Genomic DNA, 225,520 nt, shown 5'->3' with positions numbered 1-225,520 from the left:
ACCGGCTCGCGGCTTCGTTCCGCGCTGTTTCCCGGTAACGCCTCGTCGTACGCAGGTTACATCGCGTGGCGCGGGGTGGTGAGTGAAAACGCTTTCAACCGCGTGGAGGTGGTGGATCTGATCGAGAACATGACGCTCTACCGTTCAGATGCCGAACTATTCATGACATTCCTCATTCCCGCGCTGAATGGCTCGCTCGACACAGGCATGCGCCGGTTCAATTGGCTCTGGTACAGAAACGAACCCGACGAGTCATCAATCGGCGCGTTCCTGACCGGACGCGACGGTCATCGGCACCACGCATCAGTCCCGCCTGGGGAGCTGTCGGAACAGTCGCTTGCCTATCTGCATCGGGCGGCGCTCGATGGGCTGCCTCGCGCGTTATCGCAACTGGTGGCCGCGACGCACGCGCCATTCCTGCAAGCCATCTCCGACGCCCTGAGCCCCTCGTTCGCCAAAGGGCGTATCGCTCTAGTGGGCGACGCAGCCTGCACGCTACGACCTCACACTGGCTCGGGCACCTCCAAGTCCGCCGACGACGCCGTGAGCCTCGCCGAAGCGCTGGCAACCACATCTGGCAAGGACGTCGTGCAGGTACTCGACCGTTGGGCCGCCATGCGGCGCGGTGCCGTCGCCCCGTTGCTTCTGAAAGGCCCCCGGTTGGCGCAGTCGTTCGGACTTGGCTATCCGTCAACCTGATCGCGATCAGCAGAACGTCATTGAAACTCGTTAGCCGAAGTGGCCGCGTGACCGCCACATGCATTTCGAGTTAATAAGAATTAAGGATTATGAAGTTCAAACAAACTACCGAATCCGTACTATCGGAGCCTGAGATGTCTCGTCATGCGTTACCACTACGACACATCCACCAACAACACAAGACTGGAGAAAAATGGCTAATCAATCGGGAATTGCATCGGCGAATCGAAGGCAGGTGCTTGTAGCGGGCGCGGGCGCAGCCGGCGCGGCGATCGCCGCCATGGCCGCACCGACCGTCGCGATGGCCGCTGGATCCGCCAGCGGAAATGCACATGCGGGCAATTCACCCCACCCACAACATGGAGAGCGCCATACGATGAATACGGTAACGACTAAAGACGGTACACGCATCTTCTTCAAGGATTGGGGCAGCGGCAAGCCGGTCGTCTTCTCGCACGGCTGGCCGCTCGATGCCGACGCGTGGGATCCACAAATGCTGTTCCTGGTGCAGAAAGGCTACCGGGTCATCGCCCACGACCGCCGCGGCCATGGCCGCTCCGATCAGCCGTCCCACGGCAACGACATGGACACCTACGCAGACGATCTGGCTGCGGTGATCAACGCGCTCGACCTGAAGGGCGCCATGCTCGTTGGCCATTCGACTGGCGGCGGCGAGATTGCACATTACATCGGCCGCCATGGCACCTCGCGTGTGGCCAAGGTCGTGCTGATCGGCGCAGTGCCGCCGATCATGGTCAAGACCGAAAGCAATCCGAACGGCCTGCCAATGTCGGTATTCGACGGCATTCGTGCGAGTGTCGCGAGCAACCGCTCGCAGTTCTACAAAGATCTCGCTGTGCCGTTCTTCGGTTTCAATCGGCCCAACGCGAAAATCTCGCAGGGCACGATCGACGAGTTCTGGCGCGAAGGTATGCTCGGCTCGGTCCAAGGCCAGTACGAATGTATCAAGCAGTTCTCGGAGGTCGACTACACGGCAGATCTGAAGAAGATCGACGTGCCGACGCTGGTCCTTCACGGCGACGACGATCAGATCGTCCCGATCGACCAGGCGGGTCGCCTGTCAGCGAAGATCGTGAAAAATGCCACACTGAAGGTCTATCCAGGTGCGCCCCATGGCATGTGCACGACCGAGGCGGATAAAGTGAACGCCGATCTGCTGGAGTTCCTGCAGAGCTAACGCGCATTCGAGTGTTGCGCTTGCATCGTTAAACGCAGCGCTCCTTGTCGATGCGCGGGCCCTGGCTGTTTAGCGCAGCCGGGGCCCGCAAACGCGCGATCCTGCTTCCCAATGCAGGACGGGTTCGATTTTCTTCTGGTTTCCCGCGGCCCACCATTTACTGGCCACCGCCTTCTTCCTCAACGATCACACGGTTGTCGACGGCCGCCACATGCGGAACACGTTTGGCAACATTGCGCCACCTGAATCTGTGCTGCATCGGGCACCGTACCCACCAGAGAAACGGTTCCGTTTTTGACGAGCACCGCAATGTTGCTGGCGTTCAACCCTTTGGTCGAATACAGCGCGTGACGAACAGCCTTCGACAATTGTCGGTTCTGCAAACGGATCGACGCCTTTGTCATTCCTGCACCGGCGTGGGATGCCACGGCGTCATTATTCGATTGGGCAATGGCAGCGGTTGAGACGAGCGCGACGACGGCAGCGCAAGCCACGACGAGTGCGGAAATTCGCATGATGTTTTCCTGTTGATTGGAGTGAATTGAGATCGGCCGAAAAGGCCATGTCAGCGTGGGCGAGTTCGCTCCCCATGCAACGATTTCATCTTAATCAGCTCCGCTTCCAGCGGGTCAGTGAAACGTTGTTAAAACTCGTTAACCGAACTGGTTGGGTAAGCGGCACATGAGTTTCGACCTGATAGGGGTCACGCATTCTGAAGTTCAAGACAACTATCGAATCCGTATGAATGGAACCTGTGATGTTTCATCGCGAATCGCCACGAAAACATATCTACAAGTATCGCTGGCCGCTTGCGACACTGATACCCATAACTCGAATTAAGGACGTTTTAATCAGGCTTAAGGACGAGCCAAACACGCGGACCTAGCATGGTGACGATACCGACATGCGCCGAGGGAGAGCTTCGATTAACTATCCTCCGGGAACGGCCGCATTTTTCCTTTTGCGGCCCTTTGAAGACACGCTTTGAACCGGCAGCCATTGCAGCGGGGGCATCGATCTGGCCATTCTCGGACAGCGCGTCTGCCACAGGCGACAGATCGCAGTCTACGCATGCATTCGCCATATCCGGATAACACGTTTGCTTGAAGAACCTGGAGAACCTCATGATGAAAGTTGCAGGTGAAATGTCGATCGGCCGCGCATCGCGCTTTGGAACGGCGGACACTATCAAGGCTTTCGACCCACGCCTCGGCACCGAGATTGAACCCTCCTTCGGCGTCGCGACACTGAAGGATGTAGATGACGCCTGCACGCTCGCGTTGCAGGCCTTCGAGTCATATCGGCACACTTCACCCGAAACTCGCGGCGCGTTCCTGATACGCGCGGCCGACAATCTGCTTGCACTCGGCGATGTACTGTACGAACGTGCAGCAAGTGAAACGGGTTTAACCGTTGAGCGTATCAAGGGCGAGACGGCGCGCACGGCTGCGCAGATGAAAATGTTCGCCGACGTGGTACGCCACGGACGCTGGCGTCACGCGACGATCGATTCCGCCGATCCCGCGCGTCGACCGGTGCCTAAAGCCGATTTACGCATGCAGAAGATACCAATCGGCCCCGTCGCCGTATTCGGTGCGAGCAATTTTCCGATCCTCTATTCGGTGGCGGGAGGCGACACGGCCTCTGCGCTCGCGGCGGGCTGCCCCGTCGTTGTGAAAGCACACGGCTCGCACCTCGGCACATCGGAACTGGTCGGCAAGGCGATACAGGCTGCCGTCGAGGAATGCAAGCTGCACGAAGGCGTGTTCTCACTGCTGATCGGACACGGCAATGCGGTAGGCGAAGCACTTGTGGATCATCCGGCCATTCGGGCCGTTGGCTTCACCGGCTCGGAAGGCGGCGGCATGGCACTCGTTCGCCGAGGTGCGGCGCGTGCGGTGCCGATTCCCGTCTTCGCTGAAATGACAAGTGTGAATCCCAACTTCGTTCTGCCAGCGGCATTGCGGACCCGCGCGCCAGACATTGCTGCGCACTTCGTAGAACGCATGACAGCCGGTGTTGGCCAGATGTGTCTGAAGCCAGGCATGATCGTCGCGATTGATGGCGCGGGCTTCGAGGACTTGCGTGTGGCACTGGCGGAAGCACTGTCGGCGGTACGAGCGGAACCGATGCTCAGCCCCGGAATCTACGACAATTTCAACCGTGAAGCGAAACGTAGTCGAGAAGGTAGGTCGAGTCTCAGCATCGCGAAAGGAACTGCGCCCAAAGGCCGTTTAGAAGGGCAGTCCGAAATTTTCGAGGTTGACGCCGCTGAAGTACTCGCCGCGCCCCAGCTTGCCGGCGAGATGTTCGGCCCAGCGGCCGTCCTCATCCGCTGCGAGAGCGAGAATGAGTTGATCGAACTGACAACCAGTCTGCGCGGCCAACTGACCATGGCCTTGCATATGGAATCAACCGATCTCGACTTAGCCCGACACCTGATCCCCGTGCTCGAAAGCAAGACAAACCGTATCCTCGTGAACAAATTCTCGAATACGGTCGAGATTGGTTATGCGACGGTACACGGCGGACCGTATCCGGCGACCTCCGACAGTCGGTTTACGTCTGTCGGAGCAACCGCGATCGATCGCTTCTTGCGGCCGATCTGCTACGAAAATCTACCGCCGGAATTGCTACCGCCTGCGCTACAGGACAGCAATCCGTTGTCTCTATGGCGCGTGCGCGATGGCGAATTGGAGCGGCGTTAGCGTTCAATTCACCAAAAAAACGAAACGCCCGCATCAGACGGGCGGCTCGCTACTTCGAGATCTTCTCCAGCTCGAGCCCCTTCGTGCGCGGCCCGATCAATCCAATCGCCAGCATTACGATCAGCATCGCCCCGGCGATGAACACAAACACGCCCGTGGTGCCAAACTCCTTCAACACCGCCGCGATCAGAAACGCCGTGAAAATAGCCGAAAACCGGCTCCACGAATAAACGAAGCCCACCGCCCTTGCCCGAATGCTGGTCGGAAAAAGCTCAGTCTGATACGCGTGATAGCTATACGAAATGATGTTGCCGGCAAGCGTCAGACAGACTCCTAATGTCACCAGCAGCACGGCGCCGGAGGCCTGACTGAACCACAGCCCGCAGACGATGTTCACACCCGCCATCACCACGATCACTGTCTTGCGCTCGAAGCGGTCGCCAATGAAGAGCCCAATCACCGGCCCAAGCGGCGCGGCCAGCGCGATCACACTCGAATACATCAGGCTCGTGGTGATCGTAATGCCCTGCTTGATCAGCAGCGTCGGCACCCAATTCGCAAAGCCGTAAAAGCCCACCGTCTGAAAGATGTTGAAGATCGTCATCATCAGCGTGCGGCTGCGATACGGCGGCACCCACATATCGCGGAAGCTGCCGCGCGGCGCCACCGGCACCGACGCTGCGGGCGGCGGCAACTCACGACCGTATTCGTGGCGCACTTTCGCTTCGAGCTCGCTCATCACGCGATCGGCTTCGGCAAGACGTCCTTGTTGTGCGAGCCAACGCGGGCTTTCCGGCAACGCGCGGCGAATCCACCACACGAACAATGCGCCATGTGCGCCAATCAGCACGACCCAGCGCCAGCCGTCGAGGCCGAGCAGTGTGCGCGGCACCAGCAGATACGAGAGAAACGCCACCACCGGCACCGCCGTAAAACCGACTGCCTGCTCGCACGCGAATGCGCGGCCGCGAATCTGCTTGGGCACCAGTTCGGAAATGTACGTGCCGATCGTCACCAGTTCGACGCCGATGCCGACGCCCGCCACGAAGCGCCAGAAGTTCAGCCCGGTAGCCGTTTCCTGAAACGCCATCACGACATTGGCCGCCGTGTACCAGAGCAGCGAATAGGTGAACACCGTGCGGCGTCCGAAGCGATCCGCCAGAAAGCCGCACGCGATCGTGCCGATAAAAAGGCCGCTGAACAGCGCGGCAATGAAACTCGCAACGCCGGTCGTGCCGAACAGGCCATGCGTGGTCGCGCTCAGCAGGCCGCTTTTGACGAGACCCGGCGCGACATAACCCGAGTACAACAGATCGTAGAGTTCGAAGAAGAAGCCGAGGCTTAACAGCACCACGAGCTTCCAGACAGAACGTGTGGCGGGCAGCCGGTCGAGGCGCGCGGAAATGCTGCCGGCGTCGAGCGGCGTGGCCGCGGCTGCAGCCGCACGGGTCGCCGCGATATCGGAATACGCCGCGCCGCCGCTCTTCGCGACGGAACCGGCATGATCTGGGGATGCCATGTTGTTTGTCTCCTCTGTCGACCGCAAAAGTCTATAGCTCACGGGGCCGGTCTCGTGCCGGCCTCTCGTACTTTCGTGCGTCATACGCGCGATGAAGATGCCGGACCCGAGGTCCGGCCAGCATTCTAGCCGTGCACGCGCTTCAATTGCTCGAAGGTGGTGATTTTTCCGGCCAACGCGCTCGCCGCCACCGTATACGGACTCGCGAGCCACACATTGCCCGGCCCCGAACGGCCCGGGAAATTGCGGTTGATCGCGCTGATCGTCACCTCGTTCGCCTCGGCCGATTGGCCCGGCCCGCAATTCGCGCACGACCCGCAGCCCGGCATGACGAGCGTCACACCCGCGCGCTCGAAGACCTGCAAATAGCCCTGTTCCTCGCAATACGCGCGCACCGCCATGGTGCCGAACTGCAGAAATAGACGCGTGCCCTCAGGTACACGGAGGCCCTGCTCGACGCCCCAGCGCAACACCTCGTGATAGAAGTCGAAATCCTCGCGCTTGCCTGCGGTGCATGAGCCACCGTAAGCGATATCGATAGCGACGTCCTGTTCCAGTTGCGGCGCCGGCACCCCGTTGCCGGGATCGCCGGGACGCGCGAGCATGGGCTCGATCGCGCTTGCATCGATCTGAATCGTGTCGCGATAGATCGCGCCCGCATCGCTTTTCATCCAGCTTTCAAGGCTGAAATCCACGCCGCGCCGCTCTTTCAGAAACGCCACCGTGCGTTCGTCCGGTTCGACGATACCGGTGAAGCCGCCCAGTTCCGCGACCATGTTGGTCAAGGTCGCGCGCTCGTCGATCGACATGGCGCGCACGGCCGCGCCGCCGTATTCGAACACCAGACCGATCGCGCCACCCGAGCGGATCGCGTCCATTTGCAAAAGATGCAGCACCACGTCTTTCGCGGTCACGCCGTCGCGCAATTGCCCGCTGATTTCGATGCGCAACGTCTCCGGCACTTTGCAGCGCACGTAACCCGTCACCCAGCTATTGGCGATTTCCGTTGCGCCCGCACCGAATGCGAGGCAGCCGAGCGCGCCCGAATGCGGCGTATGCGAATCGGTGCCGCACGCCACTTGCCCCGGCAATGCGTATTGCTCGGCCATCAGCGCATGACAGATACCTTCGGAGCCCGGCATGCCATCGAGCGCGCCGTGCGAGCGAACCGGATAATCACGCGAGAACGACGTATGGCCTTCCATCAGATTGGCGACGCCCGGCAGCAAACCGTCACGCACGTGCGGAATGCTCTGCGAAGCGAGCACCAGATGATCCTGGAACGCGATGATGTGATCCGGCGCATGCAGCGGCGCCGGCTTGCCGAACGCGCGGTGCATGAGGTGCGCGCACATGCCGGTGAAGTAATCGTGACTGAAGCGCCAGTCCGCCGCAATGAAGACGCCGTCACCGCGCTGCGCCCCTAAGCTGCCCGGATGCAGATGCCGTTCGATGATCTTCTCGACCAGCGTCTTCGGCTCCGTTGGCTGCGCAATCTCCGCGTCATCGGCTGCGCGCGGCGCGGGCCAGTCGGCGAACTTGCTGTACGCGAGCAGGCCGCCGCTGCGAATGATCTGCTGCGTGAGCGCGTCGCGGCCTTTGAGAAACTCGTCGATGGGCACCGCTTCTCCCGCGCTCAAGCGATCGAGCACGGAGAAATCGGTCGTGGTGAGAATGCCGATGTTGTCGCAATTCTGCTGATAGATGCGCTCGAAACTCTCCGCGACGATCAGCCGGATACCGGCCGAGAGTTCAGCCAACGGACTCGATTCACGCGACGAACCCTTGCCGTAGCGCTTGCCCGCCACCGTCACCTGAAAGCCGCCGTTCTTTACCGCATTGCGGCCGATCGGCATGCGCTCGCCGGCTTTGAAACCGACGTACGGATACTGGCCGAGGCGTTCGTCATACGTGAGCATGACGGTGACCGGCGTGATCTCGTCGGTGGAAACGTTGTCGCGCAACAGGCCCGCCGCGGCGCGCGTGAAATTTTCGCCGGCGAGTTGGGCTTCGATCACCGCGGGGTCTTGAGACAGGTACAGCACGCGGCCGTCCAGACGAATCGTATCGCGCATGAGCATTCTCCTTGCGCTCACTATACGGCGCGCGCGGGCAATGCCGAAGTGCCGGTGCGGCAACGCAGACCTCTCGTTTGGCGATGATCGGCGTTGGCTGGCGCGATTACTTCCGACATGAGCCAGGCTTCGACGCATCGTTCGCAGAGGACATATCGGCAAAGACATGCCTCCGCCAATTCGCGGCCGCCGCAGCGATCAAACGCCCTTGCCGAGAAACCCGACCAGCGCCGCCGCGCTCGCGCTCAACTGGTCGCGCGCCTTGAAGATCATGATGAGGCGTCGCACTGCCCACTCATCGCTCAGCGAGAGTAGGCGCACGTCGAGCGCATTCACATAGAGCAGCCCAACCTGCTCGGGCACGATCGCGATGCCGAGCCCAGCGTGCACCATCCGGCACAGCGCGTCGAGGCTGCTCACGCGGATCTTCACGTCGAGTTGCCTCCCCGCACTGGCCGCCTGCTGCGTGAGCAGTTGCGTCAGCGCGCTCTCGCTGCGCAGGCCGACGAAACTGTCGTCGAGCAGTTCGTCGAACCTCACGCGCAGCGCGCCGGCAAGCCGATGGCCGCCCGGCACCAGCACCGCCAGCCGGTCCTGCCGGTACGGCACCTGCTCGAACGCTTCGCTGCCGGCCACCGGATTGCAGATGCCGAAGTCCGCGCCATGCTCCCCGACTATGCGCAGCACGTCGGTGCTGTTCTCCTCTTCCAGTTCGATCGACACTTCGGGAAACGCGCGTTCGAACGCGGCCACGTCTTCCGGCAGGAACTGCACGATCGAGGACAGATTCGCCACCAACCGCACGCGCCCCTTTGCGCCCGACGAGAAGCGCGACAGTTCCGCGCTCATCTGTTCGATATTGCCGATGATCGCCAGCGCGTAGCGCAACACGGTCTCGCCGACCGGCGTCACGGCAATGCCGCGCGACTGACGCTGGATCACGGGCAAGCCGATCACCGCTTCGATCTCGGCGATGCGCCGGCTCACGGCCGACGACGCAATGAACTCCCGCTCCGCCGCGCGCGCGATATTGCGCTCCTGGCAGACAGCGACGAACAGGCGCAACGAAGTCAGATCGAGCTTCTTGAGAAGGTTTTCCATTGTTGTTCCTTCATGTCCCGCGCGGTCGAAGAACGCAATAGCGAACCCGGCATCAGGATGAAGGGACGCGGCAAACAAGATGGGCAAGTGTAACGCAGACGAATGCGCGCACCGCCAGCGTCCACGAGCCGCGCCTGCGGCTTCTTCCTCGAAGCAGACGCTCCCGGTCGTCCATTCGCCGCCTGTTGCGCACGCGCCGCAACCGAGTCGCGAAACCCACGCTCCGCACTCGCCACCACCCTGCCTTACGCCAAAAACACCTTTGATTCCAAAGGAAGTTTTATAAAAACCCAGCATTTCATCACTTCATGAAACAACTTATTGTAAAAAAGTTAAAAGACTTTGGAACCGGTTCCATTTAAGATACCGCCGGCATTCCGATGACTGCCCGGGGGCGCAATGGCGCGCTCCGATCTGGTGACTACAACAACATGCCTTCATCCCCTCTCAGCTCGCGCCGCGGCTTTTTGCGCACGGCTATTGCCCTCGTTCCGGCCGGCACGCTCGCCGGCTGCGACGTCAAGCCGTCCGCGACCAACGCCGCGACCGGTTCGAGCGCCAACGCGTCCGCAAACCCCACATCCGGCCCCGACTACAAGCCGCATTTCTTCGATGCGAAGGAATGGGCGTTCATTCACGCTGCGGTCGACCGTCTGATTCCGGCGGATAGCCAAGGCCCCGGCGCCGTCGAAGCCGGCGTGCCCGAATTCATCGACCGGCAGATGGATACGCCGTACGCGCATGGCGCGCTCTGGTACATGCAGGGTCCGTTCGCGCAAGGCGTGCCGGAACTCGGCTACCAGTTGAAGCTGGTGCCGCGCGATCTCTACCGGCTCGGTATTGCGGCGGTCAATGCGTATTGCGCGAAGACCTACGCGCATTCATTCGACGCCCTCGACGCCGCCACGCGCGACACCGTGCTCGCCGCGCTCGAGAAAGGCAAGATCGATCTCGCCGACGTGCCGGCCGCCACTTTCTTCGGCCAACTCCTGCAGAACACACGCGAAGGCTACTTCTGCGATCCGATCCACGGCGGCAATCGCGACATGGCCGGCTGGAAGATGATCGGCTTCCCCGGCGCGCGCGCCGATTTCATGGACTTCGTCAATCAGAACGGCGCGGCCTATCCGTATGGCCCGGTGTCGATCGAAGGAAAGCGCAGCTGATGTCTACTCAAACCAAACCTCATGTCGACGCGGTGATCGTCGGCTTCGGCTGGACCGGCGCGATTCTCGCGAAGGAACTCACCGAAGCGGGACTGAACGTGCTCGCGCTCGAACGCGGCGAGTATCGCGACACCTACCCGGACGGCGCGTATCCGAACACGATCGACGAACTGACTTACAACGTCCGCAAGAAGCTGTTCCTCGACCTCTCGAAGACCACCGTGTCGATCCGTCATAACGTCGGCGATACGGCGATGCCGTACCGGCAACTCGCGGCGTTTCTGCCGGGAGAAGGCGTGGGCGGCGCGGGGCTGCACTGGTCGGGCGTGCATTTCCGCATCACGCCGGAAGAACTGCGTCTGAAGAGTCACTACGAAGAACGCTATGGCAAGCGCTTCATTCCCGAAGGCATGACGATTCAGGATTACGGCGTCAGCTATGAAGAACTCGAACCGCATTTCGACTTCGCCGAAAAAGTGTTCGGCACCTCAGGCCAGGCGTACAAGGTCAACGGCAAAGTGGTCGGCGACGGCAACATTTACGAAGCGCCACGCAGCGACAACTTTCCGCTCGCCGCGCAACTGAACACCTATTCCGCCGAACGCTTCGGCAAGGCCGCGCGCGAACTCGGGTTGAATCCGTATCGTTTGCCTTCGGCGAATACGTCGGGGCCCCACACGAACCCGTACGGCGTGCAGATGGGTCCCTGCAATTTCTGCGGATTCTGCAGCGGCTACGCCTGCTACATGTATTCGAAGGCGTCGCCGAACCTGAATATCCTGCCCGCGCTAAAGCAATCGCCGAACTTCGAGTTGCGCTCGCGCTGCCACGTGCTGCGGGTCGACCTCGACGACACGAAAAAGCGCGCCAAAGGCGTGACGTATGTCGATCCGGCGGGCAACGAAGTGTTTCAGCCGGCCGATCTGGTGATCGTCGCGGCGTTCCAGTATCACAACGTGCATCTGCTTCTGCTGTCCGGCATCGGCAAGCCGTATGACCCGATCTCGGGCGAAGGCGTGGTCGGCCGCAACTTCGCCTATCAGAACCTCTCGACCATCACCGCGTTCTTCGACAAGGACACTTTCACCAATCCGTTCATCGGCGCGGGTGGCAACGGCATTGCGGTCGACGACTTCAACGCCGACAACTTCGATCACGGCCCGCTCGGTTTTGTAGGCGGTTCGCCGCTGTGGGTGAACCAGGCGGGCACCAAGCCGATCAGCGGCATCGCGACGCCGGCGGGCACGCCCAACTGGGGCGTCGACTGGAAGAAGTCGGTGAAGGACCACTACGCGCACACCATTTCAATGGACGCGCACGGCACCAACATGTCGTACCGCGACGTGTTCCTCGATCTCGATCCGACCTACCGCGATTCGTACGGCCAGCCGCTGCTGCGCATGACCTTCGACTGGAAGGACAACGACATCAAGATGGCCCGCTACGTGACCGGCCAGATGCAGAAGATCGCGCAGCAAATGGGTCCGAAATCGATCAACGTCTACACGCGCGAATTCGGCGCGCACTTCGACTCGCGCCGCTATCAGACCACTCACCTGGTGGGCGGCGCGGTGATGGGCACCGATCCGAAGACGAGCGTACTGAACCGCTACCTGCAAAGCTGGGACGTGCATAACGTGTTCGTGATGGGCGCGTCTGCTTTCCCGCAAGGTATCGGCTATAACCCGACCGGCCTTGCCGCGGCGCTCGCTTACTGGTCGGCGCGCGCCATCCGCACGCAGTATCTGAAGAACCCCGGGCCGCTGGTGAGCGTATGAAGAAGAAAAACAATTTCAAACGCCTCACGCAGGCAATCCGGCGCGTGAGCGCGGCGTCGTGGTTCGCAGCCGCCGCGTTGAGCGCCATGACATTCGCCGCGCACGCGGCAGCGCCTCAGAACCCGGGCAACGCGACGTTGATTGCGCGTGGCGAGTACCTCGCGCGCGCCGGCGATTGTATTGCGTGTCACTCGGCGAGCGCGGGCAAGCCATTTGCCGGCGGCCTGAAGTTCGACACGCCGATCGGCGCGATCTACTCGACCAATATCACGCCGGACCGCAACAGCGGCATCGGTGCGTGGACGTTCGCGCAGTTCGACCGCGCGGTGCGCGCGGGGGTGAAGCCGAACGGCGATACGTTGTATCCGGCCATGCCGTACCCTTCGTATGCACGCCTGAGCGAAGACGACATGCACGCGCTGTACGCATACTTCACCCAAGGCGTCGCGGCGGTCAACCAGAAGAACCGTCCGGTCGATATCGTCTGGCCGCTGTCGATGCGCTGGCCGCTCGGCATCTGGCGCCATCTGTTCGCGCCCGAGCCGGTTTCATTCGACGCGACGCACTACGCCGATCCGGTCGTCGCTCGCGGCGCCTATCTCGTGCAAGGTCTCGGCCATTGCGGCGCCTGTCATACACCGCGCGCGGCGACGATGCAGGAACGCGCGTTGAGCGACCTCGACGGTCCGGCGTTCCTCGCGGGCGGCGCGACGATCGACGGCTGGATTCCGTCGAGTCTGCGCGGCAATCCGCGCACCGGCATCGGCGCGTGGAGCGAAGCCGATCTCGTGCAATTCCTGAAGACCGGACGCACGCAGCACAGCGCGGCTTTCGGCGGCATGACGGATGTCGTGCAGCACAGCATGCAGCACATGAACGACGCAGATCTCACCGCAATGGCGCGTTATCTGAAGACGCTGCCGTCGAGCGATCCGAAGGAAACGCCGTACGTGTACGACGACAAGGCCGCGCGCGCGCTGCGCTCGGGCGACGCCACCGCGCCGGGCGCTGCCGTCTATCGCGACAACTGCACCGCTTGCCATCGCAGCGATGGTCGCGGCTACAACCGCGTGTTTCCGGCGCTGAGCGGCAATCCGGTCGTGCAGGGCAAGGACGCGACCTCGCTGATTCATGTGCTGCTCACCGGCAGTACGCTCGAAGGCACGAAGACCGCGCCCTCCTCGTTCACCATGCCCGCGTTCGGCTGGCGCTTGAACGATCAGGAAGTCGCCGACGTGACCAACTTCGTGCGCAACAGTTGGGGCAACACCGGCACGACGGTCAGTGCGACGGACGTCGCCAAAGTCCGCAAGACAGTGACTGTGCACGCCCCCGGGTTGCCGCCCGGCGCTGCGTTGAGCCACTGACCACAGGCTGCCTCGCATGGCGCGTCCCGTATTGGGACGCGCCACCCGGGGCGCGCGGTGGTGAGTACCCGTTCCTGTTACCCCTTCCCCCGCTTCACGCAGTCCGCTCCGTTGGTCAGGAGCGGGTTCTGCCGTGCGCGGAAAAAAGAGAGATCGCCATTCAGGCGACTTGAGATAGACGTTCCAACCAGGACTGAAAACAACGATGAAAAAGCAATGGATTGCCGCACCCCTCTTGATGTCTTTTGCCGGCATTGCGTGCGCGCAGAGTTCTGTCGTGCTGTACGGCATCGTCGATGCGGGCATCTCGTACCGCAGTAACGAGCGCACCGGCACCACCGGCAACTATAGCGGCCACTCGAACGTCGCCCTGACGAGCGGCAACCTGTCCGGCAGCCGCTGGGGCATCAAGGGGCAGGAGGACCTCGGCGGCGGTTGGAACGCGCTATTTCAGCTCGAGGACGGCTTCGACATCACGAACGGCAAGACCGGGCAGAACGGTGGTTTGTTCGGTCGTCAGGCCTATGTGGGCATCGGCAGCCGGCAATACGGCACGATCACGCTGGGCCGTCAGTACACTTCGCTGAACGATTTCGTCGCGCCTGTCGCACCGGTCGCGATGGTCGGCGGCTACGGCGCGCATCCGGGCGACATCGACGATCTCGATCAGACCGCGCGCGTGAACAACTCGATCAAGTACACGAGCGCGAACTATTCGGGCTTCACATTCGGCGCGCTGTACGGTTTCGGCGGCCAGCCCGGCAGTCTTAAGCAGCAGAACACCTGGAGCGTGGGCGCTGCTTACGGCAACGGACCGCTGCATGTGGGCGTCGGCTACGAGCGCTCCGACAACAGCAAGAGCGGTCCGCTGGACACGACCCACGGCAAGTGGAGCGGCACGGACGACGGCCTGTTCAATTCATCGATCAATGAGGGCTACGCGAGCGCGCAATCGCAGCAGATCATCGCGACGGGCGCAACCTACGCGTTCGGCCCGGCGATTGTGGGTGTGAATTACAGCAACGTGCAATACCGCTCCGGCGCCGACTCGCTATTCAAGGGACATGCCACGTTCAATGTCGCGGGCGTATTCGGACAATGGACGATCCGTCCGGCCGTGCAACTGTTCGCGGGCTACAGCTACACGCGCGGTGGTGAAGTGGACGGCGTGGATGAGCGTGCGCAATATCACAACGTGACGCTCGGTGCGCAATACGCGCTCTCAAAGCGTTCGACGGCCTATCTGATGGGCGGCTATCAGCACGCGTCGGGCGGCACGCTGGATGCGCTCGGCAATCCGGTCGCGGCCACCGCGTCGGTCAGCGACAAGGGCAACGGCCACTCGTCGTCCGCGCAATCCCAGGCGATTGTCAGTATCGGCTTGCGGCACAGGTTCTGATGCTCGGGTGCGGCGCTGGGAAGCGCCGCCAGCTTTCAGCAGCGGTTGCGCCAACCCCTTGCGGACGGGGTTAGCGCGGCGCCTGTGGCGCCGCGTCGAACATCTCCAGATGACGCGCTTCCGTTTCTTCATCGGCGGGGAACATGCATTCGAGGCGTAGTTCCTGCGCCGCGATTGTCTGTGGCGTGCCCACGCTCGCGACGATCGAGAAGTACTTCAGGACGTGGCCGTCCCTGACGAAGCCGATCGGTATGACAGGCATGGCCGCCGTCGAAGCATCCGCCGCCGGCGGATGGCCTCGCCCGAAGCTGGTTTGCACGGCCGGATAGGCACGCAGTTCGTCCAGCAACTCCCGCGTCCGTTCGTCGATCACACGCCCCACCGACTCCCGGTAGACCCGTTGGATCAGGCTGTCCGCCACGATTTGCCAGTCCGCCACGAACGGGCGCATGCCGCGCGGATCGAAAATCAGATGCAGCATATTGCGCGGCCCTTTGCGCGCCGCCATATCGATGAAGCAATTGAAAAAGCGCGGCGCCGCGTCGTTGGTCATCAGCACGTTCCAGTAGCGGTCCATGACCATCGCCGGAAACGGCTCATGCTGATGCAACATGCGGCCGAGCGCCTTCGTGACGCTCTGCATTTCCTGGGCGTTCCACGCGCCGTCCGCATACATGGGCGCATAGCCCGCCGCCAACAGCAGCGTATTGCGGTCGCGAAGCGGTATGTCGAGGGTTTGCGCGATATCCATCAGCATCTGACGGCTCGGCACACTGCGTCCGCTTTCAATAAAGCTGATATGACGTTGCGAGACGCCGGCCCTGAACGACAGGTCGAGCTGGCTGATGCCGCGCACGTCTCGCCAGTGACGCAACAGCACGCCGAGATCGTTCGGCGCCGCTTTCTTCAATGGATTCGCAGGATTCGTCATTCTCTCGCTCGCAAGTCGATTCAGACACTTGAGCGAGCGGGGAGCGTCCCGCTTCATGACGCGCCGCCCCCGCCACTCGAGCGTGGCTCGCCGGTCAGCATACTCGCTGGCGCGGCACATTACGTCGCTCGCGCGCTCAAGCCTGCCAGGCGTGAATCTGGAATTGCGCTTCCAGCGGTGGCTGCGTGATGCTGCCCACGTAGTTCGTGATCGTCGACGCCGCCGCGACCGCGAGCACTTCGAACACCTGATCGCGACGGAAGCCGGCTTCGAAGAAAGCGCTAATGTCGTGCCCGTCGAGATGTCCGCGCTTCTCGATCGCGGTTTTCGTCAGTGCTGAAAGCGCGGCATGCTGACCGTCCGCGGGCGCGCAGCCTTTGCGAATCGCATCGACGTCGGCGGCGGCGAGCCCCTCCTGCAGCGCCAATGCGGTGTGAAACGCCACCGCCCACGCACATGCGTTGGTCACGGCGTTGGTCAACAGCAGCGTCTGGATCTGCGCTTCCGTGAAAGTGCCTGCGTGGACTCTCTGGAACAGGTTGATGAAGGCGCCGATCAGCACGGGCGATTCCGCCATCGCCCCCGCGATGTTGGGAATGAAGCCGAAAGTCTCCTGAAGTTGCCGCAATACGGGCCTGGAGTGATCCGGCGCGGAGTCGATGGTGTGAATCTGAAACGTCGACATGATATGTCCTCGATTGGAGCAAGCGGCTCGGGATGAACCGCGCGACAACCGAAGATTAGGCGTGTGGTCGAGACTCGCCAATTACCTCGTATGTAATAGAAATGGTGGGGTGGTTTGGTGAGCCTATGCGGTCATAGTTAGTGGATCTCTGGAATTTGGGAAATTTCGCACACCATGACAGGTATATTTTGCGGCACACTAATCCATATGTATTCCTATACAGATTATAAAATCATGAGAGACATTCTAAATAACTCCATCGCATGTGATTCACCGCCAGCCTTTCTTCTAAATTCGAGCGGCGACGGTGTAGCACTGCCCGTCAACCAGACTCCTTGCTTTGATCTCCCGGTTGCAGATCTTCTGCGAGCCGCCCTGATAGAGTGCGTTCCACCGGCGCTGACCGCAGCAGTCTTCTCCCATCACTGTTTTGCGCAGGCATGCGCGTCCGCGGATGAAGATCTCAACGCCCTTCTCTCGAAAGATCCGGCGCAACGCGGGTCGACAATGGCCGCTCTCATGGGGTCTACGTCATACAAAGCGATTCTGCATTACCGTCTCGCGCATGCGCTGATGACTATGGCCGATGTCAGCGCATTCCCGCGCCATGAACTGGAAGCCTATGCATCACTCGTCTCGGCTCGCGGCAAGCTCCTGTCCGGCGCAGAAATACATCCCGGATGTCAAATCGGCCGGTGCTTTGTTCTCGATCATGGCTGGGGTTCGGTCATTGGCGAGACCTGCGTTATCGGAGACGATTGCTACCTGCTAGGCGGCGTCACCTTAGGCGCCGCGGGTATCGCAAACAATCCGTCGTCCAGGCGTCACCCAACGCTCGGCGATCGCGTGCAGATCGGAGCATTCGCGCGCGTCTTCGGCAACATTCAGATCGGCAACGACGTATTCATCGGCACGCATTGCTGTGTCACACAAGACATCGAATCGAATTCCATTGTCACGCTTCGGTCCGAGACGCAAATCGTTCGGGGTGGCACTGCCACGGCTCGCGTCACCGGATCGCAAGAATCGAGGTCAATCCACTCATGATTTCAATCGCAAGGTGCACCAACAAGCTCTACTATTCGGATAACTCTTTATTTCGAGTTAAAGCAATCGTTTCAAAGATCGGCAATGACTATGTCGAATTGGACGCCACGGTCGCCTATCCCGAAGGAGGCGGTCAGGAGTCGGATATCGGTACGCTAACGCTGCTGGATGGCAATGCAATCCGGTTCATTCACGCGCGCAAGATGTACGGACAACGCGCCAACATTCCCGACTTTCCGGACATCCAGACAGGAGGTGTCGTCGAGCATGTGATTCATGCCGAGGACGTCCACCATCTCGCGACGCTGACGAAGGGCGACGAAATACAGGTCAGCATCGATACGCTGCGCAGGGCTCGACTATCCTTGAGCCACACGGCGTCGCATCTGGTGTATCTGGGCGTCGGCAGGATTAGACTCGATGCCGTTGCATGGACGCTGGGATGCCATATCCGGCCTGACGGAGCGCGCTTCGATTTCGCCGTCAACAACCGTTTTACGCCGGAGGAAGTGCTTGCTATCGAACACATCGCCAACGACTTTGTCGCTCGCGGCAGCGCAGTTCACACCTATGCGCATCCGAACCATGTCGACGCGCGTTATTGGCAATGTGAAGACAATGTCATGCCCTGCGGCGGCACGCACATCGGCAGCACAGCGCCCATAGGGCGTATCCGTGTTCGTCGCAAGAGCATGGGATCCGGGAAGGAACGCCTGTCATGCCAATTCGACAATGCGCGCTTCGACACCGCCGTGTTCCATGACGGGAAGTGTCACAACACTTTGGCGGGAATGCTGCCATGAAGGGCATTGACGCCACGTCGCGGTTGAGCCAAGCCAACCAAGGCAAGCTGCCCGGCATGACTTATCTTCTCGCGCTGTGCCAGGCCATTAACCTCACGGCGGCAGTGGTGTCCGTCACCATCGCCGCGCTGGCAGGCGACATGCTCGCGCCCAATCACGCTTGGGCTACGGTCCCATATGGCGTCCAGTTCGCGGCGGTCGCTGTCTTTACTTATCCGGCCGCAAGTTTCATGCGTCGCCATGGTCGAAAAAAAGCGTTTCTGCTCGGCGCAATGTTTCTGATTGCAGCAGGCGTTATCGGCTATGACGCGACCACGCGGCACGGCTTTTTGCAACTGATCGCCGCGCACGGAATGCTCGGCATCTATGTCGCTTTCGCGAACTTCTATCGCTTTGCCGCCGTTGACGGGCTTGCACAACCCATGCGCCCGAAGGCCGTATCGCTAGTGGTAGCCGGTGGCCTCGTTGCCGCGATTAGTGGCCCTCTGCTGTCGATCGGACTGAAGGATGTCGGAGGTTTTGCAACGTTCTCTCTCTGCTATGCGTCTTTTGTTCTGCTGGGGCTCATCACCATTGCGTTAGTCGTGTTCTGGCGTCCAATTGACTCTCCCCCAACCGCTATTCAATCGGTTGACTCACCCAATGTCGCCACATCCCGCATTGCACCCGCGATAGTCGCCTCTGCGTCGAGCTACCTGATTATGAATCTGCTGATGGTTCAGGCGTCGCTTCTCATGGAATCGATGTGCGTCTCGTTCAATGCCAGTTCGCTTGCCATTCAGGGTCACGTTATCGCAATGTTCGCACCATCTTTCGTGACCGGCGCGATCCTGGTCCGGGTCGGCCACCGTAACTGTCTTCTCGCCGGCTACCTTTTGCTGGCGTGTGCGGCGGCGCTGGGTATCTGGGCCGTGAGTCTTTGGGCGATGGTCGCGGGGCTGATCTTACTCGGCGTGGGATGGAATTTCGGCTACGTCGGCGGCGGCGCCCTGTTGGCCTGCACTGTGACTGACCGCAACCGACACCGGATGCAGGGCATCAACGATTCCATCATCGCAATCTGCGCAACCGCTGGCGCTTTTCTCCCAGCCGTACTGCAAACATTGATCGGCTGGCGAAACACAAACCTGCTCTGCCTCGCTCTTTGCGCGATTGCCGGCGCCTTTACGTGGGTGTGCATGCGAGAAGCCCCGGCGCGAAATGCGGAGGCGCTTCCGTCATGACGGTCAACCTGGTTCATACGCGCGCTAACGCCGACATTGCCATCAGCAACGACGTTCGGGTCACACCGCTTCGCGAGATTCAACCCGGACTTCTTCTCAAGTTCGAATGCGACAATCCCGGCGGCAGCCACAAAGTACGCGCGGCTCGCTATATTGTTCGCAGTGCAGTCGAAACCGGCGACATTGTCCCGGGACAAACCACCGTGATTGAAAAAACCGGTGGCAACTTTGGCTTCGGACTCACGCTCGCATGTCAGGCGTATGGCGTGCCTGTCGAACTTGCAGTTGGGCTGGGCTTCAGTGCTGTCAAACGCCGCTGTCTCGAACTGTACGGCGCCCGGCTTATCGGACTCGACATGCTCGAACGTGGTGCGACACCGCGTGAGGTAGTGCAATGGCATTTAGAGCACGAGGCAGAAAATGAGCGCAGCTACTTCTATACCGACCAATTTCGCAACCCTGCCAGTGTCGCCGCTCACGAATTCGAGACCGGGCCCGAGATCGCAGCGCAACTTAAAGCGTGGCCTCTGGTAGAAAGACTGACCTTTGTGTCGTGCGCCGGCACGGGTGCCAGCCTCGTCGGAATTGCCAAAGCACTGACACTGGCGGGGTATTCGGTCACTGTCGTCCTGGTGGAGCCGAAAGGATGCGACTCGCGGAACGGCATATTTTCGGATCACAAACTCGAGGGAATGTCGGTAGGCGTCGTGCCGCCCTTTCTCGATTGGGATCTGATCAGTGAGATCAGGACCGTCTCGCACGACGAGGTCTTGAACACACGCAAATCCTTTGCACGCACGTCCGGCTTTCTTGCGGGCAACACGGCTGCCGCATGCCTGACCGTAGCGAGCAGTCTGGCGCGAGACGCCACCGCCGATCACAAGATCCTGTCTGTCTTTTACGACCACGGCCTATGGTACGTCCGCTAGGTTCCCGGTTTGAGGGTATCGAGCCGACTCGATGCTGACGGGTCCCTGGTGCGACAACGCCCGCGCGTGGATAAGGAGTGCGTATTCGTAACACCCTACGCCGCAATCTGCCTGACAATAGAGACCGCGACGATCTGCCCCCTCACGTCGCCCCACTCATTGTCCGGAGACCACGCAAATGAACAAGCGCCAGTTTCTAAGCAGCGCGGCTCTACTGAGCGCGGCTGCCGCGCCCGCATTCGGCGGCCAGCCTGCCCGCAAGCAAGCCTGCGCGGCATCGCCCGTCATTCTCACGATCAGCGGCGCGATCAGGCGTCACAATCGCGGCGCGCTCGATCCCGCGTTCGACCAGTTGCTCGCCAAGCATCAGGTGAAGTTTTCCGAAGCCTATGGCGTCGATTCGGCATTGATCGCCAGCATGCCGGCCGTGACGATCAAGCCCACCACGGAATACGATTCCCGCCAGCACACCTTGAGCGGCCCATTGCTCACTCACGTGCTGGAGCATGTCGGCGCCCCGAGCGCTGGCAACACGCAAATCGTCATGCACGCAGTAGATGGCTACGCAGTGGCGACGACACTCGACAAGGTGCGCGCCTACCAATTCATCGTGGCGACCCAGATGGACGGCAAGCCGCTGCCGCTTGGCGGCGTCGGCCCGCTATGGGCAACCTACGACGCGGACAATATCCCCGAGTTGTCGAACAAACCGCTCAAGGACCGCTTCGAGCTGTCACCCTGGGGGCTCTATCACCTCCAGGTCACAGCGGCGTAACGGCAAGCCGCCGTCCGCGACTCAGCGCTTGCCCGGCGGCAAAAACTCCATCTGCTCTTCGACATACAGCGCGTAGATCAGCTTCAGCATCGCGCTGATGTCCTCCGATTCGTCGAGCATGCGCGTACTCATTATGATGGGCGAAACGAGGTTCGGGTCGTCCAGATTCATGTAGCTCACGTCATCGCGCTTCAGGCCATACACGCTGCTCGGCACGATCGCGACGCCTTCCCCGGCGGCCACGAGGCCGAGCGCAATCTGCAATTCACGCGTTTCGTACAGCCGATGCGGTTTGAGCGAGCGGTCATGGAACGCCGCGAGCACCTGATCCGCAAAGCTCGGGCGCGGCGCCTTCGGGAAAATGATCAGCGTCTCGCCGAGCAGGTCGTGCAGCGACAACTCGGGCTTCGACGCCGTGAGCGGATGACCCACCGGCAGCGCCACGATCATGCGCTCCTCGCGCAGCACGACCCGGCGCACGCTCGGATCCTCGTGACGAATACGGCCGAAGCCGACATCGATACGCCCTTCTTTGAGCGCCTTGATCTGATCCATGGTGGACAGTTCGTGGAGGCTCAACTCCACCGCGCTGTTTTCGTCGCGAAAGCGGCGGATGATTTTCGGCAGCATGCCGTACAGCGTCGAGCCGACGAAACCCACCGACAGGCTGCGCTCGATCTTGCCCACACGCTTTGTCATCGATTCCAGTTCGGCGGTTTGCGCGAGCAACTGCACCGCATGCGAATAAAAGAAGCGCCCGGTGTCGCTGAGATTGAGCGGACGTGAGCCGCGCTCGAACAGCAGCACGCCAAGCGACTCCTCCAGTTGCTGGATCTGCCGGCTGAGCGGTGGCTGCGCAATGTGCAGACGTTCGGCAGCGCGGGTGAAATTGCGCTCCTCGGCAACCGCAACGAAATAGCGCAAATGGCGCAATTCCATGACCATACCTTTTAGATATGAACCCGATACTAAAACGGTGTTGGACGCATTAAACGCACGCCAACTATCCTGCACTTACCCCTGAATTCCACACAGATTATACCTTTCAGGCATTGCATTGCATGACGGCAGCGACAGCGTTTCGCGGCGCCGTTCGACAAGCGGACTTCTGTCAGGAGACAACCATGATTCCGATTTACCCCGATCGCGCGCCGCGCCTTACCGGCATCGACGACTTTCTGGTCGAAGACGCGGAGCGCGGCGACTATCGCCTGCATCGCAGCGCCTTCACGGACCCGGCCCTGTTCGAACTCGAAATGCGGCACATCTTCGAGGGCAACTGGATCTATCTGGCGCACGAAAGCCAGATCCCGAACAACAACGACTACTACACGACCCACATGGGACGCCAGCCGGTCGTGATCGCCCGCAACCGGCAAGGTGAGTTGAATGCCTTCATCAATGCGTGCACGCATCGCGGCGCGATGCTGTGCCGCCACAAGCGCGGTAACAAAGCCACCTACACCTGCCCGTTCCATGGCTGGACTTTCAACAATAGCGGCAAGCTTCTGAAGGTCAAAGATCCGGAAGATGCCGGTTATCCCGACTGCTTCAACAAGGAAGGCTCGCACGACCTGAAGAAGATCGCGCGCTTCCAGAGCTATCGTGGCTTTCTGTTCGGCAGCCTGAATGCCGACGTGCTGCCGCTGGAAGCGTTTCTCGGCGAGGCCGCGCGCATCATCGACATGATCGTCGATCAGTCGGAAGACGGGCTCGAAGTGCTGCGCGGCGCATCGACCTATACGTATGAAGGTAACTGGAAACTGCAAACCGAAAACGGCGCCGACGGCTATCACGTCTCGGCGGTTCACTGGAACTATGCGGCGACGACCAACCACCGTAAGGAAGAAAACGCACGGGTCGATCAGGTCCGCGCGATGGACGCGGGCAACTGGGGCCGGCAAGGCGGCGGCTTCTATGCGTTCGAACACGGGCACATGTTGCTGTGGTCGCGTTGGGCCAATCCGGAAGACCGTCCGAATTTCAGCCAGCGTGACGCATTTGCCGCGCGCTGCGGCAGCGAGACCGCCGACTGGATGATCCAGAACTCCCGCAACCTGTGCCTCTATCCGAACGTGTATCTGATGGACCAGTTCGGCTCGCAGATCCGCCTGCTGCGCCCCCTCTCCGTCGACAAGACCGAAGTGACGATCTACTGCATCGCGCCCAAAGGCGAATCGGCCGAAGCGCGTGCGCGCCGCATCCGGCAATACGAAGACTTCTTCAATGTGAGCGGCATGGCCACGCCCGACGATCTCGAAGAATTTCGCGCCTGTCAGCAAGGCTATGCCGGCAGCGCGCTCGAATGGAACGACATGTGCCGTGGCGCGCAACACTGGATCGAAGGTCCGGACGAAGCGGCGAGCCGCATCGGCCTCAAGCCGTTGATGAGCGGCGTTAAAACCGAGGACGAGGGACTCTACACCGTGCAGCATCGCTATTGGGTCGAGACGATGAAACAGGCGTTGAAGCCGACAACGGCGCCAGCCCGGTCAGCCGAAGGAGTCGACGCATGAAGCCGATCGTCATCACCGACCTCGAAGCGTTTCTCTACCGCGAAGCGCGCCTGCTCGACGACGAGCAATGGGACGACTGGCTCCAGTGCTACCACCCCGATGCGGTGTTCTGGATGCCTTCATGGGACGACGAGGACAAACTCGTCACCGATCCGCAAACCGAAATCTCGCTGATCTATTACCCCAATCGCCAGGGGCTCGAAGACCGTGTGTTCCGCATCAAGACCGAGCGATCGAGCGCGACGATGCCGGACACGCGCACCAGCCACAACATCAGCAACGTGGAACTGGAGAGCGAGCAGGACGGCGTGTGCACCGTGCGCTTCAACTGGCACACGCTGAGCCACCGCTACAAGACGAATTACAGCTACTTCGGCATGTCGCGCTACGTGATCGACTTTTCGGGCGATGAGCCGCGGATCCTGAACAAGTATGTCGTACTGAAGAACGACTACATCAATCAGGTTATCGACATTTACCACATCTGAACAGGTGGTTCGGGAGCAGCACATGGAACACAGCATTGCACTTCAATTCGAAGACGGCGTGACCCGCTTCATCACCTGCCGCGACAACGAAACGTTGTCGGACGCGGCGTATCGCCAGAAGGTCAACATTCCGCTGGACTGCCGCGACGGCGCATGCGGCACGTGCCGAGGCTTCTGCGAATCCGGCCAGTACGATCTGCCCGCGTCGAGTTATATCGAAGATGCGCTCACCGCGGACGAAGCCGCTCAAGGCTACGTGCTCGCCTGTCAGACGCGGCCGCGCTCGGACTGCGTGATTCGGGTGCCGGCTTCGTCGGCCGCGTGCAAGACCGGCGTGTCGAAGCATGCGGGCAAACTGGCGGCGATCGACAAACTCACCGACTCGACCATCCATTTTTCAATCGACGTAGACCAGCCGGAGCAATTGGGCTTTCTGCCCGGTCAATATGTGAACGTCGACATTCCGGGCAGCGACACCTTCCGCTCGTACTCGTTCAGTTCCGCTCCCGGCGCTACGCAGGCCGCTTTCGTGGTGCGCAACGTACCGGATGGCCGCATGAGCCGCTATCTGTGCGAGGAAGCACAAGCGGGACAGCGCATTACGTTTTCCGGTCCCTATGGCAGCTTCTATCTGCGCGAGCCGGTGCGTCCCGTGCTGTTTCTCGCCGGCGGCACCGGCATTGCGCCGTTTCTCTCGATGCTGCATGTGCTTGGCGCACGCGGCAGTACGCAACCGGTTCGCATGGTCTATGGCGTCACGCATGACAGGGACCTGGTAGGCACCGAGCAGCTCGATGCAGCACAACGCGCGATCGGGCAATTCGAATACCGCACGTGCGTGGCCGACGCCGCCAGCGATCACGCTCGCAAAGGTTATGTGACGGAGCATGTGGACCCCGCGTGGCTGAACGACGGCGATGTCGACGTCTATCTGTGCGGCCCGGTCGCAATGGTCGAGGCCGTGCAGACATGGCTGCGCGCCAGCGGCATCACGCCGGCGCATTTCTTCTACGAGAAATTCTCGGCAAGCAATCTCGCGTGATGACCATGACTTCGTCCAACCAACGCTTCAATGAAAAAGTCGTGATCGTCACCGGCGCGGCGCAAGGCATCGGCCGGGGCGTGGCGCTGCGCGCCGCCGCCGAAGGCGCTATCGTCGTGCTCGCCGACCGCGCGGAACTCGTGCACGAGGTGGAGGCGGAGATCGCCGCCCTCGGTAGTCCCACGCTCGCCGTGATCGCGGATCTGGAGACCTACGCCGGTGCGTGCAAGCTGATGCGAGCGGCGCTCGACGCCTTCGGCAAGATCGACGTGCTGGTCAACAACGTGGGCGGCACAATCTGGGCCAAACCATACGAAGAGTATGACGAAGCGCAGATCGAAGCCGAAGTGCGCCGCTCGCTCTTCCCCACTTTATGGAGTTGCCGCGCGGTGCTGCCCGCCATGATCGCGCAGCGGCGCGGGGCGATCGTGAACGTGTCGTCGATCGCGACGCGCAGTATCTACCGCGTGCCGTATGCGGCATCAAAGGGTGGCGTGAACGCGTTGACCGCCAGTCTCGCGTTTGAACATGCGGACGACGGCATCCGCGTGAACGCCGTCGCCACCGGCGGCACCGAGGCACCGCCGCGCAAGGTGCCGCGCAATACGGCGCCGCAGAGCGAGCAGGAGGCGCGCTGGTATCAGGGCATTGTCGATCAGACCATCGCGTCGAGTTTGATGCACCGTTACGGCACGATCGACGAACAGGTCGGCGCGATTCTGTTTCTCGCCTCGGACGAGGCGTCGTATATCACCGGCACCGTGTTGCCCGTGGGCGGCGGCGACCTCGGTTGATACGGGCTGGCTCAGAACAGGTGATGGATCCCGCTGAGGAACACCGTCTGCCGTCCGCCTGAAGCGGCGCCAATGCCGAGCGTATTGGCCACCGCGCCGCCGCTCGCGGTCTCGAACATCAGATCCGCGTAGAGCTGCGTGGTTTTCGACAGCGAATACACGTTGGCCAGCGTGAACTGCGTCCAGCGACGCCCATCGAGCGTCGCGGTCCATGCGCCGGCCGCGACTTCCTCGGCGGGCGTCAAACGCAGATTGGCGCCGCCGTCGATGCTCCAAAAGTGTTCACTGCCGCCGTTCGAGGCGATCCGCACATCGGTGGCGAGCGCGTGCAGCGTCACCCGCTCGAAACGGTACGACCCGCCAATGCCCATGTCACGCACCTGTTTCGCGTTGAAGGTTGCGCCGGGCGTAAGCGTCTGCCCTTCGAACGAGGTCAGGCCGAGTCCGTTCGAGAGCGGCAGCAAGCGGTCGCGATACTCGGAATACACGGCCACCAGCTTGAGCGGACCATTGCTATAGTTAGCGCCGAAGCTGATAGTTCGTCCGTTGGTATTGCTGGCCGTCGCGCCCGGAAATCCATACAGCGCGCCGAGCGTCAGGCCGCGATAGCTCGCGCTCTTCCATTTCACCGTGCTCGACAACTGCACGGGCAAGGTGCTGCCGAGTCCATCCAGATTGCCGGGGTGAAACGCGGAGAAGTCGCCGAGCACCTGCCCTGTCGAGAGCGACCCGAGCCAGTCGAAATTCCAGTCTGTCTGGCGGCCGAGGGTCACTGTGCCGAACATCGGATCGGCCAGGCCCACGTACGCCTGGCGGTTGAAGAACGTGCTGCTGCTCGCGGACGCGCCCGTCGTCGTGACGAAACCGCTTTCGAGCCTGAACACCACCGAACGGCCCGCGCCGATATCCTCGACGCCCTGAAAGCCGAAGCGGTCGGCCTGCAAGGTGCCCTGCTCCGCGATATAAGCCGGCGAGCCGTGCAGATTGCTCACGTAACCCAGACCTGCATCGAGACTGCCGTACAGCGTGACACTGCTCTGCGCGTAGGCCGTCGAGGAAACGACGAGCGCGAGCGAGCCCGCGACGAGCGTCGCGTGGAAAGCGATTTTGTTTTTCATGGCGTGTGGGTGAAGCGTTGGAAGGAAAACTGCGAGGGCCCGGAAGCCCGACATCAGGTGGTCTGGATGTTCTCCGCCGGTGCGAGGCGCCACGCGCCAAACACCAGATTGACAACGATGGCCGTGAGCGTGCCCGCCGCCATGCCGTTGCCCAGCACGATCTGCAACGGTCCGGGGAACGACGCGTAGACGTTCGGCACCAGCACCGGTATCAGCCCCACGACGAGCGCCGCCGCCAGCGTGTACTGATTGCCTCGCTCATGCAGGTCGACCTTGCCGAGCAGATTGATGCCCATCACACCGATCATCGCGAAGACAATCAGCGCGGTGCCGCCGACCACCGGCGCCGGAATCGCGTAGGCGAAACGCCCGAGCGGCGCGAACAGGGCGATCAGCATCAGCATGCCGCCCGCCGTTGCGGTGACGAAGCGCGAGCGCACGCCCGTGGTCTGCACGACGCCGATATTCTCCGCGCTGGTGATGATGAGCGACGTGCCCAGCAGCGAGCCGATCAATGACGCGAGCGCATCGCCGCGAATCGTGCGCGGCACGTCGCGCCGCATGTCGATCTTCCTGCCCGTGATTTCGCCGACGGCTACCGTCTGCCCCGTCGCCTCGGCCATCGAGATCACGCTGAAGATCAGCATGGGCAGCGCGGCCAGCACGTCGAAACGCGGCATGCCGAATGGCAGTAGCGTCGGCAGCGTGACGAGCGGGCCGCTCCACAGTCCGCCCGCGGGCATCTGCCCCGTCGCCCAGCCTGCGAATGTGCCGACGGCGAGGCCCAGCAGCACCGCGAGCCTGCCCACGGTGCCCTTGAACAGACGCGCCACCGCGAGCGTGGCCACGATCGTGACCAGTGCAAGGCCGAGCGACTGAGGCCGCGCGAAAGCCGGCGTGCCCGGCTGTCCGACAATGATGCCGGCGTAGATCTTGATGAGGCTCACCGACACGAGCAATAGCATCGTGCCCACCACCACGCGTGGAAAAAACCGCAGGCAGCGCGCGAATACCGGCAGCACGATCCAATAGAACAGACTGGTGAGAATCGCGGCGCCTGCCGCCGTACGCAAATCCGTTTGCGTCGCGATAACGGCGAACAGCATGGCGGGCGCGCCGCCCGGCACCATCACGAAGGGCAGCCGCGCACCGATCGGCCCGGCGCCGAGCGACTGCAGCAGCGTGCCCACGCCGCATACGAAAAAGGTCGCGCCGATCAGATGCACCGTCATGTCCGACGGCAGCGACACCATGCGCGACACGAGAAAAACCGCGGTGACCGGCGAGGCGGCCATGGACAGCACATGCTGCAGGCCGAACAGCACGAGTTGCCACGCGGGCAAGCGCGCGTCGACGCTATGAATGGCGGGTTCTGGATTCACGTTACCCTCGGAGTTCGAAGCGCAATGAAGCGCGGCAGTCATGCGCGCAGCCACGGCAATTGCTCGCGGCTGTAGCGGAAAGTCTGGAACACGCTGTTCAACTGGCCCGGACCGGTTTTACGCGCCGCTTCGTCCGGATACTCGCCGAACCACGGAATCACGTATTCCCACACCACTTCGCCTGCCGGCGTCACTTCGAACAGACGCCCGGTGGCCGACTCGGTGATATGCGTGTTGCCGTTCGCGAGGCGTTGGGCGTTGCCCATGAACGCGCTGTAGAACATGTTCACCATGTCGTCGGCATACGACCACACCACTTCGCGGCTCGACGGATCGATCTCCAGCACTCGTGAGAACGCCACGTGCGCACCGGTGCGGAAGTTACCGTTGTCGAAGGTGAGAATGTTGCCGTTGGCGAGCGCCACCGGGGCGTGCTGATGCGAGACCACGCTCGGCGGGATATGCGTCGTTACGCCGCCAGTCTCGCGATCGACGGCGATAATGCCCGACGTGGTGCGCAAACTCATCAGCACTTCGCCCCTGGCGTTCACGCCGAGCCCGTTCACGAGCGGCCAGTGATAGCGGCCAAAGCCCGGCGCAATCGGAAAGTCCTTGGGATTCAGGTGCTCCCAGGCCTTCCACTCCCACACCAGTTCACCCGCGCGATTCACTTCGCGGATCACGTCACCGTACATCACCTCTTCGGGTCCATGCGCCGTGCCGCCAGGCACGCGCTCCGCAAAAGCTGCCGGCACCGGCGCGCACGCGGCATACAGCAGATTGCCGTTCGGCAGCCACTGCGCGTCGTGGTGATGTGCGGGGTCCTGGTAGCGCCAGACCACTTCGCCTTGTGGCGTGACTTCATAGAAATCGCCGCCATGCCACATCGACCACGGTGCGTAGCGGTCTTCCGAATCCGCATGGCTGCCGTTGTAGCCGAGATTGCCGTTCGGGAGAATCACCGCATGTCGGCCGGGGCGCACCGGCATTCGCCATTCATGCACGACCTCGCCGCCGATATCGATGAGATATACGCGCCCGCCCGCCGTTTGCGGCGCGATCAGCGAATAGCCGCCTGCTGACAGTTCCGGGTCGTGAGCGATGAGACCGACGCCGCGGCGTCGCTGGGTGATTTGATCGACTGTGGTAGTCACGTTTCGCTCCGTTAAGATGATGGAGCAAAATCTAGGCTATTCGAGCTGTCAGGAAAATCTGATTGTTCTTTACAGGCCGTACGAGAAAACTATACGGTACATGCATGCGTCCAATATCACAGACATTCCGCTGTTTCGACGAGGTGGTCAGGCGAGGTTCGATTCGCAAGGCGGCCGAAGCGCTGCACCTGACGGCTGCCGCAGTGCACCAGCAGATTCTGAATCTGGAGGAACAGGTCGGCTCACCGCTCTTCGACCGCTTGCCGCGCGGCATGCAGCTCACCACGGCGGGCGAGATCATCATTGCCGCAGTGCGGCGCGGTCAGCGCGATTTCGACAACGCCATGACGCAAGTCGAAGATCTGCGCTCGCTGCGTCGCGGGCATGTGAATCTCGCGGTGTCGCCCTCGTCGGCCGAACAACTGGTGCCCGATGCGATCCAGGCCGCGATGAAGCGCTATCCGGGCGTGACCTATAGCGTGCGTTCGGGCAACGGCGAAAGCATCCTGAAGTGGGTGGAAACCGGCGAAGCGGACATCGGCTACGGCCTGCGCCGCAAACCGCCGCCCGGTGTGGTGGAAGTGCGCGCGTTCACGCAACATCTCGGTCTCGTCACGCCACCGGGGCATCCGCTCACGAAACTGCAGAAACGCCCACGCCTGCGCGAGTGCCTCGACTACCCGCTCATCCTGATGACGCCGGACACTGAGTTGCGCGCGATGGTGGATCAGATCGATCACCGCGAACGGCGCAAGGCGCGTCCGCTAGTGGAAACCAGCTCGGTATCCATGGTGCGCCGGCTCGTGGCGGACGGCGTCGGCATCGGTTTTCTGATCGCGGAGAACGTCGCCGAAGATGTCGCGCAGCGTAAGCTGGCGTGGACACCTCTCGCCGATGCGGGCGCACAATCGTCCAGCTGCCTGTATCAGCGCTCGGATCTGACCACCACGGTCGTGATGAGCATGTTCCTGCAGTTTCTCGGCCAGGCCATCGAGACGATCGAGGACCGCTTTCACACGGCAACGCAACCGGCTCGCAAGCGTGGTGCGCGCGTCATGTGAGCGCGCGGCCCACGGTAGCAAATCGTTCCGCGCACGCCTGACGCACGCGCTCGACCGGCATCGACCAGTCCTCGCCCGGCACGCGCCGGAACAGGCGCAGCGTGTGCGGATACCACGGGGAATCGCTGCGCTCGTGCATCCAGCGCCAGTCGATATCCTTTTCCGGCAACATCACCCAGCACGGTTTACCGAGCGACGCGGCCAGATGCACGGTGGAGGTGTCCACGCCGATCAACAGATCGAGTTGCGCGATGATCGCGGCGCTGTCGGCGAAATCGGTCACGAGCGATCCGAGGTCGAGGAGCGGCTGACCGGCGGGAGGATTCTTCGCCTCGTCTTCGCCCCGGCCTTTTTGCAGACTCACGAAGCTCACGCCCGGCACGCTCCAGAGCGGCGCCAGCATGGCGAGCGACGGGATCGACCGATTCGCGTCGTTATGATGGTTCGGATTGCCCTTCCACACCAGACCGATCCTGCGGCCGGGCGGCAGCGCATCCAGCATCGGCCGCCACCGTTCGACCAGCGACGGCTCGACCGTGAGACGCACGGCGCGCGGAATGGTAGCCACGCTCGTGCGCAGATGCAGCGGCGCGCTCAGCAGACTGGTCCAGCAATCGTAAGCGTTCGCGCGCGCGCGTGCGGTGTCGTGATCGAACACCGCATCCACACCATCGACGCAGGCCATCAGCCGGTGCAGCGCCGGCGCGCAGGCAAAGGCGATATGCGAGGCGCCCTGTGCTTTCAGCAAAGCAAAATAGCGGCTGAACTGGATCATGTCGCCGAGGCCGTCTTCCTGCCACACCAGCAAGGACTTGCCCGCGAGCGGGCCGCCTTGCCACTGCGGGCAGCCCAGCATCGACGCGCTCGCGTGATGAACGAAGGCGGGCTGCGCGTAGCGGCACTCGTACAGACGCCATCCCTCTTCGAAGCGGCCCATGCCGAGCAGCAGGACAGCCAGGCCGAACCGCGCATCGCCGTAATCGGCACGTATAGCGAGCGCGCGGCGATACGCGTTTTCGGCCTCGGGCAGTCGCGTGAGCTGGGCCAACGCCGCGCCGAGGTTGTAGTGCGCCTCCGCCAGCTGCGGACCCACGCTGAGCGCTCGCTCGAATGCCTCGACAGCCGCCGGCAGACGATCGAGCCGGCGAAGCACGCAACCCAGGTTGTTGTGCGCATGAGCGAGATCGGGCCGCAGGCGAATCGCCTCGCGATAAGCCGTTTCGGCCTCGAACAGCTGCTCCTGCCTCGCCAACGCCGCGCCGAGGTTGTAGTGCGCTTCGGCGTAGTCGGGGCGTTGAGCGATGGCTTCGCGGTAAGCGGCCGAGGCTTCGGGCAAGCGTTCAAGATCAGCGAGCACCGTGCCGAGATTCAGGTGGGCTTGCGCATAATCCGCACGAATGGCAAGTGCAAGGCGAAAAGCCAGTTCGGCTTCGGCGAGACGGAACGTGGCCTTCAGCACACCGCCGAGGTTGTTGAGCGCTTCCGGATAGTGCGGCCGGATTCTCAGTGCTTCGCGGTAGGCGTCGTCCGCTTCGGCGAGACGGCCCAGTTCCATCAGCACGCTGCCGAGGTTGTTGTGGAGTTCGGCGTGATCCGGCAGCCCAGGCAGCGCGTGGCGAAACGCCGCTTCCGCTTCGCGAAGGCGGCCCAGTTCGTGCAACACGATGCCGCGGTTATAGTGCGCTTCGGCGTAGTCGGGACGAAGCGCCAGCGCCTCGCGATAGGATGCCTCCGCCTCATCCCTGTAGCCGAGGCCATGGAGCACCGTGCCGAGATGATTGTGGGCGTCGGCGTGGCCTGGCCGCAACGCGACCAGTCGGCGGTACATCGCCTTGGCCGCGGACAAACGGCCTTGCGACTTGAGCAGCATGCCGAGTGTGCCGTACACCTCGGCATAACCGGGTTTGATGCGCAGACAGCGGCGCCACTGGTTTTCCGCATCCGCGGGGCGCTGCAAGGCAAACGAACACGCGCCGGCGATGTTCAATGCGTCGGCCCGCGCGTCGTCCGGCACGGCATCCGCTTCGAGCAGCGGCGTCACCATCGACAAAGCCTCGGCGAATCGTGCGGCCGAGAACAGCGCAACGGCCTGCCGGTTGATGTCGTCGAGCGGGGAAGCGAACTGCGTGTCGGTCATGAGTCGTGTCACCGGGATCGGCGGCGATCCGGCCGGAAAAGCGGGAGATGTACCACGCAGCTTAAGGGAATCGGCACACCTGTAACGCGGCGAAATGAACGGCTTTCGGGCTTTTAATCCCTCGCTATATCCAGGATCACACCTGGATCACGCGATAAAAGCGGGCGCGGCGATGTTAGAATCGCCCGCGTCTTTACGCCCATCACCATGACTCTACGCTCCCGCAACCGCATGACTGCCTGGCTTGGCCTGTTCGCCATGTGCCTCGTCGTGTTCGCGCCGCTCGTGAGTCAGATGCTGGTGTCCAGCCGCGCGCACGAACCCATCGCCGCGCTCTGTTCAACGCTCCAGCCACGCGATTTCAGCATGGCGAGCGCGGCGACCCAGGCCGCTCCGGCGCCGGTCCATTTGAGCCATGACGACGCGTTCGGCGCGTGCGGCTACTGTCATCTGCTCCAACACCATGTCGCCATGCCGGCGGTCGCCGTCGTCGCGCCGCCGCCCGCGCTCGCGCTTGCCGGCACCGCGCCGCCGAGCCTCTCCACCCGCTTCACGCCGCTCGGCGCATTTCCGTCCGGCCGTCCCAGAGCTCCGCCCGCCGTTTCCTGATCGCTGCCAGTCCTGATCGCGCATTCGCCGCACCCGTCGAGGGGGCGCGCGATCGCCTGTTCCATGCATCAAGGAAACGTTCATGTTCAACTTCGTCCTGCGAAGGCTGCCCTCTTGCGCCCGCCGCGGCGCGCGCGGCTTTTCTCCGCGCTTTTCGCGTGGCTTTTTGCGTGGCTTTTTGCCTGGCTTCTCGCTTCAATTGCTGCCCCAGTCGCTGTTCCCAGCCTGTTTGCCCGCTATCGTCCCAGCGGTCGTGCCGGCTCTGCTCGCCTCGCCCGCTCATGCGCAGAGCGCGAGCGCCGAAACCACGCTGCCCGCGGTCAGCGTCAGTGCGAATGCGCTCGCCGCGCCGCGCGTCGTCGATCCCAACCTGCCGGCCTCGGTCGAAACGGTCACCCCCGAGCAGTTCGGCAACTGGAACGTCGTCAATACGGAAGACGTTTTGAAGTACATGCCGAACCTCGCCGTGCGCAAGCGATTTATCGGCGATCTGAATTCGATCATCGCCGTGCGCGGCACCAGCAACACGCAAAGCGCGCGCGGTCTCGTCTACGCGGACGGTCTGCTGCTCAGCAATCTGCTCGGCAGCAGCTATTCGTTTCCACCGCGCTGGTCGATGGTGTTTCCCGACGAGATCCAGCAGGTCGACGTGATCTACGGGCCGTTTTCCGCGCTCTATCCGGGCAATTCACTCGGCGCGACCGTGCTGATCAGCACACGCATGCCGAAACAGTTCGAAGCGACCGCCGACGTCAAAGGCTTCACCCAGCACTTCAGCCTGTTCGGCGTGAATCAGAATTTCAACGGCAGCGAAGCAAGCGCGACGATCGGCGACCGCGTCGGCAAGTTCTCGTATCTGCTGGGTGTGAATCACCTGGAAAACACCAGCCAGCCGCTGCAATTCGCCACGCTGGCGAAATCCAGCACGCCCGCCAAAGCCGGCGACACGCCCGTCACCGGCGCGTACTTCTACAACAACCAGACCAATACGCCGACAGCGGTGCTCGGCGTGAACGGCGAAGGCATCGAACACACGGTGCAGGACCAGTTCAAGCTGAAGATGCAGTACGACTTCACGCCGACGCTGCAAGGCGGTTTCACGCTCGGCTACTGGCATCAGACCTATAACAGCCAGACATCGACCTTTCTGCGCGATGCGAACGGCAATCCGGTCTACAGCGGCAAAGTCGCGATCGACGGCTATGAATACACGATTCCCGCGTCCGCACTGGCTCCGAGTCTTGGTCATAGCGAGAACTGGCTGTACGGCGTGTCGCTGAAAACGCGCAATGCCACGGGCTGGAATGGCGAGGCAATCGCTTCGTACTACGACATCGGCAACAGCGTGGCGCGCACCGCGAATTCCGGCGCGCCGGGCAACGGTCCCGGCACCGTGATCTTCGGCGACGGCACCGGCTGGAAAACGCTCGATCTGCGCAGCACCTATACGCCCGCGACGAATCAGGCGGGGCTCGCGAATCACGCGCTGAGCTTCGGCTACCACTACGACAACTACTTTCTCGACAACGAGAGCTACAACACGTTGAACTGGCGCGACGGCGCGACTACGTCGTTCGCCAATGCGTTCGCCGGCAAGACCCAAACCCAGGCGCTCTACGTGCAGGACGCATGGCGCTTTCTGCCGCGCTGGAAGCTCGTCTACGGCGTGCGTCACGAAGACTGGCAGGCCTATGGCGGGTCGCAGTCGCTGGCCGGCACTACGCTCGCCTACAGCGACGTGAGCCAGCATCACTTCTCGCCGAAAGCCTCCTTGTCGTTCGACGTCACCGACGACCTGACCTTGCGTGCGTCCATTGGCCGCGCGTACCGCTTTCCGACAGTGAGCGAACTGTTCCAGGGAAAAATCAACGGCTCCACGATCGTCAATAACAATCCGAATCTGCAGCCCGAAGACGATCTCTCGAAAGAACTGACCGCCGAATGGGCGCACTGGAACGGCGTGTTCCGCCTCTCGCTGTTTCAGGACGACGTGAAGAACACGATCTTCAGCCAGACCGATACGACCGTGATTCCCAACGTCACCAACTTCCAGAACATCGGCAAAGTCCGTTCACGTGGCGTGGAAACGAGCTATTCGGGTGAGGACGTGCTGATGCGCGGCCTCGACCTGCTGGCGAGCGTGGCCTACACGCAGTCGAAGATTCTCGCCAACGCGCAGAACCCCGCCACGGTCGGCAAGTACTTCTACCGGATTCCGCTGTGGCGCGTGGATCTCGCCGCGACGTATCACTTCGACGAACGTGCGGCATTCACACTTGCCGCGCGCTATTCGGGGCGTCAGTACAACACGCTCACCAATACCGACACGAATCCGGACGTGTTCGGCGGCACCAGTTCGTACACGGTGGCCGATGCGAAATTCACCTACAAGCCGACGAAGCTGAGTGAAGTCGGCATCGGCGTCGACAACCTGTTCGACGCCCGCTACTTCGTCTATCACCCGTATCCCGGCCGCACCTTCTACGTGGAAGCGAAGCTGCGCATGTGAGCGCGCTGGACCCGCCGCACGCCAAGGCGTGCGGTTCGAACCGATCGATTTATTTTTTGCTCCAGGAGGATTCCATGTCCACCACCATCACCACCGAGCGGCCACGTGTCACGCCGGCGGCCGGCGCGGCCAACCCGGGCTACCGCACGCTCTGGCGCTGGCACTTTTATGCAGGCCTCTTCGTGATGCCGTTTCTGGTCGTGCTCGCGATCACCGGCACGCTGTATTGCTTCCAGCCACAAATCGAACCGTTGCTTTATCCGGAGCGTCTGGTCGTCGCACCGCAGGCCGTGCCCAGGCTGCCCGCGGAAGCGCTGCTTGCCAACGCGCGTTCGGCCATGCCGCCGAGCGCGGCCGCGGTGAGCGCCGTCGTCGCGAGCGACCCGCGGCGCAGCGCGGAATTCGTCTTCCGTCTCGCGGACGGCGCCAAACAGAGCGTCTATGTGAACCCCTACACCGGCGTGGTGCTGGGCACGTTGAGCGTCGAACAGCGCTTCATGCAAGTGGACCGCATGCTTCACCGCAAGCTGCTGCTCGGCAAACCCGGCGAGCTGCTCATGGAACTCGCCGCATGCTGGACGCTCGTGATGATCGGCACCGGCATCGCACTATGGTGGCCGCGTGAGAAAACCACGGCTCGCCAAGCGCTGTTGCCGCGTTTCGCTTTGAAAGGGCGCGCGCTGTGGAAGAACGTTCACGCCGTGATGGGCATCTGGCTCGCGCTCGGCGCACTGGCGTTCGTGTTGACGGGGCTGCCCTGGACGGGTTCGTGGGGCAAGCAATTCAAGGCGCTCGCGAGCGCGGCGAATCTCGGCGCGCCGCCGGGTTCCTGGGGTGGTCTGGCGTTGCATTCGACACTGCCCGGCGCGGTCGGCCTGCAAGCCGCCCAAGCGGAGACGCGTACGCAGAACGCGGCACATGACGAACATGCCGAGCATACCGGCCACACGGGCCACCACGGAGCCGCAGCCGACATGGACTCGATGCCCGGCATGGTGATGGACGACCTGCCTTTGCCGCTCACGCCCTGGGCCGTCGGCAACACGCCGGTGCCCAATTCCGTCTCCGCCGATGCTCGCCTGGACCATCCCCTGCCGCTTGGACGCGTGATCGCGCTTGCCGCATCGCTCGGTTTGACGGAGGGCTACAACATCGTGCTGCCGGCCGCCGTGACAGGCGTCTACACCATCTCATACTTTCCAGGCGACCCGAAAGACGAGCGCACGCTGTACATCGACCAATACAGCGGTGCGATCCTGAAGGACATTCGCTATAGCGATTACGGCGCGGTGTCGAAGGCGGTCTCGTACGGCACGTCGCTGCATATGGGCCGTTATTTCGGTCTCGCCAATCAACTGCTGTGCGCCGCCATTTCTCTCGGACTCGCGGCGATGGCCGTTACCGGGTGCGTGATGTGGTGGAAGCGCCGGCCGCAACGCCCGCTCGGCGCGCCCTCGCGCGAACGGGCCGCACCGCCCATGCGCGGCTGGAAAACCGGGCTCGTTCTGCTCGGCGTCGTCTTCCCGTTGATGGGCGCCACGCTGTTCGCCGTGTGGCTCGCGGATCGCGCGATATTCGGCCGTGCTGCGCGACACGTCCCCGCCGGCCAGACAGAGCGGGCGGGACAATGAGCCAGCGCCCGTGATACATCACTGGCGAGTCCGCGCCGAACACCGACGGCACAGCGAGCCGAACTTCCGGTCGAGCGCATTACCGTTACACAGTCCCGACATCGTGTCCGCGCTGTGCGGGGTCGCAATCGTGCCGGCGGTGTTGTTGCAGCCGCTCTGACGCCAGCAACGTGACCACCGAGGCGCCGATCACGTAATACGCGGGCGCCGCAAGCGACCCGGTCTCGCGGATCAGAACCGTCGCGAGCAACGGTGCAAATCCGCTGAACACCACCACCGCAACGTTATACGACAGCGCAATGCCGCTGAAACGGATCTGCACCGGAAAGTGATCGGCGAGGACCGACGCCCACGTACCGCTTGCCAGCGAAAACACCAGCGCTGCCAGCACGAAAAGCACGACGGGGTCGACCGTATGAGTGCTGAGCGCGACATAGAACGGATAGCTCAGCACGATCAGCAACAGCGCGGACAGGCGCAGCAGATGCCGGCGCGGAACTCTGTCGCCCAGCCAGCCCGCGAACAGCAGCCCGAACGAACTGACGACGAGGTACGCGTTCTGCGCGATGGCCGCCGTGCGCGGCGCATAGTGCAGTTGCTGAACCAGAAACGCCGGCATGTGCCCATACAGAATGCCATTCACGCCAGCCATCACCGCAATCGACATGACGCCGGCGAGCACGGCTCTGCTGTGATTGAGCAGCGTCTCACGAAACGGCTGCTTCGCGACGGCGCCTTGCATCTGCTCGAATTCGGGCGACTCGTCGAGATTGCGCCGCATCCAGTACGACACGATCCCGCACGCGCCGCCGAACAGAAACGCGATGCGCCAGCCGTATGCGGCGGCGTCGGCGCTGGAGAGAAACGTCTGCACGGCGAGATTCACCAGCGTCGCCAGCAACACACCCACGTTGACCGCGCAGATGATGATCCCCGCAGCCAGACCGGCGCGCTCGGGTGCGGCCTCCACGGCATACGTGATGGCGCCGGGCATCTCGCCGCCCACGCAAAAGCCTTGGAGCATGCGCAGCACGATGAGCAGGATCGACGCCGTGACACCCCAGCTCTGATAGTTGGGCAGCAGCCCCAGACAAATCGTGGCCGCCGTCACGACGACGATGGAGACGAGGAACACCGGCCGGCGCCCATAGCGATCGCCCCAGCTGCTCAGGACGATGCCGCCGAGCGGACGGATCACATAGCCGATCGCAAGAACGGAAAACGAGAACAGCAAACTGATCACCGACGACGCGTTGGGAAAGAACTGTGCGGCGATGTAATGCGCGAAAAACCCGTAGACGATGAAATCGTAAAACTCCAGCGAGCCGCCGAGACTCGCGATGAGGATCATCTTCCACTGCGCGCGGGAAATGCCGCGAGACGCGGCGCGCTGCGCCGCCCTGACTTCGTGTTGGGTTGCTTCCATTGACTCCTCCGATATGAGTGTCTGGCTTCTACTGGCCAGTACGAATGTGACTGCCGGCAACACCTTCACGCGTGTTCGGCCGGCAAACCCGTGAACGCGTGCGACAGCAATGCCTGCAACGACGCATCGTCATGGGCCACGCCGTGTATGTAGCGATCCGGCCGGATGAGCACGGCGCTCGCGCCGATCTCAGCGAGCCACGCGCCGAGCGCCGCGGAGCCATCGGCGACAAGCGCCATGTCCGTGAGCGCCGCGAGTTCGGCGAGGCCGGGCTGGTCATGCAGGATTTTCGGTAACGCCACGAGCGCAAAGCGGTAGCCGATGGCGTCATCGAGCAGGCGTCCATCGGACAGTCGCGGCTGCGCGGCGATGCTGCCTGCCTGCGGCTGAGCGGGGCCGAGATGCGCGCCCTCGCCCAGCAGCGGCTGCGGAGTCACGAAAGCGCGGATCGCCCGGCTCGTTTCGCCGGCAGCGGCATCGGGATCGGCAGGGTGCGAAGGCGTGGTCTGGATTACCGCGCCGAGTTGCACGGCGGTCTCGATGAACTCGCGCACATGCGGCGAGCGTTCCGATTCGTAGGTGTCGAGCAGCGTGTCGTCCGCTTCGCCACGAATCACCGCGGCGAGTTTCCACGCAAGGTTGCTCGCGTCGCGGATGCCGGCCGCCATGCCCTGCCCCATGAACGGCGGCGTCTGATGCGCAGCGTCGCCGGCGAGCAGCAGACGCTGGTTGCGCCAGCCCTTCGCCACCACCGAGTGAAACGTGTACACCGCTGAACGTTCGAGGGTGGCATCGGCCGGCGTCACCCAGCGAGCGAGCCTGTCCCACAGCCACTCGGGCGATGAAAGCTTCGACGTGTCGTCGCCTGGCATGACCATCAGTTCCCACCTGCGACGATTGTTCGGCCCGCGTGTATAGGTGCTCGGCCGCGTGGGGTCGCAATACTGGATCGAGTAGTCGCCGAGGTCGGGACGCGGCTTGTCGAGCAACACATCCACGACGACCCAGCGCTCGTGTGACTTGAGATCGTCGAGTTCGGTACCCATGAAGCGCCGGACGATGGAGCGCGCGCCATCGCAGCCCACCACGTAGCGCGCGGTGGCTCGTCCGAGCTTGCCCGTGCGGGTGTCTTCGAAGCGAAGCGCAACGCCGTGGGCGGTCTGATCGAGCGCGAAGGCTTCGTGCCGCAGGCGCACGTCGATGGTCGGCTGTTTCGCGAGCTGCGCACGCAGAGCGCGTTCGAGATCGGGCTGATGGAACTTGTAGCTCGCGCACCAGCCGAGCGGACCTACGCCGGTAGGCCGCTGCCAGTCGATCAGCAAGCGGCCGGCCGCGTCGACGAACTTCATGCCGGGTCCGACGAACAGGTTTGGCAGCAAGGTATCGGTGAGACCGATCGTCTGGAATACACGCATGCATTCCGCGTCGAAGTGCACGGCACGCGGCAGCGCGAAAATGTCCTGGTCCCGTTCGAGCACCAGCACGCGCAGACCGTCGAGCGCGAGCAGGTTGGCGAGCGTGGCGCCGCTCGGGCCCAGGCCGATCACGGCGACGTCGTAGTCGCAGGCGTCGGGGTTGGGGATTGGCTGTGACATGGTTTTTTGCCTTCAATGATGGGCCGGCGCGGCGAACCCGCGAGCGCGCCGGCCGAACGCGCTCAGGCCTCGTCGGCGATCGGGTTGGACAGAATGCCGACGCGGTCCACTTCGACCTCCACCACGTCGCCCGCTTTCATGAAGAGCGGCGGATTGCGCTTCGCGCCCACGCCGCCCGGCGTGCCGGTCACGATCACGTCGCCGGGTGCGAGTGGCGTGAAGGTCGACAGATAGGCGATCTGTCTGGCGATGCCGTGAATCAGCATGTCGGTCGTGGCGCGTTGCACTTCCTGTCCGTTCAGGCGCGTGCTCAGGGTCATCGTGGCGTTGGGTTCGATCTCGTCGCTCGTCACCATCCACGGACCGAATGCGCCGGTGCGGTAGAAGTTCTTGCCCGGTCCCCACTGCCCGGTGTGGCGCTGCCAGTCGCGGATCGATCCGTCGTTGTAGCAGGCGTAGCCCGCTATGTGCTCCCACGCGTTCTGCTCGGCAATGCGCCGCCCGCCTTTCCCGACAATCACGGCAATCTCGCCTTCGTAGTCGAACTGCGTCGACTCGGGCGGCCGCAGCATCGGCTGGCCGGCGCCGACCTGCGAGGCCGGCACGCGCATGAAGATCACCGGGTTCTCGGTCGTCTCGCGGTTGGTCTCTTTCACGTGCTCCGCATAGTTGAGGCCCACACAGAAGATCTGGGCGGGGTTCGGGATGACCGGCAGGAGCGTCACCTCGTTCAACGGATAGTCGCTCGCGCCGCTTGTCGCGAGGCGGCGGGCTTCGTCGAACGCATCGGCGGCGATCAGGGCCTTGAGATCTGCAAAGCGTCCGTTCAGGCGCTTGCCGAGATCGATCACCGATTGATCCCGGACGATGCCGAAGGACGGTCCTTCATGGGTGGAAAAGCTGACGAGTTTCATGTTGCTCCATGGATAAAAAGAAGCGATCGCTTCGAAAAATTTGGCCTTGTTTTGATGTTTTTATCGTAATTTGAGAATACACTGATAAAAACACGATCCACAAGATACTTTTTATCAGGGTTTATCACTACCAAGGAGGAAGACATGACATCGACCACGACCAGGCGCCCCGGCCTGTCGCTCAGCCACATGGGCTTTTACGTGAGCGACATGGTGCGGGTCGAAGACTTCTACACACGCGTGCTGGAGTTCACCGTGACCGACCGCGGCAGTCTGTCGACGCCGCGTGGCGACGTACGGCTGGTGTTCCTGAGCCGGGATCCGGCCGTGCATCATCAGATCGTGCTGGCGAGCGGCAGGCCCGAGCACCTCGCGTTCAATCCGATCAACCAGATTTCATTCGAGGCGGACAGCCTGGCGTCGCTGAAGCGCTTCTACCGGCGCTTTATCGAAGAAGACGCGAAGGAGATCACGCCGGTCACGCACGGCAACGCGATCTCGTTCTATGCGCGCGATCCGGAGGGAAACCGGCTGGAGTTGTTTATCGACACGCCGTGGTACGTGGATCAGCCGATGCGCGTGGCCGTGGATTTCTCACTGCCCGATGCGCAACTGATGGCATCGGTGGAACGGCATGCGCGCGGGTTGCCGGGCTTTCGCCCGCGCGCGGAGTGGGAAGCGGAGATGGCAAAGCGAATGGGCATCGCCTGATGCGTGGCGATGCCGTTGCGTGAAGCGACGTGGCGATGGATCAGCCGGCGTGGCGGTGCGTGGCGGAGTGCCGGCGTGGCGCGGCATGAGTCGGCACGGCAGCGTGGCGCTGCCGGCGTAGAGACCGACACATCGCCGGCAACGCGCTCAGCCGGAAATCACCGCGCGCGTGCGCTGCGACGTGCGGGCGGCGGCTTCGCGAATCAATTCGACAAGCCGGTCCAGGTTGACGAATTCGAGCCGCGGCGTGGGCACGATCAGCGCGAGCGAGCCGACGGCTTCGCCCTGATCGTCGGTGAAAAGCGGCGCGGCGATAGCCGAGACGCCTGCTTCGAGTTCGCCCTTCGACAGATAGAAACCTGCCCGGCGAATCTTGTGCAAGGCGGAACGAAAGTCTTCGAAGCTCGGGCCCAGCCCGCTGGTTGCGATGTCTGTGGCGTGCCGCTCGAACAGCAGCGCGAGCTTCGCCTTCGGGAAGGTCGAGAGAATGGCCTTCGGCGCGGCGCCGAGAAACAACGGCCGGGGACGCCCGCGCCCATAGCGCAGATCGAGCTTCGAATCGAGGCTCTCGCGGTGCGTATCCACCAGTTCGTCGCCGTACCAGCGCGACATCACCACGTCGAAGCCCGAATGCTCGCTCAGTTCGCGCATGATGGGTTGCCCCACCTTCAGCAGCGGATCGGACATGCGCAGGTTGTAGTCGAGCTTGATGATGCGCGGACCGAGTCCATATTCGCCCCCGGAGAAGCGCACCAGCATGCCCGACTCGACCAGTTCACGCACATAGCGATAGGCGGTGGGAATCGAGCAGTCGAGCTCGGCAGCCACCTCTTCCGCGGAGAGAAAGGGCCGCCCTTCGGAAAAGAGTTCGAGTATGGAGAGAAGCTTGGCGATGCTCGACATCGAAGAGAGGGCTTTCCGGGTGAGGTGGCGAAATTATAGCCTTCAGCCTGCCGCGACGACGTCGATACGCAGCGCTTCACCGCCCGCCGCGATAGCGAGCAGGATGTCGACGTTCGGGTGCGCACCCGGACGATTGCGCGCGTCGGCGGTGTGCTCGGCGAACACCACGAGGCCGTGTTCGGCGGCCTTGGCGTCGAGCGTGCCGAACGTCTGCTGCAGATAGTTGTACACCGCGAGCGAGCCCTGCTTGCCGGGCTTGTTCTCGATACTGGCCACCACGGCGCCCTTGCCGTCGACCAGGTCGATACGCGCGATGCCCTCGATGCCGGGCATCTGCGCGAGGTTGTCCTTGAATACGTTGCTCGGTTGGATCATTGAAAACACTCCTTCTGTTCGGAAAAATGCGGCGCGGGCCGTATCTTATCCGATAGGGTGTCGTTCAATCACCGGGCGCACGAGCGCACGGCCTCAGGGCGTCCAGCGATACACCACGATACTGGAACCGTTGTAGTTGTCCTTCGTGATCACGTACTCGCCCGTGGCTCTGAGATACGCGCGCAGGCCGTACATCGAATCGACGTCGTTGCCGACATCCACGGTTGCGGGACTCGAATTGACCAGCGTGGTGACGAGTTGGCCGGTAGTGAGATTGAAGGCGTCGATGTTGGGCACCGTATGCACGTAGCCGACGAACAGATAATTGCCCGCCGCCGTGATCGACTTGGGATTGGCGCTGGTCAGATTGATCACCGGATCGGGCCGCGTGGTGTTGCCCGCGCTCCAGCCGTGATACACCTCGATCCTCGATTGCATGGCCGTCCAGTCCCAGCTTCCGGCTATACCTTGCGCAAGGATCATGGTGTCGCTCTCCGCGAGGTAGATGATGCGCGTGAGCGGCCGGATGCTCTGCGGAATCGAGATCGTGACCGCCGGACCCCACGAAGGTTTTCCGTTACCGTCGAAACCGCTCAGCGGATAGTGATAAATGTGATTCGTGCGGTCGAGACCGGCCCACACGTCGCCCCTGCTGTCGATGCAAAACCCGCCCGTGACCTGACGGTCCGTATTGAACGCCGTGCCCGGAATCGACACGTCCGGTATCGCGATATAGCCGCTCGCCGGGTTGAAATGGAAAAAGTTGAAGATGCCGGGGTTCTGTCCGGACGCCACCAGAATCCGGTTGCCGCCGACCGTGACCAGTTGGCCGAAGTGTTGGCCGCGCTGCGTGTCGTTCATGTTCAGGCGCGGGTCGGACGGATACATGAACGGATCGACCGTGTTCGCGACGAACGTGCCGCCCGCCGTGCCCGTGTAAATGTGCATGCCGCTGTAGAAGTAGGCGCCGTCCGTCGACGGATCGGGCGCCGCGATCGACTCGAAGTTGAGGGACTGCAGCTTCCATTCGAGATTGCCGGCGGTGTCGTATGCGTGCAGGTCGGTGGCGCCGTTGCGCCCGAGGTCCCAGCCGCCGCCCCACGGGTTGTTCAGCACATAGAGGTTGCCGGCGGCGTCCCTGCCAATGCCGACCACGCGTGTGAAGCGCTTGTCGCCCACCTGACCTTTGATACCGCTGGTGGTGTCGAGATAACCGCCCTGAATGCCGAACGTGCCGGCGAGCGTCGGCGTGCCCGCGATGGTGTAGCGCTTGATGTTCATGTCCGGCCCCTGGTCGCCGACCATGAGTTGCCCGGACGCCGCATCGAAATAGAGCGCGGACGGCCGCGACGCAGCGGGCATCTGAATCGTGTTCAGCAACGCGCCGGCCGGACTGAATTGGACGATCGCGCCCGCGCTCTGCTGCGCGACCCAGAGATTGCCGGCGCTATCCAGCGCCAATGCGCCGGGACTCGCTATCTTGATGTCCTGCTGCCAGACGCCGTCGGTCGTGAAGACCCGCACGCGATTGCCGAAGAAGTCGCTCGCATACAGCAGCGAGCCCGCCGTCGCGAGGCCGGTGATGACATCCGCATGCGGTATGCCGGTCCACACGCTGACGGGAATGACGAGGTCGCGCGTTTGCGTGGCCCGGTTGTAGCGTCCCACCGATCCGCTGCCGAACGACCTGTTGTACTGCAATGCTGCGAAGATCGACGTGGCATTGCCGGTAATGGCGCTGCCCTGAAAGTCGGCATGCGTTCCGATCGAGCCGATGCTCTGAGCGTTGCGGTAGATCGCGACGCCGCCCGCGTTTTCGTCCCACAGTGAAGCCGTGTAGATCACGCCTTCAGGCGCGACCCACATCGAGCGTGCTGTGTTGCCCACGTGCGCGGCGAGCGTGCCGAATGTGTTCGCCAACCAGTCGGTGGTGTACTGCGCCCGACATGTCTGCGCAAACATCGCGATTACCGCGCATAGGAAGGCAGCACGGATTCGGTGCTTGACCATATGTGATGCTCTCCGGAAAAACATTCGAGGACAATCTACCTCGACAGATATGACAGAAGCTAATTGATGTGAAGATATATACCTGAGGTGACGGGACAATCCATGCAACGCGGATATAAATAAAGAAAAGAAATTCGCGGAGGATTTTTTTCGTCGTCGGGACACGGCTTGACAACGTGAAGAGTGTGAGCAGCATCATCACGGTGATCGTTCTGCCGATGCGCGCCGCGAGCAAGATACCCCTCTTTTCCGCACTTTACCGAGCACCGGACTCAGGCGCACAATCTCTGCGGATATTGCGGTCCGCCTTCGTTTCCGGTATGCAGAATGCTTGCGCCGGTGCGATATCTGGCGGCAAGCTCACGTACGGTCGCACTACGCGTCCTCTATTCGGAACATGCAATGGGTCATAAATCGTCAAGCAGACTCGAAGACCTGGTGGCAGGCGGCAGCCGTCATCATCAGATTTTTCCAAGGCTCGATGAAGGTCAGTTTGCGGTGCTGGAGCGCTATGGTGAACGGCGCCGCCTGAAAGCGGGCGACATGCTGTTCTCGGAAGGCGACCGGCACATCCCCATGTTCACCATCGTCTCCGGAACGATCGAAGTCACGCGCGGCGCCGGAGAAAAGCGCCATGTTCTTGGCGAGCACGGCCCCGGCAGCTTCACCGGCGAAGTGGGCACGCTCGCGGGCCGCGGCGCGGTCTCGACCGCACGCGCCACCAGCGATTGCGAGGTGATCGTGATCGACGAGGAATCACTGCGCGCGCTCGTCGTCGCGGAGGCGCAACTGAGCGAAACGATCATGCGCGCCTATATCCTGCGGCGTGTCGCGTTCATTCAGGATCAGCATGGGGGGCTTCTGGTCATCGGCAGCTCGGCGTCGTGGGGCACGCTCGCTCTGCGGCATTTCTTGAGCCGCAACGCTCAGCCTTTCGCCTACTTCGATATCGTCGAACACGAAGAAGCCGGCGCGCTGCTCGAACGCTATGACGCGACCGAAGCCGACATACCGGTGATCATCACGCAGCAAGGCGCCGTGCTCAAGCAGCCGACCAACCGCGCAGTGGCCGACGCGATCGGCCTGAGTCCCGACCGGCTGAACGGCGAGCGGTTCGACGTGGTCGTGGTCGGCGCGGGGCCGGCCGGTCTCGCGGCTGCGGTCTACGCGGCCTCCGAAGGATTGAGGGTGGCGGTGCTCGACACGAAGGCGCCGGGCGGCCAGGCCGGCACCAGCTCGAAGATTGAAAATTACTTCGGATTCCCGACCGGCATTTCGGGCCAGGCCCTGGCCGGCCGTGGCCTGTCTCAATGCCGGAAATTCGGCGCCGAAGTTGGCGTGCCGATCGAGGCGCTCGGCATTGAATGCGAAGGCGCGCCGCCCTTTCACCTGCGCCTCAATTACGACGAGCACGTGTATGCCAGCGCGGTCGTCATCGCAACCGGCGCACGCTATCGGAAACCGCTGCTGCCGCGCCTCGAACAATTCGAAGGCCGCGGAATTTACTACAGCGCGACGTTCATGGAAGCCGCGTTCTGCAATAACGAAGAACTGGTTATCGTCGGCGGCGGCAATTCAGCCGGCCAGGCCGCCGTGTTTCTTTCGGGATTCGCGCGACACGTTCATATCGCGATTCGCGGCGACGGACTCCAGGCGAGCATGTCGAACTATCTGATCAGACGGATCGAAGCGACCGCCAACATCACCGTTCATTCGCGCACGCAGATTGTCGAACTGAACGGCGCAGCTCAGCTCGAGTCTATCAAATGGGACACTCAGGGATACCTCGAGGAAAAACCGATCCGTCACGTGTTCCTGTTTCTCGGTGCGCAACCCAGTACCGCCTGGCTCGGCGATTGCGTCGCGCTCGACAAACACGGCTTTGTGCTGACGGGCCCCGATGCGCTCCACCAGTGGCCTTCCGAGCGTCCTCCGCATTATCTGGAGACGAGCCGGCCCGGCATCTTCGCGGTGGGCGACGTTCGCAGCGGCTCGGTCAAGCGTGTGGCGGCCGCGGTTGGGGAAGGCGCTGCGGCGATCCAGTCGCTGCATCAATATCTGGCGCTCGATCGCTGAGGGCGGGCTGACGACGCGGCGACGCTCGAACGAGAACCTGTCTAGCGCACGTTCCGCAACGTCAAACGCGCTTCCAGACCACCGCCGGGCCGATTGTGCAGCGTGAGCGTCGCATCCATCGCCATGGCAAGTTGCCGTGCGATGGCAAGGCCCAGGCCCGTGCCGCCCGTGTCGCGATTACGCGAGGCTTCGAGCCGATAGAACGGCTCGAACACCGCCTCCAGCGACTCCGCCGGTATGCCGGGGCCACGGTCGAGCACGGTAATCAGCGTCTGCCCGCCGGGCAAGGTGCTCGCGGTGATCTCGGCCGTGCCGCCGAATTTCAGCGCGTTGTCCACCAGGTTGCCGAGTATGCGGCGCAATGCCTGCGGACGCGTCATCAGCGAAACGCCTAGCCGTCCCTCCAGGCTGACCGCCTGGCCGGCGTCCACGTAGTCGCAAACGAGGCTGTCGAGAAGCGCGTCGGGATCGACGCGGCATGGCACTTCAGTCGCGCCGTGTAGCGTGCGCGCGTAGGTCACGCCTTCCTTCACCAGGCTTTCCATCTCATGCAGATCCTGGCGCAGCTTCGCGCCCTGGTCGTCGTCGTCCATGACATCGACGCGCAAGCGCATCCGCGTGATCGGCGTTTGCAGGTCGTGCGAAATGGCCGCCAGAATCTGCATGCGTTCGGTCATGTAGGTAGCGATGCGGTCCTGCATCGCGTTGAATGCGCGCGCGGCGCGCGACACTTCCGACGGTCCGTCCTCCGGCAGGCGCGCCGCCTTCAGGTCGGGGCCGAGCGCATCCGCGGCAACCGCCAACTGATGCAACGGGCGCGTCGCGAGCCGCACCGCCAGCCAGCAGCACGCAACCAGCACCGCGAGCTGCAGCGCGAGCACAAGCAGCAGCCAGCGCGACAGCGGCGCGCCCGACATGGGGCGCATATCGATCGTTAGCGGCGAGCCGTCGCTCAGTCGCAGATGAACCTGCAGGCGCTCGTTGTCACTGGGCACTGCATTCACGGTCAGCGGATAGCGGGTGCCGATGCCGTCCGCGATGGATTGCGCCACGCGTGCGGACAGACGCGCATCGACCGGACCGCCGGCCACGCCCGGCCCGAGGATGAACTCGTAGCTGCGGCGCGCGAGCCGCGGCAGCCACTGCGCGCGCTCATTGGGCGGCAAATGATCGAGCAGCGCCACCGAACTGCTCACTTCGCGCTCGATGTAGCCCATCATCACGTTGGTCATGGTCTGATCGCGTTCGGTCAGCGTGAGCCAGAACGACAGCGTCTGCGCGAGCGCGAGGCCGACGAAAAGAATCAGCGCGAGCCGCGCGAACAGCGTGCGCGGCCAGCGCAACCATGACCAACGGCTCATTGGGGGTCCTCGAGTGCAGTCACCGCAGCGGAAAACACATAGCCCTCGCTGCGCAGCGTCTTGATGTAACGCGGCTCGCGCGCGACGTCGCGCAGGCGCTGGCGCAAACGGCTCACCATCAGATCGATCGAACGGTCGAACTGATCGGCCTGGCGTCCTTGCGTGAGATTGAGCAGTTGATCGCGCGTCAGCACGCGTTGCGGATGATCGAGAAACACGCGCAGCAAGCGGTATTCGGCGCCGCTCAACGCCACCATGGTGCCTTCGGCGTCGAGCAGATGGCGCGCGGTGGTGTCGAGCCGCCAGTCGCCGAAGGCTAGCATCGGCGCGGATTCCGTCACCTGCATGCCGGGCGGCAGCATGCGCGCGCGGCGCAGCACGGCGCGAATGCGGGCGAGCAGCTCACGCACGGCGAACGGCTTGGGCAGATAGTCGTCGGCGCCCATCTCCAGACCCACAATGCGATCGGCTTCCTCGTTTCGGGCGGTCAGCATCAACACCGGCACCGCACGGAACTTGCCCGCCCGCAGCTCGCGGCACAGCACCAGACCGTCCTCGCCGGGCAACATCAGATCGAGCACGATCAGATCCGGCGCGCCCTGCTCCAGCACCGCGCGCATCTGGCGTCCGTTCGCCGCGAGCGAGACGCGCATGCCGTTCTTCTCGAGGTAGCCGGCGAGCAGTTCGCGGATGCCGCGGTCGTCGTCGACGATCAGCACGTGGTCGATCGTTTCCATCAATGGATCATCTCCGTTGGCGTTTTACCTGCGTCCGGCTCGCACCCACCAGCGAACAGTGCACCGGATGCGCCAGTTCCGCGGCAAGACCGCCGGATACGAATACGAGGATGGCGAGCAGGCGTCTCATGCGTCCTCCAGCACGGACAGGCTGGCGCCGTCGGCAACCGCTGCTTCCAGACTATACGGATCGACGCCTTCCAGGCAACCGATGTTGACGCGCCACTGCAGCGGGTCTTTGCGCGTCTGATGAAACGGATAAATACCGCAGTGCTTGCAGAAAAAATGCCGCGCCACCCGCGTGTTGAATTGATAGAGCGTCAGCGCGTCTTCGCCGCTCAGAATCTTCAACTGGCTCGCCGGAAACAGCGGCGTCATCAATGCGCCCTTGCGGCGGCAGAGGCTGCAGTTGCAGCGCCCGGCGGGGACGATCGGGGTTCGCACTTCGAATCTGACGGCCCCGCAGTGGCAGGACCCATGCAGCAAGTCGGCGCTCATGATGCTCTCCGTGATTGGCAATGCCTGCTTTATAGCCTGGCGCGCACGGCGATTTGTGTCGCAGTGTATCTGGACGGCGGCCGGATACACAACATTGCACTCGCGCGGATTGGACGACACAAGCCAGATACCTGCGCACGCTCCAATACGGTCATTCGCGGCTGAAGCGCGAATTGCCGTTCCTTGCCTCTTCCTGAAAGGACTCTGACATGCTCTGCCGACCCAAGATCAAAACCCTCGCCGCCGTCACGGTGATTGCCGCCGCAACCGCGGCCAGCATTGCCCTCGCCGCGGACCCGTTCGAAAACCATGCGCCCGCGCCCGAATTCACCGGTATTTCGAATTGGCTCAACAGCGGTCCGCTGACGCTGCAGCAACTGCGCGGCAAGGTGGTGCTGGTCGACTTCTGGACCTATACCTGCGTCAACTGCGTGAATACGCTGCCCTATGTGAAGAGCTGGCATCAGAAGTACAAAGACCAGGGGCTGACGGTCATCGGCGTGCATACGCCCGAGTATCCGTTCGAGCGCGACACCGAAAACGTCATGTCGGCGCTCAAGCGCTTCGGCATTACTTATCCGGTCGCCCAGGACAATCGTTACGCGACCTGGAACGCCTACGAGAACCAGTATTGGCCGGCCTTCTATCTGATCGACAAAAAAGGGCAGATCGTCTACACCCATTTCGGCGAAGGCGCCTATGCGCAGACTGAAGCGAAGATTCAGGCATTGCTCGCGCAAAAGGAATAGCCACGATTTCATGTCGAAATGTATCCGCGAATTAGGGCGATACACAAGCTTGCAATTCGCGGCTTTCCCGACACATGCCAGATACGCCCGCACGGTTCAATACATCAACGCCGCTTCACAGAAGCGATCGCAATCCGGCAAGTACTGACCTCTGCCCTTGCTTCTGACCTGCGGGCGTCTCTTATCCAACCGTTCAAGGAGAACGATATGAAAGTTTCTATGATCGCTTTTACTCTGGCTGCCAGTGTGCTCGGAAGTCTTGCTCACGCCGCGGAGCTGCCGGCTCCCGCTGACAATGTGAATGCTTCGCAGATCGCGCCGGCCCAGCAGCCGCAATGGTCCGCAAACGCAACCGCCAGCGCGCAGAAAACGCGGGCACAGGTTCGCCAGGAACTCGTGCAGGCGGAGAACGACGGTCAGCTTGCCAACCTGAATCGCACACTCTATGCGGGCGGTTAGGCAGGTGCCTCGAATGGACGTCACCAGCTATTCTGAAAGCGCGCCTCGTGACGCACGTGCCGTGTGGTACGCGCGTGCGCTAAACGTGCTGGCCGCAGGTTGAGCATCGCTCGACGAATCCGTTATTCTCTCCGTGGCGGCAAGCCCCGCCGATTCGAAATGGATACCCATGGGCCCGTTTCAAGGAGATCGTCATGTGTGGTGTGCTTCGCAAGCTCCGTTATGCCGTGGCCGGTTCGGTCCTCGCTGCGCTTGCCCTATTCGCCTCGTCGCTCGCCAACGGCTGCACGCGCGCGCTCTACGTGGGTGACGACGGCACGGTGATAACCGGGCGCTCGATGGATTGGTCCGAAGACATGCGCTCGAACCTCTGGGTTTTTCCCGCCGGGATCGAGCGCGACGGCGCAGCGGGTCCGCGCACGCCGCACTGGACGTCGAAATACGGCAGCGTGGTCGTATCCGGCTATGAAATCGGCAGTGTCGACGGCATGAACGAACGCGGCCTCGTGACTAACGTGCTCTATTTGACCGAAACCGATTATGGCAAACCTGACGCGTCGCGCCCGCCCATGTCGATCAGTCTCTGGGCGCAGTATGCACTCGATAATTTCGCCACGGTGGCCGAGGCAGTCGATGCGCTCGGCCGCGAACCGTTTCAGATCATTGCGCCGCCCTTGCCCAACGGCAAACCGTTGACGTTGCACCTCGCACTCTCGGATTCGCAGGGCGATTCGGCGATTCTCGAATATCTCGACGGCAAGCTCGTGATCCATCACGGCAAGGCATTCAAGATCATGACCAATTCGCCTATCTATAGCGAACAGCTCGCCCTCGACACCTATTGGCGCGGCGTTGGCGGCCTCACCTTCCTGCCGGGCACGAATCGCGCGGCGGATCGCTTCGTGCGCGCATCGTTTCTGATGGATGCCATTCCGAAGCACCTCGATCCCAACTATATTGCCGGCGTGCCTCAACAATCGTATGCGTTTCAGGCTGCGGCCGGCGTGATGAGTGTGATGCGCGCCGTGAGTGTGCCGCTGGGAATTACTACGCCGGGTCAGCCGAATATTTCATCGACGATCTGGCGCACTGTGTCCGACCAGAAGAATCTCGTGTATTACTTCGATTCGTCGACGCGACCCGATACCTTCTGGGTGCCGCTTAACAAGTTGAATCTGAAACCCGGCGCGCCCGTGATGAAGCTGACCATCGACGGCGGCCAGGTGATGTCGGGCGACGTATCGGGTTCGTTCGTGCCGACGCCTTCGTTCAAGTTCATGCCCGCGAAGGCGCCGTGACTAGCGCGAATGGAAAAGCCCCTCAGTACTCGACGAGAATGGTCACGCGCCGGTTCGCGGCGCGTGCGGCCGCGTCGTCGCCGATAATCAGGGGGAAATTGTCGGCGCGGCCAATAGCGGCCATTCTGTGCGCTTCGATGCCTCTGTCCGCGAAGAAACGCACCACCGCGCCTGCCCGCGCGGAAGACAGCTCCCAATTGGATTCGTACTTCGCCGTCGAGATAGGCACACTGTCCGTATGCCCTTCCACCAGAATGTTGTTCTTCGACCGGTCACGCAACACCTGGGCAATCTGGTTCAACACGTCGAATGACTCGGGCAATAGGCGCGCGTCGCCCGAGTTGAAGAGAATCTTTGCGTTGATGGCAATCTCAACGCCTTGAGCGGCATTTGAAATCGTAATCTGACGGTTGTCCTGAAGCGGCTCCAGTAGAGCGAGCAAGCGCTTCTTCGAGACATCCGGCGCAGGTGCCGCGGCCTGGGAAGGCTGGATGTTGCCGGCGGCCGGCACCTCTGCCACTGCGTGGTGCTCCAGCGCCTTGATTTCCAGCTCCCGCGTTTTTGCCAGCTGAAGCACGTAGAGCGCAAGGAACAACACCATGAGGGTGGTGATGAGGTCGGCGTAGGAAATCAGCCAGCGCCCGGACTGCTCCTCGCCTTCGTCGGCGGCGTCATAGCCGGTTTTGTCCGCAGCGAGGCGCTTGTTACCCGAGGAGATGTTCATAACCGAAAAGTCTGCGTTTCAAATGACGTGTGATTCGCGCCGCGCCGCTCGCCGGCAGCGAGCATCCAGCAGCCGGCGCGGTCCGAACCGGTTAGCCCAGCAACTCGGCCGATCTTTCCCGCACGTCGCCCGCAAGCCGCGTTTCGATTGTGTGAGGCGACTCCTTGCGCGAGATCGCGAGCAAGCCGTCGAGATATAGACGCCTGAAGCGCAATTCGCTATCCACCTGCGCCCTGATCTTCCCGTACAACGGCAGAAAGACCAGATTCGCCAAAGCCAGGCCGTATAGCGTCGCGACGAAAGCCATCGCGATACCTTGCCCGAGTTGCGCGGGTTCGAGCATATGGCCGGTCACCTGAATCAGACCGAGTACGGCGCCCAGAATGCCGAACGTCGGCGCGTAGCCGCCCGCCTGTTGCCAGATCCGCGCAGCCGCCATGTGATTGCGTTCATAAGCAACCAGTTCCCGTTGCAGGGCGTCTTCGAGCACCGCTGTCGATACGCCGTTTGCCAGTAACTCCAAGCCTCGTTGCGCGAACGGATTGATGCCGCCCGCCCCGATCGATTCGAACACCAGCATGCCGTTGAGCTTGGCCTGATCGCCCCACTCCAGCAGGACGGCCAGACTCTCGCGATCGACCTGTCTTGCCTTCACGAAAGCAAGGCGCAGCTGCTTCATGCCGTCGTAAAACCGCGCCCACGTGTTCTGAATCATCACCGCGCCGAACGTGCCACCAAGGACGATGACAAACGCTTCCAACTGGAACAGCGAGGTAAAGTGGCCACCCTCGAGCGAGAAGCCCGCGACGATCGCCGTCACGCCGACCAGGGCGCCAAATAGCGTCAAAAGATCCATACGTCCTCTCGAATGGCCACCCGAGCCATCAAACCCTTCAGTAAACAATGCCTGTCGCCGGTGTGCCGCGCGTCAGACATCCAGATTGGAAAGCGGCGCACCAGTGGCGACCGGCGATTTGATCGCTCGCACGGTGTCGAGGAAACGATCTTCGATTTCCGCAATTTCCAGCGGATCGATCTTGATCTCCCGACGCATGACCCACGAGACCTCTTTCTTTCTCGCTTCGGTCATCACCGAGAGCAGGCGCTCCGCGACAGGCTGGCCCGTCAACGCGGAAAGCAGTTTCGCGAGGTCATAGGTATCGAACGCGCTCACCGCCTCGAACAACGTCCGCTGATCGACAAACTCCAGATCGTCGAGTGACTTCAGGTCGCTCAGAGCGCGCGTATTGCGGCGCGAAAAATAGCTGATGCCCTTTTCCTCGACGTAGTTCAAGACCTTGGACTTGCGAAACGCGAAGATGTCTTCGGCGATTTCCGCGTTCGACAGTTTGTTGAGAATCACCTTCTTCTCGACGCCGATCAAGGCCTCCAGGTCGTCCAGTTCGATCAGCTCCAACTCGCTGCTAATGGAAAGATCGAGATCGTGGTCCGCTACCTGCTGCGCACGCTCGACGATTCGCGCCGGATCGAACGTGACCAGTTGCCGGCTCGTCGCGCCGTCCTGCGCCGAATAGCGCGCCGACGTGTTGCTCACGCGATCGGACCGGCCGGGTTCGAGCGAAACGAGATTGAGTTTCTCCATCCGTTTGAGCATGGCCATGACATGCGGACGCGAATGGCCGGCAATCGCATGACACTTCTTGATCACTTCGGGCAACGGCACCGAAAATTCCTCGCCTTGCGCGCGGCGCAGGCGGCCGTCGAAACGGTCGGCGTTTTCGCTTCCCGCCATCAAGGAGAGAACGTGCGCGTAAGAGACCACGCCAGGCAGGAAGTCGGCATGCGTATTCGTGGCGAGAACATCGTCCTTCTTCTTGACCCGCCGGATCAGCGTGCGGACGATATGGCGAAGCAACGGCGACACGCGCGCGAGTTCCTCCTCCACTACGTCCGCCGCAACGACGGTCAATTGACAGAAGCTCAGTGCTTTAGCGGTGTGCGCTCGTGGCTCGGGCGGCAACAAGGCCGCCTCGCCGAAAAACTCGCCTTTACCCAGCGTGGCGAGAATCACTTTCTTCTCGTCGCACTGAGTGGAGATTTCGACTTTGCCATCTGCAATGACGTAGACGACAGCGTCGCCCGCGAAGCCTTCGGAATAGATGACTTCGCCCGGAGCCGCTGTACGCGACCATGGCGATCGTTGGTGATTCAAGATTCATTCCCCCGAAGAGCTAATTCCTCGGTCAGCGCGCGCCCTGCCGAGGGCGTGCACGTGGCCGATGGTCCAGATTATTTGACTGGATATCGACATGCAAAACGCAAAGCTTTAATAAACGTAATCGTCAGACCTTATTGCGCAAACGTTTGGCAGCCTTTCTGGACAAGGCTTTGCGCGATGTAGGCTTTTTTCCGGGGATGGCTGCGCCGCACACTCCAAGGCATGCCTGGCGGCGAAAAAGCGCTGGACTTGCTATGTGTCGACGTTCAGGCAAATGTAAGAATCACACTTGATGCATAAACGCGAAAAAAATTTGGAATAAGAGGAAACCCGATGTGTTTGCCCTTACGTAGACAGCAACGAACACTGCTACGCGACTCACGAAACAACCACGTAAGCGGTGCTCCAGTTGCAAGTAGGACATGTTGGTAGTCAGGCAAAGACGTAGCTTCACTCGAACCGAAAGGTATTTCCAATTTCACTCTATTTAGGCATCCAAAATGAAAGGCAAACTCGCAATGATTCTCTCGCTGATCGTCCTCGCTTCGGCAGGTGTCGTGACTCAGGCCTCGGCGAAAGAGCACGTTCACACTAGCACGCAGCAGTGTGTCGGTCCCGCAAGTTTCTGCACCCCGTACTTCGGCAGCTAAGTACCCACTATTTTCCGGCAATCGTTGCCGTCAATTCATCACCGTCAAAAAGGAATCTTTATCATGAAAAAAGCTCTTGTTTGTCTCGCTCTCGCCGCCGGCGCATTGACCGCTCCCGTTCTGAGCTTCGCGCAATCGAATGCGCCCGTCACGCGCGCCGAAGTGCGTGCCGACCTGGTGCGTCTCGAACAGGCTGGCTACAACCCGTCGGTCGCGAACGACGCTGAATATCCTGCCTCGATCCAGGCAGCCGAAGCAAAGGTCGCGGCGCAAGACGCTTCCCGGACCACCCAACCGTCGTACGGTGGCGTTGCTCAGAATGGCACCGCTTCGTCAGGCATGCGCAAAGCTATGTCGACCGATTCGAGCTGCGTCGGTCCGGTCAGTTTCTGCAATGTTTTCTTCGGAAGCTGAATGACGCGCATCGGGAATCCTGCTGAACTTCACCTACACACAGGATTCCTGCTTTTTATCTTGTCATGGATGCGCTGCTTCTCATCGACGGCAATGCGAATGCAATTGCCCGGTGGTGAAGGACAGGCTGGCACGGCGGACCCACGCCGCAGGCAACCTTTCCTGCACCACCTGTTACCGCTTCATCCCTTCGTGGCGCCGAACGTCAAGCCGGCCACGAAATGCTTCTGCATTGCAAAGAACATTGCCACAGAAGGCAACGCCGCGAGAATCGATCCCGCCGAAACAAGATTCCATGCCGTGGTCCACTGCCCTTTCAATGCGGCCACGCCCACGGTGATCGGCGCGGCGTCGTCGCCTTGCGTCAGACACAGTGCCCAGAAGTAGTCGTTCCAGACGAACGTGAACACGAGAATGGCCAGTGCCGCGAGCGCCGGTCGGATCAAAGGCAGCACGATCTTGAAGAACACGGTCCACTCATTCGCGCCTTCGATGCGCGCCGCCTCGACCAGTTCGAACGGCAACTGCTTGATGAAGTTGCGCAGAAACAGCGCGCAAAATCCAGTCTGAAACGACACGTGAAACAGAATCAGTACGCTGACTGTATTGAACAGGCCGAGTTGCAAGGACAAATCCCGCACCGGAATCATCAGCACCTGCACCGGCACGAAATTCCCCGCCACGAACGTGGCGAACAAGGTCGAATTGCCGCGGAACCGGTAGATCGCCAGCGCGAATCCGGCCATCGCGGCAAGTGCAATCGACCCAACCACGGCGGGCACCGTAATCAGCACACTGTTCCAGAAGTAGTGCAACATCGGCGACGTGGTCAGCGCCTCGCGGTAGTTATCGAACATCGCGAAGTGCTTCGGCCATCCCCAGTAGTTGCCCTCGCTCAGTTCCTCCGAGGAGCGCACCGATGTGACCAGCACCGCGATCATCGGCAGCAGCCAGATCAGCAGAGCGACAGGCAACGTCAGTTTGTACATGCGGCGAGTGGCCGGCTTCCATTTGTCGATGGGAATCGGAAACATGGTCGGCTCCTTATTGCTCGGCGCGCAGCATCCGCCGCAAGTGATAAACGATGTACACCAGCATGATGGCGAACAGCACGACCGCCACCGCCGCCGAATAGCCGATGCGGTAGTACTTGATCGCCTGGTCGTACATGTAATACGCCAGCACGGTCGAACTTTCGAATGGGCCGCCGCCCGTCATCACCGAGATCAGATCGAAACTACGCAGTGCGCCGATGATGGTCACGACGATCGCCATGAAGGTGGTCGGCCGCAGTTGCGGCAGGATCACGTGCCACAGCATCGACCAGCCGCGTGCCCCTTCCATGCGCGCGGCTTCGATCTGTTCGGCGTTCAGCGAAGTCAGGCCGGTGAGATAAAGAATCATGCAATAGGCGGTTTGCGGCCACAGTGCCGCGAACACGATCCCGAAAGTCGCGTAACGCGGGTCGCCGAGCACGGGCACGCCATGGCCGAGAATCACCGCGAGCAGGCCGAAGGTCGGATCGTAAAACCACGAGAAGATCAAACCGACCACCACGCCCGACAGCACGAACGGCGCGAAGAAAAGCGACTTCACGATACGGATGCCGGCGACCGCCTGATTCAGGTACAACGCAACGGCCAGTCCCATCGGCGGGGCGAGCAGGAACAGCAGCAGCCAGATGACGTTGTTCTTGAGCGCCGTGTAAAAGGTCTGCGCATGGAATAACTCCACGTAGTTCGCGAGGCCGACGAACGACGGCTCGCTCATCCCATCCCAGTTGAAAAAGCTCAGGCGGATGGTCGACAGGATCGGCCACACCACGTAGATGGCCACCATCACGCAAGCCGGCGCGAGGAACAGAAAGGCGGCACGCCGCTGCCGACGCGCGGTGGGCGACGGACGGCGCCGCCGCGCGGTGGCGGCTTTGCCGCGCAACGCGCCGCCCGGCGTGGGCAAACCCGGACCGCCGGGTTCAGCGGGACCGCCGACAGTGTGGCGGGTAACGGAATGCGACACGATCATTCTCCATCCAACATTCTTGTCGACCAGAGTTAGCGCTTTACTCTGGTCCCATGCAAAGCTGTCGACCAGATGCAACGAAAGGCGGCCTCGCGGCCGCCACCGCTCACTTCTTGTAGATCCGCTTGCGCGTCTGCTCAAGTTGCGCAAGCACGTCGTCGATCTTCGCAGGATCGGAAATGAACTGCTGCATCCCCTTCATCCCCTCGTCGGCCATTTCCTTGGTCATGTCGCGATCATAAAACTGCGCAATGCCGCCCTTGGTGTTCGCAAGAATCTGGAAGCCGATCTTCGAGATCGGATCTTCCGGCTCCGGCGACTTGCTGTTCGCCGACAGCGAACCGAGCCCGGTTGCCAGCTTCGCGCCGATTTCCGGTGTCTCGACGAACGCAAGGAAGGTGTGGGCGTCGGCCTTGTTCTTCGCCTTCGACGGAATATGCAGCGACTCGACCGGACCGTCTTCGGCGGTCGGCACCTTCGCGTCGATGATCGGGAACTGGAAGTAGCCCATCTCCGGTTTCACGTTAGGCGGGAAACCCGCAGTGATGAACGTGCCCATCAGCATCATCGCGGCCTTGCCCTGGAACAGGAACGGCTGCACCGAATCGAGATCGTAGGAGAGCGCGTTGTCGATGAAGTAGCCCGCGTCGATCAGTTGCTTCCAGGTCGTGTAGACCTTCTTCACGCGCGGATCGGTGTAGGGGATTTCGCCCGCCATCAACTTCTGATGAAACGCATTGCCGTTCAAACGCAGGTCGAGATAGTCGAACCAGCCGGCCAGCGTCCATGAGTCGCGGCCCGCCACGGCGATCGGCGTGATGCCGGCGGCCTTCAGCTTCTTGCAGTCTTCGAGAAACTGATCCCAGGTTTTCGGCTCGCCGCTAATACCGGCCTTTTGAAAGAGATCCTTGCGATAGAACATGCCCCACGAGTAGTACACGGTCGGCGCGGCGTACTGCTTGCCTTTATACGACGACGCTTCCTTGGTCGACGCATACATGTCGTTCCAGCCGTTCTTCGCCCAGTCACCGCTCAGATCTTCGAACAGGCCGCGCTGCGCGTAATAGGCCATACGTTCGCCGTCATGCCAGTTGACGATATCGGGCGCGACGGTCGTGAGCCAGCCGGGCAATTGCACCTTGTACGCCTCTTCATCGACGAAGGACACCTTCACGTCGATACCGGGATGCGCTTTCTTGAACTCGTCGATAACCGACTGCCACACCGCGCGCTGGCTCGCGCCCTTGAACGCGATGTTGGCGGTGAGCGTGCCCGCCTGTGCGCTAGTGACGACGGACGTCCCCGCAGCCGCAGCGGCCAGCGCGAGTGCCAACAGAATCTTGCGTGGTTTCAGTTTCATGCTGCCTGTCTCCTTTATTCCTTGATTTTGCGTCGTTGTCGGTACTGCATGGAATTTCGTAGGCCACTGCCTCAGTGCAGTCGGATCGTCATTGCGTTCGATAGACTGCCACACCCTGCGGTTCGATCGTGTGCGAACCGATCACGAACGCGTCTCCGGCCACGCCGTCGAGCGTATGCGGTTCGTCGCCGTAATTGAACACGTAAGTCAGCGCGCCGCGGCGGCTCACCCGCACGCTGTCGCCGAGCGGCGTCGTTGCAAGGCCCGCCTCCCGCGCGATCCTATCGAACAGGCGCACCGTGAGCGAATCATCGAACAGACTCGCGAGGTAGTGAAACGCGCCGCTTCGCACATAGGCGGGGTGGCCGTCCGCGAAACGCGCGCGCACGTCGAGCGAATCCGCTGCGTCGCTGTCGATGAAATCGCGCCAGTGGCGTGCGAAACCGTCGTCTCCATTCGTACCCGCGTTATCGGCGAGTCGCACCGTTTCCGTCACGTTCGGCCGCATCGATTCGACGCGCCATACGCGCAGCGGCAGCACCGAAGCCAGCGCGCCGGGCGGCAGGTTCGCGGGAATCTGCAGGTCGCCCGTCTTCGACCCGGTGCGCGGACCGAGCACGACCTGAGCGCCGGAGCTTGCCAGACGCTGCGCGAAATCGGCCGGCACCACCGGCAGCGGCGGCACGACGATCAGGCTGTAGCCATCCAGCGGGGCGTCGGCCGGCACGATATCCACGTCGAGCCCGAGCGCACGCAGCGCCGAGTAATACTCGAAGGCGAAGCGCGGATAGTGAAAGTCCGCACCCTGCGGATGAATCTCGAACAGCCACTTCGCTTCATAGTCGTATACGAGCGCGACTTTCGAGCGGATTGCGGCGTTGGCGTCGGCATTCGCGCCGAGCACCGCGTGAATCTCGCCGGCGACCTGCGCCGCCTCGTTGCCGCCCACGTCGAGCCGGTTATCGGGCGTGTTCAGTCCTGCATGCATCTGCTCCTGCGCGAACGGCGCCTGACGCCAACGGAAGTACGACACGCAGCCCGCGCCGTGCGCGAACGCCTCCCAACTCCAGAGCCGCACCATGCCCGGCAGCGGCGCCGGATTCCACAGCGCCCAGTTGACCGGACCCGGCTGCTGCTCCATCACCCAGAACGGCAGCTTCGACATGCCACGATAGACGTCGTGATTGAACGACGCGAAGTCGGGATGCCCACTGCGCAACCAGCGCGCCTTCACCTCCGGCGCGAACCATTGCTCTTCGAGCGCGCCGAGCGGATAGCTGTCCCACGTCGCGATGTCGAGATCCGCGGCGACCTTATAGTGATCGAACTCGGTGAAGAGCTGCATGAAGTTGTGCGCGACCGGACGCCCCGGCGAATGCGCGCGGATGATCTCGACCTGCATGCGGTTGTAGCGCGCCACCTCGTCGGAGGCGAAACGCCGGTAATCGAGGCGATGCGAAGGATGCGCTTCCGTCACGGTCGCCACCGGCGCGTCGATCTCGTCGAAGCTGCGGTACTCCATGCTCCAGAACACCGTGCCCCACGCACGGTTCAATGCGTCGACAGTTTGATAGCGGGCTTTGAGCCACTCGCGAAAGCGCCCCACGGCGGCCGGCGAATAACTGACCACCGTGTGATGGCAGCCGAATTCATTGTCGGTCTGCCAGTAGGCGACAGCCGGATGCTTGCCGTAGCGCTCGGCCACTGCCGTGCAAATCCGCTGCGAGGCGGCGAAATACGACGGCGACGAGAAGTCGTAATGGCGTCGCGAGCCGAACGCACGCGGGCGGCCGTCCGCGCCGATCGGCAGAATGTCGGGATGGCGGTCGATCAACCACTTGGGCGGTGTCGCCGTCGGCGTGCACATCACCACCTGCAGGCCGGCCGCGCCGAGCACGTCGATCGAACGGTCGAGCCAGCCCCAATCGTATTCGCCGGGCGTAGGCTCGATCCGGCTCCAGGCAAACTCGGCGATCCGCACCTGTTCGATGCCGAGGGCTTTCATCCGGCGGGCGTCGTCTTCCCACATCGACTCCGGCCAGTGTTCCGGGTAATAACAGACTCCAAGGCGCATGCGAATGTCCTTTATGCGTAGTGTTCGACGGATTCGAGCGAAGCGGCGGCAAAGCCGTCTTCGGTAAACAAATGGCAAGCGGGGCGAGGCACGCGCAGGTTGGCGCGCTCGCCGGGCGCGAGGCGCGTATCGCCGGGCGCTTTGGCGATCAGCGCGGCGCCGCCGGGCTGATCGAGGTGGACATAGCTGTGTTCGCCGAGCTGTTCGACGAGCGAGACCGTGCGAGTCAGCACGGCGTCGTCCGGCGAAACGGACGAGGCGTCGACAAACTCCAGGTGCTCAGGACGCACGCCGAGCGTGACGGCTTGCGAGACTTGCAAGCCAGTGCCATTCACCGGCACGCGCACGCTTTCACCCGTGTGATCGAGCGTGACGCTCACGCCTTGCGCATCGATCGCGGCCACCTTGCCCGGCAGAAAATTCATGCGCGGCGAGCCGATGAAACCCGCGACGAAACGGCTCTTCGGACGGTGATACAACTCCAGCGGCGCGCCGACCTGCGCGATGCTGCCGTAGCGCTCGGTATCCTTGCCGGCATGCAGCAGCACGATCTTGTCGGCGAGCGTCATCGCTTCGATCTGGTCGTGCGTCACGTAGACCACGCTGGCCTTGGCGAACTGTTTATGCAACCGCGCGATCTCGATGCGGGTCTGTCCGCGCAACGTGGCATCGAGATTGGAGAGCGGTTCGTCGAACAGGAACACACCTGGCTCGCGCACGATCGCACGGCCAATCGCCACACGCTGGCGCTGACCGCCGGACAACGCCTTCGGCTTACGCTCGAGCAACGCCTCCAGTTGCAGGATGCGCGCGGCTTCCCGCACCTTGCGGTCAATCTCGTCCTTGGGGGTTTTGGATAACTTGAGGCCGAACGCCATGTTCTCGAACACGGTCATGTGCGGAAACAGCGCGTAACTCTGAAACACCATCGCCACGCCGCGTTGCGCGGCCGGCACGTCGTTCACGAGTCGGCCGCCAATCGAGAGGTCGCCGTCGGTGAGATCCTCGAGGCCCGCGATCATGCGCAGCAAGGTGGATTTGCCGCAGCCGGAAGGGCCGAGAAACACGCAAAACTCGTTCTCGCCAATCTCGAGATCGACGTCGCGGATTACCGGCGCGCCGTCGCCATACGCCTTCTGCACGCCTCTTAACGAAATACTCGCCATTGCATCGACTCCGTGGTTTAATCGGCTCGAAGTCGGAGATTAAGCGCTTAATCAGCTTGGCCAAAAAAAGCGATCGCTGGCGATCGTTGGGCCTTGCCTGTCTCCGATATCGTTTTGTCTGTGCGAGAGATGGTGCCGCGCCTTTGGCCGCGATGCAAATGTCGGGCATCCATCCCAAATATTGAAAGCCCCATGCCCACACTCAGCGAAGTCGCCCGCCATGCCGGCGTCACACCTGCCACGGTATCGAACGTGCTGCGCAATCGCGGCCGGGTTGGCGCGACCACCCGGCAACGCGTACTCGACGCGGTCGACGCGCTCGGCTACCGCCCGCATCTCGCCGCGCGCGCACTCGCCGAAGGTCGCGCGCCGACGCTCGCGCTGATGGTGTCGAGCATCGCCAACCCGTTCTATCCGGAGTTCGCGCTCGCCGTCGAACGCGCGGCGCGCACGAGCGGCCACTTCGTGATCATCTGCAATACGAACGAAGATCCGCTGACCGGCCGCGCATATCTCGACCAGATCGCCGGCACGCTCTCAGAGGGCGTGCTCGTAACGAATGCGAACCTCGACTTTGCCGATCTTCATACGACCGAATCACGCGGCACACCCGTGGTTCTGTGCATGTGGGAGCGGCCTGACGAGCCGCCGGGTTTGCCGTGTGTCGCGGTCGATTTCCGGCGCGCGGGCGAACTGGCCGGTACGCATTTGCTGGAGCTTGGTCATCGGCGAATTGGCGCGATTGTCGGCAGTAAGGCCTCGGGCATTCACGCGGCGCGTTACGAAGGTTTCGTCGACGCGATGCGCGCGGGTGGCGCGCCGAAAAGCCGCGTGAAACACGCGGCCGATACGATCCAGGGCGGCTATGCCGCAGCACGCGCACTGCTCGAAAGCGATCCGAAGCTCACCGCGATCTTCGTGACCAACGACCTGCCCGCGCTCGGCGCGATGCACGCCGCCGCCGACCTCGGCCTGAACGTGCCGGCGGACCTTTCCGTGATCGGCATTACCGACATCCAGCTCGCGCGCGAGTCGCGCCCCGCGCTGACGACGGTTGCCGTGCCGACGGCCGAAGTCGCCGAACTTGCGGTCTCGCTGTTGCGCGAACTGATCGAGTCGTCGTATGGACAGGCGGGACGCGACGCCACCAGCGTGCCGATGCGGATTTCCTCGCCGCCCGAACTCGTTGTGCGCGCATCCACCGGCGTGCCGCGTTCGCGGTGATGTGGCCGTAACAGCATCTCGGACGTTACGTAGCGAAACCTCCCTACGCGCACCACCGGCGCCCCGACGCGGCACCCGCGAACGTCCGCAAACGCCCACGGCAAGCGCTTCGACACCATGCGCGCCGCGTTGCGCCCACTCTTCCATGCAGTTGGCACGGTCCCTGCAAACAAGCAGGCAAAGGCCGAGCGCCGCCGCGACCGAGAGGCCGCCCGCGCTCCCCAACTGGCCAGGCCAAGGCCATCACACGCATGGAAATTCCAAATGATTGCCGATCTCTTGCAGGACGCTGAAGTCGCGGACCACGCCCACGACATCGACTCGAATTTCGCGCAGCGCCACCCCTTGCAAATCGCCGTTTGTCTGCGCAACCTCGCGGCCGGACAGGACTTCGTCACGGTCGAATTCGGCGGCCGGCAAATCGTCACGCAAATCCTCGACGTCGACTCGCGCAATGCGCGTTTTGTTTTCGATACCGGCAGCGTGGCCGACGACAACACTGCGCTGCCCGCCGCACGGCAACTGACGTTCCGCAGCCTGCCCGGCGGCATTCGCACCGAGTTCACCACCGTCGACGCCACGCCTGTCGTATTCGACGGACTGCCGGCGTTCGAAGCGCCATTCCCGTCGTCGCTCTACTACGTTCAACGCCGCGAATTCTTCCGCGTGCAAACGCCCGTGCTCGACCCGTACATCGCAAGCGGCCGGTATGCGGACGGTGATTCGTTCCGGCTGGAATTGCAGGACCTGTCGCTAGGCGGCATCGCATTAAAGACGGCTGATGAACGCTTCGGTTCGCTCGAAAGCGGCACGGTTCTGCGCGACGTCGCGTTGCAACTCGGCAGCTTCGGCACGCTGCGACTCGATCTGGAAATCGTCGCGCCGCGCCAGGTGAGCACGGCGAAGGGCGACCGGCGCTTTGTGATCGGCTGCAAGTTCGTCGCGACGCCGGGGCCGGCCGAGCGGACCTTGCAACGCGTCGTCACGCAACTGGAAACCAGGCGGCAAACGCTCGCGCCGCGTCGATAAGCGCATGCGCCGCGGACCTCGCGTTGGAGGCGATCATTCAATCGCCGCCACGCGAGCCGCGCATCTCGGAAACCGCTGAATTTTCCTCGCGACGCAACGTGATTTGCGATCGCTAAAATCTCATTCAGCCTTCAATTAGCTTTCACGCGAGCCAGGACTTTCCCCAAGCCCGGCGGCTCGATCTTGCATCGCATCAAACGATGCAAGCCCCGCTGAGCATGGCTCGCAGCCTTCCGGCAGGTTTTCCCCCGTCACCACCCGTGTTGATCGTTTCCTTGACGAGAGTCGGCGCGCCTGCTGTACTAAATCAACCAAAGTGATTTAGGTGGTCCGAATCGAGCCGGCCCAGGTTTTTTCAACCCACCTCGCTCGCATCGAGCCGCAAACCCAGGTTGTCAGCGCGCAGCGTTCGCGCGGGCAGCCGCCAGCAGTCCACAACGTCGTTGCCAAGAACCGGAGGAGCGTCCCATGAATCTGAATTCCCGCAGGCTTCCTGTCGCCAGGAAAATCGTGTCGATGTGCGTCGCGGCATCGGCGGTATGGTGTGCGAGCGCGAGCCAGGCGGCCGACCAGCCTGTCGTCGGCCTGATCACCAAGACCGACACCAACCCGTTCTTCGTGAAGATGAAACAGGGCGCCGAAGCGGCCGCCTCGAAAGACGGTGCGAAGCTCATCACGGCCGCGGGCAAGTTCGACGGCGACAACGCGAGCCAGGTCACCGCCATCGAAAACATGATGACGGCCGGCGCGAAAGCGATTCTGATCACGCCGAGCGACACCAAGGCGATCGTGCCGAGCATCAAGAAAGCGCGCGCCGCCGGCGTGATGGTGGTCGCGCTCGACACGCCGACCGATCCGCAAGACGCCACGGACGCCCTCTTCGCCACCGACAACTTCAAGGCCGGCGTGCTGATCGGCAAATACGCGAAAGCGGCGCTGAACGGCAAGCCCGCGAAGATCGCCACGCTCGATCTCGCGCCCGGCGTCTCGGTCGGCGTGCTGCGGCATAACGGCTTCCTGGAAGGCTTCGGCGTGAAGCCGGGCGATCCGTCGGTGGTCTGCAGCCAGGACACGCGCGGCGATCAGGCCAAGGGCCAGACGGCGATGGAAAACTGCCTGCAGAAATCGCCCGACATCAACGTGGTCTACACGATCAACGAACCGGCCGCAGCGGGCGCCTACCGCGCGCTCAAGGCGGCGGGCAAGGATAAAGACGTGATGATCGTCTCGATCGACGGAGGCTGTGAAGGCGTGCGCAACGTCAAGGCGGGCGCCATCGCCGCGACCTCGCAGCAATATCCGCTCAAGATGGCTTCGCTCGGCGTGACGGCCGGCGTCGAATACGCGAAGACCGGCAAGAAGGTCTCCGGCTATCAGGACACCGGCGTGACGCTGATCACCGACAAACCGATGTCCGGCATCGACAGCAAGGACACCAGGTTCGGCCTCGACAACTGTTGGGGCAACAAGTAACGCGCATTGCATTGAACAGAGCGGCCCGCTTCGGCGGGCCGCCATCGGAATTGCCGCGTGGCCGACGCGCCACGCTCATGCATCGAGGTTATCCATCATGTCGACTCCATCCGCGCCCGCCGGCCATTCCCGCTCGTTCGCCGAGCGCATGCCATCGCTTGCCGAGGTCGGGCCACTCATCGCACTGGTACTGGCTTGCGGCTTCTTCATCTCGCAGAGCAGCCGCTTCCTGTCGTTCCAGAACCTCTCGCTGATCCTGCAGCAAACCATGGTGGTCGCGGTCATCGCCATCGGCCAGACGCTGATCGTGCTGACCGGCGGCATCGATCTTTCGTGCGGCATGGTGATGGCGTTCGGCTCGATCATCATGACCAAATTCGCGGTCACGCTGGGCGTGCCGCCGGTCCTCGCTATTCTGTGCGGGATCGGTGCGAGCACGCTGTTCGGCGCGCTCAACGGCGTGCTGATCACGCGCATCAAACTGCCCGCTTTCATCGTCACGCTGGGCACGCTGAATATCGCTTTTGCGCTCACGCAGATCTATTCGAACGCCGAGAGCGTGTCGAACCTGCCGGACGCGATCATGTTCTTCGGCAATACGTTCAAGCTCGGCCCCGCGGATGTCACGTACGGCACCGTGCTCACCCTGCTGATGTATCTGGCCACCTGGTTCGTGTTGCGCGATACGGTGCCCGGGCGGCACCTCTATGCGCTCGGCAACAACCCCGAGGCCGCGCGCCTGATGGGCCTGTCGTCGCAGAAGATCCTGCTGACCGTGTATTCGCTGGCCGGCGCGATCTACGGCATTGCCGCATTGCTGTCCGTGTCGCGCACCGGCGTGGGCGATCCGCAGGCGGGACAAACCGAGAATCTGGACAGTATTACCGCGGTCGTGCTTGGGGGCACGAGTCTGTTCGGCGGACGCGGCTCGATTGTCGGCACGCTGCTCGGCGCGCTGATTGTCGGCGTGTTCCGCAATGGTTTGACGTTGATCGGTGTTTCTTCGGTCTACCAGGTGTTGATCACCGGCATGCTGGTGATTCTCGCCGTAGCCGCGGACAAACTTTCCCATCGTCGCGGTTGAACGCAATCGCACTACGTGCATGGGGCCGAAGTAAGCGCTGAAGCGCTGAGTCAGGCCGACCGCACTACGTACATGGAGCCCGTCATGTCGACAAACACTTCCGCTTCAACCGCAATGCCCGTTTTGCAGGCGCGCGGCCTCATCAAACGCTATGGCAACGTGACCGCGCTCGACGGTTGCGATTTCGAAGTGCTGCCCGGCGAGATCATGGCCGTGATCGGCGATAACGGCGCCGGCAAATCGTCGTTGATCAAGGCTCTTTCCGGCGCAACCGTGCCGGACGAAGGCGAGATTCTGCTCGACGGCAAACCGGTCAAATTCCGCAGCCCGCTAGATGCCCGCGCGCAAGGCATCGAAACGGTATATCAGGAACTCGCGGTGGCGCCGGCCATGAGCATCGCCGAAAACCTGTTTCTCGCCCGCGAACTGCTCAAACCCGGCTGGCGCGGCTCCATCTTCAAGATGATCGACAAGCGCCGCATGCTGGATGAAGCGACCGCGCATATGAAAGACCTGCAGATCGGCATCCGCTCGATGCGTCAGGCGGTCGAAACGCTCTCGGGTGGACAGCGCCAGGGCGTGGCCGTGGCGCGCAGCGCGGCGTTCGCGCGGCACGTGGTGATTCTCGACGAACCCACCGCCGCCCTCGGCGTGAAGGAAGGCAACATGGTGCTGGAACTGATCCGCCGCGTGCGCGATCGCGGCTTGCCCGTGATCCTCATCAGCCACAACATGCCACACGTGTTCGAGATCGCGGACCGTATCCATATCCAGCGACTCGGCCGGCGCGCGGCGCTCGTGAACCGGAAGGACATTCATATGTCGGAGGCTGTGGCAATCATGACGGGCGCAAAGGAAGCCGACGTCAAGGCGATTGCATGATCTACGCACCCTGCTGAGCGGGCTCCCACCATGGACACCACCGGCACCCGCTCGCCTCTCAAACGCACGGTCGGCTCGAATCAGGTCGGCATGCGGCAATTCAACGAGCGCATCGTCCTGCAGGCGATCCGCTTGCATGGGCCGCTGCCGAAAGCCGACGTGAGCCGCCTCACGCGTCTTTCCATGCAGACGGTGTCGATGATCGTCGAGCGCCTCATCGACGACGGCCTGCTCGAAAAACAGGCGCGGGTGCGCGGCAGGATCGGCCAGCCGTCGGTGCCGATCGCGTTGCGTGCGCAAGGCGCGTACACCATCGGCATCAAGGTGGGACGCCGCAGTCTCGACGTGCTGGCCATGGATTTCGCCGGTCATGTCGTGCATCGCGATGTCTTCGAATACGCGTACCCCGATCCGCGCACGCTGTTTCCCGCGCTCGAAAGCAAGCTGGCGCGCGTGAACCAGACGCTCGGCGCGAAGGCCAGCCAGGTGGTCGGCGTAGGCGTCGCGGCGCCCTTGTGGCTCGGCGGCTGGCGCGATTTTTTAGGCGCGCCGCCGGACGCGCTGGAGGCGTGGCACGAGATCGATCTGCGCTCGCGCATCGCCACCATGACGGGCCTGCCCGTCGAGTTCGCCAAAGACACCACGGCTGCCTGCGCCGCCGAACTCGTGATGGGCCAGGGCCGCGGCATCCACAACTTTCTGTATCTGTTCGTCGGCACGTTTATCGGCGGCGGCCTCGTGATCGACGGCCGTTTGCACGGCGGCCCGCACGATAACGCGGGCGCGGTCGGCTCGATTCCGTTGCGCGAAGGCGGCCCGCGCAAACCCGCGCGCCAGTTGCTGCACGCGGCCTCGGGCTTCGTGCTCGAAAAGCTCTTGAACGATGCGGGCGCACCGGCCGCGGCCGCGCACGATCATCGCGCGTTGTCGCCGGAAATGTGGCGGCACACCGAACAATGGCTCGACAGCGCGTGCCCGGCAATCGCCAACGCGCTGACCAATGCCGCCGCGTTGCTCGACCTCGAAGCGATCGTGATCGATGGCGAACTCGACCGGCAACTGGTGCGGGAAATAATTCGACGCACCGAGCGCGTGCTCGACCGCTTCGAATGGGAAGGCATGGTGCGGCCGCAATTGCTGGAAGGCGCAATCGGAGCCGATGCGCGCGCAATGGGCGGCGCGATTCTGCCGCTCTATGCGCATTTCGCGCCGGTGCATGAGTTATTCCTCAAACCGGCAGCGGAGACGGTTTATCAGACGCCGGCGTGATTCATCAGCACCGGCGCTTTTCACTCGTGCTCATTGCGCCGCCACCTTCCTCACAGACGCCGTCTTTGCCGGCGGGTTGTCCAGCAACGGCTGCAACACCGGCGCCATCGACTTCAGCAACTGCACCGACAGCGCACTCGTGAACTCGTAATGCGCGGCATACGGTTCATGCACCCACGCGGTCAAGGTGCCGTAGAAGCGGTCGCCCATCGCGAACACGAAGGTCGCGCTGCGGTTCACCTTGCGCGACTCGATCAGACGAGCGCCTTTGGCGAACACATTGAAGCGCTGATCGCCGGTGCCGGTCTTGCCGTACACCTCCAGGGTCTGGCCATCGGGGAATGTCATGCCTTGCGCAAGACGTTTCGCGGTGCCGCCCGTCACCACATCACGCAACAGCACTTTCACCACGCCGGCGATTTCCGGCGACAACTGCTGTTGCGGCGCCACCGCCGCGCGCTGGAAATGCGTTTCGTACGGCGTGTCTTTTGCGAAGTCGAGTTGCGTGAGGCTTTCGGTCGGCACCTTGTTGCCATTGTTGGCAATCACGCCGATCAGTTGCGCGAGCGCGGCGGGCCGGTCGCCCGACGCGCCGATTGCAGCCGCATACGAAGGTGTGAGCGTCGCGAACGGATAACCGAGCGCCTGCCACGATTTGCCGATGGCATCGTACGCGCGCAGTTCGACCATCCGCTTGATGCGGCGGTCTTGCGTGGCGTGATAGCGCGTCTTGAAGAGCCATGAATACGTCGACAGACGCACGTCGCGGCTCGCGCTCTGAATCTGGTCGAGCGTGGCGTCGGGATGCTCGCGCAGATAGTTGAGCGCCCACAGTTCGAGCGGATGCACGCTGGAGATGTAGCCGCGGTCGTTCAGATTGAAGCGGTCAATCGCGTATTTGGCATACAGATTCCCCAGATCCTCGTCGTCGAGCACGGAGGCGGCGGGCGTGTTTTTCAGCGCCGCGCGCATCTGCGCGTTGAACCATGCATTCGACTCGTCGGGCGCGACGCTGCGTAACACCGTCGCTACTTTGGGCGGCGATTTGCGCACGCCGAGCAGCAGCAGCGCCAACGCCTGGTCGCGCGTCTTGCCGTGGTACTTCGTATAGAAACGATTCATGTACACGCGGCTTTCCTGATCGGCGAAGCGCGTCAGATACATCTTGCGGATCTGCGGATCACCCAGCCATTGCGACGACGGCCCGGTGGTCTGCACCATTTCGTAATGAACGATGTCGCGCATCAATCGCACGAAAACCAGATTCACCGAATGCTGGAATGCGCGATGCACGGTCAGGATGCGGCTGTTGTCGTCGGATTCGAAATTGTTGAAGGTCTGCGCGCCGCCGCCCGTATAGAAGGTTTCGCCAGGACTGGCCGAGTACTTGCGCTCCACGGCAGCGTCGAGCATGGCTTGCAGCGAGCGGTCCGATGTGTGCGCAAGATAATCGAGCGACCAGCGCGTGAGCTGGTCGTTCGGATCGTACTTGACGGCTTTCAGCTCCGCTGTGCTCAGCGGCGCATAACGCTTGTGCAGGTCTGAGACGATCTGCAAATACGTCACCACGGTACGCAGTTTCGCCGTCGAACCGAGATTGAGGCGCGCGCCGGAATTGATATCGAACGGCTGGTTGACGCTGTCGGTTTGCACACGCACGAGGTTAGCGCCGTCGCGCCGCTCGAACAGCGTGAAGCTATAAGCGATCTTCGAAGGATCATCCGACGCGCGCAGCATTTCGAAGCCGACGAGACCTGCGGCCTTCGCACCGTCGCGCGTAGCGGCAGCGGCGAGGCGTTCGCTCACGGCTTGCTGCACCGCGTTGTTGAGTGTGCCTTTCGCCTGCAGATCGAGGCGGTCGAGTTCGTAAAAACTCGGAATGCCGAGCGCGGCTAGCAGATGCGAGCGCATGGACGTGACCGCCTTGCGCGACACGAAGGACTCCGTGCTCGCCGTTCTCGCGGGCATGCGGTGCAAATCCACCACGGCGGACAGCGCGGCATCGCGCAACGGGATCGACACGATGCCGCCGTTCGCGAGCAGCCGCAGATAACTGTCGGTCAGCCGTTCGAGTTCTTTGTAGCCGTGATGCAGGAAATACGACGGCGCGCGTTGCGCGATCATCAGCGAGAGCACCTGGCGAAACGCCACGCCCTGCTCCGGCAGATTCTGTTCGGTCGGCGGCGCTTTCAGAATGCGATTGATGTCGTTGAAATCGCGCCCGTACCAGGCGGCGAGTCCGTCGCCAATGCCGTTGATTTCGCCGATGCCCGGTTGCGCGGCGAGCGGCACCGAGTTGAGATAGTGGACGACGATCTGCCGGCGCGCCGGCATGGTTTGCGGGCCGTTCAGATAGGCGCGCACCGAGGCCGACGCGATCTGCCGCAATTTCTCCGGCGGGCTCGCCGTGCGCCCGTCTGCCGAGTGGCGGAATTTTTCGATCTGCGTGGCGAGCGTGCTGCCGCCGGGCTGCGACTGATGATGGTTGAACACGCGCGCGCCCTGATCGGCCAAGGCGCGGCTGAAGCGTCCCCAGTCGATCGCCGGATTGCGGTTCGGCTGATCCGGATCGAGCAGATAACGGTCTTCGATAAAAAGCAGCGAATTCACGACGAGCGGCGGAATCGCGTCGAAGTTGTCATACACGCGGCCCGGGAACTGCGCGGAAAAGAGCGGCGCGCCCGTGCCATCGAAGAGTTGCAAGCCTGCCCGATCCTTTTCTTCGTATGGAAGAAAGAGGCCGTTATCCGCCAGCGACAGCATCCGCTCGGAATCGCGCGCCTGAGCGCTCACTTCGAATCCGCGTTGCAGCAGGCGCTGCTGGATCGACGGCAGCAGCGCATAGCCTAGACGGCTGTCGTAGGGACCTTTGTCGGCTTGAGGAAAACGGATGGAGTGACTGGGACCGTCGGCGACGGAAAAACCCACGTCGCGAGTCAGTTCAGAGAGATAGCGTGCCTGCAATCGCGATGTTTCGATCTCGACCTGGCAAAAGCGCGCCGCCAGTGCCAGCAGGAGCAGTAACGCCGCCGCCAGCGCCCATTTGAACCACTTCCGCACAGACGCCGTGCCTGTTGCGCGAAACGGTAACCGAACCAGTGGCCGATTCATGCTGCTCTCCCCGAGCGGGCGCCATGCTCTTCTGACCTGGCGCACCTTCGAAGGAGTGTAGCGCGGAACATGAAGCCGCAATCGGTACGGATTTACCCGAGAGTGTCGCGGCTACAACACCTGTTTACGGCGCATGGCGCAGCGGCCATCGCCGTGAGATATTGAAAGTCTTTCGCGTGTCGAAAAAGCGCCGGTTCAGGCGCTTTTTTGCTTTCGTGCCGTGTGCTCCGGCAACCGTTTTGGCGTCGGCTTCGCCGCCTGCGCACTCAGCAATTCGACGAACTGTTCCGCTGGCGGCGACAGCTCCCCACCCTTGCGCGTGACAACGCCAAAAGTCTGCGACGGCGATTTGAGTTTCACCGGAACGAGGCGCAGCATTTTTTTTCGCACGAACATACCGGCAATCGCGGTAGGCAAGAGCGAAACCAGATCGTGACTGCTTTGCAGCAGAGCGACCGTGACGAAAGTCGAAGCCGTCGACACCGGGTTGTCCGGCATGTCCAGACCGGCCAGATCCATCTCACGTTCGAGCAGCGCGTGCAGCGGCATGTGCGACGGATACATCACCCAGCGATGGCCGGCCAGATCGCGCAGTTTCACCTCTTTCCTCGGCAACGGCGGATGACCGTAGCCCACCACCACCGAGAGCGGCTCGTCGCCTAGGGGACGATAGTGATACTTCGATGGATCGGCCGCCACCGCCGCGCGACCGATCACCAGATCAAGCCGGCCGTCGTCGAGTTGCTGCAGCATGCGCGCGCTCGTGTCTTCCACCACTTCGACGGAAAGGTTCGGCTGCCCGGCATGCAGTTGATTCAGCGCCGGCACGACGCACTCCGGAATCGCGCCCATGATCGCGCCGATCGCGAGACGCCCGCCGCGCCCGGAACGTATCTCGGCGACGTCCTGGCAGAGCGCGGTGAGATCCGTCGTCACGAGGCGCGCGTAGCGGATCACGCAATGGCCGAGCTGGTTCGGGATCATGCCGCTTTTCGACCGCTCGAAGAGCGGCGCGTCGAGCATCGACTCCAGTTCCTGCAAGGCCTTGCTGGCCGCCGACTGCGTCAGCGACATCGCACCGGCGGCTTTGTGCAGCGACTTCTGGTCGTCGAGCGCAATCAGCAATTGGAGTTGCTTCATGCGCAGTTTCGAGAGCAGGAGGTTCAGGGTGTCTTTCATGGCTTGCCGAGCGAACGCGAAGGTGAGTCGCGAAGGTGAGTCGCAAAAGCGATCACAAGATGGAAACAATTCAATATACCTGCCGGGTCCAGCTCCGTATAGTCGGCGACAGCCATCCTGCATGGAATCGACCCACACTTTGCGACAACGCTTATCACCATGACTCAGGCATCCACTTCTAGCGCCTTGCGCGGCGTGTTCCCCGTCGTGCCGACCATCTTCGACGACGCCGGCCGGCTCGACCTCGAAGGCCAGAAACGCTGCATCGATTTCATGATCGACGCGGGTTCGAACGGGCTGTGCATTCTGGCGAACTTCTCCGAGCAGTTCGCCCTGTCCGACGACGAACGCACGACACTCATGCACGTGGCGCTCGAACACGTCGCGGGCCGCGTGCCGGTGATCGTCACGACCACGCATTTCAGTTCGCACCAGTGCGCCGAGCGCAGCCGCAGCGCACAGGCCGCGGGCGCCGCGATGGTCATGATCATGCCGCCGTATCACGGCGCGACGATCCGCGTCGGCGAGCGCGGCATCTACGAGTTCTACCGGATCGTGTCCGATGCGATCGGGATTCCGATCATGATTCAGGACGCGCCGGTGAGCGGCACGCCATTGTCCGCGCCGTTTCTCGCCCGCATGGCGCGCGAGATCGACCACGTGTCGTACTTCAAGATCGAAGTGCCGCTAGCGGCCAACAAACTGCGCGAACTCATCGAGCTGGGCGGCGACGCAATCGTAGGTCCATGGGACGGCGAAGAGGCGATCACGCTGATGGCCGATCTGGATGCGGGCGCAACCGGATCGATGACGGGCGGCGGCTACGCCGACGGCATCCGTCTGATCGTCGACGCCTATGCGGCCGGCGACACCGAGGCGGCCGCCGCCCACTATCAGCAGTGGCTGCCGCTGATCAACTACGAAAACCGCCAGGGCGGCCTCGCATCGTGCAAGGCGCTGATGAAGGAAGGCGGCGTGATCCGCTCCGACGCGGTACGCCATCCATTACCGCAAATGCATCCGGCCACACGCGAAGGACTGTTGAAGGTCGCGCGACGGCTCGATCCGCTGGTGCTGCGCTGGGGGCGATAAGCCGAAGGCGCGTCGAAGAACGACAGGACGCTCATGCAGACGCACATGCAGACGCACATGCAGACGCACATGCAGACGCCAGCAAGCATGACCTGAGCCGGCCAACCCATTCCGGTCGAAGGCGGTTGCCAGTCCATCGACAACCGCCCTCGACCTCATCAGGAATGAGCCGTGCCCCCCGTGCTTTGTCAAACCACCCGCCATGCGCTATCCGTCCCGCATCGCGTGGCTCCGTTGCCCGCCGTTCATCGACTGGCGCAACGGCCCTACCCTCACTCACACGCACCCCGTGTCCTCTTCGCCCGGCACCCTGCATCGCGCGAACGAACGCACGCAACCCACACAACGCCGGGCTCTGCAGCCACATACGCGAACCTCGCCTCAACGGATGCGCGCCCAACGAAAAAAACCGCATATAAGACGACGGAGAAATTGAGTAACATAGGCCCGCAAGCTCACCCTAACTTTCTCCATGACCGCCAATCCTCGAGAACTGACGCCGGAAACCCTCGCCGAGCTGCTCGAACGTGTCGCCAAACAGGACGGCGCGGCATTGCGCGAGCTATATGATCTCGCCGCCCCGAAACTGTTTGGCCTTGCTCTCCGTATATTGAGCAAGCACGAGTGGGCCGAAGAAGTCTTGCAGGACAGCTTCGTCAATATCTGGCGTTTTGCCGGCGACTATCGCCGCGCGCTGTCCGCCCCGATGACGTGGATGTCGGCAATCGTCCGTAATCGTGCTCTCGATCACCTGCGGCGGGTCAACTCGCAGGAAACAGAATGGAGCGATGCGTTGGACGATCTCGTGGCAACCGGCGATCCGGATCCCGAAGCGCTGACGGCGGTCAGCCTGCAGGCACGTTTGCTGGCCGGCTGCATGCAGCAACTGGAGCCGGCGCAGCGTCAGGCAGTTGCCCTCGCCTACCTGCGCGACCAGAGCCATAGCGAGATCGCCGAAGTGCTGACGGTGCCGCTCGGCACCATCAAGTCATGGATCAGACGCGGCCTCGCCAAGCTCAAGACCTGTCTGGGAGGCGAGTGATGAATCTCCATCGCTATCCTCAGCTAGTCGATCTGCTGGCCGCCGAATATGTGCTCGGCACGCTGCGTGGTGGCGCGCGCCGCCGCTTTCAACGCTACGCGGACCACGACACGACGATCCGCAAGGCCGTCGACGAATGGCAGCGCCGCATCTCGCCAATGGCCGAGCTCGCGGAGCCGCGCATGCCGCCGGCCGCCGTGTGGGAAGCCATCGAACGGCGTCTCGGCCTCACGGCGGCGCGGGAAGCGGCACGCCCGCGCAGCGTGGTGGAAATACCCGCGCGGCCGTCGCGCAGCCTGTTCGAGAACCTGGCGTTCTGGCGCGGCTGGGCACTCGGCGTCACGGGCGTCGCGGCAGTCGCCCTGGTGGTCGCCGTGCGCTCACTGTTGCCGTCCGCCAACGCGCCTGTCACGGCGCCGACCGTGGCTCAGCAACCCGAAACGGCCGTGTCGCATGTGGCCGTGCTGAACAATAAGGACGCGCATCCGGTCATGCTGGTTGCGTGGGACGAAGCGCATTCGACCATGACCGTGCATCCGCTCGGCAAGGTCGATCTGCCCGCGGGCCGGGCCATGGAACTGTGGGGCATTCCGGCGAGCGGCCATCCGGTTTCGCTCGGCATGCTGCCGGACAGCGCGAACGGCAAGGTCACCGCCGGTCAGCAGAAGCCGGAGAGTTACGCGGCGCTGGCCGTCTCGATCGAAGCGCCGGGCGGCTCGCCCGATCACAACGCGCCGAGCGGTCCGGTGGTGTTCACCGGCAAGCTGCTGCCGGTGTCCTGAGGCCGCTCCCGTTCGCCTCGACGCCTGGTCCGCCCAGGCCGGCATTCGCTCGACGCGGGTGCCGGCCTTTCGTATCCACCGTTTGACAAGCGGATCGCGCGACGGCTGCACGCAAGCGCGCGATTGCCGCTACCCTAGCCCTATGCAAAGCTTTTACGAAGCCACTGTCACGCGTTCGTCCGCCTATGCGCCGCTGGCCGGGCGCCGTAGCGCCCATGTCTGCATCATCGGCGGCGGTCTCGCGGGATTGTCCACGGCATTGGGACTCGCCGAGCGGGGCGTCGCCGACGTCACCGTGCTCGAAGCCCGTCAGGTCGGTTTCGGCGCCTCCGGGCGTAACGGCGGTTTCGTGTTCGGCGGCTACAGCCTCGATTGCGCCGACCTGCTGAAAACCCTCGGCGCGGCTCGCGCCCGCGAGCTGTACACGCTGACCACCGACGCCGTCGATCTGATGAGAAAGCGCATCGCGCGCTATCGCATCGACTGCGACGCGACCGACGCCGGCGTGATCCTCGCCAACTGGTTTGACGAACCGGCGCGGCTCGAGTCGCAGCGTCGCCTCATGCGCGACTCGTTCGGCGTCGAGTGGGAACCGGTGACGGCGGAACAGTTGGCTTCGCAACTCAAGACGCGCCGTTATCACGGCGGGCTGTTCGAGCGCAACGCGTTCCACTTTCATCCACTCAAATACGTGCTCGGCGTGGCCGGCGCGGCGGCCCATGCCGGCGTACAGATTCATGAGCACTCGCCGGTCGTGCGTCTGCAGCGCGATGGCGACGGGTTCATGGTGCACACAGAGCACGGCGCGCTGGAAGCGCGCCACGTCGTGATGGCGGGCGGCGGCTACGCACGGCACGTCTACCCGCGCGTCGAACGCGCGGTGCTGCCGATCGCCACCTACGTGATGGCCACCGAGCCGCTCGGCGCACGTCTGAAAGATGCGATCGACACCCGCGCCGCCGTCTACGACACCCGCTTCGCCTTCGACTATTACCGGCCGCTGCCCGACACGCGCATTCTGTGGGGCGGCCGCATTTCGGTGCGTGAGCGCGCGCCCGAGGTGATCGCGCGCCTCTTGCGGCGCGATCTGCTCAAGGTTTATCCGCAACTGCACGACGTGCGTATCGAACACGCATGGGGCGGCCTGATGAGCTATGCGCGGCACAAGATGCCGCAAATCGGCCGCAGCACCGACGGCGTCTGGTATGCGGTCGGCTTCGGCGGGCACGGCATGGCGCCGACTACCGTGTCCGGCGAACTGCTGGCGGCGGCCATTGCGGGCGAGCGTCCGGTGCCCGAGGCATTCGCGTCGTTCGGTTTGACTCCGACGTATGGCGCGTTGGGTCTCGCGGCGGCGCAACTCACCTACACCGCGATGCAGACGCGCGACGCGCTCGCCGCGCGCCGCAGGCCCACTGTTTGACGTTGGCCAATACACGGCCGCTTATGCCCGGGACCCGCGTCGGACGCCAGTTTGGCCATGCTAGAATGCGCCGTCACTGCCGCTCGAATACACAATGAAAAAGGGAAGCAAGGCTGCCGAGCCTGATACCAACGGCATCCCGTCCGACAGTCCGCGTACCGACACCCGGCGCAAGTACGATCCCGAACAGACGAAGCGCAACATCCTCGAGGTCGCGACCCAGGAGTTCTCCGCGATGGGATTGACGGGCGCGCGCGTCGACGCGATCGCGGAGCGTACGAACACCACCAAGCGCATGCTGTACTACTACTTCGGCAGCAAGGAAGGGTTGTACCAGGCGGTGCTGGAAAAGGTGTACGGAGACATTCGCGCGCTCGAACAGGATCTGCACGTCAGCGAACTCGACCCGATCGAGGGAATGCGCGCGCTAGTCGAGTTCACGTTCGACTATCACGACCGGCAGCGCGATTTCGTGCGGCTCGTCACCATCGAAAATATTCACGGCGCCAAGTACGTCGAGCAGGTCAAGAGCTTCAAAGGCCGCAACGTCACCGTGATTCATACGATCGAAGACCTGCTCAAGCGCGGTATCGCGACCGGACAATTTCGCAGCGACCTCGATCCGATCGATCTGCATTTGCTGATCAGCTCGCTGTGCTTTCACCGCGTCGGCAATCGCCATACCTTCGGCGCGGCGTTCGGGCGCGATCCGTCGCATCCGCGCTTGCGCGCGCGGCATCGCGCCATGATCGTCGATGCCGTACTGCGTTTCGTGCGCAAGGACGACTGAGGCAAGCCTCAAAGTAAAAAACGGGACGTAGCTCGCGCCACGTCCCGTTTTTTTCGTCCGGTCCCGGACCGCTCAATCCACCAGCACGATCCGCTTGATATCGCCGACGATAAAGATGTACGACAGCGCGCCGACCAGCGCAATCGCGCCGATGAACACCAGCGCGCCGACAAACGAGCCGGTTGCCGCGACGATGAAACCCACCACCAGCGGCGTCACGATGCCGGCCAGGTTGGCGGCGAAGTTGAAGATGCCGCCGGTCACGCCGAGCAGGCCTTCCGGCGCGATGTCCGACACCAGCGTCCAACCCAGCGCCGCCATGCCCTGCGCAAAAAACGCCACCGACAGAATCGCGATCACCGCCACGTTGCTCTCGACATAGTTGGCGAGAACGATAGTCGACGCGAGCAGCAGCCCGGCAATGATCGGCAGCTTGCGCGCCACGTTCGCCGACTTGCCGCGGCGCAGCAGCCAGTCGGAGAAAATGCCACCGAACATCACGCCGATCGACGCGGCAATGAACGGCATGATCGCGAAGAAGCCGATCTTCAGCCATGCCATGTGGCGTTCGGTGGCGAGATAGGTCGGGAACCAGGTTAGGAAGAACACCAGCGTCGAGTTACCGGCGAACTGGCCGAGACAGATGCCGGCCAGTTGACGATGCTTGAGCAGCCGTCCAATGGTGCGCCATTCGAAGCCGCTCTTCGCCTTCGCCGCCGCACCTGTGGCGTCCGATGCATCGCCGCTCTTCTTCGCGCTCGTGAGACCGCCGCCCGCTTCGATATAGTCGAGTTCCGCCTGATTCGCCGACGGGTGATCGCGCGGCTCACGATAGAACATCCACCAGATCACGCCGAACACGAGTCCGACGCCGCCCACCACGTAGAACAGCGAGCGCCAGCCGAAAGCGCCCATCAGCATGAACAGGAACGGGCTGAAAAAAGCCAGGCCGATGTATTCGCCGACCGTGTACGTGCCCGTCGCCATGGCGCGTTCGCTCTGCGGGAACCACGTGGCGACCACCCGGCTATTGGTCGGAAAACACGGCGCTTCCGAGACGCCGAGGCCAAGCCGGAACGCGAACAGCCCGCCGATGCCGTGCACCAGCCCTTGCGCGAGCGTGCACAGCGACCAGAAGGTCATCGACAGAAAATAAGTGAGCTTGCTGCCGAAGCGGTCGAGAAACAGTCCGCCCGGAATCTGCGAGGCCACATAGCTCCACGAAAACACCGAGAAAAGCAGCCCCATGAGCGCGGCGTTGATGCCGAGCTCTTTGGTCAACTGCGGCGCGGCGATGCCGAGCACCGTCCGGTCGAGATAATTGATCATCGTTCCGACCGCGAGCAGCGCCAGAATCTGATAGCGGGCTTTCGAGCGGCGCGCGGTGCTTACCGCGGCGCCTTTCGGCGTCGCGGCGTCGGCCTGGGTGGATGAAATGGGTTGCTGCATGTGGTGATCGTCTCCTCTGCTTGTTAGCGGTTGGTGCGCTGCCGCTTAGCGTTGCAGCAACGATTGAAAATGGCTGTACACCCGCTCGGCGTCGGGTTCGAGACCGGTGAAGATGCGCATGGCGTCGACCGCCTGATACACCGCCATGCCGCCGCCGCTCAGCGTGCGGCAGCCGATTGCTTCGGCCGCCTCCAGCAGCGCGGTACGGATCGGAAAATAGACGATGTCCGCCACCCACAAATCGCGGTGCAGCAATTCGACCGGCAGCGGCAAGCCGGGCAATTTCGCCATGCCGGTGGGGGTGGCGTGAATCAGGCCGTTGGCGGCCGCGAGCGATTCGGCGAGCGAACTGCCGGCGCTGACCGCGGCGGCAGGAAACCGCGCCTGCAATTCTTCAGCGAGCGAGGCGGCGCGCGTGGCATCCACATCGAACAGCGTGAGCGATTTCGCGCCCATGTTCAGCGCGGCGTGCGCGACCGCCGCGCCGGCGCCGCCCGCGCCCAGTTGCACGACGCGCTCCAGCGACACGTCCGGCAAGCCGCGCTGGAACGCGCGGGCGAAACCAGACCAGTCCGTGTTGTGACCGATACGTTTGCCGTCCTTGAACAGGACCGTGTTGACCGCGCCGAGCGCGCGCGCGTCGTCGGACAGTTCGTCGAGCAGGGGAATTACGGCCTGCTTGCACGGATATGTGATGTTCAGACCGTTGAAGCCCATGCGTTCGGCGGCCGTGAGCAGATCAGGCAGGGCGGCGATGTCGAGCTTCAACGCTTCCAGGTCGATACGCCGGTACACGTAGTGCAGGCCGAGCTTGCTGCCCTCTTCCTCGTGCATCGCGGGCGTCAGCGATCCGCCAATGCCCGATCCGATCAGACCGACCAGATAGGAATGAGGTGTTGCTTGTGAGTTCGCTTGTGAGTTCATTTCGCCGCCCTATGCTTAAGAATGCTGGCCATCCGCTCCAACGCCAGTACATAGCCTTGCGTGCCGCAACCGATGATGACCGCCTCCGCCACCGCCGACACGTACGAGTGGTGCCGGAACGCCTCGCGGCGATGCACGTTTGAAATATGCACTTCGATCACCGGCTTTTCGATCGCGGAAAGCGCGTCGGCGATGGCAACCGAGGTATGCGTGTAAGCCGCCGGATTGATCACGATGCCATCGACCTTGGTCCGCGACGCGTGCAGCCAGTCGATCAGTTGATGCTCGGCGTTCGACTGGCAGAAGTCGATCGACAGATCCAGCCGCTCGCCGGCATCGCGGCAGAGTTTCGCGACGTCGTCGAGTGTTTCCGAGCCGTAGAAGGTCGGCTCGCGCGTGCCGAGCAGATTGAGATTCGGTCCATTGAGGACCAGTACGGAGGCAAAACTCATGAGATCCACTCCTGCAAAGTGAGGCCTGAAGCCAACCACGGCGACCGCGGTGCTCTGGCAACGTGACCGAAGTGTGCGCGCATTGGCCGCCGTCGTCATTCGGGGTTTCTACGAATTTGTACCATCTAGTTAGTTTGTATAAACTGTCGGAAACTTCGGTTAGCGTGGACCATTGTGACCTGTGTCTTGCTGACATAAGTAACGAACTGGCCCATTTTGCGCAATGCAGCATGCCTGCCGCCGGCGCCTGCCAGTGCCGCGCGAGACGCCGTTGCGCGCCTTATCCAACAGCCGTTTGATTGTTTTTGCAGGAGCCGTCCATGCAACGTTCGATTGCCACCGTGTCGATCAGCGGAACCCTTGTCGAGAAGCTGACCGCGATCCAGGCGGCGGGCTTCGAAGGCGTCGAGATCTTCGAGAACGACTTGCTGTATTTCGACGGTTCGCCCGCCGACGTGCGGCGCATCGCCGAAGATCTCGGGCTGAAGATCATGCTGTTTCAGCCGTTTCGCGATTTCGACGGTGTCAGCCCGGAGCGCCTCGAGCGCAATCTCGACCGCGCAAAGCGCAAGTTCGACGTGATGCATGAACTGGGTACGGACCGCATTCTGGTGTGCAGCAACGTGTCGCCCGACACCATCGGCGACGATTCGCTGATGACCGACCAGCTCGGCGCCCTGGCCCGCGCCGCCGAGGCTGCCGGTGTGATCGCGGGCTACGAAGCGCTCGCGTGGGGCAAACACGTCAAGACGTACCGGCACGCGTGGAAACTCGTGAATGCCGTCAATCATCCCAATCTCGGGCTCGTGCTCGACAGCTTTCACACGCTTTCGTTGAACGACACGGTGGACGGTATCGCCGATATTCCGGGCGAACGCATCGCCTTCGTGCAGATCGCCGACGCGCCGAAGCTCGCCATGGACGTGCTCGAATGGAGCCGCCACTATCGCTGCTTCCCGGGCCAGGGCGATTTCGATCTCGCCAATTTCACCGCGCAGGTCGTGAAAACGGGCTACAGCGGGCCGCTTTCACTGGAAATCTTCAACGACGGCTTCCGCGCCGCGCCCACCACCATCACGGCCGCGGACGGCCATCGTTCGCTGCTGTTCCTCGAGGAACAGACCCGCGCGCTGCTCGAATCCACGCAGCAGCCGGTCGGCGACCTGTACCGCTCGCCTGCGGCGCCCGCGCACGTCGGCTATCAGTTTCTCGAATTCGCGGTCGACCACGGCACGCGCGCGCAACTCGTCGACTGGCTCGGCAAACTGCGCTTTCGCGAGGCCGGCCGGCATCGTTCGAAAGAGGTCACGCTTTACCAGCACGGCGCGGCTTCGATCGTGCTGAACGCCGAGCCGGATTCGTTCGCCAATGCGTTTTTCCAGCAGCATGGTTTGTCGCTGTGCGCGTCGGCGTTTCGCGTGGACGACGCCCATCAGGCGTTCGAGCGCGCCGCCGGCTTCGGCTACGCGCCGTTCTCCGGGCAGATCGGGCCGAACGAACGCGTGCTGCCCGCCGTGCAGGCGCCGGACAGCAGCCTGAATTATTTCGTCGACGAAACGCCGGATCAGCCCACCTTGTTCGAGGCCGATTTCGTTCTCACCGACATCAACGGTCCGACCGAAGTCGGGCCGCTCAGCCGTATCGACCATGTGTGCCTGTCGGTGCCGGCGAATGCGCTGGATACGTGGGTGCTGTTCCTGCGAACCGCCTTGGGGTTCGACGCCGAACCAGGCGTGCTGGTGCCCGATCCCTACGGTCTCGTACGCAGCCGCGCGCTGCGCAGCCGCGACGGCTCGGTGCGCATCGTGCTGAATGCCTCCGTGGACCATCACACGGCGGTAGCCGAGGCGCTGCACACGTATCACGGGTCCGGCCTGAACCACGTCGCTTTCAGCACTGGCGACATTTTCAGTGCGATGCCCGAGTTCGTCGCCGACGGCTTGCCGGTGTTGCGCATTCCGCGCAATTACTACGAGGATCTCGCCGCTCGCTACGCATTACCGGACGAGACGCTGGAGGCGCTGCGCGCCAATAACATCCTGTACGACCGCGACGAGCGGGGTGGCGAATTTTTCCACGCTTACACGGAACAGCTCGACCAGCGTTTCTTCATGGAAATCGTCGAGCGGCGCGGCGGTTACGACGGCTATGGCGCGGCCAATGCCGCCGTGCGGCTTGCCGCGCAAGCGCAGCGCCGCAAATAGGCTTTCCGGCGGGTTGGACAGGCACAGGAAGGTCCGTCCAGCGGGGCCAGCCGGGCACGGCGCGTGCGGCATCGACTGGGGAGCCGCGCCGGACCGATATAATGGCGCCTGATTTCGCGGTCCATGCCGCGCGGCTGTGCCATGTGCGGGCGTCGCGCGTACTGTCAGCCGAATGTAACGCCAGGAGAGATATGAAGAAGTTTGCCGTAGTCCTGTCAGTTCCGCTGCTTCTCAGCGCATGTGCGTACTTCCAGAAGAATCCGGATGCCGGCGAGCCGGTCGCGGACACCACCACGCAGCGCTCCGTCAACGACGTGGTCTCGTGTCTGACGCAAGTGGCCTCCAGCCACAACGCCGCGTTCAAATCCACGGCGATTCCGCAAGGCCAGATGCTCGACTTCGGCGATTCGAATATCGTCAAGGTACGCAGCGACAATGGCGCCACGACTTACCGTTTCTACGCGGGCAAACGCCACGTGAACAACCTGTGGATCGAGACAGCGGGCAAAACCTGCGCCCCGTAAGGGTTTGCGGCCGAAAGCACGTGTAAGTGTGACAAACGGTAACTTGGGTCGGTGCAATCTTCGTGTCACGGTGTTACAGGATAATGGTGTCTTAAGAATCGTTTAAGACTTCGTCCGCATCATCCAGTCGACACTAACCCGCACAAGGTGCGCACCATGAACCAGCCCGATTCGAACACAAACGACGCCGCGGCGCCGGCAAAGCGGCCTACCATCCTGCGCCGCCTGCTGAGCCACCACGAACTGGCGACGTTGCTGCTGTTGCTGCACGCGCCGATCGACGCGTCCGCGAAACCCGAGATTCCGCAGCTTCACGAAGCCGGACTGATTGAAACGGTTTCCAGCGACGCCGGCAATTCGCATATCCGTTTGACGCCTGAAGGCAACGCCGTGCTGCGTGGCCTCGGTGTGAAGTAACGCGCGCCGCGATAACCGCATTCAAAGGCGCGCGCCCAGGTTTGAGCCCCTTAGGCGGTCAAGCGGTGACGAGCCCCGCTGACAAACGCCACGGCCGGATCGCGCAACTCACGCCTGCCACACGCCGTAGCCCGCTTCGCGCAGTCCAATCGCCAGTTCCACTTCCATATCCTGTGCGCCGCGGTAAGGCATGGGATTGAACACCTCATATAACTCAGGCACGAGCCGCAAGCCGTAATCGCGCACATAGCGATTGGCCTGAATGCCGGCCTTATGCCGGTCAAAGCGCAGATCCGGGTCCAGTCCCGTCATACCCACATAGACGCAAGGCTTGTCGAACCGGTAGTCCGGATTCGCGCGCCGAAAGCGCGCCTCGTTCCACACCTTGTCGTCCAGCGCGACGACGTAGACATAGTAGTGATGCTTGCGACGAGCCATGTCCGGCGATTCAGCTCCGCGAAGTGCCGTGCAGCAGCATGCGGTACTCGGTCGGCGTCACGCCGACGGTCGCCTTGAATTGTCTCGTGAACGCGCTGTGGTCGGTGTAGCCGCACAGCGCGGCGACGTCGGTGACCTTGTCGTGCGAGACCAGCAGCGCCGTCGCGGCGTCAAGCCGGGCCTTCAGCAAGACCTGGCGCGGCGTCAGATGAAACACCTTGTGAAAATAGCGCTCCAGTTGCGCGACCGACATATCGGCCATCGCCGCAAGCTGCTTCAGATTCAAAGGCTGAACGTAGTTGGCCTGGATGGACTGCACGACCGCGGCGAGTCGGCTGTAGGCCGGATGACTGCTTTCGTCCGCTTTCAGGTCGCGGGAAATGCCGGCGAGGCCGACCACCTTGCCCGCCGCATCCCGCAGCGGCTGCTTGCAGGTCAGACACCAGCCCGGCTGCCTGCCGGGATACAGATGCAGTTCCAGTTGGTCGATCAGCTGATTGCCGACGTTGATGATCGCCTTGTCCTGCGCCGTATAGATGCGCCCAAAGCGGCGCGGAAACACGTCCTCGGCGGTCTTGCCGAGCAGCGCCGCCTTTTCCTTGAAGCCACAGCGGGACGCGAGCGTGCGGTTCACCAGCGCATAGCGCGCCTCGGCGTCCTTGACGAAGAACACGACGTCCGGCATCGCGTCGAACACCGGCTCCAGCAGCCTGAAGTGCGACAGCATGCCGGACAGCGTTGCGTCGTCCGTATCGAGCGGATGAGCCAGCGTGTTCATCATGCGGGTCTCGTTGGTCCGTGCGTTGATGGGGCATTGGAGGGCGCGACCGCCGTTGCAGGATGGCGGTCGACGCGTGCGGTCGATTATAGGTCCGCGCCGCGGCCGAACAATATCCGCCGGCCAGCGTCCACACGGCCTGTGGGCGAACAGCTTATTCGGTTGGCGGCGGCTCCACATTCGCCGCCATCAAAGTGCCGATTTGCGCCGGGCTGAAAGGCGGGCGCGGCGCCGCGGCCTCCCAACCGAAATACAGGCTCGCCGCCGCGCCGCAAATCCTTCCCTGACAAGCGCCCATGCCGCAGCGGGTATGCAGCTTGGCGTCGCGCGAGTTCGCAAACTCGCGGACTTCGCCGATGCTCACGTCCTCGCAGCGGCACAGCAGCGTGGCGTCAGCGGGCGGCGTGCGTGCGGCGGCGCGCAGGGCGAAGGCCGCGTCGACGCGTCGGCCGAACCCGCGCCATCGCGCCCGCTGCGTGTCGAGCGCCGCGTGGACCGCTGCCGCGCCGCTTGCAGCGAGGCCGGCGATCTCGCCCTCCACACCGGCCAGCTCGGCGCCGCCGACCCCGGTACACTCGCCCGCCGCGAACACGTTCTCCACCGATGTGCGCTGTTCGCCGTCGACGACAATCTCGCCCGCCTCGCCAATCGCGCAGCCGAGCGCTTGCGCCAGCGTGACGTTCGGCACGAGCCCATAGCCGCACGCGATGCGGTCGCAATCGAGGGTGACGCGCCGCCTCCCCGGCCCGCGCGCGATGGTGACACGCTCGACGCGGCCGTCCCCATGCGCCGCTTCGACGATACTGCCGGTCCAGTAATTCAGGCCCGCGAACCCGCGCGTCATGCCGACGGCTTGCCGCAACTTGGCGGGCTCGGCCAGCAGGGAGACGCCGAAACGCGCGACGTCGAACGCCGACGCCTGCTCCACCACCGCCACCACCGGCGCCCCCCCTGCGCGCGCCGTGGCGAGCGCGGCGATCAGCAACGGACCGCTGCCGGCAATCACGATCCGCTCGCCACGCACCGGCATGCCGCCCTTGATGAGCGCCTGCAGCGCGCCCGCGCCGGTCACGCCCGGCAATGTCCAGCCTGGGAACGGCAAGAGCCGCTCTCGCGCGCCGGTCGCAAGAATCAGGCGCTCATACGTGATACACGTGCCGCCGTGCTGCGCGGATTCGAGCAACAACCCGCGTGAATCCAGTGGCGCAACCACGCGAGTCGACGGCCAATGCGTGAGGTTGCCTTGCCCGCTCAGCGCGGCGAGGAGGTGACGCAACGGCGCTTGCGGCGAATCGCCCGGACCTTGCCGCCAGATCTGGCCGCCGGCGCGTGGATTGTCGTCCAGCAGAGCGACCGTGGCTCCCGTGCGCGCGGCAGCGTGCGCGGCGTTCAAGCCGGCCGGACCCGCGCCGACAATGACGATCTCGAAGTGTTGTTTCATAGTGTGGCTGGCGCGTCGTCGAGTCGGCCGAGACGGGATTGCGCCAGAGAACGCCCTCCGCCTTCGATGTCGAATGGCTGTTTCAAGGCATGTTCACCGCAACGTTGGTACGAACGACCTGGTCCTGCCGGCACACGGCCTGGCAAGCCAGCACATGCGCCCGGCCGTCGATCGTCACACGGCATTCCTGGCACACGCCCATGCCGCACAGCGCGGCGCGAGGCTCGCCGCTCACCGAGATCCGCGTGCTGCGAATACCCGCCAGCACGAGCGCAGCGGCCACGGTCGTGCCGGGCGCGACAGCGATGCTCCGGCCGTCGATCGTCAAGTGGATGCTTGCCGCGTCGCTGCTACGAGTCATGGGCCACCTTTCGGGCAAAACGCTCAGGTAGATAAGGCTCGACCGCAATCGGCGCGACGCTCGCCACGATCTGCGCGGCAAGCAGCTTCGCGCTCGCGAGCGAGGTCGTCACGCCGAGGCCCTCGTGCCCGACGGCAAGCCATACGCCGGGCGCGAAATCGCCGGCCGTGCCGATCATCGGCAGGCCGTCCGGCGTGGCCGCGCGAAATCCGGTCCACGCGCGAATGCCGTTGAGCGTCGGCAGCACCGGCAGGTAGTGCGCGGCGCGCTGCAGCATCTGCGCGAGCACGGGCATGTCGACGGCGGGATCGGTGCTGTCGAACTGGCGCGACGAGCCGATCAGCAATTGCCCCGTGGGCCGCGGTTGCGCATTGAACGCTACCGACGTGCCCGCCGCGTGATGCGCGCTCTTGATATAGCCGAGTTCGAGCAGCTGATGCCGGATCAGGCCAGGATAACGGTCCGTGATCAGCAGGTGGCCCTTTTTCGGCTGCAGCGGCAGCGACGGCACGAGGTGCTGCGCACCCAGACCATTGGCAACGACGACGTGCGCCGCGCCGACACGTTCGCCGTCGGCAAGCGTGAGGCCGTTCGCGCCGATCGAGGTCACCCCCGCACCCAGGCGCACGCGAATATTTGTGGCGGCCGGCGATTGCGTCAGCAGCCATTCGGCGACCGTCGGCGCATACACGATGCTGTCGTGTTCAATGCGCAAACCGCCCGCCATCGACGCCGCCAGTGCCGGCTCGCAAGCCCGCAACGCGGCCGCGTCGAGCAGTTGCGCTGTCATGCCTTGAGCCTCGAACGCGGCATGCATCGCGCGGGCGGCGTGTTGCTCTTCTTCGTCCGCTGCGACCCAGAGCGTGCCGCAGCGCGCGAACGCGTCGCGCGCGCGCAGTTGCGGCGCGAGTTCGAGCCACAAGTCTCGTGAATACCGACTCAGCGCGAATTCCGCCGGCGAGTCGTTCATCACGACGATGTGGCCCATGCCCGCCGCCGTCGCTCCGCCGCCGATGCCCCGCGCGTCGAACACGTCGACCCGCATGCCGAGCGCCGCCAGTTCCGCCGCGCACGCCGCGCCGACAATGCCGGCCCCGACGATCAACACGTCTGCCGTCATGCCGTGCGGATGCCCCACGCAAAGGGATCACGCTCGTCGAAGCACAGGCGCGCTTCCGCCGTAATGTAGGCGTGGCCGGTAATGGTGGGAATCACGTGGACGGCGTCGCCGGCATGGCGATAGCTCGCCTCGAACACGCTGCCAATAATGCTTTCCTGCCGCCACACGGCCCCTTCGGCCAGCTTGCCGTCGGCGGCGAGACAGGCCACTTTGGCGCTGGTGCCCGTGCCGCATGGCGAGCGGTCGTACGCATTGCCGGGACAGAGCACGAAGCTGCGGCTGTCGATACCGTCGCGCGAACCGGGGCCAAAGAGTTCGACGTGGTCGATCAAGGCACCCTCCGCGCCGGTGATGCGCTGTGCGATCAGCGCGTCGCGAATCGCTCCGCTGAACGCCGTCAATTCGCCGATACGCGAAGCCTCCAACGCGCGCCCATGATCGGCGACGAGAAAGAACCAGTTGCCGCCCCAGCCGATGTCGCCCGTCAGCACGCCGTGGCCCGGCACCTCCACCTGCACGGACTCGCGATAGCGATAGGCCGGCACGTTGCGCACGGCGACGCTGCCATCCTCGTTGAGCGTCGCTTCGACAACGCCGACCGGCGTCTCGATCCGATGGCGCCCCGGCCCGATCCGTCCCAGGTGCGCGAGCGAGACGACGAGCCCGATCGTGCCGTGCCCGCACATGCCGAGGTAGCCGACGTTGTTGAAAAAGATCACGCCGGCCGCGCACGTGGGATCGTCGGGCTCGCAGAGCAGCGCGCCCACCACCACATCCGAGCCGCGCGGCTCGGTGACGATGCCCGCGCGCCAGTCGTCGAAGTGCGTGCGGAATACTTCGAGCCGTTGCGCCAGCGTACCGCCGCCGAGATCCGGGCCGCCCGACACCACGAGGCGGGTCGGTTCACCGCCGGTGTGCGAGTCGATGATGTTCAAGGTTTTCATGATCGTCATGGTAGAAACGGCGGACAGCCGAGTCTTGGTGTGCTTAAGCGCGGATTGTGACGATTTCGGCATAGTCAACTGAACGTGCGGCGGCCTCGCGCTCTCAATAGATAGCGGTCCAGCAGCGTCTGCCGGGCGCGCACGGAGAGCGGCCCGCAGCAGGTGGCGTCGCGCCGGCCATGCACTTCGACTCACTTCGCGTCTTATCCCAAAATAAGGGATACGCCTTGACCCGGCGACGCTTCAGGCAAAGCGGTTATGCTGAAATCGTCATTCGCCGCGCGCGATTCACGCAAGACGGCAGGATTTTCCCTGCTTACACTGCGCTGGAACACATCACACTCAGGAGAGCAGTCGTGGCGCATATCTGGGAAGGCGTATTGCCCGCAGTCACCACCAAATTCAACGCGGATTTCAGCATAGACCGCGCATGGACCGGTAAGAATATCGAAGCGCAGATCGACGCGGGAGTGGACGGCATCATTGTGTGCGGATCGCTGGGTGAAGCGTCGACACTCTCGCTGGATGAAAAGCTGCAAGTGCTCGACATCGCCGTCGAGGCCTCGCGCGGCCGTGTGCCGGTCCTGTTGACGATCGCTGAAAACAGCACGCTCGACGCCTGCCGTCAGGCCGAAGCCGGCAGCCGCCATGGCGCTGCCGGTTACATGGTGCTGCCGGGACTGCGCTATCTGTCGGACCGCCGCGAGACACTGCACCATTTCCGCAGCGTCGCCGACGCGAGCGAACTGCCATTGATGATCTATAACAATCCGCTCGCCTATGGCGTCGACATGACGCCCGACATGTTCGCGGAAATCGCCGACGAGAAGAAGATCGTCGCGATCAAGGAGTCATGCGGCGACGTGCGGCGCGTGACCGACCTGATCAACGTGGTCGGCGACCGCTTCGCGATTCTGTGCGGGGTCGACAATCTCGCCATGGAAGCCATCCTGATGGGCGCGCATGGCTGGGTGGCCGGTCTCGTGTGCGCGTTTCCGCGTGAGACGGTGGTGATCTACAAGCTATTGAAGGCGGGACGCCTCGAGGAAGCGCGATCGATCTACCGCTGGTTCGCACCGCTGCTCGCACTCGACGTCTCGGCAAAGCTGGTGCAGAACATCAAACTCGCCGAAACGATCGTCAGACTGGGCACCGAGCCGGTGCGCCCGCCGCGCCTGCCGCTGGTGGGCGACGAACGCAAAGCGGTCGAAGCGTTGATTCGCAAGTCGATCGAAACACGGCCCACGCTGCCGCAAATCTGATCTGATCTGACCGGATCGGCCTCAGGCTGCCTGCTTCTCGGTGTCGGCGTCGACGTCTGCCTCTGCGTCTGCGTCGACTGATTCGCCGCGGCGCAGATGCAGCAGCCTGTAGCCGCTTTTATAAACCGGTTGCAACCGGAATTCGTTTTGCGGCTCGATCTCGAGCAGCAGGCGCAGCCGCGAAACGTGACTGTCGATCGTGCGGGTGAACTCGCGGAATTCGCGCCCCCATACCATTGCGAAAATGTGATCGCGTGACAGCACGCGGCCGATATTGGAGAAGAACAACGACGCCAGCCGGTACTGCGTGCCGGATAGCTGGACCGGCTGACCGCGCAGCATGACGAGCTGGCGGCGCGTGTCGAAATGGTACGGGCCCACGTCGAAACTCGCGGCACTGAACCTGTCCGGATACGCTCGCCGCAGCAGCGCAGCAACCCGCTCGCGAAACTCGGCAGCGCGCAGCGGCAACCCGACATAGTCGTCCGCGCCGGCAACGAAGGCGCGCACGACATGATCCTCCGCCATGTCCGCCGAGGCGAACATCACCGGCAGACGGTCGCCGCCCACCGCACGCGCCGCCCGTAGGACCTCGCCGCCCGAGAGCCGCAGACCCTGCCAGTCCAGCACCAGCAGATCCACGGTGGAGCGCGCGAGCATTCTCGACATGCTCAAGCCGTCGTCGAAAGCCGTGCAGGTGTGGCCGGCGGACGTCAGGACCCTTTCGATCGACTGACGCATGACCGGGTCACGTTGAAGGATGGCAATGCGCATGGGATAACTCTTAACTGATAGCTCGGACGCGATTCTCAGAGGCACGCCTGCGCCATCCCATAGGAGCAGTCCTAATTTGCATATGAATCCGCCGACCCCGACACCACTGGCGCGTATTCCCATACTCGGTTGCGACGATTCTGATGGCGCCATCGTCAATGCTACGAAAAAGCGCATTTTGCGGAACTTTTTCAGTCCAATTAAGCACCTCCAGAAACGATTGGCTTTCATCCTGTAAAATCCCCGCCTGGCCCCAGTCGTCATCGTGCTTGCCCCAACCCGGGCCGGCGCGCCGGTGTCCCGTGCTCTACCCAGCGCCTGCCACACTTCTCGCCCGACGACCGCCGTGTTTCCACGCGCTACGTGTGGCTCCCAATTCAAGAAAAGACACAAGCAATGCAAGCGACAAATCTGGGTGGAGCGCAGGCTGTCACCCCACGCCCTCTTGGGCGCAGCGATTACAAGACGCTCGGCCTCGCCGCCCTCGGCGGGGCTCTGGAGTTCTACGACTTCATCATCTTCGTATTCTTCGCGCCGGCGATCGGCCAGCTGTTTTTCCCGGCGGCGATGCCGGACTGGCTGCGCCAGGTGCAAACCTTCGGCATCTTCGCCGCGGGCTATCTGGCCCGGCCGCTCGGCGGCATCATCATGGCGCATTTCGGCGATCTGTTCGGCCGCAAGCGCATGTTCACGCTGAGCGTGCTGCTCATGTCCGTGCCGACGCTGATGATGGGTCTGCTGCCCACTTACACCAGCATCGGCGTGCTGGCGCCGGTCCTGCTGCTTCTGTTCCGCGTAATGCAAGGCGCGGCGGTCGGCGGCGAAGTCCCGGGCGCATGGGTATTCGTGTCGGAGCACGTGCCGCAGCGGCACGTCGGCTATGCGTGCGGCACGCTGACGGCCGGCCTCACGGCGGGCATTCTGCTCGGCTCGCTGATCGCCTCGGCGGTGAACCGCAACTTCGCACCGGCGGAAATCTCCGCTTACGCGTGGCGTATTCCGTTCCTGGTGGGCGGCGTGTTCGGCATGTTCTCGGTCTACCTGCGCCGCTGGCTGCATGAAACGCCGGTGTTCGCCGAACTCAAGCAACGCAAGGCGATTGCGGCCGAAGTTCCGCTCAAGGCCGTGCTGCGCGACCACGGCCGCGCCGTGATCGTCTCGATGCTGCTCACGTGGATGCTGTCGGCCGCGATCGTCGTGGTGATTCTGATGACGCCGACGCTGCTGCAAAAGCAGTTTCATATCGCGCCGGCCACTGCGTTGCTGGCGAACTGCGTGGCGACGCTGTGCCTGACGATCGGTTGCGTGATGGCGGGCTCGATTGCCGGCCGCATTGGCGCGGGGCGCACCATTTTCATCGGCGGCCTGGCGCTGGCCGTGACGTACTACGTGATGTTCCAGCAGCTCGCGCTCGATAGCTCGGCGCTGCTGCCGCTGTACGCGCTGGCTGGCCTGTTCGTCGGCGTGATCGGCGCGATTCCGTTCGTGATGGTCAAGGCGTTCCCGCCGGTGGTGCGCTTCTCGGGCATCTCGTTCTCGTACAACGTGGCCTACGCGATTTTCGGCGGCCTGACGCCGATCGCCGTGTCGCTGATGATGAAGTCGAACCCGATGGCCGCACCGATGTACGTCGGCGCAATCTGCATTCTCGGGGCATTGACCACGCTGTTCATCAAGGACGCGCCGCAAACGCGCTGATCGGCGGCTTTTGCTGCTGTTTTCCGCTGCTGTTTTCCGCTTCTGCTTCGCAATGACGGCGCGCCACACGGCGCGCCGTTTTTGTTTGCATTGGGGTCGGCGTCACGCGCTTCTGACGACATCCACAGTTCACGCCGTCGCGAAACATCATGCGCCGCATCGGCTCTACGATGTATCGCATGAACTCCCCCAAACGCCCCCGTTCGCCCGCCCTCGGCCGTGTCCTCGCGACAGTCAGCGTCGGCTTCGTCGTCACGCAACTCGACGTCACTATCGTCAACATCGCGCTGCCGAAAATCGGCGCGGACCTGCATGCGAATGTGGCAGGCCTCCAATGGGTCGTCGATGCCTATACGCTCGCGTTCGCCGTGCTGATGCTGTCCGCCGGCGCGCTCGGCGACCGCTTCGGCGCGCGGCGCCTGTACGCCGCCGGGATCGTGCTGTTCGCACTCGCGTCGCTCGCCTGCGGCCTTGCGCTCGACGCGGCCCTGCTGGTCGCGGCGCGCGCGCTGCAAGGCGTCGGCGCCGCCGCCATGCTGCCGAATTCGCTGGCGCTGCTCAATCAGTCGTTCGGACACGACCCCAAACTCCGGGCGCGCGCGGTCGGGCTGTGGACAGCCGCGGGGGCGATTTCGATCGCCGCGGGACCGGTGCTCGGCGGCGTGCTGATCGCGGCGTTCGGCTGGCGCAGCATTTTTCTCGTCAATCTGCCGATCTGCGCCGCCGGTTTTCTCGCGACCTTGTTATGGGTGCCGCGGCCCGAGACCGCCGTGCGCCGTCCGGGGCTGCAATTAGCGGCGGGCACAACGGCTCACGCAAGGCCGCGCGGCATCGATCTGAGCGGTCAGTGTCTGGCCGTCGTCGCGCTGACCGCCTTCGTCGCCGCTGTGATCGAATGGCGGCCGCTCGGCCTCGGTCACCCGCTCGTCGCCGGCGGTTTCGTGCTGGCGCTAGTCGCTGCAGGCGCCTTCATCGCCGTAGAGTCGCGCGCCGCGGCGCCGATGCTGCCGCTCTCGCTCTTTCGCAAACGCTCCTTCAGCGTGGCGGTGCTGTTCGGCATCTGCGTGAACCTGACCTACTACGGCATGGTGTTCGTGCTGAGCCTGTATTTGCAGCGCGTGCGCGGTTATACGCCGTTGCAGGCCGGCCTGGCCTTTCTCCCATTGACGGGCGGGTTTCTGCTGTCGAATGTGGCAAGCGGCTGGGTGGTCGGCCGCTTCGGCGTACGGGTGCCGATGATCGCGGGCGCGATCACCGCCGGTCTCGGCTACGGCCTCCTGCATTTCGTCGACGCCGGCACGCCGCTCATTGGCTTGCTGCTGCCGTTTCTGCTGATTCCGTCGGGCATGGGCCTCGCGGTTCCCGCAATGACCACCGCCGTGTTGGCCTCGACCGACGCGAAACGCGCCGGTACGGCTTCCGCCGTGTTGAACACAGCGCGGCAAGCCGGCGGCGCGGTCGGCGTGGCGGCCTTCGGCGCATTGGCGAGCGGCGCGGCTGCTACGCAAATCGTCTCGGGTATGCAGGCGGCGACCGCCGTGTCAGTCGCTCTGCTGGTGCTCGGCGGCGTGCTGAGCTGCCTCGTGCATCCGCAGCCGCAGTCGTCGGACTCCGCGCTTCGCGTTGCCGGCCGCGAGCGAGTCGGCGAATCGAACTAAGCGTACCGCCTGCTGTATTGGGCGCGCAAAAAATAACCCCCGCCATGCGCGTGCATGGCGGGGGTTGGTCCGGGTTCACACTGGCGATTAGCGCGATGCCTGCGTCTGTGAGCCGCGACGCCCTGCCCGCCGACGCCGCGCCGCCTGACTTAAAGCGACGCTTCCTGGATCGTGCCGGTGTCGATTGCGCGCTCGATCAGGCCTTCGTTTTGCGCTTTGGCGATGGCGTCGGCGATCAGTTTCTCCGGCTCCTCGATCTCGGCCTTGATCGTGCTGATGATTCCGGATGCGTCCAGAATCACCAGGGTTGTCGCCGAATCGGCCAGACTGATAATCACCCGATGCGGCGTGGGCCCTTCACCGAGACTCGCGCACAATTGCGTGGCCTTGCCGCCAATGGTTTGCTCAAAACTTTGAATCATTATTTGCTCCCTTGGTTACAGCCGGAATCGAAAGCGACTCGCACAGACTACCTTACTGTTGCTTCAAAGACCAAGCCCGCCGCGCGGCGAGCGAGCGCCGAGAGAATTGCCTCCGGGACGCGCGCCGTCGATGCTGATGCGGCCCGCGCCAGTCACGAACAGCAGCAGGAAACCACCGGCAATACCGATGTTCTTCCAGAAATGGATCACCATGTCGCGTTGCAAGGCGGCGTCGGTGACATTCCAGAAATCGTGGCCGAGAACCGCCGTCGCCACCGTGTACACGGCCATGATGAGCGCGAGCGGGCGCGCCTTGAAGCCGACGATCAGCAACAGACCGCCGAGCGCCTCGACGGCGACGGCGATCGGCGCGGCGACCTGCACGAACGGCACACCCTTCGAATGCAGGTAGCCGACAAAGCCCGCATAGCCCAGCAGTTTCATCACACCGCCCCACAGGAACAGCACGGCAAGGGCAATACGCGCGATGAGAATTACGCCGGAATCGACGGGACGCGTCATGAGGGGCTCCTGTAGATGAATAAGCAGCAGACCCGGCCGGGAGGCCGCAGTTCCCCGTATCGCATCTGAGAATATGTGCATTGCCCGCCTTTTCCAAGCTCCCAAACTCGGGCCAAGGTGCGCGGGCACACGGCGCGCCGCGTGCGGGGCGAGAAAAAGGGGCTCGCGAGGGCCGCAGGCTCGCGTCGGCGGTGCCTGCCGCCGGCGGAATCGCCGACGCGCTTATGCTCAAGGATAGGTCGCGACTTCGATCAGATTGCCGTCGGGATCGCGGCAATACACCGAAGTCATCTTGCCGCGCGCGCCGTCGCGCTCCACGGGTCCGGCCTCGATTTCGACGCCTTGGGCAAGCCAATGCGCCTTGACCTCGGCCGGGCTCGTGGTCGTAACGAAGCACAGATCGGCGCTGCCGGGCACCGCCTCGCGGCCGGTGAACCACGCGAAGGTGTCGGCCGCCACGGGACGTAGGTTGATCTTCTGATTGCCATAGGTCATCGCGACCCGCGTGCCGGTGCGCGATTCGAACTCGTGGCGCCGCATGCCGAGCATGCGCGCGTACCACGCGGCGCTGACTTCCACGTCGGCCACGTTCAGAACGAGATGATCGAGACTTTCTATAGAAAAGCTCATGGCTTCAGTCACCGTGATGTGAGCCGATGCCTGTTGACGAATCGGGCCGATCCGCCAACAGCGGCCAGACGAAAAATCAGCACGCGCGCGACATTCGCGTACGGCTGCCGGCAGATGGCGCTCATGACCTCACTCATGACCTCACACCCGCGCTTGCCGCGACACTTAGGCCCGGGTTACGACTGCGGCGCGTCCGGGGCGAGCAGAACGCCCTTCGTGAAGACGAAGCAACCGTAGCCGCGCGCTTCGCCGGTAGCGATCACGCAATACGCTTTGCGCGCCCGCTCATAAAACGCAAACCGCTCGATCGACGCAAATGGCACATCGCGCCCTTCCGCGGCATTGACCTCGATCTGCGCTTCACGCTGCACCGACGGAATCGTGTGCGGCTCGCCCACCACTTCCATGCGCGACGCGGGGTGCTCGATGAACGTGTCCAGCGGCATTACCGAAAGCACCGCGCGAATCGCCCGCGGCGCGTTCACGCCGTCGAGGCGCAGCACCTTGCCCAGCACGCTCTCGCGCGCAACCGAATCGCCCGGGAAATTGGCGTCGCAAATGACGAGTTCGTCGCCGTGGCCCATCGAGCGTAGCGCATGCAGTATGTCGGCGTTGAGCAGCGGGTCCAGATTCTTCAGCACGGTGTCTCCTTGTGTTCCGGTTAGGTCCGGTTGGTCCGGTTAGGTCCGATCACCGGCTGGGAGCCAGGATCTGGACGTTGGTTTGCAGATGCGCGAAGCACCCGCGTCACGCCCGTGTTCGAATCGGGCCGAAGCGGCAGCCACTCGGCTCGACGAAGACGGGACAGCGCTTCGAATCGCATTCCAGCGAACGATTGTAGCAAGCAATGTTGCGCGCATCCGGTGAAGGCGACTCGCGGCGACGGCACGCTGAGTGGTTGCAGCGGCGCGTGTTCTGCACGGCGGACGCGGCCGCGCCGTTACCGCATTGCCAACGCAACCAGCCGACCAGCGCCAGCAGCACGAGACCCGCGCCGCCGAGCACCGGCTCGCGCCAGCCCAGCAACGCGATGAACATGAACGCGCGCGCTCCGCCGAGCAGCGCAAAGCCGGCGATTGCGCTGGACAGCGAGTCGACGGCGCCCGTCAGGCGCGCGAACGCGATGGCCGTTTGTGCACCCGTGGCGGCGGCGGGCTCGTCCATGATCTTCTCCGTCAAGAAGCGATGCTCAGGCGCCGTCCGGCACCTGATCGAGGAAGCCGGTGACCGTTTGCAAGCGTCCTTGTGGATCGACCACACCGAAGTCCGATCCCTTCACGACCGCCTCGCCCGCGGGCGTGATCAGCTCCCAGGAAAAGCGCAGCCGGTTGGCGAAGCCGTCAACCTGGCCTGTACGCCGAAACGTGTGATGCGGGAAGCGCTCATGCACCGCCCGGATCATCGCGTCGATGCCTGCGTGGCCCGAGCCCGCCAGCAGCGGATCGCAATAATCGGCGTCGGCGCTCCATGCCGCGGCGATCAACTCGCGACGGCGCGCGCCATCGGTTTCGTTCCATGCGTCGAAATAACGGTTGATCAGATCGGTATGCGCATTCATCTCAAGACTCCTTCATTGGCATGACTGAGCACTACGCTCGGCAGACACGGTTGTGTGCGGCGGGCTCGGAGTGAAGGTTGAGGGCCGGGGCGCGGTGCGTCGATTACCTGAGAGGTAAAGTCTTGCAAACGCAGGAATCCTCAACTTATTCAAATAGTTACCTTTCCTGTCAGCCTGTCTTGATGCATACCGTAATGCACAACTGCGAACCAACGAAATCAAAGGGTTACAACGCCATTCCAGACGGGCACTTTTTGAAGTGGTTGGAATTGAGTCGACTCCGCAGGCGTACCCGCACCCCATGCGGGGCGTCTCTCGACCGAAAGCTGCGCCGCCATTGAGGACTACTAAAATCTATCTGATGCTTGATTATTTCTTGAGCGCCTATAGCCCGCTTAGCTGCCAGTTCCAGCTTTGGGTTTTAGACGGATTTCGGCGTGATTTAGGGAACGTCATATACTGTACATCCATACAGTATTCACCCGCACTACCATGCGACACCGCAAGCCACTCACCGCCGCCGAACTGGCCGAGATTTACGATCGCGAGCCGACTCCGACCGTGCTTCGTTTGTTGCAGGAAATCCATCGGCTGCGATCAACGGTCCTGCGCGCGGACCAGATTCGGCGGATGATCGGCAAGCAGGGCAGCGCATACGTGGCGGGAAGCGTGTGGGAGTGTTTCGAGCGGGAGTTGGATGCGGAGCCGTGCGTCACAGACCCGCCGACGCCGCGGCAGGCTGCAATCATTGATGCCCGCATGCGGATGCTTGAAGAATGGCGAAAGAACGGACGAAAGGGTTAGGATGCGCGATTGACGCAATACTTGCGTAGGCTGGGAGGAAGGGATGGACGACCGTGAGTATCGGGGCTTGGAAGCTATGCGGACGGAGATGGGCGGCGGATTCCAACGATGGAAGCCATACATCCATGACGACAAACAGATCGGGTTTGATCTCGTGCTGGACCCGTGGACACCATCCGAGTACACCGAATGGGTGCGGGCGGAGGATGCGATCAGGCGCGAAGCGCAACTCATTGAGCAGATTCGCGCGCTGGAGGAACGAGTTGCGCAATCGACTGATCTGATCGCGAAGGCAGTGGGAATGTTGGGCGGACGCGCCGCTAGTGCGGGCTGATTGATGTGCTTCAGTGGGCGCGATTGGAAGACTGGCGGTGCCATCGAGGCCACCGCCGGTAAAGCTTGACAGTCTTTCAGGCGGTCGCGGGTCCGTTGCCCCAATGCGACCAGCCGAACGCGCGAACGCCCCAATACATCAAGGCAGCCCGCCACGCTGGCACGCCACTCACTAGCGACGCCTCGCGCAGCACGGCGTCCGCCACAGCGCGCGGCACCGCATGCTCCGAATACAGCCAGTCGTGGACGGCCGAAGCCTCATGAGCGCTGTCGGCCGTCAGCAGGAACGCAACCGGCGTCCGCGGCACCGAGGCGAAGTCCGTCTCGAAGCCCGCGGGGACCGTGAACGTCAGCTTCGCCACGTCCGACTTGTAGACGAGCGGCGCCGTCAGGCGCCACGTCCCTCGCCCACCGTTCGTCGAGTCGCTGACGAGCTCGACCTGCAGGTCTGTCAGGAATGCGCTCACGATGCGATCGCTCCGCTTGTCGGATCGGGCGCGATCGCCGCCGGCGCGGCGGTGTAGTTCGCCAGCGCAGACGATACGGCGAGCTGCGCGGCCGTGAGCGCGATCTCGGCAGCATCCTTGGTCTTCTGATCCCATCCTGACGCGTCGATTACTTTGATGAGCGCCGGCACGCCGTCATTGACCAGCGCGCTGATATTGGCCGTCGAGATCGGCGGGAGAGCCGTGGCCGAACCGGCGCTCTGCAGCATCGAGCAAGCCGCACCCACCTTGTCCGAGGCGGTGGCCAGGTAGCCTTGTGCTTCGACGGACAGCTGCGACTTCATGGCCGACATCGACGCGAGAAAAGGAACGCTGACGGTACAAACCTTCTGCGCCTTCACCTGCACGGTGGCGACGAGTTGAGCGGGCGTCTGGGGCGCGGCGCTCGGCGCAGCACAGCCAGCGAAAGCGATGGACAGGACAAGGCCTGCCGCAAGCAGCATGAGCTTCTTCATGGAATTTCCTTCGGAGTGTTGCCGCGAGAGCGGCGAGAGGGTTACTGCGTGACTGGCGTGGCGGCCTGCTTCGCGGCGACGCGCGCGGCGATGTAGTTCAGCGCGGCATGGGCTCCCGATGCGAGCACGCCAGCGACAAGCGCCGAGACGCTGGCCGGTACCGGCACATGAAACATCAGATCGAGCGCCCACTCGACTGCGGGCATGAGGGTAGCGGTCGAGATTGCGACGCCGCCGGTGACGACTGCTGAGTTTTGAGCCATGGATGCTCCTACACTGCGTGGTGGATGACTTCGGCAGCCGAGAACTGATAGCCCTCCTTGCCGTACTTTTGCGCGATCCAGATCGGAAACGGCAACGCATGCATGCCTTCGTCTTTGCCGATGTGGTGCTCCTTGCAAAGCAACATACCGTTGACCGTCATGTCGTCGACGAACTGGGTCCAGTCGGTGAAGTGGTCCCAGTCGAATGCCTTGATCGCCTCGCCCCATACGCCGGCCTGCGCGTCGAGCTTGAAGCGCTCCCAATCGATCATTTCGGCAAACGAGCGCTCGATCGGATGGTGATGCGCCTCGAGCGGATGCCCGCTCTCCTCCGCCGTCGCGTTGCAGATAAAGCAGCGGCCGCCTGCGCGCGAGATCAGCACCTTTCGCGTGCGCTCGAACAGCTCTGTCGTCTTGCGCGGCTCATGGCCGGGGATGTTGACGTCGACGGTCAACGTCTCTTTTTCTTCGTGGATTTGGGTAACGTCGGTCATGTCCGTAATCGAAAAAATCGCCCGAAGGCGGTTGATTGATTGGCGCGCTGGGTCGTCTGGAGTAGAATGCCTTCCGGTTTGCGATGCCCGGTCTATTCGGACATCGAAAATCAAAAGCCCCGCGGTGAGCCACTAGCGGGGCTTTTTCTTGCCATCGACTATGTATCCAGATTCAGGCGCCAAGAACTTTCTTTGCTGCGCCGTACAGCGCAAGCCGTTCTGAATAACCATTCAGGCCGCCGTCTACGGCCTTGGTGATCTGCTGGAACTGAGACGCATCGGCGAGCGCGTTGAGTTTTTTGTTGGACCACCACCACGCGGCGGCAAGCGCTGACTCCGCCGGCTGCTCGAGCAGTTCCGGATGCTCCAGAAGTGGCAGATCGATGCCCAATCCGCACAACACGTAGTTGTCGCGGAACGTGATGCCGATGAGCGAACGAGCCCGGAACTTCCAGCCATCGCCGCTTGCCTCGTCGCCATTGCCAAAGCGATTCGCATACGCGCGATTTGCGATGCGTTGCGGCTGGTTCGCATACTGCTCGGCGCTGGCTGCGTCAAAATATTTCGAGAACGTCGACAGCAGACCTGCCGCGCTGTAGTTCAGATTCTCCGAAGTCGCAGTGAGCCGAGCCGACTCCACGCCGCATTGAGCGAGGAACGCCGCGACACGCAACGGCGTATTGATACCGAACCGGTCACACGCCGCCTGAAGCGGCTGCACCCAGGTCGATGCGCGCATGACGGTCGAGCCGCACCCCGCGGCAACAATGGGAGCAGTCAGGTTCATAGCACCGCCATCAGGAATTTGAAGCAGTCAGCCAGCCACGTGGGGAATCGATGGAACTGCGTGTAAAACCAGAGCCCGTATAGCCCGAGCATCGGCAATCCGAACGGCAAGAACACCTGTCTCTGAAAGAACCGCCATGCGGCCGCGAGTCGGCACATGAACCGCGCGCCGGCGGCAACGTCGCTCAAGATGCTGCGGATGAGCGCCGTGTCCTCTGCGACCTGATCGGCGGTCGCCTCCACCTTTCTCGTGACCTTGGTGTTCTCTGAAATTGCCGCATCGTGTGCAACGAGGTATTCGACAACGTGCGCGCGGAACTCCGGATCGGGCATCGTCAACATGTCTTTGGCTTCCATTGGGCCCCGGAAATAAAAAAACCGCCCGGAGGCGGTTTGTTGGTCGATTATTGTTGGTCCTTCTACAGCGCTGCCGACACGCGAATTACGTGACCGGCGACATCGGGTGATCGGAAGTCGAAAAGAACGCGGCCGCCGTTAGCCTGATCGATCGCAAACATCTCTGGCGAGTCGGCAAGCCAGACCTCACGGATCGTCCATGCCGAGCCGGTGCGCTCGAAGTGAAATATCCGATCCACTTCTGGGAATTGGTAAATGAACTGGTTCGGCCCCTCCCATACTGCCGACGATATGTCGAACATGTGCTCTCGGCTCATGTAATGCCGAGCAATGTCCTCAAACCCCGACGAAAGCAATCGGAAGATATTTTCCTGGTCCGTTTCAGTAAATGCCATCTTTATTCTCCCGAGTGACCGAGAGCAGGCAACACTGCGATTGACCACTTGATTTGCTGCACGGGCACGCCGCTACCGTGGCGCTTTCCTGTGTCGTAGATACGCGCGAAATCTTTGCCGGCATCCGTCACTTCCCAGTGCTCGCCGCGCTTCATCTGGAACCCTGCCTCTGCCAACAGAAGATTCGTTCCACGCGCGGACGTGTTGATCATCTTGCCCAGTTCCGTCGGCGTGTAAAACTTCGAATCCTGATTTTCGGCCTCAACGTGAGTTTGGCCCATCAATGCCAACAAGTTTTGGCCGGATACTGCATTGACCGCCTGGTTGGCACTGATGGCTGCTGCCTGCTTGTCGCACCCCAGCAACCGGGCAATCTTAAACAACGGGGGAAACAGCTTCGCAGCCTGGAGAGTTCCGTCCGTGCCGCTAGGAAGTCTGCCCGTGACAAACGCGTCAAAAGTACGGATCACCTGAATGTGGAATTTCGCGCTGATCCACATGGCGTAGGCGTATATCAACTCTTTGCACGCGTAAGTTCCACCGTATCGACCAACCGCCGAGTGAAGCGGTGAACTACCGGGATTTTCCGTAATTAAAATTTCGACCAGCGCCTTTGTTTGATCCAGCGCCATCCACTCGTTCGGCCGAATGTCTTTCGTGACACCGCCGGCAACTGCGGCCCTATGCAGATCGTTGAGGCTAAACCGTCCGTCCGCGTCCGCATGAATTACCACACCACCAATCTCGATCAAGTTGTTCATGCTCGCGCCTCCAGTTGAGCAACGAGGCCCCTGTAGTAAGGCGGGATAGGCCTTGCAAGAAAGCGCCGTGCGAGCAACTTCTTCGCATTGCGCAATCCGACGCGACCGCTCTCATCTGCTGCATTGACCAAGCCGAACTGCAGCTTCGCTTCGGCGATTGCGGTCTTGGTATGTATCAGCAACTGACGCGCCAGTTCGACCTCGACACGGCTCGGCAACTCGCCGTTGAAGTACCACGCGTGCAGCATGTCTTCGAAGTGATCGAGCGTGTACATCGCCTGGTCGGTATCGACGACGGTCCATTCGTCTCGCCGGTCCGCGAGCCAGTCGCGCGCCACGTCGATCTGGTCGACCGGGATCTCTGTGCACTTCGAAACGCCCATCTTTTCGTGCAGACCCTTGTAGAGCGAGTGACAAGCGCTGCGATGCGTGCGCCCCTTCACCAGACGGGCTATCTCATGGATGTCGCGCCGCAGATCGCCGAACTGCGAGCGGCTGATGACTTCGCGCATCGCCGCGGCGGGCTCGGCCGGCGCAATCTTCATGAGGCGCCGTTCGCATTCGATGAAGTAGCGTCGCGCGATCCTGCCCTGCTCCGTCCGCTCAACCATCGACAGCTCTTTCGCCATATCGAGCGTCAGGCTGTATTCTTTCGTCTTCCGGTCGCCTCCTCGCCCAGCGACGGTTTTGATTTCCCCGATTTGGGAAATCAAAAAATCTTCGCTTTCGACGAAGCCGTACTCAGCGATGCGCCCGGTAATCCACGTGCCGAATTGGCGCCCAACGCCCAGAAATGCCCAAAGTGAGCGAGCGTCAACATAACCGGCATGTCGGCCATCGTCCGATCCTGTCAAAACAGGAATTGACGTGCTAACATCGTTCATGACCTGTGTTCCTTTGCTAAGGGGTTCACTGCGTTACCAACGCCTGACCGGTTGCCGCCGGTTGGGCGTTTTCTTTTTCCGACAAACACATTTCCTTTTCTAGGATTCTTGCTGCCTCGGCGCTTATCGTTCGATAGCCATCCCGAGCGCGCGAGCAAAGCCAATCCTTTACTTCAGGCGTCACCTTGAGGCTTACCAGTTCCGAGCGTCGTCGCCTTTCCGTCATCATTTATAATCTCCTGTCTACCGTCGTCTACTTGTCTACCGTTGTCTACTATAGAGACGTCGTCTACTGATGTCAACTAATCTTCCGCGCGAAAGCTTGGGTGATCGAATCCGCCACATCCGGTCGGCGCGAGGCTGGTCGCAGGCCCATTTAGCCGAACTCGTCGGCATGAAGAAGGCCCAGTTAAGCCGCTATGAGGTAGGAGCGAGCGCGCCTCGTCCGGAGGTCGTGCATAGGATTGCGTCAGCTCTGGGAGTTTCGCAGGCATGGCTGGCCGACGGCGAGGCCCCAATCAATGACCACGAAATTCCCGATGAAAAAGCAAAGACCGTCCCGCTCACTCCAAAGGCTATGGACACGCTTTTTGCCCTAGCCACCAAGACCGGACTATCGATCACAGAAGTGATTGAGCTAGCCCTCAAAGATGCACTCCAACGCGCGCGCACCGCAGAAAGCGCGGCGAAGAATTCGGGGGTCATGCCCACTCGGCCAAAAAGGAGCACCAAGACTTGACACTTAGGCCGAATCGGCCTACCTTGTCGGTCAGAGGCTGCGCAATCGCGCGGCCCGCATCCGATGAGGAAAATCATGTACACCTTTCGTCACGCCGCGCGCGGCGCTGGATCAACTTGCCATGCTCTATCAAGCACCCTCGCCGGAAGACCTGGCTCGCCTCAAGGAAGAGCTAGGACTCAGCAGCGCGCAGATGGCGAAGCTGTTCGGGCTATCGGGCGGCCGACACTGGCGGAAGTACACGGGCGGCGAGCAGCCGCAGCCAATCAGCCCGCTTCCCCTCTTTTTCGCAATGGCCCAGCTCGAGCTCGACGAGAGCACGATCGAGCGAGTGCTACAACGCATGCGCCAAGTCGGAGCAACGATCGACTTGAACGCCGACTCCCCGGTGCCCGATGGAGAGCAGCATCAATCGCAAGACTGAGCTTTTGCCTTATAGCGTGCGGCGGTGATGGAGGTGGGAAAAAGCAGCGCGAATACTGCTGACGAAGTGTCTATCGAGGCAATTCTGGTATTCTCGCGGGCGAAGTGAGACTCACATTCAAAAACAGATTGTCCATTGCTATCGAGGGCGAATATGGGCGGCGAAAAACGAGAGAAACTCTTAAGCGGACTGGATGTTTCGACGCTGGTCGGAGTCGAGATTGGAGCGCTTGACAAACCATATATCCGACGAGAAGACGGCAATGTAATCTATGTCGATTACACGGATCGTGAAACCCTAGTCGGAAAGTACAAAAACGATCCCCATGTCGATGTGGACAACATTGTTCACGTCGATGCGATCTGGGGCGAAAACACGCTTGCAGATGCCGTCAATCACCGAAAAGTCGATTATGTTGTCGCGTCGCACGTTATCGAGCACGTACCCGATCTGATCACATGGCTTGGAGAATTGCGCAGCATTCTGAAGGACACCGGTGAAGTACGCCTGATTATTCCGGACCGGCGTTTTACTTTCGACTATCTCCGGGAGGAAACGCGGTTTGCAGACATACTGAATAGTCATCTCGTTCGCGCCAGAGTGCCACAACCTCACTCCGCACTGGATTTCCTGTTAAACGCGGCCACGGTCGATTGTGGCGCGGCGTGGGATGGCAACATAGAAGCGGAAAACCTAGAAAAATTCCACAAATTCGACGGCGCGGTCAAGATCGCTCGAGACATTCTCGAGAATGGCACCTATCACGATGTTCATTGCTGGGTCTTCACCCCCAAATCGTTTGCCCGTCTGATGGGACAAATGGCAGATGTCGGGATGGTCGATTTTGCTTGCGAACGCTTTTACGATACAGCCAAATACACTTTTGAGTTTTTCGTATCGCTGCGCCCTTGTGCCGATCGAGCCCAAATCATCAAGTCCTGGAAACGCATGGAGGATGAGGCTGTTGCAAGTAGTCCGGGCTCTTCGGTTGAGCAGCAATCTGGTCTCGCACAAAAAGCACTTAGAGGTCAGGCTGAGCTCATAAAACAATTGGACGCCGAGTTGGCAAGCTCCAGACTGAAGATCATCGAAATGACCGAGAAGGTTCGCAATGTAGCAAAAGCTGCGACTGAAATGAGGTCCACAGTGGACGATCTCAATGCGAGGCTTGCACATGCGCAACGTCGAATTACCAGCATCGAGAATTCAACGTCCTGGAGGATGACGGAGCCTGTCCGGTCTATCGTCATGCTCATCCGCCGGTTGATTAGCCACTAAACCTGAACCCGGACACAGCGCCATAGGGCCGTTACTGACTATATTCGAAAACTTCCACGAGGCCCGGCGAGCCGCCCGATCCCGCCTGCGCCGCCGTGGATGCCGCAGCATTTGCGCCACCGCCGGCAGATCCGTAACCAATACCAGCAAGCCCAGCTCCGGAGGACCAGAGTGCCGCTCCTCCGATCCCCATTACCGCGGATGCCCCGGCGCCGCTGCGCGATACGGGGCCGGAAAATACCACTGATTGCTCACCCTGCTGGCCTTTCATCGCGTAGGAGGGAGTCCCAGTGCATGCGGATGTTTGAGCGGCGCTTGCAGTGACCCACAGACTTGCACTTGCCGTACCGACAAGACCGCCGGCGCCCCCGGGGCATGAGAGCAATGAGCCAAAACTTGATGTGGCGCCAGCACCACCGTTTGCTCCAGATGAAGCGGTCCCGCCAGCCCCAATCGTGACGGCTACGCCAGAGAACCCGGACGTGTAATAGCCTTCTGCATAGGCCCCCGCTGTGCCCCCTGTACCAGCAGCAGCCTGACCCGTACTAGTCGCAGGAGTGCCACCCCCCGCGCCTCCCCCGGCCTGCACCTTTACATAGACCGCTGCCGTTCCAGTCGTCGGCGTATAGGTGCCGGTCGACGTGAATACCTGGATGTTGAGCAGCCGGCCGGTAAAGCCGGTTAGCGAGCTCGTCGCCTGAAGCGTGGTGAATTTGCCTGCGGCTGGCGCAACCAGACCGATATTCGGGGGAGACGCGAACAGATTGTTGAAACCGGCGCCGCTGACAGCACCGCTCGCCGCCAGCGTCGTGAACGAGCCGGTGCTGCCGCTGATGGGGCTGTTGGTGATGCCGTCTGACATCGTGACGGCGCCGGTCGAATTCGAGACCGAGATCGGGCTGTCCGTCAGCGTCCCTGATACGTACCGGTTAAGCGTCAGCGTGCCAGTCGAGGAAGCGTTTGTGAGCGCCCATACGTTCGTACCGGCCTTGTTGAAGAAGAAGACCGGGAAGCCGGTACCACCCGCATCATTCAGCGTGAAAGTGGCGCTGTTATAACTGGCGCCCAGCGCGCCCGTGAACGTCGCCCCCGTCAGCGAAGCCGAGTTCGCGTAGCACGTGAACCCGGTCCCGCTCGTGTACTGAAGCGCGCTCGTCGACGTCGCGCAGCTCGGCATGGCGAACGCTGTCGGCGACGCGGTCGAACCGGCAACGTTCGCCACAACCGTGTTCGCGGCCTGCGCCGCTAGCGCAGTTGCGGGAACATTTCCCCATGTCGGCGCCGTAGTTGGGCCGGTCGATACAGGAACCTGCCCGCTGGTCGATCCATTTGGATTGAGAAGCTGGACGGGGACGTAGGTTGTGCCGAACGCGGATGCGCAGAATAGCGCGCAAAGCAAGCCGAAAAACTTCATCACATTGAGCCCCCACCGACTGTGTTGCCAGTTCCGAGATTGTTGACTTTCGTAGTGCAATTCAGATAGGCGTTCGATTGCACGTTATTTCCGGTTGACCCGGATTCCAGAAGCACCGCCATATTGAGACCGATAAACCCGTTTCCAGTGATAGTGCCGGCGGCATAACTTCCGGAAGGAGGAGCACCGATCGAGATCCCCAAATTTGCTGACGCATCGCCGCTGATGCATTGATTCCCCACAAAGGAGAAACCATTTGGCGTGGTGATCAGCGCGCCAGAGTTCCCGTTCACGGAAATGATGTTGTTTAAGCCAATCATCACATTCAGGATAGGAGACTGGATTGAGATGCCATTCCCAGCGCAAGCTATCTGACTGCTCATGATCTGAAGCTGCGCAAGGATGCCGGTAGCCCCAGGTGGGCAATAGAATCCCGTAGTGGTGTTCTGGCAATTCACCTGCGAGATCGTCATGCCCTGCGTATAGCTGCCATACGTAATGCCGAACGAAAGCCCATTGAACGTCGACATCGCGATATTGTGATAAATCGCATAGCCATTTCCGGGATTGCTAATCGCGGCCGGGTTTCCTTGATAAACCCCTCCCGCTGCATTGGATACGCTGCCCCAGTTATTCGGGCCGTAGCACGTGACTCCAAGTACGTTTGTGCCGCATACACCGTTGACGAGATAGCATTGGTTCCAGTAAGCGGATCCTCCGGACCCTAGATTATTTGCCCCGCGGAATGTCACGCGCATGATGTCCGTCTGCATGAACGTGTTCAACGACATCGTCTGGTTTAGCGAGAGCCCAGTACCACCGCCAACCTGCGTCGTGGTAATCGACAAATCGCGCGCATGCGACGAATGACCAGGGCTTGTGTAGTTGAACACGAGTCCGCCACTTGCATTCGTCCATCGCAACTCGGTGATGTCTGCTCCTGCTCCCTCGATGGTGATCGAGCTCAAAGCTCCCGGCAGCGCATATGTCAGCCTCTGGGACAGGATGAACGTCCCTGCTGGTACGACAAGCTTGCCGCCACCGAGAAGATACAACTGCGTAAGGGCTGCTGAAAAAGCCGCTGTATCATCCGCCACACCATTGCCCTTCGCCCCGTATTGCGGATCTTTAGGGTTGACGGTGACAATGCGGTTGTACAGCGCCGTGCCGGCCGCCACAGACGAATCGATAACAGTTCCAGCACTAGGTGCGCCGATAGTCAGGGCTTGCTGACCAACAACGGTGATTTGCTGGATCCCAACCGGGACCGTAGGATTGAAACCCAAAACCCGTCCCACCAATGTGTCGTCGGTTTGGACCGCGCCGTCGAAGAGAACGAGAATGTTGTTGATCGAGCCGTAAGAGCCGGCGAGCGTCACGCTCGCCGAGAATCCGGGCGCGAACTGCGATGCATTTGCCGCCCCCATGGATGCGCCGGCGAGAGTCTGCGAGGTACTGACGGTATACGTTCCCACTCCCCCAGTTCCTGATCCAAGCGCAATGAGCGTTGTGCCCGCGGCAATGCCCGCTGCAAAAATTGTCTGCCCTACCACCAGACTTCCACTCGCCACTGCGCTGACGGTAAGCGTCGTTCCAGAAATAGATCCAGTGAAGAGCGGGCCTGCAGTAAACACCTCGCGCGAAGAATTTTTTGCGAGCGCGGTCCTCAACTGAGCAATCGTTCCCTTAACCGTCGCCCCGTTCTGCGTCATATAGACGAGGTCGGTATCGGAGAATCCAGTTGCCGGGTTGAAGTTGGCTAGAGTGGTGCCTACACCTGTGGTCATATCTCGTCCGCAAAATAAAAAAACCGCCCGGAGGCGGCTGGTCGATCTGCCTTATCTGGCTAAGGCCACGATGGGGAGGCTGGTTTCGACGGCAACTTTTGCGAGGCATCCATGACAGTCGAATTCACGATGGTTCGCAGCACCTTCCGATACGCCGCCCACTCCTGCGGAAGTGGAATGCCAGACTCGTAGCAACGCAGAACGATCACGTCCGATGCTTCAAGTGCTGATTTGGCATCTGCCTGCACATCTGCCCATAGCTGGGCACTCGTCGGAGCGGGAGCATCGACCCAACACGGATCACCATTAGTGGATGCACCCCTGACTTTCCCTGCTGGTGGGTTCGAGCAGCCGAACTGGATAAACAGCTCATCGTCAATTTCTTTGGCATCCGCCGGCCAAGTTCCGGCGCTCTCGTATGCCTCGCGAAGATCGGCGTCAAGGAACGAACTCTTTGAGGCTGAATAGAAGTGACTCATATCAATATCCTACGATGATGCCGGAGACGGCAACCAGGCTGCTGGCCGGCGCATTGGCAATATTGACCAGCACACCGCTTGTTGTCGGACCCTGTCCGCAGAGACCCATACCAGCCGTGCTTGAGGCTTCCTGTACGGGGTAGAACGCGCTGGAAAGGATCCCGGTAGGAAAACTAATCGGGAAATTTACGGAAACTGTCGCCAGGCCAGATGAATTCGACGTACCCGTGACGTTGCGCACCCACTGAAAAATGAGGATCTTGGCGGCGCCCCCGAAAAACACCGGGATTTTCACATAGCCGTTTATAGCCAGGCTCGCCACGAATTCGCCAAGATTTACGGCATGGGCCGCCTGCGTAGCGCCAGCCACACTGAATGTCTGACTCGCATTGCCGCCCAGACTTGCAAAGAGCGTATTCAGTGCGGCAATGAGCTGATTGTTCGTCCCCTTGACAGGCGCAATACTGGCAGCTGAAAGAATCGCGAGTAGCTCGGCTTGCACCGCGTTGAACCAATCGCTATCAAGAATCGTTGCCGGCACACCAGTGGCAGGATTGCCGCCGGTGAACCAACCCGGCGTTCCTGCAGCGGCCGGCGTGGGTTGCGAAGTTACGCTCCCGCTCGAGTCAATTTGATACATGCATGCTCCGCATTTTTAAAGGATGACGGGCATCCCGGTGTCTGTCATCAACGGGTGGCCAAAGTCATCGACCACCGAGTTATCAAAAATCTCGACCTGATACTGGAACAGCAGCACGGTATGTGCAGGCTTCAAAGTATTTAGCTCGCACTGCAGCACTGCATTTCCCCAACTGGCAAGAGGATCGCCGGCAGCGGATTGCCCGGCTCGCGCATATGTGACTGTGCTTAGCGGAGCAACGATTGCCCATGCAGACGCCCACGGCGCGCCGTTGCACGCATCACCGCAGCGGGCTTGTCCGGCTAGAGCAGGTCCATAGTTCTGGACCGTTACCGTGTAACCAAGATGCGCTGCAAATTGAATGAAATATGCCGCCGACTGACCGCCGCTGTTGGCAAATCGAGCAACTACCTGAGCGCGTCTCTGCTGCACTGTCGGGGCGGCACCGGCGCAAGGATCAGGCAGCCCTAGCGTCTCCTCCCATTCCGGAAGGAGTTCATTCGTTGTAGCGGGAAATGCATCAACCAGAAGATAATTCGCACGCGATGTATTGCGCTCATATGTAGGCGCCAACCCCATCAACGTCTTGGTCTGCACCGCATCTGGATCGCGGGGCCATACAAGCCCGCGAGGCAGCAGAGACTGAATCGCGCTTAGAAAATTCTGGGCAAGAAGCACCGGGGCAGCCATTCAGAACTCCCCTTAAACGAACGTGATGCCGCCGAGCGTCGGCAGATACCCAGCTGCGCTCGCGATATTCCCGGCCGGCGACGTTACGACAAAGCCCGCGGTTCCAGACACTGCGGCGATGCCTGAGTTGATGTCAGACATATCCACTGTTGCCCCCGGTGCCCCATTTCGCAAAAAGACATCGGCAATTGCCGCCTCCACTGCCTGCTGAGTAGCGGTCGATGCAGTGCTCAGTCCGGAGATCGTGAAATTGACCGTGTTTGCGATCGGAGCGCACGCATAGACCATCGCAGTGACGGGCTGCAGAGGATAGATCGCATTCGCGACGATCAACTGATCACCGGCCGCCTTCGTTGCTGTCCGAGTTTCATTCGTTGCGACACCATTGGTCCCCTGCGGGAATCCACCATGCGCGGCCTCGGCTTCGTCCATCATGAAATAGACGACAACCGAACCGGTACCGAATCCATTTGGGTCACACCACGCTCTGGATACACCCGATATTGCCGTGGCCCATGTCACGTAATCGGCCTGCGCGCCGCCCTGCGCACTAGCCTGATACGCCGCGATCACACGGGCGCTAAATGCATCCGTCGTTTCCACGTCAGCGCCACCGACAAATCCTGCAATTCCGGAAACCGCACCCGTTGACTGAATGCCCGGAATTGACGTGCCGAGATTCAGTGCAGTCCCAACATCACAATTACCTGAAGCGCCCGGCGTCGTGTCTGTCGCTGAAACTGTCACCGTGTTTGTATTGCCAACGGTCGCAGTCGCATTAACGGTGTAGGTCCGATTGTCGCCGCGAACGAGTGTGGTTCCGGCTGGGATCGGAATTCCTGGAGTGCCCGCGAATGTCGCAGTACCGGAAGCTACAGTTGCCGACTTCTGATACACATTCTTCAAGGCACCCCATCCGACAAGATACTCATCGGTCGCCGTCCATGGCACAGCCTGCTTTGCAATCCAGTCCAGATAGCCATAATGCAGATATGCCAGGCCAGCCTGTACCACCGTGACGACGTTGAGCACGGCGTAACGCAGGAGAGCGCTCACGCCCTTCAGGTTCGCCTGGACGTCTGCGGCAACCTGGGCTTTTAGATCGGATAAGGTGGGCCGGGAAAATGGCATTTACGTAAGTCCGTTCCAAACGAATTGAAAAGCGGTCGACTGGTCAGTCCCGTTCTGCTGATGCGCAACGATCTTCGCGCCGAGGAAAGTGGCTCTCTGCCACTCCACGGTGATGTCGAAACTCGCGACGACCCCATCATCAATCAACCATTGAAGGGCCTCGGCGATGTAGTCATACGCTCGTTGAAGCGTCTCGGTGGTTTGCTTCGCGCGTCGCAGAAGCCATAGTCTTGAACCGATCAGGGTCGTGTTGCCGGCGTCGCCCCACCACCCTCGCGGATCGCCGGTACCGTCCGGAATCACGTCATCCGGCGCGGCCTGCCGGTCCGTAAAGAGGCTGACCAGAATCGCGGTCTGCAGATCGTTTCCGGTCGCGAGATCAGGACCAAGCGTCTGCCAGTCGCCCTGGTTGTTATCCGGGCTCCAGAACACCTGGATGTCTGTGGCCATGCTTATTCCGTCGGGGTTGGAGGATTGCTAATGCGGGTGTCGCCGCCGAACTGAATTCCCGTAACTGCATGGTCGTGCTCGTTGAAGATCACGCGGCTCTCGGCAGCCGTGTTCGGGTTCGTTTCGATGTTGTCGCGCATATCGCCCGTCGACTCGTTCGTCGGTGCATCGAACAAGACGCCACCGGGCGCTACCACCTTGAATTTCCCGGTGCAATTGATCGTGTAGTCCTTGGCGTTGTTCACCACGACGTCCTGCCCCTTGGCGTCGATGAGAATTCCGCCGCCGGCCGTGAAATACACGCTCTTCCCGTCCTGGCTGTAAATCATCGTCTCGCCAGCCTTGAGACCTTTCGGCCGAGATTCCTGATGCCCGGTCGCAACCACAACCGCGTTGTTTCGGCCGCCGCCGAGATTCACCATGACCACGTCAGACCCATCCGGAGCAACGCTGGTCAATCCGAATTCGGCGACGCGCGGCAGATCATCGATCGTCTCGAGGTCATTGACTTGAACCTGCACGAACTGCACGTTCCCGCCGTCGTTCGTGAACGTGATCCGCGCCCATCCGATAGCAGCCCTCGCAAACCGCGCAAGTCGATTCACAGGGCCGTGCAATAGATCGCTCATTGGGGAATCGTGCTTCCGTCGACAAACATCGGTTGAAGCGCGGTCGGTTCCGGCAGATACGCCTCTGGGCGCATGGCCGTGATCGTCGCTGTCGTGCCGGTTTGCATATTTCGTTGAAAGGTCACCTCGCCTATCAGCCAGGTGACGGGGCCGGTTCCGGACTCGTCTGCCAGCTTCAATTGCGGCAACAGAATCGAAACGAGCGTGTTCGGCGTCCACAGCGCGCCGGCCGAGTCCCGCCATGAATCGGTCGTCAGCGTGACGACAGCGGCCCGGCCAATGCGTCTGTTCATCTCCCACGTCGCGCGCTGCTTTGCGAGATCCTGAAATCCCTGCACCGCCTCTGCGATGATCACGCGCTCGCGGGGGCGCTTCACGCCGGTATCCTCGACCACGGCGATCACATTTCCCGCCACTCCGATGTCCGAATACATCTGAACGGACTGCGTGTACGCGGTGTATTTTGAGAATCGCTGATCCGACGAATACTGGACGGTCGCTGCCTGGACGTTTATTCCCTGCTGAAATCCGCTTGCGGCCTGTACCGTTCCCGCCTGAGCCAAAGTCAAGTTACCGTCGGGCGTGTCGTACACCAGCAACGAGCTGTATCGGCTGATCCGCTCGATGATCTCGTAGCAGGACTCCCCCAGGAACAGATTGAACTGCGGGATCGGGCGAAGGTTCTGCACGTCGCAAGCCACCGTGATTCCGTAGTGCGCAGCCAGCTTGGTCGACACATCGAGCGCAGACGTGCCGCTGATCTGCCCATTCGGCCACATGGCCGCACAGTCGACGAGATCCTGACACTTGCCGCGCCCCGCCACACGAATGGTATGGCTGTGCGCATCCATTGAGGGCGTATAGCGATCGACGTAGCCAGTGATGACAAGGCTGCTCCCGATCATTACCTGGCATTCGTCGCCGGGCTGCACAACGACTCGATCCAGCTGCCCAGGGTAAAGCTCCGTCAGCCCCAGCTCGAAATCGGACGGAAGGCGCTCGATTCCACGCGTAATGCGGACGTCAGTCCACCCTGAGATCGTCTGGTTACCGATGCTCAGATAAAGATCGTCATCCACGTATCAGGTCGCCAGTGCTTGAAATGAAGATGGCATGAATGCCGGATGGATAACATCCGCCTGCTGCACAAGTCCATCTGCGCGGGTTGCGTCACGATAGATCCGGCTTGCCAACGCCAGCGACGGGAGCGCAGCGTTGAATGTGAACGTCGTCGTCGGCGCAATTCCGGCGCTACGTGCTTCCAGATCGGCAATTACGCTTTGACGTAGCGCGCGCATCGCCATATAGCTCGAGTCGTCGCCAGAATCTCCGGCAATCTGGATCTCACTGTCGATCAGGCCCGTCACTGTTGCGGAAACTGCCAGAGCATCCTGCTGCGACGAAGGCTGATATGCCGACGCCACAACAGCGAGTTGCGCGAGTACGGTGCGACGAAACAGAGCGCCGCTCGCGGTCTGCATGGCAGCGATAGCAGATCCGATTGCCGCCGTTGATGTGGCCGCCGCTGGCGTGTATGCTGCCATCCCAGTCAGCATCCGGACAGCATCTGCTGGGTCGGACGCCGAATTGGAAACTGCCAGCACAAAGGCCTGCGTCGCCGCACCGAAGCTGGTCGTGTCGCCGACATTCGCGGCGGCAGACTGCAAGGCCGCTCCGGCTGACGTTACGTTGGCTCGCAATCCGGCATCCGCCGCGATGAGAGTCTGAACAGTGGTGCCTGATGGTGCTTTCTGATTTGTGCCCAGATACCCATTGTTGCCGCCGCCGAACAGGCGTCCAAAGTTCCCGGTCAGCGTCGACACAGCGCCAAGGAAGCGCTTCACGTCATTGACTGCCGTGACGCCCAACTGATAGAGCCCGACAGACGCCGAGACCGCTGCCTGCCCTACTGCCGCGCCCTTCTGAATCGCGGCAGCGGTGTTCCTCACAAAATCGACTAGCGAAGCCGTCGTGAGCCCACTCGCGGCACTGGCAACCTCATTCGTCGTCGAAGTGTTGGCCGTCGGGAAAATCCGCAAACCACTTTGTATGAAGGTGAACATCACCTCCACTACGCGCCCAAGGTCTTTCCGCTCACTGAACTCGACGCTCAGGCAGTTCACGTTCTCGATCGTACCGAAAGTAGGATGCACCAACGTTTGTGGCTTGTTCATCTCGCACGCATTGAACATGCGGGTGCGCTGATCTGCAACCGATCCGCCGCCATACAGAAGGCTGTTTTCGACCAAGAAGCCGATGAGGCTGAACTGCCTCGGCAACTTGCCAAGATCTTCGACCCACACTTCGTCTCGGTACGGATAATCGTGTACGACATTGCGGCGACCACCGGCGGTGCGCGTCGCCTCAACAGCGAACGGCACACCTCCGTAGGATGCGCTCTTGACGAATCCTTGCCAGTTTCCCGAAAGAAGGTTGCCTGCAGCGGTAGCGATCGAACTCGCACCACTCGCCAACGACGAGGCGCCTGCCGCAACACCACCGATACTGCCGGAGATCTGGACAATGTTGGTGGTGCTCATACGCTAGGCCCAAGCAGTAAGGAATGGCCAATCTGGCCGGTCGCCATAATCTCGCCATTGTGGTGAACCGTTGCACGTGCACCATTCGGCGCTCCGGGCATATGGATCGTGACCTCGAGTTTTCCGCCGGCCGGCGATGCAGTCGGCGCCGACACAGCGGAGTCGATCGCGGCAGCAGAATTTGCGCGCCGAGCTGCCTCCCCAGCATCATCTGCGGGCCGCTCATACAAGTGCGAGATAAGCCATCCCGCCTGCCCCGCACTGGCAGCGAGCTTTAGCGCGTTGCCAGCTCGCTGCTCGGTGCCATTCCGCAATTCGTCGTTCATGAACTGCAGTTGCTGATCAAGCGTCGACTGCCGAATATCGATGCCAAACCGTTTTTTGAAATTTGCCTGGCGGTCCTCGTGCCATTGGCCAATACCGTATGCATGGCCGTTGTCGCCAACGGCCGCCGGGTTGTACAGGCTTTCCGTCCAAAGATTCGCCGCCATGCCTGCGGCCTGCTGCCGACTCCACCCCATTGCCTGGAGCTTTGCCATGATCTCTGCAGTCTTGGGATCTGCGGCTGCACCAGCGCGCCGACGATCGCCGATCGCATCCCCTCCCCAGGTATCGCCGGGCTGCGTCAGTCGGTGATCGCCTTCGCCTTCGTTCAACCCCTTGCTATAGCCAATCCCGAGAATGCCAGCGACCAGCGGATTCGCCACGAGAGGAACGAGGATCGACGAGAGCGCGGCCGCCTTTGTTATCAACCCGGCAATTCCGGCGATCGGTCCAGCAAACGTGATCGCGGCGAGACCCAACGCAATGCCCTTGACGCCTCCGAGACTCTCGCCAATATCTGCGATCGACTTCGCGGTTTTGTCCCAGTCGACGTGATCAATCCAATTCGCGATCTTCGGGCCGTATTCATCCGCAAGTTTTGTAAACTCGTCAACGACCTTCCCAACCGCCGGCGCAAGCGACACGCCGATCGAGTTCTTTAGCTTGTCCACCGACGCATCGAGCGCGATCATGGACTCATTGAATTTCTCGCCCTGTGCGATCTGCTGTGGCGACATCGTCGCCTTCAACTTATCGAACTGCGCGACGAACTGATCGATCGTGCCCCGGCGAATCATCGCCTGCAGGCCGCCAAGCCCGAAGATGTCGAGGAACGCCTTCTGCGCCTGAGAATTCTTGATCTTCGACGCGGCAGCAGCGACATCATTCAGGCCACGCACGACGTCGATGGTGCCGTCTTTTAGGCGGTGAATACCGATTCCCTTGTCGGACAGCACGCCGGCCGCAAAATTGTTCCGGCCCGCAGACGCATCCTCGAAAGCAGCGCCAAGCGACTGCATGCTGCCTGTCATGGCATCAGCAGACAGGCCCGCGACGCGCGCGGCGCCGCGGTAACGCTGCAGGTCAGTGGTGGACACGCCGATAACGCTAGCCGTGTTTGCGATCTCAATGGCGGCTTTACCCCAGCCGGTCGCGAGCGCAGCGATCCCTGCGACGCTTCCGACGCCGACGAGTGCAGCCATTGGCGGTGCGATGGACGCGACCTTGCGCGCTACATCGCCCGCCGCATTACCGACCTTCTCAAGCCCCTTGCCGACCCGGTCGAGGCCCGTTTCCTTGCCGAAAGCCGCGACCGATGTTTTCACATCGTTGATCGGCTTCGTCATCTTGGCGATCGAGTCGTTCACCCGCTTCGCAACAGCGGTCGCTTTGTCGGTCGCGCTGATGACGATGTTGAAGGTGTTTGACGCCGCCATCAGTTGGCCCCCGCCTTTTTCATTCGCTCCGCTTCCTTGTAGTAGAAAAAGAAGCGGCTGAGTCTGAGACGCCAGGCGTCTTCAGGCCCCCAGTGATAGAACTTCGTGACCTCGGCGACTATGCTTCGCCAGTCGTCTGGCCATCCAGCGTAAAACCCGTGAGGTACTTGACCGCCTCCTCGTAGTCGCGCTTCCCAAGGGCGCGAGCCACCTGCAGCGGCACACCCGCCACGAACGAGATCAGGGCCGCGTTCGATGCGTATCCGGTTTCGCCGGCCTGCGACGCGCGATCGAGTTCGTCGACCGTCGGCTCGCGAAGATCGAGCGAGCTCGTCGTGACCGAATCACCTTTGAGCGTGACCGGCTTGCGCAAGGAAATGGTTTTCGTGTCAGGTTGGTTCATGGTCAGGTCGTTGTCTCGGTAACTTGTGGGCCCTCGAATTTCACGTCGAATTTCGCGTCTTCCGAGTCCACTTCTTGCGATTCAACCGTCCACATATTCCGACCGATGATGGTCTTGCCATTGGCCAGTTGCGCGACGACAGTCACATTCTTCATGCCATTGACGGCGTTCACCGTCAGGCCGCCGGTATCGCGCAGCGACATGGAGATCGACGGAGCGATGTACTTCTCTTTGAAGCCGTGGACGCCGTCCATGCCCGTCAGCGATTCGCGCGTGACGGTCGACGGGTTGTATTTGAAGCCGCCCTCGACCAGGTGCGTCGCGCCGTCCACCGTCACAGACGCGGTGCCGGCAAGTAAATTCGAAGCCATCGCTGGCCCTCCAGAAATAGAAAAAGGCGCCCGGAGGCGCCCTCAGATGGTCGAAACGAGGCTTAACTGGTGACTTCGAGGCTGAACTGCATCAGCAGCGCGAAGATGCGCAGCTGGTCGATCAGGACGGCCGGGTAAAGCACGTCAAGGCGGTTCGGGTTCTGCGTGTTCTGCTCGCAGATCAGGCCGGCGGCGAACTGCGCGCTACCTTGAACCATTCCCGCTTCTTCCATCGTCTGATACTGCGCGATGAGATCGGCCTTGATTGTGGCCGGCGTAACGACGTTGCTGCCGGCCGTGAGTCGAGTGCCGTTGGCAGCCAGCTTGACCCGTGCATACTTGCTGGTGATGACCGACTGCAGTTGCCGAAGCACATACATCAACAGGAACATCGTCTCGATCTCGAGGTAGCTGTTGTCCGGCTGACCCGATGCATTCAGCTGGTAGGTCGTTATCACGTTTTCGAGCGCGACCGTACCGTCCGCCGCGACCGTGAACGTCGAGATGCCGTCATACAGAAGCGTGTTGCGCTGACTCAAGCTGAAGCGCGACGCCAGCGGCGGTGCCATGACGCCCGGAAGCGCAACGGTTTGCATCGGCACGCCCGGATCGGCGCGCACACTGAAGGCCGTGACAGCGGCCATTGTTGCGGCCCACTGCCAGCTCGGTGTCGGCGAGTCGTTGAAACCCAGAATCGTCTCGTGCTGGTTGTTGCGACCGGTGCCGAGCGTGGTTTGCGAAGCCCACGTGCCGCGGTAGGCAGCAAACACATGCCCATAGACCTGAACCTGCCAGCTCCAGCGGCCCGTCGAATCATTCAGGAGCGTTTGGAGTGCATTCAGCGAAACCGTGTCGGTGTACGGGCACACGATGAAGTCGAACGGCATATCGAGCAGGTTGCCCAACGCCGTCGTCAACGTCGGATTCGTGGCGCCGCCGGACATTGCCGTGACCGTGTACGCCAGCCCTACCGGCGTCGATTCGCCGCCCGGCGTACCCTGATAGTTGAACCGGATGTCTATTTCATTGCCCAGCAGACCCTTGTTGTCAGCCGTCAGCGTCACCGTGCTCGTCGAGACGGTCGCGGTGACCGGCATCGCGGCGATCAGGTTGATGGCAGCGCTCACTGCGCTGGCGACCTGTGCCGTCGTCATGGTCGACGTAACCGGGACCGAGACAAGCTGTCCTGCGATGTACAGCGAGATCGTGCCGTTGGCCGTCGGCGCAGACGTAAATGCGATCGAACCGGTAGCGGCAGTTGAGCCGGCAGCGTCAGCCAGTGGCAGATACCACACCTCGCCGAAGGTATCAGCCAGTCGGTATGCCGACGTCATCGCGGCCAGAATCGAGCTTGCTCCGCCTTGGATCGCCGCATCGCCTGTGCCGCTCGAAATGAGCGGAACGTTCGGCGTCGCAATGCCGGCTGCGGTGATCTGGCCGATGATCAGCGCGCGCTGGTTCTGGACTGCTGTATTCGCATGTGAATTGTCGAGCTCCGCATAAAACAGCGGGACGCGAAGGTTCGCGGGGATCTGCTTGAACGGGATCATTGCGTGTCACCCTTTGCTTGCGCAGCGCGCGCGGGCGCAGCACTGTTGACCACCACGACGTCGCCGTCATTCATAGCGCGCGTCCAGAAAATATCCGTATCCGACACTTCGATGCCTTCGGGAGGCAGCAATTGCTTCGTGACCGGATCCCGCACTTTCAGTCCCGGCGCTGGTTTGACGATCATTCGTCGCTCCTTAAGGAAAATTGATGGTGAGACCGGGTTCGACGGTGCCCGGCGGCTCTTGAATCACCAGGTCGACACCCTGAAGCGGGTAGGTCTGAATCGGGAAGAAATCCTCAGCCGACTGAAAAAACTCGACGTCGATCGACATCAGCAACTCGGCCATCGGCATGTCGCCTTCCGAGCTGGTCGATATATCGGAGTCCACCGACGAGAACTGCTGGATGCGCTGGCCTCCAGCCGGGTCCGCCCAGATCGCCGGGTTGTTGATCAAAGCGGTTTCGATTTGCGCCTTCAGGCGCTCAGCCGCCGCGAGCGCAGCCGCCGAACCGGCATCACCTACCAGCGCCGGCGATTTGGTTCGGGCTATCACTTCAAGGGTTGCGGTAACGTTGAACTGCGGCACATTGCGACCGAGAGACTCTTTCCGTTCCTTGCGTGCGTGCACAAGAATCAGCGGATACGAATCGGATGCAGTCGGCCAGTCGAATGGCGAATAGACCGCAGCGCCTGCGTCCGTCGTGCCGGTAAGCGCCGTCACGAACAACGCGCGAATGTCTGCTGACGTCGTCATGGAGAACTCACCTTGCTGAGCATCAGCTTTGCGCCGCCGCGACTATCGACGCGCACCTCGCGCACGAGAAACGTCGTATTGACGCTCGCGACATACAGCTGATCGTTCTGAACGGGGTCGGACGGAAACTGCGACAACTGGACGCCGAGGACCGCAGATACCGTCGTGACGCCAGACGATGCATCCTCAAACATCACTTCCTTGAGGTATGCATCGTCGAAGACACCAGTGATCTGCAGCGAGCCGCCGGCGAACGGCCGGTATGTGACCGGCTCGCCGAACACACCCATCAACGGCCCGATGACCTCGGCATTCCAGTTGACGGGCATTACGCCTCCGAGCGGCCGCTCAGCAGAACTTCCGGACGCGTGCAGAGGTACAGCGGGTATGCGTACGCTTCCATCTTCCACCACATGCGACGATCACGATCGATGATCGGAAGCACATAAACCGCCGCACCCGGCTGGTTGATGAACTCCGCCGACTCGCCCGGCGCCATGACTTCCTGGAAGATGCCCGGAGCGTTCACCGGGAAGAACTTCACCTTGTCGTCGGCGATCTTGACGGTGGTGTTGTCGTCCGAGCCGCGATAGTTCACCCACGTGATGCCGTCGAATTCGAACGAGGCAAACGCGTCGCCGAACGCATCGCTACGGATGTCCTTCGCGCCTTCCCAGTTCAGGAAGGTGCGGATCACATCCGGATGGTTGGAGAACTGGTCATAGAACACGTCGCCGCAGAGCGCCATGATCCGCGTCTGGTTGGTGAATGCACCCTGCGCCTTGCGCGCCATCGAACGCTTAACGCCGTTGATGATCGGGCGAAGGGTGTTTGCGGCGGCGGCCGCCAGATTGAAGCCGATTTCCTGCGCCTGTGTGATCTGGAACTCGTCGAACCAGTTGTACAGCACAGTGCCATCTGCCGGATTCAGAACGAGCCCTTGCACCGCTGCGAGGCGCAAGTATTCCTTCGTGTACTCGACGCTCGCGAGCAGGCCGGTCGGGCCAGCCAGGCGACGCGCGACTTCACGCTCGAGTTGCATCGGCACCGTGACGATCTGACCCGTCGGGCCCTCCGGGAACTCGCGGATGTTCTGCAGTTCGTACGTGTAGATCGTGTCGTCGTGCATCAGCCGCGGCACATCGAAGTAGCGCATCTTGCGCTTTTCGGTCGTGCGCTGTGTGCCTTCGGTGCCGCGCTCGCTAAAGCCGATCAGCTTCAGCGTACCGGTGCGCTCTTCGACGGACACAGCCGTCGTGCGGATCGGATTCGGATCGAAGATTTTCAATTGACCCAGCGCACCCGGTTGGTAGGGGTTGCGTTGGACACCCTGGGACAGGGTCAGCGCGCTGAATGCGTCGCCGTTGAAGATGTCAATAATTTCGCCAGCCATGGCTTGTTCCTTAAAAAAAGAAAAGCCGCCTTGCTGGCGGCCTCAATGCATTCACGAAAGCCGCCAGGAGGCGGCATCTGGTCGGGTGGCGATTAGCGCGGGATGATGGTCAGTGCCTTCAACTGCGCGAGCGCGGCGGTGATCGCGGCGGCACTCATGCCCGTCGGCCACACCAGTTCCGATGCGTTGACTTCGGCGAGACGAACGACCACAGCGCACGGCTTATCCGCGCTCGTGACGTCTTTCGTCGCGAACAGGATGCCGCTTGGCACCTGCGAGCCATCGACGTTTGCCGGATCGAAAGGCTTGTACTTGCTCGATCCAGCCGCGACCGTGACCGTGAAGCTGTCGCCAGGCACGAACGCCGTGCCGCCAGCGGTGATCGTGAATGCGAGACCGCCTGCCTTGAACGCGACACCGGTCGTGCCGTGGCCGACTTCCGCACCCGTCGGGTCCGATACCACGAAGTGGGTGGCATCGTCGAACTCCACGGAGTAGACGCCGGCCTTCGCAGCGTAGCCCTGCACACTCAGCGAACCGATCGTGCCGTTACCGGTGTTCGTGCCAGCAGCCGATACGATCGTCGGATTGCCCGGCGTCGCAGTGGTCGTAAGCGTGAAAGAGTCGCCGGCCGCAAACGGAGTACCACCGGCGGTGATCGTGAAACCGATGCCGAGAGCGCTGAAAGCGCTGCCGACGGTGCCGGTCGCCGTCTGGCCATCCGGAGCCGTGACGGTGAATGCCGTCGAGCTCGTGAGGGCCACGCTATAAGCACCGATCATCGTCGCCGGCGCAGCCTGCGGCGTGATCGTGCCGAACGTACCGTTACCGGTGTTCGTGCCGAGCGCGACCGCAGCGGCAGTCAGCGCCGAAAGAACAGTGCCGAGCACCGTACCTGCGAACACCTTCACGCCACCGGTCAGCGTGCCCTGCTCGATCGATTGGTGGCCGTTCGCCTGCGAGACCAGGAAGCCACCGTTGTGCCAGTTTTCCAGAAACGGCGCGTAAGTCGGGTTACCCATGATTCAGTTTCCTTTTAGGCTGAAATGGTGATCAGCGGAGGGAGGGGTTTGCAGCCTTGAGATTTGCGTCCCAGCGTGCCGCCAAAGCCTGCTGAGGAGACTGCTTGGCACCAGCGTCGATGCCAAGATTGGGGTTGCGGGCTGCTCGATTCGCATGGGCGGCCGACGCCGGTGCCGGAGCACCTTCGAGCATTGCGAGAGCCTCGGCGCGCGTCATACGACTCTTGAACGCCAGGTTCGCGGCGAGCACCGGGTTCCGGGCCGCAGCCGGAGATGCAAAAATCGCCGCGCAGCGCGCTTGCTCACGAAGGCGCGCGCGCGCCGCAGCGCTCTTTCCGCGCATCTCGTCGTCATCGTCCTCGGCGTCGGGATCGGTGTCGTCGTCCTCACCTCGAGCACGAGCTTCCTCCTCCTTTTTCTTTTCTTCTTCGGCCCGCTTCGCCTCTTCCTTCTCCTTCTCTTCTTCTGCCTTGCGGGCTTCCTCTTCTTCTTTTTCCTTCTCTTCCATGCGCTTTGCGTAGTCCTCGTCGGACTCGTTTTCGCGCGGCTTATCGTCATCGCCTTCGGCGCGAGCGGCGCGGTGGGAGAAGCCGGCGAGATGGGCGAACGAAAGCCCGCGCGCCGCGAGGGAGCGAATACTCATATTGAAAACCTCATGGGTTTGGGGAATGTCAGCCCAGCTCGGCGAGCAGGGTTTTGAATGCCTCGTCTGGCGCGGCAATCACGTCAGCGAGGCCAGCCTTGATGCCAGCAGCACCAAGAAACGTACCGGCTTGCATCCCGCGGACTTTCTCAACGGGCAAGTTGCGGTTTCGGGCGACCGTTTCGCAAAACAGCTCACCCATTTTGTCCACATCATCCTGGATGGCTTTCAGAGCCTCATCGGTCAAGGGGATTTCGGGGTTCCCGTCGGCTTTCTGTTCGCCGTATGTGATGAACGTGACTTTGATGCCGGCCTTATCCAGCGCCTTACTTACGTCAATGTGCGCTGTGATAATTCCGATGCTGCCGGTGCCACCAGTTCGCGGAACAAAAATCACGTCTGCCGCACTGGCCAACGCGTACGCCGCGCTATATGCGTGTTCTGCACAGATCGCGGCGATCGGCTTTTTGCCTCGGGAGTCGTAAATCAGATCGGCAAGGTCAAAGCATCCAGCGACCGCCCCGCCGCCAGAGGCGACGTGCAAAACGATAGCCTCGACGTCGGGATTCTCCAGTGCATGGAGGAAGTTGAAACGGATACCGTCGTACCCCGTTGCATCGCCCCAACTGAAAGTCGTTCCGAGGCTCTGCAAAAGCACGCCAAGTACGGGGATTACGGCTATTCCACCGACAATTCCGTAGGCTATTTCCCCGTATGCCGGTTCGTCGAAGCTTCGCGCGTCGACGGCCATTGCCGCCGGAAAATATCCCGGATGCAAGGCCATCGGCGAGTTCAGCAATTGCGCCGAAATCTGCGATGGCTCAATGATCATTTTTCCTTCCCGGATGAGTTTCAGCGAGGTTGCGGATTTTCTTCTGGCTTTGCGGCCTCAGCTGCAGCAACCGCCCCGGCCCATTCCGGCGGGGTGAGCCCGGCCTGTTTGAATGCCGCCACCTCGATCGCGCGCTGGGCAATAACTTCCTCCCAATCTAGGCCCTGCTCGGCGCATTCCTTCTTGAGAGTGGACAGGCCGCCATCCATACGCATGACTGAACCGGCAGCCTCTTTGGTTGGATCAATCCATCCGCGCGCCACTCCAAGCCAGTCGCAACGCGCATACGCCGTCGCCGCCTCCAGGAAGTCTGGTGCGCCCTTGGGGAGCACGTCGTCGAGATCACCCCGTTCCGTGACCTCCTGAAGCCATGAGGCGTACACCGGCGTCGCAGTGCCCACCTTGAACTCTGTGTTGCGCCGGGTCAGGGTTTTCCAGCTCTCCAGAAGTGCGGCACGCGCGCTCGAGTAGTTGGTCTTGCTCCAGTCCTGCGTGATTTGCTCAGCAGACACGCCGAGGGCCGACGCGATCGAACGAAGCATCTCGTGCGCAAAGTCCTCGAAGCCGACGTGAGGATGCGCCGCGTTGACCTGCTTGATCTCTTCGCCAGGCGCCAGTGTCGGAACGCGCACTCCGTTGAGCATCGCGGGACGCTCTTTGGACCAGTCCGCGCGCAGTTCCTGGTAGAAGCCCATTTCCTGATCGCCGCTCTCAGAGTCCATAGCGGCCTCAATCATGGCCGGGTCATATGGGCTCGTGACGTATGTGCCGAAGATCGTCGCTACGGTCGCAGCCTGCAGCTCGACACCGTAATACCGCGCAAGCATCTTTGCGTGTGCGAGAACCGGCGTGAACACGCCGATGCCTCGATTCTGCCCCGCACGATCGCGCTCGAAGTCGTGAATTACACGACGCCAACCGTCCTCGTCTTCTCGCTCGACGCGCTCCCACTCCATTGATTCGACGGCGTTGTACCAGTCGTTCTGGTGGGCGCGGCGAATGTGATACGCAACAGGCACCCCGTAGTCGTCGACCTCCACACCGCCGCGCAGATACTTCGTGTCGAGCATCTGATACGGATTGGACAGGCGGTCCGGATCAACGAGCAGGAATGCGGTTGCGTATTGCGCACCGCCTCGGCCGACGCGCTCCGGCATCCAGTGCGCAACGAAGAGGCTATCGCCGTCGATCAGCTTGTGGCGAAGCGCCAATCGCAATTGCTGCGACATCTTCAGCTGCCGGGACACGTCGTTGTAGTGCCCGAGATCTTCGGAATAGACGCGCCAAAGCGCCTCCACGGCCTTTCGATACTCATCAGCCCACACAGCATCAAATTTCTTGCTGAAGCGGCGCAGATACTGCCAATCCGGATTCGCCGACAGGCGCATGTGAGCGCCGACGGTATTGTCGAGGATCCGGGTAATGCCACCGCTTGCCCATCCGTCATTGCGCGCGAGGTCGCGAGAACGCGACACCATGATGTCGCGGGAGACGTTGATTTCCGAGTCGGCAGACCGGATGAACGGATACCAGTCCGCCATTTCCTGCGTCTGGTAACTCGCGGCCTCATAAGGAAACAGGCTTGAGTTCGACACCCGCATGTTGCCAGGGACAATCGAACCAGAATCCGCACGCGCACCACCGCCGGCCGGCACATCCCCGAAGGGCCGGCCGTGAGAATCGACGATTAGTGACATTAGAAAAAAACCCTTCGTGCGCGCGGATAATGGCAGATGATCCCGAGAGCCTTTTGAAGCATCAGGATGCTCTTATAAATGTCCATCTTGTCGGTCTGCTGGTACGTGACCGACTTCGTGCCGTCGCCCTGGTTGTACGTGGCCGTCACGATCTTCGCACCCATCGACAGGTCGAAATAGGCCGCTTGAAGCGCGGTCAGTCTCGACTGCATGTCGACGTTGCTCATTCCATCTGTGATTGCCATCGCTGTCCTATGCCAACCGGTTGGTCAATCGTTTCTTGCCTGGCTTTCCGTCAGGCGGATTTGTCGCCGCGGCGGCTGGCGCCGCTTCGGCGTCCGCCGGTGGTGCCCATGCCTGCGCCTGCGGATCGAACTCCAGCGGCACCGCAACGAGATCTGCGCGCCGGTTCAACTTCAATCCGAGGTGCGTCAGGCCACACAACGCGCCGTATGCGTACACGCGGCAGTCGAGCGCTTCGTTCGCACGGCCGGACGGCAATTCCCACACCCGATATTTCTGACCACCCGATACCTTCACGACGGATCGCTCCGACGTGAGCTGCTCGAAGTAGCCAATGTCTCGGTCGTTCGGGAAGTGCATGAAACCCGCACCCGCCTCTTCGACGTGCAGACGGTTCCGGATCGTGTCCTTCGCGGCGTTGACGCCGAGAATGACCGGCCGGAAAGACGCCTTGGTCTTTCGTGTCGGCTTCTTGATCGGCCACACCGGATTGCGCTTGCCGCTTACCGCCGACTCACCCTTGATCGCCCAGACCTTCCGGCCGAGACGCGCTTTCGAAAAGTCATAGACCTTCTGCGTATGGTGGCCGCCAGAGTCGATACAGACCGCCATCGCCTCAAACGGTCGTCCATCTGCGCGATGCCAGACACGGTTAAGCAACGCATCGAGCCGCTCCCACGGGTCGGGCGTCTCCATGTCGCCCTCGATCACCTCGTAGGCAATCGACCAGCTTTCTTCGTTGCGGCCCCAGCCGACGACTTCGACTTCGAAGCGGTAATCCTGCGTGTCGACGCCGATCGTGATGACGGCGACACCGTCAGGAACCTCCACCGCCCATCGTTCGCCGCGTGCGACCAGCGCCTCGAGGCGCAGCACCTTGCCCGAGTTCGGGCGATATGGCATGCCGGCCTGTGTGTTCCACCAGGTTTGTTTCTTCTCTTCGTCGCCTTCGGCCTTCAACCACTTCGCCGCGATGTCGGACGGCTTGTCTTTTTGCCACGGGCTGTACAGCTTGCTTGCCTGAAAACCCGCGTGCTCGTTGTCGACCTTCCATTCGCCGCACTCCGGGCACTTCGCGCGATAAACCGCGTGGCGGTCGCTCTCTGACCACTCCCAGACCTGCTCAATCGCAGCATCGGTCGTCGCCTCGCGCGAGTCTTCCGGGCCGCGCCAAGCGCGCTCATAGTCGTCTAGCGGAACATGCCGCGAACCGCAGCATTCGAACACCCGCGTCTGATGCCAGCGCGCGGTCTGCAATGCACGCAGTCGATCGCCTTCCGACCAGATTTGCCCGCAGGCCTCACACGAGATTCGCGCCGTTTTCGGGAAGTGCTCGACGACGTTTCCGCTATCGTCACGGCGCTTCTCCCAGTCGACATGCTTGAAGAAGTCGGGGAACATGCGATGCCCGCAATGCGGGCACGCGAGCGACGCGCGGCGTTGATCGGAATCTTTGTAGCTCGCCTCGACTCGGCTTTCATCCTCTACTGTTGGCGAGCAGGCACGAATCGACAGCCAGTTCACGCCAAACGTCGCCGTACGCTCTTCAGCCAGCGCAATCGGCTCGCCTTCGCGCGTCACTGGATACTTGTCGACCTCGTCCGCGAGGATGACCCGCACCGGTCGGCGCGCCAGATTGTCTGGGCTGCCTGCGCCGGCGAGCGCCAGAAAGCCCCCAGGGAATGCCTTGAACAGCAGCGTCTCATCGGCGTTCCGCGTCTTGCTCGTGCCGACGATCTCGCGCAGCACTGGTGTCACCCTGATGAGGGGGCTGATACGCTCTTTACTGAATTGCTCGGCCGCGTCTTCCTTAGGCTGCAACAGCAGGATCGGGCAAGGATCGAGGTGGGCGAAATACCCGAACACGTTTTCAAGAAGCGCCGTTTTCAGGAGCTGAGTGCTCACCATCGTCGTAATGACGTGGACCCCCGGCTCTGTCACCGCGAGCATCGGCCCGCGCGCAATCTCGACGGTCGAGGTTTCCCAGTTGCCCGAGGTGCTTCCAGCCTCTTTCGCGAGTTTCCGGTATCGGTCCGCCCATGTCGGCACACTGATGCGCGGCGGTGGAGTCCATGCGCGGCGCACGGACGCGCGGAGCTTGTCAGCCTTCTCGTTCCGAGAAATTGGCCTCCGGCTCGCCGAGTTGGGCAATATGCTTGTGGACATGCGCGGTTAGGGTCTCGACAACTCGGTCGGCCTCGACGCCCAGGTCGGCTGCCAAGATCGGACCTACTCTGGTCGGCCAGTTCAGCCACGCATCGCGCTGTGCCCGGAACTCCTCGAAGAGGATTGCTGTTGCGGTATCCAGCTCGACGAGCGACCCGGACTTGCGTTCATATTCGAGCTGAGCCCTCAACCCGAGGTAGTTCTCTTTTAAGCAGCGTGCTTCGTCGAAGTTGAGCAACTCGACATTGCCGGAAAGAATTCGGCTCGCTGCTTCGCCAGCGTTCTCGCCGGCCTCCAGCGTTACCCCTTTCGCCGCTTGGGTAACAGATTGAGGCTTGTTACCTTTGGCCGTTTTCTTCGCAGGCTGGGTAACAGCGGGAGCACCGTCTCGACGGTATCGCGTCAGGTTCGCATTCGACGCTTTGACATCGATCGCATCGCCCGCAAACACAAGCCAGCCGCGCTCCTTCCATTTCGTCACCGTCTTCCGGCTGACGCTGTGGAGTGCCGCGAATTCGCTCTGATTCATTGCGCGATCTGTTACCTGTTACCCAAATTTCAAAACTCAGCGCTGGTGGGTTTTCGCGAGTCTTCGCTCCCGCCCTACAGGAAGTTCCGGGGAAGGACCCGCGCACTTTTCTGGTGCAGTTTTGGCATGACCACCCCTCTATCGCTTCGCCGCCATGAAGGCCAGCTCGTGCTTCAGGATCTGCGGGAATTTCTGCCGGATCTTCGCCATCAGCGCCTTCTCGACCGCGTCGTTCGCGAGCGACTGCGGGATGGACGGGCCATACAACTCTTTGATCGGCAACCCAGAACGGATCGTCTTGCCGTTGCGCTTCACCTTCTTGTGCTGTTTGCCGGTTCGCTCGAACACGCCGCGGTGGCCGTTCGGCATCGTCGCAATGAACGCGTGACGCAGGACGCTGCGGCCGGCTTTCACTTGCACGCTCACACCGTTCTTGCCTTGGCGCGCGCCGTAGTTGATCAACGCAACCGGTCGGCCAGTTGATTTCAGCACGACGACCAAGCGGCTCTGAGCCGCCTTGGTGATGGAAAATGAATTCTTGATCGCGCTCGACTTGATGTTGTAGCCGGCGCCGCGGACCTCTTGCGCCGCAGCCGTTCGGGCTTGCACCGCGGTCTTGTTCAGCGCCCGGACAACCGCCTTCTGCTGTTCGCCGACGTATCGCGTCAGGCTCGCCGTGATGCCCTTCACATCGGCATTCACGCTCAGCTTCAGCATCTCAAGCCCTCAGTTTGATCCACGCGGCCGGCAGCGAACTCTCGTCGCGCGGCGCAGCGTAGAACGGAACATCGCGCATCATGCGGGACGGTGCGCCGGGCGGAAATGCCGTAAGCGACACGAGCGCGACGGCGCCTTCAGGCAGCAACGCTTCGTCAGTCGTCGCGTCGGTGATGACGGCCGCCACCTTGCGCGTCCCGTTCTGCCAGATCGAAGAGCGCACAAGCGCGTTCTCGCCGATCAGCGCGTCGGCGTCGATCTTTTTGGGTGGACGTGCCATTCATGCACCGAAAATAAAAAAGCCCGCACGTGGCGGGCGAATCCAACGACTCTCATCGTGGAGGAGACTGGTTGAAGGCTAATGCTCGCGGCCCGCATGGCGCAGTGGCCGTCTATCGACGCGCGCGGCTGGTTGCTTCACCCTCATTCAAACCAACAATCCGTTCGCCGTGGAGGCGCGCTTGGCCGGCCTTGCCAGCAGTCTTTAGCTTGAATGAGAATGCCCTTAACGACGGGCCGCCGGCGTGCTATGGACGCCTCACCCGGATCGTCAGGCCCGGCAGTGTGCTGCGACTTCAGTGGTCTTTGGCGCCGTCAACTGGTTAGCGAGGGTGGGTGCTCCTCAACCATCGGGCAAGTGCGAACCCATGCGGACTATCGCGCCGCTCTCAGCGTGGTGCTCGAACCAATCCGGGAGTACTCTGCGGCGCCGACCGCCGCGTGACTGGCTGAAGTCAATCAGGCGTCCGCTGGCGTAAAATCGACGTAGAACTTGTCGCCGTACTTGAACCGGCCGAACAGAGCCGGATTTTGGATCGTGATGTCGAGCGACGCGCACGGCGTCCAGCGCGAGAACGTGTTGTCTTCATCGCCGGTGCCGTCGGCCTCATAGTTGCGGTTTGGACCGACTGCTGCCAGTCTCAGTTGTTCGCTGACCGTGACGCTGTTGCCTTCGCCGTCCTTACCGATGTTCACGGTCACGTTCATTACCAACATCTTCGCGCGCATCGTCGTACTCATGCTTATCTCCGTTAATCTGGCGAACCAATGCAAAAAGCCCGCTCAGTGGCGGGCTTTCTCTACCGACGCCTTCGCCTCCCAACCGGGAAGCAAAAGCTCACGCGCGAGGCGGATTCGGTCATCTGTGCGGGATCATAGAACAACTTCAGCGGGTTTACAACCATCTTCGCGAACATTTTTCATCACGCGATGAGCCGTCAATTTTGAAATGCTTTTCGATAGCGCAGTGTGAGACTCAGCCAGCACCAACTCGAAACGGCGTCCACGCAGATTTGCCTTGTGGGTCTTACGCATCCGCGTTTGCACTTGCTCTGGCGACATGCGCCACACATACGTGTATTTGAGAACCCACTTCGCAACGTGATCGGGCATTGCGGCCCAAGCGGCCTCGACCAGCCAACCATCCTTCTCGACTGGGGTTACCGATGCGGGCGCGTCGCGCGCGCTGTCGCGTATCGCCACATAGAGCGCGGCCCATTGCGCGCATACGCCCGTTTGGAATTTGGGGGAACGCACGGTGAACCCCCAATTGTCGAGCCGGTGCTCCATGTTCTGAAAATCGCTCATCTATCCCCCGTGCGGTATTTGTTGCATCGAATCATGTTGAATACGTCTTGCTGTGCCTTTTGTCGGCCCTTCCGGCACATGAACTTCCTGAATCCGGGTGTGTAGTCTCGGTCCAGATCTCGACACCCGGCGCACGTTGTTTCCTGCCGCTCCTGCACGATGATCATCGGATCGCGCTGCTCGGCCAGCCTCATACACAGCCCACCGATGCGCGGTACTTCGCGTAGGGCTTGCGGATGTGCTGGTCAAACCGGGCGCGCGCCGCGGCGTCGTGATCAAGATCCGCGCGGCTCGCGACTTTGCATACAGCGCGGATGAATGTCGCAGCCATGCTCGGGCCGTTGCATGGGTTTTCCTGAATCAACCCCACCCAGTCCCAGAAGGCTTGCTCGTTCGACCACATGCCAGCCAGCTTTGCGAGTTCTCCGCCCTTGCGGCGTTCGGCCGGCGCGCTCACATGACCACCGTGTAGTGGATGCCGTGATGCATCAGCCAGTCGCCGAGCGCATGGCGCAGTTCGACGAGCTTCGGCCAGACGAACTCGACTTGAACACGGCCGTCACTCAGTACGTCGATCTGGCCGATCAGCGGACAGTCGTCGAACGAGACCAGCTTTTCCTTCGTGACGCTATCGACCCATTGGCGGCTCGACGCGGTCAACGTATCGGGGACGTCGGCGTATTGGATGTAGGCGTGTGCGCTCATGGCTTAAACCAGATCAGTGAGATGACGATCGCGATTAGCTCCAATGCCAACAGCGGAATCGTCCATGAGAAATTCGAGGCCGGCCGTGACGGGCGCGGTTGCGGAATTACGGGTTTGCCTTTCATGCCATCTCCCTCACGTCCCACTCCAGATCACCACTGGCGAGAAACGCTGCCAGCGCTTCATAGTTCGGCCCAACGTCGATCGGTATCCGACAACTACCGTCGACCTGAATTCGTGAGCTTTCGACGCGCCCAGACACATGGGCAGGCGCCTTAACGTTGGCGTAAATGTAGGAGCGACCACGTGTATAACGCTCGGTTGATCCGTACACCGGACCGAAAAGCTTGACCACCTCGAAATGTCCGCTCTCGTATTGCTGCCGTAGATGGCCCCACCGATCGATGCGACTTTCCAACGGCAAATGTCCATACACCTGCATTACGCTGCCTCCTGCATTTCAAGTCCCAACTTCACCGCGCGGACAGGCTCCCATCGCGCGTATGCCGCATTCCACAGCGCCCGCTTGTGCTCGCGCAGGAAGCGTTTTCCCTGGTCGTATTCCGCATGGCACGTCGGGCATGCCGGCACGGTGAAAACGTCTGGGGTCTTCAGGCCCATGCCCTTCCCTTCGTTGCGGTGCGCTGGCACGCTCGTGCGCGGATCGCTCGTGCAGACGCCAGGAATGCGCAGATAGCACGGCTCGTCGCGGCACGCGGCGCGCATGCGCTTGTCGTCGCCGGCCTTCGGCTTGCGCGCCTTGCGTTTGAACGCCGTTCGCACCAGCGACTGCGTGTTGCGGTCGAGCTGCTTCTTGAACGGCTTGCGTTCAAGTCGCTTGCGCGGCTTCGTAAAGGTCGAATTCCACGTCATCCGGGCACCTTCTTGAACGCCCACGACGGCGTTGCAAAAGTCGGAATAACATCGCCGTCGACAACAGGTTCAAGGATGATTGAGTAGTCCGATTTCGCCGGACCTTCGAAAAACAGGACTCGCGCACCTCGCGAGAAGTAAATCGAATGGACCGCGGCGGAGGTCATCGCGTACGAATCGCCGGTCCGATATTCCTTTTGCGCCTGCTTCCATGCGCGAATGCCGCCGGATTCACGCCGATACTTCCCCGGCTGCCCCGCATAGACGGCCTTCGTCTCTTGATACAAATCGCCAGAGGCATCGGGCGTCCAAACAACGTTCATCACTACGCCGGACAAAACCTCGCAGTGGAAGTCGAAGCGATGCGAGTGCGGAGTTATGGCTTCGTAGTGCTGGCGCGAGCACTCGAACAGCCTCACCAACCCGCGCTCAGGATGCGGCTCGCCGATGAGCCAACTCGTCAGGCCCGGTATGCCAGCGTAATTGGAGATCGGCGAGTGCTTCATGCCGTTCAGAAGCAAGAAGTCCTTCATGCGGCCACCTGAGAAATAAGAGTTGCAAACGGATCGAATCGACCGGCACGAATGCGAGTGCGCGCCTTCGAATCCTTCTGGACTAAATTAAGCGGCTTCGCGCCTGGCTTTTCCGCATCCTGCTGCGCACCAAGCGACCATTGCGCAGCGAGACCGCCGAAGACCGAGCTGCGCACCCAGCCTGATATGTGAAATTGCTTGCCGTGCCCGTCACGCAGAGTGCGGTTCACGGAGTTGACGCCCGCGCCTGTGATTTCGGCGATGCGAGCCACCGGCAGATTCGGCTGCACCTTCAACGCCGCAGCGACCGCAGGAAGCACCCACGCATAACCGGTACGCCCTTTCGTTCCGGGTGCACCGCGCAAGCCAATACGCCACGCTTCGCCGCGCGCCGCTTCGTACGAACGTCCCGGCAAACGGCGCAGCCCAATCTTGATGGCGACCGGGCTATTCCATATCTCGGCGAGAATTGACTTCTCCGCGTCGGTCCATGCCTCGGCGACGCTTAGCCTGATACCGACTTTGCTTGCATACGATTTCGCCGCGTCGTGCGTCCTGCCGGGCAAACGGCTCAATTGCGACTGCAACGTCAGACCCTTCTCGCTGATCTCACGCAGAACGGCGATTTCTGCCTCGCTCCATGCCTTGCCGCCCATTTACGCGGCCTCCTTGAACACGTGGCCCGCATCGATCCGGCCATGCACCTCCGCAATCGCTGCAACGATGGTGGCCTTCGGTACCATCGCCATCTGAGCGTCGTGAATCTCAAGCGCCTGCTTCACGTCGATCAGAGCGTCGCCGTCGAAGCCCCATCGGCCAATCTGCCGCGCGCGGTCGCGCGTGCGCACGGCGCCGTCTAGCGCGTCTTTGATAATCTCGATTTCGAGCGCAGCAAAGCCCATCTCGGCGAGCACAAGGCCGATGTTCAACGCGCAGACCACGGTCGACCAATGCTCTTCGGTGCCGCGACCATGGATCATCTCGTCGAGCGCGACGTGATACGCGATGCCGAGGTCCGTCGTCTGGTTGATGTCCATCGGTGTGCGGCGCTCGATCACGTCGAGACCAGCGGTGCGGCTGACGGCGCGCGGCCGATATGCTTTGCGGGGTTTTGTTGAGCGGCCCATCAGATTTCCTTCACGGTGATGTCGTACTTCTCGAGCATCTGTTTGCGCTTCTGGATGTAGGTTCGGTTCTTCCGCGTGGCTTCGGACTTGACATCTTCGACCACCAGCTTTCCGTCGCGGACGTATGTGAAGTCGGCCACGTACGTCGACTTGCGCTCCCATGTGCCGTCGTCGCGCTGCTTGCGCTCTGTCAGCACGAACGCGACTTGCAACCGCAGATCGCTGATTAGGCCGGCCGCCTGCTGCTGCACCAGGTGAAACCAGTGCGACCGCTCGCGCTGGCTATCGAACTTGATGCCCTCGTGCTCGCACTTCGTGTTGCGGTATTTCGCGGGCTTCTTCGGCGGCGCCATCGAAAGTGCAGGCGCCGCGAAGGGGTCGAGCGGATCGTCCAACGCGCTCGACTGCGGCGGGTTGCCAGTCAGTTCGTAGATGCGGCGTTGCGCCGTCGTCATCGATGGCCAAGGCTCCCGCACAGTCGCAGTGCCGAAGCGCCCATCTTTAATCGAGCTCTCGGGGTATCGTGGCGCAGTTGATCGCTTCGTCATCCGCGCCTCCGGACTACGGCAATCCCGATGACCTTGAACACGCACGTAACCGTTTCGGAAGCAATCAACGCGAGGAAGATCGACAACCATGGGTGCGCATCCATGAATTCGAAAATGTTCACTCTTTGCACTCCTGTTTTGCGATTGCGGCACGTACGCGGATCGCGATGGACGGCACCGGTTCGTCGTCCGTGAACAAGACGCCCATTTCCTTCGCCATTGCCTTGATGCCGCTCGCCGACTTGTCCCAGTCGCCCGATGCGCGGGTACCGTCCGGGTTGCGCTTGATCGCCATTCGCCCCTTGACGTCGCCGTAGCCTTTCGGGCTGATCAGGTAATCGAAGCCCGCGTGCGGCGGCAGATCGACCTTGTCGCGCACAGCCGGGAAATACCGCTTCCATGCCTCGGGGTCAGCAGCCAGCTTCCCCATGAACGCGCGGATCGCGCCGGCGCGCGCCTCAACGAAGACCGCCTCGTCCACCGTGCCGATACGCTCCCCGAGTGCCTGGTTAAAGGCTCGGATCACGGCAAGTTCGTCATCGGTGTACGCGGTCTGGATCTCGTCCATCCAACCGCCGGCGTTCAGCCAGGTGCCTGCGTGCGGGATGTACTGCGGGTTCTGCCACTGCTCCGAAGTCTTGGCACGCCCCAGACCTGCCATCAGGTCGTTGAAGAGCTGCTCGTCCGGGTTGCGCTTGGCAAAAGCCTTCTCTGCCGTGGTCTTCGATTTCTTCTTCGGGTATGCCGCCCAGAAAATCTCAAAGCGTTCGCGAAGCGAGCGCGAAAGGGTTTCTTTTGAAGTTGTCTTTTGGTTATGTTTTTTGGAGTTGTCTTTTGTAGGGGGTGATTCCCCTCCTGCAACAGGGTGAATCCCCCCCTCAGAATCGGGTGTATCACCCCCTGATAGGAGGGGATTCACCCCCTTAAAGCCGGGTTTATTCATCAATTTCCGGCCTTCGGGGACATTCCAAGTCGCATGCCGCTTGTTCACGCTGTACGATTTCGCATACCGGCCCTCGCCGCGCGTGATGATGTTCATCTCGACCAATTGCTCGATGGTGCGGCGAACATCAGACGGGTCGATGCCGGTCTCTTCCGCGAACTGGGTGCGCGCGATGTCATCTACGAGCTTGTTATAGCCGTATGTCTGCCACATCACGACGTCAAGGATGCAACGCTGGTATGCAGTCAGACGCGCCCACGTGATCGCACGCTGCAACTCATTGGCGACGCGCATATAGCCGTCCTCAAGCTGAGCACCACGAAACTCCGGTAGGTGAAGAATGTCTGCGAGCGCCATATCAAAACGCCTTGACCGTGATAATCAGTTCAGCCTTGGCGCGCCGCTCGATTTGGATCAGACCGTCACGCTCAAGATGACGCAGCTGCGTGCGCACGCTGGAGGAAGAAAATCCGCTCACTTCCACGAGTTTGGCAGTGGTTGTCTCGATCACACCGGTCGACATGACGGCGCCATGCGACAGGACACACAGAATCCACTTCCGCAGACCCGGCATCTTCTTGGCCATGGTGCCGTTGATGAGGTGATGGCTCATAGATGCCTCAGTGGCCGCACGGCAGATCGCCGGTCGAGGTTTGGATCGCGCCGCATGACAGGCAAGTCTTGCGTCCTTGGTGGATGGGCTCGACGCCGAGGGCTTCGCCGATTTGACAGACCTTGTGCCGCTCGAAAGCGGCAAAGGAGTCGTCTCCGTGCCATGGGCCGCCTTCATGCAGAACGGTGGTGCCGTCGAGCGAATTCCAGCCTTCAACCTCGATCTCGATACGATCGGTCGAAACGTCGACGCCGGCGGTAAGAAAGGTATTTCCGCTCATGCTGTTTTCCGGCGAACGGGGTTGATGGTGATCCCGCTAATGCGGCATTTGCGCTCCGGCCCGAACTCGATCACGCCGTCTTCACGCATCTCGTTCAGGTGCGCCGAGATCGAACTCTTCTGAATGCCGGTGCGCTCGACCAGCTCACACATTGAGAAGTCGTGTCCGGGCGCGATCGCATTAAAGATCGTCTCGCGCTGAGTCGTTGCGAACAGCGGGACCTGCTCATAAAAAGAGGCCACGGCAGTTTCTTGCTGGGCAATCTTCATGATGGGCTCCAGTTGAGGAGTACTAAATCGGGACATAAGACGCCTGGCTCGCAAGAGGCTTATGTGTCGATTCAACCCATTTGATGCGCCGGCCGGTCCGACCGGCGCCTTACTTCAGTGCTTGGTGCTCGCCGCCGATTCCTTCAGCGCGATCACGATTGCCATTCCACTTACCTCGAAGGCCTTGGCGAGCTCGGGGTCTGCCTGCGCCCGTTTCAACAATTCCTTGAGTACCGCTTCTCTATCGTCCCCCACCCGCTTCCGGGCGTCCTCAATGGCCTTTCGACCCATCTGAAGCGCCGCGTCGTCTGTCATTTCATAGGTTCTCCCGGGAAAGTACTTCCTCCATCAACGTCAACATCCCCATGCGCATGAGGTACTGCGTCACGGCATGGTTTCCAACAAGCCGTTCGAATTCCGCGATGCTCCGTGCCGGCAGATCCCGCCTCGCCTTCCCGTGCTTGTCTACGGGAGTGCGACTCAGGATTCCGGACATGTGCGAGTTAGGGATATGCAGTTCGCCGGCCAGCATGCTTTGCGTCATGCCGCGCTGCACCCGGTTTTCCCAGGCAAGTCGCACGGCATCACGGAAAGACGGGCAAGCGGAAATTGCATCTTTCGGAAGGAAACGGACGGGCGACTTGGTGCGCTCGCGTGAGCTGGTATCCAAGGGTGCAGGTGCCCTATATGGCGCATGTTGTGTCTGCATCGACTGGTCCTATTGAAAAAATCAAACGATTTACCACTGGAATTACCACTGACTACTCGGCGAAATTGAAGGGGTCCTCAGACCCCTTCGAACTACATGAACCTCGCAAACCACCTATTTCTCTTCGCGATCTCCAACCGGCGGCTGAACGTCGTCGCTCGACGCGATCGCGTCAAACCCATTCCCCCAGATGTCAGGCCGCAACTCGGGCAACGTGAAGCGCGGGTCATGCGCGACAATGCGCTTGCACAGTTCGGTTCCCGGTTTTCGAGTCCCGCGCGCGCACAGGTACAAATAGTCGACGCTTGCCTCGACCGCAGCGGCGAAAGCTTCGCGCTCAGCGGGCTTGGTCGTCTGGAAGTAGGTTCGGAGGTTCATGCCTCCATAATAGATCATTTTGATTTGCTGAAGCAAATCTTTTTGCACGTTGATCAAAATGATTGATTACACGATGATCGCGCCTATGAAGACGGTAAAAGAGATTCGCCGGGAAAACGCGCGCGCCCTCGCAACGGACGGGCCGGCTGAGTTCGCCCGAAAGATTGAGAGCACCACTCAACAAGTGAATCAAACGATCGGGCCGAACCCCACGCGGAATATTGGGGACGTTCTGGCTAGAAGGGTCGAAACGGCTTTTGGGCTGCCTACTGGATGGCTCGACGTTGAGCACACTTTCCCCGTCGGATATACGCCGATGAGCGGACTGGAGTTGGGCGTAATCGAGCATTCGCCCAATACGGCAGGCGCTAATCTTGACCTCGGCAGCAAATTGACCTCGCCGCAGCGCCTGAAAGCTGCGGTCATTCCACTGCAGGTCACATCTGAGACGCTCGCTAGCGTCACTGGCGTTGGCGCTGACGTGGCGTCCCAGTGGCTTGAGGGTGAAGGTCCCGAAATAAGCCTTACGCAGGCCGTTAAGCTTCAAAACACCTACGGGATAAATTCGGTTTGGCTGACCAAGGGAAAGGGAGATCCGGGTGTCGCAGTTCGTTTTAGTGACGAATTTCGCCCAATCCCGATTAAAGAAACAGATTGGAAACCAATTCCGGTGGTAGGCATGGCGCAGCTCGGCGACAACGGACACTGGGCAGATCTCGAATATCCAGTAGGACACGGCGACGGATACATCGACTTCCCTTCCCGTGACCCAAATGCATACGCATTGAAGTGCGTCGGCGATTCCATGCGGCCACGCATCCGGGACGGCGAATTCGTGATCGTCGAGCCAAACCACCCCATTGAGCCCGGCGACGACGTCCTTGTGAAGTCGAAAGATGGCCGGGTCATGGTAAAGACCTTCCTGTACCGGCGCGCCGGGCGCGCGCACCTTATCTCGATCAACGAGGCCCATCCTCCAATGGCGTTCGCCGACGAAGAAATCGAGAAAATGCACTATGTTGCCGCGACTGCACGCCCGTCAATGTGGCGCCCCGGCCGCTAGTCGACCGCACCAAAACTTCTAAAACTATCGTCACGAGATATGCGATAGAAAACATTGCGACCACGTAGCAAATCATTTTGCTTGTTTTAGCAAATCATTTTGATATACTTCATCTCAAGCGCTGACCGAGCGCGATCGTGACAAGTGCCCTAAGTTGAGCGGATTCTCGCGAGTCCTCTGTTCTTAGGGCGCATCTCACCAACTTCCAGAGTCCTGGAGTGAGAGATGAACGTCCGCAAAGCCATGCATCGTGCTGCAACCAAAAGCCTCGACGGCCATTGCCGTTTCGTCGCGCAGCTCGGCCGCACAGTAGTTGTTCTCTCCCTCTCTGATCTGGCCCATTGTCCGAAGGCGCGCATTCAGGTTGCCTTCGCTCGCGGCAAAGAAGTCTTGCCGCGGTGATCGGGAGACATTGAGATGAGCACCCTGCACGCCCCTGCTCCGCGCCTCACAGAAGCAACGCGCACGACCAACGAGATCGACTATTTCGTGAACGGCGGCATGACCGACGCCGAGCTCGAGCAGTATGCGCGCCGAACGACGAAGCGACCGCTGCTTTGCTTTGCCCTGCTCGCTGCGTCGCCCTTCATCGCTGAAGGCCTTTGCCAGCTTTTCGGAGCCTGGTAATGCGCGATCTCCTGAAACTCTGGACCGTCACCGTTCTGGTTATCGCTGGCTGGGCGCTTCTCGCCGGCGCACTGGATCAGGTCGACGCGCATAGCAACCGCTGCAGCGTGGTTCGCTGCACCTGATCCCGTAAAGGCTCACCAATGAACTCCTTCATGCTGGCCCAGTTAGTACTGCTTCTGATTGTGGCGTTTGTTTCCTGCTGCCTCGGGTTCATCTTGGGGAGCCTGCTCGCCACCGGAGCGCAAGCAGATCGCGGTGACCCGCTCCTGAACCACGAGTTTGAACACGAATCCGATGCGCACTGCTATCCGCGCATCGGCGACTGAATAACCCCGACTTGTGGGCGCTGTACTGGCCCACTCTTTTTGAGACTAAAAATGATCTCGATCCAGTCATCCTCGTTGAAAGAGGCCCTTAAGCGAGTCGGTCCGTCTGTGGATCGCCGCTCGCACATCACCGCGTTCCAGTCGGTGCGAATCCGCGTTGACGGTGTCGTGTTCGAAATGATCGCCGCCGGCATGGACGGCCAGGCGACATATCGCGAAGAGCGCCTCGGCGATCCTGCATTGACGATGGACATCTGCCTTCACGCCGACCGCCTCGCGCCGCTGCTGAACGTTTCTGGCGACTGGATCGACGTAACTCTGCAGAAGAACTCGCGGGCCAAATTCTCGACGGCCGGATATGCCGTCACCGTTCCGACGCTCCCCGGCGACATCCTGCCGCTCACGAAGGCCGAAGGCGACGTGATCGCCGACTTCGATGTGGTCGGCCTGTCGGAACTGGTGTCGAGCGTGGCATTCGCTGCCAATGAAAAGGACATCCGTGAGTTCTGCCGCGGCGTGTGGATCGAATCCGATGGCACGCAACTCACGGCCACGGCCACGAATGTGAATATGTTGGCGACGGCGCAGGTAACTGCCCGCGCGCCCGAGTTCTCCGTTCTCCTGCCGTCGCGGGCCGCTGAGCTGCTTGTCGACATGGAGCCGAGCCGCCTCGTCATCACGAAATCGCACCTGACGGCCTTCCACGAAAAATCCGAACTGGTGCTCAAGCCAATGGCGACGAAGCCGATCAACTGGCGCAGCGGACTGCCAGCACCGAAAAACGCCATCTCCTTCGATGCGGAACCGCTTCGCGAGGCCGTCTCGATGCATCGCTTCTATGGCGACAAGATGGGCACCGTCAAATTCACCGCCGAAGGATCGGAATGCTCGATCGACATCGCCAGTCAGGAGCACGAGGCGCACATCGACATTGATGCTGACGATGTGGTTGGCGACGAGCCGTTCAATTTCGCATTCCGCGGCGACCAGCTCGCGAAGATCCTGACGCGCGCGCCGGCGGAAACGGTCACCTTCTATTGGGATGCATCCAAGCCGCGCGCATTCCTCGTCCAAAACGGAAATTGGCGGGGCGTCGTCTCGCCGCTCATCGTGTAACGGAGGCTTTATGAATCTGATTCTCGAAGCAGCAAGCAAGCGTGCCGGTCGTGCGGCGAAGCGTGGAGATGCGCGTGCCGCTGATGCCATCGAGCTCGAATACATCAAAGGCAACGTGTCGCTGTTTTCGCGTCGTGCCGACGATGTTGTGCCGGGTGCGTGCACGCGCCTTTGCCGCGGCGCAGGCCCGAACGGCGAAACTCGCCTCGAATGGCTCCTGCCAGACGGCAAGACCGTTTATTCGGACATGGATGCGAACGTGCTCGCTGAGTTCGAGGACGACGCCTGCCGGATGCTGGTGGGCCTGAATCCGGGGCGAACTTTCGAGTTGCTCGAGGCATGACCGGTCTCGAATGTCTCGCTCTCGCCGTATTGGGCGCGATAGCGGTGGGTGTGGGGTTGGGTTTTATCAGCGCGAGAGCGCGTCGAAAGTAGTTTAACGGCGGTCCGATTGGATCGCTTTTCCAAGGAGATGCAATGCAACAGCTTCAGATTCCCCCGCTGTCCGAAGGTGAAGTTTATGTCGGCGCGATCGGCGACAAGAACGGCGATTTCCACCACGTCATCCTGCTGCCGGGCGACAACGACGAGGCCACCTTCGAAGCGCAACTTGAGTGGGCCAAGAGCATTGGCGGCGATTTGCCGAACCGCATTGAGCAAGCGATGCTTTTTGCCAACTTCCGCGATCTGTTCCAGCGGGATGCCTACTGGTCGAATACGCCGGATACCGACCCCGGCTATTCCGGCTGGGCCTGGTCTCAGTACTTCAGCACCGGCGGTCAGTTCTACTTCCGCCAGATCACCGACTTCCGCGCCCGCGCCGTCCGCAGATTGCCTATTTAACCGTTTGCCCATTTACAACGGAGCATCGCAATGACGATCACGCTTGAGGCCATCGAGGCCGAACAGTCCCGCATCAGCAAACTGATTGCAGAGTTCAAAAAGCAGCCGCGTGCAACGGAGTTCCGCATTCCTGCCGCGACGATTCCGCTCGCGCCTGGTGAGCGCTACGCCGGAATCGTGCTCGGCGAAGACGGCGAGCCGTCGCACCACCTGATTTTGCTTCCCGGCGATGTCGACGATGTCTCGTGGCAAGACGCCAAGGCATGGGCTACTGAACAAGGTGGCGAACTGCCGACGCGACGCGAGCAGTCGTTGCTTTTTGCAAACCTGAAAAGCGAGTTCGAAGAGCGGGCGTACTGGTCGGCCGAACAGCACGAAACTGAGTCCGGCTGGGCCTGGTTTCAGTACTTCGACGACGGCGGTCAGCGCTACTACCCCCAGGGCAACGAGTTCCGCGCCCGCGCCGTCCGCAGATTTATTCCTTCAGTAATTTGACTATTTAAATCACCGTGGCCCTACACACCCAACTCCCGATTTATCGAGCAGCCTACGCGTTGCTCGATAGCGTCACCGACATGGTCAAGAACATGCCGCGCGACTTCAAGCGCTCTATTGGCGAGAAGATCAGTGCGGAATGCATCGAGATCATGGTTCTGGTGTTTCGCGCGAATGTGGCAGTCGACAAGTCGATGCACCTGACAGAGTTGCTCGAACGCCTTCAGGTGATCGAGTTGCTCTTGCGTCTTGGTATGGACAAGCGCCTCATCTCGCGCGCCGCATATGCCGGATCCGTTGAACAGACGACCAGCATCGGAAAGCAGGCTAACGGGTGGAAGAACGCCGCACATCGCCCGCTTCGTGGAGGTCAAGGCCGCCATGACTGAGCGATCAATCAATCTGGTCGTGCCGCTGGCTCACAAGGCCACCGCCATGCGCATCGCAGATACCGGCCGCCGGTGTGCGGCACGGTCTGGCGCAGTTTCCCCACTGAGCAATCGGTCGGGCGACGTAGATAGCACGATATTTCCGGCTGGGCCTGGTATCAGAACTTCAACAACGGCAATCAGAACTACAACCACCAGAACAACGAGTTCCGCGCCCGCGCCGTCCGCAGATCGAGAACCGCTTTCGTTTGCCGAACTCGTCGAGGCATATCTCGACTGCCGGCGCACGAAGCGCAACAGCAATGCTGCACTCGCGTTCGAGCTTCGGCTCGAGCGCAATCTGAGAAGGCTCTACGACGAGCTGGTCGACGGAAGCTATTTGCCGGGCCGCTCGAAGTGTTTCGTCATCACGCGACCGAAGCCGCGCGAAGTATGGGCGGCCGCGTTTCGCGATCGCATTGTGCATCACCTGATTTACAACAAGATCGGACCTCGCTTCGAGCGCTCGTTCATTGCGGACTCGTGCGCTTGCATCCCGGGCCGCGGCACGCTATATGCCGCACGACGCCTCGAAGCAAAGGTGCGCTCAATCACGCAGAACTGGTCGCGGTCCGCGTATTACCTGAAGTGCGACCTCGCGAACTTCTTCGTCAGCATCGACAAGCAGATCGTATTGGACCTGTTGCTGACGAGGATCCGCGAGCCGTTCTGGGCCGAGTTGACCGAGCTCGTGCTGATGCACGATCCACGCACCGACTTCGAATTCCGGGGCGATCGCGCTTCGCTCGAACGCGTTCCGCAGCACAAACGCTTGATGGAGCAGACCACAGATCGTGGGTTGCCGATCGGCAACCTGTCGAGCCAGTTCTTCGCCAACGTCTATCTCGACGTGCTCGACCAGCGAGCGAAGCACCTGCTCGGCGCCCGGCAATACGTCCGGTACGTGGATGACTTTATTTTCCTCCATGAGTCGCCGGCGTGGCTGAACGCGGTACTGGCCGACGTCACCGCGTTTCTTCCGGAGCGTCTGGGCGTGCAGATCAATCCGAAGAAAACGATCTTGCAGCCGATCGCGCGCGGCATCGATTTTGTTGGACACGTTATCAAACCGTGGAGCCGCTCGACGCGGCGCCGCACGGTCAATGAGGCGACTCGCCGAGTAGCCGCGGTCGATTCAGACGATTTTCTCGCAGTGTCGAACAGCTATTTTGGTCTGCTGGGACAGGCGCCTAGCAGCCACCTAGACCGCGCGAAGCTGGCGAACGCAGTGCGCCGTCGCGGACACGCCGTCAATCGGCAACTGACAAAAACTTATCGAGGCAGCAAATGAGCATCAAAGAACGTCCGATCCTCTTCAGCGGCCCGATGGTGCGCGCTTTGCTCGACGGCAGCAAGACTCAGACGCGGCGCATCGTGAAGCCGCAGCCGTGGCCAAGCGCTCGCAGCGGGCATTACCACCCTTCCTGCCCGAGCGGATCTGGAGGGATTCACCCGGCCAGCGCGATCTTTTCCGAGCGCGAAACCTTCGATCCTCCTTGGGCCGCCCCTCAACCGATCACGTGCCCGTTTGGCGAGCCCGGTGACCGTCTGTGGGTGCGCGAGACGCATGACGTCAATCGCCTCGGCGTCGAGACATTCCAGAACGGTCGAGAGCGCTTCTATGCCGGCATCGCCTACAAGGCCGACGACGGACGGCATGAGGCCGACATCACCGAGCGCCTTTATCAAACGCTCGATCAGACCGAGAGCCGCGGCTGGACACCGTCCATCCACATGCCGCGCTGGGCGTCGCGCATCACGCTCGAAGTCACCGGCGTTCGCGTCGAGCGGTTGCAGGACATCAGCGAAGCCGATGCGGCCGCTGAGGGCGTCGAGAGTCTGCGCAATGAAGGCGAGTACTGGAAAAACTATCTGGAGTCGACCGCCGACTGCGACGCACTGATCTGTCTGAGCGCGCGCGAATCATTCCGCACGCTTTGGGACAGCCTCGCCGCGCCGGGTTCCGACTGGAACGCAAATTCGTGGGTCTGGGTCGTCGAGTTCAAGCGAGTCACGTAAATGACCGGCTACCTAATGTTCGCTCTCGCCGTATTAGGCGCGATAGCGGTGGGTGTGGGTCTTGGTTTGTTGCATGCATGGAGGCGCAAGTGAGCTTTGATTACATCCAGAAGTACTACGGCGTGCCCGCTGAGCGTGGCCGCCAAGTGACCTGCTACGGCGAGCGCGGCGTGATCGTCGGCGCCGATGGCCATTACCTGTGCGTCGTAATTGACGGCGACAAGAGCGAGGAAGAACGCCGCTATCACCCAACGGACAAGGTCGTCTACGGCGACATCGTGGATGTTCCGGCGCTGCGCGAATGGAAGTGTCTTGCGCCCTGGCGAGACGAATGGGAATCGGATGCGTGGTTCACCGAGACAGCTAGCACACGCAGCAAAGCCCGATACAAGGCGTTCATTGCTCTTAGCGAATGCGCCGACCTCCAAGGAAAAGACCTGATCCGCATCCGCGTGAAGGCCGTGCCGAGGCTGCGGAATCTGCCGCGCACCGAGTCGACGCCCGAAGACGACGACGTGCCCTTCTAGGCATATCTGCCAAACGAATAAACGGCGTTTATGCGCCACACGAATAAACCCTTCTATTGAGGCGAGTATGGGCGAGCAACAGCAAAGATTCGAGCTTCACACCGGTGACTGCATGGAAGTGATGCGATCGCTGGGTGATGCGTCGATCGATGCCATCGTTACCGACCCGCCGTACCACCTGACGCAAGTTTCGCGTGGCGGTCACGCACGCACGAACAATCCCGACATGCCGCACGGACGGCACCGCATCGGCGACAAGGGATTCATGGGCAAAGTATGGGATGGCGGCGACATCGCGCACCGGGTCGAGATGTGGTCAGAGTGCCTGCGTGTACTCAAGCCCGGCGGTCATCTGCTCGCGTTTGCTGGGTCGCGCACGTATCACCGCATGACTTGTGCGATCGAGGATGCCGGTTTCGAGATTCGCGACCAGATCATGTGGATCTATGGCAGCGGATTCCCGAAGTCAAAAAATCTCGACGGGGATTGGGACGGCTGGGGATCGGCGCTCAAGCCGTCGCACGAACCCATCTGTATGGCGCGCAAGCCGCTGATCGGCACCGTCGCGGCGAATGTCGAACTGCACGGTACCGGCGCATTGAATATTGATGCCTGCCGCGTGCACGCCGACGATGCTCAAGGCGGCGAATACGTCGTGAAGCGCTTTGCGCCGGGCGCGTCGGTTGTCGCCGATGGCAACTGGAAACAGGACGTCGAGTTCCGCGGCGAGATGAAAGTAGGCCGTTGGCCAGCGAACGTGATTCACGACGGTTCGCCAGAAGTACTCGAGCAATTCCCTGACGCGCCCGGCCAACTTGCGGACGCGAGCAGCAGCAGCAGCAGCAGCAGCAGGAAAACCCAGAACGTCTATGGCGCCATGGCACGCGGCAACGGCCGCGACGGCGAGGCTTCCGCGAACGCGACCTATTCCACTGTTGGCGGAACGAACTTCGCCATGAAGCCCGGTGCGCGCCGGCTCGATAGTGGGTCCGCCGCTCGGTTCTTCTACTGTGCGAAGGCCTCGCGCGCGGATAGGAATGAAGGGCTTGAAAACCCGGGTCCGCAGTTCAAGAAAGGCTCGACGATGCGCGACTATGAAGTCGCAGCGGCTTCTGGTGAGCTGAGAGGCAACACTCATCCGACAGTCAAGCCAACCGATCTGATGGCGTACCTCTGCCGCCTAGTGACGCCGCAAGGCGGCTTGGTGCTGGACCCGTTCATGGGATCGGGGAGCACTGGCAAGGCCGCAATGCGCGAAGGGTTCCGTTTTATCGGGATCGACATGACGCCGGAATACGTCGAGATCGCCCGCGCGCGCATTTCCCATGAACTTGAGTTCGTCACTGAGCAGCAGCGGATCGCCGCCGCCCAGGGCGATCTGTTCGCCGCCTAATCATCCGCGCAGCGCGCGAAGCAATCGAATAGGACAACATCATGAGCGATACCACTAAAGATGCAGTGCCGCTGAGCGACGCCGAAATTAAAGCATGCGCCCTGATGATTAAGGGCATCTGCATGACACGACCTCAAGAAGAATGGTCATCAAACATTGAATCGCGTATCCGGTTCATGCTGAGCCGCTCCCCCGCCCAAGTGCAGGCAGAGGCGGTGCGGGCTCCGGACATCTACGTTTGGTTCGCCGAGCCCAAGCCAGTATATGGCAGCGATGGTGAGAGGTTTATCCGTGCATGGACCAATGACGCCAGTAAGGTCGACCGGCTGCGCAAAGCGATCGGGCATGAGCCGACTCGTTACCGTGCCGCCCCATCTACCGGTGACCAGTCATGAAACAAAAAGACCTTTATGAGGCAGTGGCAAGAGAATACCAAGTGCCACTTATCCTCGTAGTCAAAATTATAAAGAAATACAAAAAGATACGTCATGCAGCGGCTAAAGCTGATTATGAGAGCACCATAGCGGAAGAGACAACGCGCCTAGCTCACGACATTATCGACGGCAGTCTGTCATGACCGCCACCCAGCCCGAAGGATTGGATATGACCTCACTGACTGATGAACAGATTGACGCGCTTGCACGCGAACACAGAATCTATGTCAAGCGCGGGGAAGAGACGATTTTCCATGGCCTCAATACACTAACGAAAATTCGTGCGTTCGCCCGCGCCCTGCTCGCTGCCGCGCCAGCGCAATCGGCGGTGCCGGTGGCGTGGCGGGCACCGAATCTTTCCGGGTCCGGGGATATATGGGCTTATCGTGACGCAGACGATCGTTTCGAAGGCGTGAACGGCGAGCCAACTGGTGAGGCGCTTTATACCGCCCCGCAGCCCTCTCCGACTGCCGTGGTGCTGGACGAGCGGGGCCAGGACAAGTAAATCGATTTAGAGCGTTGTACTTCGCATTACCACCTACCGGCGCGGAAAGGCCCGGCAGGGCTGGGCGATGCGCGGCAGGGCACGGCGAGGCGAGGTGCCACAGCAGTGTGTGGCGGGTTGGGGATTGGAAACAGTCCCCTTCCCGAGACACATGGCGAGGGTTTCGAAATGGAGAATGGAAATGACGGTAACGACGAAATCGGATACGAGGCTGGACAAGGTAACTCGGACGGTAGTGCTCCGGGGAATCAGGGACATCATGTTCGACCGGTACGCCGGCGACAACAAGACGAAGCTGGAATGGCATCAGAAGATTTATCAGGTGCCAGGCACGGACATTTTATGTCTACCGGCCATCAATATTGTGTCGTTTCTAACAGCGCACAACACGAACAGCGCACCGAAGCGGTTGAGGGACAAGCGAGCCTATAAGGACATCGCGAATGCCTGTCTGAGCTTCACCAGCGTCAACGGCCATCCGAATAACCCCAACTACGTGCCCATTCTGCGCGATGGCGTACCGATCCGCGTCGGCAAGTTTGAGGATGACCGTGAACCTCAGACGGGTATCTATTTGCACCGCTCCGTAGCGCGTCTCGACAAGGGCATCCCGAACCCAAAGGAGCGGCCGGTGCTTCCTATGCCTTGGTCTATTGAGTTCACTTTGGACATCCATCCGAACAAGGAGATCAAAGAGCAGGAAATCCGTAACTTGGTTGAGGAAGGTGGTTTGGCTATCGGGCTCGGAACGTTCCGCGGCGTTTTTGGGAAATTTGTAATTGATGCGTGGGAGTGAACATGAACACTATGACCGTCGCGCGTCCGGCAAGCGGAGAGACAGAATGACTTCAACTACGCCATTTGCGCAAGCTGCCATTTGCGCCATGACCGGGATAGCTGCTGGCTCAGTCGGCTATGCCACCGCAACCCAAGGAGACGGAGCATTCGTCCTGACGATAGGAGGCGTGCTCGGAACGTCCATTGTGGCCGCACTTCTCGCCTATTTTGCCGCTGGAGGTGATCAATGACTGAGCGAGAAAAGTTTGAGGCGTGGTGGTTGAAAGATGTGCCGGAAAATCATCGTGACTTCGCCAAGAAACTGCTCACCGAATACGGCCAAGACTACGCCGCAGCACCGGGCGTCGCCGATGCGTGGACGGTATGGAAAGCATCCCGCCGCGCGGCGCTGGAGGAAATAGCCAAAAGGTTCGAAACCGAGCATGGCCGAACCCGCGATCACAATTACTGGCTTGTAGCGGCAAGCATGGTGCGCGCTCTTTCATCGGAACAGAAAAAATGAGCAACATCGAACAGTTGCCCGTCAAGGGCACGAGCGAACGTCCGGCGCCACGCCGAATCATGCGGCCGTGCGAGTGGGGTCTGCTAAGCACGGTGCGCGACCTTGAAACGCAGATGGGCACCGTCGAGGCATACAACCGCCTCTGCGATGCAGCCCAGCGATTGAAGGCCAAGATCGACGCCGGTGAAGCCGAGGCACAGCACAAGATGTGGGCGACCGACCCGAACTTCATCTACCCGGCAGGCGATAGATGACCGAAGCGGTACAACGAATGATTGAAACCACGCGCAAACACTGGAGGATCTGATGAAGGTCGTCGAACTGCCAAAACTGATGACGCTTGAAGCGTGGGCGGAACGCCTGTTCGGTGACGCCAAGCCGCATCGCAACACACTTTTGAACTGGCGCCGAAATGGCCGTATCGTGCCGCAGCCGATCAAATGCGGCGGCCGCTATTTCGTTGAGCCGGACGCGGTGTATTGCGACGATGCCGGCGAGATGTCGCGGAGGCTAGGCAATGGCCGCTAGGCGTCGCGAGGCAAAGCGCCGCAACTGGCCGGATCACCTTAACCAGAATGGCGCCGGTTACTTCTACTGGCGCGATCCGGGCACAAAACAGGACCACGGACTAGGGCGTGACCAGGCGCGCGCGTTCGCGGAAGCGCGCGCCGCGAATCTGGCGGTCGAAAAGCGCCGCGGCAATATCTCGCTCGCCCAAAAGATATTGGAGCCAGCCGGCAAGACACTCGACGCATGGGCTACTGAATACGAGCAGATCTACATCGATACGCGCAACGGCACGCCGGCCACAATCAAAACAGTGAAGTCGGGCATCCGCGCCGTACGCACGGCCCCATTTGTTGGTAAGCACCTTCGCGAGATCAACACTGCGGAAGTGTCTGAATTCATCAAACATGCAACTGCGGCGCGCGGCGCCCAGATGGCCGGGCTGGTACGAAAGACGCTCGCCGACATGATGCGCGAGGCAGAGACGCGAGGCCTTATTGAAACAGGGAAGAACCCGGTGACCGTTACTCGGGTTCCAGGCTTTGAGGTAGAGCGCTCGCGCCTGACGTTGGATCAGTTCCGGAAAATATATGAGGTTGCACAGCAGGATGTGCCGTGGGCCGCTCGCTGCATGGAATTGGCGATGCTGACCGCGCAACGCCGGGAGGATGTCGCGTCGATGCTGTTTTCCGACGTTAAGGACGGGTTTCTATTCGTCACCCAGAAGAAGACTGGCGTGAAGCTTCGCATACCGGTCGGCGTGCGCCTTGATGCCCTCGGGTTGTCGCTCGAGGAGGTTATCAGGCGATGCCGAGACTCGATCATATCCAAGCCCATGCTGCATCACGTCAGGCGGCATGGCCAGATAAAGCCCGGCGACGCACTGGAAGTCAACGCGCTGACGCGTGCCTTCGCTCGCGCTCGGGAGGCGTCGGAAATCACGTGGGAAGAAGGCAAGACGCCGCCCACCTTTCACGAGCTGCGCAGTCTCGCCGCGCGGCTCTACTCGGAGCAATACAGCCCCGAATTCGCCCAAGCAATTCTCGGTCACAAGAGTGCCAGCATGACCGCAATGTACCGAGACGTGCGCGGCGCCGAATGGGTCGAAGTCAAGCTTGCCGGTTGAAAATTCCAGACGAATTCCAGACGAATTCCAGACGCTCTAGCTGGGGCGGGCGTTTCCGGCTGCGTCGATTACCTGAGAGGTAAGCAGTCTTGCGCTGCGGCGCGAGCGCATTGCGTCGAGCGCCGGATTGGCCATCCGGCCGAGTCGTCAGCCGCGGCGGCAGCCGCTAATCTCGTGTGGCAATGGGGGCTGCGCGGCGCCGGCGCGCGGCTTGTGACGCACTCAACAAACACGGGCACGGGGGCGCTTTTTCAATATGGTTTTTACACTTGCAAGATCGTATCTACACGGATACACTTCTCGACAGATCGGTTCACCACCTGAGTACACGATCAACCGCACCGAGGAGTTCGACACCTGGCTTGCACGGCTCTCCGATTTAAGAGCCAGGGCGAAAATACTCGTGCGTATCCGGCGTGCGGAACGCGGGCATTTCGGCGACGTCAAGTTGCTTGAAGAAGGTGTGTCCGAGATGCGCATCGACTGTGGCCCCGGCTATCGGGTCTACTTCGCGCGTGAAAAAGGCATGATCTATCTCCTGCTATGCGGTGGCGACAAATCCACCCAGTCGGCCGATATCAAGCATGCCAAAACAATGTGGGCAGCAATCAGAAAGGAACTGTCATGAGCAGAATCAAAACCGCACGCTTCGACGCGTCGCATTACCTCGATAGCGAGGAAATGATCGCCGAGTATCTCAACGCAGCGCTCGAAGAAGGCGACGCCGACGTCCTGCTCGCCGCGATCGCCGACATCGCCAAAGCGCGCGGCATCACCAAGGTCGCGGCAGATGCCGGACTTGGCCGCGAAAGCCTCTACAAAACGCTTGCACCCGGCTCCAAACCGCGTATGGACACGGTGCTCAGACTGCTGCGTGCACTCGGAGTCAAACTCAACGTGGTACCGGAAGGCGTAGCGGCGGTCTGAGTCGGGTGTCCCGCTCTGTCGGCTTTGCCGTTTCGTCGATTTGCCGCGGCTTACTACGGTGTCACGCGTCTTTCCGAAGTTTCGTAGGCGTGGCAGATGGCATTCCGGGGTATTGCGGGGTATTCCATTACCTCTGAGGTAATGGATCGCTAGCGCGGTTTGGCTATGATCGGTGGCATGAACACACTCTCCCTTGCGCAACCAGTCCCGCCACACTTGCCGGCGGCCAGCCGCACGGTCGGCGACCTGCTGCGCGAATGGCGCCAGCGTCGAAGAATGAGCCAACTGCTGCTCGCCGCCGAAGCCGATATTTCGACCCGGCATCTGAGCTTCGTCGAATCAGGCCGCGCAGTGCCGAGCCGGGAAATGGTCATGCATCTTGCTGAACGGCTCGACGTGCCGCTGCGCGCGCGCAATGCACTGCTGGTCGCCGCAGGCTACGCACCGCTGTTCCGGGAACGCCCGCTATCGGATCCGCAGTTGGCCGCTGCACGCGAGGCTGTCGAGTTGGTGCTGAAAGGACACGAACCCTACCCGGCGCTTGCCATCGACCGGCACTGGACCATCGTTGCCGCGAACGGCGCGCTTGCGCCTTTGCTGAACGGCGCAAGTCCGGAACTGCTGAAGCCGCCGGTCAACGCACTGCGCCTGAGCCTGCATCCGGAGGGTATCGCTGCGTCCATCGTCAATTGGCATGCATGGCGCGAGCACATACTCGCGCGACTTCAGCGGCAAATCGACGTGAGCGGGGACGACACGTTGAGCGCGCTGCGCGACGAATTGGCGGCGTACCCCGCGCCGCCGGGCGCGGATGCGACCGAGCACGACAACACCGCCGTCAACCAGATTGCAGTACCGCTGCGGCTGCGCACGCCGATCGGCGTGCTATCGTTTTTCAGCACGACCACCGTGTTCGGCACGCCGGTGGACGTGACGCTCTCGGAACTCGCGATCGAGGCGTTCTTTCCGGCCGACCCGCAAACCGCTACGGCGTTGCGCGATTTCGGCGAGAGCCAGTGCGCCGAGGCGGCACGCCAACCATAGCCTGGACCGTGACAGACAGGTCGCAGTTCGATATCGAGTCTTTCAGCCTTTCAATCACCGGCCCCACACGGAGAGACACTTGAGCGAGAACGCTGTACTCGTACGCCAACTCGGTCCCGACGACCGCGACGACTACTTCAACCTGCGGCTGCGCGGACTGAAAGCGCATCCGGATTCGTTCGGCCAGAGTTACGAAGAAGCACTTGCCAAAGGTCCGTCGCAACACAATGCAATGCTGGACGGCTCGCGTGCGGCCGAAGGTGACTTTTTGCTCGGCGCTTACGCATCGGCAGGAACACCATTGATCGGCGTGGTTGGACTGATCCGGATCCCGAGCGACAAACAGCGGCATAAGGCCGCCGTGGTCGGCATGTATGTCGCGCCGGAGGCTGCCGGCCGCGGCGTCGGGCGCGCTTTGCTGAAGGAGTTGCTGAGGCGGGCCTCGCGTATGGACGGCCTGCGGCAAATCCAGTTATTAGTCGGCAGCCGCAACGAGGCCGCGAGGAAACTTTACGAGTCGCTCGGCTTTCGCAAATATGGCTGCGAAGTCGGAGCGCTGAATGTCGGCGGGGTCTTCCACGACGCCGATCTGATGGCCCTGCTTATCTAATAGGCCGTGACCGCGCGGCGGCCCGCGCCACTTTCCCCGCCGTTCAGCAGCACCTCTGCGGCCGACGTTCCGCGTCGAAGTCGAGCGTGTCCACCGCACCACCCGAGCGAAGTTACACAAGAAGTTACAAATCCGGCCTCGTTTGTAACTGGGGCCGCACCAATCTGTTACACCTCTGTTTTGTCCCCAAAGCACCGTCAAAGAGCGGAATTTATTACTTTATATTGACCTCGCTTTCTATTTCCTTTCTAACTCGACCGGGAACTACCGGCACTTGATGGGTCCGCCCTATTTGCTCAGACGAAAGAGCGAAAAGCCCGTAGTACAAGGGTTTTCATGGATCAGACAAAAATCCGGGGTGGCGGAAAATTCGGTTTGCATCGTGTATTACGCCCCTGTGAAAGAGTTACCGAAAATTGATGTATCTTTTTGAGACATTTTTTTGAGAAGGGATTGATTTCTTGTTTTACCCTTCATACAATTCGTCCCAAGCTGTTACGAAATGTAACGCCATGTATCAAAAGGTCGCCGCTTGTATCAGGTGGTGACAGTAGCCGGAGGACAACGTTTCCGGCGAGGCACAAAAGACATAACGGCAAAAAATGCCGACATCGTAATTCGGGGCTTCGGAAACAGAGAAAATGGACCGTAGCAGCGAGACGCTGGATTCAATCCGCGAGATCAACTTGTCTTACATCATGCTCGCGCAACGTATGTTGCGCGAGGACAAACCGGTCGGCATGTTCCGGCTGGGACTGTCGTCGGAACTGGCTGATTTGCTTGCCGGGCTGTCGCTCGCGCAGATCGTCAAGCTGGCCGCTTCCGATCAGCTTTTGTGTTTCTTCCGCTTCAACGACCACTCCATGTTGTCGGCTTTGACGCAAACGACGAAACACGCCGCAGTCGCACCGACTCACGCGGCGATCCTGCTTGCAGGCCAGCCTGCTGAACAGTTCGCTTGACCGGGGTGACTGCCATGCTCAAGCGTAGCCTGACGGAAGACGCACAAGAAGTATTCCGCGCCATCGCACTGATCGAACTCGGCGCGCGCATGCAAGTGCTCGAGAGTGAATTGACGCTCTCGCGCGACCGCATGATCCGCCTGTACCGCGAGGTCAAAGGCGTATCGCCGCCCAAGGGCATGCTGCCCTTTTCGGCGGACTGGTATATGACGTGGCTGGCGAACATTCACGCGTCGCTGTTCTACAACACGTACCTGTTCCTGAAGAACGAAGCCCGCTGCTCGCATCTGGATGCGCTGACCAAGGGGTATCGGCTGTATCTGGAACATTGCAAGCACAGCGAGACCGAACCGGTGCTGGACTTGACGCGTGCGTGGACGCTGGTGCGTTTCTTCGACGCCGACATTCTGCAATTGACCAAATGCTGCCGTTGCACCGGCAAGTTCGTGGCGCACAAACACGATCTGCAGCACAACGTGGTGTGTGGCGCATGCCAGCCGCCGTCGCGTGCCGGCAAGACGAAGAAGGCCGCCGCCGCTCGCCAGGAACAGGAAGCGCTCGATGCAGCGCAGATCGCACAAGCTGCCTGAGCTCGATTGACTCGGACTCGACGAGGGCTGGTCCGGCCCGACTCGATCCGAAGCCCGAAAGAAAAAGTCCGCATGAGCGGACTTTTTTTCGTCCTAATCGCGCCGCTCAAGCGGCGCGAGGCCGGCTCATCCGGCCAGGCCCACCGTCTGCACCACCAGCCAAAGGTTCGCCGCGCTGATCACCACGAACAGCATCCACGCGACGCAGCGGGTCAGCAACGTGTTGGCGAATTCGCCCATCAGCGAACGGTCGTTGGTCATCCGAATCAGCGGATAAAGCGCGAACGGCAATTGCAGGCTCAGCACGACCTGACTTGCGACCAGCAGCTTGCCGACGGCGCCGTTGCCCATCATCTGCACGCCGATCAGCGCGGGGATCAAAGCGAGTGCGCGCGTAATGAAGCGCCGTTGCCAGCAGGGAATCTTCAGCTTCAGGAAGCCTTCCATGATGACCTGCCCCGCCACCGTGCCGGTAAAGGTCGAGCTTTGTCCCGAGGCGAGCAAGGTCACGGCGAACAACACCGCAGCGAAACCCGTGCCGACGATAGGCGCGAGCAGCTTGTAGGCGTCTTCGATTTCGGTGACCTGATTGTGGCCGGTGGCATGGAACGCAGCGGCGGCCAGAATCAGGATCGCCATGTTGATCAGCAGCGCGAGCATCAGCGAGACGATCGTATCGATGCGCGACATGCCGATCGCCGACCGGATGCTGGCGGGATCGCGCTTCACCGCGCGCGTCTGCACGATCGACGAATGCAGATAAAGGTTATGCGGCATGACCGTCGCGCCGAGAATGCCGATCGCCAGATACATAGGCTCGCGCGAACTCAACGCCTGCCACGACGGAACCAGTCCCTGCGCGACCGACGGCCAGTGCGGCTGCACCAGCGCGAGCTCGATGATGTAGCCGACGCCGATCGTCGCGATGAGGCCGAGCATGATCGCTTCGAGATCGCGGAAATTCTTGCCCTTCAGGCCGAGCACGATCAGCGTATCGAACGCGGTCAGCAGCACGCCGGTGGTCAACGAGCATTTAAAGAGCAGATGGAAAGCGAGCGCGCCGCCAAGCACTTCGGCCAGATCGCAGGCCACGATCGACAGTTCAGCGAGCAGCCACTGAAAACGCGCGACGGCCGGCGAATAGCGCGTTCTCGACAACTCGGCGAGGTCGCGCCCGGTCGCAATGCCAAGACGCATGCTCAGGCATTGCAGCGCCATCGCCGCGAGACTCGACAGCATGACGACGAACAGCAGGCTGTAGCCATAGCGCGATCCGGCTTCGATGTCGGTGGCCCAGTTGCCCGGGTCCATATAGCCGATCGACACCAGCAGGCCAGGGCCCGCGAATTGCAGAATCTTCTTCCAGAACGGCGCGCCTTGCGAAACGGCCACCGAGCCTTGCACTTCGGATGGGCAAAACGGCGCCGTTGCGGTGGTCGGTAGTTTGAACTGCAATCCGGGAGCCTCTTGAAGGGGATAAACCACGGCGCATCGTACAGGCCGCCGCGAACCGCCTCAAGTGTACAAAGAAACCTCCGGCAACGCGCCGGTGAGCGCGTAGCGGCCAACGTCGCGCACGCGATAGTCGAGCGGATCATGCAGCGTATGCACGCGGGCGTTGCGCCAGAAACGGTCGAGCGCGAGCGGCGCGTGCGTGGCGCGGGCGCCACAGGCGTCGAAGAGTTGCTCGCTGACGTCGAGCGCGGCGCGATGCGCGACGATCTTTGCCTCCGAGGTGGCGAGCGCAACCTGCGCGCGAGCCTCCGCGGAAAGCGCCGGACCTTGTTGCCAGGCGTCTTCGAGCAGCCAGGCGGCGCGCGTGGTCAGCGCTTCGGCGCTCACCGCTTGCAGGCGCATCTCGCCGAAACGCTGGATCAGGTAGGGATCGTCGGTCGCTTTGTCGACGCCCGAATAGATCCACGCCTTGCCGTGTCGCGTGACGTAGGCCCGTGCTTCGTCGAGCGCGCCCTGTGCGATGCCCACGAACAGATTGGTCAGCACCAACTGCGAGATCAGCGTGCGCAAACTGGCGTACGGCGTGTCGGGCCGCACCATCACTTCGTCCGGTTCGACCTTGACGCGCACGAAGGACACGCTGCCGCTGTCGGTCTGCCGCTGGCCGATCGGATTCCAGTCTTCGTGAACGGTGATGCCTTCCCGCGTGGTCGGCACGACGCCGAACACCGGGGTGCCGGTGACCGGATTATGTGCGGAAACGGTCATCATCTGCGAGCCGCGCGTGCCGGAGCAAAAGCCCTTCTGGCCATCGAGCAGATAGCCGCCGTCGCTGGTTGCGCTCGCAACGAGTCGCGTGTCGAGCGGATTGACGGCATTGCCCCACCACCATCGGTTTTCGACGGTGCCGCTCAGATAGCGGGCACGTTGTTCGGGACTGCCCCATACATTGACGCTGACCACCTGCAAGCACGTAAAGCCCAGCAGATGCGCGAGCGCGCTGTCCACCCGCGCAATCTTGCGAACCGTCTCGTAGATGTCGGGCCAACGCGCGCCGAGGCCGCCGAATTCGCGCGGCACCGCGAGCGTGAGCAGCCCCGCGTCGGCGATCCATTGTTTTTCCTGTGCGGCGTGGCCGCCGTCGAGATCGCGCTGCGCGGCAGTGGCGTGCAACGCGTCGAGCAAACTCGCGAGATCGCGCACCACCGGCGCAGCGGATGCCTGAGGCGTTTGTAACGCGTCGGCATGACGAGGATCGTTCATGCAATTTCCAAGTGAAAAGTTTTTCGGCGAGCGGTGATAGGCAGAACGCCCGCGGCGCTCAATGCTTTAGCTAGCATGATAGGCGTTGTTGATGCGGATGACGGAAACGTGCGCGGCTATTCTTCATGCAAATAGCCGCAGGACGGCACAACGGAGCAGAACGGATCAACCGATCATGTGCGATCAAGCTCGCTGCGCGAGCCGCCGCACGAATCGATCGCCGACGAACTGCACCGCCGTAACGATCACGATCAGCAGTACGATCACCGTCACCATCACGGTCGTATCGAACCGCTGGTAGCCATAGCGAATCGCCAGATCGCCAAGACCGCCAGCGCCGACCGCGCCCGCCATCGCCGACGAACCGATCATCGCCACCACGGTGATGGTGAAGCCGCCCAGGATGCCCGGCAGCGCCTCAGGCAGGAGCACATGCCGGATGATGTGCCGGCGCTGCGCACCCATGGCCTGCGCAGCTTCGATCAGACCGCGATCCACTTCACGCAAACTCACCTCCGCCACGCGCGCGAAAAACGGAATCGCCGCGATGCTGAGCGGCACGATCGCGGCCCACACGCCGATCGTCGTGCCGATCAGCAAACGCGTGAGCGGCAGCAAGGCGACCAGCAAAATGATGAACGGCGTGGAGCGGAACGCATTGACGAGCGCGCCGAGCGTGCTATTCACCGCCCGCTTCTCGAAGATACCGCCGCGTGTCGTGGTGACCAGCACCAGCGCCAGCGGAATGCCGACCAGCGCCGCGATAAAGGCCGACACGCCGACCATGACGATGGTGTCGCGAATCGCATCGGCGAGTTCGGAAAGCCACAACTCAGACATAGCCCAATACCTCGACATGGTTCGCATAGCGGCGTGCGCGGTCGAGCAACGTCGCGATCTGCTGTTGCACCGTGGTGTCCGCATTCGCACGCACCTGCGCTGACACCACGAGGCGCCCCTGCGCATGCCCCTGAATCCGGTCGATGCCGCCATGCAAGAAACTCACGCGCCCGCCGTCCGCACTCAACGCCGACGCCAGACCGCCGAGATCCGGCTCGCGCGCGTCGACGCCGGTGAAACGCACGTCCAGCAGAATCCGCGCATCCGCTTGCGCGATGTCGTGCAATGGCTTGACACGTTCGGCGAGATCCGCCGGCAAGTCGTGCACCAAGGTGCGCAACAGCGCCCGTGTCGCGTCATGTTGCGGATCGCCGAACACGCGCCACACGGGGCCGGTCTCCACCACTTCGCCACGCTCGATCACGGCAACGGTATCGCAGACCTCGCGAATCACCTGCATTTCGTGCGTGATCAATACGACGGTCAGGTTCAGGCGCTGATTGATATCGCGTAGCAACGCGAGGATGGCTTGCGTCGTTTCCGGATCCAGTGCGGAGGTGGCTTCATCGCACAGCAGAATATCCGGGTCGGTGACCAGCGCGCGCGCAATGCCGACTCGCTGCTTCTGACCACCCGACAGGCTCGCCGGATAAGCATCGCGCTTGGCGGAGAGGCCCACCAGTTCCAGCAATGCATCGACCTTTTTCTCGATGACCGCCTTCGGCACACCGGCGATTTTCAGCGGCAGTGCAATGTTCTCGCGTACCGTCTTTGCGGAAAGCAGATTGAAGTGCTGGAACACCATGCCGATACGTCGGCGCAACGTGACCAGTCCGCGCTCGTCGAGTTCGCCGACACTGACGCCGTTCACGCGCACCGCGCCTGAACTCGGCTTCTCCAGGCCGTTGACGAGTCGCAGCAGCGTCGACTTGCCCGCGCCGCTGCGTCCGATAATGCCGAACACTTCGCCCCGCGCCACGTTCAACGTGACGTTGGCGAGCGCCGCGGTCGGCACGCCGCGCGTGTTGGCGAACACCTTGCCGACGTTGTCGAATATCACGGCGGGTTGCGTCGCCGCTGCGTGCGAACCCGCATGCACAGCGAGAGACGGCGCGTCTTCGATGAACTGCGGCGCGTCGAAAAGATTGCCCATGATTTAGCTCCTTTCAGGCTTTCGCAATGGCCAGCGCAGCGGTTTGTATCGCGCGCCGAGGCTGTGCGCCGGCATGCACGCCGCACAGCCGGGCAAGCTCGCCCCTGAACCGCGTCTTGCGCGGCGCCGACGCGGGATCGTCGTCTTCGAACGGTCCACGCATGACGGTGCGCGTTACCAGGCGACGGCGTAGAGATTGCCGAAGGCCTTGTCGAGCGCGGCGCGCACCGCAGGCGAATGCTGATAGATCGAGATGAACTTGCGGATACGCGGGTCGTTCACGCTTTCCGGACGAACCACCCATTGGATCGCGTAGTTTTTGTTTTCGAGGCCGTCGAACAGCAGCGCGCTATTCGGATCGGTGGTGCCCGCGAGCTTGATGAAGCTCGGGTAACCCTGTGCGAGATCGACGTCGTCGAGCGAGCGCGCCAGTTGCGACGCTTCCAACTGGACTATCTTCAGATGCTTCGGGTTGTCGGTAATGTCGAGCGTCGTCGCGCGATAGTCGATGCCCGGCTTCAGCTTGATGAGACCGGCTCGTTGCAGCAGCAACAGACCGCGGCCACCGTTGACCGGATCGTTGGCAATCGCAACCGTGGCGCCGTCTTTCAGTTCGTCGAAGCGTTTGATCTTCTTCGAATACAGGCCGATTTTCATGATCGTGCCGGGCGCGATGGCGACAAAGTTATAACCGCCCTGCTTCTTCGCATTCTCCAGAAACGGAATGTGCTGGAAGTAGTTGACGTCGATATCCTTGTTGGCGAGCGCCGCATTCGGCGTGTTCCAGTCGGTGAACTCGATGATCTTCACGTCGAGTCCCTGCTCTTTGGCTTCGTGCGCGGCGATTTTGAGCGCTTCGATTTGCGGGCTGGTCGCGGTGCCGATTTTCAGCGTGGACGTGTCGGCCGCTGAAACAGGCGTGGCTTGCAATGCGAGCGTCAGACCGAAAGCGCTGATCAGCGAGATAGCCGACGTGTAGAAAAAGTGCCGCACGTTGGATAGAAAGATGCGCATGGTGAACTCTTGGGATTGGGGCGTGGTGTTGATTCTTGGCGAGCCGATCCACCGGCATGCGCCTCCGGGTCGCCAAAGCGTTACGGACTTGCTTCGGGCCAGGAACCGGCATGCCGGACTCATCAGGCAACTGAATTCCGCGACGCGCGGCTCAGCCCTCGCGTGGCGGCGACAGGACGCGCATTCGCTCAGCGCGGACAGCGGAAGGTCGGACAGATCATCGCCTCTCTCCAGATGAGGTGCGGCTCATCATAGAGGGCGGAAATGCGGCGGTCTACGAAGGGATTTTCGAAAGGAAAGCGGGAAAAATGATTTGGGCAAAAAAAGCCGGGCCGCGCTTTCGCGCGACCCGGCGTCTACCACTCGTTCCTGCTTCGGCTACCCTACCGCTTCGCCACCTGCTGCACGGAAGCGGCCACAGGAGCCGCGGCAGCCACCGAAGCCGAAGCCGGCGCGACGGCGCCCACCGCCGTGTCGGCCGCCCCGTCCCCACTCCAACCACCGCCCAGCGCGCGAATCAGATTAACCGTCGCCACCGCTTGCGTGCCCGACAAATGGCTCGCCTGCAGTTGCGAAATCAGCACCTGCCGTTCGCCGTCGATCACGTCCAGGTAGCTGACCGCACCTTCCGTGTACTGCGTACGCGACAGATGCGCCGCCCGTTGCGATGCCTGCACTGCATCGTTCTGCTCGCGCATCTGATCGTCGAGCAGGCGCAGATCGGCCAGGTTGTCTTCGACCTCACGGAATGCCACCAGCACCTGCTGACGATACTGCGCCACGTCCTCGTCATACTTCGAACGGGCCTGCGCGAGGTTCGCCTTGCGGCGGCCGCCGTCGAACAAAGGCAGCGTCAACGCCGTGCCCGCAAACGGCCCGAGAATGAACGCGCGGCTCGACCACATGAAAAGATTGCCGAGCGTCGCCGATTCAAAACCAGCCGCGCCGGTGATATCGAGCTTCGGGAAGAACGCCGATTTGGCAAGACCGACTCGCGCATTCGCGGCCTGCATCGCGCGTTCCGCCGCCGAAATATCCGGCCGGCGTTCAAGCAATGCCGAGGGCAGACCTGGCGGCACACGCACCGTCACGGGAGCGAGCGGCGCTTCCGCGAACGAGAAATCCGCCGGCGGCTTGCCGAGCAGAATCGCAAGGCTGTGCTCCGACGCCGCGCGCTGACGCGCCACGCCAACGGCATCCGCTCGCGCACTCGCGAGTTCATTGCGAGCCCGCGACACATCCAGCTCGCCGATATCGCCTTCCCTGAAACGCCGCTCGACGAGTTTCAACGTATCTTCGCGCAGCGCCACGGTACGGCGGTACAGATCCTGATCCGTATCCAGCTCACGCAACTGGAAGTAGTTCTGCGCGACGTCCGCCTGCAACGAGAGTTGCACGGAACGGAACAGCGCCTCGCTTTGCTGCTCGTCCGCACGCGACGCGTTCACGTTTGAGCCGACCCGCCCGAACAGATCCGCTTCGTACGACGCGCCGACTTGCGCGCGCCAGATCGTGCCGTTCGTGCCGCCCGCGCTATCCGGCTGGAATTGCGATGCCGCGGAGGCACGCTCGCGGGTCGGGCCGAAGCCCGCGTCGAGCTTCGGGAACCAGTCGGACTTCGCCGCCTGCGTCACCGCCCGCGCCTGCTGAACGCGCGCCGCGGCCGCCTTCAGATCCTGATTGGCGGCGGCCGCCTGCTCTTCGAGCGCATTGAGTTGCGCGTCGCCGAAAATCGTCCACCATTCGCCGCGATGCGCGTCGTCCGCGGGCTGGGCCTGCTTCCACGTGCCGTTCTCCTGCGCCGCTGCACCCGATATTGCACCCGACGCAGCCGACGGCGCCGAAGCAGCCGGCGCTTCCTTGAACGCCACCGGCGTATCCACTTCCGGCCGCTTGTACGTGGGTTCCACGGAGCAGGCGGCGAGCAACGCGACCAGCAAACCGCTGGTAGCCGCCCGGCCCCACCCACTCAAAGATTCAAAGCGTTTCATTATTGTTTTCTCCTCAGGCGTCCGTCACCGGCGCGCCGTAGTGCGGCGAATCCTTCTGCGCGACGTGAATCGTTCCACCCGCCAGCGTACGCAGCACTACATAGAACACAGGGGTCAGCATCAAGCCGAACAGCGTGACGCCGAGCATGCCGAAGAACACCGCGATACCCATTGCGTGACGCATCTCCGAACCCGCTCCGCTCGACAACACCAGCGGCACCACGCCCATGATGAAAGCGATCGACGTCATCAGAATCGGCCGCAGACGCAAGCGGCTCGCTTCGATCGCCGCGGAGAGCGGTGTATGCCCGTCGTGCTCCAGTTCACGAGCGAACTCGACGATCAGAATCGCGTTCTTCGCCGACAAACCCACCAGCACCATCAACCCGATCTGCGTGAAGATGTTGTTGTCGCCTCCCGTGAGCCACACGCCGGTCAGCGCGGACAGCACGCTCATCGGCACGATCAGGATCACCGCGAGCGGCAGCGTCAGGCTTTCATACAGTGCGGCGAGCACGAGGAACACGAGCAGCACGCTGATCGGGAACACCCACAAGCCTGCATTGCCGGCCAGAATCTGCTGATACGTCAGGTCGGTCCATTCGAGCTTCACACCGCGCGGCAAGACTTCCGCCGCCACGCGTTCGGCCGCCGCTTGCGCCTGCCCCGACGAGAAGCCGGGCGCCGGTCCACCGTTGATGTCGGCAGCCGTGTAGCCGTTGTAGCGGACCACCATTTCCGGACCGAACGTCGGCGTTACCGTCACCAGCGACGACAACGGCACCATGTCGCCTGCGGCATTGCGCGTCTTCAGTTGCAGGATGTCGTCGGCGCGTTGACGGAACGGCGCATCTGCCTGCACCCGCACCTGATACACGCGGCCGAAACGGTTGAAGTCGTTCACATACAGCGAGCCGAGATAGATCTGCATCGTGTTGAACACGTCCGTGACCGGCACGCCGAGTTGCTTGGCCTTCACGCGATCCAGGTCCACGTTCAATTGCGGCACGTTGATCTGATAACTGGAGAAGGTCGGGCCGAGTTCAGGCGTCTGCGCCGCCTTCTTCACGAACGCCTCCGCAGCCTTGTTCAACTCCGCGTAACCGAGCGCGCCGTGATCCTCCAACTGCATCTTGAAGCCGCCGAGCGTGCCGAGACCGAGCACGGGTGGCGGCGGGAACACCGCGACGAACGAATCCTTGATCGCACCGTATTGCTGGTTCAGCGCACCGGCAATCGCACCGGCCGAGAGCTTTTTGTCGCCACGATCCTTGAAGGGCTTGAGAGTGACGAACACGATGCCCGCGCTGGAGCTATTCGTGAAGCCGTTCACCGAGAGACCCGGAAACGCCACCGCGCTCTCCACGCCCGGTTGCTTCAGTGCAATCGCGCTCATGTCGCGGATCACTTTCTCCGTGCGATCGAGCGACGCACCGTTCGGCAATTGCGCGAAGGCAATCAGATATTCCTTGTCCTGCGCCGGCACGAAGCCGCCCGGCACCACACGCGAGATCAGCACGGTCGCGCCCAGCAGGATCGCGTACACCGCGAGCATCGCACCCTTACGGCGCAGCACGCCAGTCACGCCACGGCCATACTCGGTCGAACCGCGATGGAAGACCTTGTTGAAACGCTTGAAGAAACCGCCCAGCAGGCGATTCATCACGCGCGTCAGGAAGTCTTCCTTCGCGCCGTGGCTGCGCAACAGCATTGCTGACAGCGCCGGCGAGAGGGTCAGCGAGTTGAACGCCGAGATCACCGTCGAGATCGCGATGGTCATCGCAAACTGCTTGTAGAACTGGCCCGTCAAACCCGTCATGAACGCGAGCGGCACGAACACGGCAACCAGCGTGAGCGCAATGGCGATAATCGGCCCGCTCACTTCCTGCATCGCCTTGTACGTCGCGTCGCGCGCACTCAGCCCGTTTTCGATGTTCCGCTCGACGTTCTCCACCACCACGATCGCATCGTCCACCACGATCCCGATGGCGAGCACCATGCCGAACAATGACAACGCGTTGATCGAGAAACCGAACGCGAGCAGCAGCGAGAACGTCCCCACGATGGACACCGGCACGGCGATCAACGGAATGATCGACGCGCGCCACGTTTGCAGGAACACGATCACCACGATCACCACCAACGCAATCGCTTCGAGCAGCGTATGCACGACCGCCTCGATACTCGAACGCACGAACTGCGTCGGGTCGTAGACGATCTTGTATTCGACGCCCGCCGGCATGTCTTCCGCGAGTTCCTTCATCGCGGAGCGCACCTGATCGGAAATCGCGAGCGAGTTCGCACCCGGCGCCTGGTTGATGGCGAGCGCCACCGCCGGCTTGTTGTCGAGCAGCGAACGCAGGCCGTATTCCGAGGCCGCGAGTTCGATTCGCGCGATATCTTTCAGGTAGGTCACGCCGCCGTCCGGCGTGGTCTTGACGATGATGTCGCCGAATTCGCCCTCGGTCTTCAGACGGCCGCGCGCATTCACCGACAACTGCAACTGCGTGCCCGGCACCGAAGGCGATGCGCCGATCACACCGGCCGCCACCTGGATGTTCTGCTCACGGATCGCGTTGACCACTTCGGTCGCCGTCAAACCGCGTTGCGCCACTTTCTGCGGATCGAGCCACACACGCATCGCGTAGTCGCCCGAACCCCACAACTGCACTTCGCCGACACCCTGAATCCGCGCGAGCCGATCCTTGACGTTCAACAGCGCGTAATTGCGCAGATACGTCATGTCATAGCGATTGTTCGGCGAGATCAGGTGGACCACCATGGTCAGCGTGGGCGAGCTCTTGATCGTCGTGACGCCGAGACGCTGCACGTCTTCCGGGAGGCGCGGCAGCGCCTGGTTGACGCGGTTCTGCACGAGCTGCGTCGCGAGGTCCGGATTGGTGCCGAGCTTGAAGGTCACCGTGAGCGTGAGATTGCCGTCGCTATTCGCTTGCGACTGCATGTACAGCATGTTCTCGACGCCGTTGATCTGCTCTTCGAGCGGCGAGGCGACCGCCTCGGCGATCACCTTCGGATTCGCACCCGGATACTGCGCGTGCACCACCACCGAAGGCGGCACGACTTCCGGATACTCCGAGATCGGCAGCTTGAAGAGCGAAATCACGCCCGCCAGCAGGATCAATACCGATAGCACGCCGGCAAAGATCGGCCGATCGATGAAGAATTTGGATATGTTCATTGGAAGCTCTTAACGTTGGAGCATGCGCCGCGCAGTCAGGCCACGGCGCGCGAGGCTCACGAGTTCTTGTCCGCTTTGGTGCGCGTCTGCGCTTGCGCCTGTGGCTGCGCTTTCGGCTGCGATTGCGTCTGTGCAAGCGGCGCGCTGTTCGGATCCTGATCGGTCGTCATGGGCACCATATGGGCGCGCACCGCATCGCCAGGACGCACACGCTGGATGCCGTTCACGACGATCCGGTCGGTGGCTTTCAGGCCGCCCTTGACCACACGCAGATTGCCCTGCATGCCGCCTACCGCGATCTCGCGATAGACGACGTGATTGCCCGCGTCCACCACCAGCACGAATTTCTTGTCCTGATCGGTGCCCACCGCGGCGTCGTCGATCAACAGCGCAGGGTGCGGTTCGCTGCCGCCGACCTTCACGCGCGCATACAGACCGGGAATCAGCGCACCATCCTGGTTGTCGAAACGCGCGCGCACGCGGATCGTGCCCGACGAGGTGTCGAGCCGGTTGTCCACCGACTCGATCACGCCGCTGCGCGAGTAGCCGCTCTCGTCCGCGAGACCGAGTTCCACCGGCACCTTGCTGCCGTCTTTCGCGCGGCTCAGGTATTGCAGATAGGTCTGTTCGTCCGCGTCGAACGACGCGTAGATCGGCGAAACCGACACCAGCGTGGTGAGCGGCGCCGCGCTGGCGCCCGCCGAAATCACGTTGCCCACCGTGATTTCCGCACGCGAGACGCGGCCCGACACCGGCGCGACGATCTTCGTGTAGCCGAGATTGATGCGGGCGGTTTCGAGCGCGGCTTGCGCGGCCTTCAGGTTCGCGCTCGCTTCACGCGCGGCGTTCTGCTTCTCGTCGTAGTCGCGCTTGGCGATCGCGTTGTCGGCGATCAAACGTTGCGCGCGCTCCCAATCGCTTTGGGTGTAGCCCGTGCGTGCCTGCGCGGCGGCAAGCTGCGCTTCGGCGCGATCCACTTCGGCGGCATACGGACGCGGGTCGATAACGAACAGCGTGTCGCCTTTCTTCACGAGCGCGCCGTCCTTGAAGTTGACGGACACGATGGTGCCCGGCACCTGCGATCGCACGTCCACTTTCTCGACGGCTTCGAGACGGCCCGAATAGCTTTGCCAATCGGTGATGGTTTTCTGCACGACGGTGGCGACATCGACTTCCGGCACGATGGTCGGCGCGGCGGGCGAGCTCGCATCCACGCGGATCGCGCCGAACGTGCCCAGCCCGGCCACGGCGATGACGACGAGTGCGGCAATCGCCACACGGCGACGGGAAAGAGGAAGGATAGTCATGTGAAGCTCCCGGTATCGTTGATCAAAGTTCTGCTTGTTTCTGCTTATTTCTGTTCTATCGATGGGCGCGCGCGTCGAAACGCCACTGAAAAAATCGCACCGCTTCCTGCAAGGCGGGCGGATGATCGGCCAACGCGGCATGCGACACACTCGGATAGCGGACCACCTGGGTCAGCACTCCGGCGTCGATCAGACTGCTGGCGTATTTCTCCGCTTCCACGTGCAGCACGTCGTTTTGCGCCGTCGCGATCAGCGTGGCGGGCAGCCCCGCGAGGCGCGACGATTCGAGCGGCGCGGCATACGGATGCATGCGCTGAGACGCTTGCGGCAGATACGCGCGATAACACGCCGCGCACTCTTTCGCGGTAATGTCCGAACCGAGGCGCTTTTCGTCACCCAGGCGCGTGAGGCTCGGATCGAGCATCGGCCCGAACAGCGCCTGCGCGGAAATGCGCACGTCGCCACGATCGCGCGCAATAAAGGCGAGGCAATTGGCCAGCTGCCCGCCCGCATCGTGACCGGCCACGCCCACCTTCTTGCTGTTGCCGCCGAATGCACGCGCTCGCGTTTGCACCCACAGCGCCGCGCGGTGCGCGTCTTCAGGCGCGGCCGGAAACGGAAACTGCGGCGCGAGCGAATAGCCCACCGACACGACAAGAGCCGGTAAGTGTTCTGCGAAATAACGCGAGGCGTAATCGGCCTGTTCGATCGATCCCTTCGTAAATCCACCACCGTGGAAATAAAGCAGTACCGGCAATGCGGTTTTTTTTGCCTGCCGGTACAGGCGTAACGTGATGTCCTGCGCGTGTCCTTCGATCTGCACGTCAGTGACTTCCAGTGCCGTGCTGTCGGCCTCTGCCGGCTCGCTGCCGGTGGGCACGAAGGAATACGGCGGTTTAAATGCTTCCATGTCGAGCCGCGCAATGCGCATAGAACTTCAATGGTGCGAATTGTGGGTTCAGCAGACTCGTAAATAAATGCCTATAATCCGGCAACACAATTCGGCGCCCCTGAACAATCGAATGCGATTGTCTGCGGATTCGCGGTGGAGTCCATTCCTGCTCGGTGCGCCCGCCCCTATTGGAGGTCTGCAATGGACCGGCTTCAGGCCATGCAAGTGTTCACACGTGTCGTCGACACCAACAGCTTTACCCGCGCAGCGGAAACGCTCGACCTGCCGCGCGCATCGGTTACCACGATTATTCAGAACCTCGAAGCGTTCCTCGGCACGCGTCTGATGCATCGGACCACGCGGCGCCTGTCGCTCACGCCGGACGGCGCGGCGTACTACGAACGCTGCGTGCGTATCCTTGCGGACGTTGAAGAAACCGAGGCCAGTTTTCAAAGCGGCAATAAAAAGCCGCACGGCAAGCTGCGCATCGACATGCCGGGGTCGATTGGCCGCCTGCTGGTGATTCCTTCGCTGTGTGAATTCCACACGCGCTATCCGGACATCGACCTGCAACTCGGCCTGACGGACCGGCCGGTGGATCTATTGCAGGAAGGCGTGGACTGCGTGGTGCGGGTTGGCGCGCTACAGGATTCCTCGCTAGTGGCACGCCGTATCGGTTTGTTCGAGGGCGTGACCTGCGCGGCCCCCGATTACATCGGGCGCGCGGGCATGCCCACTTCGCTCGAAGACCTGGAGAATCACAAAGCAGTCAATTACTTTTCGAGCCGCACGGGGCGCACGCTCGATTGGGCCTTCATGGTTGACGGCAAAGAAGTCGAAGTGAAAATGAAGAGCATCGTGTCGGTGAACGACGCCGATGCCTACGTGACGTGCGGGTTGGAAGGCTTCGGCCTAATTCAGCCGGCGCTCTTCATGGTGCTGCCGCATCTGCGTTCGGGCCAACTGGTGGAAGTCCTGCCGGAGCTGAAACCTTTGCCGATGCCGATTTCCGCAGTCTATCCGCACAGCCGGCATCTGTCGCCTAAAGTCCGCGTTTTCGTAGACTGGATCGCGGAGTTGTTCGACCGTTGTCCGTTGCTGAGCGGACGCGGCAGTCTCGACGCAACCTGTACGATGCGCACTTTCGAAGAACGCGAGTCGGCACCGAGTCTCGACACGCCGGTGATAACGGAATGGGTCGCGTGATCGACTCGGCTTGAAGTACAGATTCTGAAACAGTGAATTCCAACCGCGGCTCTAATGCCGCGGTTTGCTTATCCAGCACCGTAATTACTACGGTTTAACGCAGCGTTTTCGCGATTGTTCTGGAAACACGACAATTCATTTCGCGAAAGTGCGATTTATCCGCCCTGCCTCAAAGTCTACATTTCACCCTGTCGCAGCGCCGCTAGTGCTGCAAACGAATCGACAGGAGTGAATCATGAAACGCAATCTCTTGGCAGGCCTGGCTCTTTCGCTGCTCGCGAGCGCTCCGGTGTTTGCCCAAAGCAGCAGCGGCGGCATTGGCCGCGCCGGCACTTATGAAACACAACCCACGCCGACCACCAGCGCGAAAACGCGTGAAGAAGTGAAGGCGGAACTCGTCGCGGCCTATCGCGATGGTTCGCTGCCCGCTCTGAATCGTACGACCTATCCGAACAAAGGCCTGATCGGTCAGACGCAGGCTGCACGGATCGCATTGCAGGAAGGCAGCAACGGCGACGTCACACGCGTGGCCGACGGACAGTAAAACGAACCTGTTGCAATGATTCGGTTTCCAAAAGAAATAGTCATTGCGGCGCTTTCATGCACTCTTCAAAAAGGAGCACATCATGACCCCCTCTGAACTCGACCATTGGGATACTGACACGCCAGTGTGGACGCCGTACCGCGCGCCGCAGCACTAAGTGTCGAAAGTAGCGGCACGTACCCGCGGATCCTGTGCGCGGGTACACACGCATTTGAAGACGCCTAGCGCTTCGGCACGCCGTCGCGCCACTCGCCCCAATGGGTGGCGATATCCTGCACGAGCGGATTGCCCGAGAGGAACAGGTTCTGGATAGCGATCGTAAAGCCGCCTTGCGCAGCGTAGTTCAGCAGGTTGTCCGCGCTCGTCTGTCCATCGTACGGGCGGTCGAAATCGGAGCCGGCCCGCAGCACGGCGACGCGATTCAAATCCACCTTATGGACCGAGGCCGCGCGTTTGAGCGCCTCGTAAGTGGCGTTATCCTCCTGCTGCGTCGTGCAGTAGACGCCCTTGCCATCGGTCAGGATCTTGGTCCAGTCGCGCGCGCGCTGCCCGAGCAACGTGCCTGACCACCAGGTATCGCCTGCCAGCGTGTCGCACTGAATCACAGTGGGCGGCCGATTGGCGGGCGCATACGAATACTTGGCCCGCGCGGCCTGAGCCTGCACGTTATCGGACAACGTCACGCTACGCGACAAGGCGAACGCCGTGTCCGCGAGCCGGGTGTTCAACTGGAATACTTCAGTGCGGTAGTCGAGCGGCGGCTTGGCGGTAGGACTCGTGGTATTGATGCCGAGGTAGCCCGTCGTCCAGCCGGGTGGAATTTCACGCCCGTCTATCTCCCACTGAATCCCGAAGTCGACCAGATACTTCGCCCAAGCTGCGGACCCGACCGTTCCCTGCTGCGGATCGATCCCCGCAATACCGGCCACCATGAAGTAGGTATGCCGCAAATCGAAACGCGGCGAGAACGTCAACGCCATGATCGACGCAGCAGCGTTGCTGTGCCCCATGCCGGTGGTCATCACGCACACGTCCTGCTTGTTGCAATGGACCGTCGGGTAATCGGGCGACAAACCGTCCACGGCGATGTCGCGCCAGGGCCCGAGGTTGTCGAGCCACACCTGCCCTTCCGGCCCGAACATTGAAATGATCATCACCTTGACGGGCCGCCCTCGCGAGCCGCCGTCGTCATGCGAGAAACCGTCGTTGTCGTCCGCACTGGCCGGTCCGGACGAAAAGGCCGCACATGCCGCGAGTGTAATGGCGGCACTAGCGCCGAGTGAACGAGTCAGCATCGTGATCTTCCTTTTTTGCTTGTGATGCAGGTTGGGAGAGAGTGCTGCTTTCAAGCCGAAAGAAGTATAGGTGCGAAGAAATTATTTTCCACTACACGATGCACTATCGGTTCACGTTTCCGCACGCCGCCGGGCAGCTATGCGAATCGGCTCCGCACGCGCTTTTCGCCGTTTTCCTATAATCGGGCGTCCGCAGCGCGCCCGAGGGCAACTCACTCGGGCGCGCACCGCGTTTGTGCAGTTAACAGCAGGAGCACCACGATGGACTATGTGAAACTCGGCCGTACCGGCCTCGATGTATCGCGTCTTTGTCTCGGCTGCATGAGCTATGGTGTGCCGTCTCGCGGCACTCATCCCTGGTCGCTCGACGATGAGGCCGCACGGCCCTTCATCAAGCAGGCGCTCGATCACGGCATCAATTTCTTCGATACCGCGAATGTCTATTCCGACGGCACGAGCGAGGAAATCGTCGGCCGCGCGCTGAAGGACTTTGCGAAGCGCGACGAGATCGTGCTCGCCACCAAGGTGAATAGCCGCATGCATCCGGGCCCGAACGGCGCGGGCCTGTCGCGCAAGGCCATCATGGCGGAAATCGATAACAGTCTCAGGCGCCTCGGCACGGATTACGTGGACCTGTACCAGATCCATCGGTGGGACTACGGCACGCCGATCGAAGAAACCATGGAAGCGCTGCACGATGTCGTGAAGGCCGGCAAGGCGCGCTATATCGGCGCATCGTCCATGTATGCGTGGCAGTTCGCGAAGGCGTTGCATGTGGCCGAGCGCAACGGCTGGACGCGCTTCGTGACGATGCAGAACTACGTGAATCTGCTCTATCGCGAGGAAGAGCGCGAAATGTTGCCGCTATGCGAAAGCGAGGGGATCGGTGTGATTCCGTGGAGCCCGCTCGCGCGCGGCCGCCTGACGCGTGACTGGAACACGGAAAGCGCGCGCTCCGAGACAGATGAATTCGGCCGTACGCTCTATGCGCACACGGAGGACGCGGATCGGCGGATTGTCGAACGGGTCAGCCAGATCGCCAGCGAGCGCGGCGTGCCGCGCGCGCAAGTCGCGCTGGCGTGGGTGTTGCAGAAAAAGCCGATCACCGCGCCGATCGTCGGCGCAACCAAACTGCATCATCTCGACGATGCGGTGGCCGCGCTCTCGTTGAATCTGAGCGCGGAGGAAATCGGCCGCCTCGAGGAGTTGTACGTGCCGCACGCGGTGACCGGGTTCAAGTAAGCGGCGCGCGTGCCGCTCAAACGCGCGGCACGTCCGGTTCGAAAAACACCCAGCGGACTTGTGGGAACGTCGCCTGCAAGTCCTCTTCGATTACGTTGATCGCATCGATCATCGCGCGCCCGCTTGCGTAGTCGATCATTTCCGCCTGCACGGCCACCACGACATGCCGGCCCCATTGCAGCGTGATCATATTGATGATGCTGCGAATCTCGCTGCGCCCGCGCAGATGCGCCTCGATCGCGCGCCGCACCTCGGGGCTCGCCGATTCGCCGACGATCATCGACTTTACTTCGCGCGCCACCAGCCATGCGATCAACATCAGCAGCAGGCCGACGCCGATAGAGCCCAGCGCGTCATAGACCGGATTGCCGGTCACGAGCGTAAGCAGCACGGCGGCGAAGGCCATCGCCAGGCCCGCGAGCGCGGCGATGTCCTCGCCCGCCACCACGAGCAGTTCGGACTCGCGCGTCTCGCGGAACCAGCGCCACATGTTCTTGTCGGGATGCGTCTTGCGGATTTCCTTCACCGCGCCCCACAGGGAAAGCGCCTCGAGGACCACGGACACCCCGAGCACTACCAGCGCCACATACGCATACTGCAACGGCTCGTGCACGAACAGACGATGCACGCCCTCATAGACCGAGAACGCGCCGCCGACAAAGAACAACAGCAGCGCGACCAGCAGCGAATAGAAGTTGATCTCGCGCCCGCTGCCCATGGGATGCAACGGGCTCGCCGGCTTACGCGCTTCGCGCAGTCCGAATAACAGCAGCAGCTGATTGCCGCAGTCGGCGGTCGAGTGAATGGCCTCGGCGAACATCGAGCCGGAACCGGTGAATGTGGCAGCAGCGGACTTACAGATGGCGATGCCGAGGTTGGCGGCGAGCGCATAGAAAATGGCTTTCGGCGATTCTTCTTTCATCGTCGTGGCGGGCGTCCGTGAGTTTGCAAAGAGCTTTCGGTTGGCAATAGCCCGTATTATGGCCATGCCGGACGCCATGCGTCCAACCCCGGTGCGATTTGCACCGTGCCCCTGCCTGTACTCGAGAACGCCGCCTTTGGCGCGCCGAATGCCGCGTCAGACTCTTTCGAGCGCCGCCATTTCGCGCACGATCACCAGCAACATCGAAAGGCTCGCGCCGCCCGTGGCCCGCAGATCCGCCAGCAGTCGTGCGTAGCGCTCCAGTTGCGCGATGCGCTTCTCACGCCATGCTTCGACGAGTGCGTCCGGTGTGGATGCTTCGTCGGCACCGGCTAGTGCGCTCGTGGTCAACGCGCGTTTGAGACGTGCGAGCTCGGCCAGCGCCGTGGCGCGCGCCAGCATGTCCCAGTGCGTGGGCACCGGCAAAGCAGCCGCGCGCTCGCTGATCCAGCTGGAATTGAGCAGCGTGCCGAGCGCGAAATACACGCCCGCCACCAGTTCGAGACTGCGCCCGCAGGTCGACGCGACTTCGGCGATGTCGAGCAACGCGGCGGAGATTTCGCCGCTCGCGATCCGCACCGCCAGTTCACTATCCACGCCGGCATCCACGAACACGCGCTGTCGTTCCGAGAGCGCTTCGAGGTCGGCGCCCGGCAACAGCGCCGGCCATTGCGGCGCGAGGCGTTGCGCTGCGTCGCGGCAGCGCGCGAGCAGGCCGGCCACGTCGCCTGCGCTGACCGCGCCCGACTGCAATTGCCGCAGGAACCACAGCGCGGAACGCTCGACCAGGCGCGCGACTTCGACGAACATGCGCGCCTGAACGTCGTCGGCAACGCGGTTGTCGAGCGCGTCGATACTGCGCCAGACGTGGTCGAGGTCGAACACGTCGCGCGCCATGATGCAGGCTCGCACGATGTCACCCGGCTGGGCGTCGGTCTCTTCCATCAGCCGGTGCACGAATTCGCAGCCTACCCGATTCACCAGGGCATTGGTCAAATGCGTCGCGAGAATTTCGCGGCGCAGCGGGTGGCGTTGCATCGGCACGCTAAAGCGCTGCCGCAGCGGCTTCGGAAAATACTCCACCAGCATGTCGGCGACGAGCGGGTCTTCGGGCATCGACGAGTCGAGCAACGCGTCGTACAGCCACATCTTGCTGTACGCGAGCAGCACCGCGCGCTCCGGCGTGGTGAGCCCCTGTTTCGCGGCCTGTCGCTCGGCGACTTCCTCATCGGTCGGCAGAAACTCGATTACGCGATTCAGACGCCCGGTCCGTTCGAGGTAGCGCATCAGACGCGCTTCCGCATCGAGCAATTCGACGCCGTAACGGCCGGCGATCGACAGCGCCTGCGTCTGGTAGTAGTTGTCCTGCAATACGAGCAGGCCGACCTCGTCGGTCATTTCAGCGAGCAGCGCGTTGCGCTGCTTCTCCGTCATCTCGCCGTCGGTCACGACCAGTCCCAGCAGAATCTTGATGTTGACCTCGTGATCCGAGCAGTCGACGCCCGCGGAATTGTCGATCGCATCGGTATTGATACGGCCGCCACGCTGCGCGAACTCGATGCGCCCGAGTTGCGTCAGACCGAGATTCCCGCCTTCGGCCACGACCTTGCAACGCAAGTCGGCACCGTTGACGCGGATCGCGTCGTTGGCGCGGTCGCCGACCTGCAGATGCGTTTCGCGGCTCGCTTTCACATAGGTGCCGATACCGCCGTTGTACAGCAGATCGACCGGCGCCTGCAGAATCGCGCGCATCAATTCAGCGGGCGCGAGCGCCGGTGCGCTGATGCCGAGCACCGACTGCACGGCCGGCGAGAGCGGAATCGTCTTGGCGCTGCGCGGAAACACGCCGCCACCCGCCGAGATCAACGCAGGATCGTAGTCGGCCCAACTCGAACGATCGAGGATGAACAATCGCCCCCGTTCGGCAAGACTGACCGCCGGATCAGGACTCGGATCGAGAAAGATATGCCGATGATCGAACGCGGCCACCAACTTGATATGCGGCGACAGCAGCATGCCGTTGCCGAACACGTCGCCCGACATGTCGCCGACGCCCACCACCGTGAAGTCCATGGTCTGGGTGTCCACGCCCATTTCGCGGAAGTGCCGCTTGACCGACTCCCATGCGCCGCGCGCCGTGATCGCCATTTTCTTGTGGTCGTAACCGACCGAGCCGCCCGATGCGAACGCGTCGTCGAGCCAGAAGCCATATTCCTGCGAGATCGCGTTCGCGTAGTCGGAGAAGGTGGCCGTGCCTTTGTCGGCGGCGACCACCAGATAGGGATCGTCGGGATCGTGGCGCACCACGTCGGGCGGCGGCACCACGGCCGTGCCCGCGAGGTTGTCGGTCAGATCGAGCAGGCCGCGCAGGAAGGTCTGATAGCACGCGATACCTTCGCGCATCCACGCGTCGCGTTCGGTTTGAGGCGGCGGATTCTTCACCACGAAGCCGCCCTTGGAACCGACCGGCACGATCACCACGTTCTTCACCATCTGCGCCTTCATCAGGCCGAGCACTTCCGTGCGAAAGTCCTCGCGCCGGTCCGACCAGCGCAAACCACCGCGCGCCACGCGTCCGCCGCGCAAATGCACGCCTTCCACGCGCGGCGAGTAGACCCAGATTTCGAACATCGGTTTCGGTTCGGGCAAGCCGGGCACGAGCGCAGGGTTGAACTTGAAGGACAGATACGGTTTTGGATGACCTTCCGCGTCGAAGCGATAGTAGTTCGTGCGCTGCGTCGCCTTGATCACGCCGAGAAACTGCCGCAGTATCCGGTCTTCGTCGAGATTCGGCACCTGATCGAGCGCGCTGTCGATCGTGTGCAGCCAGCCGTCGACGCGCGCCTCGCGCGTTTCGCCCAACACCGGGTCGAAGCGGGCCACAAATAACTCGACCAGCATCCGCGCAATGGCCGGATTGCCGGTCACCGCGCGTTCGATATAGGCATCGCTGAAGGTCGATCCCACTTGCCGCAGATATTTGGCGTAGGCACGCAGTATCGTTACCTCGCGCGCATTCAGTTGCGCCCGCAAGACGAGGCGATTGAAGTCGTCGCTCTCGATCGCTCCGGTCCATACCTGCTCGAACGCTTCTTCAAAGAGATCCTTGACACGTTCGATATCGAATTCCGCGTCGTCGGCGAGTTCGAGGCCGAAGTCGTGAATCCACGCCGGCGTCGCGCCCAATGCCTCGATCAGATAGGGCCGCTCTTCATCCACGCGTACGCCGAGGTGTTCGAGCATCGGCAAACTGCGTGACAGGGCGATCGGCAGACCCGCGCGATACACCTTGAAGCGGAATGCACGCGGACCCGATTCGATTGGGCGGTACAGGTTCATGGCGAGCCGCTCGCTGCCTTGCACGCGTTCGATCAATTCGATATCGCGCACCGCCGTGCGGGCCGGATAATCGTCGCGATAGCCGGCTGGAAACGAATCGCCGTAGTGTTGCAGCAAGCGGTTGCCCTGCTCTTCGCCGAAAGCGTCGAGCAACGCATCGGCGAGATCGTCCTGCCAGCGGCGCGCGACCTGCACGAGCCGCGCTTCCAGCTCGCGCGTATCGACATTGGGCATACCGCCTGGCTTCGCATGCACGACGAAGTGAATGCGCGCGAGCGTCGACTCCGAAAGCAGCGGCGTAAACTCGACGCTCTCGCCGTTGAACGCGTCGGCCAGTAGATTGGCAATACGCTGGCGCAGATCGGTGTTGTACTTGTCGCGCGGCACGAACACGAGGCACGACACGAAACGGTCAAAACGGTCTCGCCGCACGAACAGACGCGTGCGCTGATGTTCCTGCAAGCGCAGCACACCCAGCGCGATGTCGTAGAGCTGATCCTCTTCGGCCTGAAAAAGCTCGTCGCGCGGATAGGTTTCGAGCACCGTGAGGAGCGATTTCGCGAGATGACCTTTTGCCAGGAAACCGGCACGCCGCACAATATTCGCGCATTTGCGCCGCACGATCGGAATCTCCGAGGCCGACACGAAATACGCGGTGGACGTATAGAGACCGATGAAACGCCGCTCGCCGGTCACCTTGCCGTTGGCATCGGTCAGCTTGATGCCGACATAGTCCAGATAGCCCGGCCGGTGCACAGTGGCCCGCGAATTGGCCTTCGTGAGAAAGATCGGCGACGTGGCGGAAATGATTTCGACCGCAGCCGGCGGCAAGGGCGTGACTTCGGCGGTGGCGACGGGCCGTAGCGCGTCGCGCAGAATGCCCAAGCCCGAGCCCGGCACCGCGAGCAAACCGTAGCCGATATCGTGCTGAACCAGTTCGTAATCGCGCTGGCCGAGAAAGGTGAAATGATCGGCCACCATCCATTCGAGAAACGCGCGCGCTTCCAGACCTTCCGGGCCCGCCTCACCGGCTTTCATGCCCTTGATCGTGCTGCGCGCGAGTTCGACGATTTTCGGCCAGTCCTCCACCGCCGCCCGCACGTCGCGCAATACCCTCGCGATGTCGTCGCGCAACGCGTCGAGTTTTGCGGCATCGCCGCAACGGTCCACTTCGAAGTGGATGAACGAGGTCAGCTGCGAACGCGTGTCAGTGGCTTCTTCGGCGCCCTGGCTCACCCGCGCGATACTGCCGTCGGGCGCACGCCAGATGCGAAACACCGGATGCACGACGGAATGCAGCGCGAGCCCATGCCGGTTGACCGCCATCGACACAGAATCGACCAGAAACGGCATGTCGTCATTGACGATCTCGATCACCGTGTGATCGGAGTGCCAGCCGTGCTGTTCGAGAATCGGGTTATAGACGCGCAAGCGCTCGGCGCCGGGTACGAAACGCTGCGCCGTTTGCCAGTGCGCAAGCGCCGCGCCGTAGAGATCGGCGATCGAACGGCTTTGCAGGTCGTCGGCGTCGACGAAATCGTAGTAGTGCCGCAGAAAAGGCTCGACGACCTTGAAGGTGGGTTCGGGCAGGCGCCCTCGCGCAAATTCGACGACATCGTTCAGCAAGTGCGTGACAGCTTCTTCGTTCTTTGCTTGCATGATCAACTCCCCGGCTGGAGGCAATGGCGAGTATCGCTTGATTCGCATGCATCGTCTGAAGGGGAATTATGCACCTGCCGACCATGATGCGAAGGATGACCGCACTTAGGTTATACCCGCTGACGTTCGCCGCGCCGCAACGTAGGATCGCGCCGCTCAAAGCACGGCTTTGGGCACCGCATGCTCTTCGCCGAGCCATGCGCGGACCTGCTCGCCAGTCCACACGGGGTCGTCGTGCGGCAGATCGTGCCCGGCCCACGGGTGCTCGCAGTGCAAAGCGCCCCACGCCGCCGCGAGCTTCGCCGAGCACACCGGGTCGACCAGTTTGTCGGCCCGCGAAGAAAGAATCAGCACGGGGCATTCCGGCCGCGCCGTGCCTGCAGTAAAACGTGCCGCGGCCCAGAGTTGCCGCAACGCATTGCCACGGCTCACGGGCGCGCTGCGGCGAATCCGGCTCCACGTGTCGAGATCGTCTCCCAGCGTCTGCACGTTATTGCACGTCAGCCGATGAATGCCGTGTTCCGCGCGCGGCGCGTCGCGCCAGCGCGCGGCCACGCCCAACAGGCCCGGCCACGCAGAAGGACGCAACCGCTCCTGCATCTGGCTGAACGGCCGCATGCTTGTATTGATGAGCACCAGCCGTTCGATCTCATAGGGATACCGCTGCGCCCAGTCCGTCGCCACCATGCCGCCGAGCGACATCGCCAGCACGCAATACGGGCCCGGCAAACCGCTTTGCAAAGCAGCATTTCGCACGAAGCCGACCATCTCGGCGACCGTCGACGGCGCGCGCAAATGCGCGAATTCGCCGTTGCCCGGCAGATCGAGCAGCAGCAGCCGGGCAGGCGCGCCCGTTTGCCAGGGCACGTCATTGACGGCGCCCTGCAGCAAGCCGGGCAAGCGGCCCCAGTGGCGGATTTCGCGCGTGAGTCCGCGCAGCAGAATCCACGTGCTCATAGGCTTTCCGGTTGATACCAATGGTCGATCGCGCTTTGCAGCAATTGCTCGCGACGATGGCCTTGCGGCAGCCAGCGTTGCGACGAAAACGCCGCGCGCGCCAGAAAGTCGAGCAGGTTCGCGTGACGCCGCAGCACACGCGCGGTTCGATGTGCCTTGACCGGATTGAACATGCCCTGACGCGAAAACAATTGACGCGGGTTTTTCTTGATCCAGAGCCACGAGCCCAATTCGAGCGTCATCGGCAGGAAGACATTGGGAGCGGGCGCGCGATCGTAGGCGAAGTCCCACAGATCGCCGTGCAGCAGATATTGATGGCTCTGCGGTTCGAACGCGTAGCCATGATGGGGATGCGCGCGTTCGAACATGGTTTTCAACACGTACATTTCCGGCAAATGCGGCATCAGCTTGCGCGTGCGTGCGTACGGAAACCAGATGCTGTCGCTCCAGCCGTAGCCCGAGTGGCAATCGAGCGCAATGCTCAACGGCCGCGCGGCCAGTTCGGTTTCCACCACCTGCAGCAGCGCGGCAGCCTCGGGTTCCATCGGCGCACCCATGCGGCCGCGATACCACGGCAGCCACGCGCCCACGCGCTGGCCGCCCGCCAGCAGCGGCACGCGTTCGTCCGCATTCTGTGGCGCGTTGCGCATCAGATCGACGCCGTTCGGATTCGCACGCGTGGCCGCCCACATGCCGCCCGGATTGACGATCGGCATAAAGATCAGACGAATCGACTGCAATTGCCGCACCAGCAGTTCGTCCCATTCGAGCCGCGCCAGCAGCGCGCGCATATAGTCGAGCACGAGTTGCGAGCCGATCCGCTCGAGCCCGTGAATGCCGCCAAAAAACCCGATGGCCGGAGCCTGCGGATCGGTGGATCCAATGCTCGCGGTCTGGATGGCAAATTGCCGGCCGCGCACCGTTGTTTCGCAGACTGTGCGGATCGCGAAGCTCGCGCTGCCCTGCTCAAGGATCGCCCTGAGATCTTCGTACTCCGCAAAACTGTCGGGAAGGAAGCTCAGGGGCTGCATGAGGACGTCGAAAGGGATTGCAAGGTTATTGGGGACGGCACACCGATTGACGCAATATAGCCTGGTGCGGAGCGATCATGCTGAAGCGTCGCCAACACAACTGAATCGTGTCACACGCCTGACATTTTTCACTCGAGCGAATGACATCGTTCTGCCTTTCTGGCGACGTAAAAAAGACACGATAAGATATAGTCGTCTAGACGTTGCGATGCCTTCACTCAACCGTCACAGACGCTTCCTAGAATGAGCCCCACACAGGCCGGCAGTGGCCGGATGCATCAAGGGGTACTTATGGACGCAATTCGGGAAGCAATCCGTATCGAACGGTTGAGCAAGACGTTCAGCAATGGCCGCAAGGCGCTGGACGAAATCGATCTGCGCGTCGAACCGGGCGAGATGGTTGCGTTGATCGGCGCCTCGGGTTCGGGCAAGTCGACGCTGCTGCGCCATATCGCGGGCTTCACGGCTTCGGATGCGCAGCCGTCGCAGATCGCGATTCTGGGCCGGCCGATTCAGCAGAACGGGCGCATTGTGCGTGAAGTGCGCAGCATTCGCCGCGATATCGGCTTCGTGTTCCAGCAATTCAATCTGGTGAACCGGCTCTCCGTGGAAAGCAACGTGCTGATCGGCGCACTTGCGCGGCTGCCGTTGTGGCGCCGACTCAGCGGGCGTTTTCCGCGCGCCGAGCGGGCGTTGTCGATGGCCGCGCTCAACGAAGTCGGCATTGGCGAACATGCGCGCGAACGCGCCGCCAATCTCTCCGGCGGCCAGCAGCAGCGCGCGGCGCTCGCCCGTGCCTTGGTGCAACGCGCGCGCATCGTGCTCGCCGATGAACCCATCGCGTCGCTCGACCCCGAGTCGTCGCGCCGCGTGATGGAGATGCTGCGCACGCTGAACATCGAGCATCGACTCACGGTGCTGGTGTCGCTGCATCAGGTCGATATCGCGATGCAGTATTGCCCGCGCACGGTTGCGCTGCGCCGCGGCAAGGTGGTCTACGACGGCCCTTCCGCCGCGCTCACGCCAACCTTGCTCAAGACGCTTTACGGCGAGGCCGCCCGCGAACTGCTCGATGAATCCGCCCCCAGCGCGGACGATAGCGAGGCTAACCACGCGGCCGGCAGCACACCGCTTCAGGACGCCGCGCCCGCTTCGGGCCGCTATGCATTCGCTCTCAATCCGGCGCACTCGAACTGAGCGCGTCCATCCACTCTGCTAACTCAACCGGGTCTCAAACAATGAAATTCCTGCGTTCGTTGATCACGCTGGCCCTCGGCGCGGCTGCTCTCGCCGGTGCCGCCACCGCGCACGCCGAGGACATCAACCTCGGCATCATTTCGACCGATTCGTCCTCGGTGCTGAAACAACGCTGGGAGCCGCTGATTCAGGACATGAACAAGCAAACCGGCCTGAACATCAAAGCGTTCTTTGCAACGGACTACGCCGGCATTATCGAAGGCATGCGCTTTAACAAGGTACAGGTCGGTTATTTCGGCAATGCGTCGGCGATCGAGGCGGTGGACCGTTCGCAAGGCGAAGTATTCGCGAAGGTCCAGTACGCGAACGGTGACGCAGGTTACTACTCCGTGCTGATCACGAATGTGAACAGCCGCTTCAAGACGCTCGACGACGTGTTCAAGAATACAAAGGACGTCACGCTCGGCTTCGGCGACCCGAACTCCACCTCGGGTACGCTGATTCCCGGCTATTACCTGTTCGCCAAGCACAATACGCCGGTCAACACTTCGTTCAAGACCGTGCTGCCGTCGAGCCACGAAGCCAATCTGCTGGCCGTGGTGAACAACAAGATCGACATCGCGACCAACAACACCGAGATGCTCGACACGTTGAAGAAAGAGCATCCGGACAAGTTCGCGCAGGTGCGTGTGCTGTGGAAATCGCCGCTGATTCCGTCGGACCCGCTGGTATGGCGCAAGGATCTGCCGCAAGCCACCAAGGACAAGCTGCGCAACTTCTTCCTGAACTACGCGAAGACCGATCCGCACGAAAAAGCGGTGATGACAGCGATTACCGGTTACGGCGGCTTCGCGGCGTCCTCGGATGCGCAACTGGTGCCGATCCGCCAGGTCGCGCTGTTCCAGCAGAAGCAGAAGATCGAGAGCGACGCGCATCTCTCCGATGACGATCGCAAGACCCAGTTGGCCGCGCTCGACGCAAAGCTGAGCGCGCTGAACACCGCGCAATCGAAGCAATGAACACGGTCGATCTGATCACGTCGCCGGCGCGTGCGAGCGAAACGCTCGCCGCGCAGGCGGCGAGTCATCCCGCGCCGGTTGCGGGCAAACGCAGCTGGCTGTCGCTGCTCGGCTGGATCGCCGTGCTCGCGGTGTTGGGCGGCGCATGGCATGGCGCCGATATGCGCCCGCTGGATCTGCTGAGCGACTCCGGCAACATGGGCCAGTTCGCCAAAGACTTCTTTCCGCCCGACTTCACCGAATGGCGCAGCTATCTGCACGAGATGTATGTGACGCTCTCGGTGGCGGTGTGGGGCACCGCCCTCTCGCTCGTGTGCGCGGTGCCGTGCGGACTGATGTCCGCCCACAATATCGCGCCGATGTGGGTCGTGCAGCCCATGCGCCGCATGATGGACGCGTGCCGCGCGATCAATGAAATGGTCTTCGCCATGCTGTTCATCGTGGCGGTCGGGCTCGGTCCATTTGCCGGCGTGCTGGCGCTGTGGGTGCACACTACGGGCGTGCTCGCCAAGCTGTTCGCCGAAGCCGTCGAGGCCATCGATCCGCGCCCGGCCGAAGGCGTGCGCGCCACCGGCGCAACCGGCCTCGACGAAATCATCTACGGCGTGTTGCCGCAAGTGCTGCCGTTGTGGATCTCGTACGCGTTATATCGCTTCGAATCGAACGTGCGCTCGGCGATGGTGGTCGGCATGGTCGGCGCGGGCGGCATCGGCGTGGTGTTGTACGAGGCGATCCGCTCGTTCAACTATGCGCAAACCGCCGCGGTGATGATCATGGTGATCGTGGTCGTGACGGTGATCGACCTCGCGTCCGCGTGGCTGCGTGAACGCGTGACCTGAGGTGACAGAAGTCTCATGAGGTTGCCGGCGTGACGGCGTGACGGCCCGGTGGGAGGGTCCGACGAAGCAGCGCTTCGTCGACTTCTTGCCCGGCGTCGCGCCGCGTTCCAGTTTGCAGTTCAACCTCCGTACGGCGCTGCCAGCCCGTCCGGGCGGCGTCTCTTTGACGCCACAAATCGCCGCATTTCCCCAAATAAAACCCCTCCAATCGAGTCGTCCACTCCTCTATCCCGTCGTTCTGCTGGAATAATCACGGGCTTGCGGCCCGCACCCGGGCCTTCGCTTCCCCTCTTCCCGGTCTTCGATGGAAACCTTTGTCGTTTTGCTGGTGCTGCTCTCCGCGCTGCTTCACGCCACGTGGAACGCGTTCCTGCATCTTTCGGAAGATCGCGTCTGGCTGCTCGGCATGATGGCGATTCCGTATATCGCCGTGAGCGCGGTCGGCGTGGTCTTACTGCCCATGCCCGCGCCGCAGGCGTGGCCGTACATCTTTGCATCGGTCGTGCTGGAATTCGGTTATCTGCTGGCGCTGATTCGCGCCTATAAAAGCGGCGACTTCGGGCAGATCTATCCGATTGCGCGCGGCCTTTCGCCGATGCTCGTGTTCGTCGGCGCACTGGTCTTCGCCCATGAGGCGCTCAAGCCGTTGGCCGCGATCGGCGTCGCGCTGGTGTCGATCGGCATCGTCTCGCTGGCGTTTCGGCGCGGCATGCGCTTTTCCGGCGAGAGCGTGCCCTTCGCGCTCCTGACCGGCCTGTTCATCTCGGCGTATTCGGTGGTCGACGGAATCGGCGCGCGCGTGGCGGGCAACGGCCTGAGCTACATCATGTGGGTCTATCTGATCTGGAATATCCCGCAGTTTCTGCTCGCCTGGCATTGGCGCGGCGGCGCGAAAGGGCTTTTCATCGGCCGCGCCGTGGTGTTCAAGGGCATGGCGTCGGGCGTGCTCGCGTTGAGCGCTTACTGCCTGATCATCGAGGCTTACCGCTATCTGCCGATCGCGATGGTCTCCGCGCTGCGCGAGATGAGCTCGATCTTCGCGGTGCTGATCGGCTGGCTGTTCATGCGCGAGAAGCTGACCACGCGGCGTATCGTTGCGTGCGCGCTGGTGACGTTGGGGGCGGTGCTGATCAGGATTTGAGTTTGAGTTCTTCCCTCACGCAAACTCCGGCAACGTCGCATCGATCGCATCGGCCAGCGTATTGAACGCCGGCGCGATCTCCTCATCCGGCACGCACGCGTAGCCGATCAGCAAACCCGACGGCGCCAGCGACGGCTGCGCGTAGTACCCCGACAAAGGCCGCACCACGATATTGCGCTCCAGCGCGGCGGCGGCCACCCGCCGGTCGTCGCTGCCTTCAGGCAACTGCATCACCAGATGCAGGCCGGCGTCGCCGCCCACGGCCGGCAACGCGTCGCCGTAACGCTGCGAGGCGGCGTCGAGCAGCGTCTGGCGGCGCTGTCCGTAGAGCGTGCGCATCTTGCGGATATGCGACGTGAAATGCCCTTCGGCAATGAACTCCGCGAGCATCGCCTGCTGCAACAGCTGCCCCTCGCGATACAACTCGGCGCTCGCGGTGGCAAAGCTCTCCGCCAGCGCCTCCGGCACGACGAGGTAGCCGATGCGCAAACCCGGAAACAGCGTCTTGCCGAAGCTGCCCACGTAGATCACCTGCCCCGACGTATCCAACCCTTGCAACGATGCCAGCGGCCGGCTGCCATAGCGGAACTCGCTGTCGTAATCGTCCTCGATGATCCAGCACTGGTTCAGCCGCGCATATTCGAGCAGCATGCGGCGCCGCGCGAGACTCATCACCATGCCGAGCGGGTATTGATGCGAAGGCGTGACGAGCATCAGCTTCGGCGGCTGCGCGAGGTCGTCGGCCGAAGGATTGATGCCTTCCTCGTCGACGGCGATTGGCCGCGATTGCAGGCCGGACACGTGGAGCACGCTACGCACGCCCCAATAACAGGGATCCTCGGTCCAGATCACGTCGCCCGGATCGGACAACAGGCGCACGGCGAGGTCGACCGACTGGTGAATCCCGGTCGTGATGATGATCTGCTCCGGCGTACAGCGCACCGAGCGCGAGGTGCGCAGATAGTCGGCCAGCGCGTGCCGTAGCGACGCCAGCCCGCCGCCCGGCGCGTACGTGAGCAGGTCCGGCCGCAGCCGGCGCCAATATTTGTTGTGCAAGCGGCTCCACACCCGCGCCGGAAATTTCGTGACGTCCGGCACGCCAGGCATGAACGCGCCCCACTGACGCTTGGACACGCCCGCGCCCGCCACCAGCCGCGCGCCACGCGTGGAAAGCGCTCGCCGCGCCTGCAGCGGCAGCGGCTCCGGCCGCACGTCGGGCGCCACGGCATCGGGCACGCCGACGATCTCGTCCGGGGCGCTGTCGGCAACGAACGTGCCACGCCCGGTCGCCGAACTCACATAGCCTTCGAGCACGAGTTGCTCGTACACCTGCGTGACGGTATTGCGCCCGATGCCCAACTCCTGCGCCAGCAAACGCGACGACGGCACCTTGCTGCCCGGCGGCAGTTCGCGCGACAGGATCGCCTGCTGCAACAGCCGATGCAGCTGGCGATAGATCGGCTGCCCATTGCCGCGGTCGAGGCGCTGGGCCAGCCAGTCGGACAAAACGCTCGCACGCATGGATTGGCTCCTATAATTTTATTGGAATGGCTCTGAAGTTAAGAGCCAAATCTCATTATAGTCGCTGCATGTGCTGCGCTGAGCGCGCGGCGTCCGCAAAACCGAGGAGCGAAGGAGATGACCATGAAGAATGCCGAACTGAAAAGCCGCAAAGACGCTGCCACACCGCGCGGCGTCGGAGTGATGTGCGATTTCTACGCCGAGCGCGCTGAAAACGCGGAATTGTGGGACGTCGAGGGCCGCCGTTTCATCGACTTCGCGGCCGGTATCGCCGTGTGCAACACGGGCCACCGTCATCCGAAGATCGTCGCCGCGATTCGCGATCAGCTCGATCATTTCACCCACACGGCGTATCAGATCGTGCCGTACGCGTCGTATGTCGAACTGGCCGAGAAGCTCAACGAGCGCGCGCCGGGCGACCATCCGAAGAAAACCGCGTTCTTCACGACCGGCGCCGAAGCCGTCGAAAACGCGATCAAGATCGCCCGCGCCGCGACCGGCCGCCCGGGCGTGATCGCCTTCACCGGCGGTTTCCACGGCCGCACGTTGATGGGCATGGCGCTGACCGGCAAGGTCGCGCCGTACAAGATCGGCTTTGGCCCGTTCCCGTCGGACGTGTTCCACGCCCCGTTCCCGAATCCGCTGCACGGCGTGACCACGGCCGACTCGCTGAAGGCCATCGAATTCCTGTTCAAGGCCGACATCGATCCGAAGCGCGTAGCCGCGATCATTTTCGAACCGGTGCAGGGCGAAGGCGGTTTCTATCCGGCGCCGGCCGAATTCGTGCGCGCCTTGCGCAAGCTGTGCAATGAGCACGGCATTCTGCTGATCGCCGACGAAGTCCAGACCGGTTTCGCACGCACCGGCAAGCTGTTTGCCATGCATCACTACGACGTGGTGCCCGATCTGATGACGGTCGCCAAGAGCCTTGCCGGCGGCATGCCGCTGTCGGGCGTGATCGGCCGCGCGGACGTGATGGATGCCGCCGCGCCTGGCGGGCTCGGCGGCACGTATGCGGGCAATCCTTTGGCCGTTGCCGCCGCGCATGCGGTGCTCGATATCATCGACGAAGAGAAGCTGTGCGAGCGCGCCACGGTGCTGGGTGACCGCGTCAAGGCCAAGCTGATCGCGCTGCAAAGCGAAGTGCCCCAGATCGCGGACGTGCGCGGCCCCGGCGGCATGGTTGCCGTCGAGTTCTGCAAGGCAGGCAGCACGGAGCCGGATGCGGAGTTCACCAAGCGCGTGCAGACTCGCGCGCTCGAACGCGGCTTGCTGTTGCTGGTGTGCGGCGTCTATTCGAACGTGGTGCGTTTCCTGTTCCCGCTCACGATTCAGGACGCGGTTTTCGACGAAGCCATGGCAATTCTCGGCGACGTGATCAAGGACAGCGTCGCCATCGCGGCTTGAGGATCGACACATGACCACGTTGACCCTGAAAGACCCGTCGCTGCTGAAAACGCACGCCTACATCGCAGGCGAATGGCAAGGCGCGGACGACGGCGCGACCTTCGAAGTGAAGAACCCCGCCACGGGCGAAGTCATCGCGACGGTGCCGCGCATGGGCACGGCGGAAACCCGCCGCGCGATCGACACGGCCAACGCCGCGTGGCCCGTATGGCGCGCCACGACCGCGAAGCAGCGCGCGGTGATCCTGCGCAAATGGCATGACCTGATGATCGAGAACGCCGACGATCTGGCGACGATCCTCACCACGGAACAAGGCAAGCCGCTCGCCGAAGCCAAGGGCGAAATCCAGTACGCCGCTTCATTCCTGGAATGGTTCGCGGAAGAAGGCAAGCGCGTGAACGGCGACACGATCCCGACACCGGCGAATGACAAGCGCATCGTCGTGACGAAAGAACCGATCGGCGTTTGCGCGGCTATCACGCCGTGGAACTTCCCGGCCGCGATGATTACCCGCAAGGTCGGTCCGGCGCTCGCGGCGGGCTGCCCGATCATCGTCAAACCGGCTGAAGCCACGCCGCTCTCCGCGCTCGCGCTCGCCGTGCTGGCCGAGCGCGCCGGCGTGCCGCGCGGTGTGTTCAACGTCGTGACCGGCGAGCCGAAAGCCATTGGCGCGGAAATGACGGGCAATCCGATCGTGCGCAAGCTGTCGTTCACCGGCTCGACGCCGGTCGGCCGTCTGCTCATGGCGCAGTGCGCGCCGACGGTCAAGAAGGTGTCGCTCGAACTCGGCGGCAACGCGCCGTTCATCGTGTTCGACGACGCGGATCTGGATGCCGCGGTGGCCGGCGCGATTGCGTCGAAGTATCGCAATAGCGGCCAGACCTGCGTGTGCACGAACCGTTTCTATGTGCACGACAAGGTCTACGACGCGTTCGCCGAGAAACTGCGCGTCGCCGTCGAACAGCTGAAGGTGGGCCGCGGCACCGAAGACGGCGTCACGCAAGGTCCGCTGATCAACGAAGCGGCCGTGCTCAAGGTCGAGTCGCATATCGAAGACGCGCTCGCCAAAGGCGCGCGTATCTTGACCGGTGGCAAGCGTCATGCGCTCGGCCACGGCTTCTTCGAGCCGACGGTGCTCGCGGACGTCACGCCGGCCATGAAGGTCGCGCGCGACGAAACCTTCGGGCCGCTCGCGCCGCTGTTCCGCTTCTCGTCGGACGAGGAAGTGATCGGCCTTGCCAACGATACCGAGTTCGGCCTCGCGTCGTATTTCTATAGCCGCGATATCGGCCGCGTCTGGCGTGTCGCCGAAGCGCTCGAATACGGCATGGTCGGCATCAACACGGGCCTGATCTCGAACGAGGTCGCGCCGTTCGGCGGCGTCAAGCAATCGGGCCTGGGCCGCGAAGGGTCGCATTACGGCATCGACGATTACGTGGTCATCAAGTACATGTGTGTCGGTGGGATCTGAGCCTTACCGCCCAGGCTCGAATATTGGACTGACGCGGAAAGCTACGCCGACAGAATCCTGTTGCGCGTAGCCTTCGTGAAATACACCTCGCGCGCGCGGCTCGGTTCGCGCGCGAACTCCACCTCTCTATTCAGCGCTGCCGTCCGGCCAGCGATACTCACGCCCCCTGCCAGCCTGCCGGGCTGCACGAAAACGCTCGCATGGCGTGCGCGCAGGCACCGCGTGCCACTTGCCACGCGCCTGGGAAACCGCCGCAACCAAGGGTTTCACAGGACGAAACTTCCGCTGACATCCGCCGATAACTCGAAAAGGAACGCCCCGGGCGCAGGCCAGTCCACCGGCACCACGCGGCGGGCCCAGTCACGCGCCGCTTCGCCCGGCAACCGTGCGCGATTTCCATTCGTTTTCGAGAGGACTCACGATGCACAAGCTCAGTTTTACGCAAAAACTGTGGCTGCCGCTGATCATCAGCCTCGGCGCCCTGCTGGCCGTTTCGGTGTCGGCAGCGTGGCAGTCGCGCGAGACGCGCATCGAGGAACGTAAGCACGACCTCACCAACGTCGCGCACGTCGGGCTCAGCATCGTGGCGGAATACGGGGCGCTGGCGCAAAGCGGCGCGCTGCCGGAGGCGGACGCCCGCAAGCAGGCACTCGAACGCCTGCGCGGCATCCGCTATGGCGAAGACGGCTACTTTCTCGTCATCAACTCGACGCCGCGGATGGTGATGCATCCGATCAAGCCGGCGCTCGAAGGCAAGGATCTCGCGAACAGCGCCGATGCCGACGGCCGTCACCATTACGTGACGTTCGCGTCGGTCGCGCAGGCGCCGGAAGGTGGCTTCGTCGACTATGTGTTCCCGCATCCTGGCGCGGCGGCCGCGCAGGCGGTCGGCAAGATCGGCTACGTGGTGCGCTATGCGCCGTGGGACTGGATCATCGCGACCGGCGCCTATGTCGACGACATCGACGCTGCGTTCATGCAATCGCTGTGGCTGATCGGCGCGATCTTCGTGGCGGTGTCGATGGTGCTCGTGACACTCGTCGCGCTCACGAACCGCAGCATCGTGCGCACGGTCGGCGGCGAACCGGCCTACGCGGCGAACGTGGCGGATGCGATCGCATCAGGCGACCTCACGGTGGCGATCCACACACGCGACGGCGACACGTCGAGCCTGCTGCACGTCATGCAGCGAATGCGCGATGCGCTGACGGGCACCGTCCGGCAGATCAAGCACGCCTCGGACAACGTCGCGTGCGGCGCGAACGAGATCGCGAACGGCAACGCGGACCTGTCGTCACGCACCGAGAACCAGGCGGCCTCGTTGCAGGAAACGGCGTCGAGCATGGAACAGATGGCAGCGATGGTCCGCCAGACTGCGGACCACGCGCGTACCGCGAGCGGGCTTGCGGCCAGCGCGGCGGATATCGCCAACCGCGGCGGCGACATGATCGGGCAAGCCGTCTCGGCAATGAAAGCCATCTCGAACGAATCGGGCCGCATGGTCGAGATCATCGCGACGATCGAAGGCATTGCGTTCCAGACCAACATCCTCGCATTGAATGCGGCGGTCGAAGCGGCGCGCGCGGGCGAACAGGGCCGCGGTTTCGCGGTCGTCGCGGGCGAGGTGCGCAGCCTCGCGCAGCGCAGCGCGACCGCGGCAAAGGAAATCCGCCAGCTGATCAGTCGTGCGGTGGACAGCGTCGGCAGCGGCGCGACCCTGGTCGAAAACACCGGCTCGACGATCGACCAGGCGCGCGACGCGATCATGCGCGTGACCGGCGTCGTGCAGGAGATCGCGGCGGCGGCCGCGGAGCAAAGCGCCGGCATCGACCAGGTAAACCTCGCGGTCACGCAGATGGACAGCATGACGCAGCAGAACGCGGCACTCGTCGAGCAGGCGGCAGCCGCGGCACAGTCGCTGAAGGAGCAGGCAACGAGCCTGCAACGCGCGGCCGGCGCCTTCCATGTGGACGCCGAAGCCGGCACGAGCGGCGGCGCACCGGTACTATCCTTGTAATCCGGCCGGTTGCAAGACAGCCGCGATTACGGATGTACAAACCACGCCGCCGGCTGCAAGAATGCGGAGGCAACCGGCGCGCCACGATCCGATCCATGCACGGCGCCCCGCAACCTGAGCGAGGAGAAGGAGCATGTTCATGGGTAGGCTTGTCAAATCCCCAGCCGGCAACCGGAGCGCGCGACAGTGGCTGATGGCCGCGATGCTGGCAGTGCTCTGCTGCCTTACCCAGAGCGCCTTCGCGCAAGCCGCCGACAACGCGGCGAGCCTGGGTGACAAATACCGGAGCCTGACGCAGCAACTGGCTCACAACCCGTTCCAGCGACCGCTGTACCTCGAATCGCAGGAGTTGCCCTCGGCACTCAAGGGCGATATTTACGGTGTGCTCGACTATCCGTTCCAGGCGGTCAACGCTACGCTCAACGACCCGGCTCAGGGGCCGGCCAACTGGTGCGACGTGCTGATCCTGCACCAGAACACCAAATACTGCCATGCATCGACGAGCGCGAGTGGCGCGGTCCTCGCGGTGAACATCGGCAAGAAAACCGAGGAATCGCTTTCCTCGTCCTACCGCGTGCAATTCGACTATCACCCGGTCGCGAGCAGCCCCGATTATCTTCGCGTGGAACTCTCCGCCGCCACGGGGCCGCTGAGCACTAAAGACTACCGTATCGTGATGGAGGCGATACCCGTGGGCGATAACCGCACCTTTATCCATCTGACCTACGCCTACGGTTACGGCACGGCGGGACGGATTGCGATGAAAACCTATCTGGCAACGCTCGGCAGCGACAAGGTTGGCTTTTCTTCCGCGCCCGATCCGTCGACGGGCAAGTCGCAATTTATCGGCGGCGTACGCGGTCTGGTGGAGCGCAATACCATGCGCTATTACCTCGCCATCGACGCCTATCTCGGGGCGCTTTCCAGCCCGCCCAACGCCCGTCTCGACAAACGCCTCACCGACTGGTTCGATGCGACCGAGCAGTATCCGCGGCAATTGCACGAGGTCAGCCGCGCCGACTACCTGCAAATGAAGCACAACGAGTATCAACGTCAGCAGACCGCGCAGTAGGTCGCGCGGCAGGTCGCTGCCGCCCGCACTGAGGGACAGCCCCGGTCGGCTCCGCCAATCGCGGCCGCAGGTTGCGACGTGCGCGGGGAAAGGGACGTCATGCCTGCCCGCCCCCAAAAAAAGCTAAAGGTTCAAGGGCCGCCGGTCGTTATATGTACCATACGGTTAATTTTGCATGCCCGCGGCCGGCTACATCCCTATGAAAATTTCGACCAAACTGATTTTGATTGTCGGCACCGCCCTGGCAGGTGTCGTCAGCATCGCTGCGATCGCGCTGTCGCAACTCGACCATGCCCTGATCGAGAGCCGTCAGGCGCAGATTGAAACGCTGCTGACCAAAGCGGAACACCTCGTGCTGTATTACCAGTCGCTCGAAGCGAGCGGCAAGATGAGCCGCGACGACGCGCAGGCTGCCGCCAAAACGGCGCTCAGTCAGTTGAACGCGAACAGCCAGAGCTACTACTGGGTGACGAATACCGACAGCGTCAATCTGGTCCACCCGAACCCGAGTCTCGTCGGCACCAAAACCGGCGGCAACAAGACCAAATCTGGCGACCTCACCGATACGCAGGCGTATCAGCAGGGACTTGCAAAGAATCACATTGCGCTGGTGGACGTGCTGATCAAGCGCTCTCAGGACGCTCCGCTCGTCGGCAAACTGCAAGGCGTGGTCGCCATTCCGGCATGGCAATGGTGGATCGGCACGGGGTTCTTCTATGACGACATTAGCGCGGCGTACTGGAAACTCGCGAAAATGCTGATCGTGATTTCGCTTGCGATCTTTGCCGCGGTTGGCAGCATGGCGTGGGTCATGACGCGTAGCGTGAAGCGTGAATTAGGCGGCGAACCGGCCGATGCCGCGGCGTTTGCGGCGCAAATCGCGTCGGGCAATCTGGCCGCCGCGATCAAGCTGGAGCCGGGCGACCGCTCGAGTTTGCTGTACGCGTTGAGCCAGATGCGGCTGCAGTTGTGTGAACTGGTGAAGGGCATTCAGCATTCGAGCGATTCGATTGCGACCGGCTCGGGTGAAATCGCGCAAGGCAACACCGATCTGTCGCAACGCACCGAAGAGCAGGCTGCTTCCTTGCAGGAGACGGCGGCGAGCATGGAGCAGTTGACGGCAACCGTGAAGCAGAATGCCGACAACGCGCGGCAGGCGAGCCAGTTGGCGGTGCTCGCGACGGATGCCACCCAGCGCGGCGGCAATGCGGTCGATGAGGTGATCGGCACGATGCAGAGCATCGCCGACGAATCGCGCAAAATTGGCCAAATTATTACGGTCATCGAAGGCATCGCGTTCCAGACCAACATTCTCGCGCTCAATGCAGCGGTGGAAGCGGCACGGGCCGGCGAGGAAGGGCGCGGTTTTGCGGTGGTCGCGGGCGAAGTGCGCACGCTCGCGCAACGCAGCGCGGCGGCCGCGAAAGATATCAAGGAACTGATCCATTCGTCCGTGGCGCGCGTTGACGACGGCACGGATCAGGTGGCGGTCGCGGGCGAACGGATGAGCGAGATCGTAGAGTCGATCCGGCGCGTGAGCGACATCATGGGTGAGATAGCCGCCGCGTCGATCGAGCAGAGCACCGGTATCGAGCAGGTGAATCGTGCGGTGTCGCAGATGGACGAGGTGACGCAGCAAAACGCGGCACTGGTCGAACAGGCGGCAGCGGCCGCGGCATCGCTCGATGAGCAGGCCGCCCGGTTGCAAACGATGGTCGGCACATTCCGTATTCAGTAGCACGTTGGAACGGTTGCTGGCGAACGCGGCGTTTGTCGCAATCCACGCACCCAGTACGCCGTTTCGCGAAGCGTCTCCATGGAGTAAAGGGCCGCCTCCATGTGGAAAGAAAACAAGGTATAGTCCGCAAGCGCAGGTATTTCCATTACCCCATTCTGATGGATGTGAATATGATTCCACTCGGTGCAGCATCCACCCTGCTTGGCGGCGTACGCAGCGCCATCAGTTCCGGGCTGTCGATGCTAACAGGCAAAAGCAGCACAGCTGAATCCAGCCAGTCGAGTTTTGCGGCGCATCTGAAGTCGGCAACAACATCGCAGAGCGGCTCTGGAAAAAGCGTGCATCACCTTCATGTACCTGCCGCAGGCAGTACGGTGAGCGCATTGGCCAGTTCTTCGTCTTCGCCAGTGCATGGCGCCGGTGCGACACAGGGCGGCGCGGCCGGCTCGGTGATCAATACCAGCGCCTGACCTGCCACCGAAATCCAAGGGGTAACGCATTCGCAACCGGCGTTACCCTCAAGCGCGCTACAAGCCCGCGCGCGGGCCGGTCAATGAAATCCCGATCGGGGAGACCCCGTCTGATCGTCGGGGCCAACGCGGCGTCGATCCGGTTCCTCTATGTTCGTCAATGGCGTCTCGACTCGACTCGGCGCCCTTCTGCACCTCCCCCGTCTAATTTCGTTTGTACGCTCCGGCCGACCGGCGAGTGAATACGTGCCGCAGCTGCGTCTATACCAGCCCCCTGTCAATGAATTGGGTCAAACAGGCGTCCGACGCGGCAAGTCGCCCCGCCGGGAAGTCCCGCGAGTAAGGATTCCCTGACCCGTAGTTCAGCATCTACCGCCCACATTTTCTTGATCCCCTGACTGCACCGCGAAAAGTGGCCGCATAGGATGAATGCACGTCAATTGCCTTCATCCGAGTGTTGCCATGGTTCCGTATCTGTCAGAGAGAGAAAATTCGATCGAGCACATCAACGCAATGTGCTTATGCCTCTTCGACCGGTGGTGCGAGACCAGAAGCGTCGCGCCGCTGACGTATCTGTTGCAAGGCTGGCCGATGATGAACAGCGAGCCCGACGCTCTCCGGCGTCTTGGCAACGCTCTACGCGAGCTCAGACGGCAACATCCGCACGACTCCAGCGACGCCTCGTTTCAGGAGGTATGCGAACTATCGGATTGTGTCGAAGACCTGCTGATCCTGTCGTCACTGCCAACGTGGCTGACGAGCGGTTTGTAGCGGCAACGCCGACACCCGTGTTCGCCCAAAGCAATGGGTATGTGGAGGACAGCGTGCATTTCGACGAAATCAGTGACGAAGAATGGCTGCTGCTCGCGCCTATCCTCGCGGATCCTCCCATTTCTCACCGGCAGCGCGGCCGGCCACGCGCGCAGGTTCGCGTCGTGGCGAACGCCGTGGTGTGGGTGCTGACGACCGGCGAATCCTGGTCGATGTTGCCGAGCCACTATCCGTCGGCGCCGACCTGCCGGCACCGCTTCGAGGCATGGCGTTCGAGCGGCGCCCTGGCGCAGATGTACCGGATTCTTTCGAGCACTGGACGCAAGTTCCGGTGCGGTCCGCAGTTCACACTGGAGCGCCGCGATGCCTCATCGCGACGCATCGATCGAGAGACGTGGGAAGATGGTTTTCGCCGGGTGTTCTGGAGGGAGCAGGCGTCCTGGCAAACACCGCGCGAGGCATGGCAGTCGTCCCATACGGCCGATACGTTCAGGCATATTGCGCGGCAACTCCCGAATTCCCTGAATGCAGGGGATCCCGTACCCGGGTGCGTCGAATCGCGCGAACCGGTGACTCGCCCACACACCATGCAACGGCCCGCCTCGCCATGGACGACCCTCGCGTCCAAAGGCCAGACCGAATCCGACCCGCGCGGCTACGTGATCCACGTTTCCGCCGATCGACTGGCCAACGCGCATTTCCGCGGATGGGCCGAGATCGTGCGTGATAAAAAGCGCGTCGCACGCTCCGGGCTGATCGGTCCGAGCTTCGAACACCGCGAGACGGCGCAGCAATACGCGCTCGAATGGGCGCGGCAATGGATCGACGAGGAATGCGGCGAAAGCGGCGACGACGCCGCTGAATCGAACAGCGATGTTCGCCAACAAAGAAAATGCTCGGGGTGATCCGCTCCCGAAAGCGCCGGATGCTCCGGCGCCCCTGGCGAGTCAATGCACCACGCCGAAAATGGCCTTGACACCCTCCGCGGGCGTCAATCCCACGTCGAAGTAACCTTCGAGCCTCAATGCGGTCGCGTCGTCGAGTATGAAAGGCGGCCGGATGAAGCCCGTCGCGAAGGCGTGGTCGTACCATTCGCTCAGCCACGCGCGCAATGCCGCTTCGTGCACCGACAAGGTCCCCAGTTTGTCTGCGTTCATCGATGACTCCTTTGTCCGGCCTCGTTCATGTCATCCGACGAGCGGCTCGAAGCGCATTCTGCACAGTTTCTCTGCCGGCGGAAATACGTGCCACGTACCGTCGCTGTGCCGGAAAAAGAACAGCAGGATCGGTCCATCCGGTCGCCTGATTTCGACGCATACGCGGCAAGTCAGACCGTCCGCCGAACCATGCAGCGTGAGCACACGGACCGGAAGCGCGCCCGCCGTCGCCAGTAATTTCTCGCGCAGTCCGCGTAGTGAGCTTTTCGTCGCATCCACATCTGCCCCCGCACGTCAGATTTCCATTTGCCAATCGTGGGACAACGGCGAGGTTTCTTCAGTCAGCAGCGCCGGATTGTTGATTCGGGAAACGCTGCTTCGCGCCTCAGGATTTCCCTACCGGCACCGTCACTTCGTTACTCTGTCACCAGACCGTGCCTGATCGCATAGCGGATCAGCTCGGCGTTGTTGTTCAGGCCAAGTTTCTGCATGAGCCGCATCTTGTGAGTGCTGATGGTCTTGGCGCTGAGCGAACACGACTCGGCAATCTCGTTGATGCTCTGGCCGGCTGCCAGCATCTGCAACACCTGGAATTCACGGTCGGATAGCACTTCATGCGGCGGCGCGTCGCCGGAATGCGTTTCGAAGACCATCGCGTCGACCAGCTTCGGGTCGATGAAACGCCCGCCTCCCGCCAGCTTGCGGATCGCCGCGAGCAGCACGTCAAGATCGCTGTCTTTCGTCACATAGCCCGTCGCGCCCGCGCGCAGCGCGCGCGACACGACCTGTGCCTCGTTGTGGATGCTCAGCACGAGAATCGGCAAGGACGGCTGCTCGGCACGCACTCGCCGAATCAGATCGACCCCGCTGATGCCGGGCATCGTCATGTCCAGCAGCACCAGATCGAACCGCCGCGTACGCAGCCGATCGAGCACTTCCGAACCTTGTGCGGCCTCGGCGGCGACGACGATATCCGTGGTCGTCGCGAGAATCTGTTTCAGGCCGCCACGCACCACGGCGTGATCATCGGCAATCAGGACGTCGATCATTTTCTGCTGCGCCTGTAAGCGGAATGTGAATGGAAATCGCGGTGCCCATACCCTGCGCACTGTCGATACTCATCGCGCCGCCGATCAGGCGGGCGCGCTCCTGCATACCCAGCAGTCCGTACGAATAACCCGTACGCGCCATGGATGGATCGAATCCGCAGCCGTCGTCGCTCACGTGCAGATCGAGCGCCGCCGCCGTGCTAGTCAGCGTCACGTCGGCACGCGTTGCCCGCGCGTGGCGACCGACGTTGGTGAGCGAAGCCTGAACGATCCGGAATACGGCTGTGGCGCAAGCCTCCGGCAGCACGGGTTCCCCCCCGTTGATGTGCAACTGGCAAAGAATGCCATGCCGCCGCATGAAATCCTCCACCAGCCATTCCAGCGCCGACACGACCCCGAAGTTGAGCGCCACCGGCCGCAAATGGTTCGCGACATTGCGGACCATCCAGATGGTCTTTTCGACGAGTTCGCGCATGTCGTCGGCTTTGCGCATCGCCTCCGGATCGGTGCCGAGACGCATTTTCAGCAGGGAGACGTCCATCTTTAGCGCGGTCAGCAATTGGCCGAGTTCATCGTGAATCTCCATGGCGATGCGCTTGCGCTCTTCCTCGCGAATCGCCTCCATGTACGCGGACAACTCGCGCAACTGATTGCGCGATTCGAACAACTCCTGCTCGATACGCTTGCGCGACGTGATGTCGTTCAGACCGACGTAGATCGCCGGGGCATCGCCGAAGGTCGCCACGCGCGCGGTCGCCATGGCCCAGAACGGCGAGCCGTCGGCGCGCCGCATATGCACTTCGCTGTTGCTGAAACTGCCCTCCGTGCGCAGATGCGACAGGAGCCGGTCACGGTCGCCGGCATCCATATAGAAATCGACGATGTTGGTCAACGGGCCCATGCCCGTATCGAGACCGACCAGTTTTCGCAACGGTTCATTCGCGTACAGAATGACGCCGTCGGGCATCGACGTGATGCACAGCGGAATCGGGCTGGTTTCGACAATCGTGCGAAAACGCGCTTCGCTCGCCTGCAACTTCGCTTCCGCCCGGCGGCGCTCGTCCACCTGAGCGGACAGCCGCGCATTCGACTCCGCGAGTTGCCTCGTGCGCTGCTCGACCGTCTGTTCGAGCGCGTCGCGCGCGCGCGACAATTCGGCCTCGGCCTCGTGGCGCACCGCCACCTCGTTCATGAGCTGGCGGTTCTGCACGACAAGCTGCCGGTGCATCACGCGCAACGCGAGATGGGTCTCGATGCGCGCCATCATTTCGTTGACACGGACGGGCTTCGCCACGTAGTCGACGCCCCCGGCCGAAAAACCCTCGACCATGTCTTCCGCGCCCGTCAAGGAGGTCATGAAAATGACCGCGATATCGCGCGTGCGCGTGTCCGCCTTGAGCCTCCGGCAAGTCTCGAAGCCGTCGATTCCCGGCATCTTCACATCGAGCAGGATCAGGTCTGGCGCGGAAAACAGCGCACGCTCCAGCGCCTCTTCGCCGTCGAGCGCAATGAGCACCCGAAAGCCGCGGTCCGTCAAACTGTCGACGACCACGCCGAAATTCGCCGGCGTGTCGTCGGCGATGAGGATCGTCGGCCGTTCTCGGGCCTCCGCGTTGGGCTCGTTCATGGCTTGCCCTCGAGAGTCAGATACCGTTCGACCAGATGGAGAATCGACTTCGACTGATAGTTGCGAGCCAGTGCACAGAGTTGCCCCGTGAAAGAGCCATAACGCGAATCGCGCGCCGCCAGGTTCTCGGCCCACGCGATGATTTCATGCATATCGCCAAGGCGCGCAAGATGATGCAATTCTTCCATCTGCCGCCGGGGCACGGCTGCGAGGCTAACCTCCGGCGTCACGTCACGCTCGGCCGGCGACGCATGGATCCACCTCAGCCCAAGTAGCGTGGCGATCTGCGCCAGCAGCGCTTCGAGGTCGACCGGCTTTGGCAGGAACGCGTTCACGCCCGCTTCCATGCTCATCGCCTTGTTGATCCCGGAAGGGCTGGCGGACATGGCAATGATCGGAACATGAGCGAACCCCTGCGATTGTCGCAGGTTGCGCGTCAATTCGAGGCCGTTCATTTCGGGCATCACGATGTCCGTAAGAATGAGTGCCGGTCGTTCGCGTTGCGCCGTCTCGAACCCGTCGCGACCGTCTTGCGCCTCGACGGTGTCGAAGCCGAGACGGCCTAGCAGGTCTACAACGATCGCACGATTGACCTCGATATCGTCGACGACCAGCACCTTCCTGCGCGGCCCCTCATAGCCCGTCGCCGTGGACGAGAGCGACGCTGGGGCCGCTGTCTTGCGCAACACGGGCGTCACGCTCGCGGGCGGCAGTTCGAAGCGGAAAGTACTGCCCTGCCCGAGGCGGCTTTCCACCTCGATCTCGCCGCCCATTGCACGCACGAACTCACGGCTGATGGCGAGGCCGAGGCCGGTCCCGCCTGCTCGCCGCTCAGCCGCGCCCAGTTGTTCGAAGGGCTCGAAGATCGTATTCAGTTGATCGTGACCAATGCCCACCCCCGTGTCGCGCACTTCGAAACGGACGCGGCTTTCCTCTGATCTGGAGACAAGGAGGCTCACGCAACCGGAGTCGGTGAACTTGACGGCGTTGGCAAGCAGATTGAGCATGACCTGCCGCAAGCGTCGCTCATCGGCACGCACGCCGTCGGGCGCATCGTCCGCGAATTCGCAGATGAAGTCGAGATGCTTCTGCTCGGCTTTTACTTCGATGATGTCCCGAATGGCATCGACAAACCCCGCCAGCGGCACGTCGTTTATTTCGACTCTCAGCTTGCCCGCTTCGATCCTCGCGAAATCAAGCGTGTCTTCGATCAACGTCAGCAGATGCTCGCCACTATGGCGGATGACCGCCACGCGTTCTCGCTGCCGCTCGCTCAACGTGGCATCGCACTCGAGAATCTGCGCATAGCCGAGAATACCGTTCAGCGGTGTGCGCAACTCGTGACTCATGTTCGCCAGGAACTCGCCTTTGGCCCGGTTGGCCGCTTCCGCCAGATTGCGCGCTTCGCGTTCAGCCGCCGTATTCTGCTCGTCGCGATACGCGCAGTGAAGCCGCGCGCCCATCGCATTGAATGCGGCCGCCACACGGTCGAGTTCGTCTGGTTCACGCCGTTTGCGGCGCTGGAGGCTGAACGGCCTGGGCGGTTCACGAAAATCGTAGTTCTCCACCGTACGCGCAATGGCCGCGACGTGCCGCATCACAAGACGGGACAGGATGTAGACGATGAACAGCGAGACGAAAAAAGTGTTGGCGGCCTGCGTGATCAGAATCGTCGCGGCGGTCCGCTTCAACTGCCGGTAGAGGTCGAGCAGCGTCGCCTCCACGTAGAGCTTGCCGATCTCGCGCTCCTTGCCCTGCACCCTGTAGAAGAGCGGAAACTCGCGAGCCATGACGGGACCGGCGGAGCGTTGACCCGCACTCAGGTAGGCAGATTGACCGGCTTTCCCCGCCTCGCGAATTTCCACGGCACGGATATCCGCGAGACGCAGAATGCCGTTCAACTCCAGTTGCAGTTGCGCATCGTCGAGTCGCCAGAGCGCTTCCGCCAGACTGTCGCGACTACTGCGGTCAATGTCCACAAGGCGATTGTCGATCTGCTTCACGCCCTGCTCGTAGTCGCGGTAAAGCTGCAGCCCGGTCAGCAACACCGTGACCGCGCAGCTGACGAGCAGCACGGTGACGAGAAGCCGTGATACAAGGCTGCTCCTGAAGCGGCTGATCAAACTCCACCATGCGTCGAAGAGGTTGTGCTTCATACTTCCCCGCGAGTGCTACGGTTCTAGTTTCGTCTATTCTGCACTCGTTGCCGCTACACGGGCTCTGAACGGTCGGCCAGCGCTTTCGCAGGGTGGCGCTTCAACGTTTGCCTGCCCCAGTCAGCCAGTCACTCTGATTTGCCGATCCGCCCGGTGCTCGTTCCCGGTGAAACGCGTCCTGATTATTCTGACGAAAGTCTAGTTGACGTACATGTCCGTCGCGACAGCCGGCGAATCGTTGACCGCTCGCGGCAAGCAGATCCGCGGATACTGCAGGATCTCATCGATGCATGAGGTCACCTCCGCGAGGATCGGCCGGATGCGGCCACCGAGCGCATGGGGGTTCGACATCCGCAGTTCGCGCAATCCGTCGGACAACCGCTTCACGGACGCGTACCCCCTATCCGGCAATGGCCAGCAGTGCAGCAGGTAGCTGAGCGGTATGACGCTTCTGCTTTCACACCAGATGTCGAACAGCCGCTCGCACGCGGTGTCGAGGAATTCAACCGCGATTTCGCGGCTTTCTGAATGACCGTTCATAACGGGACCGTTGATATAGACGATTTCGATAAACCATCCTAAGGAGGCCGGGACCGGCACACAGTCAGGAAGCCCGGAAAAAAACCCTTCCGATCCGCTGAAGATGCCGTCAGGAAATCCTGAATGCCCGCTGCACCCTAACAACGGGATTACACGATTTGTAAGTAAAGGCAGGACGTGGCAGGATGAAAAACCGCTCAGGCGAGAATCTGTGCGGACAAGCGCCAATCCGAGCGCACCACTGCTGTTTCGAGAAACCGACCATCCATGGATCGCAGGCGCTTTGTACTGGCAGCGCTGGCTGCGGCGGGCAGCACGCTGCGCGCGCGTGCCGCGCCTGCCGACTCTCCCGTCCACTTCGACGTTGTCTATCCCCGCATTCGGCCCGCCCGCGACGTTCACGCCGCGTTTGCGCTCGCCGTGCTCGATCTGGCCATGAAGACAACAAACGTTTCGTACACGTTGCGGGCAGCCGACATCGAAATGGAGCGCGCTCGGGCGCTAGCCGAACTGGCCGGCCCCGACAACATGATCAATCTGCACTGGACGAGTATGGAGGCGCAAGCCGAGCGCGGCAGGAATGTCGTGCGGATTCCGATTCATCGTGGACTGATTGGCCACCGGCTATTCATCATCCGAAAGGATCGGCAAGCGGATTTCGACAAGGTCGAACGCTTCTCCGATCTGAAAGCATTCATGTGCGGGCAGGGACTGGGGTGGATCGATACGGAGATCCTGAAGGCAGCCGGCCTGAACGTTCAGACTTCGACCTATGACACGATGTTCGAGATGACCCAAGGTGGCCGGGTCGACTATTTCCCGCGCGGCTTAGTTGAAGCATTTACTGAACTCGATGGCCGTCAGCACCAGGAGCCCGATCTCGTGGTCGAGAACCGGCTCCTGTTGAAATACCGATCGGATTTCATCTTCTATGTCGCCTCGGGCCACGAAGCATTGGCGGAGGCGATCGAAAGCGGGCTTACCACTGCGTATCGCAATGGCGCCTACATGAGACTGTTCAACTCCCATCATTACATTCAGGATGCGCTGACACGCGCAAAGATCGGATCGCGCCTGACCTTTACGCTCGACAACCCTTTCCTTTCCGAAGCGGACCGCAGAATTCCAGACAAGTACTGGATGAGCTGACGATCAGAGACTCAATATCCGCGGCGTCGGTTCACGCCGGCCCCATGCCGTGCACCAGCTTGACAGACGCCGCAAGGGGCGACGCAAGGAACGAAACGAATGCCTGTGCCTGCGCAGCTTGCGTGGACGCCACGCAAACCGCGGCTGAAAAAGCGGTGACGACCTGAATATCAGACGGAAGTATCCCGACCACATCGACGCCGGGCAGGTGCATCAATTCGCTCAATTGCTGGAAACCGAGTTGCACCTCACCGCTCGCGACGAGTGAGCCGACCGGCACGCCCGGCGAAGCCTGCACAACGCGCGGCGCGATAGCCCCTGCAATGCCCCAGCGCTCGAAAAGCCGCAACAGATGCGAACCGCTCGGTCCGGTGGAATAGCCGATACTGCGGGCAGCCAGAATCGCACTGCGTACGGCGGGTCCGGTCGAGATGTCGGGATGCGCCGCGCCCGCCCCCACGGCGATTGCCACGTGAGAGCGGGCGATCTCCCTCTGACTGCCCGCCACGATCCGGCCGGCCGCCGCCAGCCGGTCGATTGCGTCGGCCGCCAGCACGACGACATCGAACGGCTCACCGTTCATCACACGCCGGGCAGCATCGACGCCGCCTACCGATTCGACCGACACCGATTGCCGCGAATCCTGCGCGTATCGTTCGGTGAGATCGGCGAGCACATTGCGGGTCGCCATTGATGAGATAACGGTGACCGTTTGCCCCATGGTTTGATCGATAACCAAGTTACACGCCCTTTCAGTCGATATAGCGCAGCCCCGCTTCTTGCAAGGGCTCGCGCATGCGATACATATCCAGACCGAGCACGCCGGCAGCGAGCTTCGCGCGCTTCTCGGCCTCATTGGCTTCGCGCGCCGCCGCCTTGTCGAGCACCTTCTGCGCCGACGCTGCGGGGACCACCACGACACCGTCTTCATCCGCGACGACGACGTCGCCCGGATTCACCAGCGCTCCGGCGCACACCACCGGAATGTTCACCGAGCCGAGCGTGGCCTTGATCGTCCCTTTGGCGGAAATCGCTTTGCTCCAGACCGGGAATTGCATGTCGGCCAGCACGCTTACGTCGCGCACGCCCGCATCGATGACGAGCCCCTGCGCGCCGCGTGCCTTGAAGCTCGTTGCCAGCAGATCACCGAAATAGCCGTCCGTGCAATCGGCCGTGACACCGGCAATGACAATATCGCCCGGCTGGATCTGTTCGGCGGCGACGTGCAGCATCCAGTTGTCGCCGGGTTGCAAAAGAACCGTGACCGCCGTGCCATGGGCGCGCGCACCCGCATAAATCGGCCGCATGTATGGCTTGAGCAGGCCGACGCGACCCATTGCTTCGTGCACGGTCGCGGTCCCAAGCGCACCGAGATTCGCGGCGACATCCTTCTGTGCTCGCTGAATGTTGCGATACACCACGCCTAATTCATACATGATCAAAGCCCCTTCATTTTCAATGCTGCATCGAGGCGCGGATAAACGCGCCGCGCGTTGCCTTCATAAATCTTGTACCGCTCGTCCGTATCGATCTGCGCGGACTCGATATAGCGCCGGGTGTCGTCGAAATAATTGCCCGTCTCGGGATCGATGCCGCGCACGGCGCCGATCATCTCGCTTGCAAACAGAATGTTGTCCACGGGAATCACGCGTGTCAGCAAATCGATGCCCGGCTGGTGATAGACGCAGGTGTCGAAGAAGACGTTATTGAGCAGATGGTCCTTCAAGAGCGGCTTCTTCAATTCCTGTGCGAGTCCGCGAAAGCGTCCCCAGTGGTACGGCACAGCGCCGCCGCCGTGCGGAATCACGAAGCGCAGCGTTGGAAAATCGCGGAACAGGTCCGACGTGAGGCATTGCATGAACGCAGTGGTGTCAGCGTTCAGGTAGTGCGCGCCCGTCGTGTGGAAACACGCATTGCAACTCGTGCTCACGTGAATCATTGCGGGGATGTCGTACTCGACCATCTTCTCGTAGATCGGATACCAGTAGCGATCGGACAGCGGCGGGCTGGTCCAGTGACCGCCCGACGGGTCCGGATTGAGATTGATCGCCACGTTGCCGTACTGCTCCACGCATTTGACGAGTTCCGGAATGCAGGTGGCGACATCCACGCCGGGGCTTTGCGGAAGCATTGCAGCCGGAATGAAATGATCGGGAAACAACTGGCTCACACGGAAGCACAACTCGTTGCAAATCACCGCCCACGTGCTGGAGACCTGAAAATCACCGATGTGATGCGCCATGAAACTGGCGCGCGGGCTGAAGATCGTGAGATCGAGGCCGCGTTCGCGCATCAGGCGCAACTGGTTGCTTTCGATCGATTCGCGCAGTTCGTCGTCGCCGATCTGCAATTCGGAAACTTTGGGCACTTCCGAAGGAGTGTTGATGCCCGCAATCTGGCGGTTGCGCCACATTTCCAGTGCTTTGGGTGCCGTTGTGTAGTGGCCGTGAATGTCGATGATCATCGTGACTCCGAACAGCGTTTGAATTGTTGCCGCAATGCCGGACGTAGCATCGCTCGATTACCTGGTCAGTGTGCCGTGTTGGGCTGCGCGGCCGGCTCGCTTACCCTGACCCGCTGGGCCAGCAGGATGGCCACCGCAGCCAGCGTTGCGGGCACCGCAAGCAGCGGGAGAATCGCGCTGAACTGCAAGCCGAGGCCGAGCAGCGCGCCGCCTATTGCCGAGCCGAAGATGCTGCCGAATCGCCCCATGCCCAACATCCAGCTCACGCCGGTAGCACGTGCGAGCGTCGGGTAACGGCCTGGCGCAAACGCGTTCAACCCGGTCTGCGCGCCGCTCATGCAAAAGCCGGCTGCAAACACGAACCACGCCAGCGAGGACGACAAAGCGCCGATCCACCCAAGCGCAAGAACACACAGACCACCGCCGAGATAGGCCGCACTGATGACCGGCGCCGGCCGCACTTTGTCCATCATCCAGCCGACAAGAACCGCGCCGATCGTTCCGCCGATCTGGAACATCGCGGTCACGTTGGCTGCGGACGTGACGGTCAGCCCCGCATCTTTCATGAGCGTGGGCAGCCAGCCCGTCAACAGATAGATCACGAGCAGGCCCATGAAATAGGTCGCCCAAAGCGCCACGGTCATGAAGCCGTAGCCGTGCGAAAAGAGTACGCCGATCGGTTTGCGCGTCGGCAACGGGGGCTCGCTGGAAACAAAAACCTCGTCGCCTGTAAAGCGCTCACCGCACACCCGGCCCAGAGTCGCGCCGATACGCGAGGGCGACGCGCCGCGCACCGCCAGGAGACGGGCCGATTCCGGTAGCAGCCACACCTGCAAGGGGATCAAGGCGAGCGGCAGAGCGCCACCAAAGATCAATACCGAACGCCAACCATGGTCGGGAATGAGCCAGCCGGCAACAAAACCGATCAAGGCCGATCCCAGATTGAAACCAGTGAACATGATGGTGATCAACAGTGACCGCTTGCGCTGAGGTGCGTACTCCGAAAGCAGCGTGGTCGAGTTGGGCATCGCGGCGCCAAGACCAATGCCGGTCAGCAAACGCAGCGTGGCCATTTCCATAGGCGACCGGGTGAAGGCGGTCGCTATCGTGAACACACCGAAAAGGAAAACAGAAGTAATCAACACCCACTTACGGCCCACACGGTCCGAAGCAGGCCCCGCCCCGAGAGCGCCGATCACGAGGCCGAGCGGCGCCGCGCTCATCACCAGACCGAACGCGGGTCGCGAAATCCCCCAGTCGTGAATGATCGAAGGCGCCACGAAGCCCATGATCGCCACGTCCATGCCATCCGCCGTCACGACCAGGAAACACAGCGCCACCAGCAGCCACTGGTAAGGCGAAATGGATCGCCCGTCGATAAACGCCTTGATATCAATCGTTCTTCCGTTAGTCATTGTTGACTCCTGTCTCCTTCCTATATGTCTCGCCCGACGCAACGATCGCAAACGGCTCCGCAACGGCAACGCCAAAGCGGGTTAAAGGCCCACTCGAACGATGGCCTGAGTGGCGCGGCTCAACGCGCCATCGGAACTGTTTATGCCGTTGATCTGTGTCTGCGTTGCGGAATTACCGCTTGCATGGTTGCCATGCGATCCCGGTCAACTGCGCCTGTTCTCAGCTCACTCTTTCTTCGGGCTGTCCCAGTCAAGTTTTCCGGCGGTCTTTCCCGCCACCGAATACAGCGCGCCGGGCGCATTGCGCGTGCGCTGGAAAGCCTCCAGCGTTTCCCCGCGCATGGCGGCGTAGATGTGAAGATTCGACACGCCTGTCACGGCGCCCAGCTTCTCCAGCATGAAGAAGATAACGCCGTAGTGCAGCATGCCGCGCCAATCCCGGCGACGGATCAGGTCTCGCTCCTCTTCGGTCAGCGCGGCCGCTTCGAAACTTGCCTCGGGATCGCTCAGGAAAGCCTCGCGATGGGCCGGCTCCACCATCCGGTGAAGATAATCGTTGATCCGATACGCCTTCACGGCGAGTTCAATCGTGAACGGATAGGTGCCTTCGAGCTTCTCGATATCGGCTAGCTGCGTCGCCATCCGTTGCCGGTGGCGCTCCAGAATGGAAGGCTTCGTCTCACCTTCCTCGCCTTCATAGATGGCGGTCGCGATGCCCGCCATCGACGGCAAGTAGTAACTGCGATGCTTGCATACGACGCTCGACGGCAACGCGCCCCGCATCGTGAGCCACATGATCACTTCAGCGCCCTCGAACCCGCCCAGTTCCGCATATTCGGCGATCGTCATATCAGCAAGTTGCTCGGGATCGCGTTCGAAAAGATCGAGAAAGCGCTGATCCCATTCCGTGTTGTTGAAGCCGGCGCGCTCCCCATGAACCTGATGCGACAGGCCACCCGTTGCGACGATCGCGACCTTGAGATCCTCCGGGTAACTCTCGATCGCACGCCTTAGTGCCTGGCCAAGCTTGTAAAAGCGCCGGGCGCTCGGCACTGGCACTTGCAGCACACCCATCTGCAACGGCACGAGTTTCACGGGCCATTCGGGGGTATGCGGGCAGAGCATCGATAGAGGCGAGAAACAGCCGTGATCGAGCGCCTTGTTCTGGAAGAAGGACATATCGAACTCGTCGGTCATGAGCGACGTGCCGATGTGCGCGGCCAGGCCCGGATGTCCGCTGATAGGCGGCAGATCCCGCGCGCCCCCTCCCTCGTCGGCGACCTTCCACTCAGGCCCCACGCCTAGCGCGAACGCCGAATAGTGGTCGAAGAAGAACGACGTGACATGGTCGTTATAGATAACCAGCAGCACGTCAGGACGCTTCTGCGCGAGCCAGTCCGCCAGCGGCGCGAAATTCTCGAAGATCGGAGCCCACACCGGATCGTCGCGCTTGTTCTTGTCGAAAGCAAAGCCAATGGTTGGTGTGTGCGAGGCCGCGATGCCTCCGATGATCCGTGCCATGCCCATACTCCTCAGAAATCTCAGATGACCGCCCATCGAGGCGCCTCAGGTGGCGAGCGCGGAGAATACGGCTAGCGGCGGTCCGGCAACGATGGGGCTCACCCTAAGTCGTCGCGACCTGGATACCGCCAACCATCATCCCGCGATTCGCTTACACCCCTTTCCTTGCGCCGCCCATACTCCCGCGAAACCAGATGGGTCGGGTAACCGGCGCGGCTATCTTCCGCACAGGCTTTCGGATACAAATATAGGGAGTAAGCCTGCTCGAAGGAAGGGTGCGGAAACCACCGTCATTACCACCAAAGTTGGATAATTGATGGCCATTACCGACTCTTCGCTTGCGCGGCAAGTGCCGCGAAGCGCGCTGCGACAAGGGTTTTTGTAATCCCACACCGGCAAAGCTTCAACAATGGATCCCGCTGGGACCGTCCGGGCGCGATAAACAGAACAGATGCCTTATGAACCAAATCGCAATTCGGAATTCCAGAACACGGCCCCGTCCATGAGCAGCCACGAACTTCTCAACCTCTCGCAATTGCGCGCATTCCGAATGGTCGCCGACACGGGCAGCGCCACGCGTGCCGCCGCCGCCCTGTTTCGCGCCCAATCGGCCGTCACTCGGTCTGTCCAGGAACTCGAGTCGGCACTCGGCGAGCCGCTCTTTGTCCGCAGTCCGTCGGGCATGCTTCCAACGCCAGTCGGCCGGGCGATTCTCAAACGTTGCGAGCGGATTTTTGCCGAACTGGAAGAACTCGCGCAGTGGTGCTCGGCAAGGCAGGCACGCCGTCGGGCTGCGGCGGAGGGCGCGTTGCCGGCTTATCTGCTCAACACGCGGCGGCTGCAACTGTTTGCGGCGCTTGCCCGCCATCGGCACATGCCCAGCGCAGCGAGGACCTTCGGCATCAGCCAGCCAGCCGTGAGCACCGCGATTCGCGTGCTGGAAAGCGGCTCCGGTCTGACTTTATTTCATCGTAGCCCGCGCGGCATCCTTCTCACGACAGAAGGCGAAGCGTTTCTGCTGCGCGTGCGTCGCGCGTTGAACGAACTAAGGCATGTACCCGACGACGTCGCGGCAACGCACGGTCAGATTCAAGGCACGGTGACAGTCGGTGCGTTGCCGCTCGGACGCACGCTGATCCTGCCAAAAGCGATCGCACGGATGACGAGGGAAAATCCAGGTGTGCGCACCATCACGAACGAAAGTGCCTACGAGGCGCTCGTTGCAGACCTGCGCGCGGGTGACGTCGACTTTATCCTCGGTGCGCTGCGGGAGAACGACGCCGCGAGTGGCCTGAAGAACGAGCGACTGATGTCGTCCGACATGGCACTGCTCGTACGCCGCGATCACCCGCTCGCTCGCGCGCGCGATCTCAGCATCATGGACCTGCGCGACGCACAGTGGATCCTGCCGCGCAGCAACGCACCGGCTCTTGCGCTTTTCGAGAAACAGTTCAGGCGAATGAAGGTCAAACCGCCTGTGCCGACCGTGGAAACTGCGGACCTGGCAGTGATTCGCGGGCTGCTATTCGACACGGACATGATTGCCGCGCTGTCGGCCCACCAATTGCAACTGGAAATTCAGTCCGGACAACTGGCGATTCTCGACGTCAAGTTACACAACACGCGACGCGACATCGGTTTGACCATGCGCTCGACCGGCAGCCCGTCCCCGGCCGCGCGAGCTTTGATCGATGCGATCCGCGTGTCCGTTGTAGACGTGATGCGCACACACAGTGGCTGAAGTCCGGCAATTCGGCAGGCGTTTTCGACATGGCGAAAGCGATTCGCCAATTCCGAAAAACATGGAAGTTTGCGCGCTGCCTCGCGGACTTTCAGGGGGAGGATTTGGCGAGAACAGTCCGCGGAGAAACAGAAAGACTCGCTGATTCCCTGGAGCACTCTCCAGGGAATCAGCGAGTCATCGATCAGATACTTTCCGGCGTAGCCGGAGCCACTGCAGTCAGTACGAAAGCCGTCGTGATCGCCGTGTGCGGGAAGCCGATCCTTGTCGGCTGCCGCACACGCGGATGGAGCGAGCTATTACGCACTCACGTCGAAATCAGTTGTGGCTGTAGTTGACGACAGGAGCCGAATAGGAGCTGCGGGTCGTTTCCGAACGGCTGCCGGCCTGCGACGAACCATTCGTGGCCGAACCATAACCGCTGGTTTGGACTGCGCCGTTTTGCGCGGCTACACGAGCCTCGGCAGCTTGAATATCAGCCGGATATTGGGGGTCGCTCGCGGTGGCCGGGTTGTAGCCGGCCTTTTCCAGCTGAACCAGCTCAGCGCGCACTTGCGCGCGCGTAACCGGCTGATTCGATTGAGCAAAAGCGGCGAGCGGTGCGGTGATGAGTGCGGCGATAACTGCGGCTTCGATCAGGGATTTCATGATAACTACCTCCAGAGATTGTTTTTGCCACGCTGCGAATCGGTTTGTCTGCAGCGGATGAACACAGTCTAGGAGTCAGTCTATTTAGGGTAAACCCCCAATCGCCTAATTCACTGTTGCGATAATCGGGATAATTGCGTCGAGGGCACAAGATTTGACCTCTCCGACGGCGGCAATTCGCCGGCCTTTGTACCGCCTGTCCCCTGTCCCCTCTCTCCTCGCGTTGGCGCTTCAGCGCCTTTACGCCGGCCCCACGGAAGGCTGCCGGTCGCTTCTCGGGCTCGCGCCGAAGCGCGCGCGGTACGTGCGCGAAAAATGCGAGGGCGACTCGAATCCGCATGCCACGCAAATCGAAGTAATCGACATGTCGGTCTGTTGCAGCAGCTCGCGCGCACGCGCGAGGCGCAACTGCAGATAGAAATGGGTCGGCGTGTCTTTCAGCGAGGCGCAAAAGAGCCGCTCGAGTTGACGCCGCGTCACGCCGATCTCCTGCGCGAGCCGATCCGGCGCGAGCGGCTCCTCCATATGCTGTTCCATCACGCCGATCACCTGAATCAGCTTGCGGTTGTGCACGCCGTAACGCGCGGCGATCTCCATGCGCTGATGATCCGAGCGCTGGCGGATCCGGCTCACCACGAATTGCTCCGACACCGCCGAGGCCAGCGCGGCGCCATGCTCACGGCCGATCAGGTCGAGCATCATGTCGATCGATGCGGTGCCGCCCGCGCACGTAATGCGCCGCGCGCCGATTTCGAACAGCTCCTGACTCGCGTCCAGCGACGGATAACGCTCGCGGAACGCCGACAGCGCTTCCCAGTGCACGGTCACGTTGTCCGCACTGCCCAGCAGGCCGGCTTCGGCGAGCACGAAACTGCCGGTGTCGATACCACCGAGCGTCGCCCCCGCGCGGTCCAGTCGCTTCAGACAATCCCCCAGCGCACGCGTATAGCAGGCAAGAGGCTCGAAGCCCGCGACGACGAAGAGCGTTTGCGCCGCGGCCACGTCGCCGATGGCCGCATCGGCGTTGATCGAAATGCCGTTGCTGGCGGCCACCGGCGCGCCGTCGACACTCAGAATGCGCCAGCGGTACAGATCGCCCTGAAAGCGATTGGCCACCCGCAACGGCTCCACCGCCGACATGAAGCCGATCGCCGAAAAGCCCGGCAACAAGAGGAACGACATATCTTCGGGCATCGTGCAAACACTCGATCAGGAGAGACGAAAACGCGGGCGGACGCGGGCTTGCGGCGAGCCTAGCAAGCAGCACGCAAGTGGGCAAGGCGCGTCAAAAATCCCGCCGCGGCGCTGTTGTACCCGCAGTTGTACCCGCTATACCACCCGCTGTTGCACTGCAAGACGAAGCGCCGCTGGTTTTCCCTCATAGTCGCGTGGAAGCAAAAACCGGTCGCTGGCGGTCGCTTTGCGCGGAATATGGGGCATTAACGTTACGTCATCGTGCAGTTCAGGCATCACACAGGCCGTATCGCATGTCCGGGGGCCGCTTCGCCAGGTTTCATCTGCTCAGGCGCGGCCCGGTTCGAAACACGCTGTTAAACGTGTCAGAAGAGGGAACATCATGAAGTTACGCATCAAAGCCGTGCTTGCCCATTTTGTATGCCTCGCGGCCGCGGCCGTTACCGCGCTGCCGGCCTTCGCGCAGGATCCGGCTGCCTGCCGCGCGGTGCACTTTGCCGACATCGGCTGGACCGATATCACTTCGACCACCGCGCTTGCTTCGACCGTGTTCGAAGGGCTCGGCTATCAGCCGGTGACGACCGTCGCCTCGGTGCCCATCTCGTTTGCAGGCCTGAAGAGCAAACAGCTCGACGTGTCGCTCGGCTACTGGTGGCCGGTGCAGGAAAAGGCGATCGCGCCGTTCGTCGATTCGAAATCGATCCAGGTGCTGCAGCCGCCCAATCTGACGGGCGCCAAAGCCACGTTCGCCGTGCCGAGCTACGAATACGACGCGGGCCTGAAAACCTTCGCCGACATTGCCAAACACCGTGAGCAGCTCGACGGCAAGATCTACGGCATCGAGCCCGGCAGCAGCGCGAATGCGGCGATCCAGAAAATGATCGCCAACAATCAGTTCGGCCTCGGCGGCTTCAAGCTGATCGAATCGAGCGAAGCGGGCATGCTCGTTTCGGTCGATCGTGCGATCCGCGAGAAAAAGTGGGTGGTCTTTCTCGGCTGGGAACCTCATCCGATGAACATCCAGATCGACATGAAATACCTCACCGGCAGCGACGGCGTGTTCGGTCCCAACGACGGCGAAGCACGCGTTTACACGCTGACGTCCCCCGACTTTCTGACGCGTTGCCCGAACGCGGGCAAGCTCGTGAGCAATCTGCGCTTTTCTACGCAGCTCGAAAACGTGGTCATGCAATCGGTCATGAACAAGGAAAAACCGGCCGACGCCGCCAAAGCCTATCTGAAGAAAAACCCGCAAGTACTCGACGCATGGCTTGCCGGCGTCAAAACCTACGACGGCAAGGACGGCTTGCCCGCGGTCAAGGCTTATCTCGGTCTTTGATCTCGACAGTCGCGCATTTCAATCCACAGGAACTAGCACGCATGAATCATGAAGTCATCGTGACCTGCGCGGTCACCGGCGCAGGCGATACCGTCGGCAAGCATCCGGCCATTCCCGTCACGCCGAAACAGATTGCCGAGGCCGCCATTGAAGCCGCCAAGGCCGGCGCCACCGTCGCGCACTGCCACGTGCGCGATCCGAAGACCGGACGCGGCAGCCGCGATCCGCAGCTGTATCGCGAGGTGGTCGACCGCATTCGCTCTTCGGGCACGGACGTGATCATCAACTTGACGGCCGGCATGGGCGGCGATCTGGAGATCGGCCCAGGCGAAGACCCGATGCGCTTTGGCGCGGGCACCGATCTGGTCGGCGGCCTGACGCGCCTCGCGCATGTCGAGGAGTTGCTGCCGGAAATCTGCACGCTCGATTGCGGCACGCTCAATTTCGGCGACGGCGACTACATCTATGTATCCACGCCCGCGCAATTGCGAGCCGGCGCGCAGCGCATCCAGGCGCTCGGCGTGAAGCCGGAACTGGAGATCTTCGATACGGGCCATTTGTGGTTCGCCAAGCAATTACTCAAGGAAGGCTTGCTCGACGCGCCGCCGCTGTTTCAGATTTGCCTGGGCATTCCCTGGGGCGCGCCCGCCGACACCACGACCATGAAAGCCATGGCCGATAACCTGCCGCCCGGCGCGCAATGGGCCGGCTTCGGCATTGGCCGCATGCAGATGCCGATGGTCGCGCAGGCCATGCTGCTCGGCGGCCACGTGCGCGTCGGCCTCGAAGACAACATCTGGCTCGACAAAGGTGTGCCCGCAACGAATGGCACGCTCGTGCAACGCGCGGTGGAAATCATCGAACGGCTCGGCGCGCGCGCGCTGACGCCTGCCGAAGGACGCCGCAAGCTGGGCCTGCCCGCGCGTGGCGAACGCCAATTGGAGCGGCGTGCGGCGGGACAGTACGCGTGATCGTGCGCCACGCGCGTTGCCTGCATGGCGGCGCGCATCGCAATCAGACAACACACAGGCAAAGGAAACGTCAGCAATGGCAGTGATCGTCGATATCAAAACATTCGCGGCAATCGGAGTTGGCGTGATCGGCAGCGGCTGGGTGGCGCGCGCGCTCGCGCATGGGCTCGATGTTCTCGCGTGGGACCCGGCGCCGGGCGCTGAGAAGCAATTGCGCGAGAACATCGCGAACGCCTGGCCGGCGCTGCAGCGCGTGGGTTTGGCCGCGGGCGCGTCGCCGGAGCGACTGCGCTTCGTCGACACGATCGAAGCCTGCGTCGGGCAGGCGGACTTCATTCAGGAAAGCGCGCCGGAGCGCGAGGAGTTGAAGCTCGCCTTGCATGAACAGATCAGCCGTGCGGCAAAGCCGGATGCGATCATCGCTTCGTCGACGTCGGGTCTTCTGCCGAGCGACTTTTATGCGCGTGCGGTGAGCCCGCAGCGTTGCATTGTCGGCCATCCGTTCAATCCGGTGTATCTGTTGCCGCTCGTCGAAGTGGTGGGCGGCGAACGCACCGCTCCGGAAACCCTCGACGCCGCGCAACAGGTGTATCGTGCTCTTTCGATGCGGCCGCTGCGGGTCCGCAAGGAAGTTCCCGGTTTCATCGCTGACCGCCTGCTCGAAGCGCTGTGGCGCGAAGCCTTGCATCTGGTCAACGAAGGCGTTGCGACCACCGGCGAAATCGACGACGCGATCCGTTTCGGCGCGGGCATCCGCTGGTCGTTCATGGGCACGTTCCTCACCTACACGCTGGCGGGCGGCGATGCGGGCATGCGCCATTTCATGCAGCAGTTCGGACCGGCGCTGGAGTTACCGTGGACTAAACTGGTCGCGCCGAAGCTGACGGATGAACTGATCGACCGGGTCGTGGACGGCACGGCTGAACAGGTCGGCCCGCGGTCGATCAAACAGCTGGAACGTTACCGCGACGATTGCATTACGAGTGTGCTGACGGCGATTGCGGAGGCGAAGGCACGGCATGGCTTGCTGCCGGCCGATTGATGCCTTGAAATGCGCGGCGTGAGCAGCGAGCAGCGAGCAGCACCACGTTCGTCCACAACCGACGCCTTTGATACAAAACACAAAGAGGACTGCCGATGCCGCAACCTGCTACCCTGCCCTGCTATCGCGATACGGTGCGGGCCGAATGGGTCGATTACAACGGCCATTTGCGCGACGCGTTCTATATGCTGATTTTCAGCTTCGCGACCGACGCGCTGATCGACCTGATCGGTTTGCCGGACGCAGTGCGCAAAGCGCGCCGGCGCTCGATCTACACGCTCGAGGCCCACATCAACTATCTGCATGAGATCAAGGAAGGCGCGCAGGTGCGCGTCGACATGCGGGTGCTCGGCCACGATGCCAAGCGCCTGCATCTCTACCTGGAGATGTTTGCCGGCGACGGCGGCGACCCGGTGGCCGCGGGCGAGCAGATGTTGCTGCATGTCGATACCGGCGGGCCGCGCGCCGCCGCGTTCGATCCGGATGTCGCCGCGCACGTACGCGGGCTGGCCGACGCGCATGCCGCGCTACCACCGGCCAGGTTTGCCGGCCGCGTGATCGGCTTGCCCGCCGCCACGAAACCCAGCGGGATTGAACATGCTTGAGCCAGAGATTGCCGCGTTTATCGAAAGAACCGCCGCGATTTACTCAGGGCATTCGACTTCGCTGACGCCGTCCGAGCAGCGCCAGATTTACGACCGGTACGCGGCGGCGTTCACGCCCGCGCTGCCCGATAACGTCGCGACCCAGGACGCCGCGTTCCAATCCCCCGCGGGCCATTCGATCGCGCTGCGGCTGTACCGCAACCGCGCTGGCCGGCACGAAACGCCGCCTGGCACCGTGCTGTACTTTCACGGCGGAGGCTTCGTACTCGGCTCGCTCGACAGCCATCAGGTCATGACAGCGCGCATCGCCGCGGACACCGGTCTTGACGTGATCGCGGTCGACTACCGGCTCGCGCCCGAACACCGCGCCCCTGCCGCGCACGACGATTGCCTGGAGGTCACGCTCGCCGCTTTGGCAGGACGCTTACCGTTCGATTTACAGTCTGGCGCCGCGCTGCAACTGGCCGGCGACAGCGCCGGCGCCACGCTTGCGGCCAGTGTGGCGATGCGCCTGCGCGATGACGGCGTTCAGGGCCTGCGCGGCCTTGTGCTGGTCTATCCGATGCTCGGCACCGACCCTCAGCCGCCCGCGCGTGAAACCGAAGCGCATGCGCCCATGCTCAAACTGGCGGATGTTCACGCATTCCGCGATTTTTACTGGGGCGCACACCCGCCGTACCCGGCGTGGACCATCCCACTCGACGCGACACGCTTCGACAGCCTGCCGCCGACGCTCGCGATCGGCGTCGAACACGATCCGTTGAGAGACGACGCGCGCGTGTTTGCGGAGCGTATCCACGCAGCGGGTGGAGAAGCGCGGCTGTGGATCGGCGCCGGACTCGTCCACGGATGCTGGCGCGCTATTGAATCCAGCCCAGGCGTGCAGAGCTTGCACGCGGAGGTGTGCCGTTTTCTATGCGCGCACGCGGCACCGGCGTCTTCTGCCGGTCAGCGCTGAGGTTCGCGCGGCGAGCGGCTCGGCGCCTTGCGCAGCGCACGGTCCGCGGGTGTATTCGGCGCCGGCAACCGCACCGTGAAGGTGGTATGCGTGCCGCTTATCGAACTGCACTCGATACTCCCGCCCAGAAGCTCCGTTGCGCGACGGCAGAACGCGAGCCCCATCCCCGCGCCGCTGCCGTGACGTTTGGTCGTGAAAAAGGCGTCGAAGATATAGGGCAGAACATCGGGCGAAATGCCCGGCCCGGTGTCGCGGAATTGCAGCACGCAAAAGTCCTGATCCTGAGCGGCGCTGATCGTGATCTGACCATCGCCGCCCAGGCGGATCGCATGCAACGCGTTTTTCAGCAGGTTGAACAGCACGAAGACCACCACCGTATCCGAACCCGAGAACGCCATGGCGGGATCGATGGGCGTCACCGTGACGCGTGCCCGCTCGCCGCTGTGAAACGGATACCGTTCCAGCGCCGACATCACACATTGCCGCACCGAATGCCGGCTGAAACCGCTGCGGTCCAGACGATCGAGCGTGTAGGATGCGAGCGCCATCTCAACCATCGCGCTGGTTCCCGAGACTTCGCGTCGGATTGCCGTCGCCAGCTGGCCGATGCGCTCGGTTTGTCCGGATGGGTCATGGTCATCGTAAATTCCGTGCGTGACCGCCATCCGGTAGCCGTTGAACACGTGAGACCAGACGCTGGCGATCTCGTCGGCGTGCATGCCGATGGTCGCGAGCGGCGTCGATATCTCGTGCGCGATGGTCGCCGCAACGGCATAGGGGTGAATCAGGTGATAGCGGACGATGGTGATCGCCAGCAGCGCGAGGCTGAGGCCGATAAATAGGACGCCCGGTGGATAAAACCCGTAGCCGTAGTTGACCGCGTAATCCACCGCCGCAAACGAGTACAGGCAAAGGCTCGCCAGGCACAGGTCGAGGCGTCTGCGCGCGTGCCCCTCGGCCTTGCGGCGCGCGGCGAGCAGAAGCTGCCCGCTGCGCACGGCCAGCAACACGGTCTGCACGACATGCAACGGATGCAGCGGCCCGGCGACCGGATAGAAGCCGAAGAAGAAGCGCTGATAGCCGGCCACCACTTCGTTGCCGGGAAGCAGTATCGCAAGGACGAAGCACAGGCCGTACGACGCGAGCAGTATTGGCCGCTCACGGCGCTGCGCCACCACCTCCGTGACGAAGTGATAGAACGTGGTGGGTAGAAAGAGAATGAAGAGATAGCCGCACCGGACCAGCATTTCCGCGGTCTGCGGGTTGTCGGTCTGGAACAGCAGTGTCCAGGTGCCTTGCCAGGCGAACGTCGCCGCGCACATCAGGATAAACGGCGTGAATAGCCGCGTCGCCCCCTGCGTGATCAGTACGTACAGGCCGAACACCACGAACATCGCGGACACGAAGGCTGTCGGAATTGCGTACATGTGGCTCAACGTGTCGGCCGAATTTAGCGATTCCGCTCATTCCGCCATTGCGCGAAAGTTACGAGGTTCATGCCCACGTCGGCTGCGTCGATCGGGGACCAGCAGTAGAACACGTCACCCCAGCCCGGCACGGGCTGCGGCGTCAGCGTCCTGAAGTTCATGCCGGAACGGTAGGCCAGATTCGGCCAGAATACCGGCATCACCTCGCGCACCGCCATCTGTTTCAGCAGGTCGGCCGGGCCGTCCTCGTCCGCCACGATTTCGCCCTGTGAGATCCAGTCGTTCTCAGCCCATGCAACGAAAACGCTCGGGTTTCCGGCGCGGTCGAACATCAGAATGGCATCCTGTTCCGGGCGCCAATAGTATTCGACGATGTTGTGCGCGGCCACCAGTTCGTCGATGACTTTGCGCGTACGCGGATCGCAGTACGTCATGCCGCTATCGCCCAACGCCAGCCAGCCGCCTTCCGAACAATGCCTGTTTTTTGCATCTTTCAGGAAGTTGGCCAGCCGGTTTGCGGAATCGATATCCGTCTTTCTCAGGTATAAATCGACGATTCCGGCGTTAAAGGCCTTGACCGCGACGGTTTCGTCCGCCACACCGGTCAACAGCACTTTCGCGCAGCGCAGATTGGAGATGGCCGAGAGGAATTCGACGCCGCTCATGCCCGGCATGTCGAAATCCACGACCACCGCCGCCACTTCCGAAAAGCGTGCGCCGCGCGCCAGAATGTCCCGCTCCGCCGAGCTTTCCACGTAGCGCTCGAAGCCCGTCTCGCTCACACAGGCCGACGCCGGCGCAAACTCCAGCGAATTTTCGCGAGCATGCTGACGGATGAAGGCAAGCGCGGTTTGAGGCCGCGTAAAAAACAGATTGGTGGCGATATCGGGAAAGAAACGCCGCAGGGCGTCCAGGTAGCCGTCGTTGTCATCCACGAAAACAACCGTTGACGGGTACAGAACAGGTGGTCGGATAAAGTTGTTCATATTTTCACGTGGTTCGTCGCGCCGCCTCCGGAGCGTGGCCGCGGCAGGCCAGCAGCCGGAAGACAAGGCGAGTCCGTAAGCCATATCGCGGCGTGGCGCCCCCCGATTTGGAAGTGCGGCCGACGCTTCGACCACTGCCTGCACGCCCACCCCGCACTTTGCCGCTACAGGTTTTCCGTGTGTTCGCATATGGAACACGCCGGCGTGCCTCTTACCCGCTCATAGGGCGGATTCTCTCATGCTGGTCCGCAAACTTCGTATTCCCCTGAACTATATAGTACCAACGGCAGCGGCGACGCGTGACCGGAAAAATCCGCGCGATGGAGCCGGCCGCTACGGCCGCGACGCGACCTCGTCCAGATGCTCCAGCAGATCGGCGGGGTCGTCGTACACCCGCAGCGCACCGGCGCGTTCGAGTTCCTCCGTGCCGTATCCGCCCGACAACAGGCCCACGCCCAGAGCGCGGCAGCGCCGCGCCGCGAGCATGTCCCAGATGCTGTCCCCGACCACCACCGTGTTTTCGACCGGCACGCCGAGCCGCTCAGCCGCGGCGATGAACAGATCCGGATCCGGTTTTGCATATTTGACGTCGTCGCGCGTAACGACCACCGCCTTCGCGGGATCGACACCCAGCGCCTCCAGATTGAGCGCCGCCGTCTCCATGCGGCCACTGGTCGCCACGGCCCACGGCGTTCCGGCTTGCGTGAGCGCGTCGAGCAACGCCCGCGCGCCCGGCAGCGGGCATACCTGCGCCCGCAGTCGCTGATAGGCGGCGGCGTGCGCACGACGCAGGCTCTCTACCCGTTCTGCACTGATTTCGCCGTGGGTTTCCCGCAGAAGCTGATGGGTGAAGAGGCCGCCGCTCATGCCGATCTTGCGGTGAATCCGCCATACCGACAAAGGAATCCCTTCGCTGTCGAGCGCTTCTTTCCACGCCAGAACATGCTGATAGACGCTGTCGACCAGCGTTCCGTCGAGATCGAAGAGGAAAGACGTCTGGATTCGCATGGTGAGCTCCTGTTGGTGACCACGGCCACCAATATGCCATGCCCCGGTTTGGCAGGTCGCAAGAATCCGCGCCTGAAACGGCAAGCGCGCAATGGAATGGCCGCAACTCATGGCCGAGGTGCGCGATGCGATCGACGCGGGCGTCGGGCCACGGTCATCGCAAGCACGCGAACTGGCGCTTCGCTGGCTCGAACTCTTCAGGAGCTACGCGGGCGATGATCCGCGCACCCAGGCGAGGTTTCGGCATGCGCTGCAAACGGAGCCGGCACTAATGGCCGGCACATGGGCGGGCGAGTCTCTGCTTGCGTTCATCCGCGAGCCAATGGCGAACGTCGCGCAGCCGCTTTGATACTGCGTGCCGGCTTCCGGCCGGTATTGGCCGACCGGGAGATTCGGTGCTTCACACTGAAGCGATCCATCAGCGAGGCCATTTCATGTTCATGCTAGCCTCGCGACTTCTGCTCACAGGACGTTGCATGAACACACTTCGATTGCGCCTTCATGGCCCGAGCAGGCAGCGCACGATTGCAATGCTTGCCGCCCTACTGACGATTTCGATAAGCATCAATCACTCCGCCTGCGCGCAGACTGTAGACATGACCCGGGTTGCGTATTCCGGCACCGTCGGCGAAGCGAAGGTCGGCATGACGCTCGCTCTGCATGGAAAAGATCTCGGCGAAGGACATTACTTCTACTACCGCTACCTGAAGGACATTGCGCTGACCGGTCAGCAATCCGGCGGCACGCTGACGTTACAGGAAGCGAACGGCACGTTCACGCTGCATTTTGTGGGCAATGGTTCGAACGGCGGCCAGCCGCTTGATTTTCCCAATAGCGTGGGCCTTGCCGGCACCTGGACTGGCGGCGGAAAGACTCTGCCGGTCAAGCTCGCCCTAGAAAGTATGTCATCCGCGAACACGAATGCGGGTCGCCAGTACGGCATGATCACCGACGAATCGGACCATGCATTCGAGGCGCGCGCTCAAGGTTTCTATTTCGCCGCGCTGAAGGGTGATCCGAAGCAGGCCGCGCGTTTCGTTCACTTTCCGCTGAGGGTGAATTGGGGCACAGCACACCACGAGATGATCGGTTCGGCGAATCAGCTCGCCGCCAGTTGGCATCGCATATTCACGCCCAAGTATCTTGCGGCGTTACGCGACGCGGCTCCGCACGATATGCCGGTGATCAAAGGCCAGTACGCAATGCTCGGGGCCGGGCTTGCGTTCTTTACAGATAAGGGTGTCGAGGTTCTGAACGCGGAGCAGTAAGCGCCGCTCGCGTAGTGGGATGGAGTACTGCGAGTGTGATCGGCTTCCGCGAATGCGTCAGCGCTGCACAGGGTGCTGGTTTTCGTATTCCAAAGCGCAATCGACGCGCCGCCATTTACATCGGCGGCGCGTCGATCGTTTTCCGCGCTTATCGGACTGCTAGTCGGACTGCTTGTCCGACTGCTTGTCCGACTGCTTATCGGGTCATTTACTGGCCCGTGTACCCGAGCGGAACAGTCGAGTTGGCCTTGGCAACCGTCGCGTTGTTCGACACGATGTACTGCGGCACCTCGGTGAGCGTCAGCGCGACCTGACCGTTGGTGTAGGCGACCGTGCTGACATTGCCGTAACCATCGATCTTCGTCACGTTGCCCGACGTGCCGGCATTGTCGACCTGGAGCGAATAGCTGGTCGAATAGGTCTGGCTATACGCGCCGTTGCTCGCCGGCCATTGTGCGTTGCTGTGCGTCCACGCCGCCGTCACGACCTTGCCGTTCCCCAGTTGCTGGAACGCATAGGCAAAGACGCCTGACGGTGCGCCCTTGATCCGGCCCAGCGTATTCGTGCCGTCGAGAACCCGCGTCATCGTCGCGAAGGCCATCGCTTCAGGCTTCGGCGAAAGGTTCGTCGCACCGAACGCACCTTGTGCGTCATTCAGATCGAAGAACGAGCCGTAGCCCACTTCGCCCGGGTAGTCAGGACCGTAGAAAAGCGTCGTGACCTGCGCGCCGCCGCCCAGCACGATGATGTGTGCCCGCACGCCGACCGCCGCATGCGCGAACAACTGGTTCTGCGACGGTACATTGGGACCGTAGTTGAGGCCCGGATCGTAGCTTACGCCGGCTTCCGTGAAGAAGAGTTTCATGTTCGGCTTGCCTGCCTGCATGACCGAGCGCAGTTGCGTCATCTGGTTGTCGAGCGCGTTGGCCTGGTTCGCCGGATCCGGATCCGAGTCCTGCAATTCAGGCGGATGCGACGGATACGTACCCGCATTCCAGTAGCCATGCGTTGCGACTGCATCGATGTAATTCCACAGGCCGAGTGCGCCGAACTTCTGCAGATAACCGGTTGTGCAAGTGTCGCAATTCGAGGCGAACGGATTGCCGGTGCCCATCACGACCGCATTCGGGTCGGTCGAATGAATGCCCTGGTAGGCGGCCTTGTACATGGCAACGAAATTCGCGTCACTATCGGCCCAACCGAGGCTCGGCTCCCACGTTACCTGATAGTAGTTCTTCTGCTGATTCGGGTAATTGGCAGCGCGGATCAGGCTGGTGTCGGTGCCGACCTTGCCCATGTAGGTCTGAAACTCAGCCATGTTCGACGGCGCATAGTAGCTGTCGTTGAACTGGCCGGTCTTCGAGTCCCACGCCGGCAGACCATCGAGACGCACGATACGCATCTGATCCGGATTGGCCTTGTAGAACGGATCGAGGTCATTCACGTTCGGCGTGTACGTGTTGGGACCGTTGGGTTCCATCGCCGATACCTGACGGTCGTCGATCGTCCACGAAATGCCCAGCGCGTGCAGCGCGGCGATGTTGCCGTTAAAGCCCTGCATGCCGAAGCGGTGCTGATCCTGATGCGCGTACGTCACGGTGCCCAGTGCCGAGCTCAGATTCGGCAACACACCGAACGTGGCGATGCCGACCGGACGGGTACCGCTTCGCGGCAACGTGCCACCGTTCGAACGCAAGGTCGCGGTGAGCGCCGCATAGCCGGACCACGTCGACGTACACGGAATCGTACTGGTTTGCACGCCTGCCTTGACTGCAAAACTTCCTTGCGTCTTGATCGCGCCGGTCGAATCCGCAACGGACCAGACGACGGTGTCCGCGCTCGGGGCGTTCGTCGTAATTGCCAGCTTGAACGAGGCGTTGTTCTGGAACACGCGCAGGCCGTCGGTGGTCGGCGTATCGGCGCTGATCACGCCATTCGCTGTGCCGCCGGACGTTTGTGTCGGCGTGCTGCACGACATGGTCGCCCCGCTCGGGGTGGGCGTCGGGGTGGGCGTCGGCGTCGGGGTGGGCGTCGGCGTCGGGGTGGGCGTC

231 protein-coding genes and 1 pseudogene (1 of these 232 cut by a window edge) are annotated in these 225,520 nt (G+C 62.0%); 101 read left to right on the top strand and 131 right to left on the bottom strand.

Translation table 11 applies throughout. The annotated features are described in order from the left end of the window. Together P0D71_RS01160 and P0D71_RS01155 are read left to right on the top strand one after the other, a co-directional pair. Positions 1–699 carry the 3' portion of an FAD binding domain-containing protein gene (locus P0D71_RS01160; protein ID WP_091809215.1) on the top strand. Its footprint begins 438 nt before the window's first position, so only the last 699 of its 1,137 coding nucleotides appear in the window; its start codon lies beyond the left edge, outside the window; it ends in the stop codon at positions 697–699. Between the two features lie 376 nt (positions 700–1,075). Continuing rightward, complete coding sequence (locus P0D71_RS01155; RefSeq protein WP_091807507.1) at positions 1,076–1,897, top strand: alpha/beta fold hydrolase; 822 nt, start codon at positions 1,076–1,078, stop codon at positions 1,895–1,897. Positions 1,898–2,076: 179 nt separating this feature from the next. Here P0D71_RS01155 and P0D71_RS01150 read toward each other — a convergent pair whose 3' ends face one another. Then, complete coding sequence (locus P0D71_RS01150) at positions 2,077–2,412, bottom strand: BON domain-containing protein (RefSeq protein ID WP_408478911.1); 336 nt, start codon at positions 2,410–2,412, stop codon at positions 2,077–2,079. A 612-nt stretch (positions 2,413–3,024) separates the two neighbouring features. Between P0D71_RS01150 and P0D71_RS01145 the strand changes: the two genes are divergently transcribed. Beyond that, on the top strand, positions 3,025–4,605 hold the full coding sequence (locus P0D71_RS01145; RefSeq protein ID WP_091809213.1) for an aldehyde dehydrogenase (NADP(+)): 1,581 nt from the start codon (positions 3,025–3,027) through the stop codon (positions 4,603–4,605). Positions 4,606–4,654: 49 nt separating this feature from the next. Here P0D71_RS01145 and P0D71_RS01140 read toward each other — a convergent pair whose 3' ends face one another. The 3 genes from P0D71_RS01140 to P0D71_RS01130 all read right to left on the bottom strand — a co-directional run bounded on the left by P0D71_RS01140 (position 4,655) and on the right by P0D71_RS01130 (position 9,300). Next, the gene (locus P0D71_RS01140) at positions 4,655–6,124 is read right to left on the bottom strand and encodes an MFS transporter (protein ID WP_408478909.1); all 1,470 of its coding nucleotides are present in this window, start codon (positions 6,122–6,124) and stop codon (positions 4,655–4,657) included. Between the two features lie 125 nt (positions 6,125–6,249). After that, entirely contained in the window at positions 6,250–8,199 is a 1,950-nt protein-coding gene (locus P0D71_RS01135; RefSeq protein ID WP_408478907.1) for an aconitase family protein, read from the bottom strand. A 198-nt stretch (positions 8,200–8,397) separates the two neighbouring features. Next, entirely contained in the window at positions 8,398–9,300 is a 903-nt protein-coding gene (locus P0D71_RS01130; protein WP_408478905.1) for a LysR family transcriptional regulator, read from the bottom strand. Positions 9,301–9,731: 431 nt separating this feature from the next. Here P0D71_RS01130 and P0D71_RS01125 point away from each other — a divergent pair, with 431 nt between their 5' ends. The 4 genes from P0D71_RS01125 to P0D71_RS01110 all read left to right on the top strand — a co-directional run bounded on the left by P0D71_RS01125 (position 9,732) and on the right by P0D71_RS01110 (position 15,010). Beyond that, a complete protein-coding gene (locus P0D71_RS01125; protein ID WP_408478903.1) occupies positions 9,732–10,466 on the top strand; it encodes a gluconate 2-dehydrogenase subunit 3 family protein in 735 nt (244 codons plus the stop codon). Beyond that, positions 10,466–12,244 (top strand): GMC family oxidoreductase, encoded by a 1,779-nt coding sequence (locus P0D71_RS01120; protein ID WP_408478901.1) that lies wholly within the window; start codon positions 10,466–10,468, stop codon positions 12,242–12,244. Before P0D71_RS01125 ends, P0D71_RS01120 begins: the two co-directional genes overlap by 1 nt. After that, complete coding sequence (locus P0D71_RS01115; RefSeq protein WP_408478899.1) at positions 12,241–13,611, top strand: c-type cytochrome; 1,371 nt, start codon at positions 12,241–12,243, stop codon at positions 13,609–13,611. Before P0D71_RS01120 ends, P0D71_RS01115 begins: the two co-directional genes overlap by 4 nt. Before the next feature lie 205 nt (positions 13,612–13,816). Continuing rightward, positions 13,817–15,010 (top strand): porin, encoded by a 1,194-nt coding sequence (locus P0D71_RS01110; RefSeq protein ID WP_408478897.1) that lies wholly within the window; start codon positions 13,817–13,819, stop codon positions 15,008–15,010. A 70-nt stretch (positions 15,011–15,080) separates the two neighbouring features. Here the strand turns inward: P0D71_RS01110 and P0D71_RS01105 are convergent, their stop codons facing one another. Together P0D71_RS01105 and P0D71_RS01100 are read right to left on the bottom strand one after the other, a co-directional pair. Further along, on the bottom strand, positions 15,081–15,941 hold the full coding sequence (locus P0D71_RS01105; RefSeq protein WP_408478895.1) for a helix-turn-helix domain-containing protein: 861 nt from the start codon (positions 15,939–15,941) through the stop codon (positions 15,081–15,083). Between the two features lie 136 nt (positions 15,942–16,077). Beyond that, the gene (locus P0D71_RS01100) at positions 16,078–16,626 is read right to left on the bottom strand and encodes a carboxymuconolactone decarboxylase family protein (RefSeq protein ID WP_408478893.1); all 549 of its coding nucleotides are present in this window, start codon (positions 16,624–16,626) and stop codon (positions 16,078–16,080) included. A gap of 207 nt (positions 16,627–16,833) precedes the next feature. On the opposite strand from P0D71_RS01100, the gene P0D71_RS01095 reads away from it, so the two are divergent. From P0D71_RS01095 to P0D71_RS01075, 5 genes are all read left to right on the top strand, one after another. Then, positions 16,834–17,673, top strand: coding sequence for a serine O-acetyltransferase (locus P0D71_RS01095; protein WP_408478891.1), 840 nt, complete (start codon positions 16,834–16,836; stop codon positions 17,671–17,673). Further along, positions 17,670–18,476, top strand: a complete 807-nt coding sequence (locus tag P0D71_RS01090) for an alanyl-tRNA editing protein (protein ID WP_408478889.1) — start codon at positions 17,670–17,672, stop codon at positions 18,474–18,476. The genes P0D71_RS01095 and P0D71_RS01090 overlap by 4 nt, the downstream gene beginning before the upstream one ends. Continuing rightward, positions 18,473–19,699: an MFS transporter gene (locus tag P0D71_RS01085; RefSeq protein ID WP_408478887.1), complete on the top strand. Its 1,227-nt coding sequence runs from the start codon at positions 18,473–18,475 to the stop codon at positions 19,697–19,699. Before P0D71_RS01090 ends, P0D71_RS01085 begins: the two co-directional genes overlap by 4 nt. Further along, the gene (locus P0D71_RS01080; protein ID WP_408478886.1) at positions 19,696–20,628 is read left to right on the top strand and encodes a PLP-dependent cysteine synthase family protein; all 933 of its coding nucleotides are present in this window, start codon (positions 19,696–19,698) and stop codon (positions 20,626–20,628) included. The genes P0D71_RS01085 and P0D71_RS01080 overlap by 4 nt, the downstream gene beginning before the upstream one ends. A 178-nt stretch (positions 20,629–20,806) precedes the next feature. Beyond that, on the top strand, positions 20,807–21,403 hold the full coding sequence (locus P0D71_RS01075; protein WP_408295635.1) for a putative pterin-binding protein: 597 nt from the start codon (positions 20,807–20,809) through the stop codon (positions 21,401–21,403). A 21-nt stretch (positions 21,404–21,424) separates the two neighbouring features. Here the strand turns inward: P0D71_RS01075 and P0D71_RS01070 are convergent, their stop codons facing one another. Continuing rightward, complete coding sequence (locus P0D71_RS01070; protein WP_091809210.1) at positions 21,425–22,342, bottom strand: LysR family transcriptional regulator; 918 nt, start codon at positions 22,340–22,342, stop codon at positions 21,425–21,427. Between the two features lie 185 nt (positions 22,343–22,527). Here P0D71_RS01070 and benA point away from each other — a divergent pair, with 185 nt between their 5' ends. The 4 genes from benA to P0D71_RS01050 are packed head-to-tail and all read left to right on the top strand — an operon-like array spanning position 22,528 to position 26,243. Then, positions 22,528–23,919: a benzoate 1,2-dioxygenase large subunit gene (gene benA, locus P0D71_RS01065; RefSeq protein WP_408478884.1), complete on the top strand. Its 1,392-nt coding sequence runs from the start codon at positions 22,528–22,530 to the stop codon at positions 23,917–23,919. Continuing rightward, a complete protein-coding gene (benB, locus tag P0D71_RS01060) occupies positions 23,916–24,407 on the top strand; it encodes a benzoate 1,2-dioxygenase small subunit (protein ID WP_091807474.1) in 492 nt (163 codons plus the stop codon). The genes benA and benB overlap by 4 nt, the downstream gene beginning before the upstream one ends. A gap of 22 nt (positions 24,408–24,429) precedes the next feature. After that, positions 24,430–25,449 (top strand): benzoate 1,2-dioxygenase electron transfer component BenC, encoded by a 1,020-nt coding sequence (gene benC, locus P0D71_RS01055; RefSeq protein WP_408182692.1) that lies wholly within the window; start codon positions 24,430–24,432, stop codon positions 25,447–25,449. Between the two features lie 5 nt (positions 25,450–25,454). Next, complete coding sequence (locus P0D71_RS01050; RefSeq protein ID WP_091809208.1) at positions 25,455–26,243, top strand: 1,6-dihydroxycyclohexa-2,4-diene-1-carboxylate dehydrogenase; 789 nt, start codon at positions 25,455–25,457, stop codon at positions 26,241–26,243. 11 nt (positions 26,244–26,254) lie between these two features. Here the strand turns inward: P0D71_RS01050 and P0D71_RS01045 are convergent, their stop codons facing one another. Genes P0D71_RS01045 through P0D71_RS01035 form a run of 3 tightly spaced genes read right to left on the bottom strand, consistent with a single transcriptional unit; the run spans position 26,255 to position 29,897 of the window. Continuing rightward, positions 26,255–27,361: a porin gene (locus P0D71_RS01045; protein WP_408342639.1), complete on the bottom strand. Its 1,107-nt coding sequence runs from the start codon at positions 27,359–27,361 to the stop codon at positions 26,255–26,257. Between the two features lie 53 nt (positions 27,362–27,414). Continuing rightward, the gene (locus P0D71_RS01040) at positions 27,415–28,743 is read right to left on the bottom strand and encodes a uracil-xanthine permease family protein (RefSeq protein WP_408478881.1); all 1,329 of its coding nucleotides are present in this window, start codon (positions 28,741–28,743) and stop codon (positions 27,415–27,417) included. Between the two features lie 38 nt (positions 28,744–28,781). Continuing rightward, on the bottom strand, positions 28,782–29,897 hold the full coding sequence (locus tag P0D71_RS01035) for an aryl-sulfate sulfotransferase (RefSeq protein ID WP_408478879.1): 1,116 nt from the start codon (positions 29,895–29,897) through the stop codon (positions 28,782–28,784). Between the two features lie 104 nt (positions 29,898–30,001). Between P0D71_RS01035 and P0D71_RS01030 the strand changes: the two genes are divergently transcribed. Next, positions 30,002–30,958: a LysR family transcriptional regulator gene (locus P0D71_RS01030; RefSeq protein WP_408478877.1), complete on the top strand. Its 957-nt coding sequence runs from the start codon at positions 30,002–30,004 to the stop codon at positions 30,956–30,958. Here P0D71_RS01030 and P0D71_RS01025 read toward each other — a convergent pair. Next, positions 30,951–33,095, bottom strand: coding sequence for a tetratricopeptide repeat protein (locus P0D71_RS01025; RefSeq protein ID WP_408478875.1), 2,145 nt, complete (start codon positions 33,093–33,095; stop codon positions 30,951–30,953). The genes P0D71_RS01030 and P0D71_RS01025 overlap by 8 nt on opposite strands. Before the next feature lie 207 nt (positions 33,096–33,302). Here P0D71_RS01025 and P0D71_RS01020 point away from each other — a divergent pair, with 207 nt between their 5' ends. The 3 genes from P0D71_RS01020 (at position 33,303) to P0D71_RS01010 (ending at position 37,844) form a co-directional block, all read left to right on the top strand. Beyond that, on the top strand, positions 33,303–33,704 hold the full coding sequence (locus P0D71_RS01020) for a DUF2946 domain-containing protein (protein ID WP_408182706.1): 402 nt from the start codon (positions 33,303–33,305) through the stop codon (positions 33,702–33,704). Between the two features lie 82 nt (positions 33,705–33,786). Next, positions 33,787–36,213: a TonB-dependent receptor domain-containing protein gene (locus P0D71_RS01015; protein ID WP_408478873.1), complete on the top strand. Its 2,427-nt coding sequence runs from the start codon at positions 33,787–33,789 to the stop codon at positions 36,211–36,213. A gap of 74 nt (positions 36,214–36,287) precedes the next feature. Continuing rightward, complete coding sequence (locus P0D71_RS01010; protein WP_408478871.1) at positions 36,288–37,844, top strand: PepSY-associated TM helix domain-containing protein; 1,557 nt, start codon at positions 36,288–36,290, stop codon at positions 37,842–37,844. An 85-nt stretch (positions 37,845–37,929) separates the two neighbouring features. On the opposite strand, the gene P0D71_RS01005 is transcribed toward P0D71_RS01010, so the two are convergent. The 3 genes from P0D71_RS01005 to P0D71_RS00995 form a co-directional block, all read right to left on the bottom strand. After that, complete coding sequence (locus P0D71_RS01005) at positions 37,930–39,270, bottom strand: MFS transporter (protein WP_408478869.1); 1,341 nt, start codon at positions 39,268–39,270, stop codon at positions 37,930–37,932. Positions 39,271–39,335: 65 nt separating this feature from the next. Then, positions 39,336–40,865 (bottom strand): bifunctional 3-(3-hydroxy-phenyl)propionate/3-hydroxycinnamic acid hydroxylase MhpA, encoded by a 1,530-nt coding sequence (gene mhpA / locus P0D71_RS01000; RefSeq protein WP_408478868.1) that lies wholly within the window; start codon positions 40,863–40,865, stop codon positions 39,336–39,338. Positions 40,866–40,927: 62 nt separating this feature from the next. Next, complete coding sequence (locus P0D71_RS00995; RefSeq protein ID WP_408478866.1) at positions 40,928–41,779, bottom strand: fumarylacetoacetate hydrolase family protein; 852 nt, start codon at positions 41,777–41,779, stop codon at positions 40,928–40,930. A 144-nt stretch (positions 41,780–41,923) separates the two neighbouring features. Here P0D71_RS00995 and P0D71_RS00990 point away from each other — a divergent pair, with 144 nt between their 5' ends. Further along, positions 41,924–42,490 carry a VOC family protein gene (locus P0D71_RS00990; RefSeq protein WP_408478864.1) on the top strand — a complete coding sequence of 189 codons (567 nt, stop codon included), beginning with the start codon at positions 41,924–41,926 and terminating at the stop codon, positions 42,488–42,490. A gap of 147 nt (positions 42,491–42,637) precedes the next feature. Here P0D71_RS00990 and P0D71_RS00985 read toward each other — a convergent pair whose 3' ends face one another. From P0D71_RS00985 to P0D71_RS00975, 3 genes are all read right to left on the bottom strand, one after another. Next, the gene (locus P0D71_RS00985) at positions 42,638–43,393 is read right to left on the bottom strand and encodes an IclR family transcriptional regulator (protein WP_091807423.1); all 756 of its coding nucleotides are present in this window, start codon (positions 43,391–43,393) and stop codon (positions 42,638–42,640) included. 42 nt (positions 43,394–43,435) lie between these two features. Continuing rightward, positions 43,436–43,768 carry a DUF2322 family protein gene (locus P0D71_RS00980; protein ID WP_408182723.1) on the bottom strand — a complete coding sequence of 111 codons (333 nt, stop codon included), beginning with the start codon at positions 43,766–43,768 and terminating at the stop codon, positions 43,436–43,438. 93 nt (positions 43,769–43,861) lie between these two features. After that, a complete protein-coding gene (locus P0D71_RS00975) occupies positions 43,862–45,778 on the bottom strand; it encodes an SMP-30/gluconolactonase/LRE family protein (protein WP_408478863.1) in 1,917 nt (638 codons plus the stop codon). A gap of 402 nt (positions 45,779–46,180) precedes the next feature. Between P0D71_RS00975 and P0D71_RS00970 the strand changes: the two genes are divergently transcribed. After that, on the top strand, positions 46,181–47,854 hold the full coding sequence (locus P0D71_RS00970; protein WP_408182727.1) for an FAD-dependent oxidoreductase: 1,674 nt from the start codon (positions 46,181–46,183) through the stop codon (positions 47,852–47,854). A 41-nt stretch (positions 47,855–47,895) separates the two neighbouring features. On the opposite strand, the gene P0D71_RS00965 is transcribed toward P0D71_RS00970, so the two are convergent. From P0D71_RS00965 to P0D71_RS00950, 4 genes are read right to left on the bottom strand one after another with little or no spacing between them, the layout of a single operon-like run. After that, positions 47,896–49,215 (bottom strand): sensor histidine kinase, encoded by a 1,320-nt coding sequence (locus P0D71_RS00965; RefSeq protein WP_408478862.1) that lies wholly within the window; start codon positions 49,213–49,215, stop codon positions 47,896–47,898. Continuing rightward, complete coding sequence (locus P0D71_RS00960) at positions 49,212–49,952, bottom strand: response regulator (protein ID WP_091807411.1); 741 nt, start codon at positions 49,950–49,952, stop codon at positions 49,212–49,214. Before P0D71_RS00960 ends, P0D71_RS00965 begins: the two co-directional genes overlap by 4 nt. A gap of 7 nt (positions 49,953–49,959) precedes the next feature. Next, positions 49,960–50,082: a hypothetical protein gene (locus P0D71_RS00955; RefSeq protein ID WP_408478860.1), complete on the bottom strand. Its 123-nt coding sequence runs from the start codon at positions 50,080–50,082 to the stop codon at positions 49,960–49,962. Next, positions 50,079–50,450, bottom strand: a complete 372-nt coding sequence (locus P0D71_RS00950; RefSeq protein WP_091807408.1) for a GFA family protein — start codon at positions 50,448–50,450, stop codon at positions 50,079–50,081. Before P0D71_RS00950 ends, P0D71_RS00955 begins: the two co-directional genes overlap by 4 nt. A gap of 209 nt (positions 50,451–50,659) precedes the next feature. On the opposite strand from P0D71_RS00950, the gene P0D71_RS00945 reads away from it, so the two are divergent. From P0D71_RS00945 to P0D71_RS00935, 3 genes are all read left to right on the top strand, one after another. Then, a complete protein-coding gene (locus P0D71_RS00945; protein WP_408478858.1) occupies positions 50,660–51,199 on the top strand; it encodes a thioredoxin family protein in 540 nt (179 codons plus the stop codon). 207 nt (positions 51,200–51,406) lie between these two features. Next, complete coding sequence (locus tag P0D71_RS00940; protein WP_408478856.1) at positions 51,407–51,658, top strand: DUF4148 domain-containing protein; 252 nt, start codon at positions 51,407–51,409, stop codon at positions 51,656–51,658. Positions 51,659–51,852: 194 nt separating this feature from the next. Further along, entirely contained in the window at positions 51,853–52,956 is a 1,104-nt protein-coding gene (locus P0D71_RS00935) for a linear amide C-N hydrolase (RefSeq protein WP_408342605.1), read from the top strand. Between the two features lie 22 nt (positions 52,957–52,978). On the opposite strand, the gene P0D71_RS00930 is transcribed toward P0D71_RS00935, so the two are convergent. The 3 genes from P0D71_RS00930 to P0D71_RS00920 form a co-directional block, all read right to left on the bottom strand. Beyond that, positions 52,979–53,680, bottom strand: a complete 702-nt coding sequence (locus P0D71_RS00930; protein ID WP_408478854.1) for an OmpA family protein — start codon at positions 53,678–53,680, stop codon at positions 52,979–52,981. 91 nt (positions 53,681–53,771) lie between these two features. Beyond that, the gene (locus P0D71_RS00925) at positions 53,772–54,536 is read right to left on the bottom strand and encodes a flagellar motor protein (protein ID WP_091807398.1); all 765 of its coding nucleotides are present in this window, start codon (positions 54,534–54,536) and stop codon (positions 53,772–53,774) included. A 72-nt stretch (positions 54,537–54,608) separates the two neighbouring features. Then, on the bottom strand, positions 54,609–55,853 hold the full coding sequence (locus P0D71_RS00920) for a Crp/Fnr family transcriptional regulator (protein ID WP_408478852.1): 1,245 nt from the start codon (positions 55,851–55,853) through the stop codon (positions 54,609–54,611). Positions 55,854–56,359: 506 nt separating this feature from the next. Here P0D71_RS00920 and P0D71_RS00915 point away from each other — a divergent pair. Together P0D71_RS00915 and P0D71_RS00910 are read left to right on the top strand one after the other, a co-directional pair. Continuing rightward, positions 56,360–56,509 carry a hypothetical protein gene (locus P0D71_RS00915; protein WP_408182741.1) on the top strand — a complete coding sequence of 50 codons (150 nt, stop codon included), beginning with the start codon at positions 56,360–56,362 and terminating at the stop codon, positions 56,507–56,509. A 63-nt stretch (positions 56,510–56,572) separates the two neighbouring features. Then, positions 56,573–56,923 (top strand): DUF4148 domain-containing protein, encoded by a 351-nt coding sequence (locus P0D71_RS00910; RefSeq protein WP_408478850.1) that lies wholly within the window; start codon positions 56,573–56,575, stop codon positions 56,921–56,923. Positions 56,924–57,105: 182 nt separating this feature from the next. On the opposite strand, the gene P0D71_RS00905 is transcribed toward P0D71_RS00910, so the two are convergent. From P0D71_RS00905 to P0D71_RS00885, 5 genes are all read right to left on the bottom strand, one after another. Further along, complete coding sequence (locus P0D71_RS00905; protein WP_408478848.1) at positions 57,106–57,957, bottom strand: carbohydrate ABC transporter permease; 852 nt, start codon at positions 57,955–57,957, stop codon at positions 57,106–57,108. 10 nt (positions 57,958–57,967) lie between these two features. After that, positions 57,968–58,948 (bottom strand): carbohydrate ABC transporter permease, encoded by a 981-nt coding sequence (locus tag P0D71_RS00900; protein WP_091807389.1) that lies wholly within the window; start codon positions 58,946–58,948, stop codon positions 57,968–57,970. Positions 58,949–59,051: 103 nt separating this feature from the next. After that, the gene (locus tag P0D71_RS00895) at positions 59,052–60,305 is read right to left on the bottom strand and encodes an ABC transporter substrate-binding protein (protein ID WP_408182746.1); all 1,254 of its coding nucleotides are present in this window, start codon (positions 60,303–60,305) and stop codon (positions 59,052–59,054) included. A gap of 88 nt (positions 60,306–60,393) precedes the next feature. After that, positions 60,394–62,379, bottom strand: a complete 1,986-nt coding sequence (locus tag P0D71_RS00890) for a beta-galactosidase (RefSeq protein WP_091807383.1) — start codon at positions 62,377–62,379, stop codon at positions 60,394–60,396. Between the two features lie 11 nt (positions 62,380–62,390). After that, the gene (locus P0D71_RS00885) at positions 62,391–63,545 is read right to left on the bottom strand and encodes an ABC transporter ATP-binding protein (RefSeq protein ID WP_091807380.1); all 1,155 of its coding nucleotides are present in this window, start codon (positions 63,543–63,545) and stop codon (positions 62,391–62,393) included. A gap of 192 nt (positions 63,546–63,737) precedes the next feature. Between P0D71_RS00885 and P0D71_RS00880 the strand changes: the two genes are divergently transcribed. The 6 genes from P0D71_RS00880 to P0D71_RS00855 all read left to right on the top strand — a co-directional run bounded on the left by P0D71_RS00880 (position 63,738) and on the right by P0D71_RS00855 (position 70,506). Continuing rightward, positions 63,738–64,769: a LacI family DNA-binding transcriptional regulator gene (locus P0D71_RS00880; protein ID WP_408182749.1), complete on the top strand. Its 1,032-nt coding sequence runs from the start codon at positions 63,738–63,740 to the stop codon at positions 64,767–64,769. A gap of 264 nt (positions 64,770–65,033) precedes the next feature. Beyond that, positions 65,034–65,798, top strand: coding sequence for a flagellar brake protein (locus P0D71_RS00875; RefSeq protein ID WP_408182751.1), 765 nt, complete (start codon positions 65,034–65,036; stop codon positions 65,796–65,798). Between the two features lie 468 nt (positions 65,799–66,266). Beyond that, positions 66,267–67,271 (top strand): sugar ABC transporter substrate-binding protein, encoded by a 1,005-nt coding sequence (locus P0D71_RS00870; protein ID WP_408182753.1) that lies wholly within the window; start codon positions 66,267–66,269, stop codon positions 67,269–67,271. A gap of 97 nt (positions 67,272–67,368) precedes the next feature. Continuing rightward, positions 67,369–68,355 (top strand): ABC transporter permease, encoded by a 987-nt coding sequence (locus P0D71_RS00865; RefSeq protein ID WP_091807372.1) that lies wholly within the window; start codon positions 67,369–67,371, stop codon positions 68,353–68,355. Positions 68,356–68,439: 84 nt separating this feature from the next. Continuing rightward, positions 68,440–69,237 (top strand): ATP-binding cassette domain-containing protein, encoded by a 798-nt coding sequence (locus P0D71_RS00860; RefSeq protein ID WP_091807369.1) that lies wholly within the window; start codon positions 68,440–68,442, stop codon positions 69,235–69,237. Positions 69,238–69,267: 30 nt separating this feature from the next. Beyond that, positions 69,268–70,506, top strand: coding sequence for an ROK family transcriptional regulator (locus P0D71_RS00855; protein ID WP_408182756.1), 1,239 nt, complete (start codon positions 69,268–69,270; stop codon positions 70,504–70,506). 30 nt (positions 70,507–70,536) lie between these two features. On the opposite strand, the gene P0D71_RS00850 is transcribed toward P0D71_RS00855, so the two are convergent. Together P0D71_RS00850 and P0D71_RS00845 are read right to left on the bottom strand one after the other, a co-directional pair. After that, positions 70,537–73,617 carry a transglycosylase domain-containing protein gene (locus P0D71_RS00850; protein ID WP_408478846.1) on the bottom strand — a complete coding sequence of 1,027 codons (3,081 nt, stop codon included), beginning with the start codon at positions 73,615–73,617 and terminating at the stop codon, positions 70,537–70,539. 195 nt (positions 73,618–73,812) lie between these two features. Then, a complete protein-coding gene (locus tag P0D71_RS00845) occupies positions 73,813–74,796 on the bottom strand; it encodes a LysR family transcriptional regulator (RefSeq protein WP_408478844.1) in 984 nt (327 codons plus the stop codon). Positions 74,797–74,955: 159 nt separating this feature from the next. On the opposite strand from P0D71_RS00845, the gene P0D71_RS00840 reads away from it, so the two are divergent. From P0D71_RS00840 to P0D71_RS00820, 5 genes are all read left to right on the top strand, one after another. Next, positions 74,956–75,888: a dihydrodipicolinate synthase family protein gene (locus tag P0D71_RS00840; protein ID WP_408478842.1), complete on the top strand. Its 933-nt coding sequence runs from the start codon at positions 74,956–74,958 to the stop codon at positions 75,886–75,888. A 472-nt stretch (positions 75,889–76,360) separates the two neighbouring features. Next, a complete protein-coding gene (locus P0D71_RS00835) occupies positions 76,361–76,930 on the top strand; it encodes an RNA polymerase sigma factor (RefSeq protein ID WP_091807359.1) in 570 nt (189 codons plus the stop codon). Further along, positions 76,930–77,712, top strand: coding sequence for an anti-sigma factor (locus P0D71_RS00830; RefSeq protein ID WP_408182766.1), 783 nt, complete (start codon positions 76,930–76,932; stop codon positions 77,710–77,712). The genes P0D71_RS00835 and P0D71_RS00830 overlap by 1 nt, the downstream gene beginning before the upstream one ends. A 142-nt stretch (positions 77,713–77,854) precedes the next feature. Next, a complete protein-coding gene (locus tag P0D71_RS00825; protein WP_408478840.1) occupies positions 77,855–79,135 on the top strand; it encodes an NAD(P)/FAD-dependent oxidoreductase in 1,281 nt (426 codons plus the stop codon). A 94-nt stretch (positions 79,136–79,229) separates the two neighbouring features. Next, positions 79,230–79,925 carry a TetR/AcrR family transcriptional regulator gene (locus P0D71_RS00820; protein ID WP_091807353.1) on the top strand — a complete coding sequence of 232 codons (696 nt, stop codon included), beginning with the start codon at positions 79,230–79,232 and terminating at the stop codon, positions 79,923–79,925. A gap of 72 nt (positions 79,926–79,997) precedes the next feature. Here the strand turns inward: P0D71_RS00820 and P0D71_RS00815 are convergent, their stop codons facing one another. From P0D71_RS00815 to aroQ, 3 genes are read right to left on the bottom strand one after another with little or no spacing between them, the layout of a single operon-like run. Next, positions 79,998–81,374 carry an MFS transporter gene (locus P0D71_RS00815; protein ID WP_408478838.1) on the bottom strand — a complete coding sequence of 459 codons (1,377 nt, stop codon included), beginning with the start codon at positions 81,372–81,374 and terminating at the stop codon, positions 79,998–80,000. 45 nt (positions 81,375–81,419) lie between these two features. After that, positions 81,420–82,298 (bottom strand): shikimate dehydrogenase, encoded by an 879-nt coding sequence (locus P0D71_RS00810; RefSeq protein ID WP_408478836.1) that lies wholly within the window; start codon positions 82,296–82,298, stop codon positions 81,420–81,422. Continuing rightward, complete coding sequence (aroQ, locus tag P0D71_RS00805) at positions 82,295–82,750, bottom strand: type II 3-dehydroquinate dehydratase (RefSeq protein ID WP_408182777.1); 456 nt, start codon at positions 82,748–82,750, stop codon at positions 82,295–82,297. Before aroQ ends, P0D71_RS00810 begins: the two co-directional genes overlap by 4 nt. Before the next feature lie 320 nt (positions 82,751–83,070). On the opposite strand from aroQ, the gene P0D71_RS00800 reads away from it, so the two are divergent. From P0D71_RS00800 to P0D71_RS00790, 3 genes are all read left to right on the top strand, one after another. After that, positions 83,071–84,954 (top strand): bifunctional sugar phosphate isomerase/epimerase/4-hydroxyphenylpyruvate dioxygenase family protein, encoded by a 1,884-nt coding sequence (locus tag P0D71_RS00800; protein WP_408478834.1) that lies wholly within the window; start codon positions 83,071–83,073, stop codon positions 84,952–84,954. Between the two features lie 191 nt (positions 84,955–85,145). Then, positions 85,146–85,478 (top strand): YdgH/BhsA/McbA family protein, encoded by a 333-nt coding sequence (locus tag P0D71_RS00795; RefSeq protein WP_091807342.1) that lies wholly within the window; start codon positions 85,146–85,148, stop codon positions 85,476–85,478. 156 nt (positions 85,479–85,634) lie between these two features. Then, the gene (locus tag P0D71_RS00790) at positions 85,635–85,895 is read left to right on the top strand and encodes a hypothetical protein (RefSeq protein WP_091807340.1); all 261 of its coding nucleotides are present in this window, start codon (positions 85,635–85,637) and stop codon (positions 85,893–85,895) included. A 108-nt stretch (positions 85,896–86,003) separates the two neighbouring features. Here the strand turns inward: P0D71_RS00790 and P0D71_RS00785 are convergent, their stop codons facing one another. From P0D71_RS00785 to P0D71_RS00760, 6 genes are all read right to left on the bottom strand, one after another. After that, positions 86,004–86,333 carry a hypothetical protein gene (locus P0D71_RS00785; protein WP_007177862.1) on the bottom strand — a complete coding sequence of 110 codons (330 nt, stop codon included), beginning with the start codon at positions 86,331–86,333 and terminating at the stop codon, positions 86,004–86,006. 10 nt (positions 86,334–86,343) lie between these two features. Next, positions 86,344–87,111: an AraC family transcriptional regulator gene (locus P0D71_RS00780; RefSeq protein WP_091809195.1), complete on the bottom strand. Its 768-nt coding sequence runs from the start codon at positions 87,109–87,111 to the stop codon at positions 86,344–86,346. A gap of 154 nt (positions 87,112–87,265) precedes the next feature. Next, on the bottom strand, positions 87,266–88,552 hold the full coding sequence (locus tag P0D71_RS00775; protein ID WP_408478832.1) for an FAD-dependent oxidoreductase: 1,287 nt from the start codon (positions 88,550–88,552) through the stop codon (positions 87,266–87,268). An 82-nt stretch (positions 88,553–88,634) separates the two neighbouring features. Continuing rightward, positions 88,635–88,913, bottom strand: coding sequence for a (2Fe-2S)-binding protein (locus P0D71_RS00770; protein ID WP_091807336.1), 279 nt, complete (start codon positions 88,911–88,913; stop codon positions 88,635–88,637). After that, entirely contained in the window at positions 88,903–90,033 is a 1,131-nt protein-coding gene (locus tag P0D71_RS00765) for an NAD(P)/FAD-dependent oxidoreductase (RefSeq protein WP_408478830.1), read from the bottom strand. Before P0D71_RS00765 ends, P0D71_RS00770 begins: the two co-directional genes overlap by 11 nt. After that, complete coding sequence (locus P0D71_RS00760) at positions 90,030–90,986, bottom strand: 4-hydroxyproline epimerase (RefSeq protein WP_408478828.1); 957 nt, start codon at positions 90,984–90,986, stop codon at positions 90,030–90,032. The genes P0D71_RS00765 and P0D71_RS00760 overlap by 4 nt, the downstream gene beginning before the upstream one ends. 347 nt (positions 90,987–91,333) lie before the next feature. Between P0D71_RS00760 and P0D71_RS00755 the strand changes: the two genes are divergently transcribed. Continuing rightward, positions 91,334–92,239: a dihydrodipicolinate synthase family protein gene (locus P0D71_RS00755; protein ID WP_408478826.1), complete on the top strand. Its 906-nt coding sequence runs from the start codon at positions 91,334–91,336 to the stop codon at positions 92,237–92,239. Between the two features lie 21 nt (positions 92,240–92,260). On the opposite strand, the gene P0D71_RS00750 is transcribed toward P0D71_RS00755, so the two are convergent. Beyond that, positions 92,261–93,013: a response regulator transcription factor gene (locus P0D71_RS00750; protein ID WP_408182804.1), complete on the bottom strand. Its 753-nt coding sequence runs from the start codon at positions 93,011–93,013 to the stop codon at positions 92,261–92,263. A gap of 396 nt (positions 93,014–93,409) precedes the next feature. On the opposite strand from P0D71_RS00750, the gene P0D71_RS00745 reads away from it, so the two are divergent. Both P0D71_RS00745 and P0D71_RS00740 read left to right on the top strand, forming a co-directional pair. Then, complete coding sequence (locus P0D71_RS00745; RefSeq protein WP_408182806.1) at positions 93,410–94,711, top strand: MFS transporter; 1,302 nt, start codon at positions 93,410–93,412, stop codon at positions 94,709–94,711. A 170-nt stretch (positions 94,712–94,881) separates the two neighbouring features. Then, positions 94,882–96,369 carry an MFS transporter gene (locus P0D71_RS00740; protein WP_408478824.1) on the top strand — a complete coding sequence of 496 codons (1,488 nt, stop codon included), beginning with the start codon at positions 94,882–94,884 and terminating at the stop codon, positions 96,367–96,369. A 149-nt stretch (positions 96,370–96,518) separates the two neighbouring features. Here P0D71_RS00740 and P0D71_RS00735 read toward each other — a convergent pair whose 3' ends face one another. The 6 genes from P0D71_RS00735 to P0D71_RS00710 all read right to left on the bottom strand — a co-directional run bounded on the left by P0D71_RS00735 (position 96,519) and on the right by P0D71_RS00710 (position 99,501). Beyond that, a complete protein-coding gene (locus P0D71_RS00735) occupies positions 96,519–96,791 on the bottom strand; it encodes a hypothetical protein (RefSeq protein ID WP_408182811.1) in 273 nt (90 codons plus the stop codon). A gap of 63 nt (positions 96,792–96,854) precedes the next feature. Further along, positions 96,855–97,313, bottom strand: a complete 459-nt coding sequence (locus P0D71_RS00730; protein ID WP_091807318.1) for a DoxX family protein — start codon at positions 97,311–97,313, stop codon at positions 96,855–96,857. A gap of 228 nt (positions 97,314–97,541) precedes the next feature. Next, the gene (locus P0D71_RS00725; protein WP_408478822.1) at positions 97,542–97,943 is read right to left on the bottom strand and encodes a VOC family protein; all 402 of its coding nucleotides are present in this window, start codon (positions 97,941–97,943) and stop codon (positions 97,542–97,544) included. Between the two features lie 176 nt (positions 97,944–98,119). Continuing rightward, positions 98,120–98,584, bottom strand: a complete 465-nt coding sequence (locus tag P0D71_RS00720; protein WP_091807314.1) for an RbsD/FucU family protein — start codon at positions 98,582–98,584, stop codon at positions 98,120–98,122. A 106-nt stretch (positions 98,585–98,690) separates the two neighbouring features. Continuing rightward, a complete protein-coding gene (locus P0D71_RS00715; protein WP_408478820.1) occupies positions 98,691–99,107 on the bottom strand; it encodes a hypothetical protein in 417 nt (138 codons plus the stop codon). Between the two features lie 25 nt (positions 99,108–99,132). Next, positions 99,133–99,501, bottom strand: a complete 369-nt coding sequence (locus P0D71_RS00710; protein WP_408478818.1) for a nuclear transport factor 2 family protein — start codon at positions 99,499–99,501, stop codon at positions 99,133–99,135. 492 nt (positions 99,502–99,993) lie between these two features. Between P0D71_RS00710 and P0D71_RS00705 the strand changes: the two genes are divergently transcribed. Beyond that, complete coding sequence (locus P0D71_RS00705) at positions 99,994–100,305, top strand: hypothetical protein (RefSeq protein ID WP_408478816.1); 312 nt, start codon at positions 99,994–99,996, stop codon at positions 100,303–100,305. Between the two features lie 43 nt (positions 100,306–100,348). Then, complete coding sequence (locus tag P0D71_RS00700) at positions 100,349–100,639, top strand: hypothetical protein (RefSeq protein WP_408478814.1); 291 nt, start codon at positions 100,349–100,351, stop codon at positions 100,637–100,639. 76 nt (positions 100,640–100,715) lie between these two features. Here P0D71_RS00700 and P0D71_RS00695 read toward each other — a convergent pair whose 3' ends face one another. The 10 genes from P0D71_RS00695 to P0D71_RS00650 all read right to left on the bottom strand — a co-directional run bounded on the left by P0D71_RS00695 (position 100,716) and on the right by P0D71_RS00650 (position 105,768). Then, positions 100,716–101,105, bottom strand: a complete 390-nt coding sequence (locus P0D71_RS00695; protein ID WP_408478812.1) for a DUF1353 domain-containing protein — start codon at positions 101,103–101,105, stop codon at positions 100,716–100,718. Continuing rightward, positions 101,102–101,599, bottom strand: coding sequence for a hypothetical protein (locus P0D71_RS00690; RefSeq protein WP_408478810.1), 498 nt, complete (start codon positions 101,597–101,599; stop codon positions 101,102–101,104). Before P0D71_RS00690 ends, P0D71_RS00695 begins: the two co-directional genes overlap by 4 nt. A gap of 41 nt (positions 101,600–101,640) precedes the next feature. Further along, complete coding sequence (locus P0D71_RS00685; RefSeq protein WP_408478808.1) at positions 101,641–101,862, bottom strand: hypothetical protein; 222 nt, start codon at positions 101,860–101,862, stop codon at positions 101,641–101,643. A gap of 8 nt (positions 101,863–101,870) precedes the next feature. Then, entirely contained in the window at positions 101,871–102,356 is a 486-nt protein-coding gene (locus P0D71_RS00680) for a hypothetical protein (protein ID WP_408478806.1), read from the bottom strand. Between the two features lie 172 nt (positions 102,357–102,528). Further along, positions 102,529–103,143: a glycoside hydrolase family 19 protein gene (locus P0D71_RS00675; RefSeq protein ID WP_408478804.1), complete on the bottom strand. Its 615-nt coding sequence runs from the start codon at positions 103,141–103,143 to the stop codon at positions 102,529–102,531. Next, a complete protein-coding gene (locus P0D71_RS00670) occupies positions 103,140–103,499 on the bottom strand; it encodes a hypothetical protein (protein ID WP_408478803.1) in 360 nt (119 codons plus the stop codon). The genes P0D71_RS00675 and P0D71_RS00670 overlap by 4 nt, the downstream gene beginning before the upstream one ends. A 62-nt stretch (positions 103,500–103,561) precedes the next feature. Beyond that, on the bottom strand, positions 103,562–103,894 hold the full coding sequence (locus tag P0D71_RS00665; protein ID WP_408478801.1) for a hypothetical protein: 333 nt from the start codon (positions 103,892–103,894) through the stop codon (positions 103,562–103,564). 2 nt (positions 103,895–103,896) lie between these two features. Further along, entirely contained in the window at positions 103,897–104,655 is a 759-nt protein-coding gene (locus P0D71_RS00660; protein ID WP_408478799.1) for a KilA-N domain-containing protein, read from the bottom strand. After that, positions 104,652–105,539 carry an antA/AntB antirepressor family protein gene (locus P0D71_RS00655; RefSeq protein ID WP_408478797.1) on the bottom strand — a complete coding sequence of 296 codons (888 nt, stop codon included), beginning with the start codon at positions 105,537–105,539 and terminating at the stop codon, positions 104,652–104,654. The genes P0D71_RS00660 and P0D71_RS00655 overlap by 4 nt, the downstream gene beginning before the upstream one ends. Before the next feature lie 25 nt (positions 105,540–105,564). Then, positions 105,565–105,768 carry a hypothetical protein gene (locus P0D71_RS00650; RefSeq protein WP_408478795.1) on the bottom strand — a complete coding sequence of 68 codons (204 nt, stop codon included), beginning with the start codon at positions 105,766–105,768 and terminating at the stop codon, positions 105,565–105,567. A 66-nt stretch (positions 105,769–105,834) separates the two neighbouring features. Here P0D71_RS00650 and P0D71_RS00645 point away from each other — a divergent pair, with 66 nt between their 5' ends. The 3 genes from P0D71_RS00645 (at position 105,835) to P0D71_RS00635 (ending at position 107,980) form a co-directional block, all read left to right on the top strand. Then, positions 105,835–106,278, top strand: a complete 444-nt coding sequence (locus P0D71_RS00645; protein ID WP_408478793.1) for a helix-turn-helix domain-containing protein — start codon at positions 105,835–105,837, stop codon at positions 106,276–106,278. Positions 106,279–106,399: 121 nt separating this feature from the next. Next, positions 106,400–106,702, top strand: coding sequence for an XRE family transcriptional regulator (locus tag P0D71_RS00640; protein WP_408478791.1), 303 nt, complete (start codon positions 106,400–106,402; stop codon positions 106,700–106,702). 153 nt (positions 106,703–106,855) lie between these two features. Continuing rightward, the gene (locus tag P0D71_RS00635) at positions 106,856–107,980 is read left to right on the top strand and encodes a methyltransferase domain-containing protein (protein ID WP_408478789.1); all 1,125 of its coding nucleotides are present in this window, start codon (positions 106,856–106,858) and stop codon (positions 107,978–107,980) included. Between the two features lie 31 nt (positions 107,981–108,011). Here the strand turns inward: P0D71_RS00635 and P0D71_RS00630 are convergent, their stop codons facing one another. From P0D71_RS00630 to P0D71_RS00420, 43 genes are all read right to left on the bottom strand, one after another. Then, positions 108,012–109,397: a hypothetical protein gene (locus P0D71_RS00630; protein WP_408478787.1), complete on the bottom strand. Its 1,386-nt coding sequence runs from the start codon at positions 109,395–109,397 to the stop codon at positions 108,012–108,014. Further along, entirely contained in the window at positions 109,394–111,181 is a 1,788-nt protein-coding gene (locus P0D71_RS00625) for a hypothetical protein (RefSeq protein WP_408478786.1), read from the bottom strand. Before P0D71_RS00625 ends, P0D71_RS00630 begins: the two co-directional genes overlap by 4 nt. A gap of 59 nt (positions 111,182–111,240) precedes the next feature. Further along, positions 111,241–111,660, bottom strand: coding sequence for a tail fiber assembly protein (locus tag P0D71_RS00620; RefSeq protein WP_408478784.1), 420 nt, complete (start codon positions 111,658–111,660; stop codon positions 111,241–111,243). A 1-nt stretch (position 111,661) separates the two neighbouring features. Then, positions 111,662–112,300 (bottom strand): gp53-like domain-containing protein, encoded by a 639-nt coding sequence (locus P0D71_RS00615; protein WP_408478783.1) that lies wholly within the window; start codon positions 112,298–112,300, stop codon positions 111,662–111,664. A 15-nt stretch (positions 112,301–112,315) separates the two neighbouring features. Beyond that, complete coding sequence (locus P0D71_RS00610) at positions 112,316–112,990, bottom strand: YmfQ family protein (RefSeq protein ID WP_408478781.1); 675 nt, start codon at positions 112,988–112,990, stop codon at positions 112,316–112,318. A gap of 12 nt (positions 112,991–113,002) precedes the next feature. Then, the gene (locus P0D71_RS00605; protein WP_408478779.1) at positions 113,003–114,121 is read right to left on the bottom strand and encodes a baseplate J/gp47 family protein; all 1,119 of its coding nucleotides are present in this window, start codon (positions 114,119–114,121) and stop codon (positions 113,003–113,005) included. Next, on the bottom strand, positions 114,122–114,571 hold the full coding sequence (locus tag P0D71_RS00600; protein WP_408478777.1) for a phage GP46 family protein: 450 nt from the start codon (positions 114,569–114,571) through the stop codon (positions 114,122–114,124). 2 nt (positions 114,572–114,573) lie between these two features. Beyond that, a complete protein-coding gene (locus tag P0D71_RS00595; RefSeq protein WP_408478775.1) occupies positions 114,574–115,200 on the bottom strand; it encodes a phage baseplate assembly protein V in 627 nt (208 codons plus the stop codon). Continuing rightward, complete coding sequence (locus P0D71_RS00590) at positions 115,197–116,279, bottom strand: phage baseplate assembly protein (RefSeq protein ID WP_408478773.1); 1,083 nt, start codon at positions 116,277–116,279, stop codon at positions 115,197–115,199. The genes P0D71_RS00595 and P0D71_RS00590 overlap by 4 nt, the downstream gene beginning before the upstream one ends. A 3-nt stretch (positions 116,280–116,282) precedes the next feature. Next, complete coding sequence (locus P0D71_RS00585; RefSeq protein ID WP_408478772.1) at positions 116,283–117,740, bottom strand: DNA circularization protein; 1,458 nt, start codon at positions 117,738–117,740, stop codon at positions 116,283–116,285. Beyond that, positions 117,737–119,500: a phage tail tip lysozyme gene (locus tag P0D71_RS00580; RefSeq protein ID WP_408478770.1), complete on the bottom strand. Its 1,764-nt coding sequence runs from the start codon at positions 119,498–119,500 to the stop codon at positions 117,737–117,739. Before P0D71_RS00580 ends, P0D71_RS00585 begins: the two co-directional genes overlap by 4 nt. A 118-nt stretch (positions 119,501–119,618) precedes the next feature. After that, positions 119,619–119,903, bottom strand: a complete 285-nt coding sequence (locus P0D71_RS00575) for a phage tail assembly protein (protein WP_408478768.1) — start codon at positions 119,901–119,903, stop codon at positions 119,619–119,621. Positions 119,904–119,905: 2 nt separating this feature from the next. Continuing rightward, complete coding sequence (locus P0D71_RS00570) at positions 119,906–120,274, bottom strand: phage tail tube protein (protein WP_408478766.1); 369 nt, start codon at positions 120,272–120,274, stop codon at positions 119,906–119,908. Between the two features lie 62 nt (positions 120,275–120,336). Beyond that, on the bottom strand, positions 120,337–121,824 hold the full coding sequence (locus P0D71_RS00565) for a phage tail sheath subtilisin-like domain-containing protein (protein ID WP_408478765.1): 1,488 nt from the start codon (positions 121,822–121,824) through the stop codon (positions 120,337–120,339). Continuing rightward, positions 121,821–122,009: a DUF2635 domain-containing protein gene (locus P0D71_RS00560; RefSeq protein WP_408478763.1), complete on the bottom strand. Its 189-nt coding sequence runs from the start codon at positions 122,007–122,009 to the stop codon at positions 121,821–121,823. The genes P0D71_RS00565 and P0D71_RS00560 overlap by 4 nt, the downstream gene beginning before the upstream one ends. Before the next feature lie 10 nt (positions 122,010–122,019). Further along, on the bottom strand, positions 122,020–122,580 hold the full coding sequence (locus P0D71_RS00555; protein WP_408478761.1) for an ABC transporter permease: 561 nt from the start codon (positions 122,578–122,580) through the stop codon (positions 122,020–122,022). After that, a complete protein-coding gene (locus P0D71_RS00550; protein WP_408478759.1) occupies positions 122,577–122,909 on the bottom strand; it encodes a head-tail joining protein in 333 nt (110 codons plus the stop codon). The genes P0D71_RS00555 and P0D71_RS00550 overlap by 4 nt, the downstream gene beginning before the upstream one ends. Continuing rightward, the gene (locus P0D71_RS00545) at positions 122,909–123,973 is read right to left on the bottom strand and encodes a major capsid protein (RefSeq protein WP_408478757.1); all 1,065 of its coding nucleotides are present in this window, start codon (positions 123,971–123,973) and stop codon (positions 122,909–122,911) included. Before P0D71_RS00545 ends, P0D71_RS00550 begins: the two co-directional genes overlap by 1 nt. Before the next feature lie 92 nt (positions 123,974–124,065). After that, positions 124,066–124,995 (bottom strand): head decoration protein, encoded by a 930-nt coding sequence (locus tag P0D71_RS00540; RefSeq protein ID WP_408478755.1) that lies wholly within the window; start codon positions 124,993–124,995, stop codon positions 124,066–124,068. A 31-nt stretch (positions 124,996–125,026) separates the two neighbouring features. Then, positions 125,027–125,638, bottom strand: a complete 612-nt coding sequence (locus P0D71_RS00535; protein ID WP_408478753.1) for a hypothetical protein — start codon at positions 125,636–125,638, stop codon at positions 125,027–125,029. 28 nt (positions 125,639–125,666) lie between these two features. Continuing rightward, a complete protein-coding gene (locus P0D71_RS00530) occupies positions 125,667–126,470 on the bottom strand; it encodes a S49 family peptidase (RefSeq protein WP_408478751.1) in 804 nt (267 codons plus the stop codon). A 20-nt stretch (positions 126,471–126,490) separates the two neighbouring features. After that, positions 126,491–128,167, bottom strand: coding sequence for a phage portal protein (locus P0D71_RS00525; RefSeq protein ID WP_408478749.1), 1,677 nt, complete (start codon positions 128,165–128,167; stop codon positions 126,491–126,493). Beyond that, entirely contained in the window at positions 128,167–128,412 is a 246-nt protein-coding gene (gene gpW, locus P0D71_RS00520; protein ID WP_408478748.1) for a gpW family head-tail joining protein, read from the bottom strand. Before gpW ends, P0D71_RS00525 begins: the two co-directional genes overlap by 1 nt. A gap of 7 nt (positions 128,413–128,419) precedes the next feature. Beyond that, positions 128,420–130,459 (bottom strand): phage terminase large subunit family protein, encoded by a 2,040-nt coding sequence (locus tag P0D71_RS00515; protein ID WP_408478746.1) that lies wholly within the window; start codon positions 130,457–130,459, stop codon positions 128,420–128,422. Between the two features lie 52 nt (positions 130,460–130,511). Next, positions 130,512–131,105 carry a hypothetical protein gene (locus P0D71_RS00510; RefSeq protein ID WP_408478744.1) on the bottom strand — a complete coding sequence of 198 codons (594 nt, stop codon included), beginning with the start codon at positions 131,103–131,105 and terminating at the stop codon, positions 130,512–130,514. Positions 131,106–131,243: 138 nt separating this feature from the next. Next, positions 131,244–131,822: a phage tail protein gene (locus P0D71_RS00505; protein ID WP_408478742.1), complete on the bottom strand. Its 579-nt coding sequence runs from the start codon at positions 131,820–131,822 to the stop codon at positions 131,244–131,246. A 1-nt stretch (position 131,823) separates the two neighbouring features. After that, complete coding sequence (locus P0D71_RS00500; RefSeq protein ID WP_408478740.1) at positions 131,824–132,102, bottom strand: hypothetical protein; 279 nt, start codon at positions 132,100–132,102, stop codon at positions 131,824–131,826. A gap of 458 nt (positions 132,103–132,560) precedes the next feature. Then, positions 132,561–132,842, bottom strand: coding sequence for a hypothetical protein (locus P0D71_RS00495; RefSeq protein ID WP_408478739.1), 282 nt, complete (start codon positions 132,840–132,842; stop codon positions 132,561–132,563). 132 nt (positions 132,843–132,974) lie between these two features. Continuing rightward, a complete protein-coding gene (locus P0D71_RS00490; RefSeq protein ID WP_408478737.1) occupies positions 132,975–133,409 on the bottom strand; it encodes a hypothetical protein in 435 nt (144 codons plus the stop codon). Between the two features lie 190 nt (positions 133,410–133,599). After that, positions 133,600–133,866 carry a hypothetical protein gene (locus P0D71_RS00485; protein WP_408478735.1) on the bottom strand — a complete coding sequence of 89 codons (267 nt, stop codon included), beginning with the start codon at positions 133,864–133,866 and terminating at the stop codon, positions 133,600–133,602. Continuing rightward, a complete protein-coding gene (locus P0D71_RS00480; RefSeq protein WP_408478733.1) occupies positions 133,863–134,114 on the bottom strand; it encodes a phage portal protein in 252 nt (83 codons plus the stop codon). Before P0D71_RS00480 ends, P0D71_RS00485 begins: the two co-directional genes overlap by 4 nt. A gap of 121 nt (positions 134,115–134,235) precedes the next feature. Next, entirely contained in the window at positions 134,236–134,556 is a 321-nt protein-coding gene (locus tag P0D71_RS00475; protein ID WP_408478731.1) for a hypothetical protein, read from the bottom strand. Further along, entirely contained in the window at positions 134,556–134,987 is a 432-nt protein-coding gene (locus tag P0D71_RS00470; protein ID WP_408478729.1) for a nuclease domain-containing protein, read from the bottom strand. Before P0D71_RS00470 ends, P0D71_RS00475 begins: the two co-directional genes overlap by 1 nt. Then, positions 134,984–135,520 carry a hypothetical protein gene (locus P0D71_RS00465; RefSeq protein ID WP_408478727.1) on the bottom strand — a complete coding sequence of 179 codons (537 nt, stop codon included), beginning with the start codon at positions 135,518–135,520 and terminating at the stop codon, positions 134,984–134,986. Before P0D71_RS00465 ends, P0D71_RS00470 begins: the two co-directional genes overlap by 4 nt. Continuing rightward, positions 135,517–136,176: a hypothetical protein gene (locus P0D71_RS00460; protein ID WP_408478725.1), complete on the bottom strand. Its 660-nt coding sequence runs from the start codon at positions 136,174–136,176 to the stop codon at positions 135,517–135,519. The genes P0D71_RS00465 and P0D71_RS00460 overlap by 4 nt, the downstream gene beginning before the upstream one ends. Further along, on the bottom strand, positions 136,177–136,647 hold the full coding sequence (locus P0D71_RS00455; RefSeq protein WP_408478723.1) for a hypothetical protein: 471 nt from the start codon (positions 136,645–136,647) through the stop codon (positions 136,177–136,179). Further along, complete coding sequence (locus P0D71_RS00450) at positions 136,647–137,285, bottom strand: DUF1064 domain-containing protein (protein WP_408478721.1); 639 nt, start codon at positions 137,283–137,285, stop codon at positions 136,647–136,649. The genes P0D71_RS00455 and P0D71_RS00450 overlap by 1 nt, the downstream gene beginning before the upstream one ends. 28 nt (positions 137,286–137,313) lie before the next feature. Next, entirely contained in the window at positions 137,314–138,495 is a 1,182-nt protein-coding gene (locus P0D71_RS00445) for a replication protein (protein ID WP_408478719.1), read from the bottom strand. 1 nt (position 138,496) lies between these two features. After that, entirely contained in the window at positions 138,497–138,751 is a 255-nt protein-coding gene (locus tag P0D71_RS00440) for a hypothetical protein (protein WP_408478717.1), read from the bottom strand. Between the two features lie 7 nt (positions 138,752–138,758). Then, entirely contained in the window at positions 138,759–139,031 is a 273-nt protein-coding gene (locus P0D71_RS00435) for a hypothetical protein (protein ID WP_408478715.1), read from the bottom strand. Next, positions 139,028–139,300, bottom strand: a complete 273-nt coding sequence (locus tag P0D71_RS00430) for a MarR family transcriptional regulator (protein WP_408478713.1) — start codon at positions 139,298–139,300, stop codon at positions 139,028–139,030. Before P0D71_RS00430 ends, P0D71_RS00435 begins: the two co-directional genes overlap by 4 nt. 114 nt (positions 139,301–139,414) lie before the next feature. Continuing rightward, the gene (locus tag P0D71_RS00425; protein ID WP_408478711.1) at positions 139,415–139,615 is read right to left on the bottom strand and encodes a BAR domain-containing protein; all 201 of its coding nucleotides are present in this window, start codon (positions 139,613–139,615) and stop codon (positions 139,415–139,417) included. A gap of 1 nt (position 139,616) precedes the next feature. Beyond that, positions 139,617–139,970 (bottom strand): XRE family transcriptional regulator, encoded by a 354-nt coding sequence (locus tag P0D71_RS00420; protein WP_408478709.1) that lies wholly within the window; start codon positions 139,968–139,970, stop codon positions 139,617–139,619. 135 nt (positions 139,971–140,105) lie between these two features. Between P0D71_RS00420 and P0D71_RS00415 the strand changes: the two genes are divergently transcribed. The 29 genes from P0D71_RS00415 to flhC all read left to right on the top strand — a co-directional run bounded on the left by P0D71_RS00415 (position 140,106) and on the right by flhC (position 157,232). Beyond that, positions 140,106–140,453, top strand: a complete 348-nt coding sequence (locus tag P0D71_RS00415; protein WP_408478707.1) for a hypothetical protein — start codon at positions 140,106–140,108, stop codon at positions 140,451–140,453. Beyond that, positions 140,446–141,450 carry a S24 family peptidase gene (locus P0D71_RS00410; RefSeq protein ID WP_408478705.1) on the top strand — a complete coding sequence of 335 codons (1,005 nt, stop codon included), beginning with the start codon at positions 140,446–140,448 and terminating at the stop codon, positions 141,448–141,450. Before P0D71_RS00415 ends, P0D71_RS00410 begins: the two co-directional genes overlap by 8 nt. A gap of 225 nt (positions 141,451–141,675) precedes the next feature. Beyond that, positions 141,676–141,852 (top strand): hypothetical protein, encoded by a 177-nt coding sequence (locus P0D71_RS00405; protein ID WP_179742905.1) that lies wholly within the window; start codon positions 141,676–141,678, stop codon positions 141,850–141,852. Between the two features lie 15 nt (positions 141,853–141,867). Then, a complete protein-coding gene (locus P0D71_RS00400) occupies positions 141,868–142,077 on the top strand; it encodes a hypothetical protein (protein WP_408478703.1) in 210 nt (69 codons plus the stop codon). Continuing rightward, positions 142,077–142,202, top strand: coding sequence for a hypothetical protein (locus P0D71_RS00395; RefSeq protein ID WP_408478701.1), 126 nt, complete (start codon positions 142,077–142,079; stop codon positions 142,200–142,202). The genes P0D71_RS00400 and P0D71_RS00395 overlap by 1 nt, the downstream gene beginning before the upstream one ends. Before the next feature lie 18 nt (positions 142,203–142,220). Then, complete coding sequence (locus tag P0D71_RS00390) at positions 142,221–142,406, top strand: hypothetical protein (RefSeq protein ID WP_408478700.1); 186 nt, start codon at positions 142,221–142,223, stop codon at positions 142,404–142,406. Between the two features lie 51 nt (positions 142,407–142,457). Beyond that, positions 142,458–143,522, top strand: a complete 1,065-nt coding sequence (locus P0D71_RS00385; protein ID WP_408478698.1) for a hypothetical protein — start codon at positions 142,458–142,460, stop codon at positions 143,520–143,522. A gap of 10 nt (positions 143,523–143,532) precedes the next feature. Beyond that, positions 143,533–143,865 carry a hypothetical protein gene (locus P0D71_RS00380; protein ID WP_408478696.1) on the top strand — a complete coding sequence of 111 codons (333 nt, stop codon included), beginning with the start codon at positions 143,533–143,535 and terminating at the stop codon, positions 143,863–143,865. A 134-nt stretch (positions 143,866–143,999) separates the two neighbouring features. Then, entirely contained in the window at positions 144,000–144,365 is a 366-nt protein-coding gene (locus P0D71_RS00375) for an Lcl C-terminal domain-containing protein (RefSeq protein ID WP_408478694.1), read from the top strand. A 30-nt stretch (positions 144,366–144,395) separates the two neighbouring features. Beyond that, positions 144,396–144,860 carry an Lcl C-terminal domain-containing protein gene (locus tag P0D71_RS00370; protein WP_408478692.1) on the top strand — a complete coding sequence of 155 codons (465 nt, stop codon included), beginning with the start codon at positions 144,396–144,398 and terminating at the stop codon, positions 144,858–144,860. Positions 144,861–144,874: 14 nt separating this feature from the next. Continuing rightward, on the top strand, positions 144,875–145,249 hold the full coding sequence (locus P0D71_RS00365) for a four helix bundle protein (RefSeq protein WP_408478690.1): 375 nt from the start codon (positions 144,875–144,877) through the stop codon (positions 145,247–145,249). Beyond that, the gene (locus P0D71_RS00360) at positions 145,242–146,579 is read left to right on the top strand and encodes an RNA-directed DNA polymerase (protein WP_459252298.1); all 1,338 of its coding nucleotides are present in this window, start codon (positions 145,242–145,244) and stop codon (positions 146,577–146,579) included. Before P0D71_RS00365 ends, P0D71_RS00360 begins: the two co-directional genes overlap by 8 nt. A gap of 2 nt (positions 146,580–146,581) precedes the next feature. Next, positions 146,582–147,307, top strand: coding sequence for a hypothetical protein (locus P0D71_RS00355; protein ID WP_408479140.1), 726 nt, complete (start codon positions 146,582–146,584; stop codon positions 147,305–147,307). A gap of 77 nt (positions 147,308–147,384) precedes the next feature. Beyond that, positions 147,385–147,834: a hypothetical protein gene (locus P0D71_RS00350; protein WP_408478688.1), complete on the top strand. Its 450-nt coding sequence runs from the start codon at positions 147,385–147,387 to the stop codon at positions 147,832–147,834. Positions 147,835–147,901: 67 nt separating this feature from the next. Next, positions 147,902–149,227, top strand: a complete 1,326-nt coding sequence (locus tag P0D71_RS00345) for a DNA-methyltransferase (protein ID WP_408478686.1) — start codon at positions 147,902–147,904, stop codon at positions 149,225–149,227. Between the two features lie 41 nt (positions 149,228–149,268). Next, positions 149,269–149,622: a hypothetical protein gene (locus P0D71_RS00340; RefSeq protein ID WP_408478684.1), complete on the top strand. Its 354-nt coding sequence runs from the start codon at positions 149,269–149,271 to the stop codon at positions 149,620–149,622. Continuing rightward, entirely contained in the window at positions 149,619–149,804 is a 186-nt protein-coding gene (locus P0D71_RS00335; RefSeq protein WP_408478682.1) for a hypothetical protein, read from the top strand. The genes P0D71_RS00340 and P0D71_RS00335 overlap by 4 nt, the downstream gene beginning before the upstream one ends. Then, complete coding sequence (locus tag P0D71_RS00330) at positions 149,801–150,166, top strand: hypothetical protein (RefSeq protein ID WP_408478680.1); 366 nt, start codon at positions 149,801–149,803, stop codon at positions 150,164–150,166. Before P0D71_RS00335 ends, P0D71_RS00330 begins: the two co-directional genes overlap by 4 nt. A gap of 181 nt (positions 150,167–150,347) precedes the next feature. Continuing rightward, the gene (locus P0D71_RS00325; RefSeq protein ID WP_408478678.1) at positions 150,348–150,962 is read left to right on the top strand and encodes a hypothetical protein; all 615 of its coding nucleotides are present in this window, start codon (positions 150,348–150,350) and stop codon (positions 150,960–150,962) included. A 228-nt stretch (positions 150,963–151,190) separates the two neighbouring features. After that, on the top strand, positions 151,191–151,466 hold the full coding sequence (locus tag P0D71_RS00320) for a phiTE_015 family protein (RefSeq protein ID WP_408478676.1): 276 nt from the start codon (positions 151,191–151,193) through the stop codon (positions 151,464–151,466). Further along, positions 151,463–151,720, top strand: a complete 258-nt coding sequence (locus P0D71_RS00315; protein ID WP_408478674.1) for a hypothetical protein — start codon at positions 151,463–151,465, stop codon at positions 151,718–151,720. The genes P0D71_RS00320 and P0D71_RS00315 overlap by 4 nt, the downstream gene beginning before the upstream one ends. A 52-nt stretch (positions 151,721–151,772) precedes the next feature. Then, entirely contained in the window at positions 151,773–151,994 is a 222-nt protein-coding gene (locus P0D71_RS00310) for an excisionase (protein ID WP_408478672.1), read from the top strand. Continuing rightward, a complete protein-coding gene (locus tag P0D71_RS00305; RefSeq protein WP_408478670.1) occupies positions 151,984–153,099 on the top strand; it encodes a tyrosine-type recombinase/integrase in 1,116 nt (371 codons plus the stop codon). Before P0D71_RS00310 ends, P0D71_RS00305 begins: the two co-directional genes overlap by 11 nt. A gap of 256 nt (positions 153,100–153,355) precedes the next feature. Beyond that, positions 153,356–153,727, top strand: coding sequence for a type II toxin-antitoxin system RelE/ParE family toxin (locus P0D71_RS00300; protein ID WP_408478668.1), 372 nt, complete (start codon positions 153,356–153,358; stop codon positions 153,725–153,727). Then, positions 153,724–154,026 carry an addiction module antidote protein gene (locus P0D71_RS00295; RefSeq protein WP_408478666.1) on the top strand — a complete coding sequence of 101 codons (303 nt, stop codon included), beginning with the start codon at positions 153,724–153,726 and terminating at the stop codon, positions 154,024–154,026. The genes P0D71_RS00300 and P0D71_RS00295 overlap by 4 nt, the downstream gene beginning before the upstream one ends. A gap of 177 nt (positions 154,027–154,203) precedes the next feature. After that, positions 154,204–155,070, top strand: a complete 867-nt coding sequence (locus tag P0D71_RS00290; RefSeq protein WP_408478664.1) for a helix-turn-helix domain-containing protein — start codon at positions 154,204–154,206, stop codon at positions 155,068–155,070. A 79-nt stretch (positions 155,071–155,149) separates the two neighbouring features. Further along, on the top strand, positions 155,150–155,680 hold the full coding sequence (locus tag P0D71_RS00285) for a GNAT family N-acetyltransferase (protein ID WP_408478662.1): 531 nt from the start codon (positions 155,150–155,152) through the stop codon (positions 155,678–155,680). 641 nt (positions 155,681–156,321) lie between these two features. After that, positions 156,322–156,642, top strand: coding sequence for a flagellar transcriptional regulator FlhD (flhD, locus tag P0D71_RS00280; protein WP_028194930.1), 321 nt, complete (start codon positions 156,322–156,324; stop codon positions 156,640–156,642). 14 nt (positions 156,643–156,656) lie between these two features. Next, positions 156,657–157,232, top strand: a complete 576-nt coding sequence (gene flhC, locus P0D71_RS00275) for a flagellar transcriptional regulator FlhC (protein ID WP_091807302.1) — start codon at positions 156,657–156,659, stop codon at positions 157,230–157,232. Between the two features lie 126 nt (positions 157,233–157,358). Here flhC and P0D71_RS00270 read toward each other — a convergent pair whose 3' ends face one another. From P0D71_RS00270 to P0D71_RS00230, 9 genes are all read right to left on the bottom strand, one after another. Next, entirely contained in the window at positions 157,359–158,687 is a 1,329-nt protein-coding gene (locus P0D71_RS00270) for an Nramp family divalent metal transporter (RefSeq protein ID WP_408182828.1), read from the bottom strand. A gap of 60 nt (positions 158,688–158,747) precedes the next feature. Continuing rightward, positions 158,748–159,950 carry an acyl-CoA dehydrogenase family protein gene (locus P0D71_RS00265; protein ID WP_408478660.1) on the bottom strand — a complete coding sequence of 401 codons (1,203 nt, stop codon included), beginning with the start codon at positions 159,948–159,950 and terminating at the stop codon, positions 158,748–158,750. Between the two features lie 183 nt (positions 159,951–160,133). Next, positions 160,134–160,790, bottom strand: a complete 657-nt coding sequence (locus tag P0D71_RS00260) for a methionine ABC transporter permease (RefSeq protein WP_408342550.1) — start codon at positions 160,788–160,790, stop codon at positions 160,134–160,136. Beyond that, the gene (locus tag P0D71_RS00255; RefSeq protein WP_408478658.1) at positions 160,783–161,943 is read right to left on the bottom strand and encodes a methionine ABC transporter ATP-binding protein; all 1,161 of its coding nucleotides are present in this window, start codon (positions 161,941–161,943) and stop codon (positions 160,783–160,785) included. The genes P0D71_RS00260 and P0D71_RS00255 overlap by 8 nt, the downstream gene beginning before the upstream one ends. Before the next feature lie 174 nt (positions 161,944–162,117). Then, the gene (locus tag P0D71_RS00250) at positions 162,118–162,957 is read right to left on the bottom strand and encodes a MetQ/NlpA family ABC transporter substrate-binding protein (protein ID WP_408478655.1); all 840 of its coding nucleotides are present in this window, start codon (positions 162,955–162,957) and stop codon (positions 162,118–162,120) included. A gap of 383 nt (positions 162,958–163,340) precedes the next feature. Further along, on the bottom strand, positions 163,341–164,948 hold the full coding sequence (locus P0D71_RS00245) for an efflux transporter outer membrane subunit (RefSeq protein WP_408478653.1): 1,608 nt from the start codon (positions 164,946–164,948) through the stop codon (positions 163,341–163,343). A gap of 13 nt (positions 164,949–164,961) precedes the next feature. Beyond that, complete coding sequence (locus tag P0D71_RS00240; RefSeq protein WP_408182842.1) at positions 164,962–168,147, bottom strand: efflux RND transporter permease subunit; 3,186 nt, start codon at positions 168,145–168,147, stop codon at positions 164,962–164,964. A 56-nt stretch (positions 168,148–168,203) separates the two neighbouring features. Further along, on the bottom strand, positions 168,204–169,454 hold the full coding sequence (locus P0D71_RS00235; RefSeq protein ID WP_091807283.1) for an efflux RND transporter periplasmic adaptor subunit: 1,251 nt from the start codon (positions 169,452–169,454) through the stop codon (positions 168,204–168,206). Positions 169,455–169,509: 55 nt separating this feature from the next. After that, the gene (locus tag P0D71_RS00230) at positions 169,510–170,364 is read right to left on the bottom strand and encodes an alpha/beta hydrolase (protein ID WP_091809182.1); all 855 of its coding nucleotides are present in this window, start codon (positions 170,362–170,364) and stop codon (positions 169,510–169,512) included. A 183-nt stretch (positions 170,365–170,547) separates the two neighbouring features. On the opposite strand from P0D71_RS00230, the gene P0D71_RS00225 reads away from it, so the two are divergent. Continuing rightward, positions 170,548–171,552: a LysR family transcriptional regulator gene (locus P0D71_RS00225; protein ID WP_091807280.1), complete on the top strand. Its 1,005-nt coding sequence runs from the start codon at positions 170,548–170,550 to the stop codon at positions 171,550–171,552. A gap of 235 nt (positions 171,553–171,787) precedes the next feature. Beyond that, on the top strand, positions 171,788–172,096 hold the full coding sequence (locus tag P0D71_RS00220; RefSeq protein ID WP_091807278.1) for a DUF4148 domain-containing protein: 309 nt from the start codon (positions 171,788–171,790) through the stop codon (positions 172,094–172,096). A 221-nt stretch (positions 172,097–172,317) separates the two neighbouring features. Here P0D71_RS00220 and P0D71_RS00215 read toward each other — a convergent pair whose 3' ends face one another. Continuing rightward, entirely contained in the window at positions 172,318–173,391 is a 1,074-nt protein-coding gene (locus P0D71_RS00215; protein ID WP_091807276.1) for a purine-nucleoside phosphorylase, read from the bottom strand. Positions 173,392–173,652: 261 nt separating this feature from the next. Here P0D71_RS00215 and P0D71_RS00210 point away from each other — a divergent pair, with 261 nt between their 5' ends. Further along, positions 173,653–174,633, top strand: coding sequence for an aldo/keto reductase (locus P0D71_RS00210; RefSeq protein WP_408478650.1), 981 nt, complete (start codon positions 173,653–173,655; stop codon positions 174,631–174,633). A 16-nt stretch (positions 174,634–174,649) separates the two neighbouring features. Here the strand turns inward: P0D71_RS00210 and P0D71_RS00205 are convergent, their stop codons facing one another. The 4 genes from P0D71_RS00205 to P0D71_RS00190 all read right to left on the bottom strand — a co-directional run bounded on the left by P0D71_RS00205 (position 174,650) and on the right by P0D71_RS00190 (position 182,541). Further along, the gene (locus tag P0D71_RS00205; RefSeq protein WP_408478648.1) at positions 174,650–175,555 is read right to left on the bottom strand and encodes a cation diffusion facilitator family transporter; all 906 of its coding nucleotides are present in this window, start codon (positions 175,553–175,555) and stop codon (positions 174,650–174,652) included. Positions 175,556–175,711: 156 nt separating this feature from the next. Continuing rightward, complete coding sequence (locus P0D71_RS00200) at positions 175,712–180,553, bottom strand: NAD-glutamate dehydrogenase (RefSeq protein ID WP_408478646.1); 4,842 nt, start codon at positions 180,551–180,553, stop codon at positions 175,712–175,714. Between the two features lie 156 nt (positions 180,554–180,709). Beyond that, entirely contained in the window at positions 180,710–181,510 is an 801-nt protein-coding gene (locus P0D71_RS00195) for an alpha/beta fold hydrolase (protein ID WP_408478644.1), read from the bottom strand. Beyond that, positions 181,507–182,541 (bottom strand): M14 family zinc carboxypeptidase, encoded by a 1,035-nt coding sequence (locus P0D71_RS00190; RefSeq protein ID WP_091807266.1) that lies wholly within the window; start codon positions 182,539–182,541, stop codon positions 181,507–181,509. The genes P0D71_RS00195 and P0D71_RS00190 overlap by 4 nt, the downstream gene beginning before the upstream one ends. A gap of 291 nt (positions 182,542–182,832) precedes the next feature. Between P0D71_RS00190 and phnC the strand changes: the two genes are divergently transcribed. The 4 genes from phnC (at position 182,833) to P0D71_RS00170 (ending at position 186,737) form a co-directional block, all read left to right on the top strand. Further along, entirely contained in the window at positions 182,833–183,738 is a 906-nt protein-coding gene (gene phnC / locus P0D71_RS00185; protein WP_408478642.1) for a phosphonate ABC transporter ATP-binding protein, read from the top strand. Between the two features lie 41 nt (positions 183,739–183,779). Beyond that, positions 183,780–184,757, top strand: coding sequence for a phosphonate ABC transporter substrate-binding protein (phnD, locus tag P0D71_RS00180; RefSeq protein ID WP_408478640.1), 978 nt, complete (start codon positions 183,780–183,782; stop codon positions 184,755–184,757). Next, on the top strand, positions 184,754–185,596 hold the full coding sequence (gene phnE, locus P0D71_RS00175; RefSeq protein WP_091807260.1) for a phosphonate ABC transporter, permease protein PhnE: 843 nt from the start codon (positions 184,754–184,756) through the stop codon (positions 185,594–185,596). The genes phnD and phnE overlap by 4 nt, the downstream gene beginning before the upstream one ends. A gap of 304 nt (positions 185,597–185,900) precedes the next feature. Further along, positions 185,901–186,737: an EamA family transporter gene (locus P0D71_RS00170; protein ID WP_408478637.1), complete on the top strand. Its 837-nt coding sequence runs from the start codon at positions 185,901–185,903 to the stop codon at positions 186,735–186,737. Between the two features lie 15 nt (positions 186,738–186,752). On the opposite strand, the gene pdxR is transcribed toward P0D71_RS00170, so the two are convergent. Continuing rightward, positions 186,753–188,258 (bottom strand): MocR-like pyridoxine biosynthesis transcription factor PdxR, encoded by a 1,506-nt coding sequence (gene pdxR / locus P0D71_RS00165; RefSeq protein WP_408478635.1) that lies wholly within the window; start codon positions 188,256–188,258, stop codon positions 186,753–186,755. A gap of 123 nt (positions 188,259–188,381) precedes the next feature. On the opposite strand from pdxR, the gene P0D71_RS00160 reads away from it, so the two are divergent. From P0D71_RS00160 to P0D71_RS00130, 7 genes are all read left to right on the top strand, one after another. Then, positions 188,382–189,665: a 4-aminobutyrate--2-oxoglutarate transaminase gene (locus P0D71_RS00160; RefSeq protein WP_408182875.1), complete on the top strand. Its 1,284-nt coding sequence runs from the start codon at positions 188,382–188,384 to the stop codon at positions 189,663–189,665. Positions 189,666–189,675: 10 nt separating this feature from the next. Further along, on the top strand, positions 189,676–191,136 hold the full coding sequence (gabD, locus tag P0D71_RS00155; protein ID WP_408478633.1) for an NADP-dependent succinate-semialdehyde dehydrogenase: 1,461 nt from the start codon (positions 189,676–189,678) through the stop codon (positions 191,134–191,136). Between the two features lie 421 nt (positions 191,137–191,557). Further along, complete coding sequence (locus P0D71_RS00150) at positions 191,558–193,153, top strand: methyl-accepting chemotaxis protein (protein WP_408478631.1); 1,596 nt, start codon at positions 191,558–191,560, stop codon at positions 193,151–193,153. Between the two features lie 139 nt (positions 193,154–193,292). Further along, positions 193,293–194,225 (top strand): hypothetical protein, encoded by a 933-nt coding sequence (locus tag P0D71_RS00145; RefSeq protein WP_408478629.1) that lies wholly within the window; start codon positions 193,293–193,295, stop codon positions 194,223–194,225. A gap of 199 nt (positions 194,226–194,424) precedes the next feature. Further along, a complete protein-coding gene (locus tag P0D71_RS00140) occupies positions 194,425–195,963 on the top strand; it encodes a methyl-accepting chemotaxis protein (RefSeq protein ID WP_408478627.1) in 1,539 nt (512 codons plus the stop codon). Positions 195,964–196,064: 101 nt separating this feature from the next. After that, entirely contained in the window at positions 196,065–196,433 is a 369-nt protein-coding gene (locus P0D71_RS00135) for a hypothetical protein (RefSeq protein ID WP_408478625.1), read from the top strand. An 824-nt stretch (positions 196,434–197,257) separates the two neighbouring features. Further along, complete coding sequence (locus P0D71_RS00130; protein WP_408478623.1) at positions 197,258–198,109, top strand: DUF6566 family protein; 852 nt, start codon at positions 197,258–197,260, stop codon at positions 198,107–198,109. 42 nt (positions 198,110–198,151) lie between these two features. Here P0D71_RS00130 and P0D71_RS00125 read toward each other — a convergent pair whose 3' ends face one another. The 5 genes from P0D71_RS00125 to P0D71_RS00105 form a co-directional block, all read right to left on the bottom strand. Further along, positions 198,152–198,361 carry a hypothetical protein gene (locus P0D71_RS00125; protein ID WP_091807236.1) on the bottom strand — a complete coding sequence of 70 codons (210 nt, stop codon included), beginning with the start codon at positions 198,359–198,361 and terminating at the stop codon, positions 198,152–198,154. Positions 198,362–198,777: 416 nt separating this feature from the next. Then, positions 198,778–199,410, bottom strand: coding sequence for a response regulator (locus P0D71_RS00120; protein WP_091807231.1), 633 nt, complete (start codon positions 199,408–199,410; stop codon positions 198,778–198,780). Further along, positions 199,385–201,037, bottom strand: coding sequence for a response regulator (locus P0D71_RS00115; RefSeq protein ID WP_408478621.1), 1,653 nt, complete (start codon positions 201,035–201,037; stop codon positions 199,385–199,387). The genes P0D71_RS00120 and P0D71_RS00115 overlap by 26 nt, the downstream gene beginning before the upstream one ends. Next, positions 201,034–203,193 carry an ATP-binding protein gene (locus tag P0D71_RS00110; protein ID WP_408478619.1) on the bottom strand — a complete coding sequence of 720 codons (2,160 nt, stop codon included), beginning with the start codon at positions 203,191–203,193 and terminating at the stop codon, positions 201,034–201,036. Before P0D71_RS00110 ends, P0D71_RS00115 begins: the two co-directional genes overlap by 4 nt. Before the next feature lie 198 nt (positions 203,194–203,391). After that, positions 203,392–204,135, bottom strand: coding sequence for a hypothetical protein (locus tag P0D71_RS00105; protein WP_408478617.1), 744 nt, complete (start codon positions 204,133–204,135; stop codon positions 203,392–203,394). An 18-nt stretch (positions 204,136–204,153) separates the two neighbouring features. Between P0D71_RS00105 and P0D71_RS00100 the strand changes: the two genes are divergently transcribed. Further along, complete coding sequence (locus P0D71_RS00100) at positions 204,154–204,882, top strand: transporter substrate-binding domain-containing protein (RefSeq protein WP_408478615.1); 729 nt, start codon at positions 204,154–204,156, stop codon at positions 204,880–204,882. Between the two features lie 31 nt (positions 204,883–204,913). Here P0D71_RS00100 and P0D71_RS00095 read toward each other — a convergent pair whose 3' ends face one another. The 5 genes from P0D71_RS00095 to P0D71_RS00075 form a co-directional block, all read right to left on the bottom strand. After that, positions 204,914–205,603: a substrate-binding domain-containing protein gene (locus P0D71_RS00095; RefSeq protein ID WP_408479138.1), complete on the bottom strand. Its 690-nt coding sequence runs from the start codon at positions 205,601–205,603 to the stop codon at positions 204,914–204,916. Between the two features lie 31 nt (positions 205,604–205,634). Next, positions 205,635–206,318, bottom strand: coding sequence for a 4-carboxy-4-hydroxy-2-oxoadipate aldolase/oxaloacetate decarboxylase (gene ligK, locus P0D71_RS00090; protein WP_091807218.1), 684 nt, complete (start codon positions 206,316–206,318; stop codon positions 205,635–205,637). Between the two features lie 2 nt (positions 206,319–206,320). Continuing rightward, on the bottom strand, positions 206,321–207,346 hold the full coding sequence (locus tag P0D71_RS00085) for an amidohydrolase family protein (RefSeq protein ID WP_408478613.1): 1,026 nt from the start codon (positions 207,344–207,346) through the stop codon (positions 206,321–206,323). Between the two features lie 65 nt (positions 207,347–207,411). Next, positions 207,412–208,761 carry an MFS transporter gene (locus P0D71_RS00080; protein ID WP_408478611.1) on the bottom strand — a complete coding sequence of 450 codons (1,350 nt, stop codon included), beginning with the start codon at positions 208,759–208,761 and terminating at the stop codon, positions 207,412–207,414. Between the two features lie 225 nt (positions 208,762–208,986). After that, on the bottom strand, positions 208,987–210,282 hold the full coding sequence (locus P0D71_RS00075; protein WP_408478609.1) for a gallate dioxygenase: 1,296 nt from the start codon (positions 210,280–210,282) through the stop codon (positions 208,987–208,989). Between the two features lie 502 nt (positions 210,283–210,784). On the opposite strand from P0D71_RS00075, the gene P0D71_RS00070 reads away from it, so the two are divergent. Further along, complete coding sequence (locus tag P0D71_RS00070; RefSeq protein WP_408478607.1) at positions 210,785–212,023, top strand: LysR family transcriptional regulator; 1,239 nt, start codon at positions 210,785–210,787, stop codon at positions 212,021–212,023. A gap of 318 nt (positions 212,024–212,341) precedes the next feature. Here P0D71_RS00070 and P0D71_RS00065 read toward each other — a convergent pair whose 3' ends face one another. Further along, on the bottom strand, positions 212,342–212,671 hold the full coding sequence (locus P0D71_RS00065; RefSeq protein WP_091807209.1) for a DUF4148 domain-containing protein: 330 nt from the start codon (positions 212,669–212,671) through the stop codon (positions 212,342–212,344). A 240-nt stretch (positions 212,672–212,911) separates the two neighbouring features. Next, positions 212,912–213,865 (bottom strand): GlxA family transcriptional regulator, encoded by a 954-nt coding sequence (locus P0D71_RS00060; protein WP_408478605.1) that lies wholly within the window; start codon positions 213,863–213,865, stop codon positions 212,912–212,914. A gap of 382 nt (positions 213,866–214,247) precedes the next feature. On the opposite strand from P0D71_RS00060, the gene P0D71_RS00055 reads away from it, so the two are divergent. From P0D71_RS00055 to P0D71_RS00035, 5 genes are all read left to right on the top strand, one after another. Continuing rightward, positions 214,248–215,204, top strand: coding sequence for a choline ABC transporter substrate-binding protein (locus P0D71_RS00055; RefSeq protein ID WP_091807205.1), 957 nt, complete (start codon positions 214,248–214,250; stop codon positions 215,202–215,204). Between the two features lie 41 nt (positions 215,205–215,245). Then, a complete protein-coding gene (cdhC, locus tag P0D71_RS00050; protein ID WP_408478603.1) occupies positions 215,246–216,175 on the top strand; it encodes a 3-dehydrocarnitine:acetyl-CoA trimethylamine transferase CdhC in 930 nt (309 codons plus the stop codon). Positions 216,176–216,251: 76 nt separating this feature from the next. Beyond that, a complete protein-coding gene (locus P0D71_RS00045; protein ID WP_408478601.1) occupies positions 216,252–217,217 on the top strand; it encodes an L-carnitine dehydrogenase in 966 nt (321 codons plus the stop codon). Positions 217,218–217,312: 95 nt separating this feature from the next. Continuing rightward, positions 217,313–217,822 carry a thioesterase family protein gene (locus P0D71_RS00040; protein WP_408478599.1) on the top strand — a complete coding sequence of 170 codons (510 nt, stop codon included), beginning with the start codon at positions 217,313–217,315 and terminating at the stop codon, positions 217,820–217,822. Beyond that, entirely contained in the window at positions 217,815–218,780 is a 966-nt protein-coding gene (locus P0D71_RS00035) for an alpha/beta hydrolase (RefSeq protein ID WP_408478597.1), read from the top strand. The genes P0D71_RS00040 and P0D71_RS00035 overlap by 8 nt, the downstream gene beginning before the upstream one ends. On the opposite strand, the gene P0D71_RS00030 is transcribed toward P0D71_RS00035, so the two are convergent. The 3 genes from P0D71_RS00030 to P0D71_RS00020 form a co-directional block, all read right to left on the bottom strand. Beyond that, positions 218,771–220,207 carry a sensor histidine kinase gene (locus P0D71_RS00030; protein ID WP_408478595.1) on the bottom strand — a complete coding sequence of 479 codons (1,437 nt, stop codon included), beginning with the start codon at positions 220,205–220,207 and terminating at the stop codon, positions 218,771–218,773. The two genes, P0D71_RS00035 and P0D71_RS00030, sit on opposite strands and share 10 nt — an antisense overlap. A gap of 23 nt (positions 220,208–220,230) precedes the next feature. Further along, positions 220,231–221,193 carry a response regulator gene (locus P0D71_RS00025; RefSeq protein ID WP_408478593.1) on the bottom strand — a complete coding sequence of 321 codons (963 nt, stop codon included), beginning with the start codon at positions 221,191–221,193 and terminating at the stop codon, positions 220,231–220,233. A gap of 333 nt (positions 221,194–221,526) precedes the next feature. Continuing rightward, the gene (locus P0D71_RS00020; protein ID WP_091807190.1) at positions 221,527–222,201 is read right to left on the bottom strand and encodes an HAD family hydrolase; all 675 of its coding nucleotides are present in this window, start codon (positions 222,199–222,201) and stop codon (positions 221,527–221,529) included. A gap of 79 nt (positions 222,202–222,280) precedes the next feature. Between P0D71_RS00020 and P0D71_RS00015 the strand changes: the two are divergent. Beyond that, a pseudogene (locus P0D71_RS00015) lies at positions 222,281–222,550 on the top strand (MerR family transcriptional regulator); the annotation flags it as partial. 127 nt (positions 222,551–222,677) lie between these two features. After that, a complete protein-coding gene (locus tag P0D71_RS00010) occupies positions 222,678–223,469 on the top strand; it encodes a hypothetical protein (RefSeq protein WP_408295880.1) in 792 nt (263 codons plus the stop codon). 208 nt (positions 223,470–223,677) lie between these two features. On the opposite strand, the gene P0D71_RS00005 is transcribed toward P0D71_RS00010, so the two are convergent. Then, positions 223,678–225,520 (bottom strand): hypothetical protein (locus tag P0D71_RS00005; RefSeq protein WP_408478591.1); only part of this gene is annotated, 1,843 nt, incomplete at its 5' end.

It is taken from the genome of Paraburkholderia sp. RL17-383-BIF-A (assembly GCF_046028015.1).
Classification (GTDB): domain Bacteria; phylum Pseudomonadota; class Gammaproteobacteria; order Burkholderiales; family Burkholderiaceae; genus Paraburkholderia.
The sequence above is the reverse complement of the archived record's forward strand: the minus strand, read 5'-3'. Positions and strand labels throughout refer to the sequence as shown.

Bases quoted from the DNA above. Each gene is read 5' to 3' on its own strand.
- P0D71_RS00615 (WP_408478783.1), bottom strand. From the start codon at position 112,300: ATGTATCAAATTGACTCGAGCGGGAGCGTAACTTCGCAACCCACGCCG.
- P0D71_RS00750 (WP_408182804.1), bottom strand. From the start codon at position 93,013: ATGCGCATTGCCATCCTTCAACGTGACCCGGTCATGCGTCAGTCGATC.
- P0D71_RS00410 (WP_408478705.1), top strand. From the start codon at position 140,446: ATGATTGATTACACGATGATCGCGCCTATGAAGACGGTAAAAGAGATT.
- P0D71_RS00860 (WP_091807369.1), top strand. From the start codon at position 68,440: ATGTCGACAAACACTTCCGCTTCAACCGCAATGCCCGTTTTGCAGGCG.
- P0D71_RS00670 (WP_408478803.1), bottom strand. From the start codon at position 103,499: ATGGAAGCCAAAGACATGTTGACGATGCCCGATCCGGAGTTCCGCGCG.
- P0D71_RS00490 (WP_408478737.1), bottom strand. From the start codon at position 133,409: ATGAGCGATTTTCAGAACATGGAGCACCGGCTCGACAATTGGGGGTTC.
- P0D71_RS00650 (WP_408478795.1), bottom strand. From the start codon at position 105,768: ATGATGACGGAAAGGCGACGACGCTCGGAACTGGTAAGCCTCAAGGTG.
- P0D71_RS00555 (WP_408478761.1), bottom strand. From the start codon at position 122,580: ATGACGACGTCAGCAGACATTCGCGCGTTGTTCGTGACGGCGCTTACC.
- benC (WP_408182692.1), top strand. From the start codon at position 24,430: ATGGAACACAGCATTGCACTTCAATTCGAAGACGGCGTGACCCGCTTC.
- P0D71_RS00215 (WP_091807276.1), bottom strand. From the start codon at position 173,391: ATGCTGACTCGTTCACTCGGCGCTAGTGCCGCCATTACACTCGCGGCA.
- P0D71_RS00295 (WP_408478666.1), top strand. From the start codon at position 153,724: ATGAGCAGAATCAAAACCGCACGCTTCGACGCGTCGCATTACCTCGAT.
- P0D71_RS00570 (WP_408478766.1), bottom strand. From the start codon at position 120,274: ATGGCTTCGAATTTACTTGCCGGCACCGCGTCTGTGACGGTGGACGGC.
- P0D71_RS00235 (WP_091807283.1), bottom strand. From the start codon at position 169,454: ATGACTATCCTTCCTCTTTCCCGTCGCCGTGTGGCGATTGCCGCACTC.
- P0D71_RS00835 (WP_091807359.1), top strand. From the start codon at position 76,361: ATGACCGCCAATCCTCGAGAACTGACGCCGGAAACCCTCGCCGAGCTG.
- P0D71_RS00770 (WP_091807336.1), bottom strand. From the start codon at position 88,913: ATGACTCGTAGCAGCGACGCGGCAAGCATCCACTTGACGATCGACGGC.
- P0D71_RS00960 (WP_091807411.1), bottom strand. From the start codon at position 49,952: ATGGAAACGATCGACCACGTGCTGATCGTCGACGACGACCGCGGCATC.
- P0D71_RS00990 (WP_408478864.1), top strand. From the start codon at position 41,924: ATGACATCGACCACGACCAGGCGCCCCGGCCTGTCGCTCAGCCACATG.
- P0D71_RS00400 (WP_408478703.1), top strand. From the start codon at position 141,868: ATGAGCACCCTGCACGCCCCTGCTCCGCGCCTCACAGAAGCAACGCGC.
- P0D71_RS00910 (WP_408478850.1), top strand. From the start codon at position 56,573: ATGAAAAAAGCTCTTGTTTGTCTCGCTCTCGCCGCCGGCGCATTGACC.
- P0D71_RS01070 (WP_091809210.1), bottom strand. From the start codon at position 22,342: ATGGAATTGCGCCATTTGCGCTATTTCGTTGCGGTTGCCGAGGAGCGC.
- P0D71_RS00255 (WP_408478658.1), bottom strand. From the start codon at position 161,943: ATGGGCAATCTTTTCGACGCGCCGCAGTTCATCGAAGACGCGCCGTCT.
- P0D71_RS00935 (WP_408342605.1), top strand. From the start codon at position 51,853: ATGTGTGGTGTGCTTCGCAAGCTCCGTTATGCCGTGGCCGGTTCGGTC.
- phnE (WP_091807260.1), top strand. From the start codon at position 184,754: ATGAACACGGTCGATCTGATCACGTCGCCGGCGCGTGCGAGCGAAACG.
- P0D71_RS00585 (WP_408478772.1), bottom strand. From the start codon at position 117,740: ATGAGCACCACCAACATTGTCCAGATCTCCGGCAGTATCGGTGGTGTT.
- flhC (WP_091807302.1), top strand. From the start codon at position 156,657: ATGCTCAAGCGTAGCCTGACGGAAGACGCACAAGAAGTATTCCGCGCC.
- P0D71_RS00025 (WP_408478593.1), bottom strand. From the start codon at position 221,193: ATGAACAACTTTATCCGACCACCTGTTCTGTACCCGTCAACGGTTGTT.
- P0D71_RS00680 (WP_408478806.1), bottom strand. From the start codon at position 102,356: ATGACCGACGTTACCCAAATCCACGAAGAAAAAGAGACGTTGACCGTC.
- cdhC (WP_408478603.1), top strand. From the start codon at position 215,246: ATGAATCATGAAGTCATCGTGACCTGCGCGGTCACCGGCGCAGGCGAT.
- P0D71_RS00565 (WP_408478765.1), bottom strand. From the start codon at position 121,824: ATGATCCCGTTCAAGCAGATCCCCGCGAACCTTCGCGTCCCGCTGTTT.
- P0D71_RS00675 (WP_408478804.1), bottom strand. From the start codon at position 103,143: ATGAACCTGACTGCTCCCATTGTTGCCGCGGGGTGCGGCTCGACCGTC.
- P0D71_RS00110 (WP_408478619.1), bottom strand. From the start codon at position 203,193: ATGAAGCACAACCTCTTCGACGCATGGTGGAGTTTGATCAGCCGCTTC.
- P0D71_RS01015 (WP_408478873.1), top strand. From the start codon at position 33,787: ATGTTCAACTTCGTCCTGCGAAGGCTGCCCTCTTGCGCCCGCCGCGGC.
- P0D71_RS00080 (WP_408478611.1), bottom strand. From the start codon at position 208,761: ATGACTAACGGAAGAACGATTGATATCAAGGCGTTTATCGACGGGCGA.
- P0D71_RS00070 (WP_408478607.1), top strand. From the start codon at position 210,785: ATGAGCAGCCACGAACTTCTCAACCTCTCGCAATTGCGCGCATTCCGA.
- P0D71_RS00705 (WP_408478816.1), top strand. From the start codon at position 99,994: ATGCGACACCGCAAGCCACTCACCGCCGCCGAACTGGCCGAGATTTAC.
- P0D71_RS01090 (WP_408478889.1), top strand. From the start codon at position 17,670: ATGATTTCAATCGCAAGGTGCACCAACAAGCTCTACTATTCGGATAAC.
- aroQ (WP_408182777.1), bottom strand. From the start codon at position 82,750: ATGAGTTTTGCCTCCGTACTGGTCCTCAATGGACCGAATCTCAATCTG.
- P0D71_RS00915 (WP_408182741.1), top strand. From the start codon at position 56,360: ATGAAAGGCAAACTCGCAATGATTCTCTCGCTGATCGTCCTCGCTTCG.
- P0D71_RS01135 (WP_408478907.1), bottom strand. From the start codon at position 8,199: ATGCGCGATACGATTCGTCTGGACGGCCGCGTGCTGTACCTGTCTCAA.
- P0D71_RS00840 (WP_408478842.1), top strand. From the start codon at position 74,956: ATGACTCAGGCATCCACTTCTAGCGCCTTGCGCGGCGTGTTCCCCGTC.
- mhpA (WP_408478868.1), bottom strand. From the start codon at position 40,865: ATGTCACAGCCAATCCCCAACCCCGACGCCTGCGACTACGACGTCGCC.
- P0D71_RS00505 (WP_408478742.1), bottom strand. From the start codon at position 131,822: ATGCTGAAGCTGAGCGTGAATGCCGATGTGAAGGGCATCACGGCGAGC.
- P0D71_RS00980 (WP_408182723.1), bottom strand. From the start codon at position 43,768: ATGATCCAACCGAGCAACGTATTCAAGGACAACCTCGCGCAGATGCCC.
- P0D71_RS00715 (WP_408478820.1), bottom strand. From the start codon at position 99,107: ATGGACGAGCCCGCCGCCGCCACGGGTGCACAAACGGCCATCGCGTTC.
- P0D71_RS00445 (WP_408478719.1), bottom strand. From the start codon at position 138,495: ATGGCGCTCGCAGACATTCTTCACCTACCGGAGTTTCGTGGTGCTCAG.
- P0D71_RS00575 (WP_408478768.1), bottom strand. From the start codon at position 119,903: ATGAACCAACCTGACACGAAAACCATTTCCTTGCGCAAGCCGGTCACG.
- P0D71_RS00020 (WP_091807190.1), bottom strand. From the start codon at position 222,201: ATGCGAATCCAGACGTCTTTCCTCTTCGATCTCGACGGAACGCTGGTC.
- P0D71_RS00970 (WP_408182727.1), top strand. From the start codon at position 46,181: ATGGGTCATAAATCGTCAAGCAGACTCGAAGACCTGGTGGCAGGCGGC.
- P0D71_RS00290 (WP_408478664.1), top strand. From the start codon at position 154,204: ATGAACACACTCTCCCTTGCGCAACCAGTCCCGCCACACTTGCCGGCG.
- phnC (WP_408478642.1), top strand. From the start codon at position 182,833: ATGGACGCAATTCGGGAAGCAATCCGTATCGAACGGTTGAGCAAGACG.
- P0D71_RS01085 (WP_408478887.1), top strand. From the start codon at position 18,473: ATGAAGGGCATTGACGCCACGTCGCGGTTGAGCCAAGCCAACCAAGGC.
- P0D71_RS00210 (WP_408478650.1), top strand. From the start codon at position 173,653: ATGGACTATGTGAAACTCGGCCGTACCGGCCTCGATGTATCGCGTCTT.
- P0D71_RS00655 (WP_408478797.1), bottom strand. From the start codon at position 105,539: ATGAACGATGTTAGCACGTCAATTCCTGTTTTGACAGGATCGGACGAT.
- P0D71_RS01075 (WP_408295635.1), top strand. From the start codon at position 20,807: ATGAACAAGCGCCAGTTTCTAAGCAGCGCGGCTCTACTGAGCGCGGCT.
- P0D71_RS00940 (WP_408478856.1), top strand. From the start codon at position 51,407: ATGAAAGTTTCTATGATCGCTTTTACTCTGGCTGCCAGTGTGCTCGGA.
- P0D71_RS00055 (WP_091807205.1), top strand. From the start codon at position 214,248: ATGAAGTTACGCATCAAAGCCGTGCTTGCCCATTTTGTATGCCTCGCG.
- P0D71_RS00075 (WP_408478609.1), bottom strand. From the start codon at position 210,282: ATGGCACGGATCATCGGAGGCATCGCGGCCTCGCACACACCAACCATT.
- P0D71_RS00870 (WP_408182753.1), top strand. From the start codon at position 66,267: ATGAATCTGAATTCCCGCAGGCTTCCTGTCGCCAGGAAAATCGTGTCG.
- P0D71_RS00600 (WP_408478777.1), bottom strand. From the start codon at position 114,571: ATGGCCACAGACATCCAGGTGTTCTGGAGCCCGGATAACAACCAGGGC.
- P0D71_RS00830 (WP_408182766.1), top strand. From the start codon at position 76,930: ATGAATCTCCATCGCTATCCTCAGCTAGTCGATCTGCTGGCCGCCGAA.
- P0D71_RS01120 (WP_408478901.1), top strand. From the start codon at position 10,466: ATGTCTACTCAAACCAAACCTCATGTCGACGCGGTGATCGTCGGCTTC.
- P0D71_RS00905 (WP_408478848.1), bottom strand. From the start codon at position 57,957: ATGTTTCCGATTCCCATCGACAAATGGAAGCCGGCCACTCGCCGCATG.
- P0D71_RS01155 (WP_091807507.1), top strand. From the start codon at position 1,076: ATGAATACGGTAACGACTAAAGACGGTACACGCATCTTCTTCAAGGAT.
- P0D71_RS01095 (WP_408478891.1), top strand. From the start codon at position 16,834: ATGTATTCCTATACAGATTATAAAATCATGAGAGACATTCTAAATAAC.
- P0D71_RS00745 (WP_408182806.1), top strand. From the start codon at position 93,410: ATGCAAGCGACAAATCTGGGTGGAGCGCAGGCTGTCACCCCACGCCCT.
- P0D71_RS00605 (WP_408478779.1), bottom strand. From the start codon at position 114,121: ATGCCATTTTCCCGGCCCACCTTATCCGATCTAAAAGCCCAGGTTGCC.
- P0D71_RS01145 (WP_091809213.1), top strand. From the start codon at position 3,025: ATGAAAGTTGCAGGTGAAATGTCGATCGGCCGCGCATCGCGCTTTGGA.
- P0D71_RS00975 (WP_408478863.1), bottom strand. From the start codon at position 45,778: ATGGTCAAGCACCGAATCCGTGCTGCCTTCCTATGCGCGGTAATCGCG.
- P0D71_RS00810 (WP_408478836.1), bottom strand. From the start codon at position 82,298: ATGAACTCACAAGCGAACTCACAAGCAACACCTCATTCCTATCTGGTC.
- P0D71_RS00760 (WP_408478828.1), bottom strand. From the start codon at position 90,986: ATGACGATCATGAAAACCTTGAACATCATCGACTCGCACACCGGCGGT.
- P0D71_RS00540 (WP_408478755.1), bottom strand. From the start codon at position 124,995: ATGGGTAACCCGACTTACGCGCCGTTTCTGGAAAACTGGCACAACGGT.
- P0D71_RS01010 (WP_408478871.1), top strand. From the start codon at position 36,288: ATGTCCACCACCATCACCACCGAGCGGCCACGTGTCACGCCGGCGGCC.
- P0D71_RS00335 (WP_408478682.1), top strand. From the start codon at position 149,619: ATGAAACAAAAAGACCTTTATGAGGCAGTGGCAAGAGAATACCAAGTG.
- P0D71_RS00480 (WP_408478733.1), bottom strand. From the start codon at position 134,114: ATGAGCGCACACGCCTACATCCAATACGCCGACGTCCCCGATACGTTG.
- P0D71_RS00060 (WP_408478605.1), bottom strand. From the start codon at position 213,865: ATGCCCGAAGATATGTCGTTCCTCTTGTTGCCGGGCTTTTCGGCGATC.
- P0D71_RS00955 (WP_408478860.1), bottom strand. From the start codon at position 50,082: ATGAGACGCCTGCTCGCCATCCTCGTATTCGTATCCGGCGGTCTTGCC.
- P0D71_RS01025 (WP_408478875.1), bottom strand. From the start codon at position 33,095: ATGACCGACACGCAGTTCGCTTCCCCGCTCGACGACATCAACCGGCAG.
- P0D71_RS00190 (WP_091807266.1), bottom strand. From the start codon at position 182,541: ATGCAGCCCCTGAGCTTCCTTCCCGACAGTTTTGCGGAGTACGAAGAT.
- P0D71_RS00195 (WP_408478644.1), bottom strand. From the start codon at position 181,510: ATGAGCACGTGGATTCTGCTGCGCGGACTCACGCGCGAAATCCGCCAC.
- P0D71_RS00240 (WP_408182842.1), bottom strand. From the start codon at position 168,147: ATGAACATATCCAAATTCTTCATCGATCGGCCGATCTTTGCCGGCGTG.
- P0D71_RS00460 (WP_408478725.1), bottom strand. From the start codon at position 136,176: ATGGGCGGCAAGGCATGGAGCGAGGCAGAAATCGCCGTTCTGCGTGAG.
- P0D71_RS01020 (WP_408182706.1), top strand. From the start codon at position 33,303: ATGACTCTACGCTCCCGCAACCGCATGACTGCCTGGCTTGGCCTGTTC.
- P0D71_RS00800 (WP_408478834.1), top strand. From the start codon at position 83,071: ATGCAACGTTCGATTGCCACCGTGTCGATCAGCGGAACCCTTGTCGAG.
- P0D71_RS00885 (WP_091807380.1), bottom strand. From the start codon at position 63,545: ATGGCGAGTATTTCGTTAAGAGGCGTGCAGAAGGCGTATGGCGACGGC.
- P0D71_RS00580 (WP_408478770.1), bottom strand. From the start codon at position 119,500: ATGGCGGCGTCAAACACCTTCAACATCGTCATCAGCGCGACCGACAAA.
- ligK (WP_091807218.1), bottom strand. From the start codon at position 206,318: ATGTATGAATTAGGCGTGGTGTATCGCAACATTCAGCGAGCACAGAAG.
- P0D71_RS00065 (WP_091807209.1), bottom strand. From the start codon at position 212,671: ATGAAATCCCTGATCGAAGCCGCAGTTATCGCCGCACTCATCACCGCA.
- P0D71_RS00865 (WP_091807372.1), top strand. From the start codon at position 67,369: ATGTCGACTCCATCCGCGCCCGCCGGCCATTCCCGCTCGTTCGCCGAG.
- P0D71_RS00620 (WP_408478784.1), bottom strand. From the start codon at position 111,660: ATGAGTCACTTCTATTCAGCCTCAAAGAGTTCGTTCCTTGACGCCGAT.
- P0D71_RS00690 (WP_408478810.1), bottom strand. From the start codon at position 101,599: ATGAAGAAGCTCATGCTGCTTGCGGCAGGCCTTGTCCTGTCCATCGCT.
- P0D71_RS00230 (WP_091809182.1), bottom strand. From the start codon at position 170,364: ATGGAAGCATTTAAACCGCCGTATTCCTTCGTGCCCACCGGCAGCGAG.
- P0D71_RS01100 (WP_408478893.1), bottom strand. From the start codon at position 16,626: ATGTCGACGTTTCAGATTCACACCATCGACTCCGCGCCGGATCACTCC.
- P0D71_RS00735 (WP_408182811.1), bottom strand. From the start codon at position 96,791: ATGATTCAAAGTTTTGAGCAAACCATTGGCGGCAAGGCCACGCAATTG.
- P0D71_RS00545 (WP_408478757.1), bottom strand. From the start codon at position 123,973: ATGGCTGGCGAAATTATTGACATCTTCAACGGCGACGCATTCAGCGCG.
- P0D71_RS00325 (WP_408478678.1), top strand. From the start codon at position 150,348: ATGACGGTAACGACGAAATCGGATACGAGGCTGGACAAGGTAACTCGG.
- P0D71_RS00350 (WP_408478688.1), top strand. From the start codon at position 147,385: ATGGAGGCGCAAGTGAGCTTTGATTACATCCAGAAGTACTACGGCGTG.
- P0D71_RS01050 (WP_091809208.1), top strand. From the start codon at position 25,455: ATGACTTCGTCCAACCAACGCTTCAATGAAAAAGTCGTGATCGTCACC.
- P0D71_RS00595 (WP_408478775.1), bottom strand. From the start codon at position 115,200: ATGAGCGATCTATTGCACGGCCCTGTGAATCGACTTGCGCGGTTTGCG.
- P0D71_RS00260 (WP_408342550.1), bottom strand. From the start codon at position 160,790: ATGTCTGAGTTGTGGCTTTCCGAACTCGCCGATGCGATTCGCGACACC.
- P0D71_RS00330 (WP_408478680.1), top strand. From the start codon at position 149,801: ATGACCGCCACCCAGCCCGAAGGATTGGATATGACCTCACTGACTGAT.
- P0D71_RS00965 (WP_408478862.1), bottom strand. From the start codon at position 49,215: ATGAGCCGTTGGTCATGGTTGCGCTGGCCGCGCACGCTGTTCGCGCGG.
- P0D71_RS00845 (WP_408478844.1), bottom strand. From the start codon at position 74,796: ATGAAAGACACCCTGAACCTCCTGCTCTCGAAACTGCGCATGAAGCAA.
- P0D71_RS00140 (WP_408478627.1), top strand. From the start codon at position 194,425: ATGAAAATTTCGACCAAACTGATTTTGATTGTCGGCACCGCCCTGGCA.
- P0D71_RS00945 (WP_408478858.1), top strand. From the start codon at position 50,660: ATGCTCTGCCGACCCAAGATCAAAACCCTCGCCGCCGTCACGGTGATT.
- P0D71_RS00340 (WP_408478684.1), top strand. From the start codon at position 149,269: ATGAGCGATACCACTAAAGATGCAGTGCCGCTGAGCGACGCCGAAATT.
- P0D71_RS00370 (WP_408478692.1), top strand. From the start codon at position 144,396: ATGACGATCACGCTTGAGGCCATCGAGGCCGAACAGTCCCGCATCAGC.
- P0D71_RS00170 (WP_408478637.1), top strand. From the start codon at position 185,901: ATGGAAACCTTTGTCGTTTTGCTGGTGCTGCTCTCCGCGCTGCTTCAC.
- P0D71_RS00500 (WP_408478740.1), bottom strand. From the start codon at position 132,102: ATGGCACGTCCACCCAAAAAGATCGACGCCGACGCGCTGATCGGCGAG.
- P0D71_RS00045 (WP_408478601.1), top strand. From the start codon at position 216,252: ATGGCAGTGATCGTCGATATCAAAACATTCGCGGCAATCGGAGTTGGC.
- P0D71_RS01130 (WP_408478905.1), bottom strand. From the start codon at position 9,300: ATGGAAAACCTTCTCAAGAAGCTCGATCTGACTTCGTTGCGCCTGTTC.
- P0D71_RS00265 (WP_408478660.1), bottom strand. From the start codon at position 159,950: ATGAACGATCCTCGTCATGCCGACGCGTTACAAACGCCTCAGGCATCC.
- P0D71_RS00950 (WP_091807408.1), bottom strand. From the start codon at position 50,450: ATGAGCGCCGACTTGCTGCATGGGTCCTGCCACTGCGGGGCCGTCAGA.
- P0D71_RS00610 (WP_408478781.1), bottom strand. From the start codon at position 112,990: ATGGCTGCCCCGGTGCTTCTTGCCCAGAATTTTCTAAGCGCGATTCAG.
- P0D71_RS00305 (WP_408478670.1), top strand. From the start codon at position 151,984: ATGGCCGCTAGGCGTCGCGAGGCAAAGCGCCGCAACTGGCCGGATCAC.
- P0D71_RS00245 (WP_408478653.1), bottom strand. From the start codon at position 164,948: ATGAAACGCTTTGAATCTTTGAGTGGGTGGGGCCGGGCGGCTACCAGC.
- P0D71_RS00115 (WP_408478621.1), bottom strand. From the start codon at position 201,037: ATGAACGAGCCCAACGCGGAGGCCCGAGAACGGCCGACGATCCTCATC.
- P0D71_RS01115 (WP_408478899.1), top strand. From the start codon at position 12,241: ATGAAGAAGAAAAACAATTTCAAACGCCTCACGCAGGCAATCCGGCGC.
- P0D71_RS01030 (WP_408478877.1), top strand. From the start codon at position 30,002: ATGCGTCCAATATCACAGACATTCCGCTGTTTCGACGAGGTGGTCAGG.
- P0D71_RS00660 (WP_408478799.1), bottom strand. From the start codon at position 104,655: ATGAACAACTTGATCGAGATTGGTGGTGTGGTAATTCATGCGGACGCG.
- P0D71_RS00780 (WP_091809195.1), bottom strand. From the start codon at position 87,111: ATGAACACGCTGGCTCATCCGCTCGATACGGACGACGCAACGCTGTCC.
- P0D71_RS00320 (WP_408478676.1), top strand. From the start codon at position 151,191: ATGACTGAGCGAGAAAAGTTTGAGGCGTGGTGGTTGAAAGATGTGCCG.
- P0D71_RS01125 (WP_408478903.1), top strand. From the start codon at position 9,732: ATGCCTTCATCCCCTCTCAGCTCGCGCCGCGGCTTTTTGCGCACGGCT.
- P0D71_RS00790 (WP_091807340.1), top strand. From the start codon at position 85,635: ATGAACCAGCCCGATTCGAACACAAACGACGCCGCGGCGCCGGCAAAG.
- P0D71_RS00815 (WP_408478838.1), bottom strand. From the start codon at position 81,374: ATGCAGCAACCCATTTCATCCACCCAGGCCGACGCCGCGACGCCGAAA.
- benB (WP_091807474.1), top strand. From the start codon at position 23,916: ATGAAGCCGATCGTCATCACCGACCTCGAAGCGTTTCTCTACCGCGAA.
- P0D71_RS00145 (WP_408478629.1), top strand. From the start codon at position 193,293: ATGGGTAGGCTTGTCAAATCCCCAGCCGGCAACCGGAGCGCGCGACAG.
- P0D71_RS00645 (WP_408478793.1), top strand. From the start codon at position 105,835: ATGTCAACTAATCTTCCGCGCGAAAGCTTGGGTGATCGAATCCGCCAC.
- P0D71_RS00640 (WP_408478791.1), top strand. From the start codon at position 106,400: ATGCTCTATCAAGCACCCTCGCCGGAAGACCTGGCTCGCCTCAAGGAA.
- P0D71_RS00785 (WP_007177862.1), bottom strand. From the start codon at position 86,333: ATGGCTCGTCGCAAGCATCACTACTATGTCTACGTCGTCGCGCTGGAC.
- P0D71_RS00095 (WP_408479138.1), bottom strand. From the start codon at position 205,603: ATGGGGCAAACGGTCACCGTTATCTCATCAATGGCGACCCGCAATGTG.
- P0D71_RS00150 (WP_408478631.1), top strand. From the start codon at position 191,558: ATGCACAAGCTCAGTTTTACGCAAAAACTGTGGCTGCCGCTGATCATC.
- P0D71_RS00375 (WP_408478694.1), top strand. From the start codon at position 144,000: ATGCAACAGCTTCAGATTCCCCCGCTGTCCGAAGGTGAAGTTTATGTC.
- flhD (WP_028194930.1), top strand. From the start codon at position 156,322: ATGGACCGTAGCAGCGAGACGCTGGATTCAATCCGCGAGATCAACTTG.
- P0D71_RS00085 (WP_408478613.1), bottom strand. From the start codon at position 207,346: ATGATCATCGACATTCACGGCCACTACACAACGGCACCCAAAGCACTG.
- P0D71_RS00345 (WP_408478686.1), top strand. From the start codon at position 147,902: ATGGGCGAGCAACAGCAAAGATTCGAGCTTCACACCGGTGACTGCATG.
- P0D71_RS00385 (WP_408478698.1), top strand. From the start codon at position 142,458: ATGATCTCGATCCAGTCATCCTCGTTGAAAGAGGCCCTTAAGCGAGTC.
- P0D71_RS00825 (WP_408478840.1), top strand. From the start codon at position 77,855: ATGCAAAGCTTTTACGAAGCCACTGTCACGCGTTCGTCCGCCTATGCG.
- P0D71_RS00875 (WP_408182751.1), top strand. From the start codon at position 65,034: ATGATTGCCGATCTCTTGCAGGACGCTGAAGTCGCGGACCACGCCCAC.
- P0D71_RS00425 (WP_408478711.1), bottom strand. From the start codon at position 139,615: ATGACAGACGACGCGGCGCTTCAGATGGGTCGAAAGGCCATTGAGGAC.
- P0D71_RS00205 (WP_408478648.1), bottom strand. From the start codon at position 175,555: ATGAAAGAAGAATCGCCGAAAGCCATTTTCTATGCGCTCGCCGCCAAC.
- P0D71_RS00440 (WP_408478717.1), bottom strand. From the start codon at position 138,751: ATGAGCCATCACCTCATCAACGGCACCATGGCCAAGAAGATGCCGGGT.
- P0D71_RS00820 (WP_091807353.1), top strand. From the start codon at position 79,230: ATGAAAAAGGGAAGCAAGGCTGCCGAGCCTGATACCAACGGCATCCCG.
- P0D71_RS00120 (WP_091807231.1), bottom strand. From the start codon at position 199,410: ATGATCGACGTCCTGATTGCCGATGATCACGCCGTGGTGCGTGGCGGC.
- P0D71_RS00665 (WP_408478801.1), bottom strand. From the start codon at position 103,894: ATGGCATTTACTGAAACGGACCAGGAAAATATCTTCCGATTGCTTTCG.
- P0D71_RS00930 (WP_408478854.1), bottom strand. From the start codon at position 53,680: ATGAACATCTCCTCGGGTAACAAGCGCCTCGCTGCGGACAAAACCGGC.
- P0D71_RS00030 (WP_408478595.1), bottom strand. From the start codon at position 220,207: ATGTACGCAATTCCGACAGCCTTCGTGTCCGCGATGTTCGTGGTGTTC.
- P0D71_RS00900 (WP_091807389.1), bottom strand. From the start codon at position 58,948: ATGATCGTGTCGCATTCCGTTACCCGCCACACTGTCGGCGGTCCCGCT.
- P0D71_RS00125 (WP_091807236.1), bottom strand. From the start codon at position 198,361: ATGAACGCAGACAAACTGGGGACCTTGTCGGTGCACGAAGCGGCATTG.
- P0D71_RS00895 (WP_408182746.1), bottom strand. From the start codon at position 60,305: ATGAAACTGAAACCACGCAAGATTCTGTTGGCACTCGCGCTGGCCGCT.
- P0D71_RS00890 (WP_091807383.1), bottom strand. From the start codon at position 62,379: ATGCGCCTTGGAGTCTGTTATTACCCGGAACACTGGCCGGAGTCGATG.
- P0D71_RS00225 (WP_091807280.1), top strand. From the start codon at position 170,548: ATGGACCGGCTTCAGGCCATGCAAGTGTTCACACGTGTCGTCGACACC.
- P0D71_RS00430 (WP_408478713.1), bottom strand. From the start codon at position 139,300: ATGAAGATTGCCCAGCAAGAAACTGCCGTGGCCTCTTTTTATGAGCAG.
- P0D71_RS01105 (WP_408478895.1), bottom strand. From the start codon at position 15,941: ATGACGAATCCTGCGAATCCATTGAAGAAAGCGGCGCCGAACGATCTC.
- P0D71_RS00435 (WP_408478715.1), bottom strand. From the start codon at position 139,031: ATGAGCGGAAATACCTTTCTTACCGCCGGCGTCGACGTTTCGACCGAT.
- P0D71_RS00795 (WP_091807342.1), top strand. From the start codon at position 85,146: ATGAAGAAGTTTGCCGTAGTCCTGTCAGTTCCGCTGCTTCTCAGCGCA.
- P0D71_RS00700 (WP_408478814.1), top strand. From the start codon at position 100,349: ATGGACGACCGTGAGTATCGGGGCTTGGAAGCTATGCGGACGGAGATG.
- P0D71_RS00710 (WP_408478818.1), bottom strand. From the start codon at position 99,501: ATGAATGCGCATACCGATCTGATCAACCGTTATTTCGACGCATGGAAC.
- P0D71_RS01005 (WP_408478869.1), bottom strand. From the start codon at position 39,270: ATGGAAGCAACCCAACACGAAGTCAGGGCGGCGCAGCGCGCCGCGTCT.
- P0D71_RS01150 (WP_408478911.1), bottom strand. From the start codon at position 2,412: ATGCGAATTTCCGCACTCGTCGTGGCTTGCGCTGCCGTCGTCGCGCTC.
- P0D71_RS00470 (WP_408478729.1), bottom strand. From the start codon at position 134,987: ATGACGTGGAATTCGACCTTTACGAAGCCGCGCAAGCGACTTGAACGC.
- P0D71_RS00300 (WP_408478668.1), top strand. From the start codon at position 153,356: ATGGTTTTTACACTTGCAAGATCGTATCTACACGGATACACTTCTCGA.
- P0D71_RS00525 (WP_408478749.1), bottom strand. From the start codon at position 128,167: ATGTCACTAATCGTCGATTCTCACGGCCGGCCCTTCGGGGATGTGCCG.
- P0D71_RS00475 (WP_408478731.1), bottom strand. From the start codon at position 134,556: ATGCAGGTGTATGGACATTTGCCGTTGGAAAGTCGCATCGATCGGTGG.
- P0D71_RS00310 (WP_408478672.1), top strand. From the start codon at position 151,773: ATGAAGGTCGTCGAACTGCCAAAACTGATGACGCTTGAAGCGTGGGCG.
- P0D71_RS01140 (WP_408478909.1), bottom strand. From the start codon at position 6,124: ATGGCATCCCCAGATCATGCCGGTTCCGTCGCGAAGAGCGGCGGCGCG.
- P0D71_RS00730 (WP_091807318.1), bottom strand. From the start codon at position 97,313: ATGACGCGTCCCGTCGATTCCGGCGTAATTCTCATCGCGCGTATTGCC.
- P0D71_RS00220 (WP_091807278.1), top strand. From the start codon at position 171,788: ATGAAACGCAATCTCTTGGCAGGCCTGGCTCTTTCGCTGCTCGCGAGC.
- P0D71_RS01045 (WP_408342639.1), bottom strand. From the start codon at position 27,361: ATGAAAAACAAAATCGCTTTCCACGCGACGCTCGTCGCGGGCTCGCTC.
- P0D71_RS00855 (WP_408182756.1), top strand. From the start codon at position 69,268: ATGGACACCACCGGCACCCGCTCGCCTCTCAAACGCACGGTCGGCTCG.
- P0D71_RS00450 (WP_408478721.1), bottom strand. From the start codon at position 137,285: ATGGTTGTCGATCTTCCTCGCGTTGATTGCTTCCGAAACGGTTACGTG.
- P0D71_RS00775 (WP_408478832.1), bottom strand. From the start codon at position 88,552: ATGAAACAACACTTCGAGATCGTCATTGTCGGCGCGGGTCCGGCCGGC.
- P0D71_RS00360 (WP_459252298.1), top strand. From the start codon at position 145,242: ATGACTGAGCGATCAATCAATCTGGTCGTGCCGCTGGCTCACAAGGCC.
- P0D71_RS01080 (WP_408478886.1), top strand. From the start codon at position 19,696: ATGACGGTCAACCTGGTTCATACGCGCGCTAACGCCGACATTGCCATC.
- P0D71_RS00550 (WP_408478759.1), bottom strand. From the start codon at position 122,909: ATGCCCGTCAACTGGAATGCCGAGGTCATCGGGCCGTTGATGGGTGTG.
- P0D71_RS00535 (WP_408478753.1), bottom strand. From the start codon at position 125,638: ATGAGTATTCGCTCCCTCGCGGCGCGCGGGCTTTCGTTCGCCCATCTC.
- P0D71_RS00250 (WP_408478655.1), bottom strand. From the start codon at position 162,957: ATGCGCATCTTTCTATCCAACGTGCGGCACTTTTTCTACACGTCGGCT.
- P0D71_RS00405 (WP_179742905.1), top strand. From the start codon at position 141,676: ATGAACGTCCGCAAAGCCATGCATCGTGCTGCAACCAAAAGCCTCGAC.
- P0D71_RS00850 (WP_408478846.1), bottom strand. From the start codon at position 73,617: ATGAATCGGCCACTGGTTCGGTTACCGTTTCGCGCAACAGGCACGGCG.
- P0D71_RS00510 (WP_408478744.1), bottom strand. From the start codon at position 131,105: ATGAATCAGAGCGAATTCGCGGCACTCCACAGCGTCAGCCGGAAGACG.
- P0D71_RS00925 (WP_091807398.1), bottom strand. From the start codon at position 54,536: ATGGATCTTTTGACGCTATTTGGCGCCCTGGTCGGCGTGACGGCGATC.
- benA (WP_408478884.1), top strand. From the start codon at position 22,528: ATGATTCCGATTTACCCCGATCGCGCGCCGCGCCTTACCGGCATCGAC.
- pdxR (WP_408478635.1), bottom strand. From the start codon at position 188,258: ATGCGTGCGAGCGTTTTGTCCGACTGGCTGGCCCAGCGCCTCGACCGC.
- P0D71_RS00685 (WP_408478808.1), bottom strand. From the start codon at position 101,862: ATGGCTCAAAACTCAGCAGTCGTCACCGGCGGCGTCGCAATCTCGACC.
- P0D71_RS00495 (WP_408478739.1), bottom strand. From the start codon at position 132,842: ATGAGTACGACGATGCGCGCGAAGATGTTGGTAATGAACGTGACCGTG.
- P0D71_RS00985 (WP_091807423.1), bottom strand. From the start codon at position 43,393: ATGTCGAGCATCGCCAAGCTTCTCTCCATACTCGAACTCTTTTCCGAA.
- P0D71_RS00395 (WP_408478701.1), top strand. From the start codon at position 142,077: ATGCGCGATCTCCTGAAACTCTGGACCGTCACCGTTCTGGTTATCGCT.
- P0D71_RS00995 (WP_408478866.1), bottom strand. From the start codon at position 41,779: ATGAAACTCGTCAGCTTTTCCACCCATGAAGGACCGTCCTTCGGCATC.
- P0D71_RS00160 (WP_408182875.1), top strand. From the start codon at position 188,382: ATGAAGAATGCCGAACTGAAAAGCCGCAAAGACGCTGCCACACCGCGC.
- P0D71_RS00530 (WP_408478751.1), bottom strand. From the start codon at position 126,470: ATGATCATTGAGCCATCGCAGATTTCGGCGCAATTGCTGAACTCGCCG.
- P0D71_RS00740 (WP_408478824.1), top strand. From the start codon at position 94,882: ATGTATCGCATGAACTCCCCCAAACGCCCCCGTTCGCCCGCCCTCGGC.
- P0D71_RS00765 (WP_408478830.1), bottom strand. From the start codon at position 90,033: ATGACGGCAGACGTGTTGATCGTCGGGGCCGGCATTGTCGGCGCGGCG.
- gabD (WP_408478633.1), top strand. From the start codon at position 189,676: ATGACCACGTTGACCCTGAAAGACCCGTCGCTGCTGAAAACGCACGCC.
- gpW (WP_408478748.1), bottom strand. From the start codon at position 128,412: ATGGCAATCACAGATGGAATGAGCAACGTCGACATGCAGTCGAGACTG.
- P0D71_RS00040 (WP_408478599.1), top strand. From the start codon at position 217,313: ATGCCGCAACCTGCTACCCTGCCCTGCTATCGCGATACGGTGCGGGCC.
- P0D71_RS00415 (WP_408478707.1), top strand. From the start codon at position 140,106: ATGAACCTCGCAAACCACCTATTTCTCTTCGCGATCTCCAACCGGCGG.
- P0D71_RS00380 (WP_408478696.1), top strand. From the start codon at position 143,533: ATGAATCTGATTCTCGAAGCAGCAAGCAAGCGTGCCGGTCGTGCGGCG.
- P0D71_RS00315 (WP_408478674.1), top strand. From the start codon at position 151,463: ATGAGCAACATCGAACAGTTGCCCGTCAAGGGCACGAGCGAACGTCCG.
- P0D71_RS00200 (WP_408478646.1), bottom strand. From the start codon at position 180,553: ATGCAAGCAAAGAACGAAGAAGCTGTCACGCACTTGCTGAACGATGTC.
- P0D71_RS00880 (WP_408182749.1), top strand. From the start codon at position 63,738: ATGCCCACACTCAGCGAAGTCGCCCGCCATGCCGGCGTCACACCTGCC.
- P0D71_RS00465 (WP_408478727.1), bottom strand. From the start codon at position 135,520: ATGAAGGACTTCTTGCTTCTGAACGGCATGAAGCACTCGCCGATCTCC.
- P0D71_RS00725 (WP_408478822.1), bottom strand. From the start codon at position 97,943: ATGAGCTTTTCTATAGAAAGTCTCGATCATCTCGTTCTGAACGTGGCC.
- P0D71_RS00560 (WP_408478763.1), bottom strand. From the start codon at position 122,009: ATGATCGTCAAACCAGCGCCGGGACTGAAAGTGCGGGATCCGGTCACG.
- P0D71_RS00035 (WP_408478597.1), top strand. From the start codon at position 217,815: ATGCTTGAGCCAGAGATTGCCGCGTTTATCGAAAGAACCGCCGCGATT.
- P0D71_RS00625 (WP_408478786.1), bottom strand. From the start codon at position 111,181: ATGACCACAGGTGTAGGCACCACTCTAGCCAACTTCAACCCGGCAACT.
- P0D71_RS00635 (WP_408478789.1), top strand. From the start codon at position 106,856: ATGGGCGGCGAAAAACGAGAGAAACTCTTAAGCGGACTGGATGTTTCG.
- P0D71_RS00455 (WP_408478723.1), bottom strand. From the start codon at position 136,647: ATGGGCCGCTCAACAAAACCCCGCAAAGCATATCGGCCGCGCGCCGTC.
- P0D71_RS00390 (WP_408478700.1), top strand. From the start codon at position 142,221: ATGAACTCCTTCATGCTGGCCCAGTTAGTACTGCTTCTGATTGTGGCG.
- P0D71_RS01110 (WP_408478897.1), top strand. From the start codon at position 13,817: ATGAAAAAGCAATGGATTGCCGCACCCCTCTTGATGTCTTTTGCCGGC.
- P0D71_RS00010 (WP_408295880.1), top strand. From the start codon at position 222,678: ATGAACACACTTCGATTGCGCCTTCATGGCCCGAGCAGGCAGCGCACG.
- phnD (WP_408478640.1), top strand. From the start codon at position 183,780: ATGAAATTCCTGCGTTCGTTGATCACGCTGGCCCTCGGCGCGGCTGCT.